Origin of the sequence: Bacillus sp. TH13 (genome assembly GCF_016651175.1) — a bacterium.
In the GTDB taxonomy this organism is placed as follows: domain Bacteria; phylum Bacillota; class Bacilli; order Bacillales; family Bacillaceae_G; genus Bacillus_A; species Bacillus_A thuringiensis_S.
This window is the reverse complement of sequence record NZ_JAEKEJ010000025.1, coordinates 1,686,843-1,917,528: the sequence shown is the minus strand read 5'-3', so window position 1 is coordinate 1,917,528 and position 230,686 is coordinate 1,686,843. Positions and strand designations below refer to the sequence as shown.

Genomic DNA, 230,686 nt, shown 5'->3' with positions numbered 1-230,686 from the left:
CTGGTACGTATATGATTCTAGGAGCTGCATCAGGAGGAGAAGTAACGGTTGATAACGTTATTCCTCAGCACTTAGAATCAGTTACTGCAAAGCTAAGAGAAGCTGGTGTTCAAGTTGAAACGAACGATGATCAAATTACGGTGAACGGTAATAGAAAGTTAAAAGTAGTTGATATCAAAACGCTTGTATATCCAGGTTTTCCAACGGATTTACAACAGCCGTTTACGACGCTTTTAACAAAGGCGCATGGGACGGGAGTTGTAACAGATACAATTTACGGTGCCCGTTTCAAACACATTGATGAATTACGTCGTATGAATGCTCAAATTAAAGTAGAAGGTCGTTCGGCAATTGTAACTGGTCCTGTGTTACTGCAAGGTGCAAAAGTGAAGGCGAGTGATTTACGAGCGGGAGCGGCACTTGTTATTGCAGGGTTAATGGCAGATGGAATTACAGAAGTAACAGGACTTGAGCATATTGATCGAGGTTATGAGAATATAGTGGACAAGCTTAAAGGGCTTGGAGCAAACATTTGGCGAGAACAAATGACAAAACAAGAAATTGAAGAGATGAAGAACGCATAAGTGATACTTCCGCAAGGGGGAAGCGAAGCATCACTACTTGCGGAAGTACACTTTATAGAAAAACACGGTTCACAAAATACGGCAGAAATATAAAGACTTAAAGGAGAGGGATTATTGTGGAAAGAAGTTTATCTATGGAGTTAGTACGTGTAACAGAGGCTGCAGCATTATCATCAGCGCGTTGGATGGGGCGCGGGAAAAAGGATGAAGCAGACGGTGCAGCAACATCAGCTATGCGTGATGTATTTGATACAATTCCGATGAAAGGTACAGTTGTAATTGGTGAAGGTGAGATGGATGAAGCACCAATGCTATATATCGGAGAGAAATTAGGTACAGGATATGGACCACGTGTAGACGTTGCAGTTGATCCTTTAGAAGGGACAAACATCGTAGCAGCTGGTGGCTGGAATGCTCTTGCTGTTATTGCAATTGCAGACCATGGTAATTTGTTACATGCTCCTGACATGTACATGGATAAAATCGCGGTTGGCCCAGAAGCAGTTGGGGCGGTCGACATTGATGCGCCTATTATTGATAACTTACGTGCAGTTGCGAAAGCGAAAAATAAAGATATTGAAGATGTTGTAGCGACAGTTTTAAATCGCCCACGTCATCAAGAAATTATCGAAGAAATTCGTAAAGCTGGTGCTCGTATTAAATTAATTAATGATGGAGATGTAGCTGGAGCGATTAATACAGCGTTTGATCGTACAGGTGTAGATATTTTATTTGGATCTGGTGGAGCACCTGAAGGTGTATTAGCAGCGGTTGCTTTAAAATGTTTAGGTGGAGAAATTCACGGAAAACTATTGCCACAAAACGAAGCTGAATTAGCACGTTGTAAAAAAATGGGCATAGAAGACATTAATCGTATCCTTCGTATGGAGGACTTAGTAAAAGGTGACGATGCAATCTTTGCAGCAACAGGTGTAACAGATGGAGAACTATTACGCGGTGTTCAATTTAAAGGTAGCGTAGGAACAACGCAATCTCTTGTTATGCGTGCGAAATCAGGCACAGTTCGCTTCGTAGATGGTCGTCATAGCTTAAATAAAAAACCAAACTTGGTTATTAAATAAAAAGTGGAAGCGGCTCGCTCAGAATCGCAGGGCATTGGAACTCTCGACCTTGAAGCGCTCTTTGCTTCGAGTGAGAGAGTGAAATGACCGGGGATTCTAGCCGCTGGAACTGGATTTAAATAAAAAGCGTAAGCAGCTCGTTCAGAATGGGAGGGGGGATGGAGCTTCTGACGTAGAGGCGCTTTTTGCCTCGCAGGAAGAAGTGAAGCCACCGACCATTCTAGCTGCTGAAGCTGGATTAAGTAAAAAGCGTAAGCGGCTCGTTCAGAAAGGTTAAAATGGTCGATCTTTTTAACTATCGGAGCTGGAACTAAATTAAATAAGAAGCGAAGACAAATTTTCTTGTCTTCGCTTCTTGTATTTGTGTTCCAACGTATTGATTAAAACTAGATAAAAGGGTTACAATAGTGAATATTACCCTACTTGAACTTATTGCCTTTCATTATTAATTATTTGCCTTCCGTATTTTTCCCTTTACCCATGAAAAAAGAGAATAACGTTAAAGTGTGGTGTCTGAATGAATTTGTCAATTGCAGCATTAGAAAACATGAAGTTAAAAGAGTTATACGAGCTTGCGAAAGAATTTAAGATTTCGTATTATAGCAAGTTAACGAAAAAAGAGTTAATCTTTTCTATTTTGAAAGCTCGAGCAGAAAAAGAAGGTTTCTTTTTCATGGAAGGCGTATTAGAAATTATTCAATCAGAAGGATTTGGATTCCTACGTCCTATCAACTATTCTCCAAGCTCAGAAGATATTTATATCTCAGCTTCGCAAATTCGTCGTTTCGATTTACGTAATGGAGACAAAGTTTCTGGTAAAGTACGACCTCCTAAAGAAAATGAACGCTATTTTGGGTTATTACAAGTTGAAGCTGTAAACGGAGATGATCCAGATTCAGCAAAAGAGCGTGTGCATTTCCCTGCATTAACACCATTATACCCAGATCGCCAAATGAAATTGGAAACGGAACCGAAAAAGTTACCGACACGTATCATGGATTTAATCGCACCAGTTGGATTTGGACAACGTGGTTTAATTGTTGCGCCTCCAAAGGCTGGTAAAACAAGTCTATTAAAAGAAATTGCACACAGTGTTACAACAAATCATCCAGAAGCAGAATTAATTGTTCTTTTAATTGATGAGCGTCCAGAGGAAGTAACAGACATTGAACGTTCTGTTAAGGGCGACGTTGTAAGTTCTACTTTTGATGAAGTACCAGAAAATCATATTAAAGTAGCTGAACTTGTGTTAGAACGTGCAATGCGTCTTGTAGAGCACAAAAAAGATGTTATCATTTTAATGGATAGTATTACCCGTTTAGCGCGAGCTTACAACCTCGTTATTCCGCCAAGTGGTAGAACATTATCGGGTGGTATCGACCCAGCGGCTTTCCATAGACCGAAGCGTTTCTTTGGAGCTGCACGTAATATTGAAGAAGGCGGTAGCTTAACGATTTTAGCAACAGCCCTTGTTGATACAGGATCTCGTATGGACGATGTTATTTACGAGGAATTTAAAGGAACTGGAAATATGGAACTTCACTTAGATCGTTCGTTAGCTGAACGTCGTATCTTCCCAGCGATTGATATTCGTCGTTCTGGTACACGTAAAGAAGATCTATTAATTCCAAAAGAGCATTTAGACAAGTTATGGGGCATTCGTAAAACAATGCGTGATACACCAGACTTTGTTGAAAGTTTCTTACGTAAGCTTCGTCAAACGAAGACAAACGAAGAATTTTTACAAAACATTGTTGCAGACTCGAAAAGATATGTAACAACTAAGTAAAGGGAAAAGATTGGGACTCGCTTATTTTATAGTAAGCGAGTTTCTTATGCCTTTTAGGTGATATTAAAGAGAGAAATAAGTGGGAGAACCTTAGCTAGTCAGAGCAGAACGAGCCCCCTCCACTTTAAGGTGATATCTAGCTCCAGCGGCTAGAATGGTAGGTGGCTTCGCGTCTTTCCATGAGGCAAAAAGCGCCTCAAGTGAGAGGGTGTGAAGTGTCCTGGATTTTTAAGTGATATCCAGTTCCGGTGGCTAGCTCTTCACATCTAAGAACCTTCCGCCCGAAAGGTAAAAAGCACCTTTAGGGCGAAAGAACCTTAGCTGGTCAGAGCTGAGCGAGCCCCCGCCGCTTTAAATTTAATATCCAGCTCCAGCGGCTAGAATGGTCGGTGGCTTCGCGTCTTCCTGCGAGGCAAAAAGCGCCTCTACGTCAGAAGCTCCATCCCCCTCCCATTCTGAACGAGCCGCTTGCGCTTTTAAAATTAAAAAGACAAAAACAGGTAGTTGCAAAATGAAGTTAGCCTTGTTATAATTTCATCATATGTGTTTCATCAATATAGTTGTGTATGCAGCTGAAGATGAAAAACTCTGTTTCGAAAATGATTCAGGGCGGAAGGAGATGAAAAGAATGAAAGCAGGAATTCACCCAGATTACAAGAAAGTTGTATTCATGGACACAAACACAGGCTTCAAATTCTTAAGCGGGTCTACTAAAGGCTCTAGCGAAACTGTTGAGTGGGAAGATGGTAACACTTATCCATTACTAAAAGTTGAGATCAGTTCTGATTCTCACCCATTCTACACTGGACGTCAGAAGTTTGCTACTGCAGACGGACGCGTTGATCGCTTCAATAAGAAATACGGTATCAAGTAATAAAAACATAAAACAGGCAAGTGTATGTATTCGCTTGTCTGTTTTTTTTGCGAAAATATTATACCTTTACCCTACTTTTAACTAAAAAGTAGATGAAAGGAGAGCTTCATGTACTTAATAAATCAAAATGGTTGGATTGAAGTGATTTGCGGTAGTATGTTTTCTGGTAAATCAGAAGAGTTAATCCGCCGTGTGCGCCGTACGCAATTTGCGAAACAACATGCAATTGTATTTAAACCATGTATTGATAATCGCTATAGTGAAGAAGACGTTGTATCACATAACGGATTAAAGGTAAAAGCAGTTCCTGTTTCAGCTTCAAAAGATATATTTGAACATATCACTGAAGATATGGATGTAATTGCAATCGATGAGGTGCAATTCTTTGATGGGGACATTGTGGAAGTGGTGCAAGTATTGGCAAATCGTGGCTATCGTGTCATTGTAGCTGGTTTAGACCAAGATTTCCGTGGTCTACCATTTGGACAAGTTCCTCAGCTGATGGCGATTGCTGAACATGTAACAAAACTACAAGCAGTATGTTCTGCATGTGGATCTCCGGCAAGTCGTACACAACGATTAATTGATGGAGAACCAGCGGCATTTGATGATCCGATTATTTTAGTTGGGGCTTCAGAATCGTATGAACCACGCTGTCGTCATTGTCATGCAGTTCCTACAAACAAAGACAAGTAAAACTCGCTGCGCAAGGCGGGTTTTTTTCAGAATAGAGAGTGTGGGTGGTGTGAGCCGCTTACGCTTTTAAATATTATCTAGCTCCAGCGGCTAGAATCTCCGGCCATTTCACTCTCTCGCCTGAAGCAAAAAGCGCTTCAAGGTCAAGAGTTGAAAGTGTCCTGCGATTCTGAGCAAGCCGCTTGCGCTTTTAAATATAATTTGCGTTTTTTTGAGTAAGTACCATATACTATTTGTATTAGATACTAGGATGTAGAGGTGAATGATGTGTTAGATCGTTTGCAAGCTGTAGAAAATCGTTATGAGAAGTTAAATGAATTGTTAAGTGACCCAGAGGTTATTAGCGATACAAATAAGCTTCGTGAATATTCAAAGGAACAGTCTGATATACAGGAAACGGTAGAGGTGTATCGTGAGTATAAGGATGTTCGTGAGCAATTAAAAGATGCGAAAGCAATGTTAGAAGAGAAGTTAGACGCAGAAATGCGTGACATGGTAAAAGAAGAGGTTTCTGAGTTAGAATCACAAGAAAAAACGTTATCAGAACGTCTGAAAATTTTACTAGTTCCAAAGGACCCTAATGATGATAAGAACGTTATCGTTGAGGTTCGTGGGGCTGCTGGTGGCGATGAGGCCGCTTTATTTGCTGGTGACTTATACCGCATGTATAGCCGTTATGCTGAGGTTCAAGGTTGGAAAACAGAAATTATCGAGGCTAGCTATACAGAGTTAGGTGGATATAAAGAGATTATCTTTATGATTAACGGTAAAGGTGCTTTCGCGAAGCTGAAATTCGAGAATGGTGCTCACCGTGTACAACGTGTTCCTGAAACGGAATCTGGTGGACGTATTCATACATCTACAGCAACTGTAGCTGTATTACCAGAGGCAGAAGAAGTAGAAATCGACATTCACGAGAAAGATGTTCGTGTTGATACATTCGCTTCTAGTGGTCCTGGTGGACAGAGCGTTAATACAACGATGTCAGCGGTACGTTTAACGCATTTACCGACTGGTGTAGTTGTATCTTGTCAGGATGAGAAATCACAAATTAAGAATAAAGAAAAAGCGATGAAAGTATTACGCGCACGTGTTTATGATAAGTTTAGACAAGAAGCACAAGCTGAATATGATCAAAACCGTAAACAAGCTGTTGGTACGGGTGATCGTTCAGAGCGTATTCGTACGTATAACTTCCCGCAAAACCGTGTTACAGACCATCGAATCGGTTTAACGATTCAAAAGCTAGATCAAATCTTACAAGGTAAGTTAGATGATTTCATCAATGCCTTAGTGATGGAAGATCAGGCTCAAAGGATGGAGGCAGCTGAGTAATGCGTGTCTATGAAGCCCTGAAATGGGCTTCTTCTTTTTTACAGGAAAATGGACGAGATGAAAATGCGGGAGAAATTGTCCTTTGTCATGTATTAAAGATGAACAGAACAGGATTACTTATGAATATGCGTGAAGAAATAAATGAGGAACAAGAGGCAAGCTTTACGGAGTTTATCCACAAGCATGTAGAAGGTATTCCTATTCAATATATGATTGGTTATGAAATGTTTTATGGCCGGTCGTTCTTTGTGAATGAAGAAGTATTAATACCAAGACCGGAAACAGAAGAGCTTATAGTAGGAGTATTAGAAAGAATTGAGCGCCATTTTGGCGACAAGGAACTACATGTAGCAGATATAGGCACAGGTAGTGGAGCGATTTCTATTACGCTTGCTTTAGAAAATAAAAATCTTCACGTGTATACAGTAGATATTGCACAAGAGTCGATTGAAGTTGCAAAAGAAAATGCAAAATCTTTAGGTGCAGAAGTAACGTTCTATCACGGTGATTTATTGTCACCATTTGATAAAACGGGTCAAAAGCTAGATGTTGTTGTTTCAAATCCTCCATATATACCGGAAGAGGATTGGCGTGGTCTTTCTCCTGTTGTGAAAGAGCATGAGCCGAAGAGAGCACTTGTTGGTGGAGAAGACGGATTAGATTTTTATCGCCGTTTTATGGAAGAATTGCCGAATGTGTTGCAGGAGAAAGCAATTGTAGCGTTTGAAATTGGAGTAGGACAAGGTGAGGATGTAAAGAGATTGTTACAACAAGCTTTTCCGCATGCCCATGTTGAGGTTGTTTTTGATATTAACGGAAAAGACCGTATGGTATTTGCTGAGATGGAGTAAGGTTCACACCTTACTCTATTTTTTTTTGGGAAAATTCATATAGATTTTGAATTTAATAGTTTAGAAATATGAAAGTCTGTCCACACTGTTTGTAGAAGGGACGGTGGAGGAAATGAAAAAACAAGTTATTGCTTATCTTCTTATATTATTAATTGGTGCACAGTTACTTGTGCAGTTTGGATATATGAAAGCTGATGCGAAAGGGCCTTCAGTTATTCCGAAAGAGGCCGTTCGATTAAGAATTTTAGCAAATAGTGATTCAGATAAAGACCAGGCATTAAAGCGTAAAGTACGTGATGAAGTAAAAGCACAAATTGATGGATGGGTAGCGGATTTAACTTCATTTGAAGAGGCACGCAAAGTAATTCAAAATCATATTCCAGAAATCGAGAAAACGGTGGAAAATACGTTAAAAAGAGAAGGAAGTAAAGAATCATTTCAAGTGAAATTTAGTAAGAATGTAAAGTTTCCTACAAAGGTATATGGGAATTTTATTTATCCAGCAGGAGAATATGAAGCAGTATTGATCACAATTGGAGAAGGTGAAGGCGCGAACTGGTGGTGTGTATTATTTCCACCAATGTGTTTCTTAGATTTTTCGAGTGGGACAGCTGTAAGAAAAGAAGAGCACGTTGTGAAGGCGGAATCTCCTGAAGAGGAGCAGGTGAAACAACTAGATCAAGAAGTAGTAGATACAGAAGAGAAGAAAGTGGATAAGGTAAAAGAAAAGAAAGTTGTAAAACAGGAAGTAGTAAAAAAAGTAACAGCTTCTGAAAAGAAAGTAGTAAAAAATGAAACAAAAGTCGCAGAGCAGCCTGTAAGTGAAGAAGAAACAAAAACTGTGGAAAAAGTGGAGAAACCTGTGGAGAAAAAACAAGAAAAGCAAAATGAGTATGTAAAAGTCGAAGAGAAAGAAGAAAAGCCAGAAGTTAAATTGTTTATTGTAGAAGCTTTTACATCTTTATTCTCTAAATAGTACTATTAATAAATCCCTCCTCATATATAAAAATGAGGAGGGATTTATTATGAAGAAAGTGTATTTTGCTACGAAAGCAGATGTGGAAAGATTACATTCTTTTTTCGGACAAGCTAATAAAAAAGATGATAAAATAAATGAGTTGTACGCACAATTTATGATTTTGGAAGAGGCGGAAGAAATACGAGCTGTAATTGGTTATGAACAAAGTGGGGAAGATGTACTTATTCGTTCTTGTTTATTCACACCTCATGTGGATAAACAGACTTTCTTATATTTTTTTGAAATGTTTTTGCAGTATATGAAAGAAAAAAGTGTTCAACAATTGTACTTACTAACAAACCATCCACAATCTGTACCGATCTTTCAGTTCTTTGACTTTTTTACTATAGAAAAGGATGAGGTTCCAGAGGGAATTCAACAGTTAGAACATTTTTGTAAAAATATAAAAGAGCAGAATGCAATAATACTAAATTGTCAGCTATTCACAAAGTTATCCACGGATTAATTAGGTTTATCCACATTTTGTGGATAAACCTTGTTTGTCTTTTGGATAAATCTCATAGTAAACTAAAAATAGACAAGTATTTAAGGGTAGAAAAGGACGTGGAAAAAAATGCATACAAATATGTGGGTTGTGGATAATGTTGTGGAAAGAAAAAAATATTATCCACAGTTACAAGAAGCAGCAAAATTATTAAGAGAAAATGAGGCGGTTGCTTTCCCTACGGAAACAGTATATGGGTTAGGTGCAAACGCGATGGATGATGAAGCAATCGCGAAAATTTTCGAAGCGAAAGGAAGACCGAGTGATAATCCACTCATTGTCCACATAGGTACAAAATCTCAGTTAGATGGGATTGTGAAAGAAATTCCACCAGTTGCAGAGAAGTTAATGGCGCATTTTTGGCCAGGACCATTAACAATTATTTTGCCGAGAAAAGAAGGGATTTCAGAGAGGGTGACGGCGGGACTTAATACGGTTGGGGTAAGAATGCCTGATCATCCAGTTGCACTTGCTCTTATTGAAGAGGCGAATGTACCTGTTGCGGCACCAAGTGCGAATCGTTCAGGGCGTCCAAGTCCAACACTAGCTTCTCACGTATATGAAGATTTGAATGGGAAGATTGCAGGTATTGTTGATGGTGGTGCAACTGGAGTAGGCGTTGAATCAACTGTAATTGATTGTACAAGCCCGGTTCCAACAATATTACGTCCAGGTGGGATTACGAAAGAACAATTAGAAGCGGTGATAGGTACCGTTTCTTTAGATCCAGCTTTAAAGGATGAGAAGGAAAAACCGAAATCACCTGGAATGAAATACACACATTATGCGCCGAAAGCACCACTTAGTATTGTTGAGGGCTCACGTGAGTTTATTCAGCAACTTGTGGATGGGAAAAAGGAAGAAGGATTTAAAGTAGGCGTATTAACGACGGAAGAGTATCAACATGTATATAACGCAGATGTTATATTGTCTTGTGGTGTTCGAAGTGACTTAGCTAGCGTTGCGACTAAATTATATGATGTACTTAGAACATTTGATGCAAGTGAAGTGGATGTTATTTTTAGTGAGTCGTTCCCTAATGAAGGAATAGGAAATGCTATTATGAATCGTTTAACAAAAGCGGCAGGACATCATATTATTATTGAATGATAAGGTAAGGTTAGCAAACAGAATATTTCTCCTTGGATAAGCATATTGTGAAGTAGCACGTCCAAGGAGGGGCATGAATGACGTTTGAACAGCTAATACCTTTAATAATTATGGCATTCGCCTTAGGGATGGATGCGTTCTCGGTGAGTCTTGGTATGGGGATGATGCCCCTAAAGTTAAGACAAATCCTGTATATTGGTATGACGATAGGGATATTTCATATTATTATGCCGTTTATAGGGATGGTACTAGGTCGTTTTTTATCAGAGAAGTATGGAGATATTGCACATTTTGCGGGTGCTATTTTATTAATTGGACTAGGTTTTTATATCGTATATTCGACCATTTTACAAAATGAAGAGACTAGAACTGCCCCTATTGGAATTAGCTTATTCGTATTTGCATTTGGCGTTAGTATAGATAGTTTCTCAGTAGGGCTTAGTCTTGGTATTTATGGGGCACAAACAATCATTACGATATTACTTTTTGGATTTGTTAGCATGTTATTAGCGTGGATTGGTTTATTAATTGGTAGACATGCGAAAGATATGCTCGGTACATATGGCGAGATAGTAGGTGGCATCATTCTAGTTGGATTTGGATTATATATCCTTTTTCCTATATAATTTTATGTAGGAGGGAATTATGAACAAGCTATTGGAATGGTATGTTAAGTTTTTAACCTTCTTTCCTCGATGGCTAAGAAGGCTTATAATTTGGGGTATTATTTTGCAAATTGCAATTTTAGGTTGGATTAAGTTAATTCGCGAATAGTAAGATAGCTCCTTTCTGTGCATAGTTTTGTTTGTACTATACTGATTGCGCTAAAAAATTACACATATAGAAAGGATGAGATGAATGACGAGATTGAAGCAAGTTTTTGGTATTATTATTAGTTTTTTTGTTTTTTGGTTTAGTATGCTCGGTGTACAAATGTTTGCTGAGTTTTTAGATATTGAGTCATTGAAATTTGTTGCGGGAAAGACTGAGGCGGCGCGTGCCTTTTACTCTCCGTACCCGTTTTTAATTGTTTTTCTTATTACACTGCTTTCCCTATATTTCTTCGTAATTAAGCTAGGGAAACCGAAAAAAGAAAAACTGCCTACTTTAGAGGAAAAGAAGGAAGAATTACAATGATAAAATCCCCTGCTAAAAAGCAGGGGATTTTATGTTTGAGTGATGGCAGGAATCGAGCCGCCTTGCTTTTAAATATATCCAGCTCCAGCGGGCTAGAATGGTCGGTGGCTTCGCATCTTCCTGCGAGGCAAAAAGCGCCTCTACGTCAGAAGCTCCATCCCCCTCTCATTCTGAGCGAGCCGCTTCCGCTTTTAGGTATATCCAGCCCCAGCGGGCTAGAATGGTCGGTGGCTTCGCGTCTTCCTGCGAGGCAAAAAGCGCCTCTACGTCAGAAGCTCCATCCCCCTCTCATTCTGAGCGAGCCGCTTCCGCTTTTAGGTATATCCAGCTCCAGCGGGCTAGAATGGTCGGTGGCTTCGCGTCTTCCTGCGAGGCAAAAAGCGCCTCTACGTCAGAAGCTCCATCCCCCTCTCATTCTGAGCGAGCCGCTTCCGCTTTTAGATATATCCAGCTCCAGTGGCCAGCTCTTCGCATCTAAGAACCTCCCGCACTAAAGGTAAAAAGCACCTTTTGTACGAGAGAACCTTAGCTGGTCAGAGCTAAACGGGCCACTTCCGCTTTTAAACTGGCCTAACCAGTTCAAATTGTTCTCCTAATTTTGCATAGTTGTGTCCTGCTAGGCGGCTTATTGGTTTGAGTCCTTCTGCGTGAATGCGCCCTTTTTCATATAGATGTTCGGCAACATGGAAACGAACGACGCGTCCAATTAGTAGATCGCAAGCTGGTGAGTCTTCTGTTCCACCAAGTGGAATTGCACGTTCTAATATGCATTCCATTCGAATATTTGCTTCTTTTACACCTGGAACGGAGATGACTTCACTTTCAATTGGTGTTAGTTTTGCTAGTTCAATTTCACTTTCATTTGGAGGGAGATTAGCTGCTGTTTCGTTAATTGCTGCTACATATGATTCATCAGAAATATGTACAACAAATTCTCCTTTTTCAATTGCGTTTCGAGAAGTGTCCTTTCTTTCTCCCGCTTTTCGTTGTACAGAAACTGAGATAAGTGGTGGATTAGCAGCGACAATATTGAAATAACTATATGGTGCTCCGTTTAATACACCATCTTTTGTTACAGAAGTAACGAATGCGACAGGGCGAGGGATGATACTTCCAGTAAGTAATTTGTAATTATCTTTTTCAGTTTGTTCATTTGGATTAATGGATAACATGCTTGTAATCCCCTTTCTAAATATGAATACTTATTGTTTGTTTACAAGATATCGGTGAGAAAATCCTGCTGGAAATAATATTTTGTTTCATAAAAAGAACTTACTTCAATTGTAATGAAGTAAGTTCTTTTTCAAGAATCTCAAGATTGAGATGAAAATTAAAGTAAAACGTATGCGCCAGGTCCGATTAAAGCTACACCAACAGCAACAGCGATTAACATTAAGTTATATTCATATCCGTTTTGTGTCACCCAGTAACCATTTTTCCCGTGAACAGTGAAGATAGCCATTAACATTGTTCCAACGATAAATAATGAGCCAACTATAATGAAAATACCTGATGCGAATAAGAAACCACCTAGTAATTCAGTTGCACCAGCCATAAATGCCATAAATACACCAGGACGTAAACCGATTGATTCCATCCAGCCACCTGTTCCTTTTAAACCGTAACCGCCGAACCAACCAAATAATTTTTGAGCACCATGACCCATGAATGTAATTCCTATAATAAGACGAATAATAAGAAGACCGAAATCCATCATTTTTAAAAAACCTCCTAAAAGTTATTAACTTACCTTATGTAAGTAATGATAAAATAGTTACTTACTTTAGTCAAGCGTATTTTGAAAAAAGTTTGAATTAAATTTTACAAATTAACAACAAAAAATAAAATGTAGTAAAGACCTCTAGACAAGTTGGACGAAAAAAGAGAAAATATAAATAGAAGTTAACTTCTTATTGTTATTCAGACAATCAGAATTGACTGGAATTTTGTGAAGCGCTACAATAAGAGTCTATTAGTAATGACGTAATTTATTTCGAAAGCGTTTTTACAGTATAATATTCGAAGTATGAAGTCTTACATGTATCCCGAGCTTTACTAGGGATTGCCCTATAAACTTTTAGGTAAATTATAAGGAGGACTATCCTATGTTTAAAAAATTATTTGGTCTTGGTTCAAAAACAAATGAAGAAACAATCGTAGCTCCATTAACTGGAGCAGTGAAAAATATTGAAGAAGTACCAGATCCAGTATTCGCTGGTCGTATGATGGGTGACGGTGTTGCAATCGATCCTACTGAAGGTGTAGTTGTATCTCCAGTTGATGGTGAAATCGTACAATTATTCCACACAAAACATGCTATCGGAATTAAAGCGAAAAACGGCACAGAAATTTTAATCCACGTTGGATTAGAAACTGTAAAAATGGAAGGCGAAGGTTTCGAAGCTCACGTTTCTGAAGGCCAAGCTGTAAAAGCTGGAGATAAATTAATCTCATTCGACTTAGAATTAATCCGTGAAAAAGCGAAAAGCACAATTACTCCAATCGTTATTACAAACACAGATGCAGCTGAGTCTATTAAGACAACTGTAGGCGTAACAGCTACAAAAGGTTCAACAGAAGTAATGAAAGTTACAATGAAATAATTGCTGCATAAGAGGAATCCGTTTCGTATGAAATGGATTCCTTATTTTTGTTGCATATTCAGTAGGTATGTTAAAATACTCTGGGCACTTGGAAATAGGGTTTCACATATATGTGGATAAGGCGCATTTTTCTTAGAAAAAATATAAGAGAAATGCGCCTTTTGTATATTCACATTTCTTTTGTTCTATTCTAATGTAAGTTATGATGAGTGGTAAGAAATTGAATATAGGGGTGGGTTTGGATGAAACGAGTGTTATTTGTTTGTACTGGCAATACATGTCGTAGTCCAATGGCTGAGGCGTTGCTTCGTCATCACGGAGGAGATAGGTTTGAAGTGCAATCTGCCGGTGTTTTCGCCTATCCTGGGAGCGATGCATCGGTATATGCGAAGGAAGCTTTAGCTGAAAAAGGGATTTCAATTGATCATGCCGCGCAACAAGTAAACGAAACTTTGCTTGATTGGGCTGATATTGTCGTAACGATGACAGAAAATCATAAACACATTGTACTTGGGCATTATCCGAGTGTTGAAAAGAAATTGAATACGTTATATGGATTAACTGAAGGTATAGGTAAGGACATTTCAGATCCATTTGGAGGCTCGCTTTCTATTTATAAAGAAACGTTAGATGAGATGGAAAAACTTGTACAAACTTTACTGAAAAAACATTCAGTAGGTTGATGTTTCGTGTATAATACGATATTGGAGATCACTTCGTTCTATTGAGGTAGCGAGTGTGAAATGAAGATAATTGATTGAAACTTTGGAGGGGTAAAAATGAAAGTAGTAATAGCATCTGATCACGGCGGTATGAATATCCGCAAAGAACTTGTAAGTTTATTAGAAGAGTTAAATATTGAATATATTGATTTAGGTTGTGAATGTGAAGCTGGTTCTGTTGATTACCCTGACTTTGCGTTTCCAGCAGCTGAAATGGTAGCGAATGGTGAAGTAGATCGTGGTATTTTAGTTTGTGGGACAGGCATTGGTATGTCAATCGCAGCAAACAAAGTAAATGGTATCCGTTGTGCGTTAGTTCATGATACTTTCAGTGCGAGAGCAACGAGAGAGCATAATGACACTAACATGCTAGCAATGGGCGAGCGTGTAATTGGTGCTGGTCTAGCTCGTGATATCGCGAAAATCTGGTTAACAACTGACTATGAAGGTGGTCGTCACGAAAACCGCGTAGGAAAAATTAAAACATACGAAACAAAGTAATAGATTCTAACTATTAGTAGTGTGAAATATAATTTGGTGAACCAACCTGTGAAAGGAAGAGGCGTAATGACAGAAATCGTAAAGGTAAGAGAACAGCTACAAATGTCGCTTTCTGATTTCCAAGAACAAGCTTCATTACAAAGCGGTCAAATTTTTGTAGTGGGTTGTAGCACGAGCGAAGTGCTAGGCGAAAGAATTGGAACATCAGGAACGATGGAAGTAGCAGAGGCGATTTTTTCTGAGTTAAAACAATTTCAAGAGCGAACAGGTATTGAATTAGCGTTTCAATGTTGTGAGCATTTAAACCGTGCTTTAGTAGTTGAGAGAGAAGTAGCGATAAAATATCAATTTGAAATTGTAACAGTTACGCCTGTTAGATCAGCGGGTGGTGCATTGGGGACATATGCGTATCACAATTTGAAAGATCCGGTAGTAGTTGAGTTTATTAAAGCAGATGCAGGAATGGATATTGGTGATACATTTATTGGTATGCATTTAAAACATGTAGCTGTTCCGGTTCGTACAAGTGTGAAGGCAATTGGAAGTGCGCATGTAACGATGGCCAAAACACGTGGAAAACTAATTGGTGGAGCACGTGCTGTTTACGCGGTGGCGGAAGAGACTACCACTTGCCGTTAAATATGAGAAATTAGGAAGTCATATAGTAGCTGTTTATCATAAGATAAAAGGTATGTTGTCTGACTTTATAGTAGAAGAAAGAAAAGACCGATTTTCGGTCTTTTTTTTCTTTTATGATATAGAAAGTCATGTTAGAATGTAGTTGAAAACATGAAGGTTCGAAAGAATTACAACCTGAATTTTCGTTTTTTCTGAATAAATGAGAAAAAACTGTTGGGAATCGATGTAATTCGTTCAGAAAAGGGGGATTTTGGTGGATCATTTAAAACGTCAAGATGAAAAGGTATTTGCTGCAATTGAGGCAGAACTAGGAAGACAGCGTTCAAAGATTGAGTTAATTGCTTCGGAAAACTTTGTAAGTGAAGCGGTAATGGAGGCGCAAGGTTCTGTTTTAACAAATAAGTATGCTGAAGGATATCCTGGAAAACGTTACTATGGTGGCTGTGAACACGTAGACGTAGTAGAAGATATCGCACGTGATCGCGTGAAAGAAATTTTCGGCGCAGAGCACGTAAATGTTCAACCACACTCTGGTGCACAAGCGAACATGGCAGTATACTTCACAATTTTAGAGCAAGGCGATACAGTACTTGGTATGAATTTATCTCATGGTGGTCACTTAACACACGGAAGCCCTGTTAACTTCAGTGGAGTACAATATAATTTCGTAGAATATGGCGTGGATGCTGACTCTCACCGTATTAATTACGATGATGTATTAGCAAAAGCGAAAGAACATAAACCAAAATTAATCGTTGCAGGTGCAAGTGCGTACCCTCGTGTTATCGATTTCAAACGATTCCGTGAGATTGCAGATGAAGTGGGTGCATACTTAATGGTGGATATGGCACATATCGCTGGTTTAGTAGCTGCTGGCTTACATCCAAATCCAGTACCACATGCACATTTCGTTACAACGACAACACATAAAACGTTACGTGGTCCGCGCGGTGGTATGATTTTATGTGAAGAGAAGTTTGCAAAACAAATTGATAAATCAATCTTCCCTGGTATTCAAGGTGGTCCACTTATGCACGTAATCGCTGCAAAAGCTGTTGCGTTTGGTGAGACACTTCAAGAGGATTTCAAAACGTATGCACAAAATATCATTAACAATGCGAACCGCTTAGCTGAAGGTCTTCAAAAAGAAGGACTTACACTTGTTTCTGGCGGAACAGACAATCACTTAATCTTGATTGATGTTCGTAACCTAGAAATCACAGGTAAAGTAGCAGAGCACGTATTAGATGAAGTTGGTATTACAGTGAACAAAAATACAATTCCATTTGAAACAGCAAGCCCATTTGTAACAAGTGGTGTACGTATCGGTACAGCAGCTGTAACATCTCGTGGTTTCGGTTTAGAAGAAATGGATGAAATTGCGTCACTTATTGCTTACACATTAAAAAATCATGAAAATGAAGCTGCATTAGAAGAAGCACGTAAGCGTGTAGAAGCGTTAACGAGCAAATTCTCAATGTATCCAAATCTATAATAGATTGAAGAAGACTGCTGAAACGTAATTGTTTTGGCAGTCTTTTTTGTGGACATATATTATTTTTAAAGTATGTATACAAATGATGAATAAATTTTGGCGATATAATGAAGGATACAGCTCCCATAATTGGTAAAGATACTAGATAGATTCATCGTAAAATCATGATTTTGCCAAATTTGCCCTTGAATATTAGTAGCGTTTTCTTTACAATCGTAAATAGTGTAAAAAAGCGTGCAAACGCATGAATATCATCTAAAGGAGAGATTCACATGGGAAAACTGTATGTATTTGATCACCCGTTAATTCAACATAAGATTACATATATTCGCGATAAGAATACAGGTACGAAAGATTTTCGTGAATTAGTGGACGAAGTAGCAAGCTTAATGGCTTTCGAAATTACTCGCGACCTTCCGCTTAAGGATATTGAAATTGAAACGCCTGTAAGCAAAGCGACAACAAAAGTGATCGCTGGTAAAAAACTTGGTTTAATTCCGATTTTACGTGCAGGTTTAGGAATGGTTGATGGAATTCTGAAATTAATTCCAGCAGCAAAAGTAGGACACGTTGGTTTATACCGTGACCCTAAAACATTGCAACCGGTAGAATACTATGTGAAACTTCCAACGGATGTAGAAGAGCGTGACTTTATCGTACTAGATCCGATGCTAGCAACAGGTGGTTCTGCGGCTGAAGCGATTAACTCTCTGAAAAAGCGCGGTGCGAAACAAATTAAGTTAATGTGTATCGTTGCAGCTCCAGAAGGGGTAAAAGTAGTACAAGAAGAACATCCCGATGTTGATATTTATGTAGCAGCATTAGATGAGAAATTAAATGACCACGGATATGTAGTACCAGGTCTTGGTGATGCTGGTGACCGTTTATTCGGAACGAAGTAAGACAACTGACGAGCAGGGGAGATTCCCCTGCTCGTTTTTTTTTTTGCTGTAAGCAAGTAGGGGAGAGGATAAATATACATCGTATATACAACATAAGTTGCATACACATCACATATAATATAGAAGTCTTACGTCTGAGGAACACTATATTATGGAAGAAAAGCGTTATATCTCGAAAATATAATAGTGACAAACTTGTGAACATTTCCTTCTATTATAAAGAGAAAACTGTTAGAAATTGCATATATGTAACCAGTATTTAGAAGGGGAACGTTTTCATTTTTGGGAGGAAATGCCTAATACTCAAATTTTTAGATTTTTTACGATTTCTCGTTGACACTGTTAATACCCTATTGTATGCTAACAACGGGGATAGATGGTAGGGCTTTCAGTGACAAAATTACATCTATTCCGTGACGAAAATGTAAACTTTTTGTTTTGTATAGGATTTATGCAAAAAAATGAGTTATTATTAACACATCGTGAATGAGGGTTACATATTGGAGGGATGAATCCTTGCAAAAAAACGATCGCAGCCATATAAAAGCATATGCTTTAATGTCAGGAATTCTTGCTCAGTTAGTCGGTTCTATACTTGTTGGAATCTTTGGTGGGCAGTGGATTGATAATAAGGTTGGAACGTTTCCATTGTTTCTTATTATAGGGTTATTACTCGGGTTAGGAACAGGGGTATACGCAATGATTCGACTCATTCGACATTACTATTCGGGAGAGCAATGATGATAGACGTACATGGACTTGTCCAAAGACAAAAGAAATATATGTACTACTTGCTTGCGCTTCTAGTGCTAGGATGGGGATTTACCTCTTACAAGGATGTATTTCTTGGGCTGATTATCGGAACGATTTTCAGTTTTCTTAGTTTGCGCATCATTGCACGTAGAACAGACAAGCTGTTAGATCGCGTAACAAATGGAGAAAACGTGAAGTTTAAGGCGACAGCTGTAAGTACATATTCAAGATTCGCTACGATTGGGTTATTAATTTTATTTGCAGCCAAATATCAAGAGTTAATTGCGATGTTGGGCTTAGGTGTAGGATTGCTGACAGGATACCTTGTCATGATCATAGATTTTCTTTATTTAGAGTATAAGAGCAGGGAAGAGAGGTGAATTACTAGTGGAACACGGTAAATTAGTTAAATTTCTAGGTTTAACGTTCGATTTGTCATCAGTTATGATGGTTACTGTAGCAGCAGTTATTGTTTTCTTAATCGCTGTTATCGGAACTCGCAGCTTAGCCCTTCGCCCAACCGGGATGCAAAACTTCATGGAATGGGTGTTTGACTTCGTGAAAGGGATTATCAATAGTACGATGGACTGGAAAACAGGTGGACGTTTCTTAACGCTTGGCGTTACGCTTATCATGTTTATCATCGTATCGAACTTCCTTGGTTTACCATTCATGTATTCAGCAACTGAAGCTGGCGAACATATTGCATGGTGGAGGTCACCAACGTCTGATCCAGCAGTTACATTAACATTAGCCGTGATGGTAGTTACCCTCACCCATTATTATGGAATTAAGATGAAGGGTACGAAAGAGTATGTTAAAGGTTATTTCCAACCTATGAAATTCTTATTCCCATTAAAGGTTATTGAGGAGTTTGCTAACACATTAACGTTAGGTCTTCGTTTATTCGGTAACATTTATGCAGGTGAGATCTTATTAGGATTACTTGCTAAGTTAGGCGGGGCATCATTCCTTGGAGCATTAGGTGCGCTTGTACCGATGTTAGCGTGGATGGGATTCAGTGTATTCGTTGGATCAATCCAAGCATTTATTTTCGTTATGTTAACGATGGTTTATATGGCTCATAAAGTAAGTCATGACCATTAATATAATTTAAGTAAGAAAAAATTTATTTTTTTATAATACAAAGGAGGACAAATTAAATGAGTTTAGGTGTAATCGCAGCTGCAATTGCAATTGGTTTATCAGCATTAGGTGCAGGTATTGGTAACGGTCTTATCGTATCACGTACAATCGAAGGTGTTGCTCGTCAACCAGAATTAAAAGGCGCACTTCAAACAATTATGTTCATCGGGGTTGCTTTAGTTGAGGCACTTCCAATCATCGGTGTAGTTATTGCATTCATCGTAATGAACAAATAAGGGAGACTCCCCTTACATAGATGGCGAAGAGTGTTTTTCCGAACTTTCTTCGCCATTGCTTTATGAACGAAACGTATGTCTTTTTTTTTCATATGATCAATTTAGATATTTTGAAGGGAGTGAATCCTTGTGCCAACTTTATTATTAGGAGCTTCCATTCCATTTGGAACGATTGCTTATACATTGTTCATTTTCTTAATTCTATTAGTAATGCTACGCAAATTTGCGTGGGGTCCTTTAATGGGAATTATGAAAGAACGTGAAGAGCATGTTACTAATGAAATCGACGCTGCAGAAAGAAGTAACGCTGAAGCGAAGAAGTTAGTAGAAGAACAACGTGAAATGTTAAAACAATCGCGTGTTGAAGCACAAGAGTTAATCGAAAGAGCGAAAAAACAAGCTGTAGATCAAAAAGATGTGATTGTTGCTGCTGCGAAAGAAGAAGCAGAATCAATTAAAGCATCTGCTGTACAAGAAATTCAACGCGAAAAAGAGCAAGCAATTGCTGCTTTACAAGAACAAGTCGCTTCTTTATCTGTTCAAATTGCTTCTAAAGTAATTGAAAAAGAATTAAAAGAAGAAGATCAAGTTAAGTTAATTCGCGATTATATTAAAGAAGTAGGAGAAGCGCGATGAGCAATGGGATTGTAGCAAAACGTTATGCTGTCGCTCTTTTTAAAATTGCAAAAGAAAAACACGTATTAGAAATGTTTGAAGAAGAATTACGCCTTGTACAAAACGTTTATGTAAAGAACGGAGAACTACATAGCTTTTTAACACAACCAAACATTTCAAAAGAGCAGAAGAAAACGTTTCTTGCAAACGTATTCGGATCTGTTTCTGAATCAATTTTAAATACGTTATATATTTTAATTGATAACAAGCGTATTGATATCTTACCTGAAATTGCAGATGAATATGTTGTTCTTGCTAATGAAGAACGTAACGTAGCGGATGCAACTGTATATTCTATTCGTCTTCTATCTGAAGAAGAGAAGCTTAACATTGCAGAAGCATTTGCAAAGAGAACGGGAAAAGATGCAATTCGCGTGAAAAATGTTGTAGATGAAGATTTACTAGGCGGAATTAAAGTACGTATTGGAAATCGCATTTATGACGGAAGTTTACAAGGAAAATTAGCACGTATTCAGCGTGAATTAATGAAGAATAGATAGGGGTGAAGCACATGAGCATCAGAGCTGAAGAAATTAGCGCACTGATAAAGCAACAAATCGAGAACTATCAGTCTGAAATCGAAGTTAGTGATGTTGGTACAGTTATCCAAGTTGGTGACGGTATTGCGCGTGCTCATGGTCTTGATAACGTTATGGCTGGTGAGCTTGTAGAGTTCTCTAACGGCGTTATGGGACTAGCACAAAACTTAGAGGAAAACAACGTAGGTATTATCATTTTAGGACCTTACACAGAAATCCGTGAAGGTGACGAAGTTCGTCGTACTGGTCGCATCATGCAAGTACCAGTAGGAAAAGAACTAATTGGTCGTGTTGTAAACCCATTAGGTCAACCAGTTGATGGTCTAGGCCCAATCAATACAACAAACACTCGTCCAATCGAAAGTCCAGCACCAGGTGTAATGGATCGTAAATCTGTTCATGAGCCACTTCAAACAGGTATTAAAGCGATCGATGCTCTTGTACCAATTGGCCGTGGTCAACGTGAATTAATCATCGGTGACCGTCAAACTGGTAAAACAGCAGTTGCACTTGATACAATCATTAACCAAAAAGATGAAGATATGATTTGTATCTATGTAGCTATCGGACAAAAAGAATCAACTGTACGTAACGTAGTAGAAACACTACGTAAGCATGGTGCATTAGAGTACACAATCGTTGTAACTGCATCTGCTTCTCAACCAGCTCCATTATTATACTTAGCTCCTTATGCTGGTGTAACAATGGGTGAAGAGTTCATGTACAATGGTAAACACGTATTAGTAGTATATGATGACTTATCAAAACAAGCAGCGGCTTACCGTGAGCTGTCATTACTATTACGTCGTCCTCCAGGTCGTGAAGCTTATCCAGGGGATGTATTCTACTTACATTCTCGCTTATTAGAGCGTGCAGCAAAATTAAGTGATGCAAGAGGCGGCGGTTCTTTAACTGCACTACCTTTCATCGAAACACAAGCAGGGGACGTATCAGCTTACATCCCAACAAACGTAATTTCTATTACGGATGGACAAATCTTCTTACAATCTGACCTATTCTTCTCTGGCGTACGTCCAGCGATTGATGCGGGTACTTCTGTATCTCGTGTTGGTGGATCTGCTCAGATTAAAGCAATGAGTAAAGTATCAGGTACACTTCGTCTTGACCTTGCATCTTACCGTGAGTTAGAAGCGTTCGCTCAGTTCGGTTCTGACCTTGATAAAGCAACTCAAGCGAAACTAAACCGTGGTGCTCGTACTGTTGAGGTATTAAAACAAGGATTACACAAACCGTTACGTGTAGAGAAACAAGTTATCATTCTTTACGCTTTAACACGTGGATTCCTAGATGATATCCCAGTAGTAGATATCACTCGTTTCGAAGAAGAATTCCATGCTTGGTTAGATTCTAATGCGACTGACTTATTAGAAGAAATCCGCACAACTAAAAAACTTGCGGATGACGACAAATTTGCAGCAGCAATTAACGGATTTAAAAAAGTATTCGTAGCTTCTGAATAATAAAAGCAGAAGCGGCTCGTTCTGAATGTGAGGGGGATGGAGCTTCTGACGAAGAGGCGGTTTTTGCCTCGTAGGAAGAAGTGAAGCCACCGAGCATTCAAGCCGCTGGAGCTAGATAATAATATATATAGGCATCTCAATCTTTGAGATTGCTGACGGTTATGTAAAGGAAAAGAGTAGGTGCACCTATTCTTTTCCTTCAATCATGAGCAAGAATATCTTGCAACGTAGATTAGGAAGAGGATTCTTACTAATCGTGCCAACTTCCGGAAAAAAGGTGGTGAAAACCTGTGGCATCTTTACGCGATATAAAAGCGAAGATTACCTCGACAAAGAAAACGAGTCAAATTACGAAAGCGATGGAGATGGTATCTGCATCTAAGTTAAACCGTGCAGAACAAAATGCTAAATCTTTCGTTCCGTATATGGAAAAGATTCAAGAAGTAGTAGCGAGCATTGCGCAAGGAAGTAAAGGAATTAATCATCCGATGCTAAATGCGCGTCCTGTAAAGCGTACAGGATACATCGTTATTACATCTGATCGCGGACTAGCAGGTGGTTATAACAGTAACGTATTACGTACAGTGAGTAATGTAATTCGTGAACGTCATAATATGGATTCAAACCAATATTCAATTATTGTGCTTGGACGACTAGGACGTGATTATTTAAAACGTCGCGGCTTTAATATTATTGATGAAGTAGTTGGATTATCTGACCACCCATCATTTACTGATATTAAAGATCTTGCTTCTCGAGCAATTGCGATGTTTGCAGATGGCGCTTATGATGAGCTGTATATTTACTACAACCATTACGTAAGTAAAATTTCACAAGAAGTAACGGAAAATAAAATTTTACCGCTTACTGATGTGGCGTCTGATAAACCGACGACAGCTTATGAATTCGAACCTTCTGAAGAAGAAATTTTAAAAGTACTATTGCCACAATACGCAGAAAGCTTAGTGTACGGTGCATTACTAGATGGTAAAGCAAGTGAGCACGCAGCGCGTATGACAGCAATGAAGAGTGCTACAGACAACGCAATGGAAGTTATCGATTCACTTACACTTTCATTCAACCGTGCGCGTCAGGCAGCGATTACGCAAGAAATTACGGAAATCGTTGGTGGAGCAGCAGCGTTAGAGTAGTATTAAAAAGCGTAGGCGGTTCGTTCAGAATGAGAGGGGGATGGAGCTTTTGACGTAGAGGCGATTTGTGCCTCGTAGGAAAAAGCGAAGCCACCGAACATTCTAACCGCCGGAGCTAGATTCAGTAAAAAATGGAAGCGGCTCGTCCAGAAAAGGAGGGCATTGGAGCTCCTGACGAAGAGGCGTAGTTTGCCTCACAGGAAGGCGCGAAATGACCGACTGTTCTAGCCGCTGGAACTAGATTCAATAAAAAGCGGAAGCGGCTCTTTCAAAAGAGTCGCGTAAGCTAAACTAATAAAAAATTAAAAGCCAACTTCTCTTAGAAAGCTGGCTAATTAAAAGAAAGCTAGGAGGGAACCCGATGAATAAAGGGCGCGTTACGCAAATCATGGGTCCGGTTGTAGACGTTAAGTTTGATGGCGGAAAGCTACCAGAAATCTACAACGCCCTTACGGTAAAACAAAGCAACGAAAACGGAAGCATGAACTTAACATTTGAAGTTGCACTTCATTTAGGTGATGATACAGTTCGTACAGTTGCGATGTCTTCCACAGATGGACTTGTTCGTGGCACAGAAGTAGAAGATACTGGTAAAGCAATCTCTGTACCAGTTGGTGATGTAACACTTGGACGTGTATTCAACGTATTAGGTGATGCAATTGACTTAGATGGTGAACTTCCTGCGGATGTACACCGTGATCCAATTCACCGTCAAGCACCTGCATTCGAAGAATTATCTACTAAAGTAGAAATTCTTGAAACTGGTATTAAAGTAGTAGACTTACTTGCTCCTTACATTAAGGGTGGTAAGATCGGCCTATTCGGTGGTGCCGGTGTAGGTAAAACAGTATTAATTCAGGAATTAATTAACAACATCGCACAAGAGCACGGTGGTATCTCTGTATTCGCTGGTGTAGGTGAGCGTACTCGTGAGGGTAATGACTTATACCACGAAATGAGCGATTCTGGCGTAATCAAGAAAACTGCGATGGTATTCGGACAAATGAACGAGCCACCTGGAGCACGTCAACGTGTTGCATTAACAGGTTTAACAATGGCTGAGCATTTCCGTGATGAGCAAGGACAAGACGTACTTCTGTTCATCGATAACATCTTCCGTTTCACGCAAGCGGGTTCTGAAGTATCTGCCCTTCTTGGTCGTATGCCATCTGCGGTAGGTTACCAACCAACACTTGCAACAGAAATGGGTCAATTACAAGAGCGTATTACATCTACAAATAAAGGGTCTATCACGTCTATCCAAGCGGTATATGTACCAGCCGATGACTATACTGACCCAGCACCAGCTACAACGTTCGCTCACTTAGATGCAACAACAAACTTAGAGCGTCGTTTAACACAAATGGGTATTTACCCAGCCGTAGATCCATTAGCATCTACATCTCGTGCACTTTCTCCAGAAATCGTAGGAGAAGAACATTATGAAGTAGCTCGTCAAGTACAACAAACTTTACAACGTTATAAAGAACTTCAAGATATCATCGCTATCTTAGGTATGGATGAGTTATCTGAAGAAGATAAGTTAGTTGTACATCGTGCTCGTCGTATTCAATTCTTCTTATCTCAAAACTTCCACGTAGCTGAGCAGTTTACAGGTCAAAAAGGTTCTTACGTACCTGTAAAAAATACAGTTAGTGGTTTCAAAGAAATTCTAGAAGGAAAATATGATGACCTTCCAGAAGATGCATTCCGCTTAGTAGGTGGCATTGAAGAAGTTATTGAAAACGCGAAGAAAATGATGGCATAAGGCCTTAGGAGGGACGAAGTATGAAGACATTTCCAGTCAGTATTGTAACTCCTGATGGACCGGTTTACGAAAAAGAAGTAGAAATGGTAAGTGTAAAAGCAGAGAGTGGGGAAATGGGGATCTTACCAGGTCACATTCCAACTGTTGCACCATTAAAAATTAGTGCAGTTCGTCTGAAAAATGGTGGACACACTGATTATGTAGCAGTAAGCGGTGGCTTTATCGAAGTTCGTCCAGATAAAGTGACTGTATTATCATCATCTGCTGAAGAAGCAAACCATATCGATATCCATCGTGCAAATGAAGCGAAGCGTCGCGCTGAGCAACGTATGCAAGATAAACAAGCACATGTTGACTTTAAACGTGCAGAAATGGCCTTGCAACGTGCCGTGAACCGTTTAAACGTTTCTGATATGAAGTAAAAAAATCCGTAAGGGCCCTTGCCTTTACGGATTTTTTTGTGTATTTTATGGATAATTTTACAAAACTGGTATAATTATATTGATGCTTGTATAAGTAGAAGTGTACAACAATTTATATTTCATAAAGGGGATGAATCAATGATTGGTGAAATGAAGCGAGAAGCATTGTACTCTTTAAAGGGAAAATGGGGACTAGGTGTTGGATCAACAATTTTATATTTTATTTTAAGTTATGTCGTTTCGATGGCTGCAATGCTTATACTATTAATTCCAGGAATTATTATATTTCTCTCAGTTGCAAGCTTAACTGGATCATTTGAAGAGGAAACGATGTCAATTGGAGCAGGTATTACCTTTGGGATTTTTTATTGCATTATGATAATTTTGAGTAACGCATCGTATGGGATTACATCATATGGTTATACAAATGTATTTTTACAGATTAGTAAACGAGAAGATGCTAAAGTAGATCACTTATTCGAAGGATTTCGCGGTTTTAAAAGAATGATGAAAACAATGTGGGCAATGCTTGCGATTTTGTTATATACAGGTACATGGATTCCGATGCTGTTAATAGGCTTATTTGCATTGTTAGGTGAAGAAGGGAATACGTCATTTGCAATAGCTTTCTTCGTACTATTAGCGATTTCAATTGTTGGTATGATTGTGATGTATTTTTCTTATGCGCTGACGTACTATGTGATGATTGAAAATCCAGAATATAGTGTTTCGCAGGCGATGAAGGAATGTAAGAATCTTATGAAGGGCCATAAGTTAGATTTGTTTCTTTTATGGCTGAGCTTCATAGGATGGGCTATTTTAGCGCTTCTTACTTTTGGAATAGGCTTTCTTTGGCTTAGTCCGTATATGAGTACAACGACAGCACACTTTTATCGCTACATTTCAAAAGGTGAATTTCAATAGGAACATGCTATACTAATAGAATTATTGTGTATAGGAGGCGAGGCTACGCATGATTAGTGATTTAAAAGGAGAAGCACTAGATTCATTAGAAGGAAAATGGGGATTAGCTGTTGGAGCTACACTACTCATTTCAATTCTTATCACGGCTTTTAGTTTTAGTGTTGATTGGGGATTTTCTTTAATTTTCGGTTGGCAAAAAACAAATGGTTCACTTTCAACGAATATTCTTACATTTTTTGTTACTGGACCGTTAACTTTAGGTGGATATTACCTTGGTTTAAATATCCTTCGTGAAAAGCAAGCTAGTATTGGTAATGTATTCATTTGGTTTTCAGAGGGAAAGAGATTTCTAAAATCATTTTTATTATATTTATTAGTAAATCTTTATCTTTTCTTATGGACGTTATTGTTCATTATTCCAGGTATTATTAAATCATTTTCTTATGCGATGACGTACTTTATTATAAACGATCATCCTGAGTATTCCCTGAACCAAGCTATTACAGAAAGTCGTCGTATGATGGATGGACATAAGATGGAGTATTTCATTTTATGTTTAAGTTTTATTGGCTGGTTTATATTGAGTTGTATTACGTTAGGGATTGGATTCTTATGGTTAATTCCATATTTCTACACAACATCTGCGGCTTTTTACGAAGAAATCGCAGAAGAATATTATGAGAAAAAAATTTAGCACTATAAAACCCCCAGTATGAATTATTTGTTCATACTGGGTTTTTTTTGTAGAAACTTTATAAACTGATTACTAGTAAGTGGTTTACTGAAATAGTAACCTTGCATATATTTACAGTTATGTTTTTGCAGAAACTTAAGCTGTTTTTCGGTTTCAATTCCTTCGGCAACGACTGAAAGATTTAAAGTATTTGCGAGGGAAAGGATTGTAGAAACGATGGCTCGTTCTTCAGGACGATGATCAGCTAATTGTGTGAATTCTCTCGGTACTTTTAATGTATCGATTGGAAAAATTGATAAATAAGCAAGAGAAGAATACCCAGTACCGAAGTCATCAATGGAAGTTTGGATACCGTACTCTTTTAATTGTTTCAGTCTCAATAACGTTTCTTTCTCGTCAATCATTGCAATTCTTTCTGTTAACTCAAGGGTTACATATTTTGGATCGACTTGCACGTCGTTTAATATTTGTGAAATGCTTTCGATTAATTGATCTTGCCGGAATTCTTTTGCGGATAAATTAACACTTATTTTTAAATTTTGGTAGCCAAAGGTATGCCATATTTTTAATTGGAGACAAGCTTCTTGTAATACCCAATGTCCAAGTGGGACTACTTGTGGCGTCTCTTCTACAATTGGAATAAACTCACATGGTGAAATGTCACCTAATAGCGGGTGTTTCCACCGTATTAAAGCTTCAGCACCTATAATTTTATTTGTTGTCGTATCAATTTGTGGTTGATAAACGAGATAAAATTCTTTGTTTACTAAAGCGATTGGCAAATCTTTTTCGATTCGAGCTTTTCGTTCCATTTTTTTATATAGTTCTTTCGTGTAAAGAGAGCTACCGTTTTTCCCTTTATTTTTTGCTTCGTACATGGCCATATCAGCATGCTGCAAAATGGATAGCGCATCTTCACCTGCTTCAGGATATATTGCAATTCCGATACTCGGTGAGATTTGTAAATGTTGATTTTCGATTTCAAATGGCTCATTCATGGCCGCCACAATCATATCAGCTATTTTTTGGACATCTGGATTTTTTTTGTAATTTTCGATAAGGATGGTGAATTCATCTCCAGCTAGCCGCGCGAGTTTCATATTTGATGTTGATATTCTTTCGAGCCTTTTTGCTACTGCGATGAGCAATAGGTCTCCTACTCGATGGCCGAGGGTATCATTAATAACTTTAAAACGGTCTAGGTCGAGAAACATAACAGCAAAAGGCTTTTTCGATATTTTTGCTCGTGCAATTGCCTGTTCCAAATGTTGATGAAATGCACGACGATTTGCAAGCTCTGTTAAAGTATCATGGTATGCTAAGAAATTAATCTGTTCTTGCTGTTGTTTGCTTTCCGTAATATCTTTAATCATTAAATAAACCCCAGAAATTTTCTCCTTTAAAAAGATCGGTACGGCGGTAACGTGCAAGTAGTAAATATCTCTGTTTTTATGATACGCCCGTATTTCTAAAGAGATAGAATGTCCCTTTTTTACACGATGAAAGGAATTAATCATTTCTTCTAAATCTTCTTCGTATATGAGTGAATAGTAAGGCTGGTTTAATAATTCATTCGTTTGATAACCGAGTAAAGTAGTACCAGCGTTATTTACTTTGAGAAAATTGCCGTATAAATCTAATGTGAAGATTGGATCTGGATGATGCTCGTATAAAGATTTAAACATTTGTTGATTATGATAGAGTTCATTTTTCTGTTCTACTAAATCTTCTGTACGTAGTTTAATTTGTTTCTCGAGTTCTGAGTTGAATTGCATTTGAGCTAACAATAATATTTTATTTTGTTTTCGAACTAAACTATGACGTATGAGAACGAAAGAGAAAGTTATTATAAGACCGATTACTATAATAGGCGCAAAGACGTATTCAACTAATATAAAAAGAATAAGTGTTACTACTGAAATATAAGGCAATGATAATCGGATTGATTCACCAATTTTAGGTGTTAGTAGTACTTGCTCTTGTTTTTCAGGTTCTTTTGTATGGAGAATACAGGCGATTGCTACTAGTACTAAGGTTACTTGATAGAAAGGAGTAACTGTAAACATAGAATACTCTGGTGTGAAGTATTTTATATAAGCATAAATCGCATCTGTAGTAGCATATAAAATTAAGGCACTGCCAAGAAGTGCACCAACCTTTTTAGGTAATAAGGATAGTGGTTTGAATAAAAGATTGATTCCTATTAAGAGAAAGAGTAAATCAGCCATTGGATAGGTAAGTTGAACAAATATGTCGATATAGGATGTTGTAAAGATGTGAATGGTTCGTTCAATAAGTAGGTAGTAACTTAAAGTAAATTGGGCTGTAACGATAATACAAATATCACATAGCATAAAAAGTTTTTCTAATAAATCTCGGTTATAAGTGATTTCGTATAGAAAGGCAAATGCAAAACTAACTAAAAAAAGTAAGTAAAAAAAATCAGACGGATCAACGAACGTATAGAAGTCCTTTACAATTAAACGCTGATAGGCAACGACTATATCACCGATAAAATAAGAGAGAGCTCCAGTAGATAATATGATCCAAAATAAACGAGGTAGCCCTTCTTTCATGTTTGAAAAGTAAAGTATATAACTACAAGCGATAATATCAATTAATAAGGTACTCATTCCGATTAATAGCTGAAAAGGAAATGAGTATTCATATAGAAAAGGCATCGCTACGTAGTGAATCGTTATAGACAGCAATACAATGCTTATAAGAATACTTACATGTGTTTGTTTTTTCATTTATATCACCTACGGTTTCTTGAAAAGCATATATAAGTTTTATATTTATTTTGCACAATTATAGCAAGTTGTAAAGATAGATTTTAATAATTCTTGTTTCTGTCTCCCAACATATCGACATAGGAATTTGAAGTTTGTTATAATGATTAGAATAGTTGCATTATTTAGAAAAAATTAAAAATAATAATTACTGCAACTAGGACATATTGTTTACTATGTGAACTTGTTCTTAATTTAGGGGGGAGGGTTTCACAATGGCAAGTGTATATGAAAATAGTTATATGATCGTTTTGATTTTCTTGCTATTAGGTATATTGCTGCCGGTAGTGGCTCTTACATTAGGAAGGATGCTGCGCCCAAATAAACCAAGTGCAGCAAAGGCGACGACGTATGAGAGTGGAATTGAGCCTTTTCATGATGCAAATATTCGGTTTCATGCTCGTTATTATATTTTCGCTTTATTGTTTGTGATCTTTGATGTAGAAACTTTATTTTTATATCCTTGGGCTGTTGCGTATGACAAGCTAGGTTTATTTGCATTAATTGAAATGCTCATCTTTGTTGTAATGTTGCTAGTTGGATTAGCGTATGCTTGGAAAAAGAAGGTGTTACAATGGTTATAAATTTTGAGGAATTACATCCAAATGAGCGAGCAGAATTAGAACGAAATATCTTTTTTTCTACATTGGAACAGTTGAAAGGATGGGCGAGGAGTAATTCTTTATGGCCGATGACATTCGGACTGGCGTGCTGTGCAATTGAAATGATGGGAGTAGGCTCATCACATTACGATTTAGATCGATTTGGGTCATTTTTTCGGACTTCACCAAGGCAATCGGACGTCATGATTGTATCGGGAACAGTAACGAAGAAGATGGCTCCTATTGTTCGGCGTTTATATGATCAAATGCCTGAACCGAAATGGGTTATTGCGATGGGATCTTGTGCGACAGCAGGTGGTCCGTATGTAAATTCATATGCTGTTGTGAAAGGTGTAGACCAAATTGTACCAGTTGATGTGTATATTCCTGGTTGTCCCCCAAATCCAGCTGCTTTAATTTATGGAATTAATAAATTAAAAGAAAAAATTCGTTACGAAGCAAAGACCGGGAAGCAGGTGACGAATAAATGAGTAATCCAAATAAAGATTTAGAGGAGCTGAAAAAAGAAGCAGCTAGGCGTGCAAAAGAAGAAGCGAGAAAACGCCTTGTAGCGAAACACGAGGCGGAAATAAGTGAGCTTGAGGAAGAAGATCAAGAAAAAGAGAAAGCGCTACCAAAAAACGATGATATTACTATAGAAGAAGCGAAACGACGTGCAGCAGCAGCTGCAAAAGCGGCAGCGTTAGCGAAGCAAAAAAGAGAAGGGACAGAAGAAGAAAAAGCGAAAGTAAAGGCGAAGGCGGCAGCAGCTGCAAAAGCAAAAGCGGCAGCGTTAGCGAAGCAGAAAAGAGAAGGAATAGAAGAAGTAACGGAAGAAGAAAAAGCGAAAGCCAAGGCGGCAGCGGCTGCAAAAGCAAAAGCGGCGGCGTTAGCGAAGCAGAAAAGAGAAGGAATAGAAGAAGTAACGGAAGAAGAAAAAGCGAAAGCCAAGGCGGCAGCGGCTGCAAAAGCAAAAGCGGCGGCGTTAGCGAAGCAGAAAAGAGAAGAAACAGAAGAAGTAACGGAAGAAGAAAAAGCGAAAGCCAAGGCGAAGGCGGTGGCAGCGGCCAAGGCAAAAGCGGCAACATTGGCGAAGCAGAAAGCCTCGCAAGGTGATGGGGATTCGGGAGATGAAAAGGCAAAGGCAATTGCAGCGGCAAAAGCGAAAGCAGCAGCAGCTGCAGCTGCAAGAGCGAAGACAAAGGGAGCTGAAGGTAAGAAAGAGGATGAGCCGAAGCAGGAAGAACCGTTCGTAAATCAGCCGTATTTAAATCAATATGTTGAGGCTATTAGGGAGAAGGTAGGAGAGGGTGCATTAGTAGATTCCTACATTAATAAACTGTCAAAGGATGTGCCGACTCTTGTGGTAGATCCCGAAAAATATTATGAAGTGATGGAGTCACTGCGATTCCATGAAGGACTTGCTTTTGATTATATGTCAGAGCTACATGCGACGGATTTTGTGACACATATGGAAGTATATGTTCATTTGTTTTCATATGGTAAGAAACAATCGGTAGCGGTGAAGGTAAAGCTAGACCGGGAAGAACCGCAAGTTGAATCTGTGACAGCGCTTTGGAAAGGGGCTGACTGGCCGGAGCGAGAAGCATACGATTTGCTCGGCATTGTATTTAAAGGGCATCCGAATTTAACGCGCATTTTAATGCCAGATGATTGGGTAGGACATCCGCTTAGAAAAGACTATGAACCGTATGATGTGGAGGTGTAGCTATGATCCGTACGGAAGAGATGCTTTTGAATGTAGGACCTCAGCATCCGAGTACACATGGTGTGTTCAGGCTCGTAATTAAGATTGACGGGGAAATTATTAAAGAAGCTACACCGGTTATTGGGTATTTGCATCGCGGGACCGAAAAGATTGCTGAGAGCTTACAGTATACGCAAATTATCCCTTATACAGATCGAATGGACTATTTATCAGCCATGACGAATAATTACGTCATTTGCCATGCTGTAGAGACGATGATGGGGCTTGAAATTCCGGAGCGTGCCGAATACTTGCGAGTACTTGCGATGGAGCTAGGGAGAATTGCAAGCCATCTCGTTTGGTGGGGGACGAATCTTCTTGATATAGGAGCGGTCAGCCCGTTTTTGTACGCGTTTCGTGAACGAGAGATGATTATAAATTTATTAAATGAATTATGCGGGGCACGGCTTACTTTTAACTATATGAGAGTTGGCGGTGTGAAGTGGGATGCGCCAGATGGTTGGATTGAAAAGGTGGAAGAGTTTGTTCCGTATATGAGAGAGCAATTGGCAGGCTATCATGATCTTGTTAGCGGTAATGAGATTTTCTTAAATCGTGTGAAAGGCGTTGGTATATATAGCGCGGAAGAAGCGATCTCGTATTCTTTAAGCGGAGCAAATTTGCGGTGCACTGGAGTAAACTGGGATCTTCGCAAAGATGAGCCGTATTCGATTTATGATCGTTTTGATTTTGATATTCCTGTTGGAAGCGTGGGAGATGCTTGGGATCGCTACGTTTGCCGAATGCAAGAAATCGAGGAGTCTTTAAAGATTGTTGAGCAAGCAGTTCAGCAGTTCCCGAAAGATGGAGCTGTGCTGGCAAAAGTACCGAAAATTATTAAGGCACCTAAGGGAGAAGCGTTTGTACGTATCGAATCGCCGCGCGGAGAGATTGGTTGTTATATCGCTAGTGACGGAAAGAAAGAGCCGTACCGTTTGAAGTTTCGTAGGCCATCTTTTTATAACTTGCAAATTTTACCGAAGTTATTGAAAGGTGAAAATATCGCTAATTTAATTACGATTTTAGGTGGAGTTGATATTGTACTTGGGGAGGTTGATGGCTAATGATTGAGACGCTCTTACAATCACCTTCAAGCTGGACGAATTTCTTCATTTTTTTCGGATTAGCGGTGCTTCTACTATTTGCAGTCCTTGGCTTCGTTACATATGGAATTTTGGCAGAACGGAAAGTGATGGGGTTTATGCAAGGGCGGATTGGACCAAACCAGGTTGGAGGCCGATTCGGTTTACTGCAAACGGTAGCTGATGTTTTAAAACTATTATTGAAAGAAGATAGTATTCCGAAAGCAGCAGATAAACCGCTGTTTATATTAGCACCTGTCATTGCATTTGCGCCAGCATTTATGGTGCTGGCAGTTATCCCGTTCACTGATAAATTTCAATTTGCCGATATTGGAGTCGGGCTACTTTATTATATCGCTGTTTCCGGTATTACGACGATAGGTGTTGTAACTGGGGGATGGGCGTCGAATAATAAATATTCCCTTTTAGGAGGGATGCGTGCGGCGGCACAAATGATTTCTTATGAGATTCCGCTCGTAATGAGTGTAATTGGTATCGTTTTGTTAGCTGGTAGCCTGAATTTAAATGAGATTGTAGCGGCGCAGGAGAAAGTTTGGTACATTTTCGTGCAGCCAATTGGCTTCGTCGTTTTCTTAATTGCAGCAGTTGCAGAGTTAAATAGGACGCCATTCGATTTGCCAGAAGCGGAGTCAGAACTTGTTTCTGGATATCATACGGAATACTCAGGTTTTCGCTGGGCGTTTTTCATGCTTTCAGAGTACGTATATTTCTTCGGGATGGCATCGTTAATTACAGTGCTCTTTTTAGGCGGGTGGAATCCAGTCATGTTTCTTGGATTTATCCCAGGTGCCGTATGGTTTGCTTTGAAATTTAGCAGTGTAGTCTTTCTATTAATTTGGTTCCGCGTTACATTCCCGCGTATAAGAGGTGACCAGTTAATGGAGTTTGGTTGGAAAGTATTATTGCCGATTGCACTTGCAAATATTTTCTTAACGGCATTGATTAAGGAGTTATTCTTTTAATCTATGAGGGGGGTGCCAGTAAGAGATGAAAGGACTATTTAAAGGATTAAAATATACATTAAGTAATTTGAGCAAGAAGAAGGTAACGTATGATTATCCAAATCAACCGTTGCCGTTGCCAGACCGTTTTCGAGGAATTCAAAAATTTTATCCGGAGAAATGTATTGTTTGTAATCAGTGCTCTAACATTTGTCCGACAGACTGTATTCAGTTAACAGGAAAGAAACATCCGGATCCTACGAAAAAAGGAAAAATTATCGACACGTATGATATTAATTTTGAAATTTGTATTCTTTGTGATTTATGTACAGAAGTTTGTCCGACAGAGGCAATTGTCATGACAAATAACTTTGAACTCGCGGAATATTCACGTGATGACTTATTTAAAAATTTACAGTGGCTTGACGAAAACGACGAAAATGTCAGGAAGGAGAATAAAGCATGAATGGCGAGTTTGTAGCATTCTTTATACTATCCTTGTCTGCAATTATCGGCGGTGTTCTTATGTTGAACTTAACGAAAGTTATGCACATGATGCTAGCTCTCGTTCTGACATTTCTAAGTATTGCAGGTTTGTATTTTCTTTTATCAGCCGAATTTATAGGCGTTGCACAAATTTTACTTTACTCTGGTGCAATCACAATTATTATGATTTTCGGCATTATGTTAACGAAACATAACGCGGAAAATGAATCGCGTCTTACTCTTCGAAAATGGATTATCTTCTTTGCAGTTGTAGCATTTGGAGCGGTTATGTATTTCGCTGTTAATAATGTTGATTTTGCAAATGAAAGCACACAAGGAAGTTTACCTCTCCATGAAAACAATACACTTCAAATCGGTACGCTTCTCTATTCAAAATATATTATCCCATTTGAACTAACTTCAGTTATTTTACTTGTAGCACTCGTTGGCGCGATTGTACTTGCGAAAAAGGATGAGAAAGAGGAGGGTTCCAATGAGTAGCGTTCCAGCTTCTGCATATTTAACACTTGCGATTATTTTGTTTTGCATCGGTCTATTTGGAGCTTTAACAAAGCGGAATACAGTAATCGTATTAGTTTGTATCGAATTAATGCTGAATGCTGCCAATTTAAACTTAGTGGCGTTTAGTAAATTAGGCTTATTTCCGAATTTAACAGGTCAAATTTTCTCACTGTTTACGATGGCTGTAGCGGCAGCGGAAGCGGCGGTAGGACTCGCTATTTTAATTGCTTTATATCGTAATCGTACGACAGTTCAGGTGGATGAAATGGATACGCTCAAAGGATAGCATTGTGACCGAAAAAGGGGGAAGGAAACAATGATCGATTATGCATGGCTCATACCGCTTTTCCCACTCGTTTCGTTTTTGTTACTTATTATATTTGGGAAGAAAATTAGAGAAGGAAGCAGCGTACTTAGTATTTTTTTCGTCTTTCTCTCCTTTATACTTGCGGTACTTGTGTTAATAGAAAGGTTTTCAGAAGCAAGCGTGAAGCATAAGTGGGTGTGGCTTAGAGCTGGAGATGTGGATATATCATTCGGCTTTGAAGTGACTGCATTAGGAGCTTTAATGTTATTTATCGTGACGCTTGTGAGTCTACTTGTACATGTGTATTCGAAAGGTTATATGAAAGGTGATGAACGATTACCAACCTTTTACGCATATTTAGGACTCTTTACATTTGCGATGTTAGGGCTTGTTATATCAACGAATTTATTACAGCTTTATATATTTTGGGAATTAGTTGGCCTTGGCTCATTTTTACTTATCGGTTTTTATTTCTTTAAAGAAGAAGCGAAGGCTGCTGCAAAAAAGGCTTTTATTATGACCCGTATTGGGGATGTTGGTTTATTTATCGGGATGATTTTAATTTTTTGGTACGCAGGTAGTTTTGAATATGACGCAATATTTAGGGCGATTTATACAGGGGATCTACCTCCTTACATGATTACAATAACGGCGATATTAATTTTTATCGGGGCGATGGGGAAATCAGGTCAGTTCCCGCTTCATACGTGGTTGCCAGATGCAATGGAGGGGCCAACGCCCGTTTCGGCACTTATTCACGCGGCGACGATGGTCGCAGCTGGCGTATATTTAGTAGCGACGATGTTCCCTCTATTTTCAGCAAGTACAGTGGCGATGCAGACAGTGGCAATTGTTGGAGCTTTCACTGCAATCTTTGCGGCCTCTATCGGTCTTGTGCAAACAGATATAAAGAGGGTGCTTGCTTATTCTACAGTTAGCCAGCTTGGGTATATGATGCTCGCGTTAGGTTCTGCCGGTTATGTAGCTGGTATATTCCATTTAACGACACATGCTTTTTTTAAAGCACTACTATTTTTGGCAGCAGGAAGTGTAATTCATGCTGTGCATACGCAAAACATTAATAAAATGGGCGGTTTACAGAAGAAGATGAAAGTAACTGGTACGCTATTTTTAATAGGTACTCTTGCCATTAGCGGTGTTCCGCTCCTTTCCGGTTTTTTCAGCAAAGATGAAATTTTAGCGGCGACGTGGATGAATGGCAATTACGTTTTATTTACTTTAGCGGTAATTGCGGCGTTTTTAACAGCGTTTTATATGTTCCGCCTTTACTTTCTTGTCTTTACTGGAGAAGTGAAGACGAAGGAAGAAGTGCATGAATCGCCTCGCGTTATGACGTATCCAATGATTGTTCTCGGCGTTCTCGCAGTAGTGGCAGGATATATAAATACACCATGGTTTGGGACGTTTCTCGGAGATTGGTTGACGAAAGATGTAGGGTTTAAGGTTGAAGAAGCGCATGGACCAGTTTGGATTATGATTGTTGCGACACTCGTTTCATTTGCGGGAATCGCTCTTGCATATTTCATATATGGCAAGAAATCAATTTCTAGAGATTGGGCTGGGGGTACGGAAACATCGCTTTATAATCTTTTGAAAGAAAAATATTATGTGGATGAACTATACAACATGACGGTGATCCCTATTACGAAAGGAATCGCTCGTGTGCTTTGCTTATTTGAAGTGTATGTAGTCGAAGGAATTGCAGTTTTAATTGCAAGTGTAGTTAAAGGCACAAGTAACCTTGGCTCGAAACTTCAAAACGGGAATGTACAAGTGTACGGTACTGTAACGGCGGTTTCGCTCGCTGTACTCGTCATTATTTTGCTCTATACGGGAGGGGATTTACGATGAATGATTTGTTGTTAACGTTCTTCATTTTTTCCCCACTTTTAGGAATTTTATTGCTTGTATTAACACCGAAAAAGGAATTGCGTACAGTGCGGGCGCTTGGCTTATTTGGGACGGCACTTCCATTTGGAATCGCCATCGTCCTCGCTTGTACATATGCTTCTGGAAAGAGCTTGTCACTATTTGATGAAAAGGTGAAATGGATTAAGTTCGGAGATTTTACAGCGGTGGATAAAAGGTGGTTTTCTATTTATTACGAGCTCGGTATTGATGGTTTGTCGCTTGTCATGATGGTACTGACGGCTCTTCTAGCGATGCTTGCAGCAATTGCAGCCTTTTCTATTAAAAGCAATTTGAAAGCATTTTATATGCTGTTACTCATGCTAGAAATAGGGATGCTCGGCGTCTTTGCTGCTCAAAATTTAATGTTGTTTTTTATCTTCTTTGAAATTACGTTGCCACCAATGTTTTTATTAATTGGGAAGTGGGGAAAATTGTCGAGTGAAAAGGCTGCTTATAGTTATTTAATATATAACGGTATTGGCTCAGCTATTTTGCTCATTGTTTTCTCAATTTTGTTCGCGAAAACAGGTACAACAAATATTGTGGAGCTAAAAGAGATATTAAGAAGCGTAAGCGCAGGGGGAGAACTCGTCATCCCAAGTAGCTTGCAGCTTGGTGTATTTATTGCCATAATGATTGCCTTTGCAATTAAACTACCTGTTTTTCCGTTGCACCGCTGGATGGTTAATGTACACATAGAAGCGCATCCAGCTGTAGTTATGCTTCATGCGGGTGTTTTGTTAAAGATTGGAGCGTACGGTATTATTCGCTTCGGGAAAGGGTTATTCCCGGAATATTTTCACGATGTTGCAACGCTAATTGCGATATTAGGCGTAATTAATTTATTATACGGTGCCTTTTTAGCGCTCATCCAAACGGACTTTAGGAAAGTCCTCGCTTACTCTAGTATTTCGCATATGGGAATTGTGTTAATGGGACTTGCGTCACTTAATGCACCTGGTACACAGGGAGCGCTATTCCAAGTTGTATCACATGGTTTAATTGCAGCCTTGCTCTTCTTCTTACTAGGTGTTATAGAACAACGATTTGGAACTTCGGATATTACGGTGCTAGGCGGACTTGCGAAAAGTGTACCGATACTTAGCGGATTCTTTTTAGCAGGAGGAATGGCATCGCTTGGATTACCAGGGATGTCTGGGTTTGTTAGTGAATTTCTTGCCTTTCTCGGTTTATTTCAAGGGGAGCCAGTTATTGCTGCAGTCGGTGTGATTGGCATCATTTTAACGGCTGTATATGTATTAAGAGCGACACTTCAAGTGACATTTGGAAAGAAAGAGTGGGAAGCAAAATCTGATATACACGGATGGGAGTATGTCCCTGTTTTACTACTTATCTTTTGTATTATTGCAATTGGAGTTATGCCAGAGATACTAGGGGATCCGCTTCAAAATACATTGAAAACATTGGGGGTGAAGTAGGATGGATATGAATACGTTACTTAGTTTATCGTGGCATCTAATGGTGCCAGAATTTATTATTCTTGGGGCCGCCATCCTTCTTTCCATATGTGATTTGTTTTTTAAGCTGAATCATAAATATGTAGCTCTTGGTGCGATCGCTGCCATTGTATTAGCACTTGTGTCATTAATTACGCTATATAGCGAACCAGCTGGAGATATTTTAAACGGATCGTTTGTGTTAGATGGATTTTCAAAAGGGTTTAAAACGTTGTTATTAGGCGCCTCAACCCTCATTTTATGCACCGCAATGAGCGATGATAAGAAGAATCCAATTGAAGATAAGGGTGAATATTATTACTTATTTTTAATGGCACTTCTTGGCGCGATGTTCATGGCTTCTAGTGTTGATTTTATTACCCTTTTCGTTGGTTTGGAGTTACTTTCACTTTCTTCTTATATTTTAGTCGGAATACGAAAAAAGAGCCGTGCATCAAATGAAGCGGCAATGAAATATGTCATTAGCGGAGGAATTGGAACGGCGATTACGCTCTTCGGAATGAGTTATTTATACGGTATTACAGGTTCAACTAACATTGTAGATATGCAAAAGGTACTCACTGGGGAGCTCGCTAGTGGTATTCAGTTATTGCTAGCTCTCGCATTTCTTTTATTACTAGTCGGTCTCTCATTTAAAATTGCCACAGTGCCGTTTCATATGTGGGCACCTGATGTGTATGAAGGAGCGACTACACCTGTTACCGCTTTTCTTGGAACGATTTCTAAAATTGCTGGGTTCCTACTCATTATTCGTTTGTTCCTTATGGTTTTTGCAAGTGTATTAATACAAGGAGATATGCAATCTTTATATGGGCATATGAGTATATATATTGCGGTGCTAGCAAGTATTACGATGATTGTTGGGAATGTAGTCGCGTTAAAACAATACAACATAAAACGTTTATTTGCTTATTCAGGCATTGCGCATGCTGGGTATTTGCTCGTTCCACTTGTGGCATTATCACCATTTACGCTGGATAGCATGTGGTTTTATATGCTGGCATACATGCTTATGAATATAGGCGCGTTTGCCATTATCCACGGCTTAATCTTACAAAACGATAAGGAAAACATAACGATTTTCACCGGATTATATAAGAAATCACCATTTGCAGCGATCATGATGACAATCTTTATTTTATCGCTGGCCGGGATACCAGGGACGGCTGGCTTCATTGGAAAGATTAACATCTTTTTAGGCGCGCTTCATGTAGAGCCAGCACATTACGTACTAGCTTCGATTATGATGGGTACGACAGTTGTTTCATTCGTATATTATTTCCGTATTTTACAACAAATGTTTTTCCGCACCGGAGAGACAGAAGAGAGGATACGGTTACCGTTAAATATAAAGGTTGTTATGAGTCTTTGTGCAATTTCGATTGTAATACTAGGGATTATGCCGATGATTGGGTACAATTTCTTTTATGAATATTTTCCATTAATGAAAGATTTCTTCTTCTTAGGGAACGTGGTACAATAGTGAAAATAAAAGGTGTGGAGTCAGTACTCTGCGCTTTTTATTTTGTGTTAACTTGTAATGTAGATATACGTTTTTTGAAAGAAAATCACGATGTAAAATGTAAGATGTCTATTTGCATTTGAAAAAGTGTGGCTCCTACTTATTATGGTATCGTTTTTATATTCTTTCATAAGTAGTAGCTGAGTAAAAAGGGGTCGATTTTTTGGCACAACTTTTAGGGCAACAAGCACTGATTGCCATTGTTTCGCATTTATTGTTTATTACCATTACGTGGTGGGCTTTGCAAGGCATTCACATTGAGCGTTTAATGAAGTCCGGAAAAGTGCTGCAGACGCGAGTATTACTCATCTTAATTACAATTGCAATTGGGACATCTGTAAGTAACTTTTTCCTTGATTATTTAGGCTATTCGAAGAGTTTAACGTATTTAGTAAAGTAAGTGTATAGAACCTCAAATCTCCGTTAACAATGGGGATAGGAGGGGATGAAATTGAAGCTTAAAGCCATTCTTATTGTTGCACTTAGTGTTGTTTTATTTTTGGTTGGATATAGAGAGATGAAACCGATAAGCGATGAACAGAAAATGGAGAGCATGATTAAGGCTTTAGAGAAAAATGATGCTAAAGTAGAAAAATGGTCATGGTTAGCGAGAGAAACAAAAACAATTTCTAATATACATACGTTTCAAAAGTTGTTAAACGATGTGAAGGACAAGGCAAATATTCAAAAGTGGGAAGTAGAGCAATCTCCAGATGGATATAAAGCTACATCCTATAAAAAGTTTGCTTCTCATGAAGAACGAGTAGTAGTAACTTGGAGTAAAGAAAATACTAAAGAAAACACTTTCATTATCTTTGAAGTAAGTGGGGCGAAATGGGACCCGAAGTATGTTCAAAAAGTGAATAAAATTTTTAGTGAAAAACCTATAATTTACACTTGTGTTCAAGGTGTACTGAATGATAAGATTGAAGGTGTTTTGCAAAATAAAACCAATCAGGTTTTGAAAGATCTTTCAGCAAGAGCGATCGAACAAGTAGAAGAAAGAGCATTTGTGTCAGTCTCCGCATACAATAAAAAGTGGGATGACGCTCTTTCAACAAATAGAGAGAAAATAAATGTGCAAATAGCAATACGTTCTACAGACAACAAAGATACAATTGTGGTTGGCACACCGATCATAACTTCTGAGTATTGAGTGAATAGATACTGAAAAAAGGACACGGAGGGGAATAATTTGGAAAAGATCATCGTCCGTGGCGGAAAGCGGTTAAACGGCACAGTGCGTGTTGAGGGCGCAAAAAATGCTGTATTACCTATAATCGCTGCAGCCCTATTAGCGAGTGATGGAAAGAATGTACTATCTGAAGTACCAGTTTTGTCTGATGTATACACAATTAATGAGGTATTACGTCATTTAAATGCTGAAGTCGTATTTGAAAATAATCAAGTAACAATCGATTCTTCTAAAGAACTAAACATTGAAGCACCATTTGAATATGTACGTAAAATGCGTGCATCTGTTCAAGTAATGGGACCATTATTAGCACGTAATGGTCGTGCTCGTATTGCACTTCCTGGTGGATGTGCAATCGGTTCACGTCCAATTGACCAACATTTAAAAGGCTTCGAAGCAATGGGAGCAAAAGTACAGGTTGGTAACGGTTTTGTTGAGGCATATGTTGAGGGAGAACTAAAAGGAGCTAAAATCTACTTAGACTTCCCAAGCGTAGGCGCGACAGAAAACATTATGTCTGCAGCTACATTAGCAAAAGGGACAACAATTCTTGAAAACGCAGCGAAAGAACCAGAAATCGTTGACTTAGCTAACTTCTTAAATGCAATGGGAGCGAAAGTACGCGGAGCTGGAACTGGAACGATTCGTATCGAAGGCGTTGATAAATTATATGGTGCAAACCACTCTATTATTCCTGACCGTATTGAAGCGGGAACATTCATGGTTGCAGCAGCAATTACTGGTGGAGACATCTTAATTGAAAATGCTGTACCTGAACATTTACGCTCAATTACAGCGAAAATGGAAGAAATGGGTGTTAAAATTATTGAGGAAAACGAAGGTGTACGTGTTATCGGCCCAGATAAGTTAAAAGCGGTTGATATTAAAACTATGCCTCACCCAGGTTTCCCAACAGACATGCAATCACAAATGATGGCATTATTACTACAAGCTGATGGAACAAGCATGATTACAGAAACGGTATTCGAAAACCGCTTTATGCACGTTGAAGAATTCCGTCGTATGAATGCTGATATTAAAATTGAAGGTCGTTCTGTTATTATGAACGGTCCAAACAGCTTACAAGGTGCTGAAGTAGGCGCAACTGATTTACGTGCTGCAGCTGCATTAATCTTAGCTGGTTTAGTATCAGAAGGTTATACTCGTGTAACTGAGTTAAAACATCTTGACCGTGGTTATGTAGATTTCCATAAGAAATTAGCTGCATTAGGTGCAACTATTGAACGTGTAAACGAAAAAGTAGAAGAAGTGAAAGAACAAGAAGTTTCTGATCTTCACGCTTAATTGAAATAGTCTCTATGTCTTTTGACATAGGGGCTATTTTTTTGGGTTATTACTGTTATAGTCAATAAATTCTATACTTATGCACGTACCAGTAAAAATATTTAGAAAATTTACGTTTTATGCTCTTCCTCCTTAAGTATGTTCTAAAAGAAAGAGTTGTTCCATAAGAATGAATGGAGTAAAGCTTTTATATTGGGGGAAAATAGGATGAAATTTTCAAAGCCACTTTTTATTACAGTAGCGCTCTTAATAGCGCTCGTTATCATTGTACCTGCAGCCCTTGTTATCCCATTTGCGAAAGCAAAAGTAGGGGAAGAAACGGCCTCTAAAACTCCTCCAGCGATAGAAAGTATACCAGCTCCAGGAAAAGTAGATACAGCGGTTCAAGTTGCTGTATATCGTGAGAAACAGAAGAAGGTAGAATCATTGCCTATGGAGGAGTATGTGACCGGTGTAGTAGCTTCTGAGATGAATGCCAGTTTTGAAATAGAGGCACTAAAGGCACAGGCATTAGCAGCGAGAACATTTGTAGTACAACGTATGCTAAGCGGAGGAAAGAAAAATAATGCGGACGTGACAGATACGGTGAAAGATCAAGTGTACAAAAGCAAAGATGAATTGAAGAAGCAATGGGGCAATAACTACGAAAATAATGTAAAGAAAATCGAAGAAGCCGTTTCGAAAACAGCAGGACAAGTTTTAACATATGATGGAAAACCAATTTCAGCATCTTTTTTTTCAACGAGTAATGGCCGGACAGAAAATGCGGCTGATTATTGGGGAAATGATTATCCGTACTTGAAAAGTGTAGATAGTCCGTGGGATCAAGCCTCTCCAAAGTTTACGAGCGAGCAAACATTTACAGTAGCTGATTTTCAAAAACGTCTCGGTGTGAAAGTGCTGGCAGACGGGAAGGTTGGAAACATTAAAGACCTTACGGAAGGAAAGCGCGTAAAGGATGTAGCTTTTCAAGGAAAAACATTAACAGGAAAAGAAGTTCGTGAAAAGTTAGATTTACGTTCTTCCGATTTCACGTGGAAACAACAAGGAGATAAAATCATCGTTACAACGAAAGGCTTTGGCCACGGCGTTGGTATGAGTCAATACGGGGCGAACGGTATGGCAGCGGAAGGAAAGAAATATACAGATATCGTCGCTCATTACTATAAAGGCGTTGAAATAAAGACGATGAATGATTATGAAGGAAAATTGATGGTGAAGAAATAGGTGTCAGAACTCTGGTGCCTATTTCTTCTGTTTGGAATAGAATAATTTTCCATTAATTGTTTGATATAATAGGATAAAAAGTATTTGGGGGAGACGAAATGGCGCTACTGGAGTTAAAGCAGTTAGGGAAGACGAACCAGTTACCAGAAATTGAGCTAAAGGTTGAAAAAGGACAATGTATTGTTTTGCAATGCAATAATCATACAGCTAAAGTGTTACACCGCATCATTATTGGTGAAGAAGAAGCGTCGACTGGCAATGTATTGTTTGAAGGAGAAGCAATTGGAAAGAAAAATTATTCCCGCATCGGTTTTTGTTTTTTGAAAGATGAGGCATATGATCGTTTGAAGGTGAAAGAATACTTTAAGTTTTTAATAGGGCTTTATGAATCAAAGATAAGTATAGAAGAAGTTGTGAAGTCTGTTGGTCTCCTAGATAAACTAAACGTTAAAATAGAAAAACTATCGTTTTCAGAGAAGCGTCGTCTTCATATTGGACGAATTATGATTCATAATCCGGATTTAATCATTTTGGAAGAACCGGAGCAAAATGTAGATACAGAGAGTACGGTTATTATTCGAAAAGCAATCATGAAAATGAAAGAGCAAGGAAAGGCAATCTTTATTACGTCATCATTTCTATCGGATGCCCTTTCGTTAACAGAGGATGTATACATATTAAACAACGATGGTGTGAAAAAGATAGAAATTGAGCAAGAGGAAGTGGAAGAAGTCGGTGAAGAAAAAGTCATTCAAATGATTCCGCAAATGAAGTTAGAAAGAATACCAGCGAAAGTGAACGATAAAATCATTTTACTTGATCCGATGGAAATCCATTTCATTGAAACGCAAAACGGAGTAACGCATATTCACGTTCGTGAAGGTGATTTCGTATGTGCATTAACATTAAGTGAACTAGAAGCAAGATTAACAGGTTTTGGTTTCTTTAGATGTCATCGCTCGTATCTTGTGAATTTACAAAGAGTACGAGAAGTGATTACGTGGACTCGTAATAGTTTTAGTTTAATTTTGGATGACGAAAGAAAAAGTTCAATCCCGCTTTCGAAAGGACGCATGGATGAATTAAAAGGCGTGATTGGGCTATAAAAAGTGCTCCAATAAGCTTAACATGCGATTCATTCACCGGTAAAAATACTCCTTTTACCGGTATTTTACTGCGTAAACCCTTTGTTTTTCATATGATTGAGTCAAGAAAAGCGAAACAAACGAACGAAAAGCGCTAAAGCGACTTTCATCTATAAAGAAGAAAAACAAAGGGGATGAAGAAATGACATTGGCAATTGAAATGAAAGATGTAATGAAAAGTTTCGATGGAAAAACGGCACTTCGAAATGTAAATATTGAGGTGAAGCAAGGAGAGATTTTCGGATTCCTTGGACCGAGTGGATCTGGTAAGACGACAACGGTAAAAATTTTAACTTCTCAATTGCTTCATAGTGTTGGAACAGTAAGAGTATTAGGGAAAGATATTACAGGACCAAGTAGCATCGATTACAAACGAATTGGTATTTTAACAGATAACAGCGGCTTATATGAAAGACTTAGTATTTATGATAACTTACTATTATTTTGTGACCTATACGATTGTAAAAAAGAACGAATCGATGAAGTACTAGCACAAGTAAATTTATTAGATGATAAAAAAACACCAGTAAAGAAACTATCAAAGGGAATGAAGCAACGCGTCACACTAGCAAGAGCAATCCTTCATAAACCAGATATCCTCTTCTTAGACGAACCAACATCTGCACTCGATCCAGTAAACGTTCAAAACATTCATAAAATCTTAAAAGACTTAAATGAAGAAGGAACGACCATTTTCTTAACGACTCACAACATGGATGAAGCAGAAACGCTTTGTAACCGTATTGCCTTCCTTTGTGGCGGAGAAATTGTAGCGCTTGATACGCCAGAGAACCTACGCTTACAATACGCTAAGGATCAAATAGAGGTCGTATTAAAAGATAAACAAAAAGAAGTAGTGCAAAAAGATGAATTAGGCGCAAAACGTATTTCAGAATGGATGAAAAAGGGAGAATTACTATCCATTCATTCACACGAACCAACTTTAGGCGATATCTTTATTGAAGTTACTGGGAGGGGATTATAATGACATTTTCAATGAAACGGTTTTCGGCTATTGTAAGAAAAGAAATAAATGATGCAGGTAAAAACTCACAAGTTATATTAATGGCGCTATTACCTATTCTACTTGCTGTATTCTATAGTAATATGGATTCTGTAAAAGAATTCTTTGCAGGTTTTATTATTGTAATGACGATTACCATGGTGGGAAGTTATGTGCAAGCAATTATTATTGCAGAGGAGAAGGAAAAACACACGTTACGAGTATTGATGTTGTCTCCAGCAAGTCCAATAGAAGTTATTTTAGGTAAAAGTGTATTAACTGTATTTTTTGTACTAGCATCTAGTTTTATTAGTTTAGTGATTTTAGATACTTTTAAAGGAAATATTGGTATGCTAGTTATTATTATTTTAATAGGAACATTGTTATGTGTCGTTTTAGGTACTATAGTTGGCTTACTATCCCAAAATATAGCACAAACATCTATATTGGGGCTTCCGATTTTTATAATATTCATAATGGGGCCGATGCTACAAGAAATGGTTAAGAATGAATTTATTATAAAAGTAGTTAATCTTCTTCCGACAAATCATGTTATGGAGGCATTGCAAAAAGTTATAAAGGGAGAAGGGTTTATTGCGATTCAAGAACATATTTTAAACAATACAATTTGGACTATATGTCTTATCATTCTTTGTATTATTGTGTATAAAAAGAAACAATTAGACTAAAAACTGAGCCGAAACGCTCAGTTTTTTCTTTTTTCTATCATTTCCTCGGAAATTTTACAGTTCTTATACATATTTTTACAGATTTTGTCGAAAAGTAATTAGTTATGCGTTGTATAGGATACGTGAATATTGTTCAAAATGATTGCTGAGGTGATGATGGAATGCGAGGAAGAAATAATAAAAAGTCGCAAAAGGTAGTACATTTATTTCAAAAAAGATGGGTGTTTCCGGCACTATACATTGCTTGTGCAGCGGTAATCTTAATGGTTGCGCTATGGTTCCAAGGAGCTAATCCGAAGAAGACTCCAAACCACGATCAAGCAACACCGTATACACAATCGGAAGATCCAGCAGTACCAGTAACGAAATCTTCAGAAGTAGTGAAAATGCCAGCTGCCGCGAATGCGGAAGTAGTCGTACAGAAGAAATTCTATGAAGATGCAGCAAATGAGGCGGAACAAGAAAAAGCACTTGTCTTTTATAACAACACATATTCCCCAAACAAAGGAATTGACATTGCTGCGAAGAATGGAAAAGAATTCAATGTTGCTGCTGCTTTAAGTGGTACAGTAACGAAAGCTGAAAAAGATTCACTTCTTGGTTATGTTGTAACAGTTGATAGTGGAAATGGTGTAGCGGTATCTTATCAAAGCTTAGGCAGTGTGAAAGTAGAAAAAGGTGCAAGAGTTGCACAAGGTGAAGTATTAGGAACATCCGGTCTAAGTGCAATGAATAAAGAGGCAGGCTCTCACGTTCACTTTGAAGTACGTAAAGACAATGTGGCTGTGAATCCTGAACGTTACTTAAATAAATCAGTAACAGAAATTAAAGCTGATGCAGGTGCTGCAAAAGCTACGAATGCTTCTGGTAAAAAAGCTGATGACAAATCTCAAAAAGAAGAGAAGTCAACGAGCACGAAACCAGAAAATAAAACAGAAGACAAGTCTCAAAAAGAAGAGAAATCAACAAGCGGTTCAACTAGTGACAAAAAAGAAGAACCGAAGAAAGAAGAAAAATCAACAAATGGTTCTACAGAATCATCTAACGATTCTTCTTCACAAGAATAAGAAAGTGAAAAAATCAGTTCTCACTAGGAGAGCTGATTTTTTTATTTCTATATAAAAATAATCAATTTCGAGAAAAAAGTTGCAAAAACAAGGAAAAATGACGAGATTCTCGAATATATATTACAAAAGGGAGGGGATACTGTGTCATTTTTATTTGTTCTGTCGACTGCTATTATTTTATTGTTTGTTTTATTCACTTTATATTATTATATTGCCGGTAAGAAAGAGGTTCCCCACCATCAGTTGTTAGAAGAAGAATTGGAACGAGAAGAATGACGCCTTTTATACAAGGTGTCATTTTTTTTTGGCCATAATAGTCAGTTTTAACGTATTTCTCACAAAAAAACGTAATTTTTCTTAACTTAGTCCGCAAAAATAGTGAACATGTAGCATATATCAGTAGTGCGGGCAATACAATGGTATAAACCAAAGCAAAGAGAGTGTTTGAGGTGAGAAATCGTGAATCATTTCATTATAAATCCAAGAATGTTTAACGCTTACAAACAGCACTCACACTTACTTCTTAGTCGTATGCAGCGAGGCTCATTTCACCCTTCTCACATCCAAATTAGGGAGGCGAGTGGTGTGCACGATTACATCAAAGAGAGAACTATCAAGATTGGTAAGTATATCGTGGAGACAAGAAAGACAGTGCGTGTCATTGCAAAGGAATTTGGGGTATCAAAGAGTACAGTCCATAAAGATTTAACAGAACGTCTACCAGAGATTAATCCAGAGCTCGCAAATGAAGTAAAAGAAATTCTTGATTATCATAAGTCTATTCGTCATTTAAGAGGTGGAGAAGCAACAAAGCAAAAGTATAGAAAAGAAGATGTAGAGAAGCCTGTACGTCAATAATGTTACAGTAGCAAACATTCCGTTCACATTCGGTAATATTTTTCAGAAGAATTCTTTTTGCGAATATTACGTTTCTGTTAAATTTATGATAAAATCAGAAATTAGGTGAAAAGAATTCGGGTGTAACCTGATTTTGAATATCGAGGAGGAAAAAACGGGAATGTTTGCGCGAGATATCGGAATTGACCTAGGTACGGCTAATGTATTAATTCATGTTAAAGGTAAGGGTATTGTATTAAACGAGCCATCTGTTGTGGCAATTGATCGTAATAGTGGTAAAGTATTAGCAGTCGGTGAAGAAGCGAGAAGTATGGTGGGACGTACGCCTGGTAATATTGTAGCAATTCGTCCGCTTAAAGATGGTGTAATAGCAGATTTCGAAATTACAGAAGCAATGTTAAAGTATTTCATTAACAAATTGGACGTAAAGAGCTTCTTTTCAAAACCTCGTATTTTAATTTGTTGTCCAACAAATATTACATCAGTAGAACAAAAAGCAATTCGTGAAGCTGCTGAACGTTCAGGTGGTAAAACAGTATTTTTAGAAGAAGAACCAAAAGTAGCCGCAGTTGGTGCTGGTATGGAAATCTTCCAACCAAGCGGTAACATGGTTGTTGATATTGGTGGAGGTACAACAGATATCGCTGTACTATCTATGGGTGATATTGTTACCTCTTCCTCTATCAAAATGGCTGGCGATAAGTTTGATATGGAGATCTTAAACTATATTAAACGTAAGTATAAGCTATTAATCGGAGAACGTACTTCAGAAGATATTAAAATTAAAGTTGGTACAGTATTCCCAGGTGCACGTAGCGAAGAACTTGAAATTCGTGGACGTGACATGGTAACAGGCTTACCACGTACAATTACAGTATGCTCTGAAGAAATTACAGAAGCATTAAAAGAAAATGCAGCTGTTATTGTACAAGCTGCAAAAGGTGTACTAGAGCGCACACCACCAGAATTATCTGCAGATATCATCGACCGCGGTGTTATTCTAACAGGCGGTGGAGCTTTACTACACGGTATCGACATGCTTCTAGCAGAAGAACTAAAAGTACCAGTATTAATTGCTGAAAACCCAATGCACTGCGTTGCGGTTGGTACAGGTATTATGTTAGAGAATATCGACAGATTACCAAAGCGTGCTTTGAGATAATTTGAAAGAACTAAGGCTGACGCCTTAGTTCTTTTTTTCGTTTTTATATTTTTTTATTTTGTTTTTTTGCGAAAATGGAAGGAAAATAGAGAAATATGAAGGAAACAGGTAAAATATTCATATATATGGTTAAATTTAATATTTCCTTATTTGAAAACGTTTATAATATAATGAGTCGAATACGACATTAAGGCAAATAATGTTTCAATACATATTGCCTTTCCCTAATTTGGGCATACACTCTTTTCCACCTCCGTGTCAGTTGCAAAAATGTGCAACTATTTTAATGGAATAGAGTGTGTGCATTTTTTTTAGGAAGGCGTACTAAATATAAAATGTTACTTTGTAATGACAAATAATAAACAAAATGGGATAATAGCAATATGTCCAAGTGGTAAGACCAATATTACAAAAGGGGCGATTGTTACATGCTAAATATAGAACAAATTAAAGAAATCATTCCTCACCGCTATCCATTTTTACTTGTTGATAAAATATTAGAAGTAGATGAAGGAAAAAGAGCGGTTGGGATTAAAAATGTATCCGCAAACGAAGAATTCTTTAACGGACACTTCCCTGACTATGCAGTTATGCCTGGTGTACTTATTGTAGAAGCATTAGCACAAGTCGGAGCAGTTGCAGTATTAAAGAAAGAAGAAAACCGCGGAAGACTTGCTTTCTTTGCAGGTATCGACAATTGCCGTTTCAAAAAACAAGTACGCCCAGGTGATCAGCTTCGTCTAGAAGTAGAAATGACACGCGTACGCGGCCCGATTGGAAAAGGAAAAGCAATCGCAACAGTGGATGGTGAGGTTGCATGTGAGGCAGAAATTACATTTGCGATTGGTGATAAAAAAGAATAGAAATTAAAAAAATCTCCTTGTGAAAAGACAAGGAGATTTTTTAATTTCTGCTATATAACGATGAAACGATAATTTACAAACTAATCAGAAAATAACTTGTAAATAGATGGGAATTACCATATACTTACTTTATTATTTATCTAGAAAACAGGATAAGTGATAAAGGTAATAAAGAAATAAGGGCATTGTCATATTGTTAAGGTACTTAAATAAGACAAAGTAGAATGTTATTGATTATGATGAAATGTGGGGAAATCAGCAAGAAAATTAATTAAACGTATGAAATCGAGCATAAAAGAGAGAAAAGGGAAATGTCGCATTTCACAAAAGGAGATTATGAATATGTTCGGGAGAAAGAAAAGAAAACCATTACGACAATTAATTACACATAAAGAGCCTAAATCGCGTATTACAGAACAATACCGTAACATTCGTACAAACATTGAGTTTACATCTGTAGATAATCATGTTCGTTCTATCATTGTTACTTCAGCAGATCCAGGTGATGGGAAAACAACAACAATCGCAAACTTAGCAGTTGTTTTCGGACAACAAGGAAAGAAAGTTTTATTAATTGGAGCTGACTTGCGTAAGCCGACGATACAAAACTTATTTGCCATTCATAGTTCGAATGGGTTAACAAACTTATTATCAGGACAAGCAAAACTTATGCAATGCATTCAAAAAACAGATATAGAGAACGTATATTTAATGGCAGCAGGTCCAATCCCGCCAAACCCAGCAGAACTATTAGGGAGTCGGGCAATGGACGAGGCGTTGCTAGAAGCGTATAACATGTTTGATATTATATTAATTGATACACCACCTGTCCTTGCGGTTACAGATGCACAAATACTTGCGAATAAATGTGATGGAATTGTACTCGTTGTACGAAGTGAAAAGACGGAAAAAGATAAAATCGTAAAAGCGAAACAAATATTAGATAAAGCATCAGGAAAACTACTAGGTGTTGTTTTGAACGATAAAAGAGAAGAAAAAGAACAGTATGGTTATTACTAAAATATGAAAAGCCGACAAAAAATGTTGGCTTTTTTGTTGTCTGAAAATTATTTATCAAGTTATACATTGTAAAAAGCATGATATGATAAAATTTTTGGGAAATCATTGGAATGTGTTGTCATATTTAAGATTATTTTGTAAGATTAAACTTGTTTCTTGTGAACAAATATAGAACTGAATTATTAAAAATAAAAAATGTAAGATTTATATGTTATAATTTTTCCTATGTGTAAATTTTAGAAAGTTGGAGGAACCTATGGAAGAAACAATTAGTTTAAAAGAGTTATTTCATATCTTAAAAAAACGTTTAGCAATGATCCTCGTAATCGCCTTTGGTGCAGCTATTGTAAGTGCTATCATTAGCTTTTTCTTCATGACACCAATCTATCAATCTTCGACGCAAATTCTTGTTAACCAGAAGAAACAAGAGGGTGCAATGTTCCAAGCTGGTGAAATTCAAACGAATATTCAATTAACGAATACATATAAGGTTATCATTAAAAGTCCAGTAATCTTAGAACAAGTGAATGAAAAATTAAATTTAAATATGACATCTCAAGCGCTAACAGGAAAGATTAATGTTGCAAATGAAAAGGATTCACAAGTAATCTCTGTAACAGCTGAGGATAAAGATCCAAAACTAGCTCGTGATATTGCTAATGCAACTGCAGATGTATTTAAAGGTGAAGTTGCAAAAATTATGAATGTCGATAACGTAACAGTATTATCTAAAGCAGAAGTTGCAGAAAATCAATCTCCAATTAAGCCAGCGCCTATGCTTAATGTAGCGATTGCTTTCATTGTTAGTTTAATAGCTTCAGTTGGTCTTGCATTCTTATTAGAATACTTAGATAACACGGTTAAAAAAGAAGAAGATGTAGAGAACTTACTTGGCTTACCAGTATTAGGAATTGTAGCTCGTATGGATGAAGAAACAATGAACGTGAAATCACACGCTCCATCATCAAGAAAAGTGAGGGGACAAACAATTGGCTCTTAATTTATTTAAAAAGAAAAAGAATCATCGTCAACGCCGTCAATTAATTGCTCATCAACAACCGAAATCACCAATTTCAGAACAATATCGTAATATTCGAACGAATATTGAATTTGCAGCTATTGATACGAATTTACATTCATTAATGGTAACATCTGCTAACCCGAGTGAGGGAAAAACGACTACGACAGCGAATATGGCAGTTGTTTTTGCTCAACAAGGAAAAAAAGTATTATTAATTGATGCAGATATGCGTAAACCAGCAATGCATCAAATGTTCCAAGTAGATAACATTTTTGGACTCACGAACGTACTAACACATAGTGAACGCTTAGAAAAATGTGTACAAACGACATCTGTAGACAATTTACACTTTTTAGCTTGTGGTCCAATCCCGCCAAACCCGGCCGAATTGTTAGGTTCAAAATCAATGAAAGAACTTCTTGGACAAGCATATAGTATGTACGATCTAGTTATTTTTGATATGCCGCCAATTTTAGCTGTAACCGATGCGCAAATTATGGCAAATGTATGTGATGCTTCTATTCTTGTTGTTCGTAGTGAATCAACAGAGAAAGAAACAGCGGTAAAAGCAAAAGGATTGTTAGAATCAGCTAAAGGTAAATTGTTGGGCGTTGTTCTGAATGATCGTAAACGTGAAGAAGGCTTATATTATTATTACGGTGCAAACTAATTAAAAGAGTGAGATATGGTTGAAACATATCTCCTTTTTTCCCTTGAATATGAGCGATATCTCATATTCAAGGGAAAAAAGATCTTTATAGGAGAGAGGGAGGATGAAACAAATGATAGATTTACATTGTCACATTTTACCTGGTATCGATGACGGTGCACAGACAGTAACAGATAGTTTAGCCATGGCGCAACAAGCCGTTTCAGAAGGAATACATACAATTGTCGCAACGCCGCACCATCAAAATGGCAAATATGTAAATGAACGTACCTCAATTATTCATCACATAAAACAACTAAATGATGAACTACAACAACATAATATTCCACTTACTATTTTACCGGGGCAAGAGGTCAGGTTATATGGTGATTTATTAGAAGACTATGAGGCTGGTAAAATCGTTACTTTAAATGAAACAAATAAATACATATTCATTGAATTCCCATCAAATCACGTACCTCGTTATACCGAACAATTATTATACGAATTACGTGTAAAGGGAATGATTCCAATTATCGTTCATCCAGAACGTAATGCCGAGTTAATCGAGCGACCAGATAAGTTATATAACATTGTAAATAAAGGTGCATTAACACAAGTGACAGCAGGTAGTTTGCTTGGAAAGTTTGGTAAAAAGATTAAAAAATTCTCACTACAGCTTGTGGAACATAATTTAACACATATGATCGCATCAGATGCGCATAACACGACGTCGAGAGGATTTCATTTAGCAGAAAGCTATGAACTAATTGAGAAAGAATTTGGAATGAGTGTTATGAGTGATTTGAAAGAGAATCCATATTTATTAATTAGCGGGAAAGCAATTTATAAAGAAGATCCAGAACAAATTCGCCGTAAAAAATTGTTCGGTATTTTTTAAATAAAGAATGGGTGATGTCTCCTAACCGTTATCAATGGGGGCACTCGGTCGTGCTGTGGGTAGAAATTTTTATTTCGAACCTACCTTAGACGCTTGTCGTCGGGAGTATGACGTGAGGATGGGTTAGATGCCCATAATTTATTTCTAATAGAAACTCTACCTATGGAGTTATAACTATGACTCCATAGGTAGGGTTTTTGTTATTGTTACATATAAATATAATAATTTATTTTTGGGGGTACTAGATTTGAAAAAAGTAAGAAAAGCAATTATTCCAGCTGCTGGACTGGGGACAAGGTTTTTACCAGCAACGAAAGCGATGCCGAAAGAAATGTTACCTATCGTTGATAAACCGACAATTCAATACATAGTAGAAGAAGCGATAGAATCAGGAATTGAAGATATTATTATTGTTACTGGAAAAGGTAAACGTGCCATTGAAGATCATTTTGACCATTCCTTTGAATTGGAGCAAAGCTTACTAGAAAAAGGGAAGCATGAGATGCTAGAAAAAGTACAAGCTTCCTCAAAAATTAATATTCATTACATAAGACAAAAGGAACCAAAAGGTCTAGGGCATGCAGTATGGTGTGCACGTAAGTTTATTGGAAACGAACCATTTGCTGTATTACTTGGTGATGATATTGTGCAAGCAGAAACGCCTTGTTTACGTCAATTAATGGATCAATATGAAGGTACACAGTCGTCAGTTATTGGTGTACAAACAGTACCTGAAAACGAAACACATCGTTACGGTATTATCGATCCAATTGAACAAAGCGATCGCCGTTATCAAGTACGTCAATTTGTGGAGAAGCCAGTTCAAGGAACTGCACCATCAAATTTAGCAATTATGGGACGTTACGTATTAACGCCAGAAATTTTTATGTTCCTTGAAAATCAACAAACAGGTGCGGGTGGAGAAATCCAATTAACAGATGCCATTCAACGATTAAATGAAGTTCAACGTGTATTTGCGTATGACTTTGAGGGTACGCGTTACGATGTTGGGGAGAAGTTTGGATTTATTAAGACGACGATTGAGATGGCGCTACAAAATGAAGAATTAAATGTAGAGTTAATGAAGTATATGAAGGAACTTGTAAAAAAGGAAGAGGTCCATTCATAAGAGAATGTCCTTTTTTATTATGAATAAGATAAGAATTATATAAAGAAGGGAACAGGTATATTGAGTTATCGAAGACGGCTCTCATTATTAATTTTATTAGATTCATTTATCGTATTAACTGCCGTGTATTTAAGTTATTGGTTTATACATCCAAATGTATTAAACAAAATTCCTATGACAGTAGTTATTAGTTCTATTACATTATTGTGTAGTCATCATGTTTTTGCAGCTATTTATAAGTTGTATAACAAGGCGTGGGAATATGCAAGTATTGGAGAGCTAAAGCAAATATTTAAGGCGATTACGCTATCAATTCTAGTAACAGCAATTGTTCAACAAATTATTAATCACGATATTTATGTTCGAATTTTAGCAATCGCATGGATGTTGCATTTACTATTAATTGGCGGTTCTCGCTTCGTATGGCGTATGTTCCGTGATACATATATTACAAAAGCTACTAATAAAAAACGAACATTAATTATTGGTGCGGGTTCAGCAGGAACGATGGTAGTACGTCAATTACAACATAATAAAGAAGCAGATTTATATCCAATTGCGTTTGTTGATGACGATAGAAATAAGCAAAAATTGGAGATTTATAATGTTCCAGTTGTTGGAACAACAAATCATATTCAAGAAATTGTAGAAGATAATGATATAGAACATATTATCATCGCTATTCCTTCTTTAAATAGAAGTCAAATCAATGAAATTTTTGAGAAGTGTAGAAAGACAAAGGCGAAAACGCAAATTGTACCGATGCTTGAAGATCTTTTAGATGGAAAACTCTCTGTTAATGAATTCCGTGATGTACAAGTAGAGGATTTATTAGGGAGAGAACCAATAAAGCTAGATGATGCAGGAATTGGAGAGAAGATTACAGGTAAAACAATTTTAGTAACAGGCGCTGGTGGATCAATTGGATCAGAAATTTGTCGCCAAGTGATGAAATATAAACCGGCTAAAATTGTTCTTTTAGGACATGGTGAGAACAGTATTTATAATATTGAGATGGAAATGAGAGTCACTTATAAAGATTCTGTGGAAATAACAACAGAAATTGCTGATATTCAAGATCGTCATAAAATCTTTGAAATAATGAAGAAGCATCAACCGTATATTGTATATCATGCGGCTGCACATAAGCATGTTCCTTTAATGGAACGTAATCCAGAAGAAGCTGTTAAAAATAACATTTTTGGTACGAAAAATGTAGCTGAAGCAGCAGATACGTTTAAAGTGAATACGTTTGTTATGGTTTCTACAGATAAAGCTGTAAATCCGACAAATGTAATGGGGGCTACAAAACGATTTGCAGAAATGATTGTGCAACATATGGCATCTGTAAGTACTAGTACGCGTTTTGTTGCGGTTAGATTTGGTAATGTTCTTGGAAGTAGGGGAAGTGTAATCCCACTATTTAAGAAGCAAATTCAAAAAGGCGGACCTGTAACAGTTACTCACCCTGATATGATTCGTTACTTTATGACAATACCAGAAGCTTCTAGGTTAGTAATTCAGGCTGGTACATTAGCTAGAGGTGGAGAGTTATTTGTTCTCGATATGGGAGATCCAGTGAAGATTGTTGATTTAGCTAAAAACTTAATCACTCTTTCGGGTTATTCTATTGAGGAAATTGGAATCGAATTTACTGGATTAAGACCAGGCGAGAAAATGTATGAAGAGTTATTAAATGAAGGTGAGATTCATCCAGAGCAAATATTCCCTAAAATTCATATAGGAAAAGCTGTTTTAATTGATCAAGGGATTTTAAGGCAGTTTATGAATGATTTTGAAGGAATTAGTAAAGAAGAAATAAGAGAACGATTATTAGATATTGCAAATAATAAAGTTAATCTTAAAAACTAATTTAAGGGAAGGAAGTTTTTTAAATGGGAGACAGAATATTTCTTTCATCACCACATATGAGTGATGAAGGTTATGAAATGCATTATGTTAAGGAAGCTTTCGATACTAATTGGATTGCGCCACTCGGGGAAAATGTAAATGGATTTGAAAGAGAATTAGCCGCAAAAGTTGGTTCTAAGGAAGCTGCAGCGCTATCTTCTGGGACAGCTGCAATTCATTTGGCTTTAAAAGCGGCAGGAGTAGGGGAGGGAGATATTGTTTTCTGCCAAACACTTACATTCTCGGCTACTGCAAACCCTATCATTTATCAGAATGCTACACCTGTTTTCATAGATAGTGACTATGAAACTTGGAATATGTGTCCTAAAGCTTTGGAAGAGGCTTTTAAAAAGTATCCGAACGTAAAGGCAGTTATAGTAGTCCATTTATATGGTCTTTCTGCGGATATGGATAAGATTGTTGAACTTTGTAAAAAATACGATGTTACTTTAATTGAAGATGCTGCGGAATCTTTAGGAACGTACTATAAAGGAAAGCATACTGGAAGTTTTGGTAATTATGGTATTTTCTCTTTTAATGGAAATAAGATTATTACAACCTCTGGTGGTGGTATGCTCGTTTCTAATAATGAAGAAAGAGTTTCAAAGGTAAGATTTTGGGCTACTCAAAGTAGAGATCAAGCCAGACATTATCAACATAGTGAATTAGGTTTTAACTATCGTATGAGTAATGTAGTTGCTGGTATTGGTAGAGGACAGCTTAAAGTTTTAGATCAAAGGGTTCAGAAGAAAAGATACATATTTGATTTTTATAAGAGAGAACTAGGAAATCTTGAAGGAATTGAATTTATGCCTAGTAATGGGTGGAATGAACCAAACTATTGGCTAAGTTCTATGACACTAAACGGTAAGATCCGTCCAATAGATGTGATGGAAGCCCTTGAAAAAGAAAATATTGAATCTAGGCCGGTTTGGAAGCCAATGCATATGCAACCATTCTTTGAGAAATATGATTTTGTTGGTACAGATGTATCAGAAAAACTTTTTGAGAATGGTATATGTTTACCAAGCGATACGAAGATGACAGAAGCAGATCTAGAAAAAGTTGTGAAAATTATTAAAGGGTTGTGGATAGCATAATGAGGAGTTCTAAAGTTGGCATCTATGGTAGGTTTATAAAAAGGCCAATGGATTTTATACTGTCTTTAATTGCTATTATAATGCTTAGTCCAGTATTCCTTATAGTGGCTTTTCTTGTAAAAACAAAGTTAGGTAGTCCGGTATTATTTAAACAAGAGCGACCTGGATTAAATAGAACTATTTTTAAGATGTATAAATTTAGAACAATGACAGATGAAAAAAATGAAAATGGTGAGCTATTACCTGATAGTGTGAGGCTTACTAAGTTCGGTAAGTTTTTACGTTCGACATCACTTGATGAATTACCTGGGCTGTTTAATATTTTTAAAGGTGATATGTCAATTATAGGACCAAGGCCTTTATTAGTTCAGTATTTACCACTATACAATGAACATCAAAAGCGTCGTCATGAAGTTAGGCCTGGATTGTCAGGGTTAGCGCAAGTCAATGGTCGGAATGCTATTAGTTGGGAAGAGAAATTTAATTACGATGTAGAGTATGTAGATAATGTAAGTTTTACTACGGATTGGAAGATTATCCTTTTAACAATTAAGAAGGTTTTTATTAGAGAAGGAATTAATTCAGAAACTGCAGCTACAATGGAATATTTTGAAGGTAGTAAAGTGAGGGAAAATAATGAGAGAAATTAATATTTTAATTTTAAGTGCGGGAAGACGCGTAGAGCTAGTGCAACATTTTCAAAAAGCAATGAGAGATTTAAATGTTAAAGGTAATATTGTAGCAGGTGACTGTTCTAATACGGCACCAGCGCTATATTTTGCAGATAGAACTTGTAAGTTACCACGAATTAGTGAACCAAATTATATTGAAGAGATTATAAACATCTGTAATCAAGAAAATATTTCGTTAATTGTCCCAACGATTGATACAGATTTATTGCTACTTGCGGAGAACAAGGAGTTTATTGAGGAAAAAACGCATGCTAAGGTATTGATATCCGATTCAAAGGTTATTAAAATTTGCAGGGATAAAATCAATACACAAAGATTTTTAGAAGAAGAAGGTTTTGGAGTTCCAAAAATGTATACAGATGAGGAATTAATTTGTGGGGAGAACATACAGTTTCCTTTATTTATCAAACCTAAATCTGGAAGTTCAAGTGTTAATACATTTAAAGTAAATAATTTAGCGGAATTAAAGACATATAAAAGTTTTATCAATGAGCCCCTGACCCAAGATTTTATGGAAGGGGAAGAATTTACGGTTGATGTATTTTTAGATTTTCAAGGGAATGTAATTACAGTAGTTCCACGATTAAGAATAGCTACACGTAGTGGTGAAATTTCAAAAGGGAAGATTGTAAAGGATCGAGAGATTATTAATGATGTAATTAAATTAATGAAGACACTCCAGCCAACTGGACATATAACTGTTCAACTTATGAAGACAAAGAAGGGGATTGAGTACATTGAAATCAATCCAAGATTCGGTGGAGGAGCTCCAATGAGTATTCAAAGTGGTGCAGATTCATGTGGTAATTTGTTGCGCTTATTAATGGGACAAACATTAAACTATAATGAAAACTATCGAGAAAACCTTACATTTATTAGGTTTGATAGTAGTATATGTTTAGATGAGAACATGGAGTTAGTAAAATGATAAAATCAGTTATATTTGATTTAGATGATACACTTATCTCTGAGAAAAGGTATATCGAAAGTGGCTATAAACATATCTCAAAATTACTAAGTAAAAAACTTCAAAAAGATGAACAAGAACTGTATCAAATATTAATAACCTTATTTAATGAAGATACTAAAAATGTATTTAATAGAATGTTTGATATGATTGGAGTTATCTATAATCAAAATGATGTATTAGAACTAGTAGAAGCTTATCGTAACCATGTGCCAACGATAGATTTTTTTGAGGATGTATTACCATGTCTGAAAAGCCTAAAGGAAAAAGGGTTAAATTTAGGTATTATAACAGATGGTTATGCAAATGCTCAGCAACAAAAAATAGATGCAATAAAGGCCAGTAATTATTTTGATGAAATTATTATCACTGATAAATTGGGAAGAGAGTTCTGGAAGCCACACCCTAGGGCATTTGAGACTATGAAAGAAAAATTAAACACTGAATTTAATGAAATGATTTATATTGGAGATAATCCAGAAAAAGATTTTCATATAAGTTCTATTTATCCAATACAGACTGTAAGAATTTATCGGGATGGAGTTTATAGTGAAAAGAGTTATTTGAATGAAGTTAAGGAAGATTATTCAATTTATTCTTTGAAGGAATTGAATCAGATAATTAATAAGAAGCTTTGTAAATAGCAAGTTTATTGCGGATGTAACAAAAACTTGTTTCTAAGATAAGAGTATAATTGGTCATGGTTAATAAGGAGAAGGTGTTAGAAGTAATTCTAGATAGGAGATTAGAGAGTTAAAAATGAAAATATTATATGTTACGACCATATCCAATACTGTAAATACTTTTTTAATACCACATATACAACTTTTAGTGGAACAAGGGCATCAGGTTGATATGGCCTTTAATATTGTGCAAGAGGTTAATCCTGAACTAATTAAAATGGGATGCAAAATACACAATATAGAATTCCAACGCTCTCCCTTGGATAGAAAAAATTATTTAGCATATAAAAATTTGAAAAAGCTTATAAAAAACGAGGGATATGATTTAATTCATACACACACACCTGTTGCTTCAGCATGTGTGAGGCTTGCATGTAAGAAAATGCAGGGTGTAAAAGTAATATACACTGCACATGGATTTCATTTTTTCAAAGGTGCTCCACTTATAAATTGGTTGGTATATTATCCTATCGAAAAATGTTTAGCAAAGTATACTGATATACTTATTACTATAAATAAAGAAGACTATAATAGAGCCAAAAATTCTTTTAAAGCGGATAGAGTGGTGTATATTCCTGGAGTAGGGCTTGATACCCAAAGGTTTGATACGATACTTGTAGATAAATCATTGAAACGTAAGGAGCTGGGATTGCCAGAAGATGCTGTCATTATTCTATCGGTTGGTGAACTTAATAAAAATAAAAATCATGAAACTGTTATTAGAGCGCTAGCAAAGTTAAATAATCCAGCTATTTATTATGTAATATGTGGACGGGGACCTTTAGAAGATAATTTAAGAAGCTTGTCTAAAGAATTAGGATTAGAGAATCGTGTGAAGCTATTAGGGTATCGTAAAGATATAATTGAAATCTGTAAGGCAGCAGAGATCTTTGTATTTCCTTCATTTAGGGAAGGATTATCTGTGGCTTTGATGGAAGCGATGGCATGTGGTTTACCGGTTATTTGTTCAGATATCAGAGGGAATAGAGATTTAATGGAAAATAGTGAAAGTGGCCAGTTAGTAAAACCAAATGATTTTGAAGAGTTTGCTAAGAGTATTAATAAGGTTCTAATGTGTAATGGGAATAGGATTGACGTGAATAATAAAGAGGCTATTAAAGCTTTTGATATTAGGAACATTGTACAAAGAATGCAGGAAATATATTCACAAGTTCAGTTAGATAAGACATCAAATGAAATTTTAACTAAAGACAAAGATTATAGAGAGGGGGAAGTTTAATGCCAAAGATATCGGTAATAATGGGTGTTTACAATGGAGCTAATAAAATAAAAACTGCAATTAAATCAATACTTGAGCAAACATTTACTGATTTTGAATTAATTATATGTGACGACGGCTCAACTGATAATAGCATTGAAATAATTGAAAAATGGGTTGCTAAAGATAATAGAATTAAATTTATACGCAATCCAAAGAATTCAGGGCTTGCCCCAACGCTTAATAACTGTTTAAAGATAGCTAAAGGAGAATATATAGCTAGAATGGATGATGATGATATTTCACATCTAAACAGATTTGAAAAACAAGTGGATTTTTTAGATTCCCATTTAGAGTATGCAATAGTAGGCACGAGCCGAAATATGTATGATGATAATGGTGTTTGGGGGAAAAGTATAGAAGAGGGTGAAAGAACACCTCTTGATATTTATCTTGGAAAAACTTTCGCCCATCCATCAGTAATGATGCGGAAACAAGCCGTGGTTGATGTTGGGGGATATACGACAGGTCCCGAAACTGAAAGGACGGAAGATTTTGATTTATGGTGTAAATTATATGAAAAAGGTTATAAAGGATTTAACCTTGGGGATATATTATTTGATTATTATGAATCAAGAGGTTCATATGGTAAACGAAAATATAAATATCGATTTTGTGAATATAGGCTTAAAAAGAAATGGCGTAGAAAGCTGGATATTCCTGTGAAATATTCTATATATGCGTATAGACCCCTTCTTGTAGGATTAATACCTACAAAAATGCTCATGAAGCATCATGAAAAAATTTTTCAGAAATAAATTAATCGAATAAAAAGCTAAGATTACATCGTTCCTATTCTTGATGAGGTCATAAATAATGGTTGTGATTAGCTGGAAATAACAGGAGTGTAGGTGGAAATTGGAAATGAAAAAAGTGATGTTTGTAATTGGGGTTCTTAGTAATGGTGGGGCAGAAAGAGTAATATCCATTTTAGCAAAAGAGATGATTAGAAAAGGGTATGAAGTTAGTATTGTTACAGTTTTTGGTGATAATAACAATTATGTAACTGACAAAAGGATTACGCTATATCCAATAAATCAGAAATACAAAAATAAAATGCTAAGGGTCATGGGGATATTGCGTAGGACTCGTCAATTAATTAAACAGCAGAATCCAGATTTAATTATTTCTTTTGATACAACAATTAATATATATACTATTGTATCACGTACTTTTTTACCAAATAAATTGATAGTATCGGAGAGAAATGATCCCTACCAATATCCTGGAAGTAAAGGGATAAGAAAAGTAAGAGATTTTTTATATAGGTTTTGTGATGGATTTGTTTTTCAAACAGAGGATGCAAAGAAATATTTTTCATCTCGGATACAAGAAAAAGGAGTTGTAATTCCAAATCCTATCATATCTGATTTACCCTATTGGAATGAGAATAGTTCAGAAAAGACAATCATCACAGCTAGTAGGTTAAATAGACAAAAAAATCTCCCAATGCTAATAAATGCTTATTCAAGGATAAAGGATAGTTTTCCAGAATATAAACTTAAAATATTTGGTGTAGGAGAATTACGAGAGGAATTATTAAATCAAATAGAGCATTTGGGATTAAGTGATAAGGTTACAATACCGGGATTTTCTAATGATATTCATACTGAGATGGCGAATTCAGATTTATTTGTTATTCCCTCCGATTATGAAGGGATTTCAAATTCTATGCTTGAAGCATTGGCTATAGGGGTACCAGTAATTTCAACTGATTCACCTATAGGTGGAGCAAAGATGTTTATTAAGAATGAAGAGAATGGGATACTTATAAAAGTCAGAGATACTGATGGATTAGTTCAAGCAATGAATCAGATTTTATCTGATAAAAAATTCGCAAAAAATCTATCATATGAAGCACGCAAAATAAGAAAAGATTTACAATCAGAGAAAATCGCAAAAATTTGGGTAGAGTTTGCCCAAAAAATTTATAGAGGTAATCATGAGTGGTAATCGATATATTCAAAAGGTGGAAATAAAAAGGCGAAATATGGAAATTGGGAGCATTACTATTTTATTAGCGGTGTTCGGATACCTATTATACCTAATGACGTTGTCATTAGGTAACACTGTTGCAAGTTATAATGAAATAATTTTCGCGCTTAGCTGGTTGGGAATTTTCTTGGTGGTATATGTTATTACAACGTGGTATAAATTATCAGGAACTATATTCTCTCCGTATACGATATTCATGTTATTTTTCTTTCTATTTAACTTTGGGCAGTGTTTTATGTGGGCATTTGGTATCCATAACCCATCTGAAATTGGAAAAGTACCTATGTTTAATGGGTTTGGAACACCAAGTGGTGAGGATATTGTTCATGCTCAAGGATTAACGCTAGCATGTATTTTAATGTTTCATAGCGGTGCAGTTTTATGTTATAAGAACAGAGCTAAGAAAAGTGTCAAAGCGATGGAAGATAACCCTACTATTTTTAAGGATTATAATAAAAGAACTTTGAATTCAATATTTTACGTTTGCTTAATAGTGAGCTTAGTAGTTATTCCTCTTGAATTATACAATAGCTATTCAGAACTTCGGTTAGCAAGTATTTATGGATATAATTCTTTATATTATTCAGATTTAGCTAGCACTGATGCGACGTTTATAGGTTTGTTGCAAAGAATGTTCTTCCCATGTTTAGTGGGGCTATTAATAGGTAGTAAGTACAATAGAAAGGTTCAAGTAGTTGTTTATATAATTTTTTCTATCTATATGTTTTTAAACTTGCTTGCTGGAGATAGGGGATCGTGGGTGTATAAAATCATAATTTTAGCTTGGCTTAGTCATGCATGCTATAAACCGATAAAGTTTAAGAAGTTCGTGAAATATATGGTTGTTGGTATTGTTTTTTTATATTTCATTACAGCCATAGTATCTGTAAGAGATACGGGTTTATCTAGTGCTACTATTGCGCAGGCATTTGAATCCATCTCTTTTGAGGAATCACCTATTATAGGGGCTATTTTTGAAATGGGTGGTTCAATGAAACCTGCTATTGTATTACAAAAGTATGGGTGGGATGTATGGCCCTATGGTAATACTTATTTGCTTGCCATACTTGGGATGGTCACAAATAAGGTTATATATCTTTTAGATATTCCGTTTGCTTTACCAAGTGCATGGTTTTCCCAGGGGTATTTAGGGTTATCTTGGGGAGCTGGTTTCTCTATTGTTGCTGAAGCTTTACTAAATGCAGGACCATTTTTTGCACCTCTAATATTAATTATTGTGGGTTATTTAGTTACATCGATGATATATATAGATAAAACAATGATTTATATGGAAAGGCCACTTAAATTCTTTTTTGTTGCATCAACTTTGCATTTTTTTATTCCAATGACAAGAAATGAATTACATGTCCAATTAAAAGATTGGTTTTATGGTTTGCTTGTTCTATGTATTCTTATATTAATAGTGAGAAACCTGCCATTTAGATCGAGTAATAATAGTGTTAATATTAGGAAATAAATGTGTTGCAGATTATCAACGTTTAATCTGAATTGAACTGCACTCCAATTGTTAGACATAGTGCAACAATTGGAGTGCAGCTTTTTGGGTTAAAGATCAATATAAGGATGTACTCGTAAAAAATAAAAGTTAAGAATCAAAAGATAGGTTGAAATTGAAGTGTTACAAGCTAAATCAGTGAGACCTCGTATAGAAACGTGTACTTAGAAAAGGTGAATACTGTAGTATGAAAAAAGGGAACATTACCAAGCAGGAAAAAGCCCATGTAATCTATGAACTAAGGTTCAAAATCCCCAATATAAAACCATTGTTACTTACTTTATATTCCTAAAAGTAGAATTTATGTATAAGTGAATTTTTAATTATTTTGGAATTTAAGTTGTTGTTCGACAAAAGTATATTTAGTCTTAAGTTATGTTTAGTATTAGAAACACATTGAATCATCTGATTTTAGCACTCATTTAGGATGATATGAATGATTGTTTATTTTAGAATAGAAAGGGAAATTATTATCTTATGCTAGGAAGCAGTTTTAATAAAAAGGTTGGCATTTATTTTATTGGTATGTTGTCCTCAAAAGTATTATCGGTATTATTAATCCCAATATATGCATTTTACGTTTCGGCAGATGTTTTAGGGTATTACGATTATACACTTACAATCATGAGTATTCTAATCCCGTGTATATATATTGCAATTTGGGAGGCAGTCTTAAGGTTTATATTATCGGAAAAAGATGAAATTGAAAAAAAGACAGCAATTGCAACATCAGCGATTTTTAGTTTGTTTATGACATGCATCCTTATAATAGGGATAGTTATATATGGGAATCTATTTATGGATGAAACAAGGGTTATGTTATCAATAGCTATAATGTTTGCAAGCTATGGATTAGCAAATATATGGCAATATTTCGCAAGAGCTTTCGAGGAAAATAGAGTTTATGTATACGCGGGTATAATTGGTACAATAATTAATTTTATTTTAGTAGTGCTATTGGTGTGCATTTTTAAGTTAGGAATTCAAGGGCTTTTCATTTCTTATATTTTTGGACAAGCTTCAATTTTGATTTTCATTGAAAGTAAAATAAATGTTTGGCAGTATATTAAAATGAAATACTTTAAGATTGATATGCTTAAAAGGATGTTGATGTTTTCAGCCCCTTTAGTACTCAATTTAACTTCAATATGGTTAATGTCTGCATTTGGAAGATTTATTATTACAAAAAAGATAAGTATGGATGCAAATGGGCTCTTCTCATTTGCAAGTAAATTTTCTTTAATTGTAACTATGATAGGGTCAGTTGTGACTATGGCGATTATTGAAGAGGCTATTACTTCAGCAAAAACAAAGGGATTTAATTCTAATTTCACTAGAACGATAGAAAGTATTTTTAAGATATTTCAATCAATAATTTTAATTGCGGTTCCCTTAATAGTAATTTTTTATAATATTATTCATAAGACGGATTACTATACTTCAATGCAGTATGCACCTTGGTTATTGCTATATGCGGTTGCTACAACTATGTCATCCAATTTGGGTTCGGTTTTCCAGGCCATAAATAAGACAAAGTATCAATTTACAACGACTGTAATGGGTGCTTTGGTTACTGTAGCTTTATCTTACGGGTTAATTTCCATAATTGGGATTTACGCAGTTATTATTGGTCAAATCATGGGTGGTATAGTCATGATGTTGATGCGTTATAGATTGATTAATAAATATATAGATTTTAAAATGAAATGGATGCCAATTGTAGGAATGACGGCTTTGTTTTTGGGAATTACTGTGGTATGTTTGAACTCGAATTTAGTTATTAATATAATTATTTTGTTATTGATAATGGTATTTTTAGGTTATCAAAACTGGAATTATGTGAAGCAAGGATATCGACTCATCAGGAATCGATTTTGATTATAGAAATAAAAAGAAGGGGAAGGTGTAACCATGTATAAAATAGCAGTGGCTGGAACAGGTTATGTTGGTCTAGTAGCAGGTGTATGTTTTGCAGAAGTTGGGCATCAAGTAACTTGCGTGGATATCGATGAAAAAAAAGTAGATTTAATGAAATCCGGCGTTTCACCAATTTATGAAGCTGATTTAGAGAATTTAATGCAGAAAAATTATGCTGGAGGAAGAATTAATTATACAACGGATTACAAGTTAGCATACAAAGATGCAGATGCTATTTTTATTGGAGTTGGGACTCCAGAACAAGCTGATGGTTCTGCAAACCTTTCATATATTGCAACCGTGGCAAAACAAATCGCTGAAAGTGTAGAAAGAGATTGTCTTGTTGTTGTAAAATCAACTGTTCCAATTGGAACAAATGATAAAGTGGAGCAGTTTATTCAAGACTTTTTAGTTAATAATGTGAAAGTTGAAGTGGCATCAAACCCAGAATTTTTAGCTCAAGGTTCCGCTGTTCATGATACGTTATATGCAGAAAGAATTGTTATCGGTACAGAAAGTAAATGGGCAGAAGAAGTATTAACGAATCTTTATAAGCCATTTCATTTACCTATCGTTTCAGTAAACAGACGTTCAGCTGAAATGATTAAATATGCATCTAATGATTTCCTAGCTCTTAAAATTTCTTACATGAATGATATTGCAAATCTTTGTGAATTGGTCGGAGCAGATATTCAAGATGTTGCAAAAGGTATGAGTTTTGATGAGCGTATTGGAAGTAAGTTTTTAAATGCAGGTATTGGATTTGGAGGTTCATGCTTCCCTAAAGATACGAAAGCATTAGAATATTTAGCAAGACAAAATGGTTACGAGTTAAGAACAGTAAAGGCTGCAATTGATGTGAATAAAGATCAAAAGACTTTATTATACAAAAAGGCGAGTCAGCGGTTAATTACTTTTAACGGTCTTAAAGTAGCGGTGTTGGGTTTAACATTTAAACCTGGTACAGATGATTTAAGAGAAGCTGCATCCCTTGAAAATATTCCTCTATTATTAGAGCAAGGTGCAGACATTTATGCTTTTGATCCAGTCGGTGCAAATAATTTTGCAAAAGTATATCCTGAGGGAAGAAATAAGAATGGAAATATCACATATGTTACAGACATTGAACAGGCGTTAGAAGGGGCAAATGTTTGCTTTATCTTCACCGAGTGGGGAGAAGTGAAAGCATTAACTCCAGAGATTTATAAAAAGTTAATGAGAACACCACTAATTTATGATGGAAGAAATATTTATGATGTTCAAGCAATGCAAGAAGTGGGCATAGAATATCATTCCATTGGCAGAAAATCAACAAATAGAGATCGTATGAAGGAGTTGAATAACATTGAACTACAAGCCTCTAGATAATAGTAAAACATATCTTATTACTGGAGCAGCTGGTTTTGTAGGATACTTTTTATCTGAAAAATTACTAGCTCAAGGTTGCAAAGTAATAGGTATTGATAATATGAATGACTATTATGATGTAAATCTTAAATATGCTCGTTTAGAACAATTAAAGCCCTATGAAAAATTTACTTTTATTGAAGGTGATATTTCTGATAAGGATATGATTACTAAGCTCTTTGAAGAGTATAAGCCTAATATTGTAGTGAATTTGGCTGCGCAAGCTGGTGTGAGATATTCAATTGAAAATCCAGATGTATACATTCAAAGTAATATCATTGGTTTTTATAATATTCTTGAAGCATGTAGACATTTCCCTGTTGATCATCTTGTATACGCATCATCAAGTTCTGTTTATGGAGCTAATAAAAAGGTACCATTTGAGGAAACAGATTTTGTAGACAACCCAGTCTCGCTTTATGCTTCTACTAAGAAATCAAATGAGTTAATGGCTCATACATATAGTCACTTGTACCAAATCCCTGCAACTGGACTTCGTTTCTTTACAGTGTATGGTCCTATGGGGCGTCCGGATATGGCTTATTTTGGCTTTACTAATAAATATTTTGCTGGTGATTCGATTAAAATATTTAATAATGGTGATTTTGAAAACGATCTGTATCGTGATTTTACTTATATAGATGATATCGTTGAAGGAATTCAACGACTTTTAAGTAATCCACCTCAAGATGATGTTAAGCATAAAGTATTCAATATTGGAAATAATAACCCTGAAAAACTAATGGTGTTTATCGAAACGTTAGAGAAGACACTAGGTAAAGCGCTAGGGAGAGAAGTTGCATTTGAAAAGGTATTTGAGCCTATCAAACCAGGAGATGTACCAGCTACTTATGCATCTACAGATTTATTACAGAAGGCTGTAGATTTTAAACCTGAGACATCTATAGAAAAAGGTTTACAAGAGTTCGCTAATTGGTATGTAGAGTATTATAAAATGAAATAATCTGGTTATAGTCTAGCATCCTTAGTATAATAGACTAAAGTGTTATTTTTATTATCTGGATATTTATTCAGAGTGATGGAAAGAAGAGGTCTATAATAATGAAAAAGAAAATCCTACTTTGGATATTAGGAATCATAGGAGTATTAGTTATAGGTGGAGGAGTTTACGCTTATAATGTATATTCTAAAGTCTCAAATACATTAAATGAAGTTCATAAACCTTTAGAGCGTGATAAAAATAATAAACAAGAAGCAAAAATTAATAAATCTGAACCAGTTTCAATTCTATTACTAGGTGCCGATGAGCGCGGTGAAGACAAAGGACGTTCAGATTCCTTAATGGTCATTACATTAAATCCTAAAAATAATTCAATGAAAACAGTAAGTATCCCACGTGATACTTATACTGAAATTGTTGGAAAAGGTAAAAGTGATAAAATCAACCATGCTTATGCATTTGGCGGTGTAGATATGTCTGTAGCGACAGTGGAAAAATTCTTAAATATTCCTATTAATTATTATATTGAAGTGAATATGGAAGGATTTAAAGATATTGTTGATGCAGTAGGCGGTGTAGATGTTAACAATGATTTGGAATTTTCACTTGATGGACATCATTTCCAGAAGGGGAATGTTCATCTAACAGGTGACCAGGCCCTAGCATTCACACGTATGCGTAAAGAAGACCCACGCGGTGACTTCGGACGTCAAATGCGTCAGCGCCAAGTGATGCAAGCTGTTATTAAGAAAGGCGCAACTTTCTCTTCTTTAACAAGTTATGGTGATGTATTAACAGCAATCCAAAAGAACGTGAAAACAAACTTAACGCAAGATCAAATGTTTGATATGCAAAAGAATTATAAAGATTGTCTGCAGAATAGTGAAGATATCCAAATCTCAGGTGACGGTCACATAGCAGCTGATGGTATTTGGTACTACTACGTTCCAGATGCTGCAAAACAAGATTTAACGAATAAGTTAAGAGCACATCTTGAAGTGACTAAGTAATATGTAATAACCCAACTCCTTTGGAAGGAGTTGGGTTTATTTTTGCTTGGATTTATATTAGTATTATATATTGTGAGATTAATAGATGAGGTGAATCGATGAATAAGAAAGCAGTACTTGTCCTTGTTATTTTTGTATTGTTTGTTGCTTCGGTTGTGAGTGGTAAACTGTACTGGAATAAGAAGATTGCGAATGCAACAGGACAAACACAAACGAGTGAAGTAACGAAAACAAAGGCTGAAGTGAAAGATAGCGGAGCAAAGAAAGAAGAGAAGAAAGAAGAGAAAAAACAAGATGCGAAGTCATCTTTTAATGAGGCATACGCGAAGAACTTGCCAGATGCAGTGAAAGAGAAGTTAAAGAAAGCTGCTGAGGATAAAAAGCCAGTGAATCTTGTTATTGTTGGTGATGAAGGTTCTTCATCTGAAAAAGGTGCTTGGGCAGCTAATTTAACAGCTAATTTAGAAACTGCTTACGGTAAAGGTTTATGGAATGTGATTGTAAAGGAATATAAGGGTGAAAGTACAGAAGAGTTAATTGCGAATAAGCGTGATAAAGAGATTGCGAAAGAGAATCCAGATGTAATTTTATTTGAGCCACCATTTATTACTGATAACGGTAAAACTGGTAATGGGAACTCTGTTGTGAGTACACAGAAGTTTGTTCAAGCACTTTCTACTAGTGCAAAGGGTGCTACGATTATGATTCAACCATCAAATCCAGTGTATGGTGCGAAAAATTATCCGAAAGCGATTGAAGCGTTAAAACAATTTGCGGCGCAAAATAATTATACATATATTGATCATTGGGGAGCATGGCCTGATGCAACAACAAAGGCAATTTTACCATACTTACAAGAAGAGTTTGGTTTCCCGAGTGCGAAAGGATATGACGTTTGGGCGAAATATGTAACTGATTATTTCGTTGCTAAGTAAAAAGGAAGTTTCAAGAGGTAATCATTTCTGTTGTGATTGCCTCTTTTTTGTTAATAAGCTATAACAATGGAGGTATACTCATGACCATACTTGTAACAGGTGGAGCAGGATATATTGGTAGTCATACATGTGTAGAATTACTAAATAGCGGTTACGAAGTTATAGTAGTGGATAATCTTTCGAATAGCTCGGTAGAATCCATAAATCGAGTGAAAGAAATAACAGGAAAACAATTTAAGTTTTATAAAGAAGATGTTTTAAATCGCGAAGCGCTTGACGCAATTTTTGAAGAAAATGTAATTGAAGCAGTTATTCACTTTGCAGGATTTAAAGCTGTAGGGGAGTCAGTAGTGATTCCATTAACATATTATCACAACAACATTACAAGCACGTTAGTGCTATGTGAAGTAATGCAGAAACATAATGTAAAGAAGATGATCTTTAGTTCATCTGCAACTGTATATGGTATCCCGGAAACGTCACCGATTACGGAGGAGTTTCCATTAAGTGCAACAAATCCATATGGTCAAACGAAATTAATGATTGAGCAAATTATGCGTGATGTAGCATTTGCAGATGCAGAATGGAGTATCGCATTACTTCGCTATTTCAATCCATTTGGTGCACACGAAAGTGGGCGTATCGGAGAAAATCCAAATGGAATCCCAAATAACTTAATGCCATATGTAACGCAAGTAGCAGTAGGTAAGTTAAAAGAATTAAGTGTATTCGGAAATGACTATCCAACGAAAGATGGAACAGGAGTCCGTGATTACATCCATGTTGTGGACTTAGCAAATGGTCACGTAAAGGCGCTTGAGAAAGTACTGAGTACAACAGGAGTAGATGCTTATAACCTGGGCACAGGCATGGGCTATAGTGTACTAGAGATGGTTGAAGCATTTGAAAAAGTTTCGGGCAAGAAAGTTCCTTATAAAATTACAGAGCGTCGCCCAGGTGATGTGGCAGTATGTTTTGCTGATGCATCGAAAGCAAAGCGTGAATTAGGCTGGGAGGCAACACGCGGATTAGAAGAAATGTGTGCAGATTCTTGGAAATGGCAATCAAACAATAAAAATGGATACATGGATAGTGAATTATAAAAAACGTTGAGCTAAATGCTTATGATTTAATCTATTAGAGTTAATGACTCTTAATTTACAAGGTTAGATGTATAGAAAGTAGGAAAACAATGAACTCAATCCTAATCTGCGGCGGAGCCGGGTACATCGGTTCTCACGCTGTGAAAAAATTAGTAGACGAAGGTTTATCTGTAGTAGTAGTAGATAACTTACAAACTGGTCATGAAGATGCAATTACGGAAGGTGCGAAGTTTTATAATGGCGACCTTCGTGATAAATCATTTTTAGGTGATGTTTTTAAACAAGAAAATATTGAGGCGGTTATGCACTTTGCAGCCGATTCTTTAGTTGGAATTAGTATGGAAAAGCCCCTTCAATATTATAATAACAATGTGTATGGTGCACTTTGTTTATTAGAGGTAATGGATGAGTTTAAGGTAGATAAGTTTATTTTCTCTTCTACTGCGGCAACGTATGGTGAGGTAGATGTGGATCTTATTACTGAGGAAACGATGACAAATCCTACGAATACGTATGGAGAGACGAAGTTAGCAATCGAGAAGATGCTTCATTGGTATAGCCAAGCTTCAAATTTACGTTATAAGATCTTTAGATACTTTAACGTGGCTGGTGCAACTCCAAGTGGTATTATTGGAGAAGATCATCGCCCAGAGACACATTTAATTCCTCTTGTGTTGCAAGTGGCATTAGGTCAACGTGAGAAGATTATGATGTTTGGTGATGATTATAATACACCAGATGGTACGTGTATCCGTGATTATATTCATGTTGAAGATTTAGTAGCGGCTCATTTCTTAGGGCTTAAAGACTTGCAGAACGGCGGAGAGAGTGATTTCTATAACTTAGGAAATGGTAATGGTTTCAGTGTAAAGGAAATCGTTGATGCAGTTCGTGAGGTTACAAATCATGAAATTCCTGCTGAGGTAGCACCGCGCCGTGCGGGCGATCCAGCACGTTTAGTTGCTTCTTCTAAGAAAGCGAAAGAGAAGCTAGGATGGGATCCTAAGTATGTAAATGTTAAGACAATCATTGAACATGCTTGGAATTGGCATCAAAAGCAACCGAATGGATATGCTAAATAAATATAATAAGTGAAAGAGAGGGTATCGTCGACAAAATATGTTCGACAATACCCTCTCTTTTTTTATAAGATTTTTGCTATACTAAACTGTACTATAATACATGATGGAAGGAGGAAAATAATGAAAATACTTGTGGTTGATGATGAATCAAGTATTCGTAATTTGATTCGAATGCAGTTGGAGATGGAAGGTTATGAAGTATTAGCAGCAACTGATGGGAGAGAAGCTTTGGAGCGATGGAATGAAGGGCCGGATGTATTGATTTTGGATGTTATGCTTCCGGATACGGATGGGTATGAGTTGCTTCGTTTGTTCCGTGAGAGGGATAGGGATATTCCGGTGCTTATGTTAACGGCAAAGAGTCAGATGAATGATAAGTTGCTTGGCTTGCAGCTTGGTGCTGATGATTATGTGACGAAGCCGTTTAATTATGCGGAGCTTATTCTTCGGGTTAAGAATATGGCGCGGCGTGTAAAGAAGACGGAGGTAGCTGTAAGTCATGAAGTAATTGAGGCTGGAGAGATAGTGATTTGTCCTAAGGAAAGAAAGGTACATGTGAGTGGACAAGAGATTCAGTTAACGTACCGAGAGTTTAATTTATGTCAGTTGTTTGTTTCAAATCCGCAGCGTGTGTTTATGAGGGATGAGTTGCTTGAGAAAGTATGGGGGTTTGAGTATATCGGAAATACGAGAGCAGTTGATATTATGGTGCAGAGACTTCGCAAGAAGCTCGGGACGAGCGGAGAATATATTAAGACAATTTATGGCGTTGGCTATAAACTGGATTGTTAAGTGGTGATGGTATGTCTTTAAAGCGAAATATGGTGTTTGGAATAGTTGGGCTGTTAATTCCGATTTTTGTTCTTTTATATGCAGTTGTTTATATTACGTTAGAAAAGAATATGTATCATAACGCAGCAGATTCTTTAGAAAAGTTAAGTGTAGAAGCACAAATTTATACGATGAATTATTTAGAGAAGGAAGCAGAAGTGGATACGCTTGGTCCGAATTCACTTTTAATTGCGTCGTATTTAGCGAAGCGTATGGATGTCCGTGTGCAGATGATCGGGAAGAATGGCGATGTTGTTGCAGATACACAAAAAGGAGCATTGCTTCACCGTAACATCGACATTGAGAGTTCTTTGAAGGGAAAGAAGTCTTATGTTTTCGAGGAGGCGGATCCCGCTCCCATTCTTTTATTTTCAAGCCCAGTGTATTATGGAAACGATGTCATTGGAAGTATTCGTTTTATAAATGAGTTAACGGGTGAGAAGGAAGTTTTAACAAATGTGAGCTGGACTTTCTTAATGACGTCTCTTTGTTTAGTAGCTACCGGTATTTTCTTTGCGATTCGTTTGGCGAAGTCTCTTCATAAACCAATTGATCAGTTGAGACAAATGGCACAGCGGCTTGCGAATGGTGATTATAAGAGTAAGATTGAGTTAAATGAGTACGTGGAAATTGCTCAGCTTTCAGCATCTTTTAATGCGATGGCCGATGGAATTGAGCTGCATATTAAGCAATTGCAGGAGGAGAAAGAGAAGCAGAAAGATTTCCTAGACCGCATTACGCATGAGCTAAAAACACCGCTAACGGCAATTATCGGTTATGTTGATTTAATTCCAAAGTTACAGTCGAAAGAAGATGTACAGGAAAGTCTTCGTTATGTATCTGTGGAAAGTGAGCGTTTATTATCACTTGTAGAGGAACTGCTTAAGTCTTCGAAATATGGGAAGAGTACGTTTGAAGTGTCACCTACAGTTGTGAATATAAAGGAATTGGCAGAAGAAGCAGTTTCAATTGTGAAACCTCGCCTAAATCAGTTTGAAATTGAAGTGATAAATGAGTTAACGGATGTACATGTTGTTGCGGATTTTGATAAGACGAAGCAAATTTTCTTAAATGTGCTTGATAATGCAATTAAGTATAGTGATGCTTCGCACATTCGTATGAATGTAATTGTAAATGAGCATGAGGCAAAGGTTTTTGTTCATGATGATGGGATCGGTATAGACGAAGTGGTGCTTGCAGAGTGGAATGAGTCTTCGAAAGGAAAGGCACTTCCTTCTAGTTATGGGAATGGTTATGGTTTGTATATTTGTCAGGAGATTATGAATAAGCAGGGCGGAAGCATGCGGATTGAGAGTAGTGAAGAAATAGGTACTACAATATTCATTACATTTTTGCTTCCGAGAAGGATGGAAGACATAAAAAACTTGAAAGCGGTTAAATGATACATTTATGAAACAATTATGCGGTATTTTCGAAACAACGTTTTTTTATCTTGGAGGTAGGCAGAAATGAAAAGGCTATCATTTCAAATTCTTATGTTTGTCATTTGTATGATTGTTTCTCTTGTTTTGTTTTATGTTATGGAGAAGCAAATCTATAATCGAATCAACATTGTAAATGATAAACAAGCCGTTTTACAAAGGGTGAATGAATCTCTTCCAATTGAAGTGAAAGTAAGACATGAAAAGTGGGGAGAAATTGTTGTAACGGATGAAGTTCGTTTGCATACGATTGTTTCATTCTTTGACCGAATTCGAATAGAACCTGAGGACGTTAAGAGCCAAGAACAAGTATTTACTGGAGAAGTAACGTACTTGAATGGACATAAGCGTACTTTTGCAGTAGGTGACTTGTTCCAGTATGGGGAAAATGTATACGGAAAGAATGGCATGGATCCGATGATTTCAGCACTTCAAACGTATTTATTAAGCCTGTATTACACGCCAGAGCGTATTAGTGATTTCTTTGCTTCAGCAAAGGATGTCGTAGTACGTCAAGGCGATGTGGTACGTACTATCAATCTTACGCACATACTTGATTCTATTCGATACGCAAAGCAAATTACAGATTACGGAGAAATTCAGAAGTTATTACAATCGCAGAATGAACCGATTGCTTATATTACAGCTTATAAAACAGGTAAGCGTGTAAAGAATGATCGTGAAGATATTCTTACGATTTCTGTGTATCCATCGTACTTTGTTGTGCAATATCTCGGTGATAATAACGGGAATGTCATGTATATGAAAGGCTCTCTAGCAGAGTTATTCGTAAAGGAGAATGCGTCATGAGAAAGATAGCCTTTTTCTTCTTTTTGCTAGTAATTGGAGGAGCGATGTCTAGTTGCTCTCGAGATACAACCTCTATTAAATATAGTAAAAATGGTCTCCCTATTTTGGATGATCGTCATATTGTTGCGTATGTAGCGGCTCGTGAGGAAGTTGGTGAAGCGTTACTTTCATCATTTTGTAAGCCACGCGGATGTACGTATGAATTTATTCGTCTTTCAACAGAAGAACTTCTTCGTAGAGTGGAAGAAGAAGCTGGAAATCCGAAGGCGGATATTATTATTGGCGGTACAGTAGATGCGCATCAAATGATGAAGCAAAAAAATCTTTCTATTCCTGTGATAAGCCAACATGCAAATCGTATTTCAAAAACTGTTAAAGATAAAGATGGTTATTGGTACGGTTATGAAGTAGAGAAGCTGGCAATTGCGATTAATAAAGAGCGGTGGAACGAGGAAATAGCGCCGCTCGGTCTCTCGTATCCGTTAAGATGGAAAGATTTATTGAATCCAGTATATAAAGGAAAGATTGTCATGCCCGATCCAAATGTTTCAGGTACAGCATATACGTTTTTCCAGTCACTTATTGATACGTTAGGTGAAGCGGAAGCGAAGGAATATGTGAAGAATCTAGCAGAACAAGTTGGAGAAGTAACAGTGAATGGTTACATCCCAGCAGAACTTGTTGCGAGCGGTGAATATATGATAGGCATCAACTTTATGGGAGATCAGAGAATGCTTCAAAAACAAGGCTTTCCGATTTTAAGTAACGAACCTGAGCAAACAGGGTTATCCGTTAATGCGATTTCTAAACTAAAACGTGCACCGAGTGGTATTATTGCGGATTTATTTATTGATTATTGTTTATCAGAAGAAGCGGGTCACATTTTAGAAAAAGTGTCGTTTGGCGTACCAACGATGTTTGCGAAGAATGAGAAAGAAATAGAAGGACAGCCGGTTAGAAGGACGAACCAAAATATATCAAATAGCGGAATAATCGAGATATGGAATAGACAGCGTCTCTCTCTGAAGTGAGAAAAGGAGACGAAAATATATGTTTAAATGGCTCAAGCCAGCACCTGCAATTGAAAGATTGCCAGCGGATATGATCGACCGTGTATATCGATTACTACGTATTCGTGTGTTAATCGGGATTTCAGTTGGATATGCTGCTTATTATTTAGTTCGTAGTAACTTTACGTTATCAAGTACGTATTTAGTACAAGAATATGGTTTTAGTACAGCTGAAATTGGTCTACTAGGTTCAGTAATGGCAATTGTTTATGGATTTAGTAAGTTCTTTATGGGTAATTTATCAGATAAAGCTTTTGCCCAGCGCTTTATCGCAGTCGGTTTATTCTTATCAGGGCTTGTAAATATTTGTTTTGGCTTTGCATCATCATTTGGGATGATTGTTACATTACTTGTTGTTAACGGTATTGTACAAGGTATGGGAGCACCACCTTGTAGTATTGTTATGACGAAATGGTTCTCGAAGAAAGAACGCGGTACGAAAACAGGTCTTTGGAATATTTCACATAACGTTGGTGGAATGCTTGTGCCACCACTTGTCGGAATTGGTGTAGGTATTTTTGGTGAAAACCATTGGCAAGGCGGCGTGTTTATTTTCCCTGCAATTATCGCAATGGTAATTTCAGTTCTTGTTTGGATTAATGCGAAGGATACACCAGAATCTGAAGGTCTTCCTCCAATTGATGAGTATCGTAATGACTATGAAAATCTTGAAAAAGCAGATAATGCTAACAAGATGTCACCAAAAGAAATTTTAATGAAGTATGTAGTGAAAAATAAATTTGTATGGTTCTTATGTATTGCGAATGCTTTTGTTTATTTAATTCGTTTCGGTGTTATTAACTGGGTTCCACTTTATTTAACGACAGTTAAAGGATTTTCAAAAGCAGAAGCGCATGCGGCATATGCAATCTTTGAAGGTATGGCAATTCCAAGTTCATTAATCGTTGGTTTTTTAAGTGATAAATTATTTAAAGGAAAACGTATGCCATTATGTATTATTAGTATGGTTGGAGTTGTTATTGGTACGTTTATATATTGGCAAGCAACTAGCGTACTTGTTGTAAGTATTGCAGTTTCTATTATCGGTTGTTTAATTTATGTACCACAGTTCTTAATTGGTTTAAGTGCGATGGAATTAGTACCGAAATTTGCAGTAGGTACGACAGTTGGTATGTGTGGTCTATTCGGTTATGTAGGCGGAAGTCTTGTAGCTAACGCAGCAATTGGTGTTATTGTTGATCGTTCTGGCTGGGATGGTTGTTTCATCTTACTACTAACAGGTGCGGTTTTATCAACAATCTTCTTATTTATTGTTCAACGTGGACATGAGAGAAAAGATCCTAAAGTAGCGTAATATTTTGTTTGAAAAAGCTATCCAATTGTGTGTGATTGGATAGCTTTTATATTAGAAAAAACAAACAGTATGTAAAATTGCAGTTTAATATATAAATGATTTTTGTTAATTAATATAATTTTTTTAGATTTAATAAACCAATTACGTACATAGTTAGACCGAAAAATCCGCCGCCACAGATGAAAATTACAACCTTAAATAAAGAAATAGAGATTTCTTCTGAGCCTACATAGGGAAGGATATAATTCATAAAAACAAACATTTGAAAGCCCCAAAGCACACCTGCTTTTAAGCCAGCTTTTCTTAATTTTTTCTTGAGTTGTAAATATTCTTCTTTTGTTGCACATTCAGTATCACTTAAACCTTTTTTCTTGAATTTAAAGGCTAAGTAATTAGCGTAAATCATATTAGATAGAAAAATAAATATTGTCCCTATAGATATTGTGTGATTCATAGTATCAACAAGTAACATAATAAGCATTACCAACATATTTAACCACCACAAACCAATTCCAGCTACAGATAACTCTTTATTAATTTCTTGTTTTTGATATTCATCTCTCTCACTTAGTGTTCCAACAAAACTATTATAAACTCTTTCTTTCCATTCAATTTTCATCATTTAATCTCCCTCCCAAAATAGACTATTTAAATCTGTTTTTAGTGCTTTTGCTAATTCGATACATAAGGCTAAAGAAGGGTTATATTTATTGTTTTCAATTAAATTTATTGTCTGTCTCGCCACATTAACTTTTTTAGCTAACTCTAGTTGCGATAGCCCTTCAGATTTTCGATATTGTTTAACGTTATTCAAATATAACCCTCCCATTGATGGTTGTAGACCCCGTGTACCGAAATGTCATTTATATGTGACATTTTATAATTGAATAGATGAAATGTCAAATATATATGACAAAATAGTGATGGTGCAATTAGGAAAATGATTTTAATGATTCATCTTGGCAAGAAATTTGTTAATAAAGAATGGCTTCCATTCAATTAAAATTGCCCTTTTTCCTTTCCTTAAATCTATCTTAAAAGATATAATGTCATATTTCTAATCATTGGAATTTTTGTTACAATATAAATGGATGTGTAAAACTTTGTAAAAATAATGTAATAATATGTAATCTGTTTTCAGAAAGTTTTATACAATTTTTATATTAAACTATTAAGTTATAAAAGGGAGCGAGAATATGTTACCAAATACGGTTCGTACTCCAAACAAGAAGAAGAAATGGATTATTATTGGGGTTATTGCACTAATTGTTATTGTAGCGGCAATTAATATTTTTGTTATGCAAGGGAAGAAGAAGGGTGCATCAACAAATGCTGATGCTGTAAGTTTTGAGAAAGTGACAGAGCGTAAGCTGAATAATACGAAGTTAATTTCTGGTCAGGTGAAGCCTGGTAATATTGAAAGCTTCTATGCAGATCCGGCCAAAGGGAAAGTGAAAGATATTGAGGTAAAAGAAGGACAAGAGGTAGAAAAAGGTACGAAGTTATTCTCTTATGACAATGAAGAGATTAATCTTCAAATGAAGCAAGCTGAGCTTGATCAGAAGATGGCGGATATGCGTTATGATCAAGGGAAAAAGAAGATTGATTCGCTAAAGAAAGAAATTAAGAAGGCGAAAGATAGCGGAGCTGGGAAAGAAGTAACGGATCCGATGGACGAACAAGTAAGTGAGCTGGAAATTGCTCAAAAGACAACTGATCTTGAGAAAGAAAAAGGAAAGTTGCAGAAAGAAGAGTTAAGTAAGAAGCAGAAAGAGCTTACGATTTATAGTAATTTCGCAGGTGTTGTTCAAAAGTTAGATAAAGATGCGGCACAAAGTTCATCTCAAGCGTTAGGTGGTCAAGGAAAAGCGTTTTTACAAGTAGCTTCTAAAGATCCATTCCAAGTTCAAGGTACGTTAACTGAGCTTCAGAAGTCACAAATTCAAAAGGATCAAACATTCACTGTAACTGCAAAAGCAAATAGCAAGAAGAAGTGGACAGGTAAGATTACAGAGGTAAGTGAGTTCCCAACGAGCGCAGAGATGGCGCAAGCTGGCGGCGTGGGTGAAGCAACTCAAAATATGTCTCAGTATACATATAAAGCAAGCCTTGATAGCCAAGACGGTTTATCTCCAGGTTACCACGTTTCTCTGCAAGTAAACTTAGAGAATAAGACGATGATTGCTGTTCCAAGTAAAAGCATTGTAGAAAAAGGCGATGATGCATTTGTTTATGTTGAGGAAAAAGGGAAGCTTCGTAAACAAAATGTGAAAAAAGGTTCTACTGATGGAGACTGGACAGAGGTTGTAGAAGGCGTAACAGTGGGGCAAAAGGTGGTTAAAAATCCTTCCGACGATGTGTATGACGGAATGGAAGTGAAAGAGAAATGATTACGTTAAATAATATTGCTAAAACGTATTATCAAGGAAAGTTGGCGGTGCCGATTTTGCATGGTATTAGTTTAACGATTCAGAGCGGTGAGTTCGTTTCTATTATGGGGCCATCCGGTTCTGGTAAGTCAACGCTTATGAATATTATCGGTTGTTTAGACCGTCCAACAGAAGGCGAATATGTGCTGAATGACGTGAATATCTTAACAGCAGACGAGTCAAAGCTTGCTTTAATTCGTAATGAATATATTGGATTTGTATTCCAGCACTTTAATTTACTGCCTCGTCTTTCCGCGGTGGAAAATGTTGAGCTTCCGCTCGTATATGGTGGTGTGAAGAAAGCGGAGCGTCGCAAGCGTGCTTTGGAGGCGTTAGGTAAAGTTGGATTGGCAGATCGCGTGCATCATTTACCGAATGAGTTATCAGGTGGACAGAAGCAGCGTGTAGCGATTGCAAGAGCGATTGCAAATAATCCAACGTTCATTATGGCCGATGAACCGACTGGTGCACTTGATACGAAGTCTGGTGAGCAAGTTATGGATATTTTCACGAAGCTTAATGCAGAAGGCACGACGATTGTTATGGTTACGCATGAAGAGGAAGTAGCAGCGTATTCTTCCCGCCGCATTGTACTGCGGGACGGGAAAGTTACAGAAGATAGAAGGTGTGCGGTATGAGTTTACTAGATAGTATAAAAATTGCCCTCTCTTCTATTTTAGCTCATAAATTGCGTTCAGCTCTTACGATGCTCGGTATTATTATCGGGGTAGGTTCAATTATTACTGTCGTTGCGATTGGGCAAGGCGGGGAAGCTGCATTGAAATCGCAGTTTGTTGGGGCAGGTAATCAAACGGTTCCGATTCATTATAGTGCAGATATAAACGATCCTTTCGGTATGGGAATGGTAGAAGCACCGAAGATAACTGAAGAAGACATTTTTGAAATTAAAAAAATTCCAGAAATCGCACATGTGGTAACAACAAATTCAACCATGGAACCACTTGATATTGAAGATAAAAAAGAAATGGTGAGTATTACTGGATTAGATAGTGAGTACTTTGCAGTAAATAAAGTAAAGTTGTTAAAGGGACGTTCTTTACAAGAATCAGATGTGGATCAAGGTAATAACGTTGTTATGATTAGTAAACAAATGGAAGAAAAGGTGTTTAAGGATACCAATCCAGTCGGTAAAATTATTGAAATGAAAGGTCAACCGATGCAAATTATTGGTGTCTACAAATCAGATAATGAGTTTATGGGAATGGGACCATCAGAAGCGCTAGTTCCAATTTCATTATGGCCGACACTGTATGGAAAAGATGAAATTCAAAATATTTCTGTTCAAGCAAAAAATGTAGATAATCTAGAAAAAGCAGGTAAAAAAGCTGCAGATGTTTTAAATAGTCGTAAACCAACTGATGCAACTGGTAAATATGAAGTTATGAATTTAAAAGAAATTCAAGAAGGTATTTCGAAGATGACCGGTATTATGACAATGATCATCGGTGGTATCGCTGGTATTTCATTAGTCGTTGGTGGAATTGGTGTTATGAACATCATGCTTGTATCTGTAACGGAGCGTACGCGTGAAATTGGTGTACGTAAAGCACTTGGAGCAACGCGTAGTAAAATTTTATTACAGTTTTTAATTGAAGCAGTTATGTTAACACTTCTAGGTGGTTTAATCGGAATTGGTCTTGGGTATGGCGGAGCATATATCGTTTCTACATTCGCAAAATGGCCACCACTCGTTTCATGGGAAGTTGTCGTTGGAGGCGTACTGTTCTCGATGACACTTGGTATTATTTTCGGATTAATTCCAGCGAACAAAGCTGCGAAATTAGATCCAATTGAAGCATTGCGTTATGAGTAATTAATAGTGTAGTAGAACTACACATTACCGTTCTAGTGGGCGGTTCGTAGCCTCTTGCGAGGAAGTGAACCGCCCGTTAGAACGGGTTATATAAATAGAAGGAGGCGTTATAATGGAAGCAAATATTAATACGCAAGATGTAGGTGCAAAGAAGCCATCATTATTAGGAATGATTACTTCTCCAGGTGAGCAATTTGAGAGAATGAAGACGAGTAATGCAGTTTGGGGTGCATTTTGGCTACTCGTTTTAATAGCTGGGCTTGTTGGTGGATTTGCTGCTTATGTATATTCTCTAACACCTGAAGCAATTGAGCTTAATAAAGAATTAGGTGTTACTGTTTCAGCTGCAATGACATATGGTATGGGATTTGGGATAATTGCTATTAGTATGGCATTCGTCTTTCTACTTAGTGCTGTGGTGTATAAAGTGTTAATGGTGTTTATAAGCAATGATACTTCTTATAAAAAATTATTAGCGATTACTGTATATTCAAGTGTTATTTCATTACTGGGTTTATTAATAAATACGATTTTAGCATATATCTTAGGTGGATCGGGTCAAGAAATGTACACTGGTCTAGAACCGATTTTTACTTCAAGTAGTGGTGTTGTAAAAGGTATTGTAAGTAAATTTGAAGTGTTTACAATTTGGGGATATGCAGTTACATGGCTAGGTCTTCAAATTACAGCAGGTTTAACTAAAAAGCAGGCAACAATTATTACTATTGTTTTCTTTGTTTTAACTCTCGGAATGGGTGCTTTACAAGGTATGTTCCAATAAGGAAATAAAATAGAAAAGGTGACTCTTCAAAGGAGTCACCTTTTTTATTTTTACCCTTACTTCAAATACCGCCAACAAAATTTCAAATACTACATAGTGTAATTTCAAATTCCGTCGGTAGTATTTGAAATTACTCACAGTGAAATCTTTTCTTTATTTTTATATTGTGAAGGTACCGCGGAATACTAGAAAGGTATACCTTTTAGAAACGGGTACTGTGTGAAGCCAGCGACTTTTAAAGAGGCAGTTGTTTTGTATGAAGGGATGATTGTAAATCAAATAAAGAAATTAGGTATTCGTAAAGATTATGAAGAGTATTATCAATGTGGTTTAATTGGTCTTTGGCATGCGTATGAAAGGTTTGATGCAAAGAAGGGGTGTTTCCCTGCATATGCAGTTGTAACGGTGCGAGGTTATATATTAGAGAGATTGAAGAAAGAGTTCACAGTGCAAGAAAGGTGTGTATGTGTAGGAGAGTATGAGGATATCTTTCATTTTGAAGATGTTGAAATGAAGGTGAAGGATTTTATGAGCGTGCTAGATGAGAAGGAGAAGTATATTATTTTTGAACGCTTTTTTGTAGGAAAGACGATGGGGGAAATCGCTTTAGAGACGGAAATGACATATTATCAAGTAAGATGGATGTATCGGCAAGCACTCGAGAAAATGCGAGATAGTGTAAGGGGATAAATATTAATATAAGAATGGAAGGCAAGAGATGTTGCTTTCCATTCTACTTGTTAGTTTAATGTAGTAAATGCAACAAGGGGTTTTTAAATTGTAGTGAATCTTGCATGTTCATACGAGATAGTATGTATCCAGCTTTTAATAATTGTTGCTGCAATTTATGGGGACTAATAGATATTGTTGTAGTAGTGCCATTTGAAAAATGTATTTTAGCCTCTTTAATCTTTTGGCAAAACTCTATATCATGTATGTGGTTATAAAATAGCCATATACAGTTTGGAGATGAAGGAGATTCTGTTGGAAAAGTACAAATGTATTCCCGATGATTAATTGGAATTGGAACGTTTTGTTTGAATCTAAAATTTGTTTGGACTGCATTACGCCTACCTTGATAAGTAGAATGAACCTGGGTTAAGCAAGATTTCTTAATGAGTTGTAGTGCGGTTTGGCAGGAACAAAGATCATTTCCGCTACTGTCAATAATTTTTGTACGGTAATAAGGGTGATTGTATGGAACAAGCATCATAGTAGAACTAGAAATAATAATGTTATTTTCATCATTCATGATTTTAAGTCCTCCCTTATAAAATTAATATTTCGAATATAATTATATACGGAATAAGTAAATTTATTGTTAATATTTTGTTTTGTATTGTAAATCTTGTTTATTCGTTTACAATCAATAGTTGATAGTCTTTCTAATTTGCATCGCTTGTACATATATATGAAAATAGAAAAGAGTAGGCGGTGATATAGTATGAAGAAAAAGTATATTATTATGGCTTTAGTTGTCATTCTCCTAGTATATTTAGCAAACAGTAATCCGAGTAAAGGAGAATATACAGAATGGGCAGCGAAGCAGTTTATGAAGCGTAATGATGTGAGTAAGAAGCTAGATGAAGTTCAAAAAGAGAATGAAGAGGGTCTCCTTGGCGACTTGGCATCGGCCGGTAAAAAGTTAGCGAAAAAGTATGTTGAGCCACAAGTTGGGTTATTAATTGATCATTATACGAAGCGAAATGATTATATATTCTTCTCAACATATACGACTGAGTTTGATATAGGGGAAGAACATTATAAGTACGTATGCGTCGGTTTTTCAAAGATTTTTATTCCGATTGAAATGCCGAAGAAAAAAGACGAATCTGCAAAATGATGCAGATTCGTCTTTTTCATTTTATAGAGTAATTGGAACTTCAGATACATTTTTTTCTACAAGGCGAGCTCCCTTTTTTCTTGTATTTTCATCAATGGATGAAAATACAGATGAGGCAAGGATTGTATCCATGACTTGATTTACGACTTGTGCATCGATTGGTGTGATGGGCGTATCGATAGAAAAAACGACTGTTTTTCCATCTTCTTTCGCGAAAATTAACTCTAGTACTTGCATGTGTTATTCCCTCCTTTGTATTTATCCCGCTATTTACGGGACTCGGGTCTGCTGGTTAAATTGTGGCTAATAATCAGCGGGGATGAATAAAATCCCCACTGATCCGAGTTTTACTTTATAGTTTAGAAAGATCTGATGTGCTTACAAGTTGTACAGCGTGAAGTGGTGATGCTTGTAAGGAAGCAAGAGCATGAGCTACGTTGTGTACTTGATCTAAGCTCGCATTTGTTTTAACACGTTTAAATTGTTTGCTCTTGAAAACTGTTTTGCCGTTCTTATCTAATCCGTTGTTTAAGACAAGACGTAAAGTTAAATCCATTACGATTGTTTCAATTGCCATGTGTATCACCTCCTTTCACTTTATAAATAGGGTACAAATGTCATGTTTTGGCGTGAAATTTTTTCTTTTTTTTGGTACCCTTAAAAGATTAAGAGAGGAGAATTCTGGATAATGAATCGTAAATGGTTATTTTGGATTCCTGTATTACTATGGATGGGGCTGATTTTCTATTCTTCGGCACAACCATATAAAAAGCAGGATATGCGTTCAGATATTGAACAATATGTAAATGTTGAATTTGTGAAAGAGCATTTTTCATGGGTATCTATCGATTATGGTGGAGGAACCCCTGTTAGTATTGCGAATAAAGGTGTAGGCGGATTTATTGAGTTTTTCCTTCGTAAAGGTGCTCATTTTATGGTGTTCTTTATGCTAGGTTCATTGATTTATTACGCTTTTCATCGATCAGGTCATTCGAGGAAAAGATGTTTTATATATGCCCTTCTTTTCGTTGCGGGTTATGCAACATTTGATGAAATTCACCAATGGTATACGGGTGACCGTACACCAATGTGGCAAGATTCATTGCTTGATACGTGCGGCGGATTGACGGGAATTATAATAAGTAATTGGTTTTGGAATAGAAAAAAGCGCTAATCTCATTTCGAGATTAGCGCTTTTTTTGCGGGTAGTAAAACTTCCGGTAACCGATCTGATTCAAGTTTCACTTTATACACCAAGTAATTCTTTTAGTTCGTCTGTTGATAGTTCAGTCATCCAACTATCGCTTGTGATGACCGCATTGTTTAGAGATTGTTTTCTTTCTAGCATTTCATCGATTTTTTCTTCTAATGTTCCTGTTGTAATGAGTTTGTGAACATGAACAAATCTTTTTTGACCAATGCGATATGCGCGGTCTGTTGCTTGATTTTCCACAGCTGGATTCCACCAACGATCGTAGTGAATGACATGGTTGGCAGCGGTTAAGTTTAATCCTGTTCCGCCGGCTTTTAAGGATAAGATGAAAATGTCATATGTTCCGTTTTGGAACTCCTCAATCATCTTGTCACGATCTTTTTTCGGTACACTACCGTTTAAGAAGAGGACACGCTGGCCGAATTGTTCTTCTAGCACACGTTTTAGCATGTTTCCCATGCCGATGTATTGAGTGAAGATGAGGCAACTTTCATTTTGATCTTTTATATTTTCGATGAGCTCCATTAACGTTTTTGTTTTCATAGAGCGTTCAACGACATTTTGTGGTTCTTCTTCTTTTAAATAAAGAGCAGGATGATTACAAATTTGTTTTAGCTTGTTCAGCATAAGTAATATAAAGCCGCGTCTTTCAATTCCGCTTAATCCTTCTACATTTTGCAGTGTATCTTGAACAAGTTGTTCATATAAGGAAGCTTGTTCACCAGTAAGAGGACAGTAAGCTTTTTGTTCTTGTTTATCTGGTAAATTTAATGCAACTGTTTGATCTTTCTTCGTTCGGCGCAGTAAAAATGGTGAGATAAACCGTTGAACTTGCTGGATTTTTCCTTCATCACGATCTTTTTCAATCGGTGTGACGAAGCGGCGTTGGAATTGTCCTAAGCTTCCGAGATATCCATGATTAATAAAGTCGAAAATGGACCAAAGTTCAGCGAGGCGATTTTCCATTGGTGTACCAGTTAAAGCGATTTTGTGATTTGCTTGCAAGTTTCGTACTGCTTTCGACTGTTTCGTATGTGGGTTCTTAATATTTTGTGCTTCATCCAAAATAACAGCATCCCAGCATAATGAAGTCAGTTCTTCCTCATCGAGTTGAGCCAATGCATAAGATGTTAATACAACATCTGCTGATTGAAGGAAATCTTCAAATGAATTGCCCTTATCTCTATTACTTCCGTAATGTAATTGGACACGTAAATTCGGTGCGAAACGCTCAAATTCTTTTTGCCAATTTCCAAGAACAGATGTCGGCGCTACGATTAATGCAGGGCCTGTTTTGAGATTGTTTTCTTTTATATATAGTAAGTAAGAGATTGTTTGAATACTTTTCCCGAGTCCCATATCGTCAGCTAGCAATGCTCCAAATCCAAGCTTTCGTAAATATAATAACCATTCAATACCGTGTTGTTGATAGGGACGAAGTGTTGCGTTTAGTGAAGTAGGGACATCTACCTTTGGAATATCTCCAATATGAAGCAGCTTTTGGAATAGTTCCTCATAATATCCATCTAGTTCGATTTCAATATCAGTAAACGGACTATCATCTTCTACAATTTCTGTTTCAGCCGTATTTGATAAATGTTGCTGCAGGACATCTTTCATCTCTAGTCCGTATTTATCGGCACGGTTCATGAGTTTCCTTACTTCTTCGATAAAGGCTGGATCTAGTCGCATCCATTGACCGTTTATATTAAATAGACGTTTGTTTTGTTCAACGAGCTCGAAAAATTCGCTTTCTGATAAATCAATGCCGTTCGTCGAAATGCGCCAGTCAAAATTAACGAGCGTATTCATACCGAAGAACGATTGTGTTTGTGCTGTATTTTGCTTCAACTGGACACGTAATTTCGGTTTTGTTGCTTTTAAATTTTGCCACCAGGATGGTAGTAAAATTGTAATGCCGGCTGCAAGTAATTCGTTGCTTGCATCTGTTAAGAAGTTCCAAGCTTCTGTTTCAAAGAGCTCATTTCGGAATGTATCTCCTTCTTTTAACCACGGTATGAGCTTACTAAAACCTTCTTGTGTTTCTGTAATCCGTTCTTCGTAATCGTGCCATCTTTTCGGTAAGGAATCGATGTTTTCATATACATATATGCGATGAGCTCCGCGCTTTGGTGTCACAATTGTTTCAAGCTTCCACATTTCAAATTCTTCTTGTGGTTCTTGTAGTCTTAGTCCGATTGTAAACGGAAGATCATCTTCAATATAACCAATTTTTCGAAGCCAATCTTCTTCATGTAGTGCTGTTTCCAATTGTCTTTTCGTAAAGTCGTAATGTTCATATAGCCTTTTGGCATCTTCCCAGCCGTCATTCGAGCGATTATCTTGTAATATGCTTTCATTAACTGCTGCTGAGAAAAGAGATGCTAATGTGTCATCTTCAATTGGTGTATTTTGAACTTTCCAAGATGGTTGTTTAGGCCAATGAGTCATATCTGGTACGAAGCTACCACTTGTAAAGGCGTCCCATAATTCATTTGCATCTTTCGTAAGTGCTGTAATAGGTCCGTTTATTTGCATATGTGCAAATGAATTCATTGGTTTGTTTGCAATGTATTCAAAGGCTTGTGCATTTGTTAGTAGCACACCTTGTTTTCCTTCGAAGGTTGCTTCTTTTAGAGAAGTACCGTAGAAAGAAGTGGAGTGCCATGTGAATGCATTTCGTTTCCAACTTGTTACGGATAATGGAGTACCGCTGTCATCTTCTCCCCAAAGGAACCAACCTTGACTAACATGCTGGAGCCTAATTGTTACTTCAGTTTGATTGATCATCGATTAATTTTCCTTTCCGTAATTCCTCTTGTAGTGCACGCAGACGTGAATGGAGATTGGCGATGTGAATAATGAAAGCATCCCATTCATCGGTGCGTTTTAATCGTTTATACAATGTACGTAATTTCTTTAAGTAACGAACTGCGCGTTTATATGATTTACGATTTCGTTCTTCAATCGCCTCTACAGCAGCAAGATGGTAAAGAGGAAGTGCCACTTCTGGCGCTTCTTTTTCAATATCTTTCAGTGGCTCTTTCAACAGCTCAATTGCTTCAAATCCATATAGGAGATGAAGCTCTGCCCATGTACGATACTGTTTTTTCGCGAGTACGTACTGTTCATAGTTTGTGAAACTATACGGTAATAGTTCTTGTAAGATCATTTCGAAACCAGCTTGTTCATTTGTATGTGTTGCATATGTTTCATACATGATTACAAATAGCCGAACGACATCTTTTATGAAAATCGTATTTTCGTGATCTTGGATCGTTTTCTTTACTTGTTTATACGTAAAGGAAAGCCAGTTTTTTGCACGATCCCAATGCATGGCACTTAATAGTTCTTCTAACCAATAGAAGTATAGACTCACAACAGAAGCAGGCTGTTTTTTTAGTAAGTCCATCGCTAGTAGATCTTCGTCATTTAAAAAGAGAAGATGAGAAGACGCTAACGCTTTGGATAGTGGATTGATTTTCGTATCAATTCGTTTTTCTTCTTCTTGTATTTTCTCTTTATTGTTTAAAAGTTCACTCCATATGTGACGATAAATGAAAAATCGCTCTTGCGTATAAGCGTCGGTAGAGAAGAATACTTCATGAACGAGACGAGCTGTTTCTTGCAAAATTATTTCAGACTCTGAAGGAATCGCTTCTGATTGTAAGTCCCGAACGATGGATTCCACTTTGTCTACAAATAGGCGAATGACATTAACAGGTTGGTGATAAGAATACGTTTTGTTAGCTTCGAATGCCTGAATTTCTTCTAATAATTTTTGAAAGCAGTACAGTGCTGCGTGTAACCTGAATAATTCATGTATCGCAATGACACGCGGAGCTTTCCGCTCAAGTTTCGTATAGAAATCTGTAAAGATACTCATAAGAAAATACATTTGTTTATAAGTAAGCCGAGCTTGTTCTTTTTTAAATGAATCATATTCTTTTTCAAAATATGATTGCCAACTTTTATAATCAGTTTCTTCAAAAGCTGATGATTGCAATACTTGTCTTGCAGTTCGAATAGGAGGAAGGGAAGGTTTCGTATTATTTTTAAATAAAGTTAATACATCTCCTACTTGCCCGAAACTAGACGCTGCAGATAGTAATACAGCGAGCATATGCTCACATTGTGTTGGTGCGAAGCAATCACAATAGCTTTCAGCGACGTTACGAATCGGAATATGAACGCTATACACGTTGCCTTCCGCATCTACAGTTCCTGATAGTGTATAACCATCAAAGTCAACGTTATAGACAACACCACTACGATATAGGTGCCGAGCTGTAGCGACATGTTCCTGATCAGCTGTTTGCTGTGGATCTAGTCCTTGAACGAACTCATTCGCAATCATCATAATTTCATCTTTCGTAATTGAGTGTTGCAGCATAATATTCCTCCGTACACATATTTCTTTCCTTTACCATTATAAACAAAAAATGCTCAAAACAGAAAAAATGAAATTTGGATTACATAACTTGAAAATCATGGTAATATATAAAATGTTAATTTCGTATATTACTATATATTTATAGGAGGGGAAGTTGTGTCAGATTTACAAGCGAAGTTTGGTAATGGTATGAACAAGTTGCAAGAGGGAATTGAGCAAGGAAAGATGAAGTTGCAAGTTGCACAAGAGGTTGCACAACTAAAGAAAATTACGCAGGAGAAGTTACAAGTGAAAACTGAAATTTTGTTGGAGCTTGGTCAAACTACATATATGCAACTGCGCAATGATGAAGTTCGAATAGAGGTATTGAAAGGAATTGTAGAACCGGTACAAGAGCTTGATATTGCTATTTATAACATGCGTAAGCAAATTGCTAATTTGCAGAATCAAGGTCAGAAAGGGCAGTGTAGCTGTGGTGGCTCATTATCATTAAATGATAAATTTTGTGGACAGTGCGGGAAAGAAAATGAGTTACTCCTTCAAACAAACAATGTTGAAAATGAATCATGTTCTTCATGTAGTGAACAAATCGCAACAGAAGCTATATTCTGTCCAGTTTGTGGTATGAAGCAAAGTAAGGAGTGAGGAACATGTATTGTAAAACTTGTGGTTTAGAACAGTCTGATGTATCAAATTATTGTACGCATGATGGGTCTAGTACAGGTGGTGTAGCGAGTCATATTATATTAGCGCCTAAAGACTCAAAATATTGCCGAACTTGTGGAGTGGAAAGTAAAGAAACTGCTACATATTGTGAGAAATGCGGCGATTCCTTACTAGTAGGTATTACGAAAAAAGAAATGAAAACGAAATTACCAGACCAGGGTGTACAACTAAATGTGGGTTCATCTGGAATTGCTTTGAAAAAAGGCTTACTTGGTGGTGGTCTGGCAATTATATGCATGTTTTTGGCTGGCTGGATTAGTAGTTTAATTATCGATGCAGCGATGAATGATTTAATGAGAACGATGGTTACAAATACGAACGGTATGCTGGATATGACTACTATTAATCAATCTTTCATTGGCATAGCGCCATTAATTTTAATGTATCATTTAGTGGGTCTTGAAGTCAGTGGAAGTGGTACATACATAATGTCATTTATTCTTCATGTCCCATTGTTCATTTTATTAACTATTCCAGCACTTATATTAGGTGGAATTGGCTTTTTTGTAGAGAAAAAACCCCCGTCTATTGTTTGGCGTGAGAAGCTAGTAACAGCATGTACTATCGGTATTGTATATGGAATTTTCTTATGTGTTATAAGTTTTGTAGCAAGTTCTTCTACGACGATTTCTCAATTCTATGAAACAATGACAATTAATGTTAGTTATTCTCATATTATTAGTTTGTTGTACGGTATTATATTTGGTTTATTATTTAGCTTTATTGGCATGAGTATTGCAGCGGGACCACATCGTATGCTTTCCGCAATTAGTCAAAGTGTTCCATATGCAGCATCTATTTATTATAGTGTAGTAACTGTTTTAAAAGGATTAATCATTACATTTGGTATTATACTTATTACGATTTTATTTAGTAGTTCAAAATCAATGGGACCAATTGATTTCCCTGAGAAAACATATAAAGCATTAATTTCATTAGAAGCAACACCGTATATGTGGAACATGGCTCACTTTGCTCCAACTGCAATTGAATGGGCGAACATGGAGAAAGAAATACAGAACTATCCAAGAGGAAAAGGGCCCTTACATTTATCATATACATCAGGCATATCATTAAATGGTACGTCTTTAAAAGATGTGGCAATTGCTAATGGTGCTTCTGTTAAAGAAATTAAATATATGGATGATTTCAATTCCTACATGCATTGGTGGGGTTTATTAATTTTAATACCATGTATCTTACTATTTAGAGCTGGAATGAAATTAGCTCAATATCCAATGAAAAATATATATGTAACGATTGCGATGTTTAGTGCGGTTTATACTGTGATGATGCTTTGTGTAAATGGATTAGCAAAAATCCAAATCGAAGCTTCAGGTAGTAAGGAAATTATGAAGGAATTTACGGGGATTTCTGGTCCGCTATTATCGATTCAAAGTAGCACAATGTATTTAATAGTAGGTAGCTTTATTCTTTCTTACGTATTAGTGTTTGCTGGGATGAAGTTGGTAAAAAAATAAGGGGGAGAATCGCTTGAAGTTTTGTGGAATATGTAATGAAAAAGTTGCAGACCATTTAAATTTTTGTCCAGAGTGTGGAAGTAAGATAGAAGAAATAGCTGATCAAACAGCTTCTTCTCGTTCAGAAATACAACGGGAAACAAAGCCGGTGAAAAGTAAGAAGAACATATTTTTACTGCTAGGTTTTCTCGTTATTTTTGCTATATTGTTCGGAGCATATAAATTTGGTGCAAGCAAGTTTTCAAAGGAAAAACAAGTAAACGTTATGATTGAGGCGTTTCAAAAGAAAGATGCGAATGCAATTGATGAGTTTGTAAAGGTAGATGATCCGAGCTTAAAGATTAAGGCAGAGGATATTAAGGCGTATATCCGTTATTTAAAAGACAACCCTTCATATAATAAAGAGCTGCTGTCTTATTTACAAAGAGAGACAGTGGATCAAAAACTAGCAAGTGATAAAGCATCGTTTAAAGATGGACAAATTATAGAAGACGGAAAAGAATGGTTTTTATATCCGAAGTATAAATTTAGCATGAAATCTTATTATATGAATGTAAGTACAACTGCGAAGAATGCAGAAATATATGTGAATGATAAGAAAGAAGTAGAATTGTCTAATGACAAAACTTCAAAAGAAATTGGTCCATATTTTCCGGGTTCTTACGTTGTAAAGGCAAAAGCAAAGTCAGAGTTAACTGAGTTAGAAACAGAAAAAGAAGTAGATTTAGCAGATGAAAAAAGTGCGAAGGTAGATGTAAATTTATCATTAGAAGGCAATTATGTAACAATTTCCTCTGATGAAAATGATGCAAATGTAGTTGTGAATGGTAAGAAGCGTGGGAAGTTAAGCCGCGGAAGTTATAAACTTGGTCCTGTACCAACAGATGAAACGGTAGAAGTGCATTTAGAGAAAAATGCTGAGTTTGGCTTAATTAAATCAGAAAGCGTTAAAGTGGGAGATCAAAGTACATATTACTTAAGATTCCCGAAAGAAACTTCGAGTTCGGCCGTTGGAGACTTTGTAAGAAATCACATTTATAATAATGTACGTGCCATTTCGTTAAATGATTTTAGCTTGATTGAAAGTGATTATGATAAGAGTGGGAAATCTTATAAAGAAGATCGTGATTATCTACAATATTTAAATAAAAAAGGAATTACAGAAGACTTATTAACGATGGAAGTTCGTAATGTAGAGCGTCAAAGTGCTACGAAATATAAAGTAACGACATATGAAGAATACCGTATTCGTTACGGGGATGGATCTGTTAAATTTAAGAGCTTTAGTAATGACCACATTGTAACAGTTAATGGGAATGGAAATATACTATATCATTCTCTTGGTGCAAATAATACGTTGAAATCAGAAGATGTATCTGGTCCAACTCGTTAATATGAGAGAAGCTGTTCAATATTTGAACAGCTTCTTTTTTGTAGCTAAATCGATATTTCGTGTCGAACCGTTGATATATTTTTTTACAATTATGAGTGCGTTTCCTTTAATATCGCTTGTACATAGGGATCATGTAATATTTGCTCTATAATTGGCAACATGTTTTTTTTAAATGGAATGTCGATAGGAAATGGCTTTTGAGATCCTGGTTTTATTCCATATTGCACAATTTTGTAATGTGTATTGTTTTCAGACTTGAGCACAATTAGCTTATAGCGATTATCATCGCCAGCGAGTGAGAAATCAATAGAGGTAGCGTTATATGTTACTTCATCTTTATATATGTACGGTTTTGGCGTACCAATCCAGTCTACTTTTGCTTGTATATTCATGGGCATAGCCTCCTTATATGTATTATAAATAAATAAAAGCCAGCTCTCAATAAAGAGAACCGGCTTGTAATTTAGCAGTCATTGGTTATTTTAAAATTTTCACTTTAACAGTTTTGCGTCCCCATTTTTGAGCAGCGCTATCTGATCCAAGTAAGATATCGATACGGTTACCTTTAATTGCACCACCAGTATCTCCAGCGATAGCTTCTCCGTAACCTTCTACCCATACTTTAGATCCTAATGGGATTACTTTCGGGTCAACAGCGATCATTTTCATGTTTGGATTCGCAGTTAAATCATGACCCATTGCGGTTAATACACGGCCGCCATATGTGCCACCGTTTTCGCTCGGGTGAGCTGTATATGCTGTAGCTACAACTGTTAACTCACGACCACCAGATGGTTCGCTAGTTTCAGCAGCTTTCACAGCAGGCTTAGCAGCTGGTTTTGCTTGTGCTGCAGGTGTTTGAGCCTTAGCTGGTGCTTCAGCCTTAGCTGGTGCTTCAGCTTTAGCAGGAGCAGTTGTTTCTTGTTTCTCAATTACAGGTGCTGTACCTGTTAAGAAAGGAACATGAACATAAGCTGTTTTCCCGTTATATTCAAATTGTAACCACTCATTTTGTACTTGGTTCGTTGTTTCGATTACATCGTCTTTCTTCAACTTTCCAAGAATTTCTGAGTTTGTGTTCGCTTCAGCACGTACGTTTAATACGTTAGCTGTTACGTAGTAGATGCTTTTTGTGAACTCTGCACTTACGAATGCGTCTTTACCGTCTAAAGTAACTTTTGACCATCCGTTCTCTGTATTTTGAACATCTATTTTATTACCGTTTAGTAATTTACCGACAACTTTTGATTCCGTAGTAGGGTTTTCGCGTACGTTTAGTACGTCTGTTGTTACAACAGTTTCTGCATTAGCAGATGATGTGAAAATCCCAAGACCAAAAACTGCTGCTGTTGCTATACCAATTAATTTTTTCATGATAGCCTCCATTGCGTTTGTTTTCGTGTCCTCATTATAGCAACAGATTTTTTCGGATTTGGGGAAAACACACAATTACAAACCATTCGTAATAAGTCGTTAACATCCTGTAATATAACAAAAAATATAGGAAAGCGTTTTTCATTCTATATGACTCATAGGTTTCTAGTTATATTCAAAATATTTAATACAACATGTTTTTTTCGACGTAAATAAAAATGTTACAGTAATGTTACATAATGTTTACTAAACGATTACATTCCTTGAGTATTTTACCGTTTTATGGGTAATATAGTTATATAAACATAAACATTTTGTTTGTGAAGCTATAAACACGTGCTATATACTAGCAAAAAAACCGCATAATTGTTACAAAACGAAAGGGTTGTAAGGAAGAAATTCGCCCTTTTTTACATATGTAACACATCCTTTTTTAGGAAAATACATTCCTATCCGCGTTTTTCTCACACAATTTGACAGCAGTATTTCTAACTTGTAGCTCTTGCAGAGTGAAAAGGTTATACGAAAGGTAAGGCTGTCCATAAGAATTCGAATTGGTGAAGGTGAAAGTAAGAAAATCACCGCAAAATTATAGTTTTCTATCCGATTTTACATATCGGAATTTATGTTATTTACAAAAACGAAACCTACGAAGGGGGATTTGATGAGGAAACTGACAAAAACATTTATCGTTTCATTAACATTATGTATTGCATTTACAATTTGGGGGATTATTCCCGAATCTATTATTGGAAAAGGTAGCTTAGGAAATGTAACAACCGCAATTCAAACTGCATTAGTTAGTAAGTTTGGGTGGTTTTATATTATTTCCGTTTCTATTATTTTAGGTGTGTCTATCTTTTTAATTGTTTCGAAATACGGTTCTATTCGTTTAGGTAAAGATGATGACGAACCTGATTATAGTTATATGACATGGTTTGCTATGTTATTTAGTGCTGGTATGGGTATCGGCTTAGTTTTCTGGGGCGTTGCCGAACCATTAAACCATTTATACGCACCTCCGTTTGGAGAAGGTGCAACTGAGGAAAGTGCGCGCCTTGCACTGCGTTTTTCATTTTTCCATTGGGGGTTACATCCTTGGGGACTATATGCGTTTGTAGCGTTATGTATTGCTTATTTTACCTTTAGAAAAGGAAAAGCAAGTACGATTAGTGCGACAGTAGGTCCGTTATTTAAGGGCGGGGAACACGGACGTATTGCTCATTCATTTGATGTGTTAGCTGTTTTCGCAACTGTGTTTGGTGTTGCAACGTCATTAGGTCTTGGTGCAAAACAAATTGCAGGTGGTGTTAGCTATTTAACATCTATCCCGAACTCATTAACGACACAGTTGGTTATTATTGCAATCGTAACAGTTCTTTTCATGTTATCTGCACAAACAGGTCTTGATAAAGGAATTAAATATTTAAGTAATACGAACATTATTTTGGCATTTGCACTTATGATCATTGTATTATTTGCAGGTCCAACAAACTTTATTATGAATTACTTCACTTCAACAATTGGTTCTTATATTCAAGAATTGCCAAGCATGAGTTTCCGATTAAGTCCTTTAGATGAAGGCGGAAATCAATGGATTCAGTCATGGACAATTTTCTATTGGGCATGGTGGATTGCGTGGTCACCGTTCGTAGGTACGTTTATTGCTCGTGTTTCACGAGGTCGTACAATTCGTGAGTTTGTTATCGGTGTGTTACTTGTACCGACTGTAATTGGTGCACTTTGGTTCTCAGTTTTCGGTGGGACTGGTATTCATATGGAGCTATTTGGTGATGCACATATCTTCGACAAAGTGAAAGAAATGGGAACAGAAGTAGGATTGTTTGCTATGTTTGATCAGATGGGCAGCTTTGGATCAGCTTTATCAGTTTTAGGTATTTTACTTATTGCAACATTCTTTATTACATCGGCAGACTCTGCAACATTTGTTTTAGGAATGTTAACGACACATGGTAGTTTAAACCCACCAAATCGTATTAAAATGATTTGGGGTATCGTTCTAGCCGCGATAGCTTCTACCTTATTATATATTGGCGGATTAGAAGCCTTGCAAACAGCAGCTATCATTGCAGCATTCCCATTCGTCTTTGTTATTTTCTTTATGATGGCAGCATTATTTAAAGAGTTACAAAAAGAAGGGCGTATGAAGCGTCATTAATAATAGAAGGAAAAGGGCTGATTTTATATCAGCTCTTTTTTTAATCCCTCTATTTGTTGGGCTGCCTGTAAAAGTCCGATTGGTGATGGCTGATTAAAGTTTCACTTTAAATAGAAGGAATTTGAAATGCGGGTAGGGAAATAAAATACTTTACCATATAAGTAGTATGCCTTTTATACGAAGAAAAAACGATGGGTTTCGACAATATTCGATATCTTACGAATTCTATTCGTATTTTTGTCAAAAATATGTCGGAAATGTGTTGTCACTTTTATGTATATGTGCTATATTATTTCCTGTAAGCGATTTCAAATAGTTTTAAAGCGCATTCAAGGGGGACATCTAGAATAATGAAACGTTACGAAAGAAAGTGGAAGCATATTTGTTTGAAACGTGTGGCACATCGTAGTGTCCAAGAAAGCACGGAACCTAAGACTGAAACGCGCAAAGAACAGCAAGAGAAGCAATTGGTTCTACAAAAATAGCAATCACTTTTTCGTATATAAATGAAGGTCGATCGTTCGTTGGGGGATGGACGTGAAATTACTTTCAGCTAAGGGGTATTGTCTGATATATAATTTATACGGCAATAAATAAGCACAGAGCATACGGCGCTCTGTGCTTATTTTTATTTATCTTTTTTAAATCGAACTGTCTTATCCCAGCCGATGACTTGTTTCTTGCTCTTTGCACGTAAATATAAGATTAAGCTGCGAATAAATAAGTACGTAAAGAGCTGTGCATACGTAAAGTACATAATAACGCTAATAAAAATATTAGTCGGTGTAAAGGTTCGTTCGACACTCTGGGCACTAAATAATTGTGAAACATATGTAATATATGCGACATACCACATAAATAGTAGCGGAATGCTATATTGAATTTGGAATATCCCGAGTAGCCCAATTACAAACCAAACGTTTGAAATGATTAGGAATAGCCAAAATACAACATACACTAGAACTTGTTGTAAGGAATGAACGAGCAGTTTTCCTTTAAAGAAACTTAATGACGAGAACATTTTTTCTAAAATGTATAAATTTCCTTGGAGCCAACGTGTACGTTGTTTAATAAGAATTTTTAAATGCTCTGGTTCTTGTTCCCAAGTAACTGATTCTGGGACGATTGGTAAGAGATAACCTTTTTGTGTAATTCGTAATGTTAATTCAGCATCTTCTGCAATTGCATAAGGGTCATAGCCACCAAGCTCTTCTAGTGCTGAGCGACGAAGAAGCATATTTGTTCCTGTTAGTGAACCCGTTTGGAATAGTAACCAGCGTCCAGATTGCATAAGGAGCTGGAAGATTTGAAATTCCAGTGAAATCATTCGTGTCAGCCAGTTTCTTTTTTCGTTTACAGTACGAACATGTCCAACAGCTCCAACAGCATCCTCAGTTGTTTCAGCGTGCTCTACAAGCATTCGTAGTGCGTGTGGTTCAGGTTGGTTATCTGCATCATAAACACAGAAGTATTCACCATCTGAAATACTAAGGCCGTAGTTTAATACGCGTGATTTACCCTTCGGTTCACCGGATGGAACACGAATGTGACGAATATGAGCATAAGCTTTGTCGAAATCATCGCCGATTTCAGGTGTTTCATCTTGAGAGTTATCATTTAATAAGTAAATGATTAACTTTCCTGGATATTCAATCTTCGCCATCGCCTCTAAAGTATCTTTAATAACGACCCCTTCATTATGAGCAGGTATGAAAATATCGACGCTCGGATAATGTTCTAATGTACGATCTTTTCGTTTACTATTTCGGTGAATTAAGCCCGCGATTGTTAAGAAAGAGTAGTAAACGAGTAAGCCAGAGAATAGAAAGGCCGTAAAAATAAGTACATATTTAATTGAAAATGTGATACTGATCCAAAAAACGAGTACGCAAAACAGAAGGAATAAAAGAAGTATAACGAGAGTCATCATAACAATGTCTGTCCTTTGTTTCCAATTTGCTCGCGTGAAATTTTTACATCTCGGATTGCTTCAGCTGCAAGCCATTGCTCCATTTTTGGCTTTAGGCGGTTCATTACAATATCAGCACCAGCTTCATTTGTGTTTTGTAATAAAATAACTAGCGTATTATTATCATATTCAGCAGCAAGGTCAAAATCATTCCTTACCGTTTCAACTAATAAGGAAGCTACACGGTCCATAACACTTTCCTTCGTATATTTACTAAAGGAAGTGAAATCAAAGTAAACAATAATGCCTGTTTCATTACGACGATTCATTGCAGTCGTTAATAACGCTTGGCGTCTCTCGAATTCTTGTCTTGTTAGTAATTTTGATTCTCCAATATATTGTTCCAACGTTCTCACACGCTCAGTTAAAGTTTTATTTTCATGAATCACTTTTTTCAATAGGTGAGTTGTTATGTATACAATGAAGAAGTTAGCTGCCATCAGGAAGTGGGTAATCATATATTGCCATTGATCTGATGTACTCCATAAATGAAGCCATGCTTGATAAAATAAATAAAATACGGAAATAATGGTTCCTAGTATAAAGAAAATAAATGCTGTTTTGTCAGCTAAAAATAAGAATAGTACATTTACGAGTACGTATATTATTGTAAAAATGAGCGCATGCTCATAATTCGTCACATGTACAGTAGTAAAATAAAATACAATTTGTAGAATCCACATAGAGAGGATTTTATAGAACTTATCTTTCACAAAACTTTCCTCCTTAAAGCTATTTCATCCATAGATACTTGTAGTATGCGCAATTATTAAGAAATTGACTATATCGTTAAATTCTTTTGAAGGGCAACAACAAGTAGTATTTCTATTTTCATCAGAAAAATAAAAAGATCTAAACATTATTGTATCATAATGTTCTCATGTTGGGGATAAGGTGCTTGATAGATATATATAATACGTTTGGATTGCATGAAAAAAGTCTTCTCTTGGAGAAAGAGAAGACTCTGTATAAGTTTATAGGAACATCATACCTGCAACTGCTGCGTTTAAGAAGTTCGCTAATGTACCAGCGATAACTGCTTTAATCCCTAATTGTGCAATTTGTTTACGGCGAGTAGGAGCTAGCGTTCCTGTTACACCTAATTGAATTGCGATAGAAGAGAAGTTTGCGAATCCACAGATTGCGAATGTTAAAATTAGATTTGTTTTGTCAGAGAACTCTGCCATATGTGGTCCTAAGTTTGCGTATGCAACGAATTCGTTGATTGCAAGTTTTTGACCGATAAAGCTTGCTGCTTGTACAGCTTCACCTGGAGAAACACCGATTAAGATTGCAAATGGTGATAATAAGTAACCGAAGATTAAATCAAGGCTAAGTTTAATATGGAATAAAGATCCAACTAATCCTAATAGACCATTTAATAAAGCGATTAATGCGATGAAAGCCATTAACATTGCTGCTACGTTAATAACAAGTTGCATACCTTCAGATGCACCGCGTGCAGCTGCATCGATAACGTTTGCATCTTCACGTTCTGTAGAAAGTTCAACGTTATTATCTACTTTTTCTGTCTCTGGCATGATTAGTTTTGCAATTAATAAGCTTGATGGAGCTGCCATAATTGCAGCTGCTAATAAGTGCTCTAACGGAATACCCATTGCTGCATAGCCGACAAGAACTGATCCGGCAACAGCTGTCATACCGCTTACCATAATAGTGAAGAATTCACTATTTGTTAAGCGTGCTAAGTAAGGTTTAATTAAGATTGGAGCTTCAGTTTGTCCTAAAAATACAGTCGTTACTGAGTTTAAGCTTTCTGCTTTAGAAGTGCCAAGAAGTTTACTTAATGCACCACCAACGACGCTAACAAATTTCTGCATAATACCAAAATGATATAAGATTGCTACTAATGAACTAATAAATACGATTGGAAGTAGTGCTTGAATAAAGAATACAAATCCCCAAGGTCCTTTTGCGTTGACTAAATCCCCAGCAACGAACTTAATTCCCTCGTAAGAAAAATTAATTAATCCTTGAACACCGTCAGCAGCGTGTTTTAAACCTGCTTTACCAGCATCCCATCGTAATACGATAAATGAAAATGACATTTGTAATGCTAGCGCGATTAAAATTGTGCGCCAATTAATAGCTTTGCGGTTGGAAGATAGTAAGAAAGCAATTGCTAATACCCCAATCACGCCGCCAATTCCCCATAAAAGATTCATGCAGTGTATGCTCCTTCCTCATAGTAAAAACAGTGTATAAACCAGTTGTCTATACGTTTACGAATATAACATCTTAAGTAACTTATCATAATGGACATCGGAGGTCAAACGTCTGATGAAAAGTTTAAATAAAAAGAAAATTCTTCAAAAAAACACATATAAAATAAATAGACATGAAATAGGTTATGTTTTTTATGAAAATATATACATTATGATAACGTTATGCATTGTTTTTGCAGAATAAAGTGTATGAAATGGAAGAATAGATACATTATTTTTGTAGAGGGAAAGCTAGGGGAAAGGGAGTAATGTGTTGAAATCGTACAAAAAAGCCTTCTAGTAAACTAGAAGGCTTTGAAACTATTAATTAAGGTGCTTTCGTGTATCCTAAGAAGTGGCTCTTCCAATAAGAGTTACTTAATGAAGCGATTGCTACACCTTTATCTCCAGCTTGGATAAATGATCCGCCCCCAAGGTAAATACCCATGTGAGAAGGACCTGATTTATAAGTGTTTTGGAAATAAATTAAGTCACCTGGTTGTGGATTTGAAGTTTGTGGTAGGCTACTCCAATATCCCGCAACACTTTGACGGCTAATGTTATGACCAAATTTCTTAAATACGTGGTAGATGTAGCCACTGCAGTCTACGCCGTTAGCAGAAGTTCCGCCCCAAACGTATGGTACACCTTGCATTGATTTTGCATATGCAAGTACGGAAGAACTGTCGCCACTATTATTGCCTGTATTATTATTGTTGTTGTTGTTATTGTTTTGATTGTTATTTTGGTTATTGTTAGGCTTATTATCTACTGCGCCTCCAACTGGTGTTTTAGATAGGTAACGTGTTCCGATATAACCAGTTTGACCGTTGTAGTTAATTTTGCTCCATCCAGAGTTTTCAGAGATTACTTGAACCTTCTGACCTTGTGGAAGTGCACCTATGATTCTATAATTTGTACCTTCGCCGCTACGTACATTTAGTGCAGAAGCATTAATGTAATAGTCGCCAATTGCACCTTGGTTAGGTTTTTCAGGTTGTTTTGGTTGCTCAGGAGTAGTAGTGCCACCTTTAACGAATTTTACAAATTCGCTACTAACAAAGCCTGTTTTTCCTTGGTAATTTACTTTAAACCAACCGTTTTCAGATCCAACTACGTTTAATGTTGTACCGTTTAAAACGCCACCAATTACACTATGGTAAGCAGCAGGGCCTGTACGAACACGTAAAGATGTAGCGTTAACTACGTAAGAACCGCCAGTTTGAATAGTTCCATTATTATTGTTTTGCTCTTGTTTGTTGCCTTCTGTAACGTTTTCGTTAGAACCGCCTTTTGTTACGTAGTCTTTGCTTATATAAGCAGTTTGTCCTGCGTAATTGATTTTGAACCAATCTTGAACTTCGCCAACAACTTGTACTACTTGTCCTTTTGTAACAGAACCTACAGTTGTGTGAGAAGTGCTAGGACCTGTACGAACGCGAAGGGAAGATACATTTACTGTATAGTTTCCGCTTGCTGGTTTTACTTCTTGGTTGTTATTATTCGTATTGTTGTTTGAAGAACCTCCATTAGAAGAAGCGCCAGATACGAATTCGCCACTTACATAACCTACTTGTCCATTATGGTTAATTTTCACCCAACCATTTTCTTGTCCAATTACGTTTAATGTTTGTCCTGCATATACACGTCCAGAAACAGAACTAGAAGTGTTAGGAGCTGTACGTACACGTAATACATCAGCAGTAACTTTATTGTTTCCACCTGTGCTTACATTGTTGTTTGTTGCTCCACTTTTTGATACAAATTCGCCACTAACAAAGCCTGTTTTTCCGTTAATGTTAATTTTGAACCAACCATTTTCTTCGCCAATCACGTTTAGTGATTGACCGTTATAAACGCGTGAGATGATGTCGTGAGAAGTGCTTGATCCCGTACGAACATGTAATACGCTCGCGTTTACCTTATAAGATGAGTCGTTTGATGCAGAAGCTTGGACAGTTGTAGCAGCTTTTTGTGTATTTTGTTCAGGTGCAGCTTGAACACTATCAAGTGTAGGTGCTGCTCCTCCTGCTACAGACACTGCCGCAAGACCGGCAAGATACTTTTTCATAATTTGTCGATTCCTTTCTGTCTGTAATGTAGTGAAGAAATATTTACCAACTGTTAAAAATTCTAAAGAGCATGTCGATTACTGTCAAGACTTATGTAGGAATCTGAATATGACAAAAAGATTACAAGAAAAAATCAAGGCATAAATTTACACCTTGATTTCCATTTAAATGCATATATTGAATATGAAAGGACAGAAATGATTCGTGTTTAAGAAGATGCCATATTGGATTGTAACAAGATTTGATTAAAAGATTTTTGCAGTTTTTTGGTGATAGGCCCAACTTGCCCATCTTGAATCGCGGTTCCATCAAGGTGGGTCATTGGTAAAATTTCAATCGTTGTGCCTGTAAAAAAGCATTCATCTGCTTGATAAACGTCACGAACGCTGAAAAGTTCTTCCTGTACAGGAATGTGAAGAGTATTCGCTAAAGAAAGGACATATTGACGAATAATGCCATTTAGAATAAGGTGATTGGCTGGATGTGTGTAAAGAGTTCTGTTTTTAATTAAAAAGAAGTTGGAATGGCTTCCTTCCGTTACGATACCATTCCTTACGAGAAGTGCCTCTTTACAGCCTTTACGTTCAGCTTTCGTAGCAGCTAGTACGTTTGGTAATAAATTTAATGATTTAATGTCACAGCGTAGCCATCGAGTATCAGGTTCTGATATAGCGCGTATACCATATTCAATCCATAATGCTGGTCTTTCTTTTTTTGTAATATAGGCATAAATTGTCGGAGGGGTGTCATATGAAAATACATGTGTGCGAGCTTGTACACCGCGAGATACTTGCAAATAAATTGTGCCATCTTCGTGGAAATGGTTTCGTTCAATTAATTTGTAAAGTAAAGTGATGAGTTCAGCTTTTGAGAAAGGGAGCGATAATTCTACTTCTTCCATGGATCGATATAATCTTGTTATGTGCGGATCTAATAAGTGAAAGTTCCCTTTATATAGGCGAATAACCTCGTAGACACCATCTCCGAACTGCGAACCTCTTTCTTCAAGTTCTATGTACGTTTGTTGTTTTGTTGTATCAATAACTTCATCATTCCAAAGTACAAATTTTTCGTATGCCAATTTCCGTCCCATCCTTTCGTAAGTACGTAAATAAAGTGAAACTTTCATTCATGCTTACATAAAAGTCATTATAGTAATTTTTATGTAAGCAATTCTCTACATATGACCGTATATGTATTTGTAAATCATAGAGAAGTAAGGACGATTTCCCCCACATTAACGGGCAGTAAAACTCCCATTTGAAAATTTGGTTAGCAAAGAAGTGAAGTGGGCGAATAACTGCCCGATTGGTGAGGGCTGATTAAAGTTTCACTTTACAGCATTTTGTATATACAAATTCGAAAATAAGAAATGAGAATCCTGCTTTTAAATAAAAAAAAGCAACATTCTTATGGAATGCTGCACAAGGAGGGTAGCTATCTTTCATAGGGACATTGTCTCGTTGAATGTTTTGTGTATGGAAACAAAACATGTTGAAAGACAATTATAAGAAAGTAGAAACAAAGGATTTACACATTTCTTTAAGGGATCTTACGAAAGATGAGAGATAAGAAATATGTAGAACCTTGTTTACATATTTTATTATAGAGATTCTTCATTAACCCTATGTGAATATTTGGTAAAGGTTCTGTAATTTTAAAGTTAATGAATATAAGCAGTTGTATGGAAGAAAATAAAAAAAGAGGCTGAGATTACTCAGCGCTCTTCTTTTCTTCTTTAATAGCTGTTTTTACTTCACCAGTTTTGATCTTATTACTTTCAGAGAAGCGAAGTAAGTCACCTTCAATGATTTTATCAGACATGTTCAATTCATTTTGGGCACGATCAATTAGTGGTTGAGATTCTTCTTTCGGTAATTGTACAACTTCGCCAGTAGCACGGTCATAGAATGTACTGTTTGTGTACATGTATTTATCTGTAACGAAGCTACCGTCACGAAGAACAACAAATCCTTTATTATCAGGTGAGAATACATCATGACCGAATCGAACGTCATTTGTAGAATCTACACCAAGTAAGTTTAGAATAGTTGGTTTAATGTCAATTTCACCAGTTGGTTTCGAAATTGTTTTACCTTCTTTTTGACCTGGAACGTGAATAAACATCGGTGTTTTTTGTAAGTTCATATGGTCAAATGCAGTGATTTCTTCTTTTCCTAAGAACTGTGCCATTGCACGGTTATGGTTTTCAGAAATACCGTAGTGGTCACCGTAGAATACGATTACTGAGTTGTCGTAAATACCTTCTGCTTTTAGACGCTCAATAAAGTGTTTCATTGCTTCGTCTAAGTAACGAGCAGTTACCATGTAACGGTCAAATACTCCATCACCAGAATTATATTCGTCGATTAATTTTGTACTGTCATCGTAAGTGAATGGGTAATGATTCGTTAAAGTAAGGAAGCGAGTATAGAATGGTTGCTTCACTTCTTTCAACATATCAATAGATTGATCGAAGTATTCGATATCTTTTAATCCCCAGTTTAATTTTGTTTCCGGCGTAATCTTGTAATCAAGCTCGTTGTAGTAACGATCATAACCAAGTGCTGGATACATAATGTTACGGTTCCAGAATGTTGCGTTGTTTGCGTGGAAAACCGACGTGTGATACCCTTGCTGACGTAAAATTTCTGGAGTTGCTGTATATTCATTGTTACCGTGTGTGAAGAATACAGCACCGCGGTCTAGTGGATATAAAGAAGTATCTACTAGGAATTCAGCATCAGATGTTTTACCTTGCCCAGTTTGATGGAAGAAGTTATCAAAGTAATAACTTTCTTTCGTAAATTGGTTTAAGAACGGTGTAACTTCTTGTCCGTTAACTGTTGCGCCAATTAAGAATGTTTGTAATGACTCAAGAGAGACAACAATTACGTTTTTCCCTTTTGCAGTACCGAACATATTTGGATCTGGTTTACTTTGTGTTGTTTTCACGTAGTTTTCTGTTTCTTGTAATTTACTACCGTCAGCGAATGCTTTTTGTGAACTTGATTTCGCTTGTAAGCCAAGATCGTATACTTGGTGTACATATAATCCTAAGTTTTTAACAAGCATAACGCGGTCGAATGAACGTGTTAATAGTTCTGGGCGTTCAGCTTCTGCAAGCCCTAAGTTTGCGAAGAAAATAGCAACTGTTGATACGAAGTATAGAGAACGCATCGGGCGTGCTACACGCTCTGTAGGTGCAAAGTTTTTCATTTTCTTCAATAGAACGAAGAATACGATAATGTCTGCGAATGCAAGAATAATTTTGTAGTTAAATAATTCTTGCACACTAGAACCTAAACTTCCGAAGTTAGATGTTTGTCCGAGTACTGGTAAAGTAACGAAGTCATTGTAGAATCCGTAGAACATTACGTTACCAACAAGAACGATTGTTAAGACAAAATTAATTCCAAGTGCTATATAGTTACGTTTTTTCCCTTTTGCAAATAATGCAAGACCAACAAGCAGTAATGATGCTGCTAATGGGCTAAGGAATAAAATGAATTCTTGCATGAAAGATTCAAGTTTTAAATCAAAGCTTGTGCGTGTAATAATGTAAGTTTTCAGCCATAAGGCTAAAGCTACGAATACAGTGAAACGCACATTTTGAAATTGCGATTTCAAGGTTTCTTTCATTCATTTCCACCCTTTCTCTATCAGGCTTGGTCGATTTTGGAGCGAAAAATGCTAAAATAAAAAATACATAGTTTTCTTGGCCATAATTAAAGGTTCTATATTCACCCATATACGACTATAACTATGCATACCCTTTTGGTTTCTTTTGTTGCTCATAAGCATAACGTCATTTCTGTATTATACAACAAAATTCATTTCTGAGAAACACTATAACATTTTACATTTTTTGTATAAGGTTTGTCACTACCAGAGAAAACTTTAACATTCGTTTATATGTCCGTCAACTAGAAAATATAACAAAGATAGAGCAGGATGTTAAGTGGAAGTGAAAATTTCTTTGTTGAGAAATAAGAAACGAAGATGGATAAGGGTTATCTAGAAATCTATTATATGAAGGAAATCGTGTAAAAATTAACGAACACTTGTTCTTTTTTGGTTTGTTTGTTACAATGAAAGTTCATTGATAGGTTTTGTGTAATTTCCATGAACTTTTACTGATAACATATTGTAGCTTATTTCTTTTTAAAAATAGGGAGGCTTTTACATGAAACAAAAATTTTCAGTTGAAGCGTTTTGGAAGAAAGTAAAACATGTTGCAAAGCAAGCAGGGCAGTCGGTCATTTATGCAAGTTTATTACTGTTTTACGTTTTGCAAAGACCCGATGTTCCAAAACGAGTGAAAATTATTGTAATTGGAGCACTTGCTTATTTTATTGCACCGATTGATGCGATTCCAGATTTCGTTGCTGGAATTGGCTATACGGATGATTTAGGGGCGTTAACGGCCGCACTAATACAGGTGTCGTTATACGTCAATGAAGATGTGAAAGATAAGGCACGAGTGAAGTTGGCAGAATGGTTTGGTTCGGATATAGACACAACATTTATCGATCAGAAATTAGGTCAATAGGTGAAATCTGTCATAAGGTGACAGGACGAACGTAAGCGAGGAAGTGCATTATGCCATCAGGAAGAACGCATACGAAAATAAACTTAATATCCCTTCCGGTTGTTTTGTTTTTGCTCTTTTCGTATGGATTAACAAATTTTGATTTTTTATTAACTTTTGCAATTGGTTTTTTAGTAGGTACTTCATTTTTAACACCAGATTTAGATACGTACAGTAATGCTTATAACAAATGGGGTTTCTTACGTATATTTTGGTATCCTTATAAGAAAGTAATGCCACATCGATCTTTCTTTACGCATACGATTATACTTGGTGATGTGATTCGTATTGCGTACATGTTAATCGTCTTTTCTCCATTTTTATTCCTATTAAATGTAATCGCACTGGATGGTAATTTAATAGAAATTGCGAAGAAACATGAGGTTGAAATTGTAACGTTCTTAATGGGAATTGTTGTGGCAAGTACGCTCCACATTATAGCGGATAAGGTGAATACACGCCGAAAGAAAATGATGAGAAAAAAGAAGAAACGCAGAAGGTAAAGTGAACTAATCTGGAAAAGGACCCTTGCAATTTGCAAGGGTCCTTTTTTAAACAAACGTTTGTTTAAAATTAAGCTTTCAGTACTTTAATTCCTTTTACAATGTTCCAGATGAAGTAGTATAAGCTGATGATTCCGCAAATAGCTAAGACAATCATTGCTCCAATTCCAAGTGTTACATCTGGTTGGTCAGATCCTATGCCCATAATTCCTAAAATGGTTAAGCCGATAAATGCAGCGATACTTGGAATGATGTGTGTCCATAGAGCACGTTTTGCGTGTGGCTTTGTTTCAGCGTCTCCTACAATCCAAACGATAATAGGGAATAAGATAGGGGCAAATAGTACACTAAAGTACGATAAAGCAGCTAATATTTTGTTTCCATTCATATATATCACCTCATAAATAATGTCCGTTGTTATACTATTATTATGCAATAATTTTTGCAAGCTTTCTATCGATGAACATTACAGGAACATGACGATTTTGTAAGATTTTTTTGTTAAATGATAAAATTTTCAAAAAAATCTTTTTTAATGGAAATTGTTATGGTACAGTATAAATGAAAGTTGTTGAAAACGTTTTCTTAAACGTTTTTTTATTTTTAGACTTAAAGGTATGATGACCTGATAGTCTATTGATAAGGTTGTATTTATTTAAAAGGGGATTCTTTAGGGGGAGAGGACAATGAACACATGGACACAAGTTTATGATCCGTTCGGTAATATTTGGATTTCAGCAGCAGTAGCACTTATTCCGATTATCTTTTTTTTCTTAGCTTTAGCGGTTTTTCGCATGAAGGGGTATGTGGCAGGATTTATTACAGTTGTACTTACAGTTTTAGTAGCGTTATTCGCTTATAAAATGCCGTTCACGATGGCAATGGCAGCAACCGGGTACGGTTTTTTGTACGGGTTATGGCCAATTGCTTGGATTATCCTTATGTCGGTATTTTTATATAAAATTTCTGTAAAAACAGGTCAATTCGATGTGATTCGTGCATCGGTATTATCGATTACGAACGATCATCGTCTACTCGTTATTTTAATTGGATTTTCATTTGGAGCATTTTTAGAAGGAGCGGCAGGATTTGGGGCACCAGTAGCGATTACAGCAGCGCTTCTTGCGGGTCTTGGGTTAAATCCTTTATACGCAGCAGGTCTTTGTTTAATTGCAAATACTGCACCAGTGGCGTTCGGAGCGATGGGAATTCCGATTACAGTTGCTGGACAAGTAACTGGTATTGATCCACATAAAATTGGACAAATGGCTGGACATCAATTACCGTTCTTATCATTATTTGTTCCATTCTTTATCGTATTTTTAATGGATGGATTTAAAGGGGTAAGGCAAACGTGGCCTGCGTTACTTGTAGCGGGTAGTTCATTTGCGATTACGCAGTTCATTACAGCGACATTTTTAGGGCCGGAACTTCCGGATATTACGTCAGCACTTGTAAGTTTAGTGAGTTTAGCACTGTTCTTAAAAGTTTGGCAGCCGAAAGAAATTTATCAATCCGGGCAAGCAAATAATGAGGTAGCGGCAACAACGACAGCAGCATCGATGCCGAAATTAACGTTTGGAAAAGTAGTGAAGGCATGGTCCCCATTTATCGTATTAACGGTTATGGTAGTCATTTGGAGCCAAAGTTTCTTTAAGGCATTATTTGCTCCAGGAGGGGCTTTAGAAAGTCTTGTATTTAAGTTTGAAATTCCAGCTCTGCATAATCTAGTAATGAAAGCAGAGCCAATTGTAAATAAACCAACGCCTTACGAGGCAATTCTGAAGTTTGATGTATTATCGGCAACTGGAACAGCGATTTTAATTGCTTGTATCATTTCCATGTTTATTTTGAAAATGAATGTAAAAGATGCAGTAGTAACATTTAAAGAAACGTTAAGCGAATTAAAAATGCCAATTCTATCTATCGGATTCGTACTAGGGTTTGCATTTATCGCAAACTATTCTGGTCTATCTTCCACGTTAGCGTTAGCATTAGCCGGAACGGGCGGACTATTCCCGTTCTTCTCACCATTCTTAGGCTGGATTGGCGTATTCTTAACAGGGTCTGATACGTCAGCAAATGCACTGTTCTCGAATTTACAAGCCATTACAGCGCAGCAAGTTGGTGTATCTGAAGTACTTCTCGTTGCAGCAAATACAACGGGCGGTGTAACAGGAAAAATGATTTCTCCGCAATCGATTGCAATTGCTTGTGCAGCAGTTGGACTTGCTGGAAAAGAATCCGATTTATTCCGCTTTACAGTGAAGCATAGTTTATTCTTCGTAATTATTGTTGGTATTATGACGTATGTACAGGCATATTATTTAACGTGGATGATTCCATAAGTAACAAAAGAAATAAACTTTGCATTTTTCAGATTATCGTGTATGATGAGAAAGTATTGAAAATTAAATCAGTGATAAACTAGGGGTGCCTAACGTATGCGTAGGCTGAGAGAGAAGCGCGTGAACTTCTTAACCCTTTGGACCTGATCTGGCTCGTACCAGCGTAGGGAAGTTAACGGCTTTACATAATGATGTCTTTATGAGCCAGGTCCTTATTTTTTTATGGACCTGGCTCTTTTTATTTTGGCATACGCTGGCCATATCTCGTCCTTGTCACGTACAGGGGGGCAACAAAGGTTATGAAACAATCTGTTTCATCTGAGCAAATTGAATTGAAATCGAGTTTACCGGGAAGTAAGAAAGTATATGTGGATGGGCCACGCGCGGGTATGAAAGTGCCGATGCGTGAGATTGAACAAAGTGAAACGAACGGCATTCCGAATCCGCCAATTCGTGTATATGATACGAGCGGTCCTTATACAGATCCTGCGTATAAAGTGGAGCTGGAAAAGGGGTTGCAGGCGCCGCGCCACTCTTGGATCCTAGAACGCGGGGATGTAGAAGCATACGAAGGGCGCGAAGTGAAACCAGAGGATGACGGTGTGAAGGTAGCTTCGAAACATACACCTGTTTTCCCGCAAATGGGTCGCAAACCGCTTAGAGCGAAGCAAGGTGCAAATGTTACGCAAATGCACTATGCACGTAATGGCATTATTACGTCTGAGATGGAATATGTTGCGATCCGTGAAGGAGTAGAGCCTGAGTTTGTTCGTAAGGAAATTGCGGAAGGTCGAGCTATTTTACCAGCAAATATTAACCATCCGGAAGCAGAACCGATGATTATTGGACGTAACTTCCATGTGAAGGTCAATGCAAATATCGGAAACTCTGCTGTATCTTCTTCTATCGCAGAAGAAGTAGAGAAGATGACGTGGGCAACGCGCTGGGGTGCAGATACGATTATGGATTTATCTACAGGTAAAGATATTCATACGACACGTGAGTGGATTATTCGTAACGCGCCTGTACCAGTTGGAACTGTACCGATCTATCAAGCGCTGGAGAAAGTAAATGGAATTGCAGAAGATTTAACGTGGGAAGTGTATCGTGATACGTTAATTGAGCAAGCGGAGCAAGGCGTTGATTACTTTACGATTCACGCTGGTGTATTGCTTCGTTACATTCCAATCACGGCAAAGCGTACGACAGGTATCGTTTCACGCGGTGGTTCGATTATGGCGCAGTGGTGTTTATTCCATCATAAAGAAAACTTCCTATATACTCATTTTGAAGAGATTTGTGAAATTATGAAGCAGTACGATGTTTCGTTCTCTCTTGGAGATGGATTACGTCCAGGGTCTATTGCAGATGCAAATGACGAAGCACAGTTTTCTGAACTTGAAACACTTGGTGAATTAACGAAGATTGCTTGGAAACATGATGTGCAAGTGATGATCGAAGGACCTGGGCATGTACCGATGCACTTAATTAAAGAGAATATGGAGAAAGAGCTTGATATTTGTCAGGGCGCGCCGTTTTACACGCTTGGGCCACTAACGACAGATATTGCACCAGGTTATGACCATATTACATCCGCAATTGGAGCTGCGATGATTGGCTGGTTTGGAACGGCAATGCTTTGCTATGTAACGCCGAAAGAACATTTAGGTTTACCGAATAAAGATGATGTACGCACGGGTGTTATTACGTACAAAATTGCAGCGCATGCGGCTGATCTGGCGAAAGGGCACAAAACGGCTCATCAGCGTGATGATGCACTTTCAAAAGCTCGCTTTGAATTCCGTTGGCGCGATCAATTTAATTTATCTTTAGATCCTGAACGTGCGATGGAATATCACGATGAAACATTGCCAGCAGAAGGCGCGAAAACAGCTCATTTCTGTTCCATGTGTGGACCGAAGTTTTGTAGTATGAGAATTTCACATGATATTCGGGAATATGCAAAAGAAAATGATTTAGAGACGACAGAAGCAATTGAAAAAGGAATGAAAGAGAAAGCAGAAGAATTTAAAGAAGCTGGTAGTCATTTATATCAATAACATGTTACACCTCTTTACTTGATTGATCACATTGTAGTACCTAACTTTATTATAGAAGAATCCCCATTTGCTAAGACGGTAGCAAATGGGGATTCTGTTATTTAGAGGGCGAAGAAGAGGTGTACCCAGTAGAATAAGAGGAATAGTGTGACGACTGTTGTGAGCGGGATAACGATAAGGGATACACTTAAATAGTCTTTCCATTTTACTTTAATTTTGTTTTGTTTCAGAATATACATCCAAATGAGTGAAGCTAGCGTACCAATTGGTAGTAATAGTGAACCGATGTCACTACCAATGATGTTTGCGAGATAGATTGTTTTTAATGTGACTGGATCTAGTCCCATTTCTGTTAATGTGATTGTACCAATCATAAGGGCAGGATGGTTATTGAAGACGTTAGAGAGGATGGATACAAGTCCGCCCATCGCAAAGCTAGCATAGAGTAGATGCTGATTCACAACTGGCTCGAGCCATTGTACAAGTGCAGCTGTTAATCCTGCGTTGTGGAGTCCGTAAATAATGACGTACATAGAGAAGGCGAAAATTAAAATGTGCCACGGTGTCTTTTTCAAAATGTCGACAGGATTTGTTCGTAAGTAGTACCATCTCCAAATGAGAAGAATGAGTGAACCAAGTACCGCAACGATTTCAATTGGGATGGATAAGAAGGATGCAACGAATAGAAGACAGCGCATAAGGAAGACAAAACCTAATACTTTTAACATGAATCTTGTCCGTTTTTGTTTCGTATCAACAGAATTATTTCCTTTTAGTGGATGGAAGTTTTTCGTGAAGAAAATTTCTTCAATATCATATGAAGAAACAGGTAATTTTTTCGGAAGTTTTTTCTTCAAAACTGTATACATGAGCCATGACATAAATAATAAGCCTAATGTTGCAGGTACAAACATCATAGCAGTATGCATATAAAGAGTCATATTAACGATATTTAATGCAATTAAGTTTACAATATTACTTACACCAATTGGTGCACTAGACGCAGTAGCGATTAAAGCACCACTTAATAAATAAGGAATTTGTTGATGTGGTTTTAATTGAAGGTTTTTTAGAAGGAGAATTAAAATGGGAGTTGTAATTAAAATACTACCGTCATTATTAAATAAAAGAGTCATAAGAAAACATAATAATTGAATATACCAGTATAGACGGCGTCCAGAACCTTTCGCTAGATTTGCCAGTTTCGCTGCGGACCAATGGAAGAAGCCGAAGCTTTCTAATATAACTGCCATAACTATGGTCGCTAATATTGTTATGGAGGCCCCTCCTATTTTACTAACAATATCTATGACGTCTGGTTTTGATACGATTCCTGTAATGAGGATAATACCAGCGCCGACCGCTGCTGGCCACGCCTCATTTAAACCTCGAGGCCGCCAAAAGATAACAATCATTGTTAAGAAGAATACAATAATAGTAATCCATATTTCAATGCTCATATTTTGCCTACCTTTCTATTTTCCCTTAAACAGATGTAGCTTGTCTCAAGTTTATATTGGTAGTATATTCAGCAAAAAATAAGAAGAACTAGACGTATAACGAGATGAAGCGAATATGTGTTTTTCAAGCTAAAGGACAAGTGTCACTAGTAGTGAAATAACTATTGTGATAGGAGTCTATAAATTGATTGGGCAGTAAGGTAGGAAATGAGATTTATATCGGCGATTTTTAAAATATATCGACTTAACAACAAAACATAACAAGAGGAGTCTATCCCAAAATGCCCTTTGGAACAGACTCCAAGGCTATATTATTTTTCCTTCAAAAAAGTGCGATCCTTCAAGAATAAATTCCAGAAGAAAATAAATCCAGGTAGTAAAATTGCGATTCCAATTGCGTATAGAATGAGCAGTGCATAGAACGTTTCTTTCGTTGTAAAGCTTGTAAATACAGTTACGTCAGGATAAATAATATACGGTAAATGCGCGACCCCGTAAGCATAGCTTGCAAATGCATATTGAGCGACGACAGCTAAAACAGCAATGCGAGGGAATCCTAGTGTGCTATACTTCTTGTTTGTCCACCAAAGGGACGAGTACCCGATAACGAATAAAACGATAGAAACGGTAAACCATGGGAATTGCTTTATTAATCCTTGCATAAGCCAGTGCGTTTCTGGATCCATTACAACGAGAGCGATAATCGCCGTAACAAGTGTTGCAGGGCCAAGTATGATGGCATTCCTTCTATAAAGTTTGTATGCATCTTCTGAACCTTGCTCTCTCGCAAAATCAGCAAGAAAGAGAGAGGAGAGAAATAGTTCAGACGTTAGTCCAAATAGCATATAACAATAGATAACGGGGCTAGAAAGAAGTTTTCCATACAGGAGTACTTCTTTTCCTTCAGACATTGTAATATAGGCTCCCTCTGTAACGGGTAAAACGGTAATTAATAGTGCTGGAATTAAGAGACCAGTAATACCTGAAATAACCCGAAGAAGGTACTGATATTTTGGCAAGGAGTAAGCAAATACCATAAATGTACTACGTACTGCAACGAGTACTAAAATTAACATAACTGGTACGAACATAACGGTTGCAAGGGTAAAGGCAGCTTTCGGGAAGAAGCCGAGAAATGCGACAACTACGAAAACGAGAAACGTATTTGTTACTTCCCACGTTGGTGATAAGTACCGATTGGCAAGTTTGGCAGCGAGCGTTGGATGTTTTGCGTATACCATGCCCCAAAAACCAGCTCCAAAATCGATGGACCCTAATATACTGTATACGAAAATAAGGGCCCATAAGATGATGATTGCAATACTTTCCTCATGCACGAGAATCGCCTCCTTGGTGTTGTAAATCATTCTTTAATGGATGTCTTCTAAAGAATGTCCGTAGAACAATGACTGTTAAAATAGCGAGTCCAATATATAAAATGATAAATAAAACAAATAAAGGACCGACGAAATCAGCGCGAGTAGAAGCATCGACTGTACGTTGCATACCATAAATTGTCCATGGCTGACGACCGCTACAACTGAAAATCCATCCGAATTCAATACCGAGCATCATAATTGGTCCGCATGCGGCAGCCCCCCAAAGTAGCCACTTCGGCAGTTCCGTTCCTTTTTTTCGGTAAACGAAGTACCAATATAAGAGAGCAATTGCTGCAACTGCAAAGGTAAACGCAGCAGTGCCGACCATTAAGTTGAACAGTGTATGTGTATAAAATGGTGGCCATGTTTCTTGTGGGAATTCATTTAGACCTTTTACGACAGTGCTAGGGTCTAGTCCCACTAATAAGCTAAGCATGTTTGGAATTTCAAGTGCATAGTTTAGTTCAAGTGTATTAGGATCCACAACCCCGCCAATGGATAGCGGTGCGTGTGATGTTGTTTCAAATAAAGCTTCAGCAGATGCAAGTTTTTCAGGTGAGTGTTTATGTAGGGCGATTGCCGATTCGTGCCCTGAAAGCCACATCGTAGCGCCTGTAATAAATGTCACGACAAGCCCTAATAGTAGCCCCTTTTTATGATAAGCTACTTCACGTTCACTTAAATTCTTCTTTAATAACTTAAATCCAGCAATAGAAGCAATGACAGCCGCACCAGTTGCATAAGCCGTAATAACGACATGGAATGCACTTGTGCCAAAACTCGGATTAAAGAAAGCTTTCCACGGATCAACGTTAAAAACAGATCCATCTGGATTCATTGAAAAGCCTGCTGGTGTATTCATCCATGTATTTGCTGATGTAATAAGTACGGCGGATGCCGTGGCACCAAGCATGACGAAAAATAGCGAAATCAATCTCATAAATGGAGGAAGTTTATCGGCTGCATATACGTAAATCGACATGAATAAAGCCTCCAAAAAGAAGGCGAAAATCTCAATTTGGAAGGGAACAGAAATAACTTGCCCAACAATTTTGGCGAAACCAGGCCAAAGAAGTGAGATTTGCACACCAACTATTGTTCCAGTTGGAATTGCTACACCGAGAAGAATAGCAAACGCCTTTGTCCATCTTTTCGCCATAATGGCATAGTCGGAGTCTTTCTTCCAGTGATAGAGTATTTCGCTTATAAAAATCATTAATGAAAGTCCAACGCCAAGTGTTGCAAAGATAATGTGGAATGCTAATGAAGAACCAAAAAATGCTCTTGCTAATGTTACCGTATCCATATGTAAACTCCTCTTCTTTTTTGCCATTATTTTCTGATTGAATTGGAAGATTTATTCAAAAAAACTACCAAAAATATATATGTATTTAAAAAGTGAATATGATAATATAATGTTGTAATATTTTGAATAGAAAGAAATAAATAGTTGCTCATGTTTTGTTTGTTTTTTGCACAGGAATCTTTTATAATCTTTCATGCGAACATAAGTTCTGTTTTTCAAAAAAAGAAGTTTATGTGAAATGGAGAGGGTGTTTTATGTATCCTGAAGTCATTAAAAAGATGGCATTTTCAAAAGAGCATAGAGATTTATTATTGAAGCTATATAATAAAGAGATTACACGTCGTGAATATGATCGACTTGTACAATCGCTATATAAACCTTCTAAAGAGGTTTGTGGGGGATAGAAATGGGGGAGACAATCTAATAGATTGTCTTTTTTAAATTTATGTATGTTCTGATAAAATTAAGGTTAGCCTTACTAGGGAGGTGAAAAGATTGCGGAAACGTTTATATATAGGGATTGGAGTTATCTTCTTAATCGCTTTAGGTGGAATTGTATTTTGGTCAGCTTTACAAGGAAACCGTACAGAGAATTTTATTTTAAGACATATGGTGAATGAAAATGGAACGCTTGCCACGTATCGTTTAGTAGATACTAAGGCAGGTACGGGTGAAGCAAAGGGACGTGAAGCTTTATCAGAATCGGCAGGATTATGGTTACAATATACACTTGATAAAGATGACCAGGCGTTATTTGATGAGCAAGTAAAGGTTATTCAAGATAATTTCGTATATAAGAATCACATCGTTTTATGGAAACTCTCTGAAAAGGGAGCGAGGCAGTCAGCTGCAAATGCACTTATAGATGATCTTCGTATTATAGAACAATTATATCGTGCTTATGAAATGTATAAGGAAGAGCGTTATAAAAACCTTGCCGATCAATTAAGTGATGCTATACTTCGTTATAATAAAAAAGATAATTATTATGTTGATTATTATGATACAGATGCAGGGAAACAAAATAATTTTGTAACAACATCATACGTAAATCCGCGTGCATTCTCCTATATGAAGAAGTACGGCAAAGTTTCTGCTCAGCAATATCAGGAAGTCGTTCAATTTTTAGCGGATTATCCAAGGCATGGCTGGGCATTCCCGAAAGAGTATAAAGAAGATGGTACATCTACGTACGATAAAGAAGTGAATCTTATTGACCAATCATACGTTGCATATCATCGAAGTTTAGGTGGTCTTTCATCAACTGCTTATTTGGAATTTATAAAGAAGAAATTCCAGGAGGATGGAAAGCTATACGGTCGTTACAATTTAGAAACGGGAAAACAAACTGTGAATTATGAATCGCCAGCCGCATACGGATTAACGATTTTGTACGTACTACAAACAGGTGATAAAAAGTTTGCGAAAGAATTGTATAATCATATGGCCACATTCCGAAATGATAACGTATTTAGTAGATATTACGGTGGATATGTAACAGGTGAAAATAATAATACGCATATTTTTGATAATGTACTACCACTTTTAGCTGAAATGGAATTAAAAAAGAGTGAACAATAAAAGGTGCCACCATATGAGGATGGCACCTTTTATTTGTTGATATAATTTTACGTCCTAATATTAGAAAAGTAGTCAATCACGAATTCACGGAATTGCTGAGCTGTTTTTGATAAGTATCGTTTTTTTGACCAACTTAATCCGATGGTTCGCTTACAAGCGGGTTCAATAATACGCAACTTGTTTGCTGCTAAAGTAGAGTTTTTTAATAAAGTTAAACTTGGAACAAAAGCGATGCCGAGACCTTGCTTAATGAGGTCGCTAATCACGGTCGGTTCATCTACTTCAAAAGCAATATGCGGAGTGAAACCAGCTTCTTTACAAAATTCATCCGTTAAGTGCCGAAATCCATAGCCAGTATTCATACTAATAAACGGTTCGTCTTTTACTTCATGCAGGTGGATACTTTCGCGGTTTGATAACCGATGGCCTGAAGGAACGACTAAGAAAATTTCTTCTGTAATAAGTGGTTCCCAAACAATTTCTTCTCCTTCAACTGGTACAGAGGAAAGACAAAAGTCAATTTCCATATTTTCCAGTTGTCGTTTCATAGAAGGAGTAGACGCAAGAAATTGCTGGAATCGAACATTAGGATGTTCTAGTAAAAAAGAACCTAGTAGTTCTGGTAATATTCTTGGAATAGAAACGGCCATTGTAATAGAGCCTTGTTGTAATTCGGCTAAATCTTTAATTTCTCGTTCCCCTTCACTTAATTCATGAAAAATACGTTCTACTCGTTTTAAAAATACTTTTCCGAAAGAATTTAAAGTAATCTGTCGGCCTTGGCGATCAAATAAAGGGACGCCTAAATCCTTTTCGAGTCTAGCTATTGTTTTGCTGAGTGAAGGTTGTGCGATATGCAATTCTTCAGCTGCCTTTGTCATATGTTCTAGTCGTGCGACTGTCTGAAAGTATTTTAACTGGAGCAGTTCCATTTCGAATCCCCTTTCTATAGACCAAAAGGAATGAATTGATAATTAAAGATGTATTATACAGTATGGAAAGTGACGTGTATAGTAAATCTGTTAAACCATTCGAAGGGTGTTAAATTAGAAGAGGAGTATGTTTCATGAAGGGAATTAAACTTATATTTAAAGATTGGAAAGCGATGTGGCACCATAAACATGGACGTATCGCTTTAATTTTTTTATTAATCGTTCCGTTAATTTATTCAGGATTCTTTTTAGCTGGATATTGGGATCCGTACGGAAAATTAGATAAATTACCTGTTGCGGTTGTGAATTTAGATAAGGGTGCTGCGATGGATGAAAAAACAATTCATGCAGGAGACGATTTTGTTAAAAATTTAAAAGAGAATAAGGAATTGGCTTTTCATTTCGTATCAGAAAAAAATGCTGATGAAGGGTTAAAAGAAGATAAATATTATATGGTTGTTACGATTCCGGAAGATTTCTCTAAAAAGGTAAGTACACTTATGAATGAGAAACCAGAGCCGGCACAATTGCAGTACAAAGTAAATCCAGGTAAAAACTTTGTAGCGGCTCAAATTGGAACGACAGCTGTTGAAAATATGAAAACAAAAATCTCGAATAGTATTACGAAATCATATACAGAAGGTGTTTTTTCAAAGTTTCAAGATTTGGCACAAGGGTTGAGTGATGCAAGTAACGGTGCTGGGAAGTTACATGAAGGAACGACCGATGCAAAAAATGGAGCAAGTCAGCTTGCAGATGGTATTCATGGTTTAAGTGACGGGACATCGAAATTGAAAGAAGGAAGTGACAAGCTTGCGTCTAGCCAATCTGCCTTAACGGGGGGAGCAAATGAGCTGAGTCAAGGAGCGACATCACTTCATAGTGGTATGGAGTTATTAGCACAAGGTGAAAAAACGTTACAATCAGGAGTTAGTGAATTAAGTGCTGGTACAAATGAATGGGTGAGCGGAAGTGAGAAGCTTGCTGAAGGCCAAGTAAAAGCGGATGGTGCGGCTAATAGTATGAAACAACAATTAGAAGAGTACGTGAAAAATCATCCAGAAGTGCAGCAAGATCCCGCTTTTCAAAAAATTGTTGCTACGTCTAATGGACTAGCTAAAGCAACAAGTACTTTAAATAATAGCCAACAACAATTGACACAAGGTGCGAAGAAGCTTACTGAGGGTCAACATAAGATTGAAGAAGGCATGAATACATTCGGAGTTAAGTTAAATGAAGCTACTTCTGGAACGAAAAAGATAGCAGATGGTGCATCGAATTTAGCTGATGGATTTACGAAGTGGGGAAATGGATTTACATCATTGCAAGAAGGTGTAAATCAGCTTGCGAGTGGTGGAACGGAGCTGAATAACGGTGCTAGTAAATTAACAAATGGACTTGTTAAACTTGATGATGGTGCGAAAGAACTTTCTACGAAATTAGGAGAGGGCGCAGAGAAGATAGCGGATGTTCGTAATGATGATGCACGCAATACGATGTTCTCAGAGCCAGTTCAGTTAGTGAAGTCAACAGTTTCTGACGTTCCTAACTACGGTTCAGGCATTGCACCATATTTCTTATCACTTGCATTTTATGTTGGCGGAATTATGGCATCGAATATTTTACCTCTTGGCCGCAGACAAAATATGAAGGTAAGCGGAACGGTACATTTTATTAATAAACTAGGATTGGTATATTTAATTGGACTCATTCAAGCGCTACTCGTAGATGTAGTTGTGCTAGGAGTTATGAGATTAGAAGTTGCAAGTGTGCCACTTTTTGTTTTATCAAGTATTGTTATTTCCTTTACGTTCATGACATTTATTCTTATGTTAGTCACAGTATTTGGTCTTGTTGGAAAGTTCTTAGCGGTAACGCTTCTTGTCCTGCAATTAGCGACGAGCGGAGGTACTTTCCCAGGAGAATTAAACATAGCTGTTCTTAGCAAAATTGGACAGTTTCTCCCAATGTCTCATTCTCTTAGAGGATTACAAGATGTTATTTCTTTAGGGGATTGGTCGCAATTACAAATGCAAATTTTAATATTGTTATGTTATCTCGTTGTTGCCGGTGGAATTGCTTGGATCACGAGCCATATACAGCATAGAGAAACGAATGCAGAACAAGTTTCTTAAAATGAAAGAAGCTATCCGATTTTTTCGGATAGCTTCTTTTTTATTTACGTTCCATTACTGCAAAGTAATTATTTTCATTATCAGCAAAGTTGAATGCTCTACCAGTAGGTAAATCTACAACCTGTCCAACTGTGACATTTTTCTCAGAAAGATCTTTATACAGTTGATCTAAGTTATTAGAGAAGAACATAAGTGAAGGTGTATTTAAGTTTAATTCAGGTTGCATCTTCGCAATTAACGCTTTATCGTGAAGGACGATGCTTGTGCCTCCTTCTTTCGTTGGTGCAATTTCAATCCAGCGAAAGCCTTGTCCGTTATTTTCTTCCGCAATAATTTGGAATCCTACTGTCTCAGTCCAAAATTGTACTGCTTCATCTTGATTATTTACATATAACATAATTTGTCCAATTTGATTAATCATAGGTGTGTCCTACTTTCTTTTCTTGTATGGAATTCTATTATATCAAAGATATGGTTTGAATACTTTTTTGTGATTTTTCCGAAGTACAATCTTAGCCCATTTCATATTTGTCGTAGGGGAAGGCCCTGTAATCCATGTATGAAATGGTAGTGTACTGCAAATGACCATTGCTGAAATCGAGATTGTGGCCGTTATTGTAAATAATAATAAGCTATACAATATTGTGTTTTCTTGCAGCGTGAATAAGGAAAGAAGTTTTGTGCATAGTTGCAAGAAGAATAAATGAGCTAAATAAGCACCATACGTGTAATTTCCAATGAAACGTAACGTTTTATATAAGAAACCACGACGCTGTACTATCATAATAGATAACACATACAGTATGATAATTTCGCATACGATATATAAAAACATAGATGGTTTTAAATAGGTAGAAACAGTTAAATGAATAGAGTTTGCTCCGTAAAAACTAAACAACTCATAATTGATGAATAAAAATAAGATGAAAAATAATATTGTTATAAGCGGGATATGTTTCATGACGAATAGACGCCAAGTTTTTAGTGCTACAGCGGCAATGCCGCCCATAACGAAATAGAATGAGTAGAATAGAAATGATCGATCTGTATAATGTAAAATTGTTGAACTTGTTAATTTTTCTCCATTAAAAATATAGTGAGAAGAGAACCACATTAATAGAAAATATAGGCAAGCGAAAAAGGTCATATATTTATATATGTCTTTTTTATTTTCTGTTCGTTTTTGAAACCAATAAAAAAGTGTGCATAGTAAAGGGAACAATAAGTGAATTTGGAACATCATAATAACGTACCAAAGATGGGGCGCGGCTGTTCCAAGTAATAAACTTTTTATTCCACTTTGTAATGTAATAAGATCATTTGTTGTTAATAAGTAAAGAATAGACCAAAAGAAATAAGGAATGAGTAAGTGTGTCGCTTTTTCAGAAATATATTCTTTATATACTAATTGCTTCGTATAGTGACGAATTAAGTGAAATCCAACTATAAATATGAATGCGGGTGCTGAGAATTTTGCAAGATTAAATAGCATACCCATAATGAGGGATTGCTCAAGTAAGACATTTCCTTGATTCATTGTATATAATAAGGAACTTTGCAAAACGACAGCGAGAAATGCAATGCTTTGCAAAACTTTAAATTCTGGTGCGCTTTGAGTCATTAGGTCCATCTCCTTTTCCATACATGATTATAGTACGGAGAATGGATAATGGATGTGGAATATTTGTGAAGATTGTAACAAATTTGTGGCGAGAGGGAATAAGTGTTATCGAATAATCAATAAATAACGATAGAAAGAGGATGCTCGTTTAGAGCATCCTCTTTCTATCTATTAAGCAAATTTGTTTTTGATCCAATTCTTACCTTCTACAAGGCGAGCTGTCATTACGGCACAAGCGTTATCTCCTGTTACGTTTAACATCGTTGCAGGTGGATCAATGATTGTACTAATTGCTGCGATAATTGGCAATGCTTCTGGCGGGAAGCCGTATAGAGAAACGATTAACATTTCACCAATCATACCTCCGCCTGGAATAGCACCCATTACTGTTCCTACTAATAGAGAAACAACAAGCGCGATTGCTAATGTTTTTGGTCCTTCGAATTCCATGTTGAAAATACCGAATAAGAAAGCAATTTTTAATACGCCACCTAAAACAGATCCGTCTTTATGAAGAGTAGATCCGAGAAGGACAACTGTTTCACGAACGTCTGAAGAAATACCCATTTTCTTCGTTGCTTCTAAGTTCGCTGGAATACTTGCGGCACTACTACAAGTTGCAAGTGATGTAACTGTAGGAGAGACCATGTTCTTCCAAAATAATTGTACACCTTGCTTGCGACCCGCAAGGTATGCATAGAACGTGAAGAATACAAAGAAGTAAATTAGAGACGCTGGATAGTATACCATTGCTGCTCGGAAATAAGTTCCAAGAAGTTGTGGTCCGAATTCACCAACTAATGCCGCGAAGTAAGCAGCAAGTCCGATTGGAGCGTAGTACATAATGAAAGATACAACTTTCATTGAAATTTCTGCACCAGCTTGTAAGAATGTAGCGAATGGTTTTCCTTTTTCACCAACTGCTGAAGTTGCAACCCCCATTAAAATAGAGAAGAAAATAAGAGCTAACATATTTTCACGAGATAGTAACTTCGAGAAATCAGATACTGTTATAATACCGACAATTTGATCCGCAACACTAACAGCTTTTTCAGCTTTATCGGGCTGCGTTAGTTCTAATACAACACCTTGTGCTGGCGGGAATACTTTCACGACAATAATCATAAAAATAGCAGCTAAAATACTTGTAAATAAGAAAGTTCCAGCCATACTAGACATAATTTTACCGAAACGTTTTAATCCATCCATATTAGCAATAGATGACGCGATGCTAAAGAACACTAAAGGTACAACAATCGTAAACATTAAGTTTAAGAAAATGTCACCAAGCGGCTTTAAAGCAACGGCATCGGCACCCATGAAATAACCAATGAAACCACCAATTAGGATAGAAGATAATAAAATAAGCGGAAAGCGATATGCCTTCATAAATATATCCTCCTATCAATTAAAAAAATCATACTGAATTATTATAGCGAGTTAGAGTCCTCTTTACTAGGAGAATAATGATAGATGGAATAGCGTGAAAACCGAGAAATTTTTGTTTTTAAGCTCGGCATACAGCAGGAAATCTAGACATATATATTTGTAACCTAGTGGTGGCAAAGGATGCGCCGTAACTTAGGTTTGGAAAAAGGGGGAGGGAAGCGGAATGAATATTTTGCTTTGCTGTGCAGCGGGAATGTCTTCCAGTTTGATTGTTACAAAAATGGAGAAAGCAGCAGAGGCAAGAGGGATAGAGGTAAAGATTTGGGCAGTATCAGGTTCTGAAGTAAATAGTCACATAGATGAAGCTGATGTACTTTTACTTGGACCACAAGTACGTTATTTATTACCGAAAATGAAAGAGTTATGTAAGGAGAAGGGAGTACCTGTTGATGTCATTCAATCGGTCCATTACGGGCTTTGTAATGGAGAAGCTATCTTACAAGCAGCTTTGTCAATGAAACCATGAGGAGAGTGGGATAGATGATACGGTTTTTAGAGAAATATGTAATGCCAGTAGCGGGAAAGGTTGCAGAGCAGAGGCATTTGCTAGCAATTCGTGATGGACTTGTATTGACGATGCCTTTCTTAATTATAGGATCATTTTTCCTCATCATTAGCGCTTTACCAATACCAGGTTATAATGATTTTATGGCAGGTTTGTTTGGGGAGAATTGGCAGAGGGCTTTGGGGTATCCAGTTAGTGCAACTTTTAATATAATGGCTTTAATAGCTGTTTTTGGAATCGCTTACAGGCTTGGAGAATATTATAAAGTGGATGCTTTAGCATCCGGGGCATTGTCGCTTGTGACGTTTTTACTTGCGACGCCATTTCAAGTTGCATATATTATACCAAGTACAAAAGAGAGTGTACTTGTAGAAGGTGCTATCCCAGCTGCATTAATGGGAAGCCAAGGGTTATTTGTAGCAATGATTATTGCACTTATATCTACTGAACTTTATCGGTTTATTGTACAAAAAAAGATAATTATAAAGATGCCAGAGACAGTTCCGCCAGCTGTGACACGTTCATTTGCCGCGCTTGTTCCAGGATTTATTGTTGTAATGGTTATTTGGATTTTACGCTTAATTATAGAAAATACTTCTTTTGGCAGTATCCATAATATTGTGGGGCAAATTTTACAGGAACCACTTAGTGTACTTGGTGCTAGTCTTTGGGGCGCAATAATAGCTGTTATTCTCGTTCATGTTCTTTGGTCATGTGGAATTCATGGAGCTACTATTGTTGGTGGTGTAATGAGTCCGGTTTGGTTGTCGTTAATGGATCAAAACCGAGTTGCTTACCAAGCAGGGCAAGATATACCAAATACGATTACTGCACAGTTTTTTGATTTATGGGTTTATATGGGCGGATCTGGTGCAACGCTTGCTCTAGTTGTCGGAATGTTACTATTTGCACGAAGTCAACAATTAAAAAGTTTAGGGAGATTGTCAATTGCACCTGGTATATTTAATATTAATGAGATGGTAACTTTTGGTATGCCGATTGTAATGAATCCACTGTTACTAATTCCATTTATATTAGTTCCAGTTGTGTTAACAATTGTTTCTTACTTTGCAATGGAATGGGGATGGGTCGCACGTCCGAGTGGGGCCGCTGTACCTTGGACGACACCTATTCTTTTTAGTGGATATTTAGGATCGGGCGGGAAAATTTCAGGTGTTATTTTGCAACTTGTTAACTTTGCGCTAGCATTCTTCATTTATTTACCGTTCTTAAAAATATGGGATAAACAAAAACTGGCGGAAGAAAAGGGGGAGTAAAGAACTAAAATGGATACGATAGAGACGAAAGCTTTTCATTTAATCTTGCATGGGGGAAACGCGAGAAGTTGTTCAATGGAAGCAATTGATTGTGCGAAGCGTGGGGAGTTTACAGAAGCTGAAGCTAAATTACAAGAAGCACTAGAGGAATTAAAAGAGGCGCACCGTGTACAAACGGAGCTTATCCAGAAAGAAGCTGGTGGTGAAAAGACCGAAGTTACTCTTTTAATGGTACACGCACAAGACCATTTAATGAATGCAATTACGGTGAAAGAATTAGCGAGTGAGTTTGTAGAGTTATATAGGAAGATGTCGGTGGATGAATGAACCTTGCTTATGCAAGGTTTTTTTATCTCGAATTAACGGGCAGTAAAACTCCCACTAATTAAAGTTGCACTTTATGTATGTGCCTGTACCATCAGTGGAATGTTCACCCCACTGATGGTATTTACAATCCTCCTTTTTCTGGATGAGTAAGAGTGAAAATTAATCGGTAGTAACAATCTCCCCTATACCACGGATTAGCTTTTTTATATGCATCTCATTCGGTTTTAATATACTTACGATATAATCAACCGCTATTTGCGGTTCAATGGTCGTACCACACGTATAACAGTCAATGGCTGCAAAGTTTTTTTCTGGATAAGTGTGAATAGAAAGGTGGCTTTCAGATAGTAAAACTAAAACAGTAACGCCATGCGGATCGAATTCTTTTGTACTTACGTTTAAAACATGGGCACCAGAGTAATCTGCAGCTGTAACTAGATGATATTCTAAAAAGTGCATATCATCTAGTAGGGAAAAATCCACTCCCCATAAGTCTACTATCATATGTTTGCCAAAAGTAGAATATTTCATAGGGCAGCACTCCTTACTATAATATCGTCAAAACTTCATTTCCTGTTTGTAGCATTGATGTAGGATAAGGTTCGATTCTGAATTTAAAAGAGCGAGGTTACGTTGTTCTAGATGTTCTTCTTTAAATTGAAATAAAGGAAAAAGAAGAGCAGGCAATGTTCGAGGGGTTGGTACTACATATAATTGTTCAATTTGATTGAGTACATGTGCGGAGTTAGCAGCAATATGAAATCCCCAGTCAGTTCCGAAAGAAGGAACGATTGTATGATAGCTTTTTACAGTTAATCCAGCGTGTTCAATTGTATTACCGATACTCCAATATACGCGAGGTGCATCAGCAGGTGAGTTAGATTGACAGACGAAAGCACCATCTTCTGTTAAGAATGTAGCTATACGAGCAAATAGTTCGCTTGTATATAAAGTACTTAATAATTCTGTCGCTGGGTCTGGAAAATCAATAATGATTACATCGTATAAAGATGAAGGTGAATTTAGAAATTCCTTTGCATCGCATACGTGCACGTTCACGCGATTATCAAAAAAAGCGTTTTTGTTTAAAGATACTATTTCTGGAACATTACGTGCCATATTAATCATTGCCTCGTCTAAATCAACAAGGTCTACATGTAGCACAGTTTCATATTTCAAAACTTCTCGTAAGGCAAGACCATCGCCACCACCTAATATGAGAACACATTTTGGATCGATTACTTTTGACATAATTGGATGTACAAGTGCTTCATGATAAATTTGCTCATCAACGGAACTAAATTGTAGTTGCTTGTCCAAGTATAAGCGAACATCATTTACTTGGACTAAATTAATATTTTGATAATTACTCTTTTCTTCAAATAACTTCGTATGTTCACCAGCTTGTATTTCCTTTAGAGAAATTTCATCCCACACATCTAAGCTGTGTGAATCCGTAGGTACTATAATTACATTTTCCGATTGTACTTGCTTATCCTGTTTGTCCTGTTTATTTTCTATTTCCTGCTCTTCTAGTTCAAAATTGTCAGAGTCTAATTCAGAACGTCTATCTTTCTTACAGCATGTTATTTTATAAATCGTCATTTTGTTCTTTTTTCTATGTTTTGGCATAGGACTCTCCTTTCAAATTCTGTTATTTTATTCTATTTTATGTAATCTAGTAGAGTTTGCTTGGACAAAAGATAGAAGAGTGTGTTCAAGAGTATGTTGTTTTTTTACTAGATTTCTACGATAAAAAAATTTTTTAGTGTTTTTTCATATGAAACATAACTAGACAACTAAACACTAATCTATTTTCATACAGTTATGTGTTAAAAGCTTGTTGTTTTATAACACACTGTGTGTTTTTTGAGTAACACACTAATTGAAAGCGTTAACACACAAAGAAAATGCTCGAAAAAGCACTGATTTTAGTGCTTTTAAAAAGTTGGCACGCTAATTGCATTAATAAATAGTGTAAAGAAAAATAAATAAACATAAATTTTTTATACTACACAAGGGGGATTTTCAAATGAATATTTTATTATGTTGCTCAGCAGGGATGTCTACAAGTTTACTAGTTACAAAAATGGAAGCGGCTGCAAAAGCTCGCGGTCTAGAAGGAAAGATTTGGGCTGTATCTGGGGATGCAGTAAAAAACAATATCGACCAAGCAGATGTGTTATTACTAGGACCACAGGTTCGTTACATGCTCTCTTCAATGAAAACGCTTGCTGACGAGAAAAATGTTGGAATCGACGTTATCAATCCAATGCACTACGGCATGATGAATGGAGAAGCAGTTTTAGATCACGCATTAACACTTAAAAAATAATTAGGGGGGAAGTAAAATGCAAAAGTTTATTGCATTTATGGAGAAGTACATGGTTCCGATTGCTGGTAAAATCGGATCGCAACGTCACTTAGCTGCGATCCGAGATGGATTTATTGCAGTTATGCCACTTATTTTAGTTGGTTCGATGGCAGTACTAGTTAATGGTTTACCAATTCCAGCATTCCAAAATTTTATGAAAGATTTATTCGGTGAAACTTGGACACAAATTGGTGCTGGTATGTGGACAGGGTCCTTCGGGGTATTAGCTCTGATGGTGGCGGTTACCATAAGTTATAACTTAGCAAAATCTTACGGTGTTGATGGATTGTCAGCAGGTATTATTTCGTTTGGTGCATTAATTATTCTTACACCAACAACACCAAAAGAAGCTGGAATAAATATGCTTTGGACAGGCGCACAGGGTTTGTTCGTTTCACTTATTGTCTCCATACTCGTAACGGAGATATTCCGCTTCTTTGTTCAAAGAAACATTACAATTAAAATGCCTGACGGTGTACCACCAGCAGTAATGAAATCTTTCGCTGCTTTAGTTCCAGCATTTGTGATTTTAACAGGTATTGCAAGTATTCAATTAGCAGTAAAACTAGCAGGTACAAGTGTTCATGAGTATATCTTTAATACATTACAAGTTCCATTACAAGGTTTAGCGGGTACGTTACCAAGTGCAATCTTTATTGCGTTATTAGTACATGTACTTTGGTTCTTCGGTTTACATGGTCCAAATATTGTTGGTGGTATTATTGAGCCACTTTATTTACCAGCATTAGAGAAAAATATTAAGTTATTCCAAGATGGTACATCTGCATTTGATGTTCCAAACATTATTACAAAACCATTCTTTGATACTTTCGTATATCTTGGTGGTTCTGGTGCAACATTAGCGTTTTTAGTAGTTGTATTAATTGTAGCGAAAAGTGCACAATTACGCGGTGTATCTCGTCTATCAATTGGACCTGGTGCATTTAACATTAACGAACCAGTAATCTTTGGTACACCAATCGTATTAAATCCAATTTTATTCATCCCGTTCGTATTAACACCTGTTGTGTTAGTTATTACATCTTATACAGCAATTTACTTAGGGTGGGTACCAAAAACAGTAGCGATGGTTCCATGGAACGTTCCACCAATTATTAGTGGGTATCTTGTAACAGGTTTACATCCTTCTGGTGCGATTTTACAATTATTCAACTTTGTTGTTGCAATGGCGATTTACTTCCCATTCGTTGTCGCATGCGATCGTTCAGTTATCCGTACTGAGAAAGCAGCACAAGGAAATAACAACTCTGTACCTATGTAACATAATAATTGTTCTCACAGATAACATGATCTGTGAGAACAATTACCTTTATATCATGTTCAAAAAGATGATACTCATCTACAAGAACACCAAACTATCATTCATAAAATAATAATTTAATAGACATGTTCAAACTGAAGGGGTATTTTAATCGGTTGAACCTTATAGAGAGGGCGGTAATTATGATGACTACAGCAGAACAAATTCCATTCCAATTAATTTTAAATAGTGGTAATGCACGAAGCTTTGCGATGGAGGCACTTCAATTTGCCAAACAGGGGAAAATGACAGAAGCAGATGAAGCGATGGTAAAGGCGAAAGAAGCGATTAATGAAGCGCATCATTTCCAAACAGAGCTCATACAATCAGAAGCAAGAGGAGAAAAAACAGAGGTTAGTGTCCTTTTAATTCACGCACAAGATCATTTAATGAATGCGATTACAGTAAAAGAATTGGCGGCAGAATTTATTGACCTTTATAAAAAATTAGAAGCGAAAGGGGAATAAAGCATGACTGGAATTAAAATTGCTACAATCGGCGGTGGATCTAGTTATACACCAGAGTTAATTGAAGGATTTATTAAGCGTTATGATGAACTGCCTGTTCGTGAAATTTGGTTAGTAGATATCGAGGCAGGAAAAGAAAAGTTAGAAATCGTTGGTAACTTAGCGAAACGTATGGTGAAAAAATCAGGTTTACCAATCGAGGTACATTTAACACTTGATCGCCGTGAGGCATTAAAAGATGCTGACTTCGTAACAACACAACTTCGCGTTGGTTTATTAGAAGCACGTGCAAAAGATGAAGCAATTCCGTTAAAGTATGATGTAATCGGTCAGGAAACGAATGGTCCTGGTGGTTTATTCAAAGCGTTGAGAACGATTCCTGTTATTTTAGATATTTGTAAGGATATGGAGGAGCTCTGTCCAAATGCATGGTTAATTAACTTTGCAAATCCAGCTGGTATGGTAACAGAGGCAGCTCTTCGTTATACAAATGTTCAAAGAGTAGTTGGTCTATGTAACGTTCCAATCGGAATCCGCATGGGTCTTGCAAGATTACTTGAAGTAGATGCAAGTCGTGTTCATGTTGATTTCGCAGGTTTAAATCATATGGTATACGGACTAGACGTATATTTAGATGGCGTAAGTGTAATGGACCGTGTGTTAGAGCTTGTGACAGATCCAGAAAAGCAAATTACGATGGAAAATATCGCAGCGCTTAACTGGGAACCAGACTTTATTCGCGGACTTCGTGCAATTCCATGTCCATACCATCGTTACTACTACAAAACACGTGAAATGTTAGAAGAAGAAAAAGAGGCTTCTGTTGAAAAAGGTACACGTGCAGAAGTAGTAAAACAATTAGAAAATGATTTATTTGAGTTATATAAAGACCCGAACTTAGATATTAAGCCACCACAATTAGAAAAACGTGGCGGAGCTTATTATAGTGATGCAGCATGTAGCTTAATTACGTCTATTTACAATAATAAAGGTGATATCCAGCCTGTTAATACACGAAACAACGGAACAATTGCAAGCTTACCACATGATTCTGCTGTTGAAGTGAACTGTATTATTACGAAAGAAGGTCCAAAACCAATTGCAGTGGGAGATCTTCCAGTACCAGTTCGCGGTTTAGTACAACAAATTAAATCATTCGAGCGCACAACAATTGAAGCTGCTGTTACAGGGGATTATCAAAAGGCGCTGCTTGCTATGACAATCAATCCACTTGTACCATCAGATAAAGTTGCAAAACAAATTTTAGATGAAATGTTGGAAGCACATAAAGAGTATCTTCCACAGTTCTTTAAAAAGGTAGAGAAGTAAAAGCGGCGCTATTTAGCCCGCTTTTTTTATTCTATTAGGAGGTATTATGATGATTAAGTTAATTGTAAATGCAGATGATTTCGGTCTTACAGAAGGTACAAATTACGGCATTATTGATGGGCATATAAATGGACTTGTAAATTCAACGACGATGATGATGAATATGCCAGGAACAGAGCATGCGGTACGCTTAGCGAAAGAGTATAACCTACTTGGAGTAGGCGTACATCTCGTATTAACAGCAGGGGAACCACTGTTAAAGGATGTGCCGTCACTCGTAGGGGCAAACGGGTCGTTTCATAAACAAAGTGTTGTAAGGGAAGGGAATATAAATCCAGAAGAAGTTGAGAGAGAGTGGACTGCTCAAATTGAGAAATTCCTATCTTACGGATTAACACCAACTCATTTAGATAGTCATCATCATGTACACGGATTACCGATCTTACACGATGTTCTTGAGAGATTAGCAGCTAAATATAATGTTCCAATTCGTCGTTGTGGGGAAGATAGAGCGGTGCATCCATTTTCTGATGTATTTTACAGTGACTTTTATGCGGATGGTGTGACGGAAGATTACTTTGTGAAGTTAAAAGAAAGAGTACAAGGTGAACAAACGGTAGAAATTATGGTTCATCCAGCTTATATAGATCCAGAGCTTGTGAAGCGTTCTTCTTACGTAATGGATCGTGTGAAGGAATTGCGTATTTTAACAGAGAGTGAATTACCAGAAGGAATAGAGCTTGTGAAGTTTTAATAGAAAAAACGACGGCTACATCATGCCGTCGTTTTTTCTATTTATAAAATGGACAGAATATATCCGCCAAAGGCTCCGAGTATAACGATAACCCAAGGTGGTGTTTTCCAAAAAGCTAGTAAGCAAAAAAGAAGCGAAGCGAAAACGAAATCTGAAGCATTTATAATTGTACTCGTCCAAATGGGATCGTAAAAAGCGGCAATTAAAATACCAACAACTGCGGCGTTAACACCAAGTAGTGCGCCTTGTATGAATGATATTTTTCTCACACTGTTCCAAAATGGTAAAACACCAATAACGAGTAAGAAAGCAGGGAGGAAAATCGCAATTGTTGCGAGTGTTGCCCCAAGCGTCCCGTTTAACACTGCTCCTATATAAGAGGCGAATGTAAATAGTGGTCCTGGTACTGCTTGTGTTAATCCGTATCCAGCTAGGAACTGTTCTTTCGTCATCATTCCGTTTTGTACGAACTCACCTTCAAGAAGAGGCAGCACGACGTGTCCTCCTCCAAATACAAGTGCGCCAGAGCGATAGAAACTATCAAATAAAGCGATGTAATAAGAGAACGGTCTTAATATTGGTAGCAGTAGTAATAGTCCAAAGAATAAGACGAGACAAGAAACTGCTATCTTTTTTGAAATAGGTACTTTTATATTTTGAGATTGGCTAATTGGTTGGTTGCGATATAAAAACCAGCCGATAAAGCCACATATTATAATGAGGATGACTTGTGTCCAACTACTTGGCCATAATAAGGTGATTGCGGCAGTTACAATCGCAATCGTCGCACGGTTGCGATCTGGAGTTAACTTTTGCGCCATTCCCCATATGGCATGAGCGACAATAGCGACTGCTACAAGTTTTAGTCCATGAATCCAGCCAGCACTTCCAAGATCGAACTGATTAAGGAATGAGGCGAAGAAAACTAAAACAAGTACAGACGGTAAAGTGAATCCAATCCATGAAATAATAGCTCCTAATAACCCGCCCCTTAATAATCCAACCCCCATACCGACTTGACTGCTGGCAGGACCAGGAAGGAATTGACATAGCGCTACTAAATCTCCATAGCTTCGTTCATCCATCCATTTTCTTTTTTGCACGTATTCGTGGTGAAAATAGCCGAGATGAGCGACAGGACCGCCGAATGAAGTAAGTCCTAATTTAAATGAGACGAGAAAAATCTCTAATAATGTGTGAAAGATGTGTTTGTTTTTTTTCAAAATAACCTCCTATAATGTTTTTCTATGTGCATTATACAAGAGACTTTCAATCTACAGGAACGATTTTAATGTAAAGATTTTGTGAATCTTTTCTTTGTAATTAAAATTGAAAAAGTCATAAATGATTATGTCTAAACCATAAAGTAGTAGAAGTAGTGCTGGGAAATTTATATAAGGAGAATGCCTTATGACAACACATTTCTTTGCCAGGTTAACAGGTAAGAGGGAAGTGCCTCCTGTAAATACAGAAGCTTTTGGGGTAGCAGAGTTTATTTTTAGTGATGATTTAACGAAATTGCATTACAGAGTAATACTAAAAAGTATAGAAAAGGTTACATCGTGTCAAATTCATTTAGGGAAGTCTACTCAAATTGGTCCTGTTGTTTTATATTTGTATGGTCCACTGGAGCAAGGGATTAGTTTGAACGAGGGAAGTATTACTGGTGTAGTGAATGTAGAGGATTTTGAGGGACCTTTACAAGGGAAATCATTTGTACATTTACTTCAAGAAATTATTCAAGCAAATGTATATGTTAATGTCCATACGAAATCACAAAAAAGAGGAGAAATAAGAGGGCGAGTTAGAAAAGTAAAGAAGTAGAGGAAAAGGCTGTCCATATGTTGGAACAGCCTTTTCTTCTTAATATAAGGTGCTAGTTTTAGCGATTATTGTCGGTAAATCGATATATTTTGAAAATCGCTGATATAACTCGCGTTACGGTCGATATTTTTAAAAAATGCCTCGATTAATTTTTCGCAGGCTGATTTTTAATAAAGAAGTCCATAACGTAAAATACTTCGTCATCAGGTATTTGTATTTCAAATGTATTTTCAATTGGTTGCAATGCTTTTTTTACTTTCATATACATCCAGTATTCATCTTGTCTTCTTTTCTCTTTATCAGGGTGAGGAAGAAGGCTTTCTCCTTTTTGAAGACGGTCAACCATACAGCTCATATGCAGAATAACACCCATTAAGCTATCAGGAGTTAGCTGTAAGGAGATTAATTCTTGAATTGTATTTAATGCGTAACGAATTGTTTTGATAAGTAATGCCCCATCGTTACGCTGCATTTGTTGTTCAAGAATATCCGCCATTTTTGCATATGTTTCTTCATACGTAATTAATTCTTGAATGGGCTGAATCGCTGTGTAGTTTACGATGTCTTGGAAATGATATGTTAAGCACGGCACTTGCACATCGAAATTCGTGACGATACAAATGATGTTACGCTCTTTTTTTATGTTCTCGATCATTTTCGTTAAATCTTTTTCATGCACGATACTAATCGGAATAATTTCAATTAAGTCTTTATCAAATCGTAAATAGTTCTCTAACATTTTTTGAATTGCTAAAGCACTTCCTTCACCAGTTAAACAAGCTGTTAAAATAACAGATTTCATTGGAGAGAGAGGTTTTTTCTTTTCTTCTTGTACGTTTAAGTAAAACGGTGTTAAATTTTTTACTGTTTCATATAGCGCATCTAATGAATAACCGAGCTGGGCTTTTCGAGCTGCTTCTAGTGCGTGTGGTGTGCTCGTCATCGAGAGAACACGTACAGGAATTTTGAACTCCGTTTCTAATATGTCACCGATATAAGCAAGTGACCCCATATCGACAAGTAAGAGAAGCCCATTTACATTTTGTAGTGTTTTCATATACACTTTCACACGTTCTAAGAAATCTTTCGGTGATTCGTGTAACGGCATATCAATACCGGTTACTTCCTCAATGCCGAGAAGTTCGTTTGCAACGTTTGCCATTTCAGTTGCGATGCCATTACCGTGTGCTAATATTAATACTTTTACTTCTGTTTGTGAGGCAGGAATTGGATCAACAACGAAGAACATTGTTAAAAAGCCAGCTTCATCAATAGGCATTGTTATTTGTAATTCTTCTTCCAGTAGTTGAATGCCTTGCATAGCTACGGAAAAGGCTTCTTTATATTTCGTACGAATTTGATTTAATTGTGGGTGATGTATTTGTTTTCCGCTTTGTAAACGTTGTAGAGTTGTCTGTACATGTAAACTTAAAGCGAGAAATACTTTTTCATCAAACGTCTTAGATAAATACTTTTCCGCAAGTTCCGCTATTTTTTCACATACGGAAACGATATTACGATCCACAATTTTAAAAACATTTTCATGGCTTGTTTTTTTTGATATTTGGTTAAAATATTGTACGAAAAAGCTTTGAACATCATTTTCTATTAGTAATTCTAATTCTTCCTCTTCAATACCGCGTGCTTGAAGTTCTTCGTATTTATAATCAATATAATCGTAAATAGAAGAACGTTTTTCATCTTCTGTTTTATGATTACTCCAACCTTCATCACCTGTAAATACAAATGTTTCATTTGGTATTTGGTATAAGTGACGGCTCTTCCTTTCAATGAACAGCCCTTCTTTCATATACCAAGGTAAGTCTGTACTTGAAACATAGACAGAATCACGTTTCTTTGTCACGAATTCAGAATAGGCTTTCGCACAGGCAATTTGTACATCTGTTTTTAATTGACCAATGTTATTGGGACAATTGTAAAAGACGAAAGCACGCATTGCATTCGGACTAACGTGAATTTCTTTTCGCAGACGAATTGCTTCATTTGTAAAAAATAGCTGTAGTAAAGCAAAGCGTTCTTTATGTGTACGCTCACGAAGTGGTGGCAGCGTGACAGTCATCGGTATACGTCTTGTAAATGTTTTTAATAAAAATGAATTTGGTTCTTCTGTTGTTGCAGTAATGATTAATACTTGTGCTTTACGCTCGTTTTCTGTTTCTCCAAGGCGTCGGTATACTCCGCGGTCAATAAAGGTGAAAAGCATTTCTTGTCCCTCTGGAGGCAGGCGATGGACTTCATCTAAGAAGAGAATCCCTTCATGAGCTTTTTCAATTAACCCTTTTTGATCACTTGCACCTGTGTAAGCTCCTTTTTTAATTCCAAATAACTGTCCAAGTAGTAGTTGTGGATTATTTGCATAATCAGCACAGTTAAATACGATAAATGGTGCATCTTTGGGAAGCTGTTCAACTTCAATTGCATATTCGTGCATTAAAGAAGCAAACATAGACTTTCCCACTCCTGTTTCTCCGAGCAGTAAAGTATGCATACCGTTTGGAGGATAGAGAATAGAAGCTTTCGCTTTTTCAATTGCGATTTTAAGGCTTGTATTTTCAATTGCAAATGTATCTAATGAAGTTACTTCTTTTGAATGCGTTTCCAACGAAGCGTTCGTTTCTATGTAAAAACGAACAGGACGCGTATTTGTTTTTAATAAACGTTTGTCTTTTACAAGTTTGTTTAAGTCGCTACTTACATTGGCGCGATCTAGTTGCAACAGGGTAGCTAGTTCTGATGCGGTTACACCTTCTGTATAATTGCCTTTTTGTATTGCGTTAAAAATGAGATCTATTCGTTTCATTTCTATTCACCTCGAAACTTCATCACTATCTAAAATTTTACACAAAAATGGGAAGGGTGGGAAGAGAAAAATAAAACAGCTTTAGTACATAAGCACTAAAGCTGTTACAATCTTGTGTCTTTCCAAAAATTTACCTTAAGATGAGAAGAAGGATTATAGGGAAGAAGTTTGTATCCTTGTGACTGTAAATAATCAATTACTTGTGGCAGTATTTGTACGGTTACACTCGAATCATGCATTAAAATGACTTCTACTTGTTCATCACTTTGATTACGTACTCTTTCGAGTATGGCAGAAGGATTGTCATAGCTTTTCCAGTCGTATGTATCGATTGTCCAATCCCACATTTTATACTGGGCCGATACAAGTGCGTCACGGTAATTCTTTTTTAAGTAAGGCATACTACCATACGGAACGCGAACGAGATGTGTATTTAATTTCGTAACTTGCTGGACAATGTTTTGTGTTTGTTCCATTTCTGTAATTAAAGCAGATGGATCGCCAGTGTAAAGGCGTTTTACATCGTGTGACATACTGTGAAGTCCGATATAATGTCCGTCTTTAATTAATCGCTGCATTGTTTTTTTATAATGTGGTACTTTTCCACCAATAACAAAGAAAGTTGCTTTTCCGTTCTTTTCTTTTAAGATGTTTAAAATTTGTGTAGTATATTTGTTTGGTCCGTCATCAAATGTTAAGTACGCGATTTTTTGGGTAGAAGAGGTAGTTTCAGTATTTGGATGATGTTCAGCAGGGGTAATTGTAGTTGCTCCTGCATGAGATGACGCGTACATAGTAATCGTTAAAAATAAAATAGTGTATTGAAATACTCGCTTGATCATAACATTCACCCTCAGTTTGACAATCAAGATGTAAAAAGAAAATATAATCCTTTTCTTATTATGTATATCTTTCTCCAATAGTGGAACTCTCAAACAAGCTATATTTTGGAAATGTAAAATAATGAATAAAAAATAGCATCCTCTTATAAGAAAGAGGACGCTATTTGAATATTTCATAATGGTAAAGGCTATACTACAATTAGTCTTCGCGTTTTTTCACTTTTTTATAAAAGGAAATAAGTGGTTTGTAACGTTCATGTACAAGCCCGATTATTTCAGCAATGATTTCTGTGAAGAAAATCAAAGCGAAAAGAAGAATAATGGATAACCATAACGTTGCACTAGTGAAAATAATGGCATTTACACTAAAGAAAATACCGAATGCGTATATAATTAGTACCGTTTTGCGATGAGAGAATCCCATTGCAAGTAAGCGGTGATGTAAATGCGATTTATCTGGTGCTGAAATAGGTTTTTTATTTACGATACGACGGATGATTGCAAATATCGTATCAAATATAGGTACACCTAAAATGATAATTGGAACGATAAAACTGAATAACGTTACACTTTTGTATAATCCAAGCAACGATATAACAGAAATACAGTATCCTAAAAATAGTGCTCCTGTATCTCCCATGAAAATTTTTGCTGGATGGAAGTTGTAGAATAAAAATCCAATTGTACTTGCTAATATAATTAATGCGAGTGGCAAGATAATAGCTGTTCCAGTACCCCATGGGCTAGTGAAGGCCATATATGCTAGCGTTGCAAGTACGATAGATGAAATCCCAGCAGATAATCCATCTAAGCCGTCAATTAAGTTGATTGCATTCGTAATACCTACAAGCCAAAATACTGTGATTGGATAAGCAAGCCATCCAAGTTCAGTATCCCCAAGGAATGGAATATATAATACTTGCACTAATAATCCACTTTTTACAATCATAATGGCAACTAACAGTTGTCCACCGAATTTTACTCTCGCAGATAACTCGTACATATCATCTAAAATTCCGATGATTACAATGATAATCGCACCTAGCGTTATCGATAACATTCTTTGCTCATATAAGCCACCGACAACAAATCCTACAGCTACACCAATAAATATTGCTAACCCGCCAAGACGTGGCATAATCTTTTGGTGCACTTTACGTGCGTTTGGCTTATCTGTCGCTCCTATTTTAAAAGCTAATTTAATAACTAAAGGAGTAACGACGAGTACAGTGATAAAAGATGCCAAAATGGCATAAATCACTTGTGAGTCCATTAATACCCCACCCTTTATAGTCTAACGTAATTTTTTTTTTGAAAATATATTTATCTGAAAATTATGATGTTTATTTACAGGCTCATAACATATGGTATCACAAAAAGATTAGAATTCAATCTTTTTTCTTTTTACGGTTAATGGAAGCGGATAGAATATATGACAATTGTATATAGAATATTGAATCATATGAGAAGGTTAATCGTACTGGACTTTGGAATATGACATTTCCTCTTTTTCTTCGATAGTGAATACTTTTAGTTCAGTATTATAAGTGTTACACGTAGAAATGAGTAAGTTTCGTGTTAAAATGTGGGAATTTATCTCACGTCAACTAGTAGCCCCATTCCTACTAATTAAAATTTTACTTTATCCCACATTAACGGGCAGTAAGACCCCCACCTCAAAATTCAGCAAAGCAAAGAAGTTAGGTGGGGATCAACTGCCCGTAAAGGCCCGATTGGTGAGGGCTGATAATCAGTGGGGGGTGAACAAAACCCCCACTGATTAAAGTTTCACTTTATATTATAGTGCATTTAATTTTACAAAAACTTTAAAAAGAATGAGAGAAGTAATTCATATAATGAAAAAGGAAAAGAGTTTTCTCATTTTTAATGTGAGAGGGGGAAGCACAGGGAGAATTCTATATTTCATATCTTTTCTATTGTATGTTCCTGTGCGAAAAGGAAATGAAAATTACGATAGTAGGTACTGGATATGTTGGATTGATTACAGGAGTAGGATTGGCAAAGTTGGGGCATTCAGTTACATGTTTTGATATAGATGATGAGAAAATTGAACGGATAAAACAAGGGGATTTACCTATTTATGAGGTTAGATTACATGAATTAATAAATCATGCATATGAGAATAATGCTTTAACTTTCACATCAAATAAAGAAGAGGCATTTGAGGATGTAGAGTTTATATTTATTGCAGTTGGAACACCACCTTTATTAGATGGGACGGCGGATTTAACGTATATTCAGAGTGCTTGTAACGATATTGGATTATATGCGACGAACGATATTATTGTTGTTACGAAAAGTACAGTTCCAGTAGGTACAAATGATGTAATGAAAGGATGGATTGAGGAGGAGTTAAAGGGGAGGTATACATTACATATCGTATCGAATCCAGAGTTTTTGCGTGAAGGTTCAGGAATTTATGATTTCTTTCATGCAGATCGTATTGTAATTGGAGCGGATAGTGACGAAGTAGCAAGAAGAGTAGAGAGTTTGTATGGTGAATTACGCTTAGAAACGTATATTACAGATATTAAAAGTGCAGAGATGATTAAATACGCGTCGAATGCCTTTTTAGCTACAAAGATTAGTTTCATTAATGAAATTTCAAATATATGTGAGAAGGTAGGCGCAAATGTATTGGATGTTGCTAAAGGGATGGGAATGGATAAGAGGATCGGTGCATCTTTTTTAAATGCAGGTATTGGATACGGGGGATCATGTTTTCCAAAAGATACGAAAGCGCTGGTGCAAATTGCGGGAAATGTTGCTCATGATTTTCGTTTGTTAAAAGCGGTTATTGAAGTAAATAATAAGCAACAACTGCTATTGATTGAAAAAGCGAAAAAAGTCATGAACATGAATAAAAAGCGGATTGCAGTTCTTGGCGCATCCTTTAAACCGAATACGGATGATATTAGAGAGGCATCATCTTTTATTATAATAGAAGCATTAATTAATATAGGTGCAGATATTGTTCTTTACGACCCAAAAGCAATTCAATATGTGAAAAATATATTTGGAGATGCTATACAATATAGTAGATGTATAGATGAATCGATTAGAGATGCGAGTGCGGTTTTTATCGTAACAGAATGGGAAGATATTCAAACTTATCCGTTAGAAAAGTACGTACAACTTATGAGGGAGCCTATTTTATTTGATGGGAGAAATTGTTATACTGATGAAGATGTTAAGAAACAAAAGATAGATTATTACTCGGTGGGAAGAAAAAGTATTTGTAATAGAAAAGTTTCTGTTATGCGTTAAAAAGGGATGTACTCATGCATATTTTTATATGTCATAATAGAAGCTGTAATTAGTGAAAGAAAAGAGGCAATCACATGACTGAACGTTTAAAAGTAATGACAATTTTCGGGACACGTCCAGAAGCAATTAAAATGGCACCTCTTGTATTAGAGTTGCAAAAACACCCAGAAAAAATTGAATCGATTGTGACTGTAACAGCACAGCATCGCCAAATGTTAGATCAAGTATTAAGTATCTTTGGAATTACGCCAGATTTCGATTTAAATATCATGAAAGACCGCCAAACTTTAATTGATGTTACAACGCGTGGTTTAGAAGGTTTGGATAAAGTAATGAAAGAAGCGAAGCCGGATATTGTACTTGTACATGGTGATACAACAACAACATTTATTGCAAGCTTAGCTGCTTTTTATAATCAAATTCCAGTAGGTCATGTTGAGGCGGGCCTTCGTACGTGGGATAAGTATTCTCCATACCCAGAAGAGATGAATCGTCAATTAACAGGTGTAATGGCGGATCTTCATTTCTCACCAACAGCAAAATCAGCAACGAACTTACAGAAGGAAAATAAAGATGAGTCACGTATTTTTATTACAGGAAATACAGCGATTGACGCGCTACAAACGACTGTAAAAGAAACATATAGTCATCCTGTACTAGAGAAACTTGGAAATGATCGTCTTGTACTTATGACAGCTCACCGCCGTGAAAACTTAGGTGAACCGATGCGTAATATGTTCCGTGCAATTAAGCGTCTTGTTGATAAGCATGAAGATGTACAAGTTGTGTACCCTGTTCATATGAACCCTGTTGTTCGTGAAATAGCAAATGAAATTTTAGGTGAACATAACCGTATTCATTTAATTGAGCCGCTAGATGTAATTGATTTCCACAATGTTGCAGCTCGTTCATACTTAATGTTAACGGATTCTGGTGGTGTACAAGAAGAAGCTCCATCACTTGGGGTACCAGTTCTTGTTCTTCGTGATACAACAGAGCGTCCTGAAGGTATTGAAGCAGGTACGCTGAAATTAGCAGGAACAGACGAAGAGACAATCTTTGGTCTTGCTGATGAGCTGTTATCAGATAAAGAAGCTCATGATAAGATGGCGAAAGCATCTAACCCTTATGGTGATGGTCGTGCATCAGAGCGTATTGTAGAAGCGATTTTACAACACTTTAATAAGTAAATAAAAAAAGGCCCAATCGGATAGATTGGGCCTTTTTGTTACGGCTGATTGCGCATAATCCACTCTGCATGAGCATTTGTAGAAGGTGGCGGATCAGTTGGTGTTTTATTTTGGTTTGTCTCTTTTTTTGTTTGTTCGTTAGAGTTAGAACTTGAATTTGAATCAGGATTTGAGTTGTTTTTTGTAGTTGGATTTTTTGCTTTTTCTCCTAATTCTTTTTCAATTTCGTTACGCACCGTTTCTACACTGATTGGATCTGGAAGGAAGTAATAAATACCGCCTATCTTTTTGTCTTCGCCTTCAAGCTTTAACGTTTGCATTGTAGAAGGATCAAATCCAGAAAGTTTATTGTAAAGAGCAAGTCCGTCTGAAATAGGAATGTCGGTTTTTATATATTTTCCAACGACAGCTGTTAAATCTTTAATTTTAAATACAGTAGAGGTGGAGTTTAGTTTATGAGCAACAGCGGCCAGTAATTGTCTTTGTCTAGCAGCTCGACCATAATCGCCATTTGGATCTTGCTTTCGCATACGGACGTAAGCAAGTGCTTCTTCACCGTTTAAGTTTTGCTGTCCTTGCTTAAATTGAATTTTTTTGTAGTAATCCACGTCAGAGCGCTCCCAGAAATCGAAGGGTACGTCAACGGTAACGCCGCCAACAGCATCAACGATACCTTTAAAGCCTTGGAAATCAATTTTCAGATAATGGTCTACAGGAACTTTTAGAAAGCCTTCGACAGTTTTGATTGCCATTTCTTCTCCGCCGTAAGCATGGGCAGCGTTAATTTTGTCTTCCTTATTTTTGCCAACAATTTTAACTCGAGAATCACGAGGAATACTCATAAGTGAAATCTTTTGCGTTTTTGGATTGACTGTTGCAAACATTAATGAGTCTGTACGACCATTTTGACCATCTGTCGCATAATCTTCTATACCCATAATGAGAATTGTAAAAGGTTCCTTTGTAATTTCTACATCTTTGTTTCTTAAATCCGATTTTTCACGAGTAAAACCACTATACATCCCCATAAGAGAAGAGTAAGAATTTAACACATAAACTCCTATACTGCCAAATAAAAATGCGAAAATAAGGAAGAAGAAAAGTTTCCTTCTTCGCTTCTTTTTTATTCTGCTATTTTGGAGATGATAATAACGTTCTTCCATATATAATCTCCTTAGTTCGTTAGTCCATTTGTAGGGAAGTAATTCACTACATTAATCTTTGAAGGTGATAAATGGGTTATTCTTAGATAACATCTTGTTCTAAGTACAACATATCTCCTTCTGTAATTGTACATTTCCCGTTTGTTAATTCAATCATCCAATCTGTAAATGCTTGTTTACCGTCTTCTTCTACATACGTATCAAATGTGACATTTTCTAGATAATGTATATCTTTAATAGCATATTTTGAATTGCGTAATTCATTTTCCACTTTGCCAAGTAATGTGTAATCAATCTCGGTTTGCATCACACGCATTAGTTTTCGCTGGACAACACCGACATGATTAATGCCTTCGCTTGTACACTTTCCATATGCACGAATTAAGCCACCTGCGCCAAGTTTAATGCCACCAAAATAGCGTGTTACGACGACGACGGTATCTTTTAGTCCACGTTTTTTAAGTACTTCCAGCATTGGTACGCCAGCTGTACCGCTAGGCTCACCGTCATCATTTGCCTTTTGAATATGATCTTGTTCGCCAATTAAATAAGCGGAACAATTATGTGTTGCATTCCAATGTTGTTTTTTTATTTTTTGTATAAATTCTTGAGCCTCTTCCTCAGTCGTTGCTCGGCTAATATAACAAATAAATCTTGATTTTTGAATGACGATTTCGTGTTCGCCGTAGTCTTTGATTGTTAAATATTGTAATAGCACTTGTGTACGCCCCTATCTATCAAAATGACTAGTACTTTCCATTTTAAAAGCGAGTCTTTTTATATTCAAACATTTTTTCTAAATATGCTGAAGTTTTTGGTGAGTATTTTATCTTTTTGTTGTAATTTGTCGAGATGGTAGGTATAATTTCAACCGGCATTTTCATGTATGGATGCACCATTTGTAGTTTTCGTGTAAAATTAGGAAATAAAACTTTTTATAAGGCAGGTACGAAAATGAAAATAGCTATTGTTACTGATAGTACGGCATATATACCGAAGCAAATTCGTGATGAACTCAATATATATATGATTCCATTAAACGTTGTGTTTGGAACAGAATCTTATCAAGAAGAAGCTGAAATTTCAGCAGATGATTTTTATGTGAAAGTACGTGAACAAGAGGAACTTCCAAAAACTTCTCAACCAGCAATCGGAAAGTTTGTTGAGCTATATGAAGAGCTAGCTAAAGATTATGATGCAGTTATTAGTATTCACCTATCAAGTGGAATTAGTGGTACATATCAAACATCAACGACAGCTGGACAGATGGTAGAGGGTATTGATGTATATACGTATGACTCTGAAATTAGTTGTGAAGTACAAGGGTTTTATGTGCGTGAAGGTGCAAAGTTAGCAAGTGAAGGAAAGAATCCAAAAGAGATTATCGCTCGTTTTGATGAAATGAAGAAAACGATGGACGCCTATTTTGTAGTTGATGATTTACATCATTTGCAACGTGGTGGTCGATTAAATAGCGCGCAAGCTTTCATCGGCAGTCTGTTACAAGTGAAGCCAGTTTTATATTTTAGAGATAAAATCATTATTCCGTTTGAAAAGATTCGTACACGTAAAAAAGCATTAAAACGTATCATTGAAATTTTTGATGAGCAAGCAAGTAAAGGTGTACCTATGGAAGCAGTTATCATTCATGCGCAACGTGAAGAGGAAGCGAATGAATGGAAGAAAGAATTAGAAGCAAAATATCCTCACGTCACAATTCGTACAGGTTATTTTGGAGCTGTAATTGGTACGCACTTAGGTGAAGGTGCATTAGGTCTTGGATGGTATACGAAGTAATAAAGATATAAAAAGCTCTCTTTTTAAGAGGGTTTTTTTACGGGTATGTTACGTTTAGTTGACAAGTTAATATTTGGAAATGGTAAAATGTACGTAAAATAAAATAATGAGGAAAGTTTTATAACTTACTTTTTACAAGAAACTATATTATAATAGAAGAGAGGTGAAACATATGGAGCATAATTCTTGTTTATGTCCAAAGTTTGAGTCAGCTTTTACTTTGCTTAGTAAGAAATGGACTGGCTTAATTATTAAATCTTTGCTTGAAGAGTCGAAACGTTTTAGAGAAATCGCAGATATTATCCCAAATATGAGCGATCGTATGTTGTCAGAGCGTTTGAAGGAATTGGAAAGCGAGGGCATTGTAGTTCGTAATGTCTATCCAGAAGTACCAGTTCGAATCGAGTATGGCTTAACTGACAAGGGAAAAGCGTTAGAAAGTGTTATGGATGAGGTCCAAAATTGGGCTGAGAAATGGATGAAATAGCATTTCGTTTGTATTCGTATATTTAATAAAACGTAAGGGATTCCTTGCGTTTTTTCTTTGTTTACAGAAGTGAGAAAAGTATATAAATTTCTACACATACATACAAAAATATACGAATTTTGCGCTAGAGCTACAAATAATATTACATTTGTTTTACAAAAGCGTAACATTAGCAAAAAAAATCCCGAATTATGGTATAAATTTTATAGGTTATATACGGAAAAAGAAAAAAGAAAGCGGTGTAAAAAATAAAATGAAAAAGCTAAAAATGGCATCTTGCGCATTAGTTGCAGGGTTAATGTTTTCAGGACTAACACCAAATGTATTTGCAGAAGATAAAATTTCTGACGTGAAATCACAAATTAACACACAAAATGACACTTTACATAAACAACAACAAGAACGTGATGAATTACAAAAACAAATGAATGACTTAAACAAAACAATTCAAGGTTTAGATAAATCTGTTCAAGAGAATGCTACAAAGCTTGATGAAACAACGAAAAAAGTTTCTGATACTGAGCAATTAATTGAAAAGAAAAATAAAGATATTGCAGAATTACAAACAAAGATTGCAAAACGTGAAGAGTTATTAAGAAAGCGTTTAGTTGCACTTCAAGAACAACCAAATACGAACGTTGTAACAGAAGTTCTTGTAAACTCTAAAAACGTTGCAGATTTAGTTGATCGTTTAACTTCTGTTTCTAAAATTCTTGAGTCTGATGAAGATATCATGAAAACACAACAAGAAGACCAAGCTAGTGTGAAAAAAGATGTTGCAACGGTAAAAGAGAAACAAAAAGAATTAAAAGAAGCACAAACTCAAATTGAAACTGCTAAGAAAGAACTTGACGCTGAAAAAGAGAAAAAAGCAACAGCGGTAAACGATTTAAGCGGTAAAATGGATACAGTTGTAACTACAATGACAAGTACAGAAGGTCAATTGAAAGAGCTTGAAAAACAAGCGTTACAATTACAACGCATTGCAGAAGAAGAAGCACAAGCAAAAGCTGCACAAGAAGCTGCTGCTCAAAAACAAGCAGAGCAAGCTGCTAAAGCTGCGCAAGCTCAGCCAGCACAAGCACCTGCAGAGCAAGCTGCACCAGCAAACAATGGTGGACAAGCTCAAAAAGAAGAGCCTAAAAAAGAAGAACCAAAAAAAGAAGAGCCTAAGAAAGAAGCACCTAAAAAAGAAGAGCAAAAGCCAACACCAGATCCAAATCCGGTTCCGGGCGTAATTGGTAAGGCAAAGCAATACTTAGGTATGCCTTATGTTTGGGGAAGTGCATCTCCATCAAACGGTGGTTTTGATTGTAGTGGATTCATTTCTTACATCTTTGGTGTAGGTCGTCAAGACGTTGCAGGTTACTGGAACTCAGTTTCTAAAGTAGGTAGCCCACAACCAGGAGACTTAGTATTCTTCCAAGGTACTTATAAAGCAGGTCCATCTCACATTGGTATTTACGTTGGTAATGGCCAAATGATTCATGCTAGTGATAAAGGAATTGCGTACGGTGATATTAACAGCTCATATAACCAAAAACATTTCTTAGGTTACGGTCGATTCTAGGATTTATAAAAGAATAAAAAACGTGTATAAAGTCGATAGCTTACTATTTTATAAGTAGGTTATCGGCTTTTTTGAGTTTTTACGGGATTTGAAGAAGGGTTTATAGTAGTGCTGGAGGTGATTGTTGATGCTAGCGGGGAAACAGTTGCTATTAGACGAACTTTCTTCAGATTTACAGAGGGAATTAAATGATTTGAAAAAGAAGGGAGAGGTCGTGTGTGTACAAGGTGTAAAAAAGAAGGCTTCTAAATATGTATGTCAGCGCTGTGGAAATATAGAGCAGCGGCTATTTGCGTCGTTTTTATGTAAAAGGTGCAGTAAAGTGTGCGCATATTGCCGGAAGTGTATAACGATGGGGAGGGTAAGTGAATGTGCTGTACTTGTTCGCGGGATTGCTGAAAGAAAGAGAGAAAAGAATTTAAATTTGTTACAGTGGAACGGGACGTTGTCTACTGGTCAGAATCTGGCGGCACAAGGTGTTATAGAGGCTATTAAGCAAAAAGAATCATTTTTTATTTGGGCTGTATGCGGGGCTGGGAAAACAGAGATGTTGTTTTACGGTATTAACGAAGCGCTTCAAAAAGGAGAAAGAGTTTGTATCGCAACGCCGAGAACGGATGTTGTTCTTGAATTAGCACCGAGATTGCAAGAAGTATTTCCATATATAAAGGTAGCGGCTTTATATGGAGGGAGTGTGGATAAAGAAAAAGATGCAGTACTAGTCGTTGCGACCACGCATCAATTATTACGTTATTATAGGGCGTTTCATGTCATGGTTGTAGATGAGATAGATGCTTTTCCATATTGTGCAGATCAAATGTTACAGTACGCGGTAAAACAAGCGATGAAAGAAAGAGCGGCGCGTATTTATTTAACTGCGACTCCAGATGAAACGTGGAAGCGAAAATTTAGAAAAGGTGAACAAAAAGGTGTTATTGTTTCTGGACGATATCACCGTCATCCTTTGCCAGTTCCTTTATTTTGTTGGTGCGGGAATTGGAAAAAAAGCCTCATTCATAAAAGAATTCCTCGAGTTTTACTACAGTGGTTACAAACATACTTAAATAAAAAACATCCTATTTTTTTATTCGTTCCCCATGTGCGATATGTAGAAGAAATAAGCCTGTTGTTAAAATCATTAAACAAGCGAATTGAAGGTGTACATGCAGAAGATCCGGGGAGAAAAGAAAAAGTAGCAGCTTTCAGAAAGGGAGAAATCCCATTATTAGTTACAACGACAATTTTAGAGCGAGGCGTAACGGTGAAAAATTTGCAAGTCGCGGTTTTAGGGGCGGAAGAAGAAATATTCTCAGAAAGTGCACTCGTACAAATTGCAGGCCGAGCCGGGCGGAGCTTTGAAGCACCGTATGGAGAGGTCATTTATTTTCACTATGGTAAGACAGAGGCGATGGTGCGCGCGAAAAAACATATTCAAGGTATGAATAAAAATGCCAAAGAACAAGGATTGATCGATTAATGCATTGTTTACTTTGTGACGAGTGTTTTGTAGAAAAGGTTAGTTGGTACACTTTTTTTGTAAAGTGTCATAGAAAATATATATGTGATAGATGTGAGCAGAAACTTTCCTATATTATAGGAGAAATTTGCATGGGATGTGGGCGGCCTTTAGAATTTGTTCCTGCCTTATTTCAAGAAGACGGTTTTTGTATAGATTGTATAAGGTGGATGAAAGAGGAGAAGTATCGTCCTTTTAAAAACCGTTCGTTATATATGTATGATGATGGGATGAAAGAAATAGTAGCGCAGTTTAAGTTTCGGGGGGATGCAGAGTTAGTGCGCATTTTTTATCGTCCTTTTCGAAGTTTATTTCAAAAGCATTTTGCCAATGTTTCAACCGTTATCGCTGTTCCGCTTAGTAAGGAAAGGGAAGTTGAACGTGGTTTTAATCAAGCTGAGTTATTAGCAACTTGTTTGCCTGTCAAACTTTCTTATCCATCATTAAGAAGAAGGGAAACAGAAAAGCAAAGTAAGAAGACACGTAAAGAAAGGGTGTCAGGAAGCAATCCTTTTTATTTTCAGGGAGAAGAGATGTTTCATGAGCAACATGTTTTAATCGTGGATGATGTGTATACGACAGGAATTACTGTTAGACAAATTGGAAGCCTTTTGTATGATCGAGGAGCTAGAGAAGTTTCTTGTTTGACGCTTTGTAGAGGTTAATATGTGAATGTCGAAAGGAATAATAAAAAGACGACAAATCTTCTTTGACTAAAAGTCTTGTCATTCGTTATAGTCAGAATATGGGGTGAATGCCCTGATTTTTAGAGTGAAGGGAATGGAATGAACATGCAAGGACGAGTGAAATGGTTCAATGCAGAAAAGGGATTTGGATTTATTGAGCGCGAAGATGGTGATGATGTATTTGTCCATTTTTCTGCTATTCAACAAGATGGGTATAAGTCGTTAGAAGAAGGGCAACAAGTAGAGTTTGACATTGTAGATGGAGCACGTGGACCACAAGCAGCTAATGTTGTGAAACTGTAGGGGATATTGTTTTGGGAAGAGAAAGCTGCGTTTGTGGCAACGTTATATATATGTAGTAGAACCTCTTGTTTTTCGCAAGGGGTTTTTGTTATAGGGTAAGTTGTCAAAAAGTTGTTTCTTTTCTGTAACGAATTGTCCACAGTTATATTCGTTATTCACGATGTTAATAGGATAAAATAAAGATAGAAACGATGCATCTTTTCATTTCAACAAAAAACGATAAAAAAATCGCAATTCCACTAATTTTTTTAAAAAAGTTAGAAGGAATTTTTAAGCCAGTGTCGAAATTATAGTACATAGGCTTGAAAGGAGGAATTCATCTATGAAATTCAACATTCGTGGTGAAAATATTGAAGTAACTCCAGCATTAAAGGAATATGTAGAGAAAAAACTAAGTAAGTTAGAGCGTTATTTTGATACATTCCCAGAGATTAAAGTTAATTTAAAAGTATACTCTGACAAGCAACGTGTCGAGGTAACAATACCATTTACTGATTTATTACTTCGTGCAGAAGAAACTAATAGCGATATGTACGCTGCTATCGATTTAGTAGTTGATAAAATTGAGCGACAAATTCGTAAACATAAAACAAAAGTAAATCGTAAGTTACGTGAGAAAGGTTCTATGAAAACGAACTTTATCCTTCCAGAAGCAGTAGCTGTTATGGATGAGGTAGAAGAAGATGAATTAGAACTTGTACGTACAAAACGATTCGATTTAAAACCGATGGACGTTGAAGAAGCGATTCTACAAATGGATATGCTAGGACATAATTTCTTCGTCTTCACAAATGCTGATACAAATGAAACTAATGTTGTATATGGCCGTAAAGATGGGAAATACGGTTTAATCGAAACTAAATAATAATTCGAAAGCGCAGCCGAAATGGCTGCGCTTTTTTTATGTTTTAGTTTTTTCTTTTCGAAAGGTGAAAGAATTTATAAGTAGCCCATTTCATTAAGACGTGATTTTTAGACAGTGTTTCGTCAAAACAGCATGGGGAAATTAAAAGGCGAGTTACTCTTTATGATTTGGAACAGGCGTAGGTAAGTAGTTATCTCTATAAGTAATTTGTTGCTAGGAGTGTATTATTATTTTTGTTAATTTGGCAAAATGTTTACAATTGCAAATATAATATTAAATATTCTGAAATGTATTGAAGGTGTGTTGAGAGAATGATATTGTAATATTGTGTTATAAGGATTTAATTTATTTCTTCAGTGAAAAAATAAAATCAATATAATGCTACAAATTATCGGAGGTGCTTTTAGTGAGTATTAAGAAAAAAAGTCGTTTTATGTTTGGATCTGTTTTATCTTTAGGTATTTTAGCTAGTACTTTTGCTTTAACCGAACCTGCTAAGGCTGATATAAGGGATGATCATGTAGAATTTACCTTTAGACTTTGGAGTGCATATGATTTTACTAATGCACGTCCTAAAGAGAACCCTACTTCTATGTATATGCGTGTGAAGAGTAGTGAGAAGGGCGGTGGTTCTTTTAACGTTTGGACAGAAGCGGATAAAAATAAAGGTAAAGGTGATAGAGATTGGGTAAATGTTTCAGGTAAGCATGAAGGAGAAGTGCAACCAGGTAAAACATATCTTTTCCAAAATTATGCATATGAACGATATAGGAAAAATGTTCCTGTTAGATTTGGTGGTTATTCTAGAGAAAATAATGCTTATCCTACTGATTGGAGTCCTGATAGTGTAAGACCTAATGGACCTTACATTGAATATTGATTTAGAAATTATAAATTGAAATTATTTATTTTGTAGCGCTAGAAAAAGTCGTCTAGTTCCGAATCTGAATTATACGACTTTTTCTGCTATTTCATTTTAAAAATAGGAGGAGCTGTAATGAAACTTATTTTAAAATATATTGTATTCTGTTGTTTTATATTGAGTATTAGTTTCTTAGTTTCTTGTCAAAAGAAAGTAGATGAACCTATTGTAAATATTGAAGATACTTTAACGGAAAAATATAATTTGAAAAGTATTCAGTTGCAAGAAATTAAGAAAAATACTATTTATGAACAAGTATTTTCGGGGAATAAAAATGGTAATGATTTCTTTCAAGGTCAAATAGATAGAAATGATATTGCAATAGAAGATAGGCTTTCAGATAAAAATTTAAAGTCAGGAGTTATACCAGAAAATTATTATGTGTTTTTATCGGGTGTTACGAATAAGAAAAAACCAACGTATCTTTTGGGACGGATTGAACAAACTGATGGGAAAGTAATTGAGTGGAAACAAGAAGTTAAGAGTGTAAAAAGAAAAGGTACAAATGATGTTTATCAGTATGAAGTTGAGTTTCCTAAATTTGAAGGAGAGAGAGCAAATGTTGCTTTTCGTTACATCTGGTTAAATAAAGAAAATAAATGTTATGGTGTTGCGGATCAATTGTTCATATTAAAAAAGGTTTAAATTTAATTAATGGTTTATGGAGGAGCTGTAGATGAGTTACTTTTTAGGAAGGATTTTAAAAGGTAGGATGTTTTGGTTGTCTTTATTTATTATGTTAATAATTGTTACTGCTCAATATATTGCTATGTTTGTGACAACTAAAGGATTTAACGATGCTGGGATTATAAAGGTATCCCCATATTTATCTAATATTTTACATTTTAATAGATTGTCATTTTATAGTGAGTTTTATCTACTTATATTTCCTATGCTTTCTGCAATGGCTGTAGCAGGGATTTATAGAATTGATAAAAATTATGGATTTATTTATCCTGTTATTTCTAAAATGGGAACAGGTTATTATTTTAAGCTACTTTATTTTATTAATTTTAGTGTATCTTTTTTTATTATAAGTTTCCCTTTACTATTTAATTTTTATTTATATGCAATGACTTATCCAACAGTCGCTCCGCATCCAATATTAAATTATATGGCTGCTACTGTCTCACCAACAGCTCAATTTAATACAGTTTATTATGAGTACCCTACTTTATATTTTCTAATGTATGTATTTTTAAATGGTTTATACGGTGCGGTTTTTTCGAGTTTGGCTTTATCAGTTTCATTTTTTATAAAACGAGTTTATTTTATTTATTTAGTTCCATTTGTTTTACATATTTTTTGGCTTGGTATTGGAAAAGGGATTCTCAATCCTAAAGATTATGTAATTAAAGATTTCGGCTTTTTTGAATTACAAATTTTTCTTAGTGTCTTGTTATGTATTTGGTTTTGTTCTGTAGTTCTTTATTTACGGGGGAGTAGGAAGCATGTTCTTTTATAATGTAATGAAAGAAACTATAAGGATGAAGTACGTTTGGTTAAGTATTCTTTTTTTACTTAATGTTAGTATCATTGGTTGCTTGTTCAATTATTTTGAACAGGGCATTGTAAAAGAAAAAATGAACGAATTAGAAACTTTGTATAAAGTTATGTCGTTTTATAATTTGTCGACTATATTTATTCCTTTAACCATCGTTTTTTCTGTATATTCTATGTCGAATTTTTTTAGTATTTATGTAGTTTATCGAGTGAATAATGCAATGAAATTAGTTTCTATATATTATTTGAAACTATTCGTTTTTGTTTGTTTTTTCGCTGGGAGTATGATTTTACAGTTATTTTTACTGTCAAATATGATGGCTGTAACTAGTGTTGATGTAAATTATCCATTACTATTTTGTATTCAATTATTTGCGAATGTTTTTATATGTATGATAAGTGCTTTATTGCAATTATTTTTACCTAGTTTACTTGTAATAATATGTATGATCATTGCTGTTTTACTAGATAGATTTATATTACATGGATTTTTATTTACAAATGCTTTTTATATAAATGTCTTTGAAGATGGTACTGGTTTATTTATACGTTTATTTGGATGCTTTTCTATCTTTTTTATAAGTGTATGGATTTTAGCTAAAAAAAGTTATATTGCTATGAATGATGAGACAGAGGTGATCTAGTTTACATTATGATTTTATATTATTTGTTAAAAAGAGATTTACATGTAAGGTTTCGAGATTCCATCAAGATAATGGCTTTTTTATTTTTAATTTACGCTATTATAGCAATTACTTTTTTATACAATCAGCCTCTTAGTAATGGTAAAGAATTTGTATTGGTAGATGTTACCTTTTATCGATTTTTTCATGGAGTAGACTTTGTGGATTTATCTTATTTTTATAAGGAGGGGCGATTTTCTATCCCTTTTTATTGGATATTTTTTCAAATCACTCCTTTGTTGCTTGTAGGGAATTTTGCTTTTTCAGATATTCAACAGAATGGTGTTTATTTATTTCCTCGTGTTAAGAAGAAGCATTTTCTGTGGTTAACGAAAATATTATCTTTGTTTTTTTATATAATTAGTATTTGGATTGTTATGTATTTTCTTTGGTTTAGTGCTTACTATGTGCTTTCTTTAGGCGAGTATACTTTTTTAAATTTATATAGTCAATTTCCTTATAAAATATTAGGTACTATGCTAATTCAAATAATTATAAGCTTTTTATTAGCTTTGATTTTTGAGTTTTTAACGCTTTATATACCAATAACTATTGTTTTTGTACTGATGTTGATGTACCTATTTTTGTCTATTTTCTTTCATAGTACTTATTTTTTAGGTTCTTTTGTTATGCCAAATCGTTGGTATTTTGTTGATCACAGTTCAATTCAATTGACTTTAGGTAATAATCAATCTATTCAATGTAATGATTTACTTTTAATAGGAATAGTAATTGTTATTGTAATGATTTTATTAGGTAGTTTTTGTTTTAAAAAACTAGATGTGATAGGTGAATAATTTATGGACAATTATATTAAATGTGAATGTATGACGAAAAGATTAAAGGGAAATATTGTGTTAGATAATATTAGTTTGTCAGTAAAAAAAGGAGAGTTTTTAGTTTTGAAGGGGCATAATGGTTCTGGTAAAACAATGATTTTACGTGCTATATCAGGATTAATGCGTTTAAATTCTGGAGTTGTTTATGTAGATAATGAAATGATTGGAAAACAAAAGCAATTTCCTGATTCTATGGGGATATTGATTGAATATCCAAGTTTTATTCCGGGGTATACTGGTTTTCAGAACTTGAAGTTTTTATCATCGATTAACAATAAAATTTCTGATGAGGAAATTTATAATATTATTCAAAGGGTTGGACTTGATAAAACAGATAAGAGAAAGTATAAAAGATACTCTTTAGGTATGAAGCAACGTTTAGGGATAGCGCAAGCTTTAATGGAACAACCAAAATTATTGTTATTAGACGAGCCAACTAATGCTTTAGATAGTGATGGAATAAAAGATGTTTTGGATATTTTGAAAGTAGAAAAATCTAAAGGAACGACTATTATAGTAGCTAGTCATGATGTGCATGTTCTAGATAATGAAATAGTAGATCGCATTGTACATGTTAATAATGGAAAGTTGGTAGATTAAGAGTGACAAGAAATCATGTCTTAATAATCATTGGATTGTGTCTGTTGCTATGTGTATTTGCTAGTTTCTTTAGATTTAAAACATTAAATCTAAAGAATGAATCTTATAAAGTGGTAAAAGGTGAGTTTTTATCTAATAGAATTTTTGAAGATGGACAAGGAATTACGTTTCATGCACTTGATCCTCTGGATCCTACAAAAGTTTATGATCCTTATGAAGACCGTGAAGTAGTGACGTATGTGTTACCTTTAGATATTACAAATACAACGAATCGGGATATTAATTTGCTTAGTAATAAGTCTATTTCTAATACAATGTTTTATTCTAAAATAGGAGAGTTTTATAATTTAATTCCGTATTCAATGGAATTACCTGAAAAATATCAGTTTGAGCCTGTAATACCTGCTGGTAAAACGGTACGAGGATATATTGGGACAAATTATTTTATAGGAGATGACCCTGGTAAGAATTATAAAAACTTTTCAAATGAATCAACTAAGGTGAAATTCATTTCTTTTATGAAGGATCAGAAAGGGAAATATCATGAATTAGAAATACCAATAAATTAATAAAATTCATGATTGATCCATATATATTTTAAAGGTGTTTTTTTGCTGTGGTTGAGTAGATCTTGCAACATAATAATATCTTTTAAAGTCGGAGTTGTTTCGCAGGTGTAAGTATCTATGGATGCTGCACCTGCGAAATTTCCGGCTTTTTGTAATTTTTGATTTAAAACTAATAGATTTCCTTCGATCATCCTCTTTTAAAAGGGGATATTTAATACAAAATGTGCAATAGAGGGATGGAGAAAAGACATGTTAGTTTGTTGGAACAAATGAAATAAAAACTTTTTTTGAATATAAGGCCTGACATTCGGTCGATTGTTGTCATAGTTATAAGACAAGTGTTACAATTATCATTAGGTATATACATTTTAGTTTTTTTAATTAGGAGAAAAATTGGCATAACATACATTTGATTTTTACAACGACTGATTGTAATAGAGAAAAAGAAAAACAATCGGAAGTTTTATTTTAATAAAAAGAGGAGCGTATTTCCTATGATCGGTATTTTAAAAAAGGTGTTTGATGTAAACCAACGCCAAATTAAACGTATGCAAAAGACAGTTGAGCAAATTGATGCATTAGAGTCATCTATTAAGCCACTAACTGATGAACAATTAAAAGGAAAGACGCTTGAATTTAAAGAACGTCTAACAAAAGGTGAAACAGTAGATGATCTATTACCTGAAGCTTTTGCGGTTGTTCGCGAAGCGGCAACTCGTGTTCTTGGAATGCGTCCATATGGCGTACAGTTAATGGGTGGTATTGCCTTACATGAAGGGAATATTTCTGAGATGAAAACGGGTGAAGGTAAAACGTTAACATCTACATTACCTGTATATTTAAATGCTTTAACAGGAAAAGGTGTTCACGTTGTTACAGTCAATGAATACTTAGCACAACGTGATGCGAATGAAATGGGACAACTTCATGAGTTCCTTGGCTTAACGGTAGGAATTAACTTAAATAGTATGTCACGCGAAGAAAAACAAGAGGCTTATGCTGCTGATATTACGTATAGCACAAATAATGAGCTTGGATTCGATTACTTACGTGACAACATGGTTTTATATAAAGAGCAGTGCGTTCAACGCCCGCTTCACTTTGCTATTATCGATGAAGTCGATTCTATTTTAGTCGATGAAGCGCGTACGCCGCTTATTATTTCAGGACAAGCTCAAAAATCAACAGAGCTATACATGTTTGCAAATGCATTTGTTCGTACGTTAGAAAATGAAAAAGATTATTCATTTGATGTGAAAACGAAAAATGTAATGTTAACAGAAGATGGTATTACGAAAGCAGAAAAAGCTTTCCATATTGAAAACTTATTCGATTTAAAACATGTAGCACTTCTTCACCATATTAATCAGGGGCTTCGTGCACACGTTGTTATGCACCGTGATACAGATTATGTTGTACAAGAAGGCGAAATCGTAATTGTAGACCAATTTACTGGTCGTCTTATGAAAGGTCGTCGTTATAGCGAAGGATTACACCAAGCGATTGAAGCAAAAGAAGGTGTAGAAATTCAAAATGAAAGTATGACGCTTGCAACAATTACATTCCAGAACTACTTCCGTATGTATGAAAAATTATCTGGTATGACTGGTACAGCAAAAACGGAAGAAGAAGAATTCCGTAGTATTTACAATATGAATGTTATCGTAATTCCAACGAACAAAGATATTATTCGTGATGATCGTGCTGATTTAATCTTCAAATCAATGGAAGGTAAGTTCAATGCAGTTGTTGAGGATATTGTAAATCGTCATAAACAAGGGCAACCTATTCTTGTTGGTACAGTTGCAATTGAAACGTCAGAGCTTATTTCAAAAATGTTAACACGTAAAGGTGTACGCCATAACATTTTAAACGCGAAAAACCATGCGCGTGAAGCAGATATCATTGCAGAAGCTGGTATGAAAGGTGCTGTAACGATTGCGACGAATATGGCTGGTCGTGGTACGGATATTAAGCTTGGAGACGATATTAAAAACGTGGGTCTAGCAGTTATCGGTACAGAGCGTCACGAAAGCCGTCGTATTGATAATCAGTTACGTGGTCGTGCTGGTCGTCAAGGGGACCCTGGTGTAACGCAGTTCTACTTGTCTATGGAAGATGAATTAATGCGCCGCTTCGGTTCTGACAATATGAAAGCGATGATGGATCGTCTTGGTATGGATGATTCCCAGCCAATTGAAAGTAAAATGGTTTCTCGTGCGGTAGAGTCTGCACAAAAACGTGTTGAAGGAAATAACTATGATGCACGTAAGCAGTTATTACAATACGATGATGTACTTCGTCAGCAACGTGAAGTGATTTATAAGCAGCGTCAAGAAGTAATGGAATCGGAAAACTTACGTGGCATTATTGAAGGTATGATGAAATCTACAGTAGAACGTGCTGTTGCGCTTCATACACAAGAGGAAATTGAAGAAGATTGGAACATTAAAGGTCTTGTTGACTACTTAAATACAAACCTTCTTCAAGAAGGAGACGTAAAAGAAGAAGAATTACGTCGCCTTGCTCCTGAGGAAATGAGCGAACCAATTATCGCGAAATTAATAGAGCGTTACAATGACAAAGAAAAGCTTATGCCAGAAGAGCAAATGCGTGAGTTTGAGAAGGTTGTTGTATTCCGCGTTGTAGATACAAAATGGACAGAGCATATTGATGCGATGGATCATCTTCGTGAAGGTATTCATTTACGTGCTTACGGTCAAATTGATCCACTTCGTGAGTACCAAATGGAAGGATTTGCAATGTTCGAGTCAATGGTTGCTTCTATTGAAGAGGAAATTTCTCGTTACATTATGAAAGCTGAAATTGAACAAAACTTAGAACGTCAAGAAGTTGTTCAAGGTGAAGCTGTTCATCCATCTAGCGATGGCGAAGAAGCGAAGAAAAAGCCAGTTGTAAAAGGTGACCAAGTGGGCCGCAACGATTTATGTAAATGTGGTAGCGGTAAAAAATATAAAAACTGCTGTGGTATTGTTCAGTAATATAGGGCGGTAGCTTTGGCTGTTTTGCAAACTTTTATATCAAAAATGTATAATTAAGAAGGGTTAAACTCTCTCCGTAATAAGTGGAGAGAGTTTCCCTTGTTTTCATACGAAAGTAACAGCAATTACATAGAGGTGAAGGAAATGGAATTAGTAGAAATTAGACAGGAATTAGAGAAAATGGCTAAGCGATTAGCGGCTTTTAGGGGGTCTCTTTGACCTTCCTACTAAGGAGAAACAAATTGCAGAATTAGAAGAAAAAATGATGAGCGCAGGATTTTGGGATGACCAACAAGGCGCGCAAGCTGTAATTAATGAAGCGAATGCGTTAAAAGATATGGTTGGAAGTTTCCGTCAATTAGATGAAACGTTCGAAAATTTAGAAGTAACGCATGAGCTTTTAAAAGAAGAATACGATGAAGATTTACATGAGGAATTAGAGTCAGAAGTAAAAGGCTTAATTCAAGAAATGAATGAGTATGAGCTTCAGTTACTATTAAGTGATCCTTATGATAAAAATAATGCAATTTTAGAATTACATCCAGGTGCAGGTGGAACTGAGTCACAAGACTGGGGTTCTATGTTATTACGTATGTATACACGTTGGGCTGAAAAACGTGGATTTAAAGTAGAAACGGTTGACTATTTACCGGGTGATGAAGCTGGTATTAAGAGTGTAACTTTATTAATTAAAGGTCATAACGCTTACGGTTACTTAAAAGCAGAGAAAGGTGTACATCGTCTTGTACGTATTTCACCATTTGATTCTTCAGGTCGTCGTCATACATCGTTCGTATCTTGTGAAGTTGTACCAGAGTTCAATGATGAAGTTGAAATCGAAGTACGTACAGAAGATTTAAAAATTGATACGTATCGCGCAAGTGGAGCGGGTGGGCAGCACGTTAATACGACAGATTCAGCAGTTCGTATTACACATACACCGACAAATACAGTTGTAACGTGTCAGTCGGAACGTTCTCAAATTAAAAACCGTGAGCATGCGATGAAGATGTTAAAAGCGAAATTATATCAAAAGAAACTAGAAGAACAACAGGCACAATTAGATGAAATCCGCGGGGAACAAAAAGAAATCGGATGGGGTAGCCAAATCCGTTCTTACGTATTCCACCCGTATTCTCTTGTAAAAGACCACCGTACAAATACGGAGGTTGGTAACGTACAAGCAGTTATGGATGGAGAGATTGATCCATTTATTGATGCTTACTTACGTTCTCGCATCTAATAAGTGAAAAAAAGCCAACTAAATTGTTGGCCCACGCTGAGGATATAGAGGATATAAAGAATTTGATTTTATTTTTATAGATGAAGTAAAGAGGAAGAGAAGTTGGAAACGACAACTTCTCTTTTTGATGGGATTATATGTAGATTACAATGGTGTATATTGTTTTGTAAAAAGTAGAGAATAGTAAAATAGAGCGATAATAGGGTAAAGATTTATATAGAACATTTCTAATTTTCCTTTTAAAAAGGATTCTTTATAGAAGTTTTTTAAGCTGTTCACAGAATTGAAACAACTTATGAAAGCTTTATTTTATCAAGGTTCTCACTGTATTTTTGAGGAATATGAAATACACCTTAGTTTTTCTATATAAAGATAATGCTTATAATGAAAATGAGTGTGTTAGGAATAAAAAGAATATCAACAATGGGGAGCGATAGAAGTGAAAAAGAAATTGTTGGCTATTGCGCTAGGGACATCGGTTGTTTTTGCTTTAGGAGCATGCGGAAATAAAGAAGAGAGTAAGTCTTCGAAACAGTCTGCAAGCACAGACAGCGCAGAACAAATTTTCCAAAGAAGTTGTGCTGGATGTCACGCGACAGATTTATCAGGGGCAACTGGACCTGATTTAAGAAAAGTAGGCGGTAAGTACGACGCTGCAGATATCGAAGAGATTATTAAAAAAGGCCGCGGTTCAATGTCACCAGGACTTATTCAAGGTGAAGATGCGAAAAAAGTATCTGAATGGTTAGCTGAACATAAATAAAAAAGGTGAACTGGACGAGTTGATAATATAGGTCAACTCGTTTTCCTTTTCATTTATGTAACATAACTGTAACAAAAATGTATCCGAACTGGAAACCGTTTGATGTTACAATGGGGTTTGTAGAATTTTGCTGAAATATATTACATAGAGTGGTATTGCTTATGAGAAAGCATAAGTAAACTACCTTCAACAAGGATGACTAAGTGAAAATGAAGGATGTCTTTTATTTTCAGATGTACAGAAAAGTATTTCGAAAAAAATCATTAAGTATTGGGTGATAAATAATGATAAAAATGACGAATGTTTATAAGGAGTACCCGAATGGTATGAAAGCCATTGCTGGTCTTACAGTTAACATTAAACAAGGTGAGTTCGTATACGTAGTTGGACCGAGTGGAGCCGGAAAATCTACATTTATTAAAATGATGTATCGTGAAGAGAAGCCATCTACAGGATCAATTAATGTAAATGGACTTGTTATTGAAACATTGGCAGAAAGAGATGTTCCATATTTTCGTCGTCAATTAGGCGTAATTTTCCAAGATTTTAAATTACTACCTAAATTAACGGTATATGAGAATGTTTCGTTTGCTTTAGAAGTAATTGAAGAAGAACCAGATGCAATTCGTGAGCGTGTAACAGAAGTTTTAGGTCTTGTAGGTCTTGAAGATCGTGCAGATGCAATTCCAAGTGAACTTTCAGGTGGAGAGCAACAACGTGTTGCGATTGCAAGAGCGATTGTAAATCGACCAAAGGTTGTAATTGCTGATGAGCCAACAGGTAACTTAGATATTGAAACAGCTCTTGATATTATGAAGATTTTTACTCGCATTAATGAGCGTGGTACAACAATTGTTATGGCGACGCATAATGCAGATATCGTAAATACAATCCGTCATCGTGTAATCGCGATTGAAGGCGGAAAAATTGTTCGAGACGAGATTGAGGGAGGATACGGATATGAAGGCTAAGACCCTTAGTCGACATTTGCGAGAAGGTGTAAAGAATCTATCACGTAACGGATGGATGACATTTGCTTCTGTTAGTGCAGTAACAGTTACATTATTACTTGTAGGTGTCTTTTTAACAGCGATTATGAATATGAACCATTTTGCGACGAAAGTAGAGCAAGATGTAGAGATTCGTGTACACATTGATCCAGCTGCAAAAGAAGCTGATCAAAAGAAATTAGAAGAAGATATGAGTAAGATTGCAAAAGTAGATTCTATTAAATATTCTTCTAAAGAAGAAGAGTTAAAACGTTTAATTAAAAGCTTAGGTGATAGCGGAAAAACGTTTGAGTTATTTGAACAAGATAACCCACTTAAAAACGTATTCGTTGTAAAAGCAAAAGAACCAACAGATACAGCGACAATCGCGAAGAAGGTTGAAAAAATGCAGTTTGTCAGTAATGTTCAGTACGGAAAAGGGCAAGTTGAACGATTATTTGATACTGTAAAAACTGGTCGTAACATTGGGATTGCGTTAATTGCTGGTCTTTTATTCACAGCAATGTTCTTAATCTCTAACACAATTAAAATTACAATTTATGCTCGTAGTACAGAAATTGAAATTATGAAACTTGTTGGTGCAACAAACTGGTTCATTCGTTGGCCATTCTTGCTAGAGGGATTATTCTTAGGAGTATTAGGATCAATTATTCCAATTGGCCTAATTCTAGTTACGTATAATTCGTTGCAAGGTGTGTTTAACGAAAAACTTGGCGGAACAATTTTCGAGCTTCTACCATACAGTCCTTTCGTATTCCAATTAGCTGGTTTACTAGTGTTAATCGGTGCGTTAATCGGTATGTGGGGAAGTGTAATGTCAATTCGTCGCTTCTTAAAAGTATAAAAAGTTGCAAACATAATTCGTACAAGCTTATCATATAGTAGAAATAGGTAAAGGCATCACACGCTGTGTGATGCCTTTTGCTACACCACCTGTGTGTTTTGGAAAGGGGAATTCCGCATTGAAACGTAGAGTTGCAATTATTGGAATGGTTGTTGCATTTTTAATTGGTGCTGGCGGAATGTTTGCAGGCATGTCTGTATTTGGGGTTAACCCAGCAGAAGTAACGCAAACAATTTCGAGTGGGAATGCTAGCACTGCGCAAGGGAATTTGGCAAAAATTAATGAGGCGTATGCACTAATTGATTCACGTTATGTGGAAGACGTGAAAGATGAAAAGTTAGTTGAAGGTGCAATACAAGGCATGTTGTCTACGCTGAAGGACCCTTATTCCACGTATATGGATAAAGAAACAGCCAAACAGTTTAGTGAATCGCTTGATCCTGAATTAGAGGGGATTGGGGCTGAGGTGAACAAGACGGACGATAAGCTTATTATCGTATCGCCAATTAAAGGTTCACCAGCAGAAAAGATAGGAATTAAACCGAATGACCAAATTTTATCTGTAGATGGAAACAGTGTGAAAGACTTATCACGTGAAGAAGCAGTATTAAAGATCCGTGGTAAAAAAGGAACGACTGTCGCAATTGAAATTAAACGTGCGGGAGTAACTGATCCGATTGTATTTAAAATTAAGCGTGAAAAAATTCCGATCTTCACAGTGTTTAGTTCTGTGAAGCAAGAGAGCGGAAGAGATATCGGTTATATGCAAATCACTTCTTTTGCTGAAAATACAGCGAAGGAATTTAAGGATCAGTTAAAAGAGTTAGAGAAGAAAAATATAAAAGGCTTAGTTATTGACGTGCGTGGTAATCCTGGTGGTTATTTAAATAGTGTAGAAGATATACTAGGAGAAATTATGACGAATAAAAAGCCGATGCTACAAGTAGAGCAGCGAAATGGTGAGAAGAAGAAATTCTCTACGGAACTGAAAGAGAGAAAACCATATCCAATTTCAGTATTAATTGATAATGGAAGTGCTTCTGCTTCAGAGATTTTAGCTGGTGCGCTGAAAGAAGGAGAAGGATACGATTTAATTGGTGAAAAGACATTTGGTAAAGGTACTGTTCAGCAAGCTGTTCCATTTAAAGACGGCAGCAACATTAAATTAACGATGTTTAAATGGTTAACACCGGATGGGAACTGGATTCATAAAAAAGGAATCGCGCCAACAGTAGAAGTGAAGCAACCAAATTATTATCATGCGACACCAATTCAAATTGAAAAAACACTTTCATACAATTCAAATGATGTACAAGTAAAACATGCTCAAGAAATGCTTAAGAGCTTAGGGTATGTACCAGGTCGTGAAGATGGATACTTTAGTAAAGAGACAGAATCGGCGCTGAAAGCATTCCAAAATGCGAATGAAATGGAAGCGACAGGACAGCTTGATAAAAAGACAGCTGAAGCGATTCAAACTAAAATTATCGAAAAAATCCGTTCTGGAGAAAATGATCTACAATTACAGTCAGCATTAAAATTAATGGCAAAATAAGAAGAAATACAGGCAGTTTTCTGCCTGTATTTTTTTGTGTTAAACAAACGTTTGTTTAGTTATGATAATATAAAAAGAAAGAATGATATAAATGGTGGTGAATGAGTTCGTGGAGTCGTGGATTTTTGAAATAATGCGGGCAGTTGGACGTTTTTTCTTACACCCTGCTGTCTATATATTTGTAATAAGTAGTATCTTCGTTGGATACTTACGTATGTTAAGAGAACGAAAAGATTTTTCTTTTAAAGTTTATGATATTTGGTTTGAACTGCGAACCTCTCTATTTGCAGGGATGGGATACGGATTAGTAGTATCTATTATTACGATTGGGCTTGGACTTGTTGTTTCTAAAGCAAGCTTATGGGCCATTTTAATTTGGACATTACTATTTGGATTAACGGCTATGTATCGATATTTATCGGCGGCTTATACATTTAGCATTGCGATTGTATGTGTTCTATTATCTTCTAAGCTACCAATTTCCTTCTTACAGCTTCGAGAAGGTGAAGAGAATACCATTGTATCCCTTGCTATTTTGCTAGGCGTTATGCTTATTGTAGAAGGTTTATTGATTTCTAAAAACGCAGTAGGATACTCTACACCGAAGATTAGGAAGGGGAAGCGTGGATTAAAGATTGGTTTACACGAATCAAAGCGTTTATGGATCGTTCCTATTTTTATTCTTGTACCGGGTGATGCGGTAACGCAGTTTATTTCATGGTGGCCTGTCGTTTCAATAGGTTCAAATACATATTCTCTATTCCTCGTTCCATTTTTAATTGGATTTATGAGAAAGATTAAAAGTTATGAGCCGACGGAAGCTTTATTATTTACAGGAAGACGTGTTTATGGGTTAGCAGGACTTGTGCTCGTTTTAGGAATCGCAAGTTACTGGTGGCATGTACTTGCAATTATCGCGATGGGAGTCGCAATGCTTGGGCGTTTCACAATTTCGATGCAAGAGAAAATTACTGATGAAACAAGACCAGCGTATTTTGCTGCACGCAATGATGGGCTCGTTGTACTAGATACAATCCCAAATACAATTGGAGCAGAGCTAAAATTACTGCCTGGAGAAATTATTACGAAAGTAAATGGAGTCATTCCAAAAAGCGCCGAGGAATTTTATGATGCGCTTCAAACGAAGACGACAGGAGCATTTTGTAAATTAGAAGTATTAGATACAAATGGTGAGCTTCGTCTTGCGCAAACTGCATTATATGCTGGTGGACATCACGAATTAGGTATTGTATTTGTTGAGCAGGAGCATGAGTGGGATTCGGAAGCGATGTAATAGAAGGAAAGGTATCATCTTGTGGTGGTACCTTTTTTGTTTTTTGGTGGGAGGGTAGTTAGTAAATGAAATTTATATCGGCGATTATTCGAATATATCGACTTCCTGGAAAAAACGACAACTATCAAAAATCTTATTTTTAGTTTCATAGACGGATAACTTGAATAATTATTTGATAATGGTTATCATTTAGAGAGTCTTTTTAATTTTGGAAAATGGAGGTAAGATATGCTGCGTAAATTTTTTTCTTACTATAAACCGTATAAAGGTTTATTTATACTCGACTTTTCTTGTGCGGTTGTCGCAGGATTACTAGAACTTGGCTTCCCGCTTATCGTAAATCAATTTATTGATAAGTTATTGCCAGGACAAAACTGGACGCTTATTTTATGGGCTTGTTTCGGTTTACTTGCAGTGTATATATTAAATGCAGGCTTACAATATGTTGTTACATATTGGGGACATATGCTTGGTGTTAACATTGAAACGGATATGAGGCAGAAATTATTTGATCATATTCAAAAGCTATCATTTAGATTTTTTGACAATAATAAAACAGGTCATTTAATTTCACGTCTTACAAACGACTTAATGGAAATTGGGGAAATTGCTCACCATGGACCGGAAGATTTATTTATCGCTATTATGACTTTAGTTGGGGCATTCTCATTTATGATGATGATCAACTGGAAGTTAGCGCTATTAACGTTCTTCGTCATTCCATTCTTATTATGGTTAGCACTTTACTTCAACAAAAAAATGACAGGTACATTTAGACGTTTATTCTCAGACGTTGCTGATTTCAATGCATGTATTGAGAACAATGTTGGTGGTATTCGCGTAGTACAAGCATTCGGAAATGAAAAGTTTGAGAAAGAGCAATTTGCTGTTAACAACGCTCGTTTCCGTACAACGAAATTAATGGCGTATAAAATTATGGCATTAAATTCATCGATTAGTTATATGCTCATGCGTCTCGTAACACTCTTTGTGTTAATATGCGGTACATGGTTTGTTCTGCAAGGTGAATTAACGTACGGTGGATTTATTGGATTCGTTCTATTAACGAATATTTTCTTCCGCCCAATTGAAAAAATTAATGCGGTAATCGAAAGCTATCCGAAAGGGATCGCTGGTTTTAAGAGATATGTAGAGCTTCTGGAAACAGAGCCAGATATTGTAGACTCTAAAGGTGCGATGGAAGTTAAACATGTACATGGTGATATTCAATATAGCAACATTACGTTCGGATATGAAAATAAAGAACCGATTTTAAATGACATTAGTTTGAACATACATGCAGGTGAAACGGTTGCGTTCGTTGGACCATCAGGAGCTGGAAAAACAACGTTATGTAGTTTACTCCCACGTTTTTATGAACAATCGTCTGGTTCAATCCAAATTGATGGTATTGATACGAAAGATATGACATTATCTTCACTTCGTAAACAAATTGGAATTGTGCAGCAAGATGTGTTCTTATTCTCAGGAACGATTCGTGAAAATATTGCTTACGGAAATTTAAAAGCGTCAGAAGCTGAAATTTGGCAGGCGGTAAAACGTGCGCAGTTAGAAGACTTAATTTACTCACAACCAGACGGTTTAGATACCGTTATCGGTGAGCGTGGTGTGAAACTTTCTGGTGGACAGAAACAGCGTCTAGCGATTGCTCGTATGTTCTTGAAAAACCCACCAATTTTAATATTAGATGAAGCGACTTCTGCATTAGATACAGAGACGGAACTAGCGATTCAAAAATCGCTTGCAGAACTATCTGTCGGCCGTACAACATTAGTTATCGCTCACAGGCTTGCAACGATTAAAAATGCAGATCGTATCGTCGTTGTAAATAAAGATGGTATTGCAGAACAAGGTTCGCATGAGGAACTAATTGAGCAAGGCGGAGGATACAGCCGATTATACGAAGCTCAGTTCAGTTCATAAATATAATTTCTACTGAATTAGTGCACCATAAGTAAGTGAAAATCTTATATGGGAGGCTATAAAGCATGATTGTAACAACAACGTCTACAATTCAAGGAAAAGAAATTATTGAGTACATCGATATCGTCAATGGAGAAGCGATTATGGGCGCGAATATCGTTCGTGACCTTTTCGCTTCTGTTCGTGACGTTGTCGGCGGTCGCGCGGGTGCTTATGAAAGTAAATTAAAAGAAGCGCGCGACATCGCAATGGAAGAAATGAAAACTTTCGCAAGACAAAAAAATGCAAATGCTATTGTTGGTATCGACGTGGATTACGAAGTAGTTCGCGAAGGAATGCTAATGGTTGCAGTGAGCGGGACTGCTGTCCGTATATAAAAGTAAAAAGCCGTGCATCAGCACGGCTTTTTACTTTTATATGTCGAAGTTTCAATATTTCTTGGGAAATGCGGAAGGTCCCGTCGATATATAGGGAAGACATTAGAGTACTTCTTTACATTTTTGAATTTGAGTTAATAATTTTGCGTATTCTTGTTCGAGAGATGGGATGTTATCGTGATGATTTGGCATGGAAATTCGGCCGATGATTTCCGTTAATTTTGTTTGTAATCGTAACAATTCCTGTTCAGTAACATTGACAGAATCCCTGGTTGTTCTTTTTGTGTATTGCTCGTAATTACCGTGGAAGATTCTTGGTTCACTCTCATCTACTTGTAGAATATGGTCTGCAACAGAGCGAATAAAGGCACGGTCATGGCTAATGAAAAGTATTGTGCCAGGATATTCTTGTAACATGGTTTCTAATTCTTCTTGCGTTGCTAAGTCTAAATAGTTTGTCAAACTTATTTCTATTTGCTATTTTTGAATTCATTATTATACAATTGTGCTTTTGCCAGCGCCTCAGCATCGTTTTTAATTTCATCCAGTCCATTCGCATCCCCAATGATATATCCTTCAAATGATGAACCAACAAAATCGAAGATGTATTGAAACTGAGCGATAAGCGGCAATGCTTTCAGTTTAGGATTGTCTCCGCCAACGATGACAACATACATTTTTTTGCCTTTCATTTTTTCTTTGAAATGAAGAGATGTATCGCGCAAGCTTTGTGACCAACGATCGACGGAGTTTTTCATATGTCCGCTCATTCCGTACCAGTATAGCGGTGTAGCAAAGATAATTGTGTCGTGCTCTAACATGCGTTTGGTTAACTGCTCATAATCATCATTTACAGGTTGGAATCCTTCTGCATCATGACGTTGGTCTGTAATAGGATGGACTGTATGGTCTCGCAAGTAAATTTGTTCTGTTTCAATGCCCTCTATCATCATATGTGTTAAAGCTTCTGTATTTCCGTTTTGTCTTGAACTGCCATGTATAACGAACATGTAATCATCCCTTTTCTTTTGCTTGTTTTAGGAGTGAAACGTGTTTTTGCAAATTTGTTTGAATGTTGGAAAGCAATGAGATTTGCTTTGTTACTTCATTGAGTTTATCTTCATAAAGCATAAGGATACTACTGCACGGATTGTCGTACAGGTGCGGTTCAATTTCAAGGCAGCGTAGCATCCTTGCCGTCTCTTCTAAATTTAAGCCAATTTGTAAGTACATTTGAATAAGTTCTACTTTTTCGATGGCACTTTCATCAAAATCACGGTAGCCATTTGCGAGGCGCTTAGAAGGGAGTAGTCCCTTTTCTTCGTAATGTCTTAGTGATCTTTCACTAACGCCAGTTTCTTTTGATAATTCTCCAATTCGCAATGTGTTTCACTCCTTTTACATGTATTGTAAACCTTCACACTAATGTGAAGGTCAATGCTGTTTTTTCGCAAAAGAATCTAGATGATTTAAGAACACTTGAATGGCTTTAGATGGAATGAAATATTTGCCGCGCACGATGGAGAACGGACGGATTAGTTGTTCATTTGGAACTTCGACGTGGAATAGTTCTTTTGCTAGTAGCTCTTTCCGTACCGTCCAATCAGAAAGTATAGCGATGCCAAGACCGGCACTAACAGCTTCCTTTACGCTTTGGATACTACTGAATGTAAAGAATCGTTTCATCTTTAAATGGTGTTGATGAATAAAGCGGTCACTATAAGCGCGTGTACCAGAACCACTTTCTCTTAGTACCCATACTTGATCTTGGAGTGTGCTTTCACTTATTTCATTTGTGCGGAGCAATGAATGATTTGGCGGAACGACGAGCTTCATTTCATCTTGCATAAATGTTTCAACGTCAACGTCAGCGTATACGACTTGCCCTTCTACTAAGCCGATATCAATTTGATTAGAGCGAAGGCTTTGCAAAACGTCTTCTGTATTTGAGATGAAAGTATGAACTTCGACGTGTGGATTTTCATTCGCATAGTTAGCCAGTATTTTTGGAAGTAAGTATTCGCCAATTGTAAAACTAGCACCGATGCGAAGTGTTCCTGTTACAACGTTATGTAGTTCATTAATTTCTTGCTTAGCATCTTCGTAAAGAGAGAGCATTTGCTTTGCATGTATATATAATATGTTTCCAGCTTCCGTAACTTGGACGTGCTTCGGGGAGCGTTGAATAAGTGTAGTGCCAAATTCGTTTTCTAAGTTGCGTATATGCATACTTACTCCGGGTTGTGAAAGGTTTAATAATTCTGCTGCACGAGAGAAATGTTTCTGTTCAACGACAGTAACAAAAATTTTTAAAATGTCTACGTTCATATAATGGGATCCTTTCTTTTTCTATCATCTTATCATAAGTATTTCTGATGATAGGGATTCAATATTGATATTAAACTTATGATAGAAACTCTCTTATAATGTAAGTAGAAAGAACATGCATGTTCCAATACGATTATTGGGGTGGTACAAGGTGGAACAAACACTTGTTATACAAAAGAAGAAGGGCTTTGGATTTTCGCAAGGAATTGGGATTACATTATTAATCGCAATTGCCGCGAAATATTTAGCAGAGCTTCCATTTTTAAATATTATGGGACAATTAGTAATTGCTATTCTAATTGGGATGGTTTGGCGAGCAGCTATCGGAGTTCCGCAAGAAGCGATAGCTGGAACGAATTTCGCGAGTAAGAAATTACTTCGCTTTGGGATCATCTTACTTGGAATGCGATTAAATCTTGTTGATATTGCGGAGGCAGGGCCGAAAGTATTAGTCATCGCGGCGGTTGTTATTACATTTACTATTTTTGTTGTATATGGACTAACGAAAGTATTTAAAGTAGAGAAGAAGCTTGGAATTTTAACAGCGTGTGGAACAGCAATTTGCGGCGCGGCCGCGGTTGTGGCAATTGCACCGCAAGTGAAAGCAAAAGATGACGAAACAGCAGTTGGAGCAGCGATCATCGCAATTTTAGGTACAATATTTACGCTTATTTATACGTTATTATATCCAGTGCTTGGTTTATCTCCGTACGGTTACGGTGTATTCTCAGGTGCGACGCTGCATGAAATCGCTCATGTCATCGCAGCTGCGGCACCAGGAGGAAGTACGGCTGTAGACATCGCAGTTATCGTGAAATTAACGCGCGTTGCAATGCTTGTGCCAGTAGCGATTTTAATTGGATTATGGTTTGGTAAGAGTGAAGGTAGCGAGGAAAAAAAATCGTGGCGCGACCTTCCAATTCCGTGGTTCATCTTCGGATTTTTAGCGATGAGTGCAGTACATTCGCTCGGGGTTATACCAGAAGTTGTTGCCGGCTACATTGTTGTCATTGCTTACATGCTTATTGCAATGGCGATGGCGGGGCTTGGTTTAAATGTAGAGTTTAAAACGTTCCGTAAGTTAGGAAGTAAGGCATTCGTGGCGGGGCTGATCGGTTCGGTTTGCCTTTCTATTCTTGGCTATGTTCTTGTATATGTATTAGGATTTATGTAGTAGGACGAAGAAGCTGTTCCAAAAGATATTTTGGGACAGCTTTTTTTCTTATGATTATAGTGCTACTGATGTCGATATATTTGGGAAATCGCTGATATAAATTGAATTACTCTTGTACTTAGTTAGAGAAGATGTTCAGTGAAATGTTTTACTAAAATTTGTAAAGATATCTTTACTTGTAACTGGAAAATATTTATAATTAAAGTAAAGATATCTTTACTTTCGAAGGTGGAGCCTATGGGTGTGAAAAATAAAATAAAAGAGTTAAGAAAGCAACATCATATAACGCAAGTTGAAATGGCAAAGGCGATGCAGGTGACGCGGCAGACGATTGTGGCGATTGAAAATCATCACTATAACCCGAGTCTAGAGTTATCCCTAAAAATCGCCAAATATTTTGGAGTGAAGGTGGAGGAAATCTTTACGCTGGAGTAAGGGGAAAGAAAATAAATGATAAGTTTGAGAGATTTCAATTAGATTAAACGTTTAAATATATAAGGATTGGTTTTGGTTTATTAATAAGTATGGCATCGACGAGTGTATTAGCAACAAGGAATAGATAGAAAAAGGGGAACTGGGATGGAATTACCGGTGTTATGTGTCGCTACAGCTATATTTGCGCTTCTTTGGGGAATGCAAAACTTTTCTCGTAATCCAGTGCCAAGCATTTGTATTATGATTGGCACTGTAGGTTTATCATATTATTTATTAGTTTCAGCTCATTATCATAAAACAGCAACGAGTGTTGTCGTTGGGGCACTTATTTTATTTTGTGGGCGTGCTGTACAAAAAGGATTATTTCCGTAAAAGCTGTTTATACAAAGAGTATAAACAGCTTTTTGTATTTTTTTTACAAAAGACTTGAAAGTTACGTAACGTCATCTTTTATAATGAAGGGGAAGAGGTGATGGTAGTGATTTCAATACAAGAATTGACGAGAGAAACAGGGGTTACAGTACGTACATTACGTTATTATGATCAAATAGATTTATTAAAGCCGAGCGGGAAAACAGAAGGTGGGCATCGTTTATATAGTGAAGTTGACGTAATAAGGCTGCAACAAATTTTATTTTTAAAGGAAATGGGATTTTCATTAAAAGAGGCTGCGAATATGTTAGTAATAGGTGAGCTTAACTTAAAGGATTCTCTTGAAAAACAACTTCGGTTTGTACAGGAAGAACAAAAGAAATTTAATCGAATGGAGCGTGTTTTACAAGCTGTTGTTTATTCGGTAGATGTGGAGGGAGAACTTGATTGGAAAGTTATGTTTGAACTTATTCAGCTTTCTAAACAGTCTCCTCGTATACGTGAAATATTCCAAAATGAAGTGTTTTCAAAGGAAGAACAAAAGTTGCTTCACAATTTGCCGAATATGAGTGAAGAAGATCCGAATGTTTTAGAATGGGTAGATTTATTAAAGCAATTCCATACTTTTATGAAGGAAGGTAAAGAAGCTGCTAGTGATGAGGTACAAGGGGCAACGAAAAAATTAATGCAGAAGTGTTTAGAAATGACTAATGGTGACGAAGCGTTTTTAGATAAGTTATGGGAAGTTAGAAAATCGAAGGAAGATTCACAGAAAATGAGCATGTATCCAATTGAAGAAGAACTTTTAATATATATGGATGAAGCTTTTCGTATTTATGATGAAAAGGAGAAGGATAAATGAGTATACTCGCAGAATATCGTTGGTATTTTTTAATTGGGGCAGAAATTGTATTTTGGTTATCAGCTATCGGTTTCTTTTTACTCCGTTACGGATTCCGTTTGAAAAAGGCGAGCTTTATTATGGGAATTGTACTCCTCATAAATGAAGTGTTTATTTTAACTTTAGGGGTAGTGGACTATTATCAAACAGGAAAGTTCTCTAACTTTCAGATCATTACTGTAATTATTTTATTGTATGCAGTTTTCTACGGGAAAAAGGATTTGAAGAAGCTTGATATATTTGCGCAAAAGCTAGTTGCGAAATGGCGGAATGAACCAGCGCCAATTATGGAAGAGCACGTAGAATTAACAGGTATGGCCTATGCGAAGCAGGAAATAAAAAATTGGGTATTACATCTTGTTTTATTCGTTGGTGTGCACATATTCTTTTTCTTCGCGTATGGATTTATTCCATTTGAACAATGGGGTAATTGGTTAGAATCGGGAATCGTTTTAAATAAAGCTGCAAGCCGTGTGAGCCAAGTGTGGGCAATTATATTTTTAGTTGATACAGTGATTTCATTTTCATATGTGATTTTTCCGAAGAAGGAGAAAAGAAAAGAAAAGCTACTTTCATAGTTGAAAGTAGCTTTTGGGTATACAAATAATTTTTATAGGAGAGGATGACAATAGGAAAAAGAACCAGTTTTATATGTCTATTTCTCTTTAGTTTAGTAGCATGTTCACCATCTAACACTACAATTAATAAGAAGAATGATGTCATCGTAAAGGGAACCAGGATTTCCAATCTAGATAAATTCGAGCAGTTCGTTTTGAATGTGGAACAAGGGAAAGTTGATGAAATAAGAATTGTACAGTATACCGATGAAGGTAACCCGGTTTTTCAAACGTTAGAACATAGTGGGAAAGATATACTTTATGTATTAGATAGTAGACAAGACAAATTTGCTGGTGAGGATAAAGGCTTATATAAAGATAGCTGTAAAAGGATTGTTAAAGAGCAGTGTGAATTGCAAACGGCTTATAGGTTAATAGACTGTGTGAATGAAAATGGGCGCAATGGATATGATTTATTATATGTACCTGAAAAATAGAGTTAGTAGAGGAAGGAAGTTTTGACTCCTTCCTTTTTCTATGTATATATTGTCGAAAATTTTACCGAATATCTGTTCGTTTTTTTAGGTTTTTTATGGGTGTTCGTGGTAAAATAATAATACAGATTTTTATGAGGAGGTCGGATTTTACTTGGAACATCAATTTGAAATTATATCAGCGTATTCCCCGCAAGGTGATCAGCCGGTAGCTATAGAGAAGCTTGTAGAGGGAATTAATAGTGGAAAGAAAAAGCAAGTGTTACTTGGAGCAACAGGAACGGGTAAGACATTTACGATTTCAAATGTCATTAAAGAAGTGCAAAAGCCAACACTTGTCATGGCTCACAATAAAACGTTAGCAGGACAGCTATATAGTGAGTTGAAAGACTTTTTTCCGAATAATGCAGTTGAATATTTTGTTAGTTATTATGATTATTATCAGCCAGAAGCGTATGTGCCGCAAACAGATACGTTTATTGAAAAAGACGCGCAGATTAATGATGAAATCGATAAATTGCGTCACTCAGCAACGTCTGCATTATTTGAACGGGACGATGTAATTATCGTTGCGAGTGTTTCGTGTATATATGGTTTAGGTTCTCCTGAAGAGTACCGTGAGTTAGTTGTTTCACTTCGAGTTGGTATGGAAAAGGACCGCAATCAATTGCTTCGTGAACTTGTTGATGTGCAGTATGGACGTAATGATATTGATTTCAAGCGTGGTACATTCCGTGTGCGCGGAGATGTAGTTGAAATCTTCCCGGCATCACTTGATGAGCATTGTATCCGAATTGAGTTTTTCGGTGATGAAATCGATCGTATTCGCGAAGTAAATGCGTTAACAGGTGAAGTATTAGCAGAACGTGATCATGTAGCAATCTTCCCGGCATCTCACTTCGTTACACGTGAAGAGAAAATGAAGGTCGCTATTGAAAATATCGAAAAAGAATTAGAAGAGCGTTTAAAGGAGTTAAATGATAACGGTAAGTTGTTAGAAGCGCAGCGTATAGAGCAACGTACACGTTATGATTTAGAAATGATGCGCGAGATGGGCTTTTGTTCAGGGATTGAAAACTATTCCCGTCATTTAACACTTCGTCCAGCAGGTGCAACGCCGTATACGTTATTAGATTATTTCCCGAAAGATTTCTTAATCGTTATGGATGAATCGCACGTATCAGTGCCACAAGTAAGAGCGATGTATAACGGTGACCAAGCACGTAAACAAGTGCTTGTGGATCATGGATTCCGTCTGCCATCGGCTCTAGATAATAGACCGCTCATGTTTGATGAGTTTGAAGAGAAAACAAATCAAGTTATTTACGTTTCAGCAACGCCGGGACCGTATGAGTTAGAGCAGTCACCAGAAGTAATAGAACAAATTATTCGTCCAACAGGGCTTTTAGATCCACCAATCGATATACGACCTATTGAAGGTCAAATTGACGATCTATTAGGAGAAATTCAAGATCGTATTGCAAAAAATGAACGTGTACTAATTACGACTTTAACGAAGAAAATGTCAGAGGATTTAACGGATTACTTAAAAGATGTAGGAATTAAAGTGAACTATCTTCACTCTGAAATTAAAACGTTAGAACGTATTGAAATTATCCGTGACCTTCGCCTTGGTAAGTTTGATGTACTTGTCGGTATTAACTTATTACGAGAAGGATTAGATATTCCAGAAGTATCACTTGTAGCTATTTTAGATGCAGATAAGGAAGGGTTTTTGCGTTCAGAACGTTCGTTAATTCAAACGATTGGTCGTGCGGCGCGTAATGAAAACGGCCGCGTTATTATGTACGCAGATCGCATAACGAGATCGATGGGAATTGCAATTGAAGAAACGCAGCGTCGTCGTACTATACAAGAAGCTTACAATGAAGAGCATGGTATCACGCCGAAAACGATTCAAAAAGGCGTTCGTGATGTAATCCGTGCAACGACAGCGGCTGAAGAGACAGAAACATACGAAGCAACTCCTGCTAAGAAAATGACGAAAAAAGAGCGCGAAAAGACAATTGCGAAGATGGAAGCAGAGATGAAAGAAGCAGCAAAAGCGTTAGACTTCGAGCGTGCAGCTGAACTAAGAGATTTACTATTAGAATTAAAAGCGGAAGGGTGAAAAGAGTGAGTAAGAGCAAGGATTTTATCGTTGTAAAAGGTGCTAGAGCACATAACTTAAAAAATATTGATGTAACCATTCCGAGAAATCAGCTTGTCGTTGTAACGGGATTGTCTGGTTCGGGGAAATCATCATTAGCATTTGATACGATTTATGCAGAAGGACAGCGCAGATATGTAGAATCGTTATCTGCGTATGCGCGTCAATTTTTAGGACAAATGGATAAGCCGGATGTGGATACGATTGAAGGGTTGTCACCAGCGATTTCGATTGATCAAAAAACGACGAGTCGTAATCCACGTTCAACTGTCGGAACAGTGACGGAGATTTATGATTATTTACGTTTATTATTTGCACGAATTGGTACGCCAATTTGTCCGAATCATGGGATTGAAATTACATCACAAACAGTCGAGCAGATGGTAGACCGTGTTCTTGAATATCCTGAGCGTACGAAATTGCAAGTGTTAGCGCCTATCGTGTCTGGGCGTAAAGGAGCGCATGTGAAAGTACTTGAAGATATTAAGAAGCAAGGGTATGTTCGTGTACGTGTTGATGGTGAAATGCTTGATGTGTCTGAAGAGATTACGTTAGATAAAAATAAGAAGCATTCCATTGAAGTTGTAATTGACCGTATTGTTGTAAAAGAAGGAATCGCAAGCCGTCTTGCTGATTCACTTGAAAGTGCATTAAAGCTTGGCGGAGGCCGAGTGTTAATTGATGTAATGGGAGAAGAGGAACTTCTATTTAGTGAACATCATGCTTGTCCACATTGTGGTTTTTCAATCGGAGAATTAGAGCCGCGTATGTTCTCATTCAACAGTCCGTTCGGAGCGTGTCCTTCTTGTGATGGACTTGGTTCAAAGCTAGAGGTAGATTTAGAGCTTGTTATCCCAAACTGGGATTTATCATTAAATGAACATGCGATTGCACCTTGGGAACCGACAAGTTCACAATACTATCCACAACTTTTACAATCTGTATGTAATCACTACGGCGTTGATATGGATATGCCTGTGAAACATATACCGAAAGATTTATTTGATAAAGTGTTGTACGGAAGCGGGGAAGAGAAGGTTTATTTCCGCTATGTAAATGAATTTGGTCAAGTAAAGGAAAATGAGATTTTATTTGAAGGTGTTATTCCAAATATTGAACGTCGTTATCGTGAAACGAGTTCCGATTACATTCGTGAGCAAATGGAGAAATATATGGCAGAGCAAGCTTGTCCGAAGTGCAAAGGCGGACGCTTAAAGCCTGAGAGTTTAGCTGTTTTTGTTGGTGATAAAACGATTGCTGATGTAACGAAGTATTCTGTTCAAGAAGTACAGGAATTCTTCTCAAATGTGGAGCTAACGGAGAAGCAACAAAAAATTGCTCATTTAATTTTAAGAGAAATTCAGGAGCGCGTTGGGTTCTTAGTGAACGTTGGTTTAGATTATTTAACGTTAAGTCGTGCCGCAGGAACTTTATCAGGTGGTGAGGCACAACGTATTCGTTTAGCGACGCAAATTGGTTCTCGTCTAACGGGTGTACTTTATATTCTTGATGAGCCTTCAATTGGTTTACACCAGCGCGATAACGATCGTCTTATTCGTACATTGCAAGAAATGCGCGATTTAGGTAATACATTAATCGTTGTTGAGCATGATGAAGATACGATGATGGCTGCTGATTATTTACTTGATATCGGACCAGGTGCAGGTATTCACGGTGGGCAAGTTGTATCAGCAGGGACACCAGCTGAAGTGATGCAAGATGAGAATTCATTAACAGGGAAGTATTTAAGTGGTAAAGAGTTTATTCCAGTTCCACTTGAAAGACGTAAAGGTGATGGACGTAAAGTAGAGATTGTCGGCGCAAAAGAGAATAACTTAAAGAATGCGAAAATGTCATTCCCACTCGGTACGTTTGTAGCGGTAACAGGGGTATCTGGTTCTGGTAAAAGTACGATGATTAATGAAGTGCTATATAAATCGTTAGCGCAAAAGTTATATAAAGCGAAAGCGAAGCCAGGTACTCATAAAGAGATTAAAGGTCTTGAACATTTAGATAAAGTAATTGATATTGATCAATCGCCAATTGGTCGTACACCACGTTCTAATCCAGCGACGTACACAGGTGTATTCGATGATATTCGTGATGTGTTTGCACAAACGAATGAAGCGAAAGTGCGCGGATATCAAAAAGGACGTTTCAGCTTTAATGTAAAAGGTGGACGTTGTGAAGCGTGCCGTGGTGATGGAATTATTAAAATTGAAATGCACTTCTTACCAGATGTATACGTTCCGTGTGAAGTTTGTCACGGTAAACGTTACAACCGTGAAACGTTAGAAGTGAAGTATAAAGATAAGAACATTTCTGAAGTGTTAGGAATGACAATTGAAGATGGGGTAGAATTCTTCGCTAATATCCCAAAAATTAAGCGTAAACTTCAAACGCTTGTAGATGTAGGGCTTGGTTATATGAAATTAGGACAGCCAGCTACGACGTTATCTGGTGGTGAAGCGCAGCGTGTGAAGCTAGCTTCTGAATTACACCGTCGTTCTACAGGGCGTACGTTATATATTTTAGATGAGCCAACGACTGGTTTACATGCACATGATATCGCGCGTCTTCTAGAAGTGCTGCAGCGTCTTGTTGAGAGCGGTGAGACGGTACTTGTAATTGAACATAATTTAGATGTGATAAAAACAGCTGATTATATCGTTGACCTTGGACCAGAGGGCGGAGATAAAGGTGGACAAATCGTTGCTTCTGGCACGCCAGAGCAAGTAGTGAAAGAAGAGCGCTCGTACACAGGTAAGTATTTAAAAGAGATTTTAAATCGTGATAAAGCAAGAATGAAAGAGAAAATAAAAGAAGTAGAGTTATCGCAATAAGTGTATGAATAAAACCGGGTGGAAATGACACTCGGTTTTTATTGTATAGGGGGAGATGATGGAGTTTTTAGATGTGTTGCGAAAGAAGAATATGAAGGTAAGAAAGTTCCAAAAGTGGGGTGTATATTTTCGGAAGCGCTGGGAGAATAACTTTGCAAACCATTTAAGTGATGAAGAAAAAGAAGACATTTTCCTTTACGGAGATAAGTATGTATGTGGATATCTTTGGCACATATTTAGTTATGAGAAAAAGAAGTGCTTAGAAGGAACAGAAGCAGAGAGAGCGTTTCATAATGAAGTGAAAAAGGAGTGCTACATTTTCTACCAACACTGTGATGAGATACTATTAATAAAGGATGCGAGTTTATTACATATGGATGATATATTGTGTGAGACAGATGATGCGTATAAAGGTGATATCTATATTGTAGATAAAGATTTCACTTGGACTTTTGTAAAAACTCATGAACATAGATGGTGTGGTCCCTATTTCACAAAGAAATGTTGGTAGGTATACAAGCGTGAAGAGTAGAATAAGTTGATATAAGTGTTTGTATGATACTTGCGTTTCTTATCTATTAGCGTATGATGAAATATATATGTTTAAAAGGATGTGTAAGAAAATGAGATGGATTGTATCACTTCTTGTAAATAGCGTTGTGTTAATCGCTGTATCGGGACTTTTAAAAGGGATTGCACCAGACGCGTTTTACGTAGCAAATATACAAACTGCAATTATTGCGAGTATTATTTTGGCTGTTTTAAATGTGTTCGTAAAGCCGTTTTTAATTTTAATTACGCTACCAATTACTGTTGTAACTTTCGGCTTCTTCTTAATTGTTATTAATGCGATTACGTTAAAAATAGCAGATTCATTATTAGGAGATGCTTTTAATATATCAGGATTTGGTGTAGCGATTGTTGCGGCAATTTGTATTTCAATTTTTAATATGATTATTGAAAAGGCAATTGTGGAACCTCTATATGAAAAAAAGAGAAAATGACAAAAAGAAAAACATTTCATTATTCGTATGAAATGTTTTTTTCTATTTATTAGAAACCGTATTTCTTGTTTCCAGAAAAAAATGGTACAATATCCGGTAGAATGGAATTTTACATCAAACGAGACTGAACCCGCAGCGGAGTGGAGGTTTATACATATGCCAAAAGTAAGGACAAAAGATTTAATTGAACAATTTCAATTGGAGTTAATAAGTGGTGAGGAAGGAATTCATCGTCCGATTGATACAAGTGATTTATCACGACCTGGAATTGAAATGGCAGGATTCTTTACATATTATCCAGCTGATCGCGTGCAGCTTCTTGGAAAAACGGAGCTTACGTTCTTTGATACGTTAACGACAGAACAAAAACAAGAGAGAATGAAAGCGCTTTGTACCGAGGAGACGCCATGTATTATTATAACTCGTAATCAAGATGTACCAGATGAGTTATTACAAGCATCACGTGAATCAGGCATGCCTTTATTACGTTCTTCTCAAACGACAACGAGATTATCAAGTCGTTTAACCAATTATTTAGAAGGTAAGCTAGCACCAACAACTGCTGTTCATGGTGTATTAGTGGATATTTACGGTGTTGGTGTTTTAATTACAGGTCAAAGTGGTGTTGGTAAAAGTGAGACAGCTCTTGAACTTGTGAAGCGTGGCCATCGCCTTGTTGCGGATGATAGTGTAGAAATTCGCCAAGAAGATGAAGACACATTAGTAGGAAGCTCACCAGATTTAATTGAGCATTTATTAGAAATTCGTGGTCTAGGTATCATTAACGTTATGACGTTATTCGGTGCAGGGGCAGTGCGAAATTATAAGCGTATTACACTTGTTATTAATCTTGAAATTTGGGATCAAAAGAAAAATTATGATCGCTTAGGTCTTGATGAAGAGAAGATGAAAATTATTGATACAGAACTTACGAAGATTACACTTCCAGTTCGTCCTGGTCGAAACTTGGCTGTTATTATTGAAGTAGCAGCGATGAACTTCCGTTTAAAACGTATGGGAGTCAATGCAGCACAGCAGTTCTCAGAACGATTAATGAGTGCGATTGAGTTAGGGAATCAGGAGTAAACATTGGAGAGGGAGGTCATACATATGCTGTTAGGTTCTGTACCGCAGCTTGACCGCGTAGCTGTCCAACTTGGGCCGTTTCCTGTTTATTGGTACGGGATTATTATCGGTACAGGTGTGCTATTAGGTCTTTGGCTAGCAACTCGCGAGGGAGAAAGGCTAGGTATTCCAAAAGATACATTTGTTGACCTTGTATTAATTGCAGTACCGATCGCTATTCTATTTGCGAGAATGTATTATGTTATTTTTGAATGGGAATATTACGCGCAAAACCCGAGTCAAATTATTAATATTCGTCAAGGTGGCTTGGCGATTCATGGTGGTTTAATCGGAGCGGTTATTACCGGAATTCTTTTTGCAAAGCGACGCGGGGTTTCATTCTGGAAGTTGGCGGATATTGCTGCGCCAAGTATTTTACTAGGACAAGCAATTGGCCGATGGGGAAACTTTATGAACCAAGAGGCGCATGGTGATGAAGTAACGAGACAGTTTTTAGAAGGTCTTCATTTACCAGATTTCATTATTAATCAAATGTATATTGAGGGTGTTTACTATCATCCGACGTTTTTATATGAATCATTATGGAATTTTGTAGGTGTAATTTTACTACTTGCATTAAGAAAAGTGAATTTACGCCGTGGGGAATTATTCTTCACATATTTAATTTGGTATTCAGTAGGACGCTTCTTCGTAGAAGGCTTACGTACAGATAGTTTAATGCTAGGACCACTTCGTATTGCACAAGTAATGTCAATTGGACTTGTTGTTATTTCTATTATTTTCATTATTGTGAGACGAAAAATGGGGCAAGCTGATAAAAGATATTCGGAAAATTAGAGAAAAGTAGCATCTTATTGTAAGATGCTGCTTCTTTCATATTCAGGAAAGCGAAAGGACTAAGGCAATGAGAATAAATACAGTGTTATTTGATTTAGATGGAACTTTAATTAATACAAACGAACTTATTATTTCTTCTTTTTTACATACTTTAAATACATATTATCCAAATCAATATAAGCGTGAAGATGTGTTGCCATTTATCGGTCCATCTTTGCATGATACTTTCAGCAAGATTGATGAAAGTAAGGTTGAAGAGATGATTACAAGCTATCGCGAATTTAACCATGATCATCATGATGAATTAGTAGAAGAATATGAAACTGTATATGAAACAGTTCGAGAGTTGAAGAAGCAAGGTTATAAAGTTGGTATTGTTACAACGAAAGCGAGACAAACCGTTGAGATGGGATTACAGTTGTCAAAGCTTGATGGATTTTTTGATGTTGTCGTGACAATTGATGATGTAGAGCATGTGAAACCACATCCAGAGCCACTTCAAAAAGCGCTTGAATTATTAGATGCAAAACCAGAAGAGGCATTGATGGTTGGGGATAATCATCATGATATTGTCGGTGGTCAAAATGCGGGGACGAAAACAGCTGCGGTTTCATGGACGTTGAAAGGTAGAGCATATTTAGAAGCTTACAAGCCGGACTTTATGCTAGATAAAATGAGTGATTTGCTACCGATTTTGTCTAATATGAACCGTTCATAAAGGTCCAAGTAAGTTAGTAGAGGAGCGAGCTAAGTGCGACGGACAACGCGCTATCCTGTTTCAGGAGGAAATTCATTATGGAATGTGTATAAAACAGTGTCTTTTTGGAAGGTAATGAAAAACTTTATTATTATCCAAATTGCGCGTTACACGCCATTTTTATCTGTGAAGAATTGGTTGTACCGTACTTTTTTACGGATGAAAGTAGGAAAGAAAACATCATTTGCACTTATGGTAATGCCGGATATTATGTTCCCAGAAAAGATAACTGTGGGAGAGAATTCGATTATTGGCTATAACACAACGCTTTTAGCGCATGAATATTTAATTCGTGAATATCGACTTGGGGAAATCATCATTGGAAATGAAGTGATGATTGGAGCGAATGTAACAATATTACCAGGTGTGAAAATTGGAGATGGTTCGACTGTCTCAGCTGGCACACTTGTTCATAGAGATGTACCGAGCGGAGCTTTCGTAGGTGGAAATCCAATGCGTATTATTTATACGAAAGAGCAAATGACCGCAAGAGAAGGTTCATGGTGAAAATGTAACATTTCTCTTCTTTTTTTATGAATAAAAAGGAAATAATTGAGTAGAATATACTGTTTTGTTTTTTACGGAATCGTTTATACTTATAGATAGAAGAATGTGTGAACGAAGAAAACAAAAAACTGGAGGATATATGGGGAAAAATCAAAGAATATATAAGGAGAACGGACAAGTTATCTCTTTTAATCAGCTGGCGGACTTCTTTTATAAAAAAGGGATGAGAGCTTACAAAGGGCAAAAATTGCAAGATGCAATTAAATATTTTCGAAGAGCGGCACAAAGTGAGAAGGAGCCGTTTATTTTATGTCAATTAGCATCAGTATTATCTGAGGCTGGTGAATATCAAGAATCGAATCAAATCTTCTTAAAGTTAGTTAGATCTAATCCAGAACTTGAACAGTGCTATTATTTTATTGCAAATAATTATGCATATATGGGGTTATTTCAACAGGCGAAGAAATATGCGGATCGCTATTTAGAAGTTGCAAAAGAGAAGGAATTCGTAGAAGATACATTAGAACTTCTTGAGATTATGGAAGAAGAAGCAATGGGTGCGGAAGAGATTGAAGATGAAGATGATTTAATTGTTATGCAGGAAGAAGCGAATCGTTATATTCGCAATGGACAATTGGAAGAAGCAATTGCTACATTAGAAATTGTTACGAAAGATTATCCGGAATTTTGGTCAGGTCATAATAATTTAGCCATTGCACATTTTCAATCTGGCAATGTAGACAAGGCACTGAAGTTAACAGAAATGATTTTAGAAAAAAATCCTGGTAATATACATGCGCTTTGTAATACGCTTATTTTTCTATATTCAATTGGAGAGCATAAACAAGTAGAAGCGTTAGCGGGACAGCTAGTTTCAGTATATCCGATTTCATTTGAACATCGTTTGAAACTGGGAACCACACTTGCAACGATTGGTTATTTCGAGCATGCATATAAATGGTTCAAACTATTAAAGCGTCAAGGATACGAGGGAGACGTTAGTTTTTATTATTGGTTTGCATATTCTGCTTATATGGTGAAAGATCAGCAACTAGCTGAAAAAATGTGGCAACATGTCGTGGAATTGCACCCTGATAAAAAAGGAAAAGAACCGTGGAATGCGCTGAATTTAGCAGATGAAGGACAAAGTTTGCTATTTGAAGAATTACGAAAATCATTTCAGCAAAGTGCGACGTTAGAAGAACAAATGCTGGCTTTATATTTAATGAATGAATTATCAACGCCAGAGAAGGTTGGATTCTTCTTTGATATAACGCAAGCGAAGAACGGTGTTCCCATCGTATCACAACTTGCAAATTACTTCTTTTTACTTAATAGTCATAAGAGTATTCCAGCTGATTTACAACAATTTGAGCAGTGCGTACGAATCGCGGATGCATTATACAATTATACGAAAAAAGATGATGAATTAATTGAAGAGTGTTTACACTTTTGGTTTTGTACGTTCATACGTTTATATACATCTGGAGATATATTTACAAATGTGTACGGCTGGTCAGCTGCGATTGAATACATTGTACGCGGCGAACAAGGAAATAAAATGACACAGTCGGAGCTTGGAGATGTATATAATGTATCTGTAGCGACTGTCCGAAAGTATGTGCAAGCTGTTAAGCGTACGCACACATAAGATAAGCAAATCATTGGGAAAAAAATGATGCTAACAGTATAATGAGGGTAACTTAATTGTGTAGGAATGGATAGGAGTGAATAGTGTGTCAGAAGAAAAAATTTATGATGTCGTTATTATTGGTGCAGGACCAGCTGGTATGACAGCTGCAGTATATACATCTCGTGCAAATTTAAGCACATTAATGCTTGAACGTGGTATTCCAGGTGGCCAAATGGCGAACACAGAAGATGTAGAAAACTACCCAGGTTATGAGTCTATTTTAGGGCCAGACTTATCAAATAAAATGTTTGAGCATGCGAAGAAATTTGGTGCTGAATATGCATACGGTGATGTGAAAGAAGTCATCGATGGTAAAGAATACAAAACAATTATTGCTGGTAAAAAAGAATATAAAGCACGTGCAATTATCGTTGCAAGCGGTGCAGAGTATAAAAAAATTGGTGTACCGGGTGAAACAGAACTTGGCGGCCGCGGTGTATCATATTGTGCAGTATGTGACGGGGCATTCTTTAAAGAAAAAGAACTTATCGTAATTGGCGGCGGAGATTCTGCTGTTGAAGAGGGTGTATTCTTAACGCGCTTTGCATCAAAAGTAACGATTGTTCACCGTCGTGACACGCTTCGTGCACAGAAAATTTTACAAGACCGTGCTTTCCAAAATGAAAAAGTAGATTTCATTTGGAACCATACTATAAAAGAAATCAACGAAGCAAGTGGTAAAGTAGGAAGTGTAACACTTGTAGACGTAAACAGTGGAGAAGAGAAAGAAGTCAAAACTGACGGCGTATTCGTATACATCGGTATGTTACCATTATCAAAACCATTTGCTGAACTAGGTATTACAAATGAAAATGGTTACCTTGAAACGAACGAACGTATGGAAACGAAAATTCCTGGTATTTTTGCAGCTGGTGATGTTCGTGAAAAAATGCTTCGTCAAATTGTAACTGCAACAGGTGACGGTAGTATTGCAGCACAAAGTGCTCAACATTACGTAGAAGAATTATTAGAGGAATTAAAAACTGTATCAGAAAAATAAGGGATAATATACCTTGTGAGAAGAAAGCTACCGACAGGAGCTTTCTTCTTTTTTTGTGTGAAAATGTCAAAGTTTTGTCAAAAAATATTAGGATTATAAGCTTTCTTATTGATATACTGGACTTTACGGAAAAAATCACTATAAGAAATGAGGAATTTATTCAGTATGGAATGGCGTAATATATATCGTGGATTTTGTATGGGCGTTAGTGATTTAATTCCTGGTGTGAGCGGCGGTACAATCGCTGTTGTGTTAGGGATTTATGAACAACTGCTTGCGGCAATTAGTGGATTCTTTAGTCGTGAATGGAAAAAACATTTAGGATTTTTAATTCCCCTTGCAGCTGGTGTGGCAGCAGCATTTTTAACGTTAAGTCACGTTATTAAATATTTACTTGCAAATCATTATGAACCGACTCAATTTTTCTTCCTCGGTTTAATTATTAGTATATTACCGATGTTAATGAGAGAAGCTGATGCAAAGTCATCGTTTAAAGGTAAGCACATTGTTTTATTAATAGTTGCGGCAATTCTTGTTGCGATTACAGCTTTCTTTAAACCAGATAAGGCAGCAGATCCAATTACGACGTTAACAATTTTAAATGCAATTGGTTTATTTTTCGCAGGATGGATGGCGAGTATGGCCATGTTGCTTCCTGGAATTAGTGGATCGTTTATTTTACTAATTATTGGTGTGTATCCAACAGCAATTAACGCTTTAACTACACTTAACTTACCTTTAATCGTGGTTATCGGTGCTGGTGTTATGGTTGGGTTTGTTGTAAGTAGTAAAGGCATTAGTTTTTTATTAGATCGTTATAAAAGTATGACATTTGCGGCAATTATTGGACTTGTAATCGGTTCGATTGTAATTGTGTTCCCTGGGATTCCGACTGGCGGATTTTCAATTATAAGTTCGATTATTACCTTTATTTTAGGATTTGCGATTGTTACTTATTTCGGTAAGAAATAAGGGCTTTAATCCCCTTGGCGATAAAAATCGTTAAGGGGATTTTTTATGCTATTCATTGAATAAGCATTTACATTGCTTGTTATAGAAAGCTTTTTTAAAATTGTTGAGTTAACGAAAGAGGACTGGCTCCTTCGTTGTAGCAAACTGTTTTTGATAGTATAATGAAAGAAGTATGCAGTGAGGAATTTTACTGCAAGTAGCTGAGGTGAAGAAACATGCAAAGAGTGACAAACTGTGTGTTAATTAGAGATAATGAAGTACTCTTACTCCAAAAACCTCGCCGAAATTGGTGGGTTGCACCAGGCGGGAAAATGGAGCGTGGTGAGACTGTAAGAGATTCCGTTGTTCGCGAGTATCGTGAAGAAACAGGTATTTATTTGAAAAACCCAGCGTTAAAGGGGGTCTTCACCTTTGTCATCCAAGAAGGTGATAAAGTTGTTTCTGAATGGATGATGTTCTCCTTTTTAGCGACAGATTTTGCAGGAGAAAACAAACTAGAGAGCGAAGAAGGCATCATTGGTTGGCATACATTTGACAAAATTGATGATTTAGCAATGGCGCCAGGAGATTATCACATTATTGATTACTTAATTAAAGGAAATGGCATAATCTACGGTACATTTGTATATACCCCAGATTTTGAGTTGCTTTCATATCGATTAGATCCGAGTTAAACCGTCAAGGAGAGGATACGATGACAGAGAATAATGATATAAAAATGGTAATTATTACAGGGATGTCTGGAGCTGGAAAAACAGTAGCTTTACAAAGTTTTGAAGATTTAGGATATTTTTGTGTAGATAATTTGCCACCGATGTTATTGCCAAAGTTTATTGAACTTATGGCGGATTCAAAAGGGAAAATGAATAAAGTGGCACTTGGTATTGATTTACGTGGCCGCGAGTTTTTCGAACATTTATGGGGAGCGCTTGATGATTTATCAGAACGTACATGGATTATTCCTCATATTTTATTTTTAGATGCGAAAGATAGTACGCTTGTAACTCGTTATAAAGAAACGAGACGTTCGCATCCACTTGCACCAACTGGTTTGCCATTAAAGGGAATCGAAGCAGAGCGCGATTTATTAACAGATATGAAGGCACGAGCGAATATTGTGCTTGATACATCGGATTTAAAACCGAAAGAATTACGTGAAAAAATTGTTCACTTGTTCTCAACAGAAACTGAGCAAGCATTTCGTGTAAATGTTATGTCATTTGGATTTAAGTACGGTATTCCAATTGATGCAGATTTAGTATTTGATGTTCGTTTTTTACCAAATCCATATTACATTCCACATATGAAGCCATTAACAGGACTAGATGAAGAAGTTTCTTCGTATGTACTGAAATTTAATGAGACACATAAGTTTTTAGAGAAGTTGACGGATCTGATTACTTTCATGTTGCCTCATTATAAAAGAGAAGGCAAAAGTCAACTTGTAATTGCAATTGGATGTACAGGTGGACAGCATCGTTCTGTTACGCTTACAGAATACCTTGGGAAACATTTGAAACCAGAGTATAGTGTTCATGTATCTCATCGTGATGTGGAGAAGAGAAAGGGCCATTAAGGGATGAAAAAAGAGAGAAAGCCTAAAATTGTTATCATGGGAGGCGGAACTGGACTCTCTGTTTTATTAAGAGGATTAAAGCAATATCCTGTTGATATTACAGCAGTTGTTACAATCGCTGATGATGGTGGCAGTTCAGGTAGATTACGTGATGAGCTAGAAATTCCACCTCCAGGTGACATCCGTAACGTACTTGTTGCGTTATCGGATGTAGAGCCACTGGTGGAAGCTTTATTTCAGCACCGTTTCACAACAGGGGACGGACTGAAAGGTCATGCGTTAGGAAATCTATTGTTGGCAGGTATGACCTCAATTACAGGAGACTTTTTCCATGCAATTACGGAAACAAGTAAAGTATTAAATGTCAGAGGACGTGTATTACCAGCAGCGAATCAAAGTGCGGTACTTCATGCGGAACTTGAAGATGGAGAAATTGTAACAGGCGAATCAAAGATTCCTTATTACGGAAAGAAGATTAATCGTGTCTTTTTAACTCCAGAAGATGTAGAGCCATTGCATGAAACCTTGGCTGAGATTAAACGAGCTGATTTACTTGTTTTTGGTCCAGGAAGTTTGTATACAAGTATATTACCCAACTTAGTTGTTAATAAAATTGGGGATGCTGTTCTTGCTGCAAAGGCGAAGAAGGTGTATGTATGTAACGTTATGACACAAGCGGGTGAAACGATGGGATATACTGCTTTTGATCATGTGCAGGCATTACACGATCATTTAGGGCAACCATTTATCAATACTGCAATTGTAAATAACCGTGATATTCCTTGTGAATTACGTAAGTTATATGAGGAAGAAATGTCTACACCAGTTGTAGTGGATGAAGAACGTTTTGCTGAAAATAATATTGATGTCATTCAAGGTGGATTAGCGAAGTATGATGATCGTGTTGTAAGGCATGATACGTTAAAGTTAGCTTCGATTTTATATTCATTGTTATAAATATGCGTTGCCTCGTTTGAGGTAGCGCTCCTCATTCATATAGGACAAGAATTTTGTTCCATAATAATCGTATAAGGAGGTGTTGACTGTGTCATTTGCATCAGAAACAAAGAAAGAGCTGACGAACCTTGAAATGAAGGAATGCTGTGAAAAAGCTGAATTATCAGCGTTACTTCGAATGAATGGATCGCTTTCTTTTTCAAACCGTCGTCTATCTATTGATATTCAAACAGAAAATGCGGCAATTGCAAGAAGGATTTATACGCTTTTGAAAAAGGGATATGACGTAACGGTAGAATTACTTGTTCGTAAAAAAATGCGATTGAAGAAAAATAATGTATATATCGTAAGGCTTGTTGAGAAGTCTCGCGAAATATTAGCCGATCTTCATATCGTTCGAGATGACTTTTCATTTATTCGAAATATATCACAAGAATTGATTGAGAAGAAGTGTTGTAAACGATCGTATTTACGCGGTGCATTTTTAGCAGGTGGTTCAGTAAATAACCCAGAAACATCATCTTATCATTTAGAGATCTTTTCGTTATATAAGGAACATAATGATGCTATATGTGAACTGATGAACGGATTTGATTTAAATAGTAAGACGCTGGAAAGAAGAAAAGGGTACATTACGTATTTGAAAGAAGCGGAGAAAATTACGGAATTTTTAAATATTATTGGTGCTCATAATGCGCTTTTAAGATTTGAAGATATTAGAATCGTACGTGATATGCGTAATTCCGTAAATCGTTTAGTGAACTGCGAAACAGCTAATTTAAATAAAACAATTGGTGCAGCGCTAAGGCAGATTGAAAATATCCGCTATATTGATGAGACGGTTGGTCTTGATATATTGCCAGATAAACTACGAGAAATTGCGCAGCTACGAAGAGATTATCAAGATGTAACATTGAAAGAGTTAGGTGAGATGGTATCCGGGGGGAAAATTAGTAAATCGGGTATTAATCATCGTTTGCGTAAAATCGATGAAATTGCAGAGAAATTACGCGCGGGGGAAACGGTAGCAAAAAAATAAGAGGTTAAAGGGGAAATGGAGCTGTGGTTCAAAAACGAGTTCAGGTTTCATTAAAAAACGGTTTACAAGCACGTCCGGCTGCGTTGTTTGTACAAGAGGCAAATCGCTTTCATGCAGATATCTTCATCGAGAAAGACGGAAAGACAGTAAATGCAAAGAGCATAATGGGGATTATGAGCTTAGCAATTGGAACTGGTAGTATGATAACAATTACAACAGAAGGTTCAGATGCAGAAGAGGCTTTAGAAGCATTAGCTGCATATGTACAATAAGAAGCTATCGCGTATATGCGATAGTTTTTTTGTTTTTGCTGTTTACTTAAAGGGAGTTTTCGGGATAGGGGGTATGTAGGTGGTTTGTCCTTGTCGTAGATTGTCGGTAAATCGATATGTTGTGTCGAACCGTTGATATATTAAAAAAATCGTTGATATAATTTAAGTTTTGTTCGATATAATTGAAAAATCGTTGATATATTTATGGGGATACTGGATGGGGTATATTCATGCGGAGGCTTAACTATAAAAAAGCACCCTGTAATAGGGCGCTTTTTTATGTATCCAGCTTCAGCGGCTAGAATCTCCGGTTGTTTCGCTTTTACATTCGAGGCAAAAAGCGCCTCGGAATCAGGGGCTCCATCGCCCTGCGATTCTGAACGAGCCGCTTCCGCTTTTAAGTATTAACGATTTGTAAAGATCTTATCGATTAAACCGTATTCTAAAGCTTTTTCTGCTGTCATGAAGTTGTCGCGGTCTGTGTCGCGTTGTAGTACTTCAAGTGGTTGACCAGTACGGTCAGCAAGAATTTGGTTTAGTTTTTCACGTAAGAATAGGATACGTTTTGCAGCGATTTCGATTTCAGTCGCTTGACCTTGTGCTCCACCAAGTGGTTGGTGAATCATTACTTCACTATTTGGAAGTGCATAACGTTTTCCTTTTTCACCTGCTGCAAGTAAGAATGCACCCATAGATGCAGCCATACCGATACAGATTGTTGATACTTGTGGTTTAATGAACTGCATTGTATCATAGATTGCCATACCCGCTGTGATAGAACCACCAGGGCTGTTGATGTAGATGTGAATATCTTTTTCTGGATCTTGAGATTCCAAGAATAAAAGCTGGGAAACGATTGAGTTAGCTACGTTGTCATCAATTGCACTACCAAGCATAATGATGCGGTCTTTTAGTAGTCGAGAGTAAATATCGTAAGCGCGTTCTCCACGATTTGTTTGTTCAATTACTGTAGGAATTAAATTCATCTGTTATTTCCTCCTTCTAAAGCTTTCTTAGTCTTATAATACAATTATGGTCAATAAAGGTCAAACAAAACCACTTTAAATCAAAAAAATATGTAGTTGTACCATGAAATATTCGCTATGTTTTCGAAATTCCCTGCTTATGTATCTTAAACATCATAACCGAATTACATAAATTTAAACGTTATGGAAACTGGAGAAAAAAGAAAAGAACGCCTTTTAACTGAAGCGTTCTTTCGATAATTAGTCTTTTAAAAGATAGGTTACTTTATTTAAAATGTTTTCGATTTGTTTCGCGTTTTTACTATACATTTCGCTTGCTGATTTCGACTTTGTTTCTAGGGAAAATAGTTCAAGATCAGCATGACATTTTTTTAAAGATGCTAATAATAAAGGTTTGTTTTGAGGAGAAGGCATTTGGAGTTTGTCATTGTAAATGTCGATAGTAAGTTGTCCGTATGAATCCACTTGACCGAGAAAGACATTTTCAATAACAACACCGAGTTTTTCTAGTTCAGCATGTAACCAAGCGCGGTTATGTCCACTGGAGGATAGAGGTTCATCTAGTACATTTCCATCCATAATAACAGTTTGCGGTTCTTTCTCGTTTGGTACTTTTAAACCAATGTCTTTTGCTGTAAGTGGCTGAGAATCTTTCTTTAATAGTACATTTAATTCTCCGCTGGGTTCTAAGACAGCAAATTCGACTTCAGCTACGCTGAACGCACTTTTTCCTCGGAGTAGTTCAAGTAATTCGTCACTCGTATATTTTTCTTTCTTTAAGTTATCTTCGAGTATCTTTCCATCTTTTATTAATACGGTAGATTTCCCTTCAAAGAAATCCCGAGCTGTTTTGTTCTTTAAGGAGAGGATTCCTGTGAAAAAAGGTACCGCAGCGAAAATGAGTATCGCAAAGACGCCATGGAAAAATTTCGAATCGAGCCCTGTAGATACTTGGGCAGCGATGTCACCGATTGTCATTCCGGCAATGTATTCAAAAAAGGAGAGCTGAGAGATTTGTCTTTTCCCTAACCATTTCGTAATAGCGAATAAAATAATTAATATGAATACAGAGCGAAGAATGACAAGTGTCCATTCCGGCAGGTGAGACATAGTCATTTCCTCCAGTCTACTTAAAACCCTTTATATTGAGGTTCTTCACGTTCTAATACTGAAACTCTATTCTGTAAATCAGCGATGATGCTGTCCATTTCTAACATACATTCATGAAATACGCGTTTGGATTCGTCGTCTTGTGAATTTAATGAAAGCGAGCTTAAACTCGCTTGAGCTCCTCTTACACTAGCAAGGCAAGTTTTTACGCTAGCGATAACAGTCATACAAACACTCCTTATCCTTTCGGTTTAAATAATAATGCTCCTATGAAACCAAAAATAATAGCTGCGGATACGCCGGCGCTCGTTACTTTAAACATTCCGGTAATGACGCCAACGATACCATGTTTTGCAGCTTCTTCCATCGCACCATGAACGAGGGCGTTACCAAAACTTGTAATAGGTACAGTTGCACCGGCTCCAGCGAAGTCAATTAATGGTTCATACAAATTGAATCCATCTAATATTGCTCCGGCAACAACGAGTGTTGCCATTGTATGAGCTGGTGTTAGCTTGCCAACATCAAACATGAGTTGTCCGATTACACATATGAGTCCACCAATGACGAAAGCCCAGAAAAAAATCATTGCGTTGCACCTCCAAATTCAATCGAAACGGCGTGAGCGATACACGGAATCGTTTCTTCTTGTTGGAATGTAAGTGGAGATAGTAAAGCGCCTGTCGCAACGACAAGTATTTTTTTGAACTCTCCTCTTTTCATTCGATTTAATAAGTGACCGTACACTACGGTTGCAGAACATCCAGGGCCACTAGCACCGGCTATGACAGGTTGTCCTTCTCTATAAATGATAATCCCGCAATCTTGAAACTGCTCGCTCGTTACTTTTGTTCCATGCTTATGTAGTAAATCGTAAGCAATTTCGCGACCGACATGACCAAGATCACCGGTCACGATTAGGTCATAGTAAGAGGCATCGATTTGTCGTTCGCGTAAATGGGCTTCGATTGTATCGACTGCAGCTGGAGCCATCGCACCTCCCATATTAAAAGGATCTGTTAATCCCATATCAATAACTCGCCCAATCGTTGCAGAGGTTACTCTTGGACCATGTCCAGTATCGCTTAAAATAGCTGCGCCAGCGCCAGTTACTGTCCACTGTGCAGTAGGTGGTTTTTGTCCACCATATTCGGTAGGGTAGCGGAACTGTTTTTCTACAGCGGTGTTATGACTTGATGCACCAGTTAATAAATATTTTGCACCTTTTGCATTTACGATACTTGCTCCAAGTGCTAAACCTTCCATAGAAGTAGAACAAGCCCCGAATAACCCGAGATAAGGAGTGCCCAGTGTGCGGCAAGCAAAGCTTGTTGGAGTAATTTGATTAATTAAATCTCCTGCAAGTACAAATTGAATATCATCTTTACGAAGTTCTGCTTTTTCAGTAGCACGACTACAAGCTTCTTCGAATAAAATTTTATGTGCTTTTTCATAGGAATCTTGTCCAAGCCATAAATCTTCATGAAGGATATCGAAGTCTTCTGGGATGTTCCCCTTTGCCTCAAAAGGTCCACCAACGACTCCTGTTGAAATAATAACGGGTTTGTTTTCAAATACCCACGTTCGGTGTCCTTGTAACATTTATAGCCCTCCCCATTGAACAAGAATCGTTTTAATAAGTGCGATGACGAAAGCGGAAAATACACCAAATAAAATAACAGAGCCAGCTAATTTAAACATGTTACCGCCAACACCAAGAACAAATCCTTCCGTTCGGTGTTCGATACAAGCTGCAATAACGGAGTTTCCAAATCCAGTAACAGGTACAGCTGTACCAGCACCAGCAAACTGCCCAAAACGATCGTATATACCAAATCCAGTTAGTAACATAGAAATGAAAATAAGAGTTGCGACGGTTGGATTTCCTGCTGAACGTTCAGTGAAATCAAAATATGTGATGTAAAAAGTAGAAATGAGTTGTCCGATGAAGCAAATAAAACCACCAACGAAAAAGGCTTTTATACAATTTTTTAAGACAGGTCGTTTCGGTTCGCGTTCTTGCTCGAATTTTTTATACTCCTGTTGTACAGGTGTTAAGTTTTTATCTTTACTAGACATTGCAATCCTTCCTTTTCTTTTAAAAAGCGTTAAGTGTTAGACTCCATTTTTTTACCAATGAGTTTTAATTGCTTATTAATCTCATCTTTAGATACTTTTTTTTCTTTAATCTTTCTTTCGAGCTTTTCGAGTAACATAAAGATTTTTTTATCTGTACTTACACGAACATCGAAAGTAGGGTGCTCATCACTTAGCTGCTTTTGAAGCTTTTTACGAAGCGGTTTTAATCCAAACCTTTCGTGATGCTCAGGTGTAACTGCTATGTAGAGATCTAAATTTGAATTCACTGCTGTGCTTTTTATAATTTCATCCATAGCGAGAGCTCTTTTCTTCGCTCCTTGTGATATAGATTGATTAAAGGATTCCGTACTCGTCTTTGTTAACTTTGGACCTTTTTCTTTCTCCGTTTGTTTTGCTTCTTCTTTCACTTTTTTATCTAAAGGACTATTATCACATCCGGTAAAAGAGCTAAATAGAAGTGCAAATAATGCGGTTATGAGGCCGAGTTTTCGCATAATTATCATTCCATTTCTATTGCAATATGTAATGTGATAGAAAAAGGATGATTGCATATCATCCTTTTTCTATTTCACAGCAAGACGGATTCGTTATTGCTGTGAGTATTGTGGTTCTTCTTGTTGGACTTCTTCAACGCGTGGGTTTAAAGAATCGATAATCGTTTGTGTTTGCTGCGCAGCTGTTTGGAAAAGTTGCTTAGCTTGTTGGTTATCCGTATCAAGAGCGAATCCCTCTAAGCTAGCTTGTGCACTTTTTAATCCAGAAACAGTTTGCTTTAATTTTGTAATTACAGTCATTGAATGAAGCCCCCTTTGGAATATCAATTCAAAGATTATAATTTGTGAGTTGGGGTGAATTTATGATTGGAAAATTTAGGGGTGGAATATATTTTATATGTTTTTAGCTAAGGTGCATAAGGGAATGCGGGGATATTTTTATTGATTTAGATGGATTTTATTGCTATTATTATGAGAAGAAAATGAAGTGTTTTCTATAATCATGCGCCCATAGCTCAGTCGGATAGAGCGGTGGTTTCCGGTACCACGTCTGCCGGGGGTTCGAATCCCTCTGGGCGCGCTTTTAGATTTTTAAATAATTACATGTTTTTTCTTGAAACCTTGATATAACTGGACTTATATAATTTTGTAGGAACTATCTATTTCAAATAAACTTATACGTTTAGAATTATTTTTGCACGATTTTTGCACGTTTTATATAACTGATTGGAACAAATTCAACATAGTTTGATCAACAATTCTAGATTCCTTTTGTTCCATTTCATCTAAGACATGTGAATATGTTTGTAGTGTAATTACAATATCTTTGTGGCCAAGTCTTCTTGAAATGTATTTTATATTAACGCCATTGTATAAGAGTATAGATGCATGTGTATGGCGTAATGAATGACATGTTATCGGTTTAACATTGCATCTTGCGCAAATCTTTTTAAGAACTTTGTTTACAGCGTTATTTGTTATAATTTCCATTTGATTATTAATAAAGCACAAATTTTTAGTATTCCTTAAACCTGTTTTCAGAGCATGTTCTTTTTGGTATGTTTGTAAATCTTTTAACATACTCACTGTTTCCTGATCAATTGTTATTGTACGTACAGATTGATAATTTTTAGTGTTACCAAAGTCATTCTTATCACGATAATCCCAAGTCTTATTGATTGTAATTGTTCTCTCTTCTAAGTCTATACAGTCCCATGTCATCCCCATTATTTCACCAAATCTTGCCCCAGTGGCTATGGCAAAAAGAATTATATATCTTGAAATGTATTGTGGTGTCAAATTTGCGCGTAATTCATCCACTATGTTTTTCATCTCTTCTTGATTGATAAACTTTAATTCTTCTGATTTTGTTTCATTTTCTCCATGTATGATAGCTTTGTAAGTAGGGTCTCTATGCAAAATTCCATCTTCAATTGCATATTTTATACATGCTTTAACGCAGTTATGTTTTTTCTTGACGGTCATTTTAGCACGTTTTTTAGATAATTCATTTAAAAAGTTTTGATATAAAACCCTATTTAAGTCTTTCATACGGACACCAATAAAATGTTCTTCGACTAATTTTACAGATTGTAAAAGGTTTTTCTCATGCGATAGACTATGTTTTCCTTTTTTATATACCTCAAACCATTCTCGCATATACTCGGAGAATAGTTTATCTTCTGCATTTAAATTATGTCCACGACTTATTTTTTTTTCTAATTCACTTGCTGCAATTGCTGCTTCCTTTTTGGTCGAGAATCCACCTTGGGTTTTTGTTTTGTATTTATCTCCATCTTTATAAGAAACGCGATACCTCCAACCAGTTGCTCTTTTTTCAAAGCTTGCCAAGTTTTTCTCCTCCATTCAAAATAAAATTCACTAAAACTTTTGAATGTTTATATGTGTATCAGTTAAGAAATGAACTAAGTAATTTTTATGATAAAAAGATACTCCTTTTGTCATCCGGATATATTCAAATGCATCTATAACACAAGCCGTTGTAACTTCAAGCTCTTCTGCTATATCCCAAGGTGTTTGGATGCCTTTTTCATAGCATAGTATTAAAGCATCAATTGTAACGATTCGGAGGCAGCCTATTTTTCGGGCTTGGAATTCTTGCTGACGTTCGGTAATAGTTTCCTGTTTAATTATATTACCTATGCCTTTCTCAAAGTGAGCTATTTCCTCACTAACTGTTACGTACTTTTCTGCAATGGTTTGATTAAGATTATTATTGATATATATTTCACTACCAACACAAAGTCCACTTAACCCATTAGGCATCTCATTATTAAAGTTGAAAGTTATTTCTGGATATTGTGCTATAAGTGTTTCCAACTTGTTCATATAAATGCTCCTATTTTCTTTTACTTTTAACAAAATTAATGAAGTCCATTACCTCTTGTAGTTCTTCTTTGCTTAGATTATCTTCCATGTGAGCTGCGATTACCATATGACGATCATCTTCTGTTTCCTGATCCTTGTTTATAGTGATAATCCCTGATACATCATCATCAGTAATTCTTTCTCCTTTTTCCAGCTTTTCTGCTATCGTAAAGAAACTTTGGGGACTTACCTGTAATGCCTTTGCATAATTTTGTATATCTAACTCATCAAGTGTGCTATTTCTATTTTCATGACCAGATATGGTGCTTTGTTTATAACCAGTAATTTTTTCTAAATCTTTTTGAGTCATTCTTCTGTATTTACGTAAATATTTGATCGCAGGACCCAGAATATTTTTTTTCAATTTCAAGTTACCTCCATCCATTGATACGATAAGGATAGTATACTCTAAAATAACGCGTGATACAATAAAAATATTGTGCATCGTAATATTATTTTCGTGTATAGCTTGAATAATATCGAGATATGCGATATTATTTGGTCATCGGATAATTCGGAGGTGACACAATGACTGTTAAAGAAGAAATTAGAAAGAAATATTTAAAACCTAAACGAATTTTAAAAAGAGAAAGAATGGCACGTGATATCACGATTGCAGAAATGGCAATTGCATTGGGGATCAATAGAGACGCATACTCTGCGAAGGAAAAAGGGAAATTTTCATTTTCGGATTATGAGATGCAAGTTATTAAAAAAAAGTTAGGCTTACCAATTGAGTATCTTTTTTTTATAGATTAATATCGAGTATCTCAATATTTTGAGGGGGATTTTAAGTGGAAAAAGAAAAAACATGGTGGGAAATGAAAGATTTAAAAAAAGCTACCGGATATAGTTATGGTTGGTTAACACAAAATATTCTTTACAAACCTTGTTATAAAAAAATATTGGATATTAATAACGGTGGTTTTGTTTATTACCCAGAGTCTAGAGGGAAAAAGTGGTTGTTTATAGCTGATAGAATGCAAGAGTTTCTTGAAAAGCATTTTAATCAGATTGTGAGTAGATAAAAGCAAGTTAACTTACATATATCCATTAAGCCAATAAATCTTAAGGAGAGTGAAAAGCATGAACGGAGGTGAGTTAATTGAAAAATGGTAAAAAGCCAACAAAAAAAGAAAAGATTCATATTAAATCATACAATTTGAATCCTGATAATTGGTTGATTTTTAAAAAAGTAAGTAATGAATTGCATTTGGTGCATCGTAATACGAATAAAACTAAAGTTATTCCGAATTTGTAGAGGGGGAAATTAACATGAATCATTTAACAGTAGCAAACGAACAAGCATTAGTATTTGAAAACAACGGAAAAGTAGTAACAGATAGTCTAATGATTGCTGAAATGTTTGTAAAGACACATGACAATGTGTTGAAAGATATTAGAAAACAAATTGAATATGCGGGACCTGAATTTTCACTCGTAAATTTTCACGAGTCAAATTATGAAAATGAGCGTGGGCGAAAATACCTTAAGTATAACTTAACAGAAGAAGCTTTCACGTTGGTTGCAATGAGTTACAACACAAAAGAAGCTGTTCAAATGAAAATTAAGTTTATTGAAGAGTTTAAACGAATGAAACAACACATACAAAATCAGCAACAACTTCCTAAAGATCCAATGAGTATTCTTAAACTCACATTTAATGTTTTAGAAGGTCAAAAACAAGAAATTCAAGATATTAAATCAGATGTGAAGGATTTACGAGAAAATGCACCTTTATATGCTATTGAATGTGATGAAGTATCAAAGGTTGTAAGAAAGTTAGGTGTTCTTCTATTAGGTGGTAAAGAATCTAATGCTTATCGGGATGTTAGCCTTAGAAAAAAAGTGTATAGCGATATTTATAGTCAATTACATAGAGAGTTTGGGATTAGTAGTTATAAAGCTATTAAACGTCATCATTTAGATAGAGCGATTCAAATCATTAATGAAGAATATTCACTTCCAATCATTTTAGAAGAAGAAATTACAGCTACAAATGCACAAATAAATATGGCGGAAGTTCAGTAGGAGGAGCAATCATGCAACAACAAATTTTAGTAATTGTTACGAGTTTATCCAGTACACCAAATGTTTTCGGATACAAAACAAAGGATGCCGCAAAAGAAGGAGTTCAAAAGTTGATTAAAAAAGGAACGAGTCCTAATTCAATTATTGTCGCTCAAGAACTACCTATGAACATCGATATTCAAGTGGATGTTGAATTTTAAGAAGGAAGGCTTAGGTGAGAAAAATAATGGAAGTCATGATTGATTTAAATACATTTGCTGATGGAGCGCTTGCTGAAAGATTTCATCAAGAGTTTGAGCGTGTAATGGAAAATATGGCGGATTTAAATACTGATCCTAAAAAAGCAAGAAAGATTGTTTTAACACTTTCATTTGCTGGTGATAAAAAGCGTGATGTATGGAATTGTCAGGTTCAAGCCACTTCGAAACTAGCACCAACAGAAGCGGTAGAGTCTAAGATTCTATTAGATATGGACCAAAACGGAAATTTAGTTGGTCAAGAGTTAGCTTCCGGGATCCAGGGACAGTTTTATATGGATCTACAGGGTGATGTGAAAACAGATGTTGGACAACCTGTAGAAGAAGTAGAAAAGAAGGAACAAAATCAGGTTTCTGAAAAGCAAACGGTAGTAATCGATTATATGAAAAGTAAATCTAATTAAGAAAAGGGGAAATAAAAAATGACTATGACAAGAGAAGCAATTGAAAAGGTATTAGAGATTGGAACGATTGAAACACATAAAATCGGGGAACAAACTTATTCAACACAACGATTACATCTTGTACAAGAACCGACACCAGCAGAGATTACTGTTCGTAGTTTATCTGGTTTAGTAGGTTACGTGAAATCAGAATTTGACACAACAGAAGCTGTAATGATTCATATTGTAAACCCAACAACGGTAAGATGCTTTACTGCGGTTAATGGAGATAAGGCTAGAAGTACTTATATCGAAGCACAAGCATCCATTCCACGTTTTAATTTTGGAAGCTTTTATGACAGAGAAGAATTTAATATTGCATTGCAATCAGGTTTTGTACAAAACAATCATCGAGACATTGTTTTACAGGTAGTAGGTACGGTTGTAGAAAATGATGTTAAGGAAATTGGAGATGATGGTGTATCGCAAGCTGTAACAGTGAAAACAGGAGTTGCGAGTAGAGGGAATGCAAAAGTACCTAATCCAGTGCAATTAAGCCCGTATAGAACATTTGTTGAAGTGGAACAACCAGAAAGTAAGTTTGTGTTCAGAATGCGTGAAGGTGCACGTTGTGGTTTGTTTGAAGCTGATGGTGGGGCTTGGAAGTTAGAAGCGATGAATAACATTAAAGAGTATTTAAACGAAGCGTTGGCGCAAGAAATTGAGTCTAAAAAGGTGTTTGTTTTAGCCTAATGGATATTACAACGGTAGAAAGTACAACGAATGTCTGTATCTTTGGATTAGGGATTGTGATACTTGCGTATGGAGTTTATAAAGGTGGTACTTTCATTGAACAAAAGTTTGATGAAAGTGATCGCTTAGAAAGGGAGGCTTTAGATGATGGGAATAGAAAGCCGAGTTCTTCCGGAACATCTAGAAAAGGCTTTGGAATTAGAAGAGGAGCGTAGAGAGTGTATACAAAATCTGCATCTGTTATATAAACAAATGAACCAGGCAAATAAGGAAAGGAATAAAACTTTGTATCTTGAATTACATAATGCTTATCAGAAGCAAAGTATAAGAGATTTAGAGATATCAAAACAGTTATCAGCTATGTATTTTAAGAAACAAAAAAGTGATCGTGAAGCAGAAAGAACAGAGGTTTTTCGTGTAGCAGATCGTCTTGAAAAGGTTGGTGGCAGAAAAGAAGTAGTTGAAAGAATTCGCAAGAATGCATAAGAGAAGAACCCGCTGCAACGGGTCCTAAAGAAAAAATAATAATACGTATTATAACAATTAATTGATGTTTTGGAAATAGGAGAGGTAGGAAATATGGGTATTTTTCGAGTGAAAAAGGATACAAATTATTCGGTTATACACAATACGCCTTTGCGTGATGAAAATTTAAGTTGGAGGGCAAAGGGGTTATTGGCTTACATGCTTTCTTTACCGGATGATTGGACATTTCATGCTACTGAATTAAGTCAACATGCCAAGGATAGTGAGAAAACAACAACAAGTACCCTAAAAGAGTTGAAAAAGGCAGGGTATTTGAAGAGATATCCAATCCAAAATTCAGAAACAGGGAAAATTTCACATTGGGAAACCATTGTTTATGAGTTACCAACCATAGATACCAAAAACCATAGGGTGGATAAACCACCTAGTGGTGAAACCACTGAGTGGAAAAGCCACCCTATGGATGAACCACATGATGGTGAAACCACCGAGTGGACGAACCACCCTATGGAAAAATGCCGACTACTAAATACTAATTCTTTACTAAGTACTAATAATATACAAAATACTAATTATTATCATGATGATAATAAAGAATCGAAATCACATGTATTAGTCGATGAAGAATTTAAAGTCAGTTATAACTTTTTAAAAGGTGAAGGAATTCCATTAAGTGAAATTGCCATTACGGAATTAGGAGAATTTTGTGATTCATTTGGTAGCGAATTAATTAAACATGCTGCTCACAAAGCTATTGATGAAAATAAGCCAAAATGGAATTACATTAAGGCCATTTTGAAAAGCTGGGAAAAGCAAAAAGTAAAAACATTAGATGATGTTGCTGCATTAGATAGACGCTTTGAAATGAGTAAGAATAAGCGATTGAATGGTTCGGGACCAGGTCGTTCAAATAGAAAAGAAATTGTTCCAGATTGGTTACGCGAAGATGTTGATCCAACTAAAAAAGAAATCGAAAAGCAAAACTCGCAATCTATTGATGAAGAGCGTGAGAGATTGCAAGAAGTGCTAAACAAATATAAATCATAGGAGCGATTTACATGCTAAATCCATTTGAAGATGTAATTGGAGAAGAGTGTTATCAATGCGAAAATCCTTTTCCTGAATCTGATATGAGTAAAATATATATTTCTGGTTTGGAAAGGACTTTATGCAAGCAGTGTAGAGAGCAGCTTGAACAGCAAGTAAAAGTGTTAGATTTTCGTGTCATTTATGATCTACTAAAGGAATTAATAAAAGGGTTCGGCCGCGAGAAAGTCCGTCAATTCGATTTAGTAACTGCAAAAAGATACGTGATTGATAACGAAGTAGTTCTAACGATTGAAAAACGAGGTGGCAAGTTCAATCAAGAACCATTAGGTGAATTTGTTTCCTTATCTACTGAAGAGTTAATTGTAGTCATCGAATTTTTAATGCGAAAAATGAATCCTAATCTATGGATGAATGCTGTGATAGGGAATGTGTTAGATCAACAAATGATTATTACGCTTTCACCAATAGAAGGTGAATCAAATGACTGAACAAATCACAATAGACCATGATTTTATTTATGAGCCACTCATAGATACATACATGGTGGACATTGTTACAGAGTCAGGATTCAAATTAGAATTTTGTGAAGCTGAAACAAAAGAAGAAGCAGGATTAAAAATCCGTGAAAAATATCGTAAGAATGATAGTTTTAAGATTCGTAGTATTGAAGTTTCGAATAGGTCGTTAAAAGAAATTCAAGAACTTAATTAACAATTGAATAGGAGAAGATATTCATGCGGGATCCATATGATTATTATATAACTCCAGAAGAATACGAAATAGCAGAAAAAAATGGTGTTTGCGCAAGTACGTTAAGGTCTAGAATTTATGATCTTTGTTGGAGTAAAGAGAGAGCGATTAATACACCACCTATTAAAAATCATCTTTGGCGTGAAGTGAAAGATATAGCATTAAGTAACGGCATCGCTAAAAATACATTCGAAAAGCGAATAAAACTAGGGTGGAATTTAAATCGGGCGATAACGCAAAGACCTATGAATTCAAAAGAAATAGCAAAAATGCGAGAACAAAAGAAAAAACGTGTTTTTACAAATGAACAAATCAAAAGAGCGAGATTAAATGGGATTGGTTATTCGAGGTTATGGGAGAGGGTAAAAAAATATAGATGGGATGTGGAACGAGCGATTAATACTCCAATCCTGTCAAAATCACAAGTAGGAATAATGGCAAAAGAGGCATCACCTTGGTCTAAGATGGTAATTCCATCAAGAGAAGAAAGAATGAAGCGCAGGAAGTTAACTTATATAGCAAATTAGTTTGAATTCATAAATCTTGAATTAAGGAGAGATAGGGAATGAATTTACAATTTGATGAAAAGAATGTAGCTGCTGGTCAATGGGTTGTATGCGAATTGAAGGATAACAAAGTTATTACACAAGTGAAACGAGTGATTAAAGATACATTTAACAATAAAGTGGAATTATGGGGATCGTGGGGATGTGAAGGAGCAATACATGGTGATTGGGGCTACAATCATGCGAATAAATGTAGATATGCCACAGTTGAGGAAATCAACGCAGAAAGTGTAAGACGTGTATTTGCTCAAAAAGGGCGTAAGCCGAACGAGTATCGCTCAGGTGATGTTGTAACGGATGATGTGTATGCATCTCGTGTTTTACATGTAATAGATGATAGAGCAACTGTACAAATTATGAACTCGCATCAAATATATGAGGTTGCAATAGATAATTTAGAAATGCTATTTTTCGCTGAAGATATGGTTGGATAAAGCAAGTGAATAAATAGTTTGCTCAATCTCAAATAAAGGATAAGGGGATACATTTAAAATGCGATATGCAAGAGGCACTCAATATGGTTTATATGCATGTAAGGGTAACAATAAAGATTACAAATGGTTTAAAAAAGCTAGGAAAGGTATGGGAAATATAACTATTAAAGAGAACAAAACGTTATGGCCATACAAAGAAAAAATTGATCCAACGTTTAAGTGGGACAGAATGATGGGAAGAGTTTGTTGGTCATTTGTGAATGGGGATACGGAAACTACCATGTTTGCACTCTTAAAATATACAAAAATACCACGCTGGATTGCTGTGAAGATAAAGAGAGAGGAGTGATGCAATGTTCTCGTTATTTGTAGGAATTATAGTGTTTATCATGATGTTGTCATTTTTATGGATTGTAGCAGGTAAATTAGGAGTTTTTGAGTGTATTGGAAATGTAGTATTAAAAATTAAAAACATATTCAAGGAGGAAAAATAAAATGAATACAAAGAAAATCGTAGGTGCAGCAGTAGTAGGATTCAGTCTTTTAACAGGTGGAATTTTAACTGCAATGAGCGTAAAGGTGATTGACCAGGGACATGCAGGTGTTGTTTATAACAGAAGTACAGGAATTGAAAAGGAGACTTTAGGACAAGGGTGGCACTTAGTTTCACCATTTAAACGTGTAACAGCTTATCCTATTTCAACAGAAACGGTAAAAGTGGATAAATTCAGCGTACAAACCAAAGATGGTAAGCCTTTAACAGTGAGTCTATCTTATGATTACATGAATGATGCAGAGAAACTTCCTAAGATTTATAACAAGTTCAAAGGACAAGCTCCAGATGTGATTGAGAACGGGTGGTTGCAGACTCGACTTAAGAAAGCTACATTAAACGTTTTTTCAAACTATTCAGTTCTTGAGGTATTCCAGCATCAAGGGGAAATTAATGGAGCGATAGAAAAGGAATTTAGAAAAATGGTAGATACTACTGGATTCTTAGTAGATTCCGTTACGTTAGAAGCACCTAAACCAGACGCAAATACAGCGAAAGCGATTCAAGGAGTAGTAGACGCTCAACAAAACCTTGAAAAAGCAGAGATTGAGAAAAAGCAAGCTACAATCAATGCAGAGAAAGCCATTGAGGAAGCAAGAGGAAAAGCTGAAGCAAATGAGATTATTAAGAAGTCTTTAACTCCAGAAATTGTAGAAATTAAAAAGATAGAAAAATGGGATGGTAAATTACCACAAGTGAGTGGAGAAGCTAATCCGTTGGTTCAAGTTAAGTAAATTATATTCCCAGGACTTTCTGAAATGAGAGAGTCCTGGAATGTTATTAAATTTGAATTTTATTAGAACAGGAGAATGAGAGATGAAAAGTATCGATAAAGGATATATGAGCTTTGCAAGTGGTTTTATTGTAGGACCAACAATGCCAGAACGTGAAGGAGGATTTCGTCAAATTAATTGGGAATTATTAAAAGTTTTCATTGAAAAAAATAAAGAAGCTTTTCAATCTGTTGAAGCTGGGCTTGCTGAAGATTGGGGATGCACATCGGGAGAAGTTTGGAATAGCGATGAAGGATATATTCCACAAAATGATACGTATGTTTATGCTTCAAGTAGATGGGCAACACCTGCTGTTTCTGTAACTTATAAAGATGGTCGTGAGGAAACTTTTGAAATGTGGAAACAAGGTGAGGATTCGGATAGCTATTTTGAAGGGATTTAAGAAGAAATCTTTATTTGAGTAGAAAGAGAGGGAGTATCATGGGTTACGCAAATAGAGGAATGTCATTTGAGCTTTTATTAAACAATACATGCCGTATGTATAAAGCGGCGAATGTAGGAGTATTTAATAAGCGCCCTACACCAATAAAAGTGATAAAGACAGATAAGAAAGGCAATATAACTAAAAGTGCATGGGAAAGTAAATCTACAGTAGATTATGACGGTGTGTACAAAGGAAGAGCTGTTTATTTTGAAGCGAAATCTACTGAAAAAACCACGAGCTTCCCGTTAGATAATATAAGTAGACATCAAATTGACTATTTAAAGGATACACAAGAACAGGGAGCAATTTGTTTCTTTTTAATAGAGTTCAGAACGGATCAGGTTATTTATTTTGTTCCTGTTTCTGTAGTAGCAGAATACTATGAAGCTATGCTTTATGACGGAGGAAGAAAGTCCATTCCAAGAGAGGAATTTGAGAAAAGAGCGTATATAGTACCACAAACTAATAGAGCACCTGTTGATTATTTATATCATGTAGATAAGTTAGGAATGGTTACTATATGAGTCCAAAAGAAGCGAGGATGGAAATACTAGGATTAACAGATAATCATTGCCGTCAGTGTGACAATAAATGTTCTCGTGATTTTGTGTATTGTTGGACAAAGTGTGAAGTAGGGAAGAGATTGAATGAAATAGGGGTTGTTTTGGGTGGTAAAGTTTTTGTTAAAACATCCATACAAAGAACAGAAGACGAATGGAATAAAATTTGTAAAGAAACCATGAAACTTAAAGAACATGGAATGAAATATATTGAAATTGCTAAAAAGTTTAATGTGAGTTACGGGCATTTAAGAAAACAGTTAAATAAACGTAACATGAAGAAATGAGTTTACATGGTGAAAGAGGAAGCAGGTGAGCCAACCCTTGTTTGAATGGTTTAAAGATTATAAAAAGTTGGAAGATGAAATCATTTATTTAGAAAATAAATTGCATAGGAGTAAAAGAGAATTAATGCGTTGGAGTGTTGGTGATTTATCAAAGTATAAGTTAACTGCTGATTCAGATGGTGCGAAAATAGAGGAACACATAGCGGCTATAGAATATGAACTAGCGAATAAGATGAACGATCAGTACGACCTCAAAATATTAATTAGTAAGTTTGAAGGGCTAGAAAATAAAATTCTATTTGGTAAGTATGTGCAGCGAAAAACATTAGAATCTATAGCTAGGGAATTAGGCTATAGTAGTAGTTATGTATATCAGAAGCATGCTGAAATTTCTAGAAGGATAAAGCTTGCTGAGGAACTTACACTTTTCTTACAGTAAGTTTTACATATGGTATCTATTGAAAAAATGAATTATAGTAATAGCATAGAATTTTACGTAAGAGCGACTGGTGCATGGTTGCTCTTTTCTATTTTTAATAGTAACTGTAAAATTTGAATGGGTTGGTTACCGAATAAAGCTTTATGGATGTCTGTTTGAATGAACTGGCGTTTATAGGGCGAGTAAATAATTACAAAGAGAACTTTCGAATCTAATTGTGATTATGCAGGAATACAAAATAATTAAACGGTCCATAAGGAGAGCTTTTGCTCTTCTTTGAGCTGATACGTGCCTATCTTATAGTGTCGGTTCAAAGAAGAATAAAAAATGAATATGAGTAACAAATAGCTTATATAAAAAAGAGGACGCTTATGGCGTCCTTTATGGTGTATTCTTTTTATCTTTAATGCCCAAATGCATTTCCAAACCTTCTACAAGGATCTCGGAAAAATTAACGCCTTTATGAGTTGCGTATTCTTCTAACCAAGAAGGAAGAGTTACATTTTTTCTTTTATAAGTTGTTTTGTCTTTATTTCTAAGTGGTGGCATCCAAACATCAATTAAAAAAGAATTTTCATCTTTATCTAATTCTAATTTATCAATTGGTGTCGGTTCGGGAATTGATTCATTATCCTTTTCCATACCATATAAGTGAAGTCCTAATGCTTCTCTACCTTCCTTTAAAGCATCTTCTTGTGTATCTGCATGAGAAACGCAACCAGGAAGGTCTGGAAAGTAAATACCGTAACCATCTGAAGACTTTTCAAGGATAGCGGGATAAACGTAATAGTCTTTTTTCATAATTTGTTTTTATAACGATTTCTTGTATAATTAGGGAAAGCAAGGGGTGGTTTATAACCAACCCGCTTGCTTATAGATTGAGCGAAGTGTACCTTTTGGAATATCCTTGCACGGATGTTTCACAGTCACTTTGCCAATCTTAGAAGGATGTTTGAACTGATGGTGGCTGCCTTCAATGTTCACTATAAACCATCCTTCTTTTTTTAACCTCTTAATTACTTCCCTACTAGAAATCGTTATTACCTCCTTTCAACTTTCTATACTTATTATAACACGCATTGTGATGCGTATCAATAAATAAAGGTGAATTTCTCTGTTTTTTTATATTTTTTTTATGAATATATCAGTATATCGAGCACCCGAATTGGGTGCTTTTTATTATGTGAAAATTACATAGGTGGTGGATATCGTGGACGTATACAAAAAGCGTATTGAATCCTTAGATGAACTACATAAAGTTATGGAAGCGCTGGATACATTAGGGAAAGAGTACATAGTGCAAAAGAAAATTGAGTATAAGACTGTACCAATTAATAAACACAAATATCCGGTTAATGTTTGGTTTATTGAAGAGGTTAATACATCTAAAGTTATTTCTGATGGTAATGAAATAGTGAAACTTATTTGTAATGATTGTGGAACATCGATTACAGGGAAAAGAATTTTATTAGAAGGAAAATGTTGTATTCATAACTTAAAACATAATACAACAATCGTTTTATTAGATAAGGAGTGAGTAAGATGAATGAAGGGAAAAAGTATTTTAATAAAGCTAAATGTTTAGTATGTGGTCATATGGATAAAGTTTATTATCCATCTAAAGAGGAGTATCGAGAAGTAACGGTTTGTCCAAAATGTAATGGTGCTTTTGTAGATGTGTGGGTGATTAATAATTATAAACGACAATCAAATGATACAAAAAAGAATATTCAAGGATTAACAATTGAACTGAATGTTGAAACAACGGAAGCATTAAAACAAATGAAGGAAGTAACTATAGCTGCTAATGAATGTGTGGCTGCATTGGAGAAGTTGGAGAGATTAACAAATAAATTTTCCGGTTTTCCTCAAACAAAGATTTCAGTTCATGCTGATACAATTGCACAACGTATTAATAGTGATACATCAAGCATCAGGATTTAAAGCATGATTAAACCAATAGTAATTATTGTAGGCGCTGCCGTGATCTTGGTGGTGTCTTGTTTGTCGTTAAGGAAAGATAAGCGCAAACGTGTTGCATTTGATAGAGAAGGAGTGAGGTAGATGCAATTAACTAAACTTGAGAAGATAGGTATTGTTAGCTCAATCCTCGTAGCGGTAGGTGAGGATGCACTTGCTAAACATATTGACTTACAACGATTAGAAGAAGAGTTCGGACCGATAGTAAACGGTGCAACAGAGAAAGAGTGTGGAGAAGCAACATTAAGTGTACTAAATAAAATGATTGCTAGTTTATTAGAAGATAAGGGGTGAGGATAATTGGACAGCGTTTTAAATGGTAAGATTGCTGCGCTTGGTCTTATGCTCATTGATAAGAAAGCATATATCAAATACCTTAAACCTCTTGAAAAAGCGCATAAAAAAGCTGGAATAGATGTTAAGTATTACAAGCTGTATGGCGGGAAACCTATGTTTTATTCCGTGGAATACCTGAAACAAACATCAATAAAAGAATTACTAGAAAGAGACAGATGGAGAAAGGATTTAAGTGTAAGGGGTGAGGATATATGCAATTAACTAAACTTGAGAAAGCAATTGCGATTAGTACGCTTATACATTCGGTTGGGATAGATGATATTGAAGAGTATGTAGATGTAGAGAAGTTGCCAACCTTAATTGAAGTAATAGAGGGATTTCATAACAATCTAACACCAGCAGTAAAGAAAGAAGCCGATATAAGTTTAATGAACAAACTAATAGACGATCTATTAAGAAGTAAAAGGGTACAAAAGATTGTACAGTTTAGATGTAAAGCATGTGGATATACGGAACAGTATAGTGAACGAATAGCAAAATCAAAGGATGGATTACGCTGTAAGTGGTGTGCAGATGGTGGTGTAATGTGTAATGAAGGAATACAAAACCAAACAGCAGAAGCGTAAGTTCTATGACAGTGGTGAGTGGAAGAGTATACGTGAGCAAGTAAAGAAGCGTGACAACTATGAGTGCCAGGAATGTAAGCGCAACGGTCGAGTGCAAACGGACACCAATGAATACAGTGAGAGTGCCAAGCGTAAGAAGATTCAACTCGTTGTCCATCATATAAAAGAACTCGAACATCATCCTGAGCTTGCATTAGATATAAACAATCTTGAAACAGTCTGTGTGGATTGCCATAACAAGGAGCATGGTAGGGTGTTTATTAAGAAGGTAAACAAATGGGAGAATGATGAGAAGTGGTGAGTATCTTAGAAGCATGGAAGCGAATTGAAAGTCATAATTATGAGATATCTAATCATGGTAGGATTAGAAACCGAAGAACTAAAAGGGTATTAAAACCAGAATTACATGATGGAAAGTACTTGAGAATTAAACTAAATAAAAGACATTACAAAGTCCACCGATTGGTTGGGCTTTATTTTATTTCTAATCCAGAAAACAAACCAGAGATAAACCATAAGGATGGGAACAAACTAAATAATCATGTGGAGAATTTAGAATGGGTAACAACTAAAGAGAATGTTAAACATGCTATTGATAATGGATTAAGACCAAGGTTAGATAGTCGTACAGTTATCAATATATATTATGACTTCTGGGTTGAACACATGAAGATGTATGAGGTTATGAAAAAATATAATATAACAAAGAATATTGCTTGTTCAATTAAATATAAAAACAATTACCAAGATATACTGTCAAAGGTAAAACTTCAATTAGTAATCTTAAACTAATACCCCCCCTTATTTATTTTCACCTTTTTATCGTCTAAGGGGCACCGGAGGAGGGGGTCGTTTTTCCAGATTTTTGAGCTCTATCACATAGGACCCCTACCCAGTATGAAAATATGATTGAATCGAGGTGATAGTATGGCGGACATTGATGAGCGTGAGGTGCTAGTTAACAAAGAAAAAAATCGTTTAAAAAGATTATTTAAAGACATCCCACCCAGTAAGTTAAAAGTGGTTGAGGGATTAATTATTCAAGCAGCAAGATTACGAATTTTATTAAATGAGATGTGGATAGATATATCTGAGAATGGTGATTATGAAATGTTCTCACAATCTGATAAAACAGATCCGTATGAAAGAGAACGACCTGTTGCCCGACTATATAATACCCGCGATCAATCATATCAAAGAGTCATTAAACAACTAACAGATTTGTTGCCAGAAGGAAGTAATAAAAAAGAAATTAAGAAGTATTCGGCAAGTGATTTAATATGATTGTTCATGAGTATGTAAGGGAATATATAGAACTATATGAAACGGGAACAGTAGTATTAAATAAAGAGCGTATCATGCTTATTAATTACTTAAAGCAAGATATATTAACCCGTAATGATTTACATTTCGATATAGATTTAATTCATAAATGTGTAACTTTCATAGAAAAGTGGCATTTTAAATTAAATTCCTTTCAAAAATTTTTAATAGCATTTGTGTTTTTGTTTGATGAATATGAGGATGTTTATTTTGATCAGCATTTCTGGATGATGGCAAGGGGTGCTGGTAAAAACGGATTAATTAGCGCATTGACACACTTCTTTATTAGTGAATTGCATGGTATTGAGCATTATAATGTATCAGTAGTTGCTAATACAGAAAGGCAAGCTAAGACTTCTTTTATAGATGTTTATGAAAAGAATAAAAAGCATGAGATATTAGACGAACTGTTTGTATCAACAAAACAATTAATTACGAATAAAGCGACTCGTTCGACTTTTGAATTTCATACATCGAATGCAGGAAGTAAGGACTCATTAAGAGATGGATGTGTTATTTATGATGAGATACATAGGTATGAAAATAGCGATGTTGTAGAGGTATTCTCTAGTGGTTTAGGTAAAGTTCCTAACTCTAGGGAATTTTTTATTACCACAGACGGATTTGTTCGTGAAGGTTATCTTGACAAAATGAAAGAGCGAGCTATGAATATCCTGAAAGGGAAAGAAAAAGAGGATAGATTATTTCCTTTTATTTGTAAGTTGGATAATCCTGAGGAAGTAGACAATCCCGATATGTGGGAAAAAGCAAACCCGATGTTTAGTAAGCCTATGAGTCAATATGCTAGAGGTTTGTTTAAAAAAGTTATGCGCCAGTATAAAAACCTTGAAAATGACCCATCTAACAGAGAAAACTTTATGACGAAAAGAATGAACTTACCAGAAGTGGATTTAACGAAGTCTGTAGCCCCATGGGAAGAAATCATGCGTACTGGTTTTGAAGAAGATGGAGTAAGCCTTCGAGAAATTCCAGATCTAAGGCATAAAATAGCTGTGGGCGGGCTCGATTTTGCTAGTATCAAAGATTTTGCGGCAGTAGGGCTACTATTTAAGTATGGTGAAGATTATATTTGGAAATCCCATTCCTTTGTAAGGAAAGGCTTTTTGGATAAAGTGAAATTAAAAGTACCTATTAAGGAATGGGAAGAAAAAGGATTGCTTACTATTTTAGATGAGCCGGTTATTAATATCTCTCACATTGTAGACTGGTTTGTAAAAATGCGAGAATTGTATGGGGTTAATACAATAGTAGCCGATACATTCCGTCTGGATCTGGTTAAAACAGCACTCGAGGCGGAAGGTTTCATATTATTATATATCCGTAATCCGAAAGCGATTCATTCACTTTTAGCTCCAAGGGTTGAAACACTATTTGCTAATAACCATATTATCTTTGGAGATAACCCTTTAATGCGTTGGTACACGAATAACGTTTACGTTCATATCAAAAAAGATGGAAACAAAGAGTATTTAAAAAAAGACGAATTCAAAAGGAAAACAGATGGATTCCAAGCCTTTATCCATGCATTATGGCAAGCGGATAAAATTCTTGTGGATGAATTCGACTTTATGTTAGACGGTATTAAATTCTAATAAAGGGGGTGATAATCATTGGATGGTTGGACGCAGTATTTAAAAGAAATAGTGAAGTAGGATTTATGTTTGATGTGGAAATGTTTATCGAAAAGGCAAATAGAGTCCATATGAAGCGACTAGCGATTGATACATGTATTTCTTTTTTAGGAAGAACAATAAGTCAGTCGGAATTCAGAGTGAAAAATGGAGAAGAATTTGAAAAGGATGAGCTTTATTACCGATTAAATATTAGACCAAATAAGAATATGACAGCTAGTACTTTTTGGGAGAGTTTCATTTACAAACTTATTTATGATAATGAAGCTTTGATTATCCAAGCGGATGATGGTGATCTACTTATTGCTGATGACTTTGAACATAACGAATATGCTGTGTTTGAAGATACTTTTACAAATGTCACTGTAAAAGATTATCAGTTTAAAAGAAGTTTTAAACAAAGTGAAGTCATTCATTTAAGATACAGGAATGATAAGTTATCACCTCTTATCGATGGTTTGTTTACTGATTATGGTGATTTATTCGGTAGGATATTAAGTTCTCAAAAACGTAAGAATCAAATTCGCGGAACAGTTGACATGGACATGCTTGCGGCAAAGAGTAAAGAACATCAAGCGAAGCTTCAAGAATTTATTGATAACATGTATAAAGCTATTGGTGAAAAAGATGTTGCTATTATTCCGCAACAACCAGGTTTTAAGTATGCTGAAACATCAGGCGGAGGGAATTCTGGTCAGAGTGTGGAGGAAATCAATAAAGTAACGAATGGTTTCTTAAATCAAGTAGCAATGGCTTTTGGTATTCCAACTGCTTTGATATATGGCGAAATGGCTGATGTTGAGAAGCAAACGAAAAATTATATGCTTTTCACAGTGAAACCTTTATTAAAAAAGCTTTCTGATGAAGCAAACGTTAAATTTTTTGAAGAAGAAGAGTATCTTTCAGGTCACAAAATTGAAGTTAAAGCTGTTTCTTATCAAAGTATATTTGATCTTGCGACAAGCATCGATAAACTCATTTCTTCAAGTGCATTTACAGGGAATGAGATTCGATTAGAAGTAGGATATGAAGTTTCTGGTGATCCTAACTTAAATACACATCATATTACAAAAAACTATACGAAACTAACTGAATCTGAAGGAGGTGAGAATACAAATGACGGTGAAAATTGACGTGAAAGGGCCAATTATTTCGAATGATGAAGCTTGGATTTATGATTGGTTCGAAATGGATGCGACAAGCCCAGGTAAGATTACAAAACAACTGGATAACGCAAATAGTGAGGATTTAATTGTATCAATCAATAGTCCTGGTGGTTATGTAGATGAGGGTTCAGAAATTTACACAGCATTAAAAAATTATCCTGGTCATGTGGAAGTTCAAATTGTTGGTTTAGCAGCAAGTGCAGCTTCTGTAATTGCGATGGCTGGTGATAAAGTTCGAATTTCTCCAACAGCAAAAATCATGATTCACAATGCTGCTAAGTGGCATGGTGGAGATCACCGTGACATGGAAAAGGCGGCTGAGATGTTGAAAATAACAGATCGAGCAATTGTGAATGCCTACGTCATTAAAAGTGGTAAATCAGAAGAGGAACTACTTAATATGATGGCTGAAGAAACTTGGATGGGTCCGCAACAAGCATTAGAAAACAATTTCGCGGATGAAATCATGTTTATGGAGAATCAGGTTAAAATGACAGCTTCAACGGCTACTGCTGCCATGCTTCCGCAGAAAGTAATCGATGGCTTTAGAAATGGAACCATGAACAAAGGCCAAGGAATTACAAAAGAAGATTTAAATGCAGCATTATCAGGATTAAAAAATGAAATCCTGAATGATTTACAAAACAATATAGAAGAACAACCAAAGGAGCCGAATCCTAAACCTGTAAAAAACAGTGGGATTAAAGGGCTCCTTTTAAAATTATAAAAAACGGGGGAAACACATAATGGTTATTAAATTTAATAAATCTGAAGCATTTAATAAGGCAAAAGCAAAATTGACGGATACTTTAACTAACGCGGAAAGTACAGAACAAGAACAAACGTCAGCGTTTGAAGGTTTCTTTGATGCATTACAAACAGATGTAGCAAATACAGTTCGTGAACAAGTAAATAACGATATGCTTGATCGTTCCATTTTACAGCAACGTGGTCAAAATGTTTTAACTTCAGCAGAAACAAAATTCTTCAATGCAGTTGTTAAAGAAGGTGGATTTACAGATGGCTCAATCCTTCCTGTAACGACGCAAGAGCGTGTGTTTGAAGATTTAGTTACGGAACATCCATTATTAGCTGAAATTGGTTTGCAAGATTTAGGAGCAGTTACGAAGTTTATTTATTCTGATGCAACGAAGGCGTATGTATGGGGCGAATTATTCGGGGAAATCCGTGGACAAATTGATGCCATCTTCAAACAAGAAAAAATTGGCCAACTTAAATTAACTGCATTTGCAGCAATTCCGAATGATATGAAGGAACTTGGACCGGAGTGGATTGAACGTTACGTTCGAACTGTTTTAGTAGAAACATATTCTGTCGGTCTAGAATTTGGTTTTATTAATGGCGGCGGATCCGTAGCACATCAACCAGTTGGTTTAATGAAAGATGTTAATCCAGAAACAGGCGCTGTTACTGATAAAAAATCTTCTGGCAAATTAACATTTGCTCCGTCTGATAAAGGGGAAATTGTAGCAGGCGAACTTTATGAAGTAGTAAAAGCTTTATCTGTTGATGCCAAAGGGAAATCCAGAAAAGTATTAAATAAAATTGTAATGGTAGTTAACCCGATTGATGCGATTGGCGTACAAGCACGTAATACAATCCAGACCGCAACAGGTCAATGGGTAATGGCATTGCCTTATAACATTAAACCTGTCGAATGTGAGGAAGTTCCTGTTGGTAAAGCATTATTCTTTGTAAAAGGACAATATATTGCTGCAATCGCAGGTGGATACAAGCTAAAAGAATTTGATCAAACATTAGCTTTCGAAGATGCTACTCTTTATACAATTAAACAATTTGCTAATGGGAAACCGAAAGATAATAAAGCGGCTCTTGTTTACGATTTAGAAATTTCATTTACACCACCTGCAGAAACAAAAAACTAAATAAAGGGTGAAGTAAATGAGAAACGCAACAATTTCAGATGAAATATTGCAAGAGTTCAAAGAAAGGATGCACTTAGGAGATGAGGAAGACGATAACCTAAAGCGTATCCTTTCTACGTCCAATAAGGCTTTATTAAGAGTTTGTGGCGATTATGATTTAAATAATAACGAGGAGTTCAAGGAATTAGTCTTTGAACGCTCTCGTTATGCCTATAACGATGCCTTAGAGTATTTTGACAAGAATTTTTTAAGTCAGATTAATAGTTTAGGTGTTGATAAAGCGTTAGAAGAAATTAAATTGGACGGTGATTAATATGCGTCCTTTTCAGTATAAAAAACCACTGAATACAGGTGATTTTAGAAATCGAATTAGCATTGAGCAACCTGTAGTAATAAAAGATGAATTAAACCAAGTAATCGAAACATCTTGGCCAGAATTTAAAAAAGCCTGGGCGATGATAAGAACAGTGAAAGGATCTGAGTACATTGAAGCTTCCGCTTCACAAGCTACACGAGTTTATCGATTCGTAATTCCATACACTTCTGGTATTACGGAAGAAATGCGAATTAATATGAAAGGTCGTATCTTTGATATTATCGAACCACCAATGAATGATGATGAAATGTATCAAACATGGACTATTATCGCAAAGGAGCATGTTTAATATGAACGATTTTGCGGGAGAGCTTGCTAGAGAATTACAAAGATATGCAAATGTTGTGGAAGAAGAATTAACAAATGCACAAGAAGATGTAGCTGATATCGCTGTAGATAAGTTAAGACAAAATAGTCCTAAAAAAACAGGTGGTTATCGAAAAGGCTGGCGCAAGAAAAAAGTTGATAAAGCTGTTGTTATCCATAATACAAAAGGACAATTAACGCATCTTTTAGAAAATGGTCATGCGAAAGCTGATGGTGGACGAGTACCAGAGAAAGTACATATTCGTCCAGTTGAAGAGTATGTAATTGATGAATTGCCAAAACGTATTGAAAGGGCAATTGAATCATGACAGTAACATTAGGAGAATTTATAAAAATTCTTGAAGCTACAGGTTATCCTGTGGCTTATTCGCATTTCACAGCAACACCTGGTAATCCAGTTCCGGAGCCGCCTTATATCTGTTTTCTTGTGGATGGTTCAGCAAATTTAATGGCTGATAACAAGGTCTATCACAAGATAAATGATGTAAATATCGAACTTTATACCACAAAAAAGGACTTGGTTGCAGAAGCCAAGCTGGAAAAGGTTCTAGACGATCATGAAATACCTTATGACTCGTATGGGATTTTTATTGAATCTGAGAAATTATTTCAAAAAACATATGAAACGAGGTTGTTGTAAATGAATGAAAACAAGGTAACATTCGGTTTGAAAAATGTACATTACGTGCCATTTGATATTAAAGATTTCTTAGTTACATTTGGGACGCCAATTCCATTACCTGGTGGAGTTGAACTAACATTTGAGCCACGCGGTGATTTAATTGAATTCTATGCAGATGACATGCTTTATTATGCGGCAAGTAATAATCAGGGTTACGATGGAACATTAAGTATTGCTACTATCCCAGAAAAATTTGCTATTGATGCACTCGGTGAAGAATTAGACGAAACGGATGGTGTATTAAATGAATTGGCTGATGCAAAAGGAAAACCATTCGCATTATTATTTGAGTTTGATGGTGATGTCAATGCAACTCGACATGTTATGTATAACTGTTCAGCAAGTCGTCCAACACTTGCATCTAAAACAAAAACAAGTTCGGCTGAACCAAATACAAATGAACTGAAGTTTGTTTCTAGTCCAATTGTTTTAGCACCAGGGGGAAGACCTATGGTTAAAACGAAAACGACTGCTAAAACAACGCAAGCAATTTATAACGACTGGTACAAAAAAGTATATGTAAAAACACCAGCAGCACCTAAAGGAGCGTAATAGTAAATGGAAAAGACAATTACAATAGACGGAAAACAAGTCCGATTAAAAAGTACAGCAGCTACTGTTAAACGATATAAAGCACAATTCAGACGTGATTTATTTGCTGATATGTTTAAGTTAGGGATTTTGTCCCCTTCAAATCCTCAAGAGGGTTCACTAGCCACTATTGATTTAGCAAATGCAGATTTAAGTAAGCTAGATTTTGAAGTTGTTTATGATTTAGTTTGGTTATACGCAAAAACAGCAAATCCAGAAATTGCTGAGCCAATTACATGGTTAGACGGTTTTGATGAATTCCCTATCTCAGAGATTATTCCGGAAATTATGGATATGATTCAAAGTACGATGGGCGCAAAAAAAAAATAAAGAAAAGTAATGGAGAGCAAGGGACGTTCAGTGATGAAGAATTAACCACTGATACGTTCCTTGCTCTTTGTTATAAAGCGAAATTAACGCATTGGGATTTGGAAGTCATGACAATTGGAGATTGTTTTGATTATATTGCAGAATTCGCTGAAATGGAGAATCCAGACAAAGAAAAAGTCAGAAAAGCAAACCAAAAAGACTTTGATTCATTCTAAGAAAGGGGTGAAAGAATGGCTGGAGGAAAAATCAAAGGGATTACGATTGAAATTGGTGGGAATACGCAGCCGTTACAAAACGCTTTAAAAGATGTAAATAAACAGAGTGATAGCTTAGCGACCGAACTGAAAGAGGTAGAGCGCCTTTTAAAATTTAATCCTGGTAATGTGGAAGCATTAGCCCAAAAACAACAGTTGCTTACACAACAAATTGAAAACACTACACAAAAGCTCGATAAATTAAAAGAAGCGGAGCAACAGGTTCAAGCGCAATTCCAAAATGGAAAGATATCGGAAGAACAATATCGTGCGTTTAGACGTGAAATTGAATTTACACAAGGGTCACTTGATGGTTTGAAAAATAAGCTTGGTAATATGAAAGCTGAACAAGAAAATGTGGCAAGTTCAACAAGACAATTAGAAACGTTGTTTAGCGCTACAGGCAAAAGCGTGGATGATTTTGCAGGCGCATTAGGTAATCGTCTTGTAAATGCAATTAAAAGTGGATCGGCTACAAGTCGACAGTTAGAACAAGCAATTGGTCTTATTGGTCGTGAAGCTTTAGGAACGGAAGCTGATATTGAAAAGTTACAACGTGCGCTACGATCTGTGGATGCTGGGAATTCAATTCAGCAAGTACGAAATGAACTGAGAGATTTACAACAAGAAGCTGGGAGAACTGAGAAAAAGTTTGAAGGATTAAAAATAGGATTGGAAAATGTCATTGGTGGTATGGCAGCTGGTGGCGGTATTGCTAGTGCAGTCGAAAAAGCAATGGATATGTCAAAATTGAAAACTAAGATTGATATCACTTTTGATGTTCCAGAGTCTTCGAAAAAATCAGTGGAAGAAGCTATTAGGGGCGTTAGTACTTATGGTATTGACGCTGAAGAAGCATTAGAAGGTGTTCGCCGACAATGGGCATTAAATAAGGATGCTTCTGATGAAACAAATGCCGCTGTAGTTAAAGGGGCAGCGACTATTGCAGCATCCTATGCTGGAATTGATTTTAATGAACTTATACAAGAAACCAATGAGATTGGTGCAACGTTAGGTATTACTAACGAGGAAGCATTGGGGTTAGTTAATACGTTATTAAAAACAGGTTTTCCACCCGAACAATTAGATATTATCGCAGAATATGGGGATCAGATGATTCAAGCTGGATTTTCGGCTAAAGAAGTCCAAGGAATCATGTCAGCAGGAGTAGATACTAAAAGTTGGAATATCGATAACCTATTGGATAAATGATTGTCCCTATGAGTGGCGACATTCATAGAAAACTCCTTTAATTCAGTGGAACTCTCAAAAGAGACAATACTGAGCGAAGCCTTTAACAAAGGAACGTGCAACGACTAGCTGAAAAGCGTAGGGTGTAAGCTGATGATATCCGAAATGGGGAGCATCTTATATAAAAGATGATGATATAGTCTGGTCTGTATAGTGATGTACAGAAGTTCATAAGAGAACTGGCAGGATGTTGCGAATCCTGTTGAACATATCGGGTGTAAAAGAAGGTCGTATTAAAATGGCCGAATTTGGTGCGGGTGTAGATAAATCTATGCAAGAGGTTTTAGATAAAACAAAAATCTCGGCGGATCAGTTTGAAAAATGGGGTCAGGCAATTGCTGGCGGTGGTGAAAATGGACAAAAGGCTATGCTTGAAGCAACTAAGGCTTTAGCTGGTGTTGAAAATGCTACAGACAGAAATGCACTTGGCACGAAGATGTTCGGTACTCTTTGGGAAGACCAAGGGAAGAAAATTATCGATACCATTTTGAAAGCGGAAGGTAAACAAGTCGATTTAAAAAAAGGAGTAGAGGACTTACAGGGTGCTACTTCTAAAATAGATGCATCTCCAGCGGTTAAATTTCAACAAGCAATGCAAGATTTACAAGTTGCTCTTCAGCCTGTTCTTGCCGTTATAGCAGATCTTGTTTCTAAATTCGCTGAATGGATTTCTAATAATCCTGAATTAGCAGCAACGTTAACAGCGATTGCAGTTGCTATTGGTGTAATTGCAGGAGCATTCATGGCTTTAGCACCAATAGTTGCTGTTATAACAAGTATAGGATGGGCGATGACAGGGTTGGTTGCTATTATTCCGATAATAGTAGCACTTGTTGTCGCTCTAGGTGTTGCAATTTATAAAAATTGGGATGATATCAAACAATGGACCATTGATGCTTGGAATGCAATAGGAGAGTTCTTAGTAGGAATATGGGATGGAATTGTACAATGGGCAAGTGAAACGTGGAATAGCATTAGTGAATCTACATCGGAAGTTTGGAATTCGATTAAGGAATACTTAATAGAGTTATGGAATGGGATAGTTGAGTCTTTATCTGAAATATGGAATTCTATTGTTGAAACGACTACAGAAATATGGAATTCAATTGTGGAGTATTTGACTGGGATTTGGGATGGAGTAGTTGAAACATTATCGGAAGTTTGGAATGGTATCAGTCAAACTACTTCTGAAGTGTGGACAGCGATTAGTGAGTTTTTCATTAACACTTGGAATGGACTAGTTGCCTTTCTAACTCCTATTTTACAAGGAATTGCTGATTTCTTCTCTATGATTTGGAATGGCATTTCCACAGTGATTCAAACTGTATGGGGTTTTATTACTCAATACTTACAAGCAATTTGGACGGCTATTTTATACTTTGCTACGCCAATATTTGAAAGTATCAAGAATTTCATTTCTGAATGTTGGAATACCATTAGTTCTACTACAAGTCTTGTATGGGAAACAATTAAGAATTTCTTAGTTTCCTGTTGGAATGGGCTTGTAGCGTTTGTTATGCCGATTTTTGAACAAATCAAGTCCTGGATCATTGCTGTGTGGGATACAATCAGTTCAGCAACAATGTCTGTATGGAATGCTGTTAAGAGTTTCTTACAATCATGCTGGAACGGGTTAGTAGCTTTTGTAACGCCAATATTCACCTCAATAAAAGATTGGATTGTGAATACATGGAATACGATTAGTTCCACAACAAGTGCAGTATGGAATACGATTAAAAGCTATCTATCTAGCTTATGGAACGCAATTGTTTCCACAGCGAGTTCTGTATTCAATAGCATCAAAGAAGCCATTTCAACGGTTTGGAACATGATTAGTAGCACAAGTAGTAACGTATGGAATGGTATTAAATCAACCCTCTCAAACATTTGGGAAGGTATCAAGTCAACCGCATCTTCTGTCTGGAATGGATTGAAAGAAGCCATTATGACGCCTGTTCGTTGGGTAACAGATGCGGTTAGTGGGGCATTTGAAGGCATGAAATCAGCAGTATTAGGCGTATGGGATGGTATTAAAAGTGGTATTCGTACAGCTATCAATGGAATTATTCGTATCATAAATAAATTTATAGATGGCTTTAATACACCAGCAGAATTATTAAACAATATACCAGGAGTTAGCGCTCCAACTATTCCACATGTACCAATGCTTGCGAAAGGCGGAAAACCTGTAGGAGATGGCTCATTTATTACTGGAGAAAAAGGACCCGAACTGTTTACTAAAAGAGGGAATTCTATCACAGTTACACCGTTATCTTCAAAAGAAAGATCCCTCGGTATCACTGGAACTATGAATCAACTAATGAGTGATATGAGCCGGATGATGGCTAGTTCAATGAGTCAATTATCAGGGTTAAAGAGTGTTATGAGTGGTGTGTATGGGAATATGTCAAATAGTAGACAAGCTATGGCAGCTAGTGTTGCGAATCCAGTGATTAATTATTCTTCAGGATCATCTGGCGGTGGAGTCATTCCAATGCTTGGTGGAGATTTAGTTATTGAAGTACCTGTTAATTTAGAAGGAAGAGACGTGGCACGCGGTACTTATCGCTATACAACCGAGTATCAAGAAAGAGAAGCAAAAAGAAACTCAGACTTTTAGGTTTGGGTTTCTTTTATTTTATAAAGAAACGGGGTGTCAAAATGAGCTCTTTTACATTCAACAATCAACGAAAAGAATATATCCAAATAGAAAAAGGATGGAGTCCACCAACATGGGCGCCTTTAAAACGTAATTTCTTAAAAACACCTGGATATCCAGGCGCGAGATTATTAGGAATGGAAACAGATCCTCGTCCACTTCCTGTTCCTGTGGGAATTATCGTTCCAGATGGAACAGATTTAGAAACGTTAAAAGAAGAAATAGCAGCTTGGTTAATTACAGAAGAAGCAGTTGAGCTAGTTTTTGATGTAACTCCTGATAGAACATATTTAGCTGTGATTGATGAAGAGTTTGATCCTGATGATTTCGTTACGTTAGGTAAAGGCACTTTGAAGTTTATTTGTCCGATGCCTTATAAATTAGGACCTACTCGAACAGTAGATTTTCAAACAGGTGCGCTTGGGTTAACGGCAAATGTTCAAAACAAAGGAACTGTTCATTCTAATCCTATTATTGAGATTGACATTACGAAACCAAACACTTTTTTAGATGTATGGTTTGAAGATAAATATTCAAAGGAACCGGATTATTTTCGTATTGGAATGCCATTAAAAATGGAGCAATTGCCTGTAGAAAGAAATCAACGTCTTATATGGGATGAAATGTCCACAACTGTAGGGTGGAGTAAGGTTAGTTCTATGGAAGATGGTAATCCAGTTGGTGAAATGAAAACAGATAGTTACCAATTCTATTGTTCGGACTATGGATCAGGTAATGGATGGCATGGCGCAGCTGTTAAGAAGAGTATCCCTGGTGGGCCAGTACAAGATTTTATTATGCAAGCCCACGTTACATGTAAAAGTAAAACGATTAATGAAATGGGACGAGTTGAGATAGCGATACTCGATGAAAACAGCAAAGTTCTTTCAAAAATTGCCATGAATGACCTCTATTGGCAAGCTGAACAAAATTTTGGAACGATGGTAATTGGATATGATAATAAACCTGGAAAAACAGGTTTAATTTATGAGAGTGGTGATTATCCGAATACATGGAATCAGTATTATGGCAGGTTGTGGATCGCTAGAACCGGTAACGATTGGGAGGCTTATATTTCAAAATTTCTTCCTGGAACAGAAAAAGATGATTCAGAACGCTTTGCAAGGTGGACTGATAAAGACAATAAACATATGGAAAAAGCAGCTCAAATACAGATTAGTATCATGCAGTGGCAAGATGTTCCGCCAGTAGAAGCGATGACAGTTTCTGATTTGAAATTTTGGAAAGTGAATTTAAATAATCAAAATACACCGCCTTATATAGTCGATGTTGGTGACAAAGTCGTGATTGATACAGAAAACAGTCGTGTCAGTATTGAAGGGAAAAACGCTATTAACATAAAAGATATTTTTAGTAATTTTCCTGTTATCAATAAAGGTACTAATAAACTTGAAATTATTCCTTCTGATATAGGAACAGCAAAGGTTAAATATAGGGAGCGATTTAGATGAGGACACCAAGTGGGATACTTCATGTTGTTGATTTTCAAACAGAACAAATTGTTTCTACTATCCAATCTAAAGATTATTGGGATGATAAACGGCATTGGGAAATCAAGAACAATATTGATAAGTTTGATTTTACAACGGCTGATGGTACAGAACAAGCAGCTACACTCTTGCAACAAAACTTAGTGTTAAAAGAAGTGCGTAGCGGTGTTATTGTACCGTATGTAATTACTGAAGCTGAAAAAGTTTCTAATGATAGATCCGTAATTACTTATGCATCTGGTGAGTGGATTTTATTAGCAAAAGCAGGTGTTATCAATCCTCAACGAATTGAAGGGAAAACGGTCAATGAGTTTATTGACATAGCTTTAACAGGGACAAAGTGGAAACGAGGCCGTACAGAATACTCTGGTTTTCATACAATGACTATTAATGAACCTATCGATCCGCTTAAATTATTAAAGGATATCGCTTCTCTTTTTGATTTGGAAATTGTGTATCGTGCTGAAGTTGTTGGTAATCAATTCGTTGGTCGCTATGTGGATATGGTTAAGAAGCGTGGTCGAGAAATAGGTAAAGAAGTGACTCTTGGTAAAGATTTAATGGGAATCAAACGTATTGAAAACTCTCAAAATATTTGTACAGCGCTTATAGGGTTCGTTAAAGGTGAAGGAGATAAGATAATTACAGTTGAGAGTATTAATAATGGTTTGCCGTACATCGTAGATAATGATGCGTTTCAGCGCTGGAATGAAAAAGGAAAGCATAAATTCGGATTCTATACTCCAGAGACAGAACAAGATATCACTCCAGGCCGTTTAATGACTCTTATGAAAACAGAGATGAAAAAACGTGTAAACACATCTGTTTCTTATGAAGTTGAAGCACAATCAATTGGTCGTGTGTTTGGATTGGCACATGAGTTAATTAATGAAGGTGATACAATCCGAATCAAAGATACTGGATTTACACCCAAGTTATACCTTGAAGCACGAGCAATCGCTGGCGATGAGTCATTTAAAGATCCGATGCAAGATAAATATGTATTTGGTGATTACCGTGAAATTGTTGATCCAAACGAGGAATTACGCAAGCTCTATAATAAAGTCCTGGCTTCATTAGGTAGTAAACAAGAAATTTTAGATCAGCTAGATAAGTTGGTTAAAGAAACTGCTGAAACAGCAAATGATGCTCAAAAAGAATCTGAATCCGCTAAGAAAATTGCTGAAAAGGTCCAGGAAAACCTGAAAAATAATACGGTAAATATTATTGAAGCTAAAAACCCACCAATTGATAATCTTATAGTAGGTAAAACATTATGGCGAGATATTAGTAACGGTAAACCTGGTATTTTAAAAGTGTGGAATGGTAAAGGGTGGGAGCTTCTTATTCCTGATGTGGAATCAATTAAAAAAGATACACTGGAGCAGGTGAGTAAGGATATTAAACTCACAAAAGAAGAATTAAATAAGAAAGTGGAAGAAGCGCAAGAAGAAGCTACTGGGCAATTTAATACAGTAACAGAGGATCTTTCAAAAGTTACAAGAACTATTTCTGATGTACAAAGAGATCAAGGTGAAATTGATAAAAAAGTAACCCAGGTTGAACAGGATTCTGAGAAATTTAAATTGTCTATTGAAACATTAACGAAAAATAGTACTGAGACTACAAGTAAGGTCAACACCTTAGTAAGTGATGTGGACGGAAATACGAAAGTTATTTCAGAAGTTAAAGAAAGTGTAGCAAACTTTAATGACGATGTAAGAAACCTGTTAATCGGTTCTAAAACTTTTGATGGCGCTTTGACCTGGGCGCAAGCAGACAATCGTTGGTGGTTTAAATCAGCAGATAAAGTTAAAATTTCGAAGGATGTTTTTCAAGGTAATGTAGTTGTTGAAACACAAACATCATGGACTGCTTTAGCTTATAACTTCAAAGATTTGGTGGATCGGGGAGTTGTCAAAGTAGGAGATAAAGTAACCTATACAATTTATACTCGAGTAAAAGGTTTACCGGATGGCCAAGATTTACAACACACTTTCTATTTTGCTGCAGGGGCTACCGGCATCCGTCCAAATAAATCTACTAATCAATGGCAACGTGTAAGTGTTTCATTTGTAGTGACAGCGGTCATGATGGCATCAACGGGAACGAATAACGAGAGTCATTTTCGTATAGAACCTGACGTAAATCCTCCTGCTGGTTGTTGGTATCAGCAGAGTTCACCACAATTGACTATAGGCAGTAAAGATTATTCGTGGAGACCTGCTCCTGAAGATATTGCAGATGGTAATGTTTTCACCAAGATAACAACCGAGATCAAAGAAGAGGCTGGGAGAATCTCTAAAAAATTGGAGCAGGTTGAATCGCGTACAGTGGGTGTTGAAAACTGGCTAATCAATACTGGGCGAAATCAAAAGCCACAAACAATTGGAATGTCTGGAGGCGCACTAGTCAACAAAGCTGCTCAATCGTTCACTGAGGATTACATGATCGTAGAA

Annotated in this window: 250 protein-coding genes, 1 tRNA gene, 1 pseudogene and 1 riboswitch (2 of these 253 only partly in view); of the genes and pseudogenes, 200 read left to right on the top strand and 52 right to left on the bottom strand. The window is 36.4% G+C overall.

Features of this window, described 5'->3' with window-relative positions; translation table 11 throughout:
* The 13 genes from murA (JFU02_RS18365) to JFU02_RS18310 form a co-directional block, all read left to right on the top strand.
* Positions 1-584, top strand: the end of a protein-coding gene (murA, locus tag JFU02_RS18365; RefSeq protein WP_000413248.1) for a UDP-N-acetylglucosamine 1-carboxyvinyltransferase. 706 nt of this gene lie to the left of the window's left edge; the window shows 584 of its 1,290 coding nt (coding positions 707-1,290); the start codon falls outside the window, past its left edge; the stop codon is at positions 582-584.
* Positions 585-700: 116 nt separating this feature from the next.
* The gene (gene glpX / locus JFU02_RS18360; RefSeq protein WP_000442340.1) at positions 701-1,666 is read left to right on the top strand and encodes a class II fructose-bisphosphatase; all 966 of its coding nucleotides are present in this window, start codon (positions 701-703) and stop codon (positions 1,664-1,666) included.
* Positions 1,667-2,183: 517 nt separating this feature from the next.
* Entirely contained in the window at positions 2,184-3,455 is a 1,272-nt protein-coding gene (gene rho / locus JFU02_RS18355; RefSeq protein WP_001053903.1) for a transcription termination factor Rho, read from the top strand.
* Between the two features lie 628 nt (positions 3,456-4,083).
* Entirely contained in the window at positions 4,084-4,329 is a 246-nt protein-coding gene (locus JFU02_RS18350) for a type B 50S ribosomal protein L31 (protein ID WP_000643435.1), read from the top strand.
* A gap of 108 nt (positions 4,330-4,437) precedes the next feature.
* Positions 4,438-5,025, top strand: a complete 588-nt coding sequence (locus tag JFU02_RS18345) for a thymidine kinase (RefSeq protein WP_000280851.1) — start codon at positions 4,438-4,440, stop codon at positions 5,023-5,025.
* 267 nt (positions 5,026-5,292) lie between these two features.
* Positions 5,293-6,360, top strand: coding sequence for a peptide chain release factor 1 (prfA, locus tag JFU02_RS18340; RefSeq protein WP_000887066.1), 1,068 nt, complete (start codon positions 5,293-5,295; stop codon positions 6,358-6,360).
* The gene (prmC, locus tag JFU02_RS18335; protein ID WP_001267025.1) at positions 6,360-7,211 is read left to right on the top strand and encodes a peptide chain release factor N(5)-glutamine methyltransferase; all 852 of its coding nucleotides are present in this window, start codon (positions 6,360-6,362) and stop codon (positions 7,209-7,211) included. The genes prfA and prmC overlap by 1 nt, the downstream gene beginning before the upstream one ends.
* A gap of 112 nt (positions 7,212-7,323) precedes the next feature.
* A complete protein-coding gene (gene spoIIR / locus JFU02_RS18330) occupies positions 7,324-8,187 on the top strand; it encodes a stage II sporulation protein R (protein WP_201071406.1) in 864 nt (287 codons plus the stop codon).
* Positions 8,188-8,236: 49 nt separating this feature from the next.
* Positions 8,237-8,695 carry a GNAT family N-acetyltransferase gene (locus JFU02_RS18325; RefSeq protein ID WP_000758437.1) on the top strand — a complete coding sequence of 153 codons (459 nt, stop codon included), beginning with the start codon at positions 8,237-8,239 and terminating at the stop codon, positions 8,693-8,695.
* 108 nt (positions 8,696-8,803) lie between these two features.
* Complete coding sequence (locus JFU02_RS18320) at positions 8,804-9,844, top strand: L-threonylcarbamoyladenylate synthase (protein ID WP_061667901.1); 1,041 nt, start codon at positions 8,804-8,806, stop codon at positions 9,842-9,844.
* A 77-nt stretch (positions 9,845-9,921) separates the two neighbouring features.
* On the top strand, positions 9,922-10,470 hold the full coding sequence (locus JFU02_RS18315; protein WP_000142475.1) for a manganese efflux pump MntP: 549 nt from the start codon (positions 9,922-9,924) through the stop codon (positions 10,468-10,470).
* Positions 10,471-10,489: 19 nt separating this feature from the next.
* Entirely contained in the window at positions 10,490-10,618 is a 129-nt protein-coding gene (locus JFU02_RS32490) for a hypothetical protein (protein WP_001037632.1), read from the top strand.
* Positions 10,619-10,702: 84 nt separating this feature from the next.
* On the top strand, positions 10,703-10,981 hold the full coding sequence (locus JFU02_RS18310; RefSeq protein ID WP_000197471.1) for a DUF3935 domain-containing protein: 279 nt from the start codon (positions 10,703-10,705) through the stop codon (positions 10,979-10,981).
* Positions 10,982-11,541: 560 nt separating this feature from the next.
* Here JFU02_RS18310 and JFU02_RS18305 read toward each other — a convergent pair.
* Entirely contained in the window at positions 11,542-12,153 is a 612-nt protein-coding gene (locus JFU02_RS18305) for a flavin reductase family protein (RefSeq protein ID WP_000949048.1), read from the bottom strand.
* Between the two features lie 158 nt (positions 12,154-12,311).
* Positions 12,312-12,698: a DoxX family protein gene (locus JFU02_RS18300; RefSeq protein ID WP_000968613.1), complete on the bottom strand. Its 387-nt coding sequence runs from the start codon at positions 12,696-12,698 to the stop codon at positions 12,312-12,314.
* A gap of 388 nt (positions 12,699-13,086) precedes the next feature.
* On the opposite strand from JFU02_RS18300, the gene JFU02_RS18295 reads away from it, so the two are divergent.
* The 19 genes from JFU02_RS18295 to JFU02_RS18205 all read left to right on the top strand — a co-directional run bounded on the left by JFU02_RS18295 (position 13,087) and on the right by JFU02_RS18205 (position 27,632).
* Entirely contained in the window at positions 13,087-13,584 is a 498-nt protein-coding gene (locus tag JFU02_RS18295) for a PTS sugar transporter subunit IIA (protein ID WP_000473666.1), read from the top strand.
* A gap of 242 nt (positions 13,585-13,826) precedes the next feature.
* Positions 13,827-14,267 carry a low molecular weight protein arginine phosphatase gene (locus JFU02_RS18290; RefSeq protein WP_000832376.1) on the top strand — a complete coding sequence of 147 codons (441 nt, stop codon included), beginning with the start codon at positions 13,827-13,829 and terminating at the stop codon, positions 14,265-14,267.
* Positions 14,268-14,363: 96 nt separating this feature from the next.
* A complete protein-coding gene (gene rpiB / locus JFU02_RS18285) occupies positions 14,364-14,807 on the top strand; it encodes a ribose 5-phosphate isomerase B (RefSeq protein ID WP_058839686.1) in 444 nt (147 codons plus the stop codon).
* Positions 14,808-14,873: 66 nt separating this feature from the next.
* A complete protein-coding gene (locus JFU02_RS18280) occupies positions 14,874-15,446 on the top strand; it encodes a TIGR01440 family protein (protein ID WP_000136382.1) in 573 nt (190 codons plus the stop codon).
* Between the two features lie 253 nt (positions 15,447-15,699).
* Positions 15,700-16,941 carry a serine hydroxymethyltransferase gene (glyA, locus tag JFU02_RS18275; RefSeq protein WP_000349800.1) on the top strand — a complete coding sequence of 414 codons (1,242 nt, stop codon included), beginning with the start codon at positions 15,700-15,702 and terminating at the stop codon, positions 16,939-16,941.
* Positions 16,942-17,213: 272 nt separating this feature from the next.
* Positions 17,214-17,843, top strand: coding sequence for a uracil phosphoribosyltransferase (upp, locus tag JFU02_RS18270; protein WP_000517539.1), 630 nt, complete (start codon positions 17,214-17,216; stop codon positions 17,841-17,843).
* 376 nt (positions 17,844-18,219) lie between these two features.
* Entirely contained in the window at positions 18,220-18,333 is a 114-nt protein-coding gene (locus JFU02_RS18265) for a DUF4024 domain-containing protein (RefSeq protein WP_000232962.1), read from the top strand.
* Positions 18,334-18,359: 26 nt separating this feature from the next.
* On the top strand, positions 18,360-18,584 hold the full coding sequence (locus JFU02_RS18260; protein ID WP_001171223.1) for an AtpZ/AtpI family protein: 225 nt from the start codon (positions 18,360-18,362) through the stop codon (positions 18,582-18,584).
* Positions 18,584-18,976, top strand: coding sequence for an ATP synthase subunit I (locus tag JFU02_RS18255; RefSeq protein WP_201071399.1), 393 nt, complete (start codon positions 18,584-18,586; stop codon positions 18,974-18,976). The genes JFU02_RS18260 and JFU02_RS18255 overlap by 1 nt, the downstream gene beginning before the upstream one ends.
* Positions 18,977-18,983: 7 nt before the next feature.
* Positions 18,984-19,703 carry a F0F1 ATP synthase subunit A gene (gene atpB, locus JFU02_RS18250; protein ID WP_000399879.1) on the top strand — a complete coding sequence of 240 codons (720 nt, stop codon included), beginning with the start codon at positions 18,984-18,986 and terminating at the stop codon, positions 19,701-19,703.
* 56 nt (positions 19,704-19,759) lie between these two features.
* Positions 19,760-19,978 (top strand): F0F1 ATP synthase subunit C, encoded by a 219-nt coding sequence (gene atpE, locus JFU02_RS18245; RefSeq protein WP_000052064.1) that lies wholly within the window; start codon positions 19,760-19,762, stop codon positions 19,976-19,978.
* 129 nt (positions 19,979-20,107) lie between these two features.
* Positions 20,108-20,614: a F0F1 ATP synthase subunit B gene (gene atpF / locus JFU02_RS18240; protein ID WP_001142622.1), complete on the top strand. Its 507-nt coding sequence runs from the start codon at positions 20,108-20,110 to the stop codon at positions 20,612-20,614.
* A complete protein-coding gene (atpH, locus tag JFU02_RS18235; RefSeq protein ID WP_000064682.1) occupies positions 20,611-21,153 on the top strand; it encodes a F0F1 ATP synthase subunit delta in 543 nt (180 codons plus the stop codon). The genes atpF and atpH overlap by 4 nt, the downstream gene beginning before the upstream one ends.
* Before the next feature lie 11 nt (positions 21,154-21,164).
* Positions 21,165-22,673, top strand: a complete 1,509-nt coding sequence (gene atpA, locus JFU02_RS18230) for a F0F1 ATP synthase subunit alpha (protein WP_000027521.1) — start codon at positions 21,165-21,167, stop codon at positions 22,671-22,673.
* A 290-nt stretch (positions 22,674-22,963) separates the two neighbouring features.
* Complete coding sequence (gene atpG, locus JFU02_RS18225; RefSeq protein ID WP_000157703.1) at positions 22,964-23,824, top strand: F0F1 ATP synthase subunit gamma; 861 nt, start codon at positions 22,964-22,966, stop codon at positions 23,822-23,824.
* 361 nt (positions 23,825-24,185) lie between these two features.
* Positions 24,186-25,592, top strand: coding sequence for a F0F1 ATP synthase subunit beta (atpD, locus tag JFU02_RS18220; protein ID WP_001032597.1), 1,407 nt, complete (start codon positions 24,186-24,188; stop codon positions 25,590-25,592).
* Between the two features lie 20 nt (positions 25,593-25,612).
* A complete protein-coding gene (atpC, locus tag JFU02_RS18215; protein WP_000847214.1) occupies positions 25,613-26,014 on the top strand; it encodes a F0F1 ATP synthase subunit epsilon in 402 nt (133 codons plus the stop codon).
* A gap of 138 nt (positions 26,015-26,152) precedes the next feature.
* Positions 26,153-26,938 (top strand): DUF975 family protein, encoded by a 786-nt coding sequence (locus tag JFU02_RS18210; RefSeq protein ID WP_061667081.1) that lies wholly within the window; start codon positions 26,153-26,155, stop codon positions 26,936-26,938.
* 49 nt (positions 26,939-26,987) lie between these two features.
* Positions 26,988-27,632 (top strand): DUF975 family protein, encoded by a 645-nt coding sequence (locus JFU02_RS18205; RefSeq protein WP_000622466.1) that lies wholly within the window; start codon positions 26,988-26,990, stop codon positions 27,630-27,632.
* Positions 27,633-27,655: 23 nt separating this feature from the next.
* Here JFU02_RS18205 and JFU02_RS18200 read toward each other — a convergent pair whose 3' ends face one another.
* Positions 27,656-30,385: a putative bifunctional diguanylate cyclase/phosphodiesterase gene (locus tag JFU02_RS18200; RefSeq protein WP_097820866.1), complete on the bottom strand. Its 2,730-nt coding sequence runs from the start codon at positions 30,383-30,385 to the stop codon at positions 27,656-27,658.
* A 254-nt stretch (positions 30,386-30,639) separates the two neighbouring features.
* Here JFU02_RS18200 and nuoA point away from each other — a divergent pair, with 254 nt between their 5' ends.
* From nuoA to pgtP, 49 genes are all read left to right on the top strand, one after another.
* On the top strand, positions 30,640-31,008 hold the full coding sequence (nuoA, locus tag JFU02_RS18195; RefSeq protein ID WP_000179273.1) for an NADH-quinone oxidoreductase subunit NuoA: 369 nt from the start codon (positions 30,640-30,642) through the stop codon (positions 31,006-31,008).
* On the top strand, positions 30,999-31,517 hold the full coding sequence (gene nuoB / locus JFU02_RS18190) for an NADH-quinone oxidoreductase subunit NuoB (RefSeq protein ID WP_000236331.1): 519 nt from the start codon (positions 30,999-31,001) through the stop codon (positions 31,515-31,517). Before nuoA ends, nuoB begins: the two co-directional genes overlap by 10 nt.
* Entirely contained in the window at positions 31,514-32,755 is a 1,242-nt protein-coding gene (locus tag JFU02_RS18185) for an NADH-quinone oxidoreductase subunit C (RefSeq protein ID WP_201071396.1), read from the top strand. The genes nuoB and JFU02_RS18185 overlap by 4 nt, the downstream gene beginning before the upstream one ends.
* A 2-nt stretch (positions 32,756-32,757) precedes the next feature.
* A complete protein-coding gene (gene nuoD, locus JFU02_RS18180) occupies positions 32,758-33,858 on the top strand; it encodes an NADH-quinone oxidoreductase subunit NuoD (RefSeq protein ID WP_000621434.1) in 1,101 nt (366 codons plus the stop codon).
* The gene (nuoH, locus tag JFU02_RS18175) at positions 33,858-34,859 is read left to right on the top strand and encodes an NADH-quinone oxidoreductase subunit NuoH (RefSeq protein WP_000573426.1); all 1,002 of its coding nucleotides are present in this window, start codon (positions 33,858-33,860) and stop codon (positions 34,857-34,859) included. Before nuoD ends, nuoH begins: the two co-directional genes overlap by 1 nt.
* Positions 34,860-34,884: 25 nt before the next feature.
* Positions 34,885-35,304 carry an NADH-quinone oxidoreductase subunit NuoI gene (gene nuoI / locus JFU02_RS18170; protein ID WP_000677191.1) on the top strand — a complete coding sequence of 140 codons (420 nt, stop codon included), beginning with the start codon at positions 34,885-34,887 and terminating at the stop codon, positions 35,302-35,304.
* The gene (locus JFU02_RS18165; RefSeq protein ID WP_001012815.1) at positions 35,301-35,825 is read left to right on the top strand and encodes an NADH-quinone oxidoreductase subunit J; all 525 of its coding nucleotides are present in this window, start codon (positions 35,301-35,303) and stop codon (positions 35,823-35,825) included. Before nuoI ends, JFU02_RS18165 begins: the two co-directional genes overlap by 4 nt.
* On the top strand, positions 35,818-36,132 hold the full coding sequence (gene nuoK / locus JFU02_RS18160) for an NADH-quinone oxidoreductase subunit NuoK (protein WP_000100079.1): 315 nt from the start codon (positions 35,818-35,820) through the stop codon (positions 36,130-36,132). Before JFU02_RS18165 ends, nuoK begins: the two co-directional genes overlap by 8 nt.
* A 30-nt stretch (positions 36,133-36,162) precedes the next feature.
* Positions 36,163-38,025, top strand: coding sequence for an NADH-quinone oxidoreductase subunit L (gene nuoL, locus JFU02_RS18155; protein WP_097888490.1), 1,863 nt, complete (start codon positions 36,163-36,165; stop codon positions 38,023-38,025).
* The gene (locus JFU02_RS18150; RefSeq protein ID WP_000998944.1) at positions 38,022-39,524 is read left to right on the top strand and encodes an NADH-quinone oxidoreductase subunit M; all 1,503 of its coding nucleotides are present in this window, start codon (positions 38,022-38,024) and stop codon (positions 39,522-39,524) included. Before nuoL ends, JFU02_RS18150 begins: the two co-directional genes overlap by 4 nt.
* Positions 39,525-39,531: 7 nt before the next feature.
* Positions 39,532-41,046 (top strand): NADH-quinone oxidoreductase subunit NuoN, encoded by a 1,515-nt coding sequence (nuoN, locus tag JFU02_RS18145; protein ID WP_346588591.1) that lies wholly within the window; start codon positions 39,532-39,534, stop codon positions 41,044-41,046.
* A 202-nt stretch (positions 41,047-41,248) separates the two neighbouring features.
* Positions 41,249-41,485: a DUF1146 family protein gene (locus tag JFU02_RS18140; RefSeq protein WP_000057889.1), complete on the top strand. Its 237-nt coding sequence runs from the start codon at positions 41,249-41,251 to the stop codon at positions 41,483-41,485.
* Between the two features lie 51 nt (positions 41,486-41,536).
* On the top strand, positions 41,537-42,241 hold the full coding sequence (locus JFU02_RS18135; protein WP_000767913.1) for a YwmB family TATA-box binding protein: 705 nt from the start codon (positions 41,537-41,539) through the stop codon (positions 42,239-42,241).
* 39 nt (positions 42,242-42,280) lie between these two features.
* On the top strand, positions 42,281-43,585 hold the full coding sequence (gene murA, locus JFU02_RS18130) for a UDP-N-acetylglucosamine 1-carboxyvinyltransferase (protein ID WP_000411275.1): 1,305 nt from the start codon (positions 42,281-42,283) through the stop codon (positions 43,583-43,585).
* 207 nt (positions 43,586-43,792) lie between these two features.
* Entirely contained in the window at positions 43,793-44,812 is a 1,020-nt protein-coding gene (spoIID, locus tag JFU02_RS18125; protein WP_000672653.1) for a stage II sporulation protein D, read from the top strand.
* 98 nt (positions 44,813-44,910) lie between these two features.
* The gene (locus tag JFU02_RS18120) at positions 44,911-45,918 is read left to right on the top strand and encodes a LytTR family transcriptional regulator DNA-binding domain-containing protein (RefSeq protein ID WP_201071394.1); all 1,008 of its coding nucleotides are present in this window, start codon (positions 44,911-44,913) and stop codon (positions 45,916-45,918) included.
* Positions 45,919-46,099: 181 nt separating this feature from the next.
* On the top strand, positions 46,100-46,942 hold the full coding sequence (locus JFU02_RS18115) for an ABC transporter ATP-binding protein (RefSeq protein WP_000170827.1): 843 nt from the start codon (positions 46,100-46,102) through the stop codon (positions 46,940-46,942).
* Positions 46,942-47,649: an ABC transporter permease gene (locus tag JFU02_RS18110; protein ID WP_000144421.1), complete on the top strand. Its 708-nt coding sequence runs from the start codon at positions 46,942-46,944 to the stop codon at positions 47,647-47,649. The genes JFU02_RS18115 and JFU02_RS18110 overlap by 1 nt, the downstream gene beginning before the upstream one ends.
* Before the next feature lie 161 nt (positions 47,650-47,810).
* Complete coding sequence (gene spoIIQ / locus JFU02_RS18105; protein WP_061667074.1) at positions 47,811-48,716, top strand: stage II sporulation protein SpoIIQ; 906 nt, start codon at positions 47,811-47,813, stop codon at positions 48,714-48,716.
* 141 nt (positions 48,717-48,857) lie between these two features.
* Positions 48,858-48,992, top strand: coding sequence for a hypothetical protein (locus tag JFU02_RS18100; RefSeq protein WP_000008903.1), 135 nt, complete (start codon positions 48,858-48,860; stop codon positions 48,990-48,992).
* A 309-nt stretch (positions 48,993-49,301) separates the two neighbouring features.
* A complete protein-coding gene (gene spoIIID / locus JFU02_RS18095) occupies positions 49,302-49,574 on the top strand; it encodes a sporulation transcriptional regulator SpoIIID (protein WP_000544012.1) in 273 nt (90 codons plus the stop codon).
* 160 nt (positions 49,575-49,734) lie between these two features.
* On the top strand, positions 49,735-50,736 hold the full coding sequence (mreB, locus tag JFU02_RS18090; RefSeq protein WP_000457978.1) for a rod shape-determining protein: 1,002 nt from the start codon (positions 49,735-49,737) through the stop codon (positions 50,734-50,736).
* A gap of 428 nt (positions 50,737-51,164) precedes the next feature.
* Positions 51,165-51,599 carry a 3-hydroxyacyl-ACP dehydratase FabZ gene (fabZ, locus tag JFU02_RS18085; protein WP_000931959.1) on the top strand — a complete coding sequence of 145 codons (435 nt, stop codon included), beginning with the start codon at positions 51,165-51,167 and terminating at the stop codon, positions 51,597-51,599.
* Positions 51,600-51,941: 342 nt separating this feature from the next.
* Positions 51,942-52,619 (top strand): CpsD/CapB family tyrosine-protein kinase, encoded by a 678-nt coding sequence (locus JFU02_RS18080; RefSeq protein ID WP_000467945.1) that lies wholly within the window; start codon positions 51,942-51,944, stop codon positions 52,617-52,619.
* Between the two features lie 256 nt (positions 52,620-52,875).
* On the top strand, positions 52,876-53,619 hold the full coding sequence (locus tag JFU02_RS18075; RefSeq protein WP_098317787.1) for a YveK family protein: 744 nt from the start codon (positions 52,876-52,878) through the stop codon (positions 53,617-53,619).
* Positions 53,609-54,310, top strand: coding sequence for a CpsD/CapB family tyrosine-protein kinase (locus JFU02_RS18070; protein ID WP_079246205.1), 702 nt, complete (start codon positions 53,609-53,611; stop codon positions 54,308-54,310). Before JFU02_RS18075 ends, JFU02_RS18070 begins: the two co-directional genes overlap by 11 nt.
* A gap of 112 nt (positions 54,311-54,422) precedes the next feature.
* Positions 54,423-55,190 carry a tyrosine-protein phosphatase gene (locus JFU02_RS18065; protein ID WP_079246344.1) on the top strand — a complete coding sequence of 256 codons (768 nt, stop codon included), beginning with the start codon at positions 54,423-54,425 and terminating at the stop codon, positions 55,188-55,190.
* Positions 55,191-55,437: 247 nt separating this feature from the next.
* On the top strand, positions 55,438-56,319 hold the full coding sequence (gene bpsC / locus JFU02_RS18060; protein WP_079246204.1) for a UTP--glucose-1-phosphate uridylyltransferase BpsC: 882 nt from the start codon (positions 55,438-55,440) through the stop codon (positions 56,317-56,319).
* A 60-nt stretch (positions 56,320-56,379) separates the two neighbouring features.
* Positions 56,380-58,191 (top strand): polysaccharide biosynthesis protein, encoded by a 1,812-nt coding sequence (locus JFU02_RS18055; RefSeq protein ID WP_079246203.1) that lies wholly within the window; start codon positions 56,380-56,382, stop codon positions 58,189-58,191.
* A 23-nt stretch (positions 58,192-58,214) separates the two neighbouring features.
* A complete protein-coding gene (locus JFU02_RS18050) occupies positions 58,215-59,330 on the top strand; it encodes a DegT/DnrJ/EryC1/StrS family aminotransferase (protein WP_079246202.1) in 1,116 nt (371 codons plus the stop codon).
* Entirely contained in the window at positions 59,330-59,980 is a 651-nt protein-coding gene (locus JFU02_RS18045) for a sugar transferase (RefSeq protein ID WP_098317788.1), read from the top strand. Before JFU02_RS18050 ends, JFU02_RS18045 begins: the two co-directional genes overlap by 1 nt.
* Entirely contained in the window at positions 59,967-60,950 is a 984-nt protein-coding gene (locus JFU02_RS18040; protein ID WP_201071391.1) for an ATP-grasp domain-containing protein, read from the top strand. The genes JFU02_RS18045 and JFU02_RS18040 overlap by 14 nt, the downstream gene beginning before the upstream one ends.
* Positions 60,947-61,633: an HAD family hydrolase gene (locus JFU02_RS18035; protein WP_000597761.1), complete on the top strand. Its 687-nt coding sequence runs from the start codon at positions 60,947-60,949 to the stop codon at positions 61,631-61,633. Before JFU02_RS18040 ends, JFU02_RS18035 begins: the two co-directional genes overlap by 4 nt.
* Before the next feature lie 115 nt (positions 61,634-61,748).
* Positions 61,749-62,912 carry a glycosyltransferase family 4 protein gene (locus JFU02_RS18030; protein WP_098317790.1) on the top strand — a complete coding sequence of 388 codons (1,164 nt, stop codon included), beginning with the start codon at positions 61,749-61,751 and terminating at the stop codon, positions 62,910-62,912.
* Complete coding sequence (locus JFU02_RS18025) at positions 62,912-63,709, top strand: glycosyltransferase family 2 protein (protein WP_079246199.1); 798 nt, start codon at positions 62,912-62,914, stop codon at positions 63,707-63,709. The genes JFU02_RS18030 and JFU02_RS18025 overlap by 1 nt, the downstream gene beginning before the upstream one ends.
* A gap of 106 nt (positions 63,710-63,815) precedes the next feature.
* Entirely contained in the window at positions 63,816-64,904 is a 1,089-nt protein-coding gene (locus tag JFU02_RS18020) for a glycosyltransferase (protein ID WP_000757395.1), read from the top strand.
* Positions 64,894-66,423, top strand: a complete 1,530-nt coding sequence (gene wzy, locus JFU02_RS18015; RefSeq protein WP_079246198.1) for an O-antigen polysaccharide polymerase Wzy — start codon at positions 64,894-64,896, stop codon at positions 66,421-66,423. The genes JFU02_RS18020 and wzy overlap by 11 nt, the downstream gene beginning before the upstream one ends.
* A gap of 516 nt (positions 66,424-66,939) precedes the next feature.
* Positions 66,940-68,340, top strand: coding sequence for a lipopolysaccharide biosynthesis protein (locus JFU02_RS18010; RefSeq protein ID WP_000901585.1), 1,401 nt, complete (start codon positions 66,940-66,942; stop codon positions 68,338-68,340).
* A gap of 33 nt (positions 68,341-68,373) precedes the next feature.
* Complete coding sequence (locus JFU02_RS18005; protein WP_079246196.1) at positions 68,374-69,747, top strand: UDP-glucose dehydrogenase family protein; 1,374 nt, start codon at positions 68,374-68,376, stop codon at positions 69,745-69,747.
* Positions 69,725-70,750: a GDP-mannose 4,6-dehydratase gene (locus tag JFU02_RS18000; RefSeq protein WP_098317791.1), complete on the top strand. Its 1,026-nt coding sequence runs from the start codon at positions 69,725-69,727 to the stop codon at positions 70,748-70,750. Before JFU02_RS18005 ends, JFU02_RS18000 begins: the two co-directional genes overlap by 23 nt.
* 98 nt (positions 70,751-70,848) lie before the next feature.
* Complete coding sequence (gene tagU, locus JFU02_RS17995; RefSeq protein WP_079246194.1) at positions 70,849-71,757, top strand: polyisoprenyl-teichoic acid--peptidoglycan teichoic acid transferase TagU; 909 nt, start codon at positions 70,849-70,851, stop codon at positions 71,755-71,757.
* 98 nt (positions 71,758-71,855) lie between these two features.
* Entirely contained in the window at positions 71,856-72,692 is an 837-nt protein-coding gene (locus JFU02_RS17990) for an SGNH/GDSL hydrolase family protein (RefSeq protein WP_201071388.1), read from the top strand.
* Positions 72,693-72,772: 80 nt separating this feature from the next.
* Positions 72,773-73,795: a UDP-glucose 4-epimerase GalE gene (gene galE, locus JFU02_RS17985; RefSeq protein WP_201071385.1), complete on the top strand. Its 1,023-nt coding sequence runs from the start codon at positions 72,773-72,775 to the stop codon at positions 73,793-73,795.
* Positions 73,796-73,884: 89 nt separating this feature from the next.
* Entirely contained in the window at positions 73,885-74,877 is a 993-nt protein-coding gene (galE, locus tag JFU02_RS17980) for a UDP-glucose 4-epimerase GalE (RefSeq protein WP_098317886.1), read from the top strand.
* A gap of 120 nt (positions 74,878-74,997) precedes the next feature.
* Positions 74,998-75,669, top strand: a complete 672-nt coding sequence (locus JFU02_RS17975; protein ID WP_098317887.1) for a response regulator transcription factor — start codon at positions 74,998-75,000, stop codon at positions 75,667-75,669.
* Positions 75,670-75,680: 11 nt separating this feature from the next.
* Positions 75,681-77,111, top strand: coding sequence for a HAMP domain-containing sensor histidine kinase (locus tag JFU02_RS17970; RefSeq protein ID WP_098328985.1), 1,431 nt, complete (start codon positions 75,681-75,683; stop codon positions 77,109-77,111).
* Positions 77,112-77,177: 66 nt separating this feature from the next.
* Positions 77,178-77,960 carry a DUF3919 family protein gene (locus JFU02_RS17965; protein ID WP_098328986.1) on the top strand — a complete coding sequence of 261 codons (783 nt, stop codon included), beginning with the start codon at positions 77,178-77,180 and terminating at the stop codon, positions 77,958-77,960.
* Positions 77,957-78,991, top strand: a complete 1,035-nt coding sequence (locus tag JFU02_RS17960) for an ABC transporter substrate-binding protein (protein ID WP_016123798.1) — start codon at positions 77,957-77,959, stop codon at positions 78,989-78,991. The genes JFU02_RS17965 and JFU02_RS17960 overlap by 4 nt, the downstream gene beginning before the upstream one ends.
* Before the next feature lie 19 nt (positions 78,992-79,010).
* Positions 79,011-80,345: an MFS transporter gene (pgtP, locus tag JFU02_RS17955; RefSeq protein ID WP_000477603.1), complete on the top strand. Its 1,335-nt coding sequence runs from the start codon at positions 79,011-79,013 to the stop codon at positions 80,343-80,345.
* A 109-nt stretch (positions 80,346-80,454) separates the two neighbouring features.
* Here the strand turns inward: pgtP and JFU02_RS17950 are convergent, their stop codons facing one another.
* Positions 80,455-80,967 (bottom strand): DUF3278 domain-containing protein, encoded by a 513-nt coding sequence (locus JFU02_RS17950; protein ID WP_000975593.1) that lies wholly within the window; start codon positions 80,965-80,967, stop codon positions 80,455-80,457.
* Positions 80,968-81,159 (bottom strand): helix-turn-helix transcriptional regulator, encoded by a 192-nt coding sequence (locus JFU02_RS17945; protein ID WP_001067016.1) that lies wholly within the window; start codon positions 81,157-81,159, stop codon positions 80,968-80,970.
* A gap of 382 nt (positions 81,160-81,541) precedes the next feature.
* Between JFU02_RS17945 and JFU02_RS17940 the strand changes: the two genes are divergently transcribed.
* From JFU02_RS17940 to JFU02_RS17920, 5 genes are all read left to right on the top strand, one after another.
* The gene (locus JFU02_RS17940; RefSeq protein WP_061667809.1) at positions 81,542-82,735 is read left to right on the top strand and encodes an efflux RND transporter periplasmic adaptor subunit; all 1,194 of its coding nucleotides are present in this window, start codon (positions 81,542-81,544) and stop codon (positions 82,733-82,735) included.
* Positions 82,732-83,412, top strand: coding sequence for an ABC transporter ATP-binding protein (locus JFU02_RS17935; RefSeq protein WP_000631630.1), 681 nt, complete (start codon positions 82,732-82,734; stop codon positions 83,410-83,412). Before JFU02_RS17940 ends, JFU02_RS17935 begins: the two co-directional genes overlap by 4 nt.
* Positions 83,409-84,608, top strand: a complete 1,200-nt coding sequence (locus JFU02_RS17930; protein WP_006922891.1) for an ABC transporter permease — start codon at positions 83,409-83,411, stop codon at positions 84,606-84,608. Before JFU02_RS17935 ends, JFU02_RS17930 begins: the two co-directional genes overlap by 4 nt.
* 112 nt (positions 84,609-84,720) lie before the next feature.
* Positions 84,721-85,389, top strand: a complete 669-nt coding sequence (gene yknW / locus JFU02_RS17925; RefSeq protein WP_086407168.1) for a YknW family membrane protein — start codon at positions 84,721-84,723, stop codon at positions 85,387-85,389.
* A 219-nt stretch (positions 85,390-85,608) separates the two neighbouring features.
* Positions 85,609-86,079 (top strand): sigma-70 family RNA polymerase sigma factor, encoded by a 471-nt coding sequence (locus JFU02_RS17920; RefSeq protein ID WP_003308200.1) that lies wholly within the window; start codon positions 85,609-85,611, stop codon positions 86,077-86,079.
* Between the two features lie 55 nt (positions 86,080-86,134).
* Here JFU02_RS17920 and JFU02_RS17915 read toward each other — a convergent pair whose 3' ends face one another.
* Complete coding sequence (locus JFU02_RS17915; RefSeq protein WP_097820873.1) at positions 86,135-86,641, bottom strand: competence protein ComK; 507 nt, start codon at positions 86,639-86,641, stop codon at positions 86,135-86,137.
* Between the two features lie 192 nt (positions 86,642-86,833).
* Here JFU02_RS17915 and JFU02_RS17910 point away from each other — a divergent pair, with 192 nt between their 5' ends.
* Positions 86,834-87,232, top strand: coding sequence for a DUF4359 domain-containing protein (locus JFU02_RS17910; protein ID WP_000731400.1), 399 nt, complete (start codon positions 86,834-86,836; stop codon positions 87,230-87,232).
* Positions 87,233-87,253: 21 nt separating this feature from the next.
* On the opposite strand, the gene JFU02_RS17905 is transcribed toward JFU02_RS17910, so the two are convergent.
* Together JFU02_RS17905 and JFU02_RS17900 are read right to left on the bottom strand one after the other, a co-directional pair.
* Positions 87,254-87,469, bottom strand: a complete 216-nt coding sequence (locus tag JFU02_RS17905) for a DUF2922 domain-containing protein (protein WP_001197593.1) — start codon at positions 87,467-87,469, stop codon at positions 87,254-87,256.
* 115 nt (positions 87,470-87,584) lie between these two features.
* Complete coding sequence (locus tag JFU02_RS17900; protein WP_000963861.1) at positions 87,585-87,809, bottom strand: DUF1659 domain-containing protein; 225 nt, start codon at positions 87,807-87,809, stop codon at positions 87,585-87,587.
* A 111-nt stretch (positions 87,810-87,920) separates the two neighbouring features.
* Between JFU02_RS17900 and JFU02_RS17895 the strand changes: the two genes are divergently transcribed.
* Positions 87,921-88,406: a VanZ family protein gene (locus JFU02_RS17895; protein WP_001080707.1), complete on the top strand. Its 486-nt coding sequence runs from the start codon at positions 87,921-87,923 to the stop codon at positions 88,404-88,406.
* Positions 88,407-88,478: 72 nt separating this feature from the next.
* Here the strand turns inward: JFU02_RS17895 and JFU02_RS17890 are convergent, their stop codons facing one another.
* Together JFU02_RS17890 and JFU02_RS17885 are read right to left on the bottom strand one after the other, a co-directional pair.
* Entirely contained in the window at positions 88,479-91,235 is a 2,757-nt protein-coding gene (locus JFU02_RS17890; protein WP_086407171.1) for a DEAD/DEAH box helicase, read from the bottom strand.
* Positions 91,219-92,838: an SWIM zinc finger family protein gene (locus JFU02_RS17885; protein WP_000939148.1), complete on the bottom strand. Its 1,620-nt coding sequence runs from the start codon at positions 92,836-92,838 to the stop codon at positions 91,219-91,221. The genes JFU02_RS17890 and JFU02_RS17885 overlap by 17 nt, the downstream gene beginning before the upstream one ends.
* A gap of 156 nt (positions 92,839-92,994) precedes the next feature.
* On the opposite strand from JFU02_RS17885, the gene JFU02_RS17880 reads away from it, so the two are divergent.
* The 3 genes from JFU02_RS17880 to JFU02_RS17870 are packed head-to-tail and all read left to right on the top strand — an operon-like array spanning position 92,995 to position 96,438.
* Positions 92,995-93,483, top strand: coding sequence for a zinc ribbon domain-containing protein (locus JFU02_RS17880; protein WP_001281739.1), 489 nt, complete (start codon positions 92,995-92,997; stop codon positions 93,481-93,483).
* A gap of 5 nt (positions 93,484-93,488) precedes the next feature.
* Positions 93,489-95,045, top strand: coding sequence for a zinc ribbon domain-containing protein (locus JFU02_RS17875; protein WP_201071382.1), 1,557 nt, complete (start codon positions 93,489-93,491; stop codon positions 95,043-95,045).
* 13 nt (positions 95,046-95,058) lie between these two features.
* Entirely contained in the window at positions 95,059-96,438 is a 1,380-nt protein-coding gene (locus JFU02_RS17870) for a zinc ribbon domain-containing protein (RefSeq protein ID WP_098317890.1), read from the top strand.
* A gap of 89 nt (positions 96,439-96,527) precedes the next feature.
* Here the strand turns inward: JFU02_RS17870 and JFU02_RS17865 are convergent, their stop codons facing one another.
* Complete coding sequence (locus JFU02_RS17865) at positions 96,528-96,830, bottom strand: DUF3910 family protein (RefSeq protein ID WP_098317891.1); 303 nt, start codon at positions 96,828-96,830, stop codon at positions 96,528-96,530.
* Positions 96,831-96,915: 85 nt separating this feature from the next.
* Entirely contained in the window at positions 96,916-97,812 is an 897-nt protein-coding gene (locus tag JFU02_RS17860) for a cell wall-binding protein EntA (protein WP_201071379.1), read from the bottom strand.
* A 664-nt stretch (positions 97,813-98,476) separates the two neighbouring features.
* Here JFU02_RS17860 and opuD point away from each other — a divergent pair.
* Positions 98,477-99,991 (top strand): glycine betaine transporter OpuD, encoded by a 1,515-nt coding sequence (gene opuD / locus JFU02_RS17855; RefSeq protein ID WP_001230119.1) that lies wholly within the window; start codon positions 98,477-98,479, stop codon positions 99,989-99,991.
* 628 nt (positions 99,992-100,619) lie between these two features.
* Here the strand turns inward: opuD and JFU02_RS17850 are convergent.
* From JFU02_RS17850 to JFU02_RS17825, 6 genes are all read right to left on the bottom strand, one after another.
* Positions 100,620-101,921 carry a glycosyltransferase family 2 protein gene (locus tag JFU02_RS17850; RefSeq protein WP_098317892.1) on the bottom strand — a complete coding sequence of 434 codons (1,302 nt, stop codon included), beginning with the start codon at positions 101,919-101,921 and terminating at the stop codon, positions 100,620-100,622.
* Positions 101,918-102,673 carry a nucleotidyl cyclase domain-containing protein gene (locus tag JFU02_RS17845; protein WP_097820875.1) on the bottom strand — a complete coding sequence of 252 codons (756 nt, stop codon included), beginning with the start codon at positions 102,671-102,673 and terminating at the stop codon, positions 101,918-101,920. Before JFU02_RS17845 ends, JFU02_RS17850 begins: the two co-directional genes overlap by 4 nt.
* 261 nt (positions 102,674-102,934) lie before the next feature.
* Positions 102,935-104,146, bottom strand: coding sequence for a NupC/NupG family nucleoside CNT transporter (locus JFU02_RS17840; RefSeq protein ID WP_001051018.1), 1,212 nt, complete (start codon positions 104,144-104,146; stop codon positions 102,935-102,937).
* 367 nt (positions 104,147-104,513) lie between these two features.
* The gene (locus JFU02_RS17835) at positions 104,514-106,256 is read right to left on the bottom strand and encodes a C40 family peptidase (protein ID WP_098317893.1); all 1,743 of its coding nucleotides are present in this window, start codon (positions 106,254-106,256) and stop codon (positions 104,514-104,516) included.
* 209 nt (positions 106,257-106,465) lie between these two features.
* A complete protein-coding gene (locus JFU02_RS17830) occupies positions 106,466-107,350 on the bottom strand; it encodes a D-amino-acid transaminase (RefSeq protein ID WP_080546898.1) in 885 nt (294 codons plus the stop codon).
* Positions 107,351-107,970: 620 nt separating this feature from the next.
* Positions 107,971-109,899, bottom strand: coding sequence for an LTA synthase family protein (locus JFU02_RS17825; RefSeq protein ID WP_098317894.1), 1,929 nt, complete (start codon positions 109,897-109,899; stop codon positions 107,971-107,973).
* Positions 109,900-110,443: 544 nt separating this feature from the next.
* Between JFU02_RS17825 and JFU02_RS17820 the strand changes: the two genes are divergently transcribed.
* On the top strand, positions 110,444-110,809 hold the full coding sequence (locus JFU02_RS17820; protein ID WP_000810377.1) for a YkvA family protein: 366 nt from the start codon (positions 110,444-110,446) through the stop codon (positions 110,807-110,809).
* Positions 110,810-110,859: 50 nt separating this feature from the next.
* Positions 110,860-111,351, top strand: a complete 492-nt coding sequence (locus JFU02_RS17815) for a metal-binding protein (protein WP_001139059.1) — start codon at positions 110,860-110,862, stop codon at positions 111,349-111,351.
* A 70-nt stretch (positions 111,352-111,421) separates the two neighbouring features.
* Here JFU02_RS17815 and JFU02_RS17810 read toward each other — a convergent pair whose 3' ends face one another.
* Positions 111,422-111,739: a magnetosome magnetite crystal formation protein family gene (locus JFU02_RS17810; protein ID WP_201071376.1), complete on the bottom strand. Its 318-nt coding sequence runs from the start codon at positions 111,737-111,739 to the stop codon at positions 111,422-111,424.
* A gap of 298 nt (positions 111,740-112,037) precedes the next feature.
* Here JFU02_RS17810 and lldP point away from each other — a divergent pair, with 298 nt between their 5' ends.
* Positions 112,038-113,699 (top strand): L-lactate permease, encoded by a 1,662-nt coding sequence (gene lldP, locus JFU02_RS17805; RefSeq protein WP_061667803.1) that lies wholly within the window; start codon positions 112,038-112,040, stop codon positions 113,697-113,699.
* Positions 113,700-113,770: 71 nt separating this feature from the next.
* A riboswitch (TPP riboswitch) is annotated at positions 113,771-113,886 on the top strand.
* 112 nt (positions 113,887-113,998) lie between these two features.
* Positions 113,999-115,759 carry a phosphomethylpyrimidine synthase ThiC gene (gene thiC, locus JFU02_RS17800; RefSeq protein WP_098317895.1) on the top strand — a complete coding sequence of 587 codons (1,761 nt, stop codon included), beginning with the start codon at positions 113,999-114,001 and terminating at the stop codon, positions 115,757-115,759.
* A 101-nt stretch (positions 115,760-115,860) separates the two neighbouring features.
* On the opposite strand, the gene JFU02_RS17795 is transcribed toward thiC, so the two are convergent.
* The 3 genes from JFU02_RS17795 to cydA all read right to left on the bottom strand — a co-directional run bounded on the left by JFU02_RS17795 (position 115,861) and on the right by cydA (position 119,904).
* The gene (locus JFU02_RS17795) at positions 115,861-117,219 is read right to left on the bottom strand and encodes an arsenic transporter (RefSeq protein WP_000021147.1); all 1,359 of its coding nucleotides are present in this window, start codon (positions 117,217-117,219) and stop codon (positions 115,861-115,863) included.
* Between the two features lie 311 nt (positions 117,220-117,530).
* Positions 117,531-118,556: a cytochrome d ubiquinol oxidase subunit II gene (locus tag JFU02_RS17790; protein ID WP_000544184.1), complete on the bottom strand. Its 1,026-nt coding sequence runs from the start codon at positions 118,554-118,556 to the stop codon at positions 117,531-117,533.
* Positions 118,549-119,904 carry a cytochrome ubiquinol oxidase subunit I gene (gene cydA / locus JFU02_RS17785; RefSeq protein WP_000381972.1) on the bottom strand — a complete coding sequence of 452 codons (1,356 nt, stop codon included), beginning with the start codon at positions 119,902-119,904 and terminating at the stop codon, positions 118,549-118,551. Before cydA ends, JFU02_RS17790 begins: the two co-directional genes overlap by 8 nt.
* 254 nt (positions 119,905-120,158) lie before the next feature.
* Here cydA and JFU02_RS17780 point away from each other — a divergent pair, with 254 nt between their 5' ends.
* Both JFU02_RS17780 and JFU02_RS17775 read left to right on the top strand, forming a co-directional pair.
* Positions 120,159-120,308, top strand: a complete 150-nt coding sequence (locus JFU02_RS17780) for a hypothetical protein (RefSeq protein WP_000283180.1) — start codon at positions 120,159-120,161, stop codon at positions 120,306-120,308.
* A 91-nt stretch (positions 120,309-120,399) separates the two neighbouring features.
* Positions 120,400-121,485, top strand: coding sequence for a transcriptional regulator (locus tag JFU02_RS17775; RefSeq protein ID WP_201071373.1), 1,086 nt, complete (start codon positions 120,400-120,402; stop codon positions 121,483-121,485).
* Between the two features lie 47 nt (positions 121,486-121,532).
* Here JFU02_RS17775 and JFU02_RS17770 read toward each other — a convergent pair whose 3' ends face one another.
* Positions 121,533-122,417, bottom strand: coding sequence for a LysR family transcriptional regulator (locus JFU02_RS17770; RefSeq protein WP_086407181.1), 885 nt, complete (start codon positions 122,415-122,417; stop codon positions 121,533-121,535).
* Between the two features lie 134 nt (positions 122,418-122,551).
* Between JFU02_RS17770 and JFU02_RS17765 the strand changes: the two genes are divergently transcribed.
* On the top strand, positions 122,552-124,552 hold the full coding sequence (locus JFU02_RS17765) for a YhgE/Pip domain-containing protein (protein ID WP_061667799.1): 2,001 nt from the start codon (positions 122,552-122,554) through the stop codon (positions 124,550-124,552).
* Between the two features lie 40 nt (positions 124,553-124,592).
* Here JFU02_RS17765 and JFU02_RS17760 read toward each other — a convergent pair whose 3' ends face one another.
* From JFU02_RS17760 to JFU02_RS17750, 3 genes are all read right to left on the bottom strand, one after another.
* On the bottom strand, positions 124,593-124,973 hold the full coding sequence (locus tag JFU02_RS17760; protein WP_046960095.1) for a VOC family protein: 381 nt from the start codon (positions 124,971-124,973) through the stop codon (positions 124,593-124,595).
* Between the two features lie 42 nt (positions 124,974-125,015).
* Positions 125,016-126,173: an acyltransferase gene (locus tag JFU02_RS17755; protein ID WP_000194343.1), complete on the bottom strand. Its 1,158-nt coding sequence runs from the start codon at positions 126,171-126,173 to the stop codon at positions 125,016-125,018.
* Positions 126,174-126,344: 171 nt separating this feature from the next.
* Positions 126,345-127,562 (bottom strand): dicarboxylate/amino acid:cation symporter, encoded by a 1,218-nt coding sequence (locus tag JFU02_RS17750; protein ID WP_061667797.1) that lies wholly within the window; start codon positions 127,560-127,562, stop codon positions 126,345-126,347.
* Between the two features lie 223 nt (positions 127,563-127,785).
* On the opposite strand from JFU02_RS17750, the gene JFU02_RS17745 reads away from it, so the two are divergent.
* From JFU02_RS17745 to JFU02_RS17735, 3 genes are read left to right on the top strand one after another with little or no spacing between them, the layout of a single operon-like run.
* Positions 127,786-128,088 (top strand): PTS sugar transporter subunit IIB, encoded by a 303-nt coding sequence (locus tag JFU02_RS17745; RefSeq protein ID WP_001023539.1) that lies wholly within the window; start codon positions 127,786-127,788, stop codon positions 128,086-128,088.
* 14 nt (positions 128,089-128,102) lie between these two features.
* On the top strand, positions 128,103-129,404 hold the full coding sequence (gene celB, locus JFU02_RS17740; protein ID WP_201071370.1) for a PTS cellobiose transporter subunit IIC: 1,302 nt from the start codon (positions 128,103-128,105) through the stop codon (positions 129,402-129,404).
* Positions 129,405-129,413: 9 nt separating this feature from the next.
* Complete coding sequence (locus JFU02_RS17735; protein WP_000379645.1) at positions 129,414-129,731, top strand: PTS sugar transporter subunit IIA; 318 nt, start codon at positions 129,414-129,416, stop codon at positions 129,729-129,731.
* Between the two features lie 159 nt (positions 129,732-129,890).
* Here the strand turns inward: JFU02_RS17735 and speD are convergent, their stop codons facing one another.
* Positions 129,891-130,262, bottom strand: coding sequence for an adenosylmethionine decarboxylase (gene speD, locus JFU02_RS17730; protein WP_061667795.1), 372 nt, complete (start codon positions 130,260-130,262; stop codon positions 129,891-129,893).
* 27 nt (positions 130,263-130,289) lie between these two features.
* Positions 130,290-131,363 carry a polyamine aminopropyltransferase gene (locus JFU02_RS17725; protein WP_061667794.1) on the bottom strand — a complete coding sequence of 358 codons (1,074 nt, stop codon included), beginning with the start codon at positions 131,361-131,363 and terminating at the stop codon, positions 130,290-130,292.
* Between the two features lie 400 nt (positions 131,364-131,763).
* Between JFU02_RS17725 and JFU02_RS17720 the strand changes: the two genes are divergently transcribed.
* The 5 genes from JFU02_RS17720 (at position 131,764) to chbG (ending at position 135,976) form a co-directional block, all read left to right on the top strand.
* Positions 131,764-132,066 (top strand): PTS sugar transporter subunit IIB, encoded by a 303-nt coding sequence (locus JFU02_RS17720; RefSeq protein ID WP_001023563.1) that lies wholly within the window; start codon positions 131,764-131,766, stop codon positions 132,064-132,066.
* 16 nt (positions 132,067-132,082) lie between these two features.
* Entirely contained in the window at positions 132,083-133,387 is a 1,305-nt protein-coding gene (gene celB / locus JFU02_RS17715; RefSeq protein ID WP_001168858.1) for a PTS cellobiose transporter subunit IIC, read from the top strand.
* Positions 133,388-133,569: 182 nt separating this feature from the next.
* Positions 133,570-133,893: a PTS lactose/cellobiose transporter subunit IIA gene (locus JFU02_RS17710; protein ID WP_000989056.1), complete on the top strand. Its 324-nt coding sequence runs from the start codon at positions 133,570-133,572 to the stop codon at positions 133,891-133,893.
* A gap of 3 nt (positions 133,894-133,896) precedes the next feature.
* Positions 133,897-135,222 (top strand): 6-phospho-beta-glucosidase, encoded by a 1,326-nt coding sequence (gene celF, locus JFU02_RS17705; RefSeq protein WP_201071367.1) that lies wholly within the window; start codon positions 133,897-133,899, stop codon positions 135,220-135,222.
* Between the two features lie 49 nt (positions 135,223-135,271).
* Positions 135,272-135,976, top strand: coding sequence for a chitin disaccharide deacetylase (gene chbG, locus JFU02_RS17700; protein WP_097820887.1), 705 nt, complete (start codon positions 135,272-135,274; stop codon positions 135,974-135,976).
* 41 nt (positions 135,977-136,017) lie between these two features.
* Here the strand turns inward: chbG and JFU02_RS17695 are convergent, their stop codons facing one another.
* Entirely contained in the window at positions 136,018-137,199 is a 1,182-nt protein-coding gene (locus JFU02_RS17695; protein ID WP_000739643.1) for a chromate transporter, read from the bottom strand.
* Positions 137,200-137,386: 187 nt separating this feature from the next.
* Here JFU02_RS17695 and exsM point away from each other — a divergent pair, with 187 nt between their 5' ends.
* Positions 137,387-137,800 carry an exosporium regulatory protein ExsM gene (exsM, locus tag JFU02_RS17690; RefSeq protein WP_000207049.1) on the top strand — a complete coding sequence of 138 codons (414 nt, stop codon included), beginning with the start codon at positions 137,387-137,389 and terminating at the stop codon, positions 137,798-137,800.
* 145 nt (positions 137,801-137,945) lie between these two features.
* Here exsM and JFU02_RS17685 read toward each other — a convergent pair whose 3' ends face one another.
* The 3 genes from JFU02_RS17685 to JFU02_RS17675 form a co-directional block, all read right to left on the bottom strand.
* Positions 137,946-140,621 carry a sigma-54-dependent transcriptional regulator gene (locus JFU02_RS17685; protein WP_000820979.1) on the bottom strand — a complete coding sequence of 892 codons (2,676 nt, stop codon included), beginning with the start codon at positions 140,619-140,621 and terminating at the stop codon, positions 137,946-137,948.
* Between the two features lie 104 nt (positions 140,622-140,725).
* Positions 140,726-141,463, bottom strand: a complete 738-nt coding sequence (locus JFU02_RS17680) for a polysaccharide deacetylase family protein (protein WP_000597169.1) — start codon at positions 141,461-141,463, stop codon at positions 140,726-140,728.
* A 199-nt stretch (positions 141,464-141,662) separates the two neighbouring features.
* Entirely contained in the window at positions 141,663-142,736 is a 1,074-nt protein-coding gene (locus tag JFU02_RS17675; RefSeq protein WP_000378320.1) for a glycosyltransferase family 4 protein, read from the bottom strand.
* Positions 142,737-143,425: 689 nt separating this feature from the next.
* On the opposite strand from JFU02_RS17675, the gene JFU02_RS17670 reads away from it, so the two are divergent.
* Positions 143,426-144,751 carry a UDP-glucose dehydrogenase family protein gene (locus JFU02_RS17670; RefSeq protein WP_201071354.1) on the top strand — a complete coding sequence of 442 codons (1,326 nt, stop codon included), beginning with the start codon at positions 143,426-143,428 and terminating at the stop codon, positions 144,749-144,751.
* 74 nt (positions 144,752-144,825) lie between these two features.
* Positions 144,826-145,941, top strand: a complete 1,116-nt coding sequence (gene wecB / locus JFU02_RS17665; protein ID WP_000140145.1) for a non-hydrolyzing UDP-N-acetylglucosamine 2-epimerase — start codon at positions 144,826-144,828, stop codon at positions 145,939-145,941.
* Positions 145,942-145,979: 38 nt separating this feature from the next.
* Here wecB and JFU02_RS17660 read toward each other — a convergent pair whose 3' ends face one another.
* Both JFU02_RS17660 and JFU02_RS17655 read right to left on the bottom strand, forming a co-directional pair.
* Positions 145,980-147,104, bottom strand: coding sequence for an LCP family protein (locus JFU02_RS17660; RefSeq protein WP_000392797.1), 1,125 nt, complete (start codon positions 147,102-147,104; stop codon positions 145,980-145,982).
* An 82-nt stretch (positions 147,105-147,186) separates the two neighbouring features.
* Positions 147,187-147,822, bottom strand: a complete 636-nt coding sequence (locus JFU02_RS17655) for a YigZ family protein (protein ID WP_000926669.1) — start codon at positions 147,820-147,822, stop codon at positions 147,187-147,189.
* A 236-nt stretch (positions 147,823-148,058) separates the two neighbouring features.
* Between JFU02_RS17655 and JFU02_RS17650 the strand changes: the two genes are divergently transcribed.
* From JFU02_RS17650 to JFU02_RS17585, 14 genes are all read left to right on the top strand, one after another.
* Positions 148,059-148,901: a DegV family protein gene (locus tag JFU02_RS17650; protein WP_000684725.1), complete on the top strand. Its 843-nt coding sequence runs from the start codon at positions 148,059-148,061 to the stop codon at positions 148,899-148,901.
* Positions 148,902-149,073: 172 nt separating this feature from the next.
* The gene (locus tag JFU02_RS17645) at positions 149,074-149,388 is read left to right on the top strand and encodes a winged helix-turn-helix transcriptional regulator (RefSeq protein ID WP_000400857.1); all 315 of its coding nucleotides are present in this window, start codon (positions 149,074-149,076) and stop codon (positions 149,386-149,388) included.
* A 148-nt stretch (positions 149,389-149,536) separates the two neighbouring features.
* Entirely contained in the window at positions 149,537-150,958 is a 1,422-nt protein-coding gene (locus JFU02_RS17640) for a coiled-coil domain-containing protein (protein ID WP_061667792.1), read from the top strand.
* Between the two features lie 127 nt (positions 150,959-151,085).
* Entirely contained in the window at positions 151,086-152,435 is a 1,350-nt protein-coding gene (gene comFA, locus JFU02_RS17635) for an ATP-dependent helicase ComFA (RefSeq protein ID WP_000879409.1), read from the top strand.
* A complete protein-coding gene (locus JFU02_RS17630; RefSeq protein WP_080546895.1) occupies positions 152,435-153,139 on the top strand; it encodes a ComF family protein in 705 nt (234 codons plus the stop codon). The genes comFA and JFU02_RS17630 overlap by 1 nt, the downstream gene beginning before the upstream one ends.
* Positions 153,140-153,265: 126 nt before the next feature.
* Positions 153,266-153,463, top strand: a complete 198-nt coding sequence (gene cspC / locus JFU02_RS17625) for a cold shock protein CspC (protein ID WP_001990088.1) — start codon at positions 153,266-153,268, stop codon at positions 153,461-153,463.
* A gap of 322 nt (positions 153,464-153,785) precedes the next feature.
* Positions 153,786-154,328 carry a ribosome hibernation-promoting factor, HPF/YfiA family gene (gene hpf / locus JFU02_RS17620; RefSeq protein WP_000671187.1) on the top strand — a complete coding sequence of 181 codons (543 nt, stop codon included), beginning with the start codon at positions 153,786-153,788 and terminating at the stop codon, positions 154,326-154,328.
* A gap of 406 nt (positions 154,329-154,734) precedes the next feature.
* Positions 154,735-155,208 carry a hypothetical protein gene (locus tag JFU02_RS17615; protein WP_201071352.1) on the top strand — a complete coding sequence of 158 codons (474 nt, stop codon included), beginning with the start codon at positions 154,735-154,737 and terminating at the stop codon, positions 155,206-155,208.
* A gap of 117 nt (positions 155,209-155,325) precedes the next feature.
* Positions 155,326-155,895, top strand: a complete 570-nt coding sequence (locus JFU02_RS17610) for a hypothetical protein (protein ID WP_000767072.1) — start codon at positions 155,326-155,328, stop codon at positions 155,893-155,895.
* A gap of 31 nt (positions 155,896-155,926) precedes the next feature.
* Positions 155,927-156,715, top strand: coding sequence for a hypothetical protein (locus JFU02_RS17605; protein WP_000120041.1), 789 nt, complete (start codon positions 155,927-155,929; stop codon positions 156,713-156,715).
* Positions 156,702-157,397, top strand: a complete 696-nt coding sequence (locus JFU02_RS17600) for a hypothetical protein (RefSeq protein ID WP_000466502.1) — start codon at positions 156,702-156,704, stop codon at positions 157,395-157,397. Before JFU02_RS17605 ends, JFU02_RS17600 begins: the two co-directional genes overlap by 14 nt.
* Positions 157,398-157,468: 71 nt before the next feature.
* The gene (locus tag JFU02_RS17595; protein WP_061667820.1) at positions 157,469-158,233 is read left to right on the top strand and encodes a hypothetical protein; all 765 of its coding nucleotides are present in this window, start codon (positions 157,469-157,471) and stop codon (positions 158,231-158,233) included.
* A 3-nt stretch (positions 158,234-158,236) separates the two neighbouring features.
* The gene (locus tag JFU02_RS17590; protein ID WP_000371031.1) at positions 158,237-158,875 is read left to right on the top strand and encodes an ATP-binding cassette domain-containing protein; all 639 of its coding nucleotides are present in this window, start codon (positions 158,237-158,239) and stop codon (positions 158,873-158,875) included.
* Between the two features lie 41 nt (positions 158,876-158,916).
* Positions 158,917-159,444 carry a hypothetical protein gene (locus tag JFU02_RS17585; protein ID WP_042973457.1) on the top strand — a complete coding sequence of 176 codons (528 nt, stop codon included), beginning with the start codon at positions 158,917-158,919 and terminating at the stop codon, positions 159,442-159,444.
* Here JFU02_RS17585 and JFU02_RS17580 read toward each other — a convergent pair.
* Positions 159,441-159,635 carry a hypothetical protein gene (locus JFU02_RS17580; protein WP_042972814.1) on the bottom strand — a complete coding sequence of 65 codons (195 nt, stop codon included), beginning with the start codon at positions 159,633-159,635 and terminating at the stop codon, positions 159,441-159,443. The genes JFU02_RS17585 and JFU02_RS17580 overlap by 4 nt on opposite strands.
* Positions 159,636-159,938: 303 nt before the next feature.
* On the opposite strand from JFU02_RS17580, the gene secA reads away from it, so the two are divergent.
* From secA to JFU02_RS17535, 9 genes are all read left to right on the top strand, one after another.
* Positions 159,939-162,446 carry a preprotein translocase subunit SecA gene (secA, locus tag JFU02_RS17575; protein ID WP_000579371.1) on the top strand — a complete coding sequence of 836 codons (2,508 nt, stop codon included), beginning with the start codon at positions 159,939-159,941 and terminating at the stop codon, positions 162,444-162,446.
* A gap of 144 nt (positions 162,447-162,590) precedes the next feature.
* Positions 162,591-163,689, top strand: a protein-coding gene (prfB, locus tag JFU02_RS17570; RefSeq protein WP_097807990.1) for a peptide chain release factor 2 whose coding sequence is annotated in 2 segments (ribosomal slippage) — positions 162,591-162,662 and positions 162,664-163,689 — 1,098 coding nt in all. Because the reading frame shifts where the segments join, the coding sequence is not laid out codon by codon here.
* Positions 163,690-164,128: 439 nt separating this feature from the next.
* Complete coding sequence (gene cccB, locus JFU02_RS17565; RefSeq protein WP_000727971.1) at positions 164,129-164,452, top strand: cytochrome c551; 324 nt, start codon at positions 164,129-164,131, stop codon at positions 164,450-164,452.
* A gap of 284 nt (positions 164,453-164,736) precedes the next feature.
* Entirely contained in the window at positions 164,737-165,423 is a 687-nt protein-coding gene (ftsE, locus tag JFU02_RS17560; protein WP_000594331.1) for a cell division ATP-binding protein FtsE, read from the top strand.
* Complete coding sequence (ftsX, locus tag JFU02_RS17555) at positions 165,413-166,306, top strand: permease-like cell division protein FtsX (protein ID WP_000645028.1); 894 nt, start codon at positions 165,413-165,415, stop codon at positions 166,304-166,306. Before ftsE ends, ftsX begins: the two co-directional genes overlap by 11 nt.
* A gap of 118 nt (positions 166,307-166,424) precedes the next feature.
* Positions 166,425-167,861 (top strand): S41 family peptidase, encoded by a 1,437-nt coding sequence (locus JFU02_RS17550; RefSeq protein ID WP_000830306.1) that lies wholly within the window; start codon positions 166,425-166,427, stop codon positions 167,859-167,861.
* Between the two features lie 91 nt (positions 167,862-167,952).
* Positions 167,953-169,155: a PDZ domain-containing protein gene (locus tag JFU02_RS17545; protein WP_050427763.1), complete on the top strand. Its 1,203-nt coding sequence runs from the start codon at positions 167,953-167,955 to the stop codon at positions 169,153-169,155.
* 228 nt (positions 169,156-169,383) lie between these two features.
* Complete coding sequence (locus JFU02_RS17540) at positions 169,384-171,099, top strand: ABC transporter ATP-binding protein (RefSeq protein ID WP_000944608.1); 1,716 nt, start codon at positions 169,384-169,386, stop codon at positions 171,097-171,099.
* A 65-nt stretch (positions 171,100-171,164) separates the two neighbouring features.
* Positions 171,165-171,476, top strand: coding sequence for a heavy metal-binding domain-containing protein (locus tag JFU02_RS17535; protein ID WP_000637523.1), 312 nt, complete (start codon positions 171,165-171,167; stop codon positions 171,474-171,476).
* Positions 171,477-171,578: 102 nt separating this feature from the next.
* Here JFU02_RS17535 and JFU02_RS17530 read toward each other — a convergent pair whose 3' ends face one another.
* The 4 genes from JFU02_RS17530 to JFU02_RS17515 are packed head-to-tail and all read right to left on the bottom strand — an operon-like array spanning position 171,579 to position 173,804.
* Positions 171,579-171,938 (bottom strand): macrolide transporter, encoded by a 360-nt coding sequence (locus JFU02_RS17530; protein WP_201071350.1) that lies wholly within the window; start codon positions 171,936-171,938, stop codon positions 171,579-171,581.
* 8 nt (positions 171,939-171,946) lie between these two features.
* Entirely contained in the window at positions 171,947-172,486 is a 540-nt protein-coding gene (locus JFU02_RS17525) for a flavodoxin family protein (RefSeq protein ID WP_201071348.1), read from the bottom strand.
* A 4-nt stretch (positions 172,487-172,490) separates the two neighbouring features.
* Positions 172,491-172,859, bottom strand: coding sequence for a MerR family transcriptional regulator (locus tag JFU02_RS17520; RefSeq protein ID WP_001219194.1), 369 nt, complete (start codon positions 172,857-172,859; stop codon positions 172,491-172,493).
* A 51-nt stretch (positions 172,860-172,910) separates the two neighbouring features.
* The gene (locus JFU02_RS17515) at positions 172,911-173,804 is read right to left on the bottom strand and encodes a LysR family transcriptional regulator (protein ID WP_001099997.1); all 894 of its coding nucleotides are present in this window, start codon (positions 173,802-173,804) and stop codon (positions 172,911-172,913) included.
* Positions 173,805-173,955: 151 nt separating this feature from the next.
* Here JFU02_RS17515 and JFU02_RS17510 point away from each other — a divergent pair, with 151 nt between their 5' ends.
* From JFU02_RS17510 to JFU02_RS17400, 23 genes and pseudogenes are all read left to right on the top strand, one after another.
* Positions 173,956-174,978 carry a YeiH family protein gene (locus JFU02_RS17510; RefSeq protein WP_000438419.1) on the top strand — a complete coding sequence of 341 codons (1,023 nt, stop codon included), beginning with the start codon at positions 173,956-173,958 and terminating at the stop codon, positions 174,976-174,978.
* Between the two features lie 237 nt (positions 174,979-175,215).
* A complete protein-coding gene (locus JFU02_RS17505) occupies positions 175,216-175,413 on the top strand; it encodes a helix-turn-helix transcriptional regulator (protein ID WP_000538359.1) in 198 nt (65 codons plus the stop codon).
* 56 nt (positions 175,414-175,469) lie between these two features.
* Positions 175,470-175,541 (top strand): annotated as a pseudogene (locus JFU02_RS17500) (ATPase); the annotation flags it as partial.
* 16 nt (positions 175,542-175,557) lie between these two features.
* Complete coding sequence (locus tag JFU02_RS17495) at positions 175,558-175,785, top strand: hypothetical protein (protein ID WP_061667784.1); 228 nt, start codon at positions 175,558-175,560, stop codon at positions 175,783-175,785.
* 100 nt (positions 175,786-175,885) lie between these two features.
* A complete protein-coding gene (locus tag JFU02_RS17490) occupies positions 175,886-176,647 on the top strand; it encodes a MerR family transcriptional regulator (RefSeq protein WP_000260347.1) in 762 nt (253 codons plus the stop codon).
* A complete protein-coding gene (locus JFU02_RS17485) occupies positions 176,644-177,264 on the top strand; it encodes a hypothetical protein (protein WP_201071345.1) in 621 nt (206 codons plus the stop codon). The genes JFU02_RS17490 and JFU02_RS17485 overlap by 4 nt, the downstream gene beginning before the upstream one ends.
* A gap of 44 nt (positions 177,265-177,308) precedes the next feature.
* Positions 177,309-177,740, top strand: coding sequence for a DUF4362 domain-containing protein (locus JFU02_RS17480; protein WP_201071342.1), 432 nt, complete (start codon positions 177,309-177,311; stop codon positions 177,738-177,740).
* Between the two features lie 151 nt (positions 177,741-177,891).
* A complete protein-coding gene (uvrB, locus tag JFU02_RS17475; protein WP_000400993.1) occupies positions 177,892-179,868 on the top strand; it encodes an excinuclease ABC subunit B in 1,977 nt (658 codons plus the stop codon).
* Positions 179,869-179,873: 5 nt separating this feature from the next.
* Positions 179,874-182,750 (top strand): excinuclease ABC subunit UvrA, encoded by a 2,877-nt coding sequence (uvrA, locus tag JFU02_RS17470; protein WP_000045588.1) that lies wholly within the window; start codon positions 179,874-179,876, stop codon positions 182,748-182,750.
* Positions 182,751-182,808: 58 nt separating this feature from the next.
* Positions 182,809-183,261, top strand: a complete 453-nt coding sequence (locus JFU02_RS17465; protein WP_061667782.1) for a DUF4275 family protein — start codon at positions 182,809-182,811, stop codon at positions 183,259-183,261.
* A 112-nt stretch (positions 183,262-183,373) separates the two neighbouring features.
* Positions 183,374-183,754 (top strand): phage holin family protein, encoded by a 381-nt coding sequence (locus tag JFU02_RS17460; RefSeq protein WP_001267308.1) that lies wholly within the window; start codon positions 183,374-183,376, stop codon positions 183,752-183,754.
* 156 nt (positions 183,755-183,910) lie between these two features.
* Entirely contained in the window at positions 183,911-184,840 is a 930-nt protein-coding gene (hprK, locus tag JFU02_RS17455) for an HPr(Ser) kinase/phosphatase (RefSeq protein ID WP_001127251.1), read from the top strand.
* Positions 184,841-184,864: 24 nt separating this feature from the next.
* Positions 184,865-185,677, top strand: a complete 813-nt coding sequence (lgt, locus tag JFU02_RS17450) for a prolipoprotein diacylglyceryl transferase (protein ID WP_000924241.1) — start codon at positions 184,865-184,867, stop codon at positions 185,675-185,677.
* A 67-nt stretch (positions 185,678-185,744) separates the two neighbouring features.
* Positions 185,745-186,395, top strand: coding sequence for a pyrophosphatase PpaX (gene ppaX, locus JFU02_RS17445; RefSeq protein WP_003308171.1), 651 nt, complete (start codon positions 185,745-185,747; stop codon positions 186,393-186,395).
* Between the two features lie 33 nt (positions 186,396-186,428).
* Entirely contained in the window at positions 186,429-186,941 is a 513-nt protein-coding gene (locus JFU02_RS17440; protein WP_001255087.1) for an acyltransferase, read from the top strand.
* A 139-nt stretch (positions 186,942-187,080) separates the two neighbouring features.
* Positions 187,081-188,592, top strand: coding sequence for a tetratricopeptide repeat protein (locus JFU02_RS17435; protein WP_000517719.1), 1,512 nt, complete (start codon positions 187,081-187,083; stop codon positions 188,590-188,592).
* Between the two features lie 85 nt (positions 188,593-188,677).
* Positions 188,678-189,634 carry a thioredoxin-disulfide reductase gene (trxB, locus tag JFU02_RS17430; RefSeq protein ID WP_140337933.1) on the top strand — a complete coding sequence of 319 codons (957 nt, stop codon included), beginning with the start codon at positions 188,678-188,680 and terminating at the stop codon, positions 189,632-189,634.
* Positions 189,635-189,799: 165 nt separating this feature from the next.
* Positions 189,800-190,606, top strand: coding sequence for a DUF368 domain-containing protein (locus JFU02_RS17425; RefSeq protein WP_000455196.1), 807 nt, complete (start codon positions 189,800-189,802; stop codon positions 190,604-190,606).
* Positions 190,607-190,821: 215 nt separating this feature from the next.
* Positions 190,822-191,280, top strand: coding sequence for an NUDIX hydrolase (locus JFU02_RS17420; protein WP_001190080.1), 459 nt, complete (start codon positions 190,822-190,824; stop codon positions 191,278-191,280).
* A 20-nt stretch (positions 191,281-191,300) separates the two neighbouring features.
* A complete protein-coding gene (gene rapZ, locus JFU02_RS17415) occupies positions 191,301-192,182 on the top strand; it encodes an RNase adapter RapZ (RefSeq protein ID WP_000138458.1) in 882 nt (293 codons plus the stop codon).
* A 3-nt stretch (positions 192,183-192,185) separates the two neighbouring features.
* Positions 192,186-193,139 carry a gluconeogenesis factor YvcK family protein gene (locus tag JFU02_RS17410; protein ID WP_000712185.1) on the top strand — a complete coding sequence of 318 codons (954 nt, stop codon included), beginning with the start codon at positions 192,186-192,188 and terminating at the stop codon, positions 193,137-193,139.
* Positions 193,140-193,227: 88 nt separating this feature from the next.
* The gene (gene whiA, locus JFU02_RS17405) at positions 193,228-194,178 is read left to right on the top strand and encodes a DNA-binding protein WhiA (RefSeq protein WP_000006563.1); all 951 of its coding nucleotides are present in this window, start codon (positions 193,228-193,230) and stop codon (positions 194,176-194,178) included.
* Positions 194,179-194,201: 23 nt separating this feature from the next.
* Positions 194,202-194,450: an HPr family phosphocarrier protein gene (locus JFU02_RS17400; protein ID WP_000250307.1), complete on the top strand. Its 249-nt coding sequence runs from the start codon at positions 194,202-194,204 to the stop codon at positions 194,448-194,450.
* Positions 194,451-194,854: 404 nt separating this feature from the next.
* On the opposite strand, the gene clpP is transcribed toward JFU02_RS17400, so the two are convergent.
* From clpP to JFU02_RS17360, 8 genes are all read right to left on the bottom strand, one after another.
* Positions 194,855-195,436, bottom strand: coding sequence for an ATP-dependent Clp endopeptidase proteolytic subunit ClpP (clpP, locus tag JFU02_RS17395; protein WP_001049162.1), 582 nt, complete (start codon positions 195,434-195,436; stop codon positions 194,855-194,857).
* Positions 195,437-195,676: 240 nt separating this feature from the next.
* On the bottom strand, positions 195,677-196,546 hold the full coding sequence (locus JFU02_RS17390) for a DUF421 domain-containing protein (protein WP_000018899.1): 870 nt from the start codon (positions 196,544-196,546) through the stop codon (positions 195,677-195,679).
* Positions 196,547-196,566: 20 nt separating this feature from the next.
* A complete protein-coding gene (locus tag JFU02_RS17385; protein ID WP_000215905.1) occupies positions 196,567-196,773 on the bottom strand; it encodes a DUF1657 domain-containing protein in 207 nt (68 codons plus the stop codon).
* An 11-nt stretch (positions 196,774-196,784) separates the two neighbouring features.
* Complete coding sequence (gene spoVAE, locus JFU02_RS17380; RefSeq protein WP_000575919.1) at positions 196,785-197,135, bottom strand: stage V sporulation protein AE; 351 nt, start codon at positions 197,133-197,135, stop codon at positions 196,785-196,787.
* Positions 197,132-198,148: a stage V sporulation protein AD gene (gene spoVAD / locus JFU02_RS17375; protein WP_000938970.1), complete on the bottom strand. Its 1,017-nt coding sequence runs from the start codon at positions 198,146-198,148 to the stop codon at positions 197,132-197,134. The genes spoVAE and spoVAD overlap by 4 nt, the downstream gene beginning before the upstream one ends.
* On the bottom strand, positions 198,149-198,625 hold the full coding sequence (gene spoVAC, locus JFU02_RS17370; protein ID WP_000095399.1) for a stage V sporulation protein AC: 477 nt from the start codon (positions 198,623-198,625) through the stop codon (positions 198,149-198,151).
* A gap of 29 nt (positions 198,626-198,654) precedes the next feature.
* On the bottom strand, positions 198,655-199,140 hold the full coding sequence (locus tag JFU02_RS17365; RefSeq protein WP_001228537.1) for a YhcN/YlaJ family sporulation lipoprotein: 486 nt from the start codon (positions 199,138-199,140) through the stop codon (positions 198,655-198,657).
* Between the two features lie 93 nt (positions 199,141-199,233).
* On the bottom strand, positions 199,234-199,440 hold the full coding sequence (locus tag JFU02_RS17360; protein ID WP_000216166.1) for a DUF1657 domain-containing protein: 207 nt from the start codon (positions 199,438-199,440) through the stop codon (positions 199,234-199,236).
* Between the two features lie 204 nt (positions 199,441-199,644).
* Between JFU02_RS17360 and JFU02_RS17355 the strand changes: the two genes are divergently transcribed.
* A tRNA-Arg gene (locus JFU02_RS17355) sits at positions 199,645-199,720 on the top strand.
* 134 nt (positions 199,721-199,854) lie between these two features.
* Here JFU02_RS17355 and JFU02_RS17350 read toward each other — a convergent pair.
* Genes JFU02_RS17350 through JFU02_RS17340 form a run of 3 tightly spaced genes read right to left on the bottom strand, consistent with a single transcriptional unit; the run spans position 199,855 to position 201,892 of the window.
* On the bottom strand, positions 199,855-200,991 hold the full coding sequence (locus JFU02_RS17350; protein WP_000135758.1) for a site-specific integrase: 1,137 nt from the start codon (positions 200,989-200,991) through the stop codon (positions 199,855-199,857).
* A gap of 30 nt (positions 200,992-201,021) precedes the next feature.
* Positions 201,022-201,489 (bottom strand): hypothetical protein, encoded by a 468-nt coding sequence (locus JFU02_RS17345; RefSeq protein WP_001037137.1) that lies wholly within the window; start codon positions 201,487-201,489, stop codon positions 201,022-201,024.
* Positions 201,490-201,499: 10 nt separating this feature from the next.
* Entirely contained in the window at positions 201,500-201,892 is a 393-nt protein-coding gene (locus JFU02_RS17340; protein WP_014894864.1) for a helix-turn-helix domain-containing protein, read from the bottom strand.
* Between the two features lie 164 nt (positions 201,893-202,056).
* Here JFU02_RS17340 and JFU02_RS17335 point away from each other — a divergent pair, with 164 nt between their 5' ends.
* From JFU02_RS17335 to JFU02_RS17235, 21 genes are all read left to right on the top strand, one after another.
* Complete coding sequence (locus JFU02_RS17335) at positions 202,057-202,287, top strand: helix-turn-helix transcriptional regulator (RefSeq protein ID WP_000216290.1); 231 nt, start codon at positions 202,057-202,059, stop codon at positions 202,285-202,287.
* A 35-nt stretch (positions 202,288-202,322) separates the two neighbouring features.
* Positions 202,323-202,556, top strand: coding sequence for a DUF771 domain-containing protein (locus tag JFU02_RS17330; RefSeq protein ID WP_000410023.1), 234 nt, complete (start codon positions 202,323-202,325; stop codon positions 202,554-202,556).
* A gap of 77 nt (positions 202,557-202,633) precedes the next feature.
* Positions 202,634-202,789, top strand: coding sequence for a DUF6906 family protein (locus JFU02_RS17325; protein WP_000788384.1), 156 nt, complete (start codon positions 202,634-202,636; stop codon positions 202,787-202,789).
* A 14-nt stretch (positions 202,790-202,803) separates the two neighbouring features.
* The gene (locus JFU02_RS17320) at positions 202,804-203,559 is read left to right on the top strand and encodes a Rha family transcriptional regulator (protein ID WP_001016248.1); all 756 of its coding nucleotides are present in this window, start codon (positions 202,804-202,806) and stop codon (positions 203,557-203,559) included.
* A gap of 11 nt (positions 203,560-203,570) precedes the next feature.
* The gene (locus JFU02_RS17315; protein WP_001187283.1) at positions 203,571-203,759 is read left to right on the top strand and encodes a hypothetical protein; all 189 of its coding nucleotides are present in this window, start codon (positions 203,571-203,573) and stop codon (positions 203,757-203,759) included.
* A gap of 26 nt (positions 203,760-203,785) precedes the next feature.
* Entirely contained in the window at positions 203,786-204,220 is a 435-nt protein-coding gene (locus tag JFU02_RS17310; protein ID WP_000453496.1) for a hypothetical protein, read from the top strand.
* An 18-nt stretch (positions 204,221-204,238) separates the two neighbouring features.
* Positions 204,239-204,952, top strand: coding sequence for a hypothetical protein (locus JFU02_RS17305; protein ID WP_000178946.1), 714 nt, complete (start codon positions 204,239-204,241; stop codon positions 204,950-204,952).
* Positions 204,952-205,167 carry a hypothetical protein gene (locus JFU02_RS17300; RefSeq protein ID WP_000355710.1) on the top strand — a complete coding sequence of 72 codons (216 nt, stop codon included), beginning with the start codon at positions 204,952-204,954 and terminating at the stop codon, positions 205,165-205,167. The genes JFU02_RS17305 and JFU02_RS17300 overlap by 1 nt, the downstream gene beginning before the upstream one ends.
* Positions 205,097-205,438: a hypothetical protein gene (locus JFU02_RS17295; RefSeq protein WP_080350656.1), complete on the top strand. Its 342-nt coding sequence runs from the start codon at positions 205,097-205,099 to the stop codon at positions 205,436-205,438. Before JFU02_RS17300 ends, JFU02_RS17295 begins: the two co-directional genes overlap by 71 nt.
* A 93-nt stretch (positions 205,439-205,531) precedes the next feature.
* Entirely contained in the window at positions 205,532-206,485 is a 954-nt protein-coding gene (locus JFU02_RS17290) for a DnaD domain protein (protein WP_042596611.1), read from the top strand.
* 11 nt (positions 206,486-206,496) lie between these two features.
* Positions 206,497-206,976: a hypothetical protein gene (locus JFU02_RS17285; RefSeq protein ID WP_042596609.1), complete on the top strand. Its 480-nt coding sequence runs from the start codon at positions 206,497-206,499 to the stop codon at positions 206,974-206,976.
* Positions 206,969-207,199 carry a hypothetical protein gene (locus JFU02_RS17280; RefSeq protein WP_042596607.1) on the top strand — a complete coding sequence of 77 codons (231 nt, stop codon included), beginning with the start codon at positions 206,969-206,971 and terminating at the stop codon, positions 207,197-207,199. The genes JFU02_RS17285 and JFU02_RS17280 overlap by 8 nt, the downstream gene beginning before the upstream one ends.
* A 23-nt stretch (positions 207,200-207,222) precedes the next feature.
* Complete coding sequence (locus tag JFU02_RS17275; RefSeq protein ID WP_098221818.1) at positions 207,223-207,765, top strand: hypothetical protein; 543 nt, start codon at positions 207,223-207,225, stop codon at positions 207,763-207,765.
* A gap of 38 nt (positions 207,766-207,803) precedes the next feature.
* Positions 207,804-208,238 carry a hypothetical protein gene (locus JFU02_RS17270; RefSeq protein ID WP_042596604.1) on the top strand — a complete coding sequence of 145 codons (435 nt, stop codon included), beginning with the start codon at positions 207,804-207,806 and terminating at the stop codon, positions 208,236-208,238.
* A 58-nt stretch (positions 208,239-208,296) separates the two neighbouring features.
* The gene (locus JFU02_RS17265; RefSeq protein WP_042596602.1) at positions 208,297-208,587 is read left to right on the top strand and encodes a hypothetical protein; all 291 of its coding nucleotides are present in this window, start codon (positions 208,297-208,299) and stop codon (positions 208,585-208,587) included.
* Positions 208,588-208,591: 4 nt separating this feature from the next.
* A complete protein-coding gene (locus tag JFU02_RS17260; RefSeq protein WP_170951649.1) occupies positions 208,592-208,732 on the top strand; it encodes a hypothetical protein in 141 nt (46 codons plus the stop codon).
* 1 nt (position 208,733) lies between these two features.
* On the top strand, positions 208,734-209,525 hold the full coding sequence (locus JFU02_RS17255) for a prohibitin family protein (RefSeq protein ID WP_001093039.1): 792 nt from the start codon (positions 208,734-208,736) through the stop codon (positions 209,523-209,525).
* Between the two features lie 82 nt (positions 209,526-209,607).
* Entirely contained in the window at positions 209,608-209,967 is a 360-nt protein-coding gene (locus tag JFU02_RS17250; protein WP_042596600.1) for a hypothetical protein, read from the top strand.
* A gap of 38 nt (positions 209,968-210,005) precedes the next feature.
* Positions 210,006-210,533: a Holliday junction resolvase RecU gene (recU, locus tag JFU02_RS17245; RefSeq protein ID WP_201071339.1), complete on the top strand. Its 528-nt coding sequence runs from the start codon at positions 210,006-210,008 to the stop codon at positions 210,531-210,533.
* A complete protein-coding gene (locus JFU02_RS17240) occupies positions 210,530-210,856 on the top strand; it encodes a hypothetical protein (protein ID WP_201071336.1) in 327 nt (108 codons plus the stop codon). Before recU ends, JFU02_RS17240 begins: the two co-directional genes overlap by 4 nt.
* A gap of 37 nt (positions 210,857-210,893) precedes the next feature.
* The gene (locus tag JFU02_RS17235) at positions 210,894-211,295 is read left to right on the top strand and encodes a hypothetical protein (protein WP_003308641.1); all 402 of its coding nucleotides are present in this window, start codon (positions 210,894-210,896) and stop codon (positions 211,293-211,295) included.
* Positions 211,296-211,676: 381 nt separating this feature from the next.
* Here the strand turns inward: JFU02_RS17235 and JFU02_RS17230 are convergent, their stop codons facing one another.
* Positions 211,677-212,096, bottom strand: a complete 420-nt coding sequence (locus tag JFU02_RS17230; RefSeq protein WP_000711194.1) for a type II toxin-antitoxin system HicB family antitoxin — start codon at positions 212,094-212,096, stop codon at positions 211,677-211,679.
* 51 nt (positions 212,097-212,147) lie between these two features.
* Positions 212,148-212,312 (bottom strand): type II toxin-antitoxin system HicA family toxin, encoded by a 165-nt coding sequence (locus tag JFU02_RS17225; RefSeq protein ID WP_087971381.1) that lies wholly within the window; start codon positions 212,310-212,312, stop codon positions 212,148-212,150.
* A gap of 193 nt (positions 212,313-212,505) precedes the next feature.
* Here JFU02_RS17225 and JFU02_RS17220 point away from each other — a divergent pair, with 193 nt between their 5' ends.
* The 22 genes from JFU02_RS17220 to JFU02_RS17115 form a co-directional block, all read left to right on the top strand.
* A complete protein-coding gene (locus JFU02_RS17220; protein ID WP_201071333.1) occupies positions 212,506-212,832 on the top strand; it encodes a hypothetical protein in 327 nt (108 codons plus the stop codon).
* Positions 212,833-212,837: 5 nt separating this feature from the next.
* Positions 212,838-213,239 carry a hypothetical protein gene (locus JFU02_RS17215; protein WP_201071330.1) on the top strand — a complete coding sequence of 134 codons (402 nt, stop codon included), beginning with the start codon at positions 212,838-212,840 and terminating at the stop codon, positions 213,237-213,239.
* A gap of 120 nt (positions 213,240-213,359) precedes the next feature.
* A complete protein-coding gene (locus JFU02_RS17210; RefSeq protein WP_016099128.1) occupies positions 213,360-213,569 on the top strand; it encodes a hypothetical protein in 210 nt (69 codons plus the stop codon).
* 6 nt (positions 213,570-213,575) lie between these two features.
* Positions 213,576-213,833 carry a hypothetical protein gene (locus JFU02_RS17205; protein WP_015670516.1) on the top strand — a complete coding sequence of 86 codons (258 nt, stop codon included), beginning with the start codon at positions 213,576-213,578 and terminating at the stop codon, positions 213,831-213,833.
* Positions 213,824-214,198 carry a hypothetical protein gene (locus tag JFU02_RS17200; RefSeq protein ID WP_201071327.1) on the top strand — a complete coding sequence of 125 codons (375 nt, stop codon included), beginning with the start codon at positions 213,824-213,826 and terminating at the stop codon, positions 214,196-214,198. The genes JFU02_RS17205 and JFU02_RS17200 overlap by 10 nt, the downstream gene beginning before the upstream one ends.
* The gene (locus JFU02_RS17195; protein WP_079246094.1) at positions 214,164-214,499 is read left to right on the top strand and encodes an HNH endonuclease; all 336 of its coding nucleotides are present in this window, start codon (positions 214,164-214,166) and stop codon (positions 214,497-214,499) included. The genes JFU02_RS17200 and JFU02_RS17195 overlap by 35 nt, the downstream gene beginning before the upstream one ends.
* Positions 214,493-214,990: an HNH endonuclease gene (locus JFU02_RS17190; RefSeq protein ID WP_201071324.1), complete on the top strand. Its 498-nt coding sequence runs from the start codon at positions 214,493-214,495 to the stop codon at positions 214,988-214,990. Before JFU02_RS17195 ends, JFU02_RS17190 begins: the two co-directional genes overlap by 7 nt.
* Before the next feature lie 135 nt (positions 214,991-215,125).
* Positions 215,126-215,482 carry a hypothetical protein gene (locus tag JFU02_RS17185; protein ID WP_201071321.1) on the top strand — a complete coding sequence of 119 codons (357 nt, stop codon included), beginning with the start codon at positions 215,126-215,128 and terminating at the stop codon, positions 215,480-215,482.
* The gene (locus JFU02_RS17180; protein ID WP_201071318.1) at positions 215,479-217,134 is read left to right on the top strand and encodes a terminase TerL endonuclease subunit; all 1,656 of its coding nucleotides are present in this window, start codon (positions 215,479-215,481) and stop codon (positions 217,132-217,134) included. Before JFU02_RS17185 ends, JFU02_RS17180 begins: the two co-directional genes overlap by 4 nt.
* 8 nt (positions 217,135-217,142) lie before the next feature.
* Positions 217,143-218,306, top strand: a complete 1,164-nt coding sequence (locus JFU02_RS17175; RefSeq protein WP_481748754.1) for a phage portal protein — start codon at positions 217,143-217,145, stop codon at positions 218,304-218,306.
* Positions 218,290-219,066: a head maturation protease, ClpP-related gene (locus JFU02_RS17170; protein ID WP_021727808.1), complete on the top strand. Its 777-nt coding sequence runs from the start codon at positions 218,290-218,292 to the stop codon at positions 219,064-219,066. Before JFU02_RS17175 ends, JFU02_RS17170 begins: the two co-directional genes overlap by 17 nt.
* A 19-nt stretch (positions 219,067-219,085) precedes the next feature.
* Positions 219,086-220,246 carry a phage major capsid protein gene (locus JFU02_RS17165; protein ID WP_201071315.1) on the top strand — a complete coding sequence of 387 codons (1,161 nt, stop codon included), beginning with the start codon at positions 219,086-219,088 and terminating at the stop codon, positions 220,244-220,246.
* Positions 220,247-220,262: 16 nt separating this feature from the next.
* Complete coding sequence (locus tag JFU02_RS17160) at positions 220,263-220,559, top strand: hypothetical protein (RefSeq protein WP_001243201.1); 297 nt, start codon at positions 220,263-220,265, stop codon at positions 220,557-220,559.
* 1 nt (position 220,560) lies between these two features.
* Entirely contained in the window at positions 220,561-220,911 is a 351-nt protein-coding gene (locus tag JFU02_RS17155; RefSeq protein ID WP_201071312.1) for a phage head closure protein, read from the top strand.
* 1 nt (position 220,912) lies between these two features.
* Positions 220,913-221,257 (top strand): HK97 gp10 family phage protein, encoded by a 345-nt coding sequence (locus tag JFU02_RS17150; RefSeq protein WP_000997538.1) that lies wholly within the window; start codon positions 220,913-220,915, stop codon positions 221,255-221,257.
* Positions 221,254-221,589: a hypothetical protein gene (locus tag JFU02_RS17145; RefSeq protein WP_000219079.1), complete on the top strand. Its 336-nt coding sequence runs from the start codon at positions 221,254-221,256 to the stop codon at positions 221,587-221,589. The genes JFU02_RS17150 and JFU02_RS17145 overlap by 4 nt, the downstream gene beginning before the upstream one ends.
* Positions 221,590-222,183: a major tail protein gene (locus JFU02_RS17140; RefSeq protein WP_063674928.1), complete on the top strand. Its 594-nt coding sequence runs from the start codon at positions 221,590-221,592 to the stop codon at positions 222,181-222,183.
* Positions 222,184-222,189: 6 nt separating this feature from the next.
* Positions 222,190-222,552, top strand: coding sequence for a hypothetical protein (locus JFU02_RS17135; RefSeq protein WP_000415930.1), 363 nt, complete (start codon positions 222,190-222,192; stop codon positions 222,550-222,552).
* 230 nt (positions 222,553-222,782) lie between these two features.
* Positions 222,783-224,018 (top strand): hypothetical protein, encoded by a 1,236-nt coding sequence (locus tag JFU02_RS17130; RefSeq protein ID WP_000897022.1) that lies wholly within the window; start codon positions 222,783-222,785, stop codon positions 224,016-224,018.
* A 277-nt stretch (positions 224,019-224,295) separates the two neighbouring features.
* Complete coding sequence (locus JFU02_RS17125; protein ID WP_201072150.1) at positions 224,296-226,677, top strand: phage tail protein; 2,382 nt, start codon at positions 224,296-224,298, stop codon at positions 226,675-226,677.
* A 41-nt stretch (positions 226,678-226,718) separates the two neighbouring features.
* A complete protein-coding gene (locus JFU02_RS17120; RefSeq protein WP_000094134.1) occupies positions 226,719-228,188 on the top strand; it encodes a distal tail protein Dit in 1,470 nt (489 codons plus the stop codon).
* Positions 228,185-230,686 carry the start of a phage tail spike protein gene (locus JFU02_RS17115; protein WP_201071310.1) on the top strand. The gene runs 3,057 nt beyond the window's last position, so 2,502 of the gene's 5,559 nt are visible here — the first part of the coding sequence; its start codon is at positions 228,185-228,187; its stop codon lies beyond the right edge, outside the window. The genes JFU02_RS17120 and JFU02_RS17115 overlap by 4 nt, the downstream gene beginning before the upstream one ends.

Bases quoted from the DNA above. Each gene is read 5' to 3' on its own strand.
- rho (WP_001053903.1), top strand. From the start codon at position 2,184: ATGAATTTGTCAATTGCAGCATTAGAAAACATGAAGTTAAAAGAGTTA.
- JFU02_RS18350 (WP_000643435.1), top strand. From the start codon at position 4,084: ATGAAAGCAGGAATTCACCCAGATTACAAGAAAGTTGTATTCATGGAC.
- JFU02_RS18345 (WP_000280851.1), top strand. From the start codon at position 4,438: ATGTACTTAATAAATCAAAATGGTTGGATTGAAGTGATTTGCGGTAGT.
- prmC (WP_001267025.1), top strand. From the start codon at position 6,360: ATGCGTGTCTATGAAGCCCTGAAATGGGCTTCTTCTTTTTTACAGGAA.
- spoIIR (WP_201071406.1), top strand. From the start codon at position 7,324: ATGAAAAAACAAGTTATTGCTTATCTTCTTATATTATTAATTGGTGCA.
- JFU02_RS18325 (WP_000758437.1), top strand. From the start codon at position 8,237: ATGAAGAAAGTGTATTTTGCTACGAAAGCAGATGTGGAAAGATTACAT.
- JFU02_RS18320 (WP_061667901.1), top strand. From the start codon at position 8,804: ATGCATACAAATATGTGGGTTGTGGATAATGTTGTGGAAAGAAAAAAA.
- JFU02_RS18315 (WP_000142475.1), top strand. From the start codon at position 9,922: ATGACGTTTGAACAGCTAATACCTTTAATAATTATGGCATTCGCCTTA.
- JFU02_RS32490 (WP_001037632.1), top strand. From the start codon at position 10,490: ATGAACAAGCTATTGGAATGGTATGTTAAGTTTTTAACCTTCTTTCCT.
- JFU02_RS18310 (WP_000197471.1), top strand. From the start codon at position 10,703: ATGACGAGATTGAAGCAAGTTTTTGGTATTATTATTAGTTTTTTTGTT.
- JFU02_RS18305 (WP_000949048.1), bottom strand. From the start codon at position 12,153: ATGTTATCCATTAATCCAAATGAACAAACTGAAAAAGATAATTACAAA.
- JFU02_RS18300 (WP_000968613.1), bottom strand. From the start codon at position 12,698: ATGATGGATTTCGGTCTTCTTATTATTCGTCTTATTATAGGAATTACA.
- JFU02_RS18295 (WP_000473666.1), top strand. From the start codon at position 13,087: ATGTTTAAAAAATTATTTGGTCTTGGTTCAAAAACAAATGAAGAAACA.
- JFU02_RS18290 (WP_000832376.1), top strand. From the start codon at position 13,827: ATGAAACGAGTGTTATTTGTTTGTACTGGCAATACATGTCGTAGTCCA.
- rpiB (WP_058839686.1), top strand. From the start codon at position 14,364: ATGAAAGTAGTAATAGCATCTGATCACGGCGGTATGAATATCCGCAAA.
- JFU02_RS18280 (WP_000136382.1), top strand. From the start codon at position 14,874: ATGACAGAAATCGTAAAGGTAAGAGAACAGCTACAAATGTCGCTTTCT.
- upp (WP_000517539.1), top strand. From the start codon at position 17,214: ATGGGAAAACTGTATGTATTTGATCACCCGTTAATTCAACATAAGATT.
- JFU02_RS18265 (WP_000232962.1), top strand. From the start codon at position 18,220: ATGGTAGGGCTTTCAGTGACAAAATTACATCTATTCCGTGACGAAAAT.
- JFU02_RS18255 (WP_201071399.1), top strand. From the start codon at position 18,584: ATGATAGACGTACATGGACTTGTCCAAAGACAAAAGAAATATATGTAC.
- atpE (WP_000052064.1), top strand. From the start codon at position 19,760: ATGAGTTTAGGTGTAATCGCAGCTGCAATTGCAATTGGTTTATCAGCA.
- atpH (WP_000064682.1), top strand. From the start codon at position 20,611: ATGAGCAATGGGATTGTAGCAAAACGTTATGCTGTCGCTCTTTTTAAA.
- atpA (WP_000027521.1), top strand. From the start codon at position 21,165: ATGAGCATCAGAGCTGAAGAAATTAGCGCACTGATAAAGCAACAAATC.
- atpD (WP_001032597.1), top strand. From the start codon at position 24,186: ATGAATAAAGGGCGCGTTACGCAAATCATGGGTCCGGTTGTAGACGTT.
- atpC (WP_000847214.1), top strand. From the start codon at position 25,613: ATGAAGACATTTCCAGTCAGTATTGTAACTCCTGATGGACCGGTTTAC.
- JFU02_RS18210 (WP_061667081.1), top strand. From the start codon at position 26,153: ATGATTGGTGAAATGAAGCGAGAAGCATTGTACTCTTTAAAGGGAAAA.
- JFU02_RS18205 (WP_000622466.1), top strand. From the start codon at position 26,988: ATGATTAGTGATTTAAAAGGAGAAGCACTAGATTCATTAGAAGGAAAA.
- JFU02_RS18200 (WP_097820866.1), bottom strand. From the start codon at position 30,385: ATGAAAAAACAAACACATGTAAGTATTCTTATAAGCATTGTATTGCTG.
- nuoA (WP_000179273.1), top strand. From the start codon at position 30,640: ATGGCAAGTGTATATGAAAATAGTTATATGATCGTTTTGATTTTCTTG.
- nuoB (WP_000236331.1), top strand. From the start codon at position 30,999: ATGGTTATAAATTTTGAGGAATTACATCCAAATGAGCGAGCAGAATTA.
- JFU02_RS18185 (WP_201071396.1), top strand. From the start codon at position 31,514: ATGAGTAATCCAAATAAAGATTTAGAGGAGCTGAAAAAAGAAGCAGCT.
- nuoD (WP_000621434.1), top strand. From the start codon at position 32,758: ATGATCCGTACGGAAGAGATGCTTTTGAATGTAGGACCTCAGCATCCG.
- nuoH (WP_000573426.1), top strand. From the start codon at position 33,858: ATGATTGAGACGCTCTTACAATCACCTTCAAGCTGGACGAATTTCTTC.
- nuoI (WP_000677191.1), top strand. From the start codon at position 34,885: ATGAAAGGACTATTTAAAGGATTAAAATATACATTAAGTAATTTGAGC.
- JFU02_RS18165 (WP_001012815.1), top strand. From the start codon at position 35,301: ATGAATGGCGAGTTTGTAGCATTCTTTATACTATCCTTGTCTGCAATT.
- nuoK (WP_000100079.1), top strand. From the start codon at position 35,818: ATGAGTAGCGTTCCAGCTTCTGCATATTTAACACTTGCGATTATTTTG.
- nuoL (WP_097888490.1), top strand. From the start codon at position 36,163: ATGATCGATTATGCATGGCTCATACCGCTTTTCCCACTCGTTTCGTTT.
- JFU02_RS18150 (WP_000998944.1), top strand. From the start codon at position 38,022: ATGAATGATTTGTTGTTAACGTTCTTCATTTTTTCCCCACTTTTAGGA.
- nuoN (WP_346588591.1), top strand. From the start codon at position 39,532: ATGAATACGTTACTTAGTTTATCGTGGCATCTAATGGTGCCAGAATTT.
- spoIID (WP_000672653.1), top strand. From the start codon at position 43,793: ATGAAATTTTCAAAGCCACTTTTTATTACAGTAGCGCTCTTAATAGCG.
- JFU02_RS18120 (WP_201071394.1), top strand. From the start codon at position 44,911: ATGGCGCTACTGGAGTTAAAGCAGTTAGGGAAGACGAACCAGTTACCA.
- JFU02_RS18115 (WP_000170827.1), top strand. From the start codon at position 46,100: ATGACATTGGCAATTGAAATGAAAGATGTAATGAAAAGTTTCGATGGA.
- JFU02_RS18110 (WP_000144421.1), top strand. From the start codon at position 46,942: ATGACATTTTCAATGAAACGGTTTTCGGCTATTGTAAGAAAAGAAATA.
- spoIIQ (WP_061667074.1), top strand. From the start codon at position 47,811: ATGCGAGGAAGAAATAATAAAAAGTCGCAAAAGGTAGTACATTTATTT.
- mreB (WP_000457978.1), top strand. From the start codon at position 49,735: ATGTTTGCGCGAGATATCGGAATTGACCTAGGTACGGCTAATGTATTA.
- fabZ (WP_000931959.1), top strand. From the start codon at position 51,165: ATGCTAAATATAGAACAAATTAAAGAAATCATTCCTCACCGCTATCCA.
- JFU02_RS18080 (WP_000467945.1), top strand. From the start codon at position 51,942: ATGTTCGGGAGAAAGAAAAGAAAACCATTACGACAATTAATTACACAT.
- JFU02_RS18075 (WP_098317787.1), top strand. From the start codon at position 52,876: ATGGAAGAAACAATTAGTTTAAAAGAGTTATTTCATATCTTAAAAAAA.
- JFU02_RS18065 (WP_079246344.1), top strand. From the start codon at position 54,423: ATGATAGATTTACATTGTCACATTTTACCTGGTATCGATGACGGTGCA.
- JFU02_RS18050 (WP_079246202.1), top strand. From the start codon at position 58,215: ATGGGAGACAGAATATTTCTTTCATCACCACATATGAGTGATGAAGGT.
- JFU02_RS18045 (WP_098317788.1), top strand. From the start codon at position 59,330: ATGAGGAGTTCTAAAGTTGGCATCTATGGTAGGTTTATAAAAAGGCCA.
- JFU02_RS18040 (WP_201071391.1), top strand. From the start codon at position 59,967: ATGAGAGAAATTAATATTTTAATTTTAAGTGCGGGAAGACGCGTAGAG.
- JFU02_RS18035 (WP_000597761.1), top strand. From the start codon at position 60,947: ATGATAAAATCAGTTATATTTGATTTAGATGATACACTTATCTCTGAG.
- JFU02_RS18030 (WP_098317790.1), top strand. From the start codon at position 61,749: ATGAAAATATTATATGTTACGACCATATCCAATACTGTAAATACTTTT.
- JFU02_RS18025 (WP_079246199.1), top strand. From the start codon at position 62,912: ATGCCAAAGATATCGGTAATAATGGGTGTTTACAATGGAGCTAATAAA.
- JFU02_RS18020 (WP_000757395.1), top strand. From the start codon at position 63,816: ATGAAAAAAGTGATGTTTGTAATTGGGGTTCTTAGTAATGGTGGGGCA.
- wzy (WP_079246198.1), top strand. From the start codon at position 64,894: ATGAGTGGTAATCGATATATTCAAAAGGTGGAAATAAAAAGGCGAAAT.
- JFU02_RS18010 (WP_000901585.1), top strand. From the start codon at position 66,940: ATGCTAGGAAGCAGTTTTAATAAAAAGGTTGGCATTTATTTTATTGGT.
- JFU02_RS18005 (WP_079246196.1), top strand. From the start codon at position 68,374: ATGTATAAAATAGCAGTGGCTGGAACAGGTTATGTTGGTCTAGTAGCA.
- tagU (WP_079246194.1), top strand. From the start codon at position 70,849: ATGAAAAAGAAAATCCTACTTTGGATATTAGGAATCATAGGAGTATTA.
- JFU02_RS17990 (WP_201071388.1), top strand. From the start codon at position 71,856: ATGAATAAGAAAGCAGTACTTGTCCTTGTTATTTTTGTATTGTTTGTT.
- galE (WP_201071385.1), top strand. From the start codon at position 72,773: ATGACCATACTTGTAACAGGTGGAGCAGGATATATTGGTAGTCATACA.
- galE (WP_098317886.1), top strand. From the start codon at position 73,885: ATGAACTCAATCCTAATCTGCGGCGGAGCCGGGTACATCGGTTCTCAC.
- JFU02_RS17975 (WP_098317887.1), top strand. From the start codon at position 74,998: ATGAAAATACTTGTGGTTGATGATGAATCAAGTATTCGTAATTTGATT.
- JFU02_RS17970 (WP_098328985.1), top strand. From the start codon at position 75,681: ATGTCTTTAAAGCGAAATATGGTGTTTGGAATAGTTGGGCTGTTAATT.
- JFU02_RS17965 (WP_098328986.1), top strand. From the start codon at position 77,178: ATGAAAAGGCTATCATTTCAAATTCTTATGTTTGTCATTTGTATGATT.
- JFU02_RS17960 (WP_016123798.1), top strand. From the start codon at position 77,957: ATGAGAAAGATAGCCTTTTTCTTCTTTTTGCTAGTAATTGGAGGAGCG.
- pgtP (WP_000477603.1), top strand. From the start codon at position 79,011: ATGTTTAAATGGCTCAAGCCAGCACCTGCAATTGAAAGATTGCCAGCG.
- JFU02_RS17950 (WP_000975593.1), bottom strand. From the start codon at position 80,967: ATGATGAAAATTGAATGGAAAGAAAGAGTTTATAATAGTTTTGTTGGA.
- JFU02_RS17940 (WP_061667809.1), top strand. From the start codon at position 81,542: ATGTTACCAAATACGGTTCGTACTCCAAACAAGAAGAAGAAATGGATT.
- JFU02_RS17935 (WP_000631630.1), top strand. From the start codon at position 82,732: ATGATTACGTTAAATAATATTGCTAAAACGTATTATCAAGGAAAGTTG.
- JFU02_RS17930 (WP_006922891.1), top strand. From the start codon at position 83,409: ATGAGTTTACTAGATAGTATAAAAATTGCCCTCTCTTCTATTTTAGCT.
- yknW (WP_086407168.1), top strand. From the start codon at position 84,721: ATGGAAGCAAATATTAATACGCAAGATGTAGGTGCAAAGAAGCCATCA.
- JFU02_RS17915 (WP_097820873.1), bottom strand. From the start codon at position 86,641: ATGAATGATGAAAATAACATTATTATTTCTAGTTCTACTATGATGCTT.
- JFU02_RS17910 (WP_000731400.1), top strand. From the start codon at position 86,834: ATGAAGAAAAAGTATATTATTATGGCTTTAGTTGTCATTCTCCTAGTA.
- JFU02_RS17905 (WP_001197593.1), bottom strand. From the start codon at position 87,469: ATGCAAGTACTAGAGTTAATTTTCGCGAAAGAAGATGGAAAAACAGTC.
- JFU02_RS17900 (WP_000963861.1), bottom strand. From the start codon at position 87,809: ATGGCAATTGAAACAATCGTAATGGATTTAACTTTACGTCTTGTCTTA.
- JFU02_RS17895 (WP_001080707.1), top strand. From the start codon at position 87,921: ATGAATCGTAAATGGTTATTTTGGATTCCTGTATTACTATGGATGGGG.
- JFU02_RS17890 (WP_086407171.1), bottom strand. From the start codon at position 91,235: ATGATCAATCAAACTGAAGTAACAATTAGGCTCCAGCATGTTAGTCAA.
- JFU02_RS17885 (WP_000939148.1), bottom strand. From the start codon at position 92,838: ATGCTGCAACACTCAATTACGAAAGATGAAATTATGATGATTGCGAAT.
- JFU02_RS17875 (WP_201071382.1), top strand. From the start codon at position 93,489: ATGTATTGTAAAACTTGTGGTTTAGAACAGTCTGATGTATCAAATTAT.
- JFU02_RS17865 (WP_098317891.1), bottom strand. From the start codon at position 96,830: ATGAATATACAAGCAAAAGTAGACTGGATTGGTACGCCAAAACCGTAC.
- JFU02_RS17860 (WP_201071379.1), bottom strand. From the start codon at position 97,812: ATGAAAAAATTAATTGGTATAGCAACAGCAGCAGTTTTTGGTCTTGGG.
- opuD (WP_001230119.1), top strand. From the start codon at position 98,477: ATGAGGAAACTGACAAAAACATTTATCGTTTCATTAACATTATGTATT.
- JFU02_RS17850 (WP_098317892.1), bottom strand. From the start codon at position 101,921: ATGATGACTCTCGTTATACTTCTTTTATTCCTTCTGTTTTGCGTACTC.
- JFU02_RS17840 (WP_001051018.1), bottom strand. From the start codon at position 104,146: ATGAATCTTTTATGGGGAATTGGCGGCGTGATTGGGGTATTAGCAATT.
- JFU02_RS17835 (WP_098317893.1), bottom strand. From the start codon at position 106,256: ATGAAAAAGTATCTTGCCGGTCTTGCGGCAGTGTCTGTAGCAGGAGGA.
- JFU02_RS17830 (WP_080546898.1), bottom strand. From the start codon at position 107,350: ATGGGACGGAAATTGGCATACGAAAAATTTGTACTTTGGAATGATGAA.
- JFU02_RS17825 (WP_098317894.1), bottom strand. From the start codon at position 109,899: ATGAAAGAAACCTTGAAATCGCAATTTCAAAATGTGCGTTTCACTGTA.
- JFU02_RS17820 (WP_000810377.1), top strand. From the start codon at position 110,444: ATGAAACAAAAATTTTCAGTTGAAGCGTTTTGGAAGAAAGTAAAACAT.
- JFU02_RS17815 (WP_001139059.1), top strand. From the start codon at position 110,860: ATGCCATCAGGAAGAACGCATACGAAAATAAACTTAATATCCCTTCCG.
- JFU02_RS17810 (WP_201071376.1), bottom strand. From the start codon at position 111,739: ATGAATGGAAACAAAATATTAGCTGCTTTATCGTACTTTAGTGTACTA.
- lldP (WP_061667803.1), top strand. From the start codon at position 112,038: ATGAACACATGGACACAAGTTTATGATCCGTTCGGTAATATTTGGATT.
- thiC (WP_098317895.1), top strand. From the start codon at position 113,999: ATGAAACAATCTGTTTCATCTGAGCAAATTGAATTGAAATCGAGTTTA.
- JFU02_RS17795 (WP_000021147.1), bottom strand. From the start codon at position 117,219: ATGAGCATTGAAATATGGATTACTATTATTGTATTCTTCTTAACAATG.
- cydA (WP_000381972.1), bottom strand. From the start codon at position 119,904: ATGGATACGGTAACATTAGCAAGAGCATTTTTTGGTTCTTCATTAGCA.
- JFU02_RS17780 (WP_000283180.1), top strand. From the start codon at position 120,159: ATGTATCCTGAAGTCATTAAAAAGATGGCATTTTCAAAAGAGCATAGA.
- JFU02_RS17770 (WP_086407181.1), bottom strand. From the start codon at position 122,417: ATGGAACTGCTCCAGTTAAAATACTTTCAGACAGTCGCACGACTAGAA.
- JFU02_RS17765 (WP_061667799.1), top strand. From the start codon at position 122,552: ATGAAGGGAATTAAACTTATATTTAAAGATTGGAAAGCGATGTGGCAC.
- JFU02_RS17760 (WP_046960095.1), bottom strand. From the start codon at position 124,973: ATGATTAATCAAATTGGACAAATTATGTTATATGTAAATAATCAAGAT.
- JFU02_RS17755 (WP_000194343.1), bottom strand. From the start codon at position 126,173: ATGACTCAAAGCGCACCAGAATTTAAAGTTTTGCAAAGCATTGCATTT.
- JFU02_RS17750 (WP_061667797.1), bottom strand. From the start codon at position 127,562: ATGAAGGCATATCGCTTTCCGCTTATTTTATTATCTTCTATCCTAATT.
- JFU02_RS17745 (WP_001023539.1), top strand. From the start codon at position 127,786: ATGAATATTTTGCTTTGCTGTGCAGCGGGAATGTCTTCCAGTTTGATT.
- celB (WP_201071370.1), top strand. From the start codon at position 128,103: ATGATACGGTTTTTAGAGAAATATGTAATGCCAGTAGCGGGAAAGGTT.
- JFU02_RS17735 (WP_000379645.1), top strand. From the start codon at position 129,414: ATGGATACGATAGAGACGAAAGCTTTTCATTTAATCTTGCATGGGGGA.
- speD (WP_061667795.1), bottom strand. From the start codon at position 130,262: ATGAAATATTCTACTTTTGGCAAACATATGATAGTAGACTTATGGGGA.
- JFU02_RS17725 (WP_061667794.1), bottom strand. From the start codon at position 131,363: ATGCCAAAACATAGAAAAAAGAACAAAATGACGATTTATAAAATAACA.
- JFU02_RS17720 (WP_001023563.1), top strand. From the start codon at position 131,764: ATGAATATTTTATTATGTTGCTCAGCAGGGATGTCTACAAGTTTACTA.
- celB (WP_001168858.1), top strand. From the start codon at position 132,083: ATGCAAAAGTTTATTGCATTTATGGAGAAGTACATGGTTCCGATTGCT.
- JFU02_RS17710 (WP_000989056.1), top strand. From the start codon at position 133,570: ATGATGACTACAGCAGAACAAATTCCATTCCAATTAATTTTAAATAGT.
- celF (WP_201071367.1), top strand. From the start codon at position 133,897: ATGACTGGAATTAAAATTGCTACAATCGGCGGTGGATCTAGTTATACA.
- chbG (WP_097820887.1), top strand. From the start codon at position 135,272: ATGATTAAGTTAATTGTAAATGCAGATGATTTCGGTCTTACAGAAGGT.
- exsM (WP_000207049.1), top strand. From the start codon at position 137,387: ATGACAACACATTTCTTTGCCAGGTTAACAGGTAAGAGGGAAGTGCCT.
- JFU02_RS17685 (WP_000820979.1), bottom strand. From the start codon at position 140,621: ATGAAACGAATAGATCTCATTTTTAACGCAATACAAAAAGGCAATTAT.
- JFU02_RS17680 (WP_000597169.1), bottom strand. From the start codon at position 141,463: ATGATCAAGCGAGTATTTCAATACACTATTTTATTTTTAACGATTACT.
- JFU02_RS17675 (WP_000378320.1), bottom strand. From the start codon at position 142,736: ATGGACTCACAAGTGATTTATGCCATTTTGGCATCTTTTATCACTGTA.
- JFU02_RS17670 (WP_201071354.1), top strand. From the start codon at position 143,426: ATGAAAATTACGATAGTAGGTACTGGATATGTTGGATTGATTACAGGA.
- wecB (WP_000140145.1), top strand. From the start codon at position 144,826: ATGACTGAACGTTTAAAAGTAATGACAATTTTCGGGACACGTCCAGAA.
- JFU02_RS17660 (WP_000392797.1), bottom strand. From the start codon at position 147,104: ATGGAAGAACGTTATTATCATCTCCAAAATAGCAGAATAAAAAAGAAG.
- JFU02_RS17650 (WP_000684725.1), top strand. From the start codon at position 148,059: ATGAAAATAGCTATTGTTACTGATAGTACGGCATATATACCGAAGCAA.
- JFU02_RS17645 (WP_000400857.1), top strand. From the start codon at position 149,074: ATGGAGCATAATTCTTGTTTATGTCCAAAGTTTGAGTCAGCTTTTACT.
- comFA (WP_000879409.1), top strand. From the start codon at position 151,086: ATGCTAGCGGGGAAACAGTTGCTATTAGACGAACTTTCTTCAGATTTA.
- JFU02_RS17630 (WP_080546895.1), top strand. From the start codon at position 152,435: ATGCATTGTTTACTTTGTGACGAGTGTTTTGTAGAAAAGGTTAGTTGG.
- cspC (WP_001990088.1), top strand. From the start codon at position 153,266: ATGCAAGGACGAGTGAAATGGTTCAATGCAGAAAAGGGATTTGGATTT.
- hpf (WP_000671187.1), top strand. From the start codon at position 153,786: ATGAAATTCAACATTCGTGGTGAAAATATTGAAGTAACTCCAGCATTA.
- JFU02_RS17610 (WP_000767072.1), top strand. From the start codon at position 155,326: ATGAAACTTATTTTAAAATATATTGTATTCTGTTGTTTTATATTGAGT.
- JFU02_RS17605 (WP_000120041.1), top strand. From the start codon at position 155,927: ATGAGTTACTTTTTAGGAAGGATTTTAAAAGGTAGGATGTTTTGGTTG.
- JFU02_RS17600 (WP_000466502.1), top strand. From the start codon at position 156,702: ATGTTCTTTTATAATGTAATGAAAGAAACTATAAGGATGAAGTACGTT.
- JFU02_RS17595 (WP_061667820.1), top strand. From the start codon at position 157,469: ATGGCTTTTTTATTTTTAATTTACGCTATTATAGCAATTACTTTTTTA.
- JFU02_RS17590 (WP_000371031.1), top strand. From the start codon at position 158,237: ATGGACAATTATATTAAATGTGAATGTATGACGAAAAGATTAAAGGGA.
- JFU02_RS17580 (WP_042972814.1), bottom strand. From the start codon at position 159,635: ATGATCGAAGGAAATCTATTAGTTTTAAATCAAAAATTACAAAAAGCC.
- secA (WP_000579371.1), top strand. From the start codon at position 159,939: ATGATCGGTATTTTAAAAAAGGTGTTTGATGTAAACCAACGCCAAATT.
- ftsE (WP_000594331.1), top strand. From the start codon at position 164,737: ATGATAAAAATGACGAATGTTTATAAGGAGTACCCGAATGGTATGAAA.
- ftsX (WP_000645028.1), top strand. From the start codon at position 165,413: ATGAAGGCTAAGACCCTTAGTCGACATTTGCGAGAAGGTGTAAAGAAT.
- JFU02_RS17545 (WP_050427763.1), top strand. From the start codon at position 167,953: ATGGTGGTGAATGAGTTCGTGGAGTCGTGGATTTTTGAAATAATGCGG.
- JFU02_RS17540 (WP_000944608.1), top strand. From the start codon at position 169,384: ATGCTGCGTAAATTTTTTTCTTACTATAAACCGTATAAAGGTTTATTT.
- JFU02_RS17535 (WP_000637523.1), top strand. From the start codon at position 171,165: ATGATTGTAACAACAACGTCTACAATTCAAGGAAAAGAAATTATTGAG.
- JFU02_RS17525 (WP_201071348.1), bottom strand. From the start codon at position 172,486: ATGTTCGTTATACATGGCAGTTCAAGACAAAACGGAAATACAGAAGCT.
- JFU02_RS17515 (WP_001099997.1), bottom strand. From the start codon at position 173,804: ATGAACGTAGACATTTTAAAAATTTTTGTTACTGTCGTTGAACAGAAA.
- JFU02_RS17505 (WP_000538359.1), top strand. From the start codon at position 175,216: ATGGGTGTGAAAAATAAAATAAAAGAGTTAAGAAAGCAACATCATATA.
- JFU02_RS17495 (WP_061667784.1), top strand. From the start codon at position 175,558: ATGGAATTACCGGTGTTATGTGTCGCTACAGCTATATTTGCGCTTCTT.
- JFU02_RS17490 (WP_000260347.1), top strand. From the start codon at position 175,886: ATGGTAGTGATTTCAATACAAGAATTGACGAGAGAAACAGGGGTTACA.
- JFU02_RS17485 (WP_201071345.1), top strand. From the start codon at position 176,644: ATGAGTATACTCGCAGAATATCGTTGGTATTTTTTAATTGGGGCAGAA.
- JFU02_RS17480 (WP_201071342.1), top strand. From the start codon at position 177,309: ATGACAATAGGAAAAAGAACCAGTTTTATATGTCTATTTCTCTTTAGT.
- JFU02_RS17465 (WP_061667782.1), top strand. From the start codon at position 182,809: ATGGAGTTTTTAGATGTGTTGCGAAAGAAGAATATGAAGGTAAGAAAG.
- JFU02_RS17460 (WP_001267308.1), top strand. From the start codon at position 183,374: ATGAGATGGATTGTATCACTTCTTGTAAATAGCGTTGTGTTAATCGCT.
- hprK (WP_001127251.1), top strand. From the start codon at position 183,911: ATGCCAAAAGTAAGGACAAAAGATTTAATTGAACAATTTCAATTGGAG.
- lgt (WP_000924241.1), top strand. From the start codon at position 184,865: ATGCTGTTAGGTTCTGTACCGCAGCTTGACCGCGTAGCTGTCCAACTT.
- ppaX (WP_003308171.1), top strand. From the start codon at position 185,745: ATGAGAATAAATACAGTGTTATTTGATTTAGATGGAACTTTAATTAAT.
- JFU02_RS17435 (WP_000517719.1), top strand. From the start codon at position 187,081: ATGGGGAAAAATCAAAGAATATATAAGGAGAACGGACAAGTTATCTCT.
- JFU02_RS17425 (WP_000455196.1), top strand. From the start codon at position 189,800: ATGGAATGGCGTAATATATATCGTGGATTTTGTATGGGCGTTAGTGAT.
- JFU02_RS17420 (WP_001190080.1), top strand. From the start codon at position 190,822: ATGCAAAGAGTGACAAACTGTGTGTTAATTAGAGATAATGAAGTACTC.
- rapZ (WP_000138458.1), top strand. From the start codon at position 191,301: ATGACAGAGAATAATGATATAAAAATGGTAATTATTACAGGGATGTCT.
- JFU02_RS17410 (WP_000712185.1), top strand. From the start codon at position 192,186: ATGAAAAAAGAGAGAAAGCCTAAAATTGTTATCATGGGAGGCGGAACT.
- clpP (WP_001049162.1), bottom strand. From the start codon at position 195,436: ATGAATTTAATTCCTACAGTAATTGAACAAACAAATCGTGGAGAACGC.
- JFU02_RS17390 (WP_000018899.1), bottom strand. From the start codon at position 196,546: ATGTCTCACCTGCCGGAATGGACACTTGTCATTCTTCGCTCTGTATTC.
- JFU02_RS17385 (WP_000215905.1), bottom strand. From the start codon at position 196,773: ATGACTGTTATCGCTAGCGTAAAAACTTGCCTTGCTAGTGTAAGAGGA.
- spoVAE (WP_000575919.1), bottom strand. From the start codon at position 197,135: ATGATTTTTTTCTGGGCTTTCGTCATTGGTGGACTCATATGTGTAATC.
- spoVAD (WP_000938970.1), bottom strand. From the start codon at position 198,148: ATGTTACAAGGACACCGAACGTGGGTATTTGAAAACAAACCCGTTATT.
- spoVAC (WP_000095399.1), bottom strand. From the start codon at position 198,625: ATGTCTAGTAAAGATAAAAACTTAACACCTGTACAACAGGAGTATAAA.
- JFU02_RS17365 (WP_001228537.1), bottom strand. From the start codon at position 199,140: ATGCGAAAACTCGGCCTCATAACCGCATTATTTGCACTTCTATTTAGC.
- JFU02_RS17360 (WP_000216166.1), bottom strand. From the start codon at position 199,440: ATGACTGTAATTACAAAATTAAAGCAAACTGTTTCTGGATTAAAAAGT.
- JFU02_RS17345 (WP_001037137.1), bottom strand. From the start codon at position 201,489: ATGAACAAGTTGGAAACACTTATAGCACAATATCCAGAAATAACTTTC.
- JFU02_RS17335 (WP_000216290.1), top strand. From the start codon at position 202,057: ATGACTGTTAAAGAAGAAATTAGAAAGAAATATTTAAAACCTAAACGA.
- JFU02_RS17320 (WP_001016248.1), top strand. From the start codon at position 202,804: ATGAATCATTTAACAGTAGCAAACGAACAAGCATTAGTATTTGAAAAC.
- JFU02_RS17315 (WP_001187283.1), top strand. From the start codon at position 203,571: ATGCAACAACAAATTTTAGTAATTGTTACGAGTTTATCCAGTACACCA.
- JFU02_RS17310 (WP_000453496.1), top strand. From the start codon at position 203,786: ATGGAAGTCATGATTGATTTAAATACATTTGCTGATGGAGCGCTTGCT.
- JFU02_RS17305 (WP_000178946.1), top strand. From the start codon at position 204,239: ATGACTATGACAAGAGAAGCAATTGAAAAGGTATTAGAGATTGGAACG.
- JFU02_RS17300 (WP_000355710.1), top strand. From the start codon at position 204,952: ATGGATATTACAACGGTAGAAAGTACAACGAATGTCTGTATCTTTGGA.
- JFU02_RS17295 (WP_080350656.1), top strand. From the start codon at position 205,097: ATGATGGGAATAGAAAGCCGAGTTCTTCCGGAACATCTAGAAAAGGCT.
- JFU02_RS17290 (WP_042596611.1), top strand. From the start codon at position 205,532: ATGGGTATTTTTCGAGTGAAAAAGGATACAAATTATTCGGTTATACAC.
- JFU02_RS17285 (WP_042596609.1), top strand. From the start codon at position 206,497: ATGCTAAATCCATTTGAAGATGTAATTGGAGAAGAGTGTTATCAATGC.
- JFU02_RS17280 (WP_042596607.1), top strand. From the start codon at position 206,969: ATGACTGAACAAATCACAATAGACCATGATTTTATTTATGAGCCACTC.
- JFU02_RS17275 (WP_098221818.1), top strand. From the start codon at position 207,223: ATGCGGGATCCATATGATTATTATATAACTCCAGAAGAATACGAAATA.
- JFU02_RS17270 (WP_042596604.1), top strand. From the start codon at position 207,804: ATGAATTTACAATTTGATGAAAAGAATGTAGCTGCTGGTCAATGGGTT.
- JFU02_RS17265 (WP_042596602.1), top strand. From the start codon at position 208,297: ATGCGATATGCAAGAGGCACTCAATATGGTTTATATGCATGTAAGGGT.
- JFU02_RS17260 (WP_170951649.1), top strand. From the start codon at position 208,592: ATGTTCTCGTTATTTGTAGGAATTATAGTGTTTATCATGATGTTGTCA.
- JFU02_RS17255 (WP_001093039.1), top strand. From the start codon at position 208,734: ATGAATACAAAGAAAATCGTAGGTGCAGCAGTAGTAGGATTCAGTCTT.
- JFU02_RS17250 (WP_042596600.1), top strand. From the start codon at position 209,608: ATGAAAAGTATCGATAAAGGATATATGAGCTTTGCAAGTGGTTTTATT.
- recU (WP_201071339.1), top strand. From the start codon at position 210,006: ATGGGTTACGCAAATAGAGGAATGTCATTTGAGCTTTTATTAAACAAT.
- JFU02_RS17240 (WP_201071336.1), top strand. From the start codon at position 210,530: ATGAGTCCAAAAGAAGCGAGGATGGAAATACTAGGATTAACAGATAAT.
- JFU02_RS17230 (WP_000711194.1), bottom strand. From the start codon at position 212,096: ATGAAAAAAGACTATTACGTTTATCCCGCTATCCTTGAAAAGTCTTCA.
- JFU02_RS17215 (WP_201071330.1), top strand. From the start codon at position 212,838: ATGAATGAAGGGAAAAAGTATTTTAATAAAGCTAAATGTTTAGTATGT.
- JFU02_RS17210 (WP_016099128.1), top strand. From the start codon at position 213,360: ATGCAATTAACTAAACTTGAGAAGATAGGTATTGTTAGCTCAATCCTC.
- JFU02_RS17200 (WP_201071327.1), top strand. From the start codon at position 213,824: ATGCAATTAACTAAACTTGAGAAAGCAATTGCGATTAGTACGCTTATA.
- JFU02_RS17195 (WP_079246094.1), top strand. From the start codon at position 214,164: ATGAAGGAATACAAAACCAAACAGCAGAAGCGTAAGTTCTATGACAGT.
- JFU02_RS17185 (WP_201071321.1), top strand. From the start codon at position 215,126: ATGGCGGACATTGATGAGCGTGAGGTGCTAGTTAACAAAGAAAAAAAT.
- JFU02_RS17180 (WP_201071318.1), top strand. From the start codon at position 215,479: ATGATTGTTCATGAGTATGTAAGGGAATATATAGAACTATATGAAACG.
- JFU02_RS17170 (WP_021727808.1), top strand. From the start codon at position 218,290: ATGACGGTGAAAATTGACGTGAAAGGGCCAATTATTTCGAATGATGAA.
- JFU02_RS17165 (WP_201071315.1), top strand. From the start codon at position 219,086: ATGGTTATTAAATTTAATAAATCTGAAGCATTTAATAAGGCAAAAGCA.
- JFU02_RS17160 (WP_001243201.1), top strand. From the start codon at position 220,263: ATGAGAAACGCAACAATTTCAGATGAAATATTGCAAGAGTTCAAAGAA.
- JFU02_RS17155 (WP_201071312.1), top strand. From the start codon at position 220,561: ATGCGTCCTTTTCAGTATAAAAAACCACTGAATACAGGTGATTTTAGA.
- JFU02_RS17150 (WP_000997538.1), top strand. From the start codon at position 220,913: ATGAACGATTTTGCGGGAGAGCTTGCTAGAGAATTACAAAGATATGCA.
- JFU02_RS17145 (WP_000219079.1), top strand. From the start codon at position 221,254: ATGACAGTAACATTAGGAGAATTTATAAAAATTCTTGAAGCTACAGGT.
- JFU02_RS17140 (WP_063674928.1), top strand. From the start codon at position 221,590: ATGAATGAAAACAAGGTAACATTCGGTTTGAAAAATGTACATTACGTG.
- JFU02_RS17135 (WP_000415930.1), top strand. From the start codon at position 222,190: ATGGAAAAGACAATTACAATAGACGGAAAACAAGTCCGATTAAAAAGT.
- JFU02_RS17130 (WP_000897022.1), top strand. From the start codon at position 222,783: ATGGCTGGAGGAAAAATCAAAGGGATTACGATTGAAATTGGTGGGAAT.
- JFU02_RS17125 (WP_201072150.1), top strand. From the start codon at position 224,296: ATGGCCGAATTTGGTGCGGGTGTAGATAAATCTATGCAAGAGGTTTTA.
- JFU02_RS17120 (WP_000094134.1), top strand. From the start codon at position 226,719: ATGAGCTCTTTTACATTCAACAATCAACGAAAAGAATATATCCAAATA.